This window comes from Georgenia sp. Z1344 (assembly GCF_049856295.1).
Taxonomy (GTDB): Bacteria; Actinomycetota; Actinomycetes; order Actinomycetales; family Actinomycetaceae; genus JB111.
Genome location: NZ_JBNDMZ010000006.1, coordinates 1 through 226,164, shown reverse-complemented (window position 1 = coordinate 226,164; position 226,164 = coordinate 1). Strand labels below are relative to the sequence as shown.

Below are 226,164 nucleotides of genomic sequence, written 5' to 3'. Positions count from 1 at the left end.
CCCGCCGACCCGTTCGGCGACCCGCGCTGGTTCTTCGCCCTGTGCTGGGTCCTCCTCGCGCTCGCGCAGCTCGGTCTCTCCGCGCTCGGCCGGTCGCGCCACGGGCTCGGCTGGTCGGCGGTCCGCGAGAGCGAACGCGCGGCGGCGGCCCTCGGCGTCCGGGTCGGCGGCGCGAAGGCGAGCGCGTTCATGTGGGCGGCCCTCATCGCCGGGCTCGCGGGCGGGCTGCTCGCCGGGCAGTACGGGCTGCTCACGCCGGCCGTGTTCTCGCCGATGACCTCGATGGTCCACCTCGTCACCGCGGTCCTGTGCGGTGCGGCGGTCCTCGGCGGCGCCGTCCTCGCGGGCGTGTTCTCGGTGTTCGTCCCCGAGCTCCTGCGCCGCGTCGGCCTCCCCCTCGACGCCGCCGACGCGCTCATGGCCCTCGGCGCCTTCGAGGTCCTGCGCCAGGGCAACGGCGGGATCATGGAGCAGGTGAGCGACCGCCTCGAGACGCGTGCCGTGCGCGGCAGGCGGCTGACCTGCGACCTCCCGGGGCCGACGACGCCGCGCCCCTCGACGTCGCCGACCACCGTGGCGGACGTGGCCGCGGCAGATGGACCCCTGACGGACGGTCCCCGCACGACGACGCCGCACCCCGCCACCTCGCCCATCCGGTCGGCGGACGCGACCGACCGGGGGCCCGCCCTCGAGGTGGCCGGCCTGACGGTGCGGCTCGGGGGCGCGACGATCCTCGACGACGTCTCCCTGCGCCTCGACCCGGCGGGCGTGCACGCGCTCATCGGCTCGAACGGCGCGGGCAAGTCGACCCTCGTCGACGCCGTCACCGGCTTCCTCCCCGCCTACGACGGCGAGGTGCGCCTCGGCGCGGCGCCCGTCGACGCCCTGTCCGCCCGGGCCCGCGCCCGGCTCGGTCTGCGCCGCACGTTCCAGCACGGGCACGCGATCGACGGCCTCACCGTCGGGCAGTACCTGCGGCTGGCCGGCGGGCGCGCGGGCGCGGACCGGGCCGCGCGGGTCACGGAGTTCCTCGGGCTGCCGGACGCCGACGTGCCGATCCGGCTGATGGACGCCGGGTCGCGCCGCATCCTCGAGATCGGCGGGGCGCTCGCCTCGGGCCCCCGCGTGCTCCTGCTCGACGAGCCCGCGGCCGGGCTCGGGGAGGCCGAGAGCCGCGCGCTGGCCGACCGGGTCCACCGCATCCCCGCCGAGCTCGGCTGCGCGACCCTCCTCATCGAGCACGACATGGAGTTCGTGCGGGCGGCGGCCACCCGCGCCACCGCGCTCGACGACGGGCACGTGATCGCGAGCGGACCCGTGGCGGACGTGCTCGACGACCCCCGCGTGGTGGCCGCCTACCTCGGGACGGAGGCGACGGCATGAGCGACGGGCTCGAGGTGGAGGCGCTGACCGTCCAGCGCGGCGACCTGACGATCTGCCGGGACGTCGACCTCGTCGTTCCCCGCGGCGAGATCACGGTGCTGCTCGGCGCGAACGGCGCCGGCAAGACCACGCTGCTCGACGGGATCGCCGGCATGCTCCCCGCCGCGTCCGGGACGGTCGCGCTCGGCGGGCGGCGGATCGACCGACTGGCCGTCCACCGCCGGGCGCGCGCCGGCCTCGGCTACGCCGAGCAGGGCCGCAGCGTGTTCTCCAGGCTCACGGTGGCGCAGAACCTCGTCGTCGTCGACCGGTCCGGGTCCGCCCTCGAGCGGGCCTTCGACCTCTTCCCGCGGCTCGCCGAACGGCGCGACGTGCGCGCCGGACTGCTCTCGGGCGGGGAGCAGCAGATGCTCGTCGTCGCCCGCGCGCTCGCGACCCGGCCGACCGTCCTCATGGTCGACGAGCTCTCCCTCGGCCTGGCGCCGCAGATGGTGCGCACCCTCGTCGACGCGCTGGTCGAGCTGGCGGCGTCCGGCGTCGGGATCCTGCTCGTCGAGCAGTTCGTCGAGATCGCGCTCGCCGTGGGGAGCATCGCCCACGTCATGCACCGCGGCCGGATCGTGCGGACCGACACCTGCGCGGCGCTGCTGGCGGAGCGCACCTCGGCGCTGTCGCCGTACTACCTCGGCGGAGCGGGCGGCAGCAGCGGCGGATCAGCCGGTGGCACGGCCACCCCTGCCGACGACGAGAACTGAGGCGCTCGCCTCATCGCCCGGCGCCCCGGCGGCTCCTCGCGGCCGCCTGGCACACCACGGTCCCGCACCGGACGCCCCGGGTTCGTCGTCGGGCAGAGCCCTGTCCACGATGCGGACGGTCCGTGCGGGTGGTTCCCGTCCGCCGTCGGGTGTGCTTGTATGTGAATCGTCAACTACCTGGTCCGCATCGCGGACCCGACCCGGGAGCATCGGTGGGCAACCTCTGGCACCTCACGGCGCGGCTCGACGTCGACCTCGGTCGGCGCTCGACGTGCTCGTGTCGGCCCGTGCCCGCGCGGCCGGTCCGTTGACCCGCCGCTCCCCCTCCCGCGCGGTACGTCGGCGCTGACCGCCAGGCCTGGGCCCACCCCGGCCGGCCCGAGGTCCCGGGTCCACCGGCACCTCTCCCATCGCGTCGCCCGCACGGGCGTGCGCAGGCGCGCCGTCGCGCCCCCTCCCCACGAAAGGCACCCCTGTGTCCACCCGCTCCACCACCGCGCCCGCGCGCCGCCTCCGGCTGCCGTCCTTCAGCGCGCAGATCGTCATCGGCCTCGTCGCCGGCATCCTCCTCGGCTGGCTCGCCCTCGAGCTCGGGACCGGTCCCGAGGACGAGCCCAACGCCCTGACGACCACGCTCGACACGATCGGCTCGACCTTCGTCGGACTCCTGCGCGCGATCGTCCCGCCGCTCGTGTTCCTCGCCATCGTCACCTCGATCGCCAACCTGCGGGGCATCGCCAACGGCGCCCGACTCGCCGCTCAGACGCTCATCTGGTTCGCGATCACCGCCCTCGTCTCGGTGCTCATCGGCATCGGCCTGGGCCTCGCGCTCCAGCCGGGCAGCAACGCCGGCGTCGACGCCCAGGATGCCTCCGCCCCCGGGCGTCAGGGCGGCTGGCTCGACTTCCTCACCGGCATCGTCCCGGCGAACTTCCTCGGGCTCGAGGTCAACGCCGGGCTCGAGACGGCGGCGGACGGGGCCGTGACCGGCGTCGGCGCGTCGCCGGGCTTCAACGTCCTGCAGATCATCGTCGTCTCCCTCGTCATCGGGATCGCCGCGCTCAAGGTGGGGCAGAAGGCCGAGCCGTTCCTCTCGGTGTCCGCCTCGCTGCTCGCGATCGTGCAGAAGGTCCTGTGGTGGGTCATCCGCCTCGCCCCGATCGGGACGGTCGGACTCATCGGCAACGCCATCGCGACCTACGGCTGGACCTCGATCGGGAGCCTGGGCACGTTCACGCTCGCGATCTACGTCGGCCTGCTGCTCGTGCTGCTCGTCGTCTACCCCGTCATCCTGCGCGCGCACGGCCTGTCCGTCCTGCGCTACTTCCGCGGCGCCTGGCCGGCGATCCAGCTGGCGTTCGTCTCGCGCTCGTCGATCGGCACCCTGCCCCTCACGCAGCGCGTGACCGAGCGGAATCTCGGCGTGCCGCGCGGCTACTCGTCGTTCGCCGTGCCGCTCGGCGCGACCACCAAGATGGACGGCTGCGCCGCGATCTACCCGGCGATCTCCGCGATCTTCGTGGCCCAGTTCTTCGGGCTCTCGCTCGGCCTGACGGACTACCTGCTCATCGCCTTCGTCTCCGTGGTCGGCTCGGCCGCGACCGCCGGCATGACGGGCGCGACCGTCATGCTCACCCTCACGCTGTCCACGCTCGGCCTGCCGCTCGAGGGCGTGGGCCTGCTCCTCGCCGTCGACCCGATCCTCGACATGGGGCGCACCGCGGTCAACGTGGCCGGTCAGGCGCTCGTGCCGGTCGTCGTGGCGCACCGCGAGGGCATCCTCGATCGCGAGCAGTACGACTCCGCCGACGCCGAGGACCTCTTCCGCGACGAGGACGAGGTGGCTGTGGGGGCCGGCGCCGACCGGGGAGCCGACGCCGGGTCCGCCACGGACGGCGACGGTCGGTCCACGGACCGCGAGCAGCCCGCACCGGTGCGCTGACCGGGCGCTCCTGACCGGCCGCCCGCCACGCGGCTGCCGAGATCAGGGGAGGCTCGCCGAGATCAGGGGTGCTCAGCGGCTCCGGGTCACGAGATCGGGGGAAGTGGGCCGAGACCCGGGGAAAAATCCCCGTCTCTCGCCCGCCTCCCCTGATCTCGCCACACGATGGCCGGTGGCCGACCGCCCGCCCGCACCGTCCCCCCACTGGTCCGCCCCACGCGGCACCCACCCCGGGCACGCGCACGCCCCCACCACGCCTAACCTGTCCTCATGAGCGACGCCCCCACCACGTACCTCGTCATCGACGGCGAGAACATCGACGCCACGCTGGGGGTGAGCATCCTCGGCCACCGCCCGAACCCCGAGGAGCGGCCGCGCTGGGACCGGGTCCTCACGCACGCGGGCGACGCATGGGGCGGCGAGGCGCGCGGCCTGTTCTTCCTCAACGCCACCTCGGGCAACCTGCCGACGTCGTTCATCCAGGCGCTGCTCGCGATGGACTACCGGCCGATCCCGCTGGCCGGGTCGACCACGGAGAAGGTCGTCGACATCGGCGTGCAGCGCATGCTCGAGGCGATCCTCGAGCAGGGCCACGGCAACGTCCTCCTCGTCTCCCACGACGGCGACTTCCTCCCCCAGATGGAGGACCTCCTCGACGCCGGCCACCGGGTCGGCATCCTCGCCTTCCGCGAGTTCCTCAACCACGAGCTCACCGCCCTGACCTCGCGCGGCCTGGAGATCTTCGACCTCGAGGACGACGTGCGCGCCTTCACCACCGCACTCCCCCGCGTCCGGGTCATCCCGCTCGCCTCGTTCGACGCCAGCCAGTTCCTGTAACCCGCCCGACGGCGACGTCCGGCGCGCTCCCAGGAATCGTCCAGGATCGGGGTGGATCATGGGTCCTATGCCCACCGCTGCCGGCTCCGGTCCCGCGCCGACCGAGGCCCACCTCCTCGTCGTCGACGACGAGCCCAACATCCGCGAGCTCCTCACCGCGTCCCTGCGCTTCGCGGGCTTCGAGGTGACCCCGGCCGCCGACGGCAACGAGGCGCTGCGCAAGGCCGCCGACAACCGGCCGGACCTCGTGGTGCTCGACGTCATGCTGCCGGACATGGACGGCTTCACGGTCCTGCGGCGGCTGCGTTCGCACGACGAGTCGCTGCCCGTCCTCTTCCTCACCGCGCGCGACGACCTCTCGGACAAGGTCCACGGGCTGACCGTGGGCGGGGACGACTACATCACCAAGCCGTTCAGCCTCGAGGAGGTCGTCGCGCGCATCCGCACGGTCCTGCGCCGGGTCGGCATCACGGGCCCCGAGCAGGACCCGGTGCTGCGGTACGCGGACCTCGAGATCGACCAGGATGCCTACGAGGTGCGGCGTGCCGGGGTCCTCGTCAACCTCGCGCCGACCGAGTTCAAGCTCCTGCGCTACCTGCTCGTCAACGCCGAGCGGGTCGTGTCCAAGTCGCAGATCCTCGACCACGTGTGGGAGTACGACTGGCACGGCGAGGCGACGATCGTGGAGTCCTACATCTCCTACCTGCGCCGCAAGGTCGACTCCGCGGACTTCCTCGGCCTCGAGGGCGAGCAGGCCGAGGCTCTGGTCCCGCTCATCCACACCCGACGCAACTTCGGCTACGTCCTGCGCCGGCCGACCAGCTGATGCACGCGCTCGGACGGCGTCGGGCGGGGCACGCGCCGACGGAGGGCTGGTCGCTGTCGGCGCGCCTCGTCGTCACGACGGTCCTCCTGCTCGGCCTCGGCCTCGGGCTGGCGGGCGCCACCGTGGTCGCGGTGCTGCGCAGCCAGCTGGTCGACCAGCTCGACGAGAACCTCCACGACACGGTCGACACGATCGCCCAGCAGGACCTCGAGGAGCTGCGCGCCGGCGGCGACCAGGTGGTGCCCACCCGCTACGTCGTCAGCATCTCCCTCGACGGCGAGGAGACGCAGACGATCGCGCACCCCCGCACGTCGTCCGCGGTGGGCCTGCCCGTCCTCCCGGACCAGGCCGCCGACCGGCCGACCACGTTGCGCGGCACGCACGACGACGTCACCTGGCGCGCGCTCGCCCTGCCACTGGTCAGCAGCGCCGGCGACCAGGTCGGCGTCCTCACGATCTCCACCCCGATGGACGACGTGGCCGCCACGGTCCGGCAGACCAGCAAGTACGTCGTCCTCATCTCGGTCTCGCTGGTGGTGCTCGGCGCGACGGGCGGGTACCTGCTCATCCGCCACGAGCTGCGCGACCTGCGGGCGATCGAACGCACCGCGGGCGCCATCGCGGCCGGCGACCTCACGCGCCGCGTCGCACCCGGCGTGCCCGGGACCGAGATCGGCAGCCTGTCGGAGTCGCTGAACTCGATGCTCGCCCAGATCGAGCGGGCGTTCTCCGCGCGGTCGGCCTCCGAGCGCCGCATGCGCCGGTTCGTCGCCGACGCCTCCCACGAGCTGCGCACCCCGCTGGCCACCGTGCGCGGCTACGCCGAGCTGCACCGCATGGGCGGCGTCCCCGAGTCGGAGGTGCCCGCCGCGATGGGCCGGATCGAGGCCGAGGCCCGACGCATGGGCACGCTCGTCGAGGACCTCCTCACGCTCGCCCGCATCGACGAGGACCGCCGGCTCACCCTGTCCGACGTCGACGTCACCGACCTCGGGACCGACGCCGTGCGCGACCTGCGGGCGCTCGACCCGACCCGGCGGGCGACGCTCCTGCCGCTCCCGGGTACCGCGGGGCCCACGGTCGTCCGCGCGGACGCCGACCAGCTGCGGCAGGTCTTCGCCAACCTCGTCGGCAACGCGGTCCGGCACACGCCCGCGGGCACCGACGTCGAGATCCTCGTCGGCCTGCGCTCGGCGGCACCGCAGGTGTCAGTCCCCTCGGCCTCGTCCGGGGCGGCGGCCGGGGCCGCTCAGGGGCACCCGGCGGCTCGTCCGGCGTCGTCGGGGGCCACGGCGTCGTCGACGGCGTCGACCGAGCCCGACCCCGCGGCGGCGTCCCCCGGCGCGTGGGCGGCGACGGGGCAGCTCGGTCCCGTACCCGGATCACCGGACCCGGGGACCGGGCACGACGGCGAGCACCCCAGCCGTGCCGCCGGTGCCCCGCCGTCCGAGGACGTGGAGCCGGAGCGCACCGTGCCACGCCGGGCGCCCGGACGCGGGTCGCAGGTCCCCGCGGCGCGACGTCCGCCGGACCGGCGACTGCTCGGGCTGCTCGCGGGCCGCGGTCCGACGCCGCCCGCGACGGCGCCGCTGCCCGCCGAGCCCCCTGCCCAGGACGAGGTGGTGCTGCGCGTGCAGGACCACGGTCCGGGCATCCCGGCGGAAGAGGCGAACCGGGTGTTCGCCCGTTTCTACCGGCTCGACCGCTCACGGGCCCGCTCCGCGGGCGGTGGCTCCGGCCTGGGCCTGGCGATCGTCGCGTCCGTGGCCCGCGCGCACGACGGCCGGGCACGCGTCCTCGCGACCCCGGGCGGTGGCACCACCGTCGAGCTCGTGCTTCCGGTGGCCGGACCGACGGCGGGCGGGATGCTCACCGGCGAGGAGCAGGCACCCCGCCCGGTCTGACGGTCGTCGAGGTCCGACGGACCCGCCGTCCACCGCCCGACGGCGCCATGCGGGCAGGTGCCTCGAGGGACGCCCTGACCGCTCGGGTCAGCGCGTCGCGGTTCCCGTCACCACTCGCGGTGCTCGGGCAGCAGCGTGCCGGGGTTGAGCCGGCGGTGCGGGTCGGCGGAGCGCAGCAGCCCGACCATGAGGTCGATGCCGGCCTCGGAGACGTCCTGCTCCATCCACGGAGCGTGGTCGGTGCCCACGCCATGGTGGTGGGACAGGGTGCCGCCGCCGTCGATGAAGGCCTGCTGGATCGCGGACTTGAGGTGCCAGTACTGGTCGAGCGGTGCCTCGGCGCCCTCGGACTCGTCCGCCGGGAACGCGAAGGTGAAGTAGAGGCAGGCGCCCGAGTGGTAGCTGTGCGAGAGGTGGCACATGATGTAGCCGCGCACGCCGAGCCGGTCGTAGGTGTCCTCGGCGGCGGCGACCACGCCCTGGTAGATGCCGCGCAGCCGCGACCACGGGGCCGCGGTCTCCGAGACGTCGGCCAGCGCCCCCATGTCGAGGAGGAAGTCGCGGATGTAGGGCGTGTCGAACTTCTTCTGGTCGTACAGCGCGCCGGGGCCGGTCCCGAGCGGGATGCCGCCGTGTGCGCCGACGATCTTCCCGACCGCCTTGCGCTGGTAGGCCACGTGCTTGGGCGACCCCTCGTAGCCCACGTAGCTGAGGCAGACCTCGTCGAGGTCCCAGCCGCGCCTGGCCAGCAGGTCGAAGATGCCGGTCGAGATCTTGCCCTTGATGCCGGTCTGCTTCTTCTGGGTGGACAGCGAGAACTGGGTCTCGGCAGGGTCGGAGACGCGGGTGATCGAGGGGTGCACGTCCGAGGTGGAGATGTCGTGCATCGCCTCGAGCGCGGAGGCCCAGTTCTGGTAGAGGTAGGCCACCACGAGGCGCTTCTCGGGCAGGCGGTGGACGTGGATCCACACCTCGGTGATGACGCCGAGGCGGCCCTCGGAGCCGATGATCATCTCGCGCACCGACGGGCCGGTCGAGGTCGACGGCAGCGGGCGCAGCGTGACGACCTTGCCGGGCAGCACCGAGCGCAGGCCGCGGGTGATGTCGGCGATGTCGCCGTAGCGGTCGGACTGCATGCCGGAGCTGCGGGTGGCCACCCAGCCGCCCAGGGTGGAGTGCCGGAAGGAGTCGGGCTGGTGGCCGGAGGTCCAGCCGAGCGCGCCCAGCTGCTCCTCCAGGTCGGGGCCGAGCACGCCGGCCTGCACGCGGGCGAGCCCGGAGTCCTCGTCGATCTCGAGGACCTTGTTCATCCGCCCCATGTCGAGGGAGATGATCGGGCGGGTCTCGGCCGGCTGCGGGGTGAGCGAGCCGGAGATGTTGGAGCCGCCGCCGAAGGGGATGATCACCGCGTCCGCGGCGTCGGCGAGGTCGACGACGGCGCGCACCTCGTCCTCGCTGCCGGGGTAGACGACGACGTCGGGCACGCGCGGGAGGTCGCCGGCCCGGACCCGGACGAGGTCCGAGATGCCCTTGCCGTAGGTGTGCACGACCCGGTCCATGTCCTCGACCGTCACGTGCGCGTCGCCGACGGCACCGCTCAGGCCGGCGGCGAGCGTGTCCGGCAGCCGCGGGGCGGGGACGTCGAGGTCCTCGAACGCGGGCGGCGGGGTGCCGCCCAGGGAGAGGTCGAGTCCGACCTTGTCCAGCACGAAGGGGGCGAAGTTGGGCTTGTTGTCGTGGGTGAACGTCACTCCCTCGACGCCCCACCCCCACCACTTCTGGTGCTGGACCTCGGTCACGATGCCTCCTCCTGGCCGCCGGTGCGGCCGCTGCTCCCGGTGCCCGGTCGGGCGACGACGACGTCGGGCGTCCGCGCCCGGTACATCGCCGCCACCTGGGCCTGGATGCGTTCGTTGAACTCCCGGATCCGCTCGCCGCGCCGGGGACGCAGCGGGCGGCCGATCACGACCTTGAGGTGCGGGCGGCCGCGGGAGACGAACGACTGGCCCACCGGCATCGCCTCGTGGAACCCGATGAGGGCGACCGGGATGCAGGGGATGCGGCGCGTGACGCACAGGGCGGCGACACCGGGTTTGAACCGGGCCATCTCGCCGGTGCGCGAGCGCGTGCCCTCGGGGAAGATGAGCAGCGGCACGCCCGCGTCGACCAGCCGCGCGGACAGGCCCGCCTTGCGGCGGTTGCCGGACCGGTCGACGGGGTAGGTGTTGAAGAACAGGGCGGTGAGCGCCCTCGTCACGCGCTTGGTGTAGAACGTGTCGCCCGCGGCGGCGGTGGCGACCCGGCCGGCGTGCTGCCACGGCATGATCGCGTGGATCACGGCGGCGTCGAGGTGCGAGCTGTGGTTGGGGGCCACGACGAACGGGCCGCGCACGCCCTTGAGGTTCTCGCGCCCGACGACGTCGATGCGCGTGACGGTGCGGACCAGCGCGTTGAGCGGACCCTTCTGGGCGGCCACGCGGCCGACCCGCCACAGGCCGGAGGTGTACTGCAGGAGGCTGTCGCCCGCCGCGTCGACCAGTCGGCCCGCCGCCTTGCGGGCGGCCAGCGCGGCCTGGTGGGCGTGCCTCGTGGAGGGCGCGGGGACGGCGTCCTCGCCCGTCCCGGCCCGCTGCACGGGTGCTGCGGTCATCGTCTGCCTCCCTGGATCACGCGGGACACCGCCCGCACCGCGGCCTTGGGCCCCTTCTCGGCCGCGAAGGCGATGATCTTGTAGCGCCACGACGGGACGACCCGGTAGTCGCCCCGCTCGGCCGCATCGAGCGCCTCGACCACGACCTGGTCGGGGTCGAGCCACAGGGCGTCCGGGATCTTCCCCGTCGACATGCCGGCCCGCTGGTGGAACTCCGTGCGCACCCAGCCGGGCATGACGCAGGTGACCGTGACGCCGGTGCCCTCGAGCTCGGTGGCGAGCGACTCCGCCCAGCTGTTCGTCCAGGCCTTGATCGCCGAGTAGTGTCCGGTGGCGATCGTGCCGGAGATCGAGCCGATGGGGATGATGACACCGTGCCCACGGGCGGTCATCGCCCGCGCGGCGGCCGCGCCCGTGTCGAGGACCGCGCGGATCATGAGGTCGATGGCGGCGTGGTGCGGCGCCGTGTCCTCGGTCGCGAGCGGCTCGTAGAGGCCGTGCCCGGCGTTGGCCACGTACACCTCGACCGGACGCTCCTCGTCGGTGAGGCGCTCACCGACGACGTCGGTCCCCTCCCGGGTGGCGAGGTCGGCGACGATCGTCTCGACCTCGACGCCGAGGGCCGTCAGCTCCGCCGCCGTCGACTCGAGCCGGCCCGGGTCCCGGGCGACGAGCACGACGTCGAGCCCCGCCAGCGCGAGCCTGCGCGCGAACCCGAGCCCGATGCCCGACGTCCCGCCGGTGACGAGCGCACGGCCGTGCAGCCGGGCGGTCACGAGCGTGTTCCCCGCACGGCGCGCCACACGGGGGCGAGCCGCGACTCGGCGGTGCCGGTCCAGCTGACGACCGGCCAGCGCCGGGCGCGGGCGAACGCGTACAGGGCGGAGTCCGGGTTGACGGCGGTCGGGTTCCCCACGACCTCGAGCCACGGCCGGTCGGCGTACGCGTCGCCGTAGGCGAACGAGCCGGAGAGGTCCCAGCCGTTCTCACGGGCGGCGCGCACGAGCCAGGCTGCGCGGGCCTCGCCGACGAGCGGGGAGACCTCGAGGTGACCGGTCCACCGCCCGTCGTCGCCGACCTCCATCCGACCGGCCTCGATGTGGTCGAACAGGTCGTGGAGCGGCTCGACGAAGACGTCGATCTCACCGGTGACGAGCACGGTGCGGTGACCCGCTGCGCGGTGCTCCGCGATGCGGGCGAGCGCCTCGGAGTGCAGGTTCGCGCGCAACGACGGTGCGAGTCGCTCCTGCACGAGCCGGCGCATCCGCTCGTCCGGCACGCCGGCGTAGCGGCGCATGACGCTGCGGATGAACTCGCCGCGGTCGTGCCGGTCAGCCGTGAGGAAGCCGGGGGCCTTGGAGACGACCTCGAGGACCGACCTCGGCCAGGAGCCGGGCGACTTCGCGGTGAGCTCGGCCCACAGGAGGTGCTCGACCGGCGTCGAGCGGGCGATCGTGCGCTGGAGGTCGAAGACGGCGACGACGTCCTCGCGCCGTGCGAGGTCCGCCCCGGCGGGCGGCCGCACGCCCTGGGAGGCCGACCGGCGATCGCGCATGAGCCCGGGCACGTTGGGGATGTGGACGTCCTGCAGGTAGACCCGCCAGTCGATGTCGGTGACGTCGAACCCGAACTCGGCCCGACGCTCCTCGGGGAGCGAGTGGTGGAGCTCCCGCGTGCGGCGGTCGTCGAAGATGACCTCGGTCTGCGTGTAGGGCTGGTAGAGCTCGGTGAACTTGCGCAGGGTGCGCAGGTCGCGGCCGGCCTTGTAGATGGTCGACGACCAGGCGCGCGACCGGTTCGACCCCGGCAGCGCGGAGACCGCCCTGTCGGCGAGCTCGACGAGGCGCTCGCGCCGGGCGAGCCCCCGCTCCACCGCGCGACCGTGGGGGAACGACCACGAGGGGACCGTGACCTCGGACCCCTCGGCGTCGGAGAGCGGGTGCTCCTGGAAGTACTCGCGCACGAGGGAGTAGAGCCGGCCGAACCGCAGCGGGTTCGTCAGCCCCGACCCCACCTGGTAGTACGCGGGTTCGCCACGCTCGGGCGGCGCGGCGGCGGCCGCGAGGATCGCACCGACCACGAAGTCGACCGGGATGACGTCGAGGACCGTGTCGGCGAGCGCCGGGAACTCCGGCAGCAGGCCGCGGCCGTAGGCGGCGATGAGGGGGTCGGCCACCTTGAAGCCGTCGATCCAGCCCGGGTAGGGGTGGCGGAGGGCGGACTCGATGATGGTGGGGCGGACCACGGAGAGCCGGTGCCCGGCACCCCAGCGGCCCTCTGCCACCCGCTCGCCGAGCGCCTTGGTGAACGTGTAGACGTCCGGCCAGCCCAGGGTGCGGGCCCGGTTGCGCCCGGCGGCCACGAGCTCGTCGCGGACGGCGGCCTCGCGGGCCTCCTCGGCGGCGGCGGAGACCGCCTGCGCGCCGGCCCGTCCGTGCTCCTTGGTCGCCCTGTCGAGGAGCCCGCCGAGCCGCTCGGCGTCACGGGAGGCATGGTCGGCGCGCGTACGCGCGACCCGCGAGGCCTCGAGCTCGGTCTCCCAGTCGACCTCGTGCTCGAGGGACGTCTCCTCGGAGACACCCTTGCGCAGGCCGGCGACGTAGGACGTGGAGACGTGCACGACGTGGGGATCGGCCCCAGTCGCGGCGATCGCGTCGTAGAGCGCGACGGGGCCACCGACGTTGGACGCGAACGCCTCGTCGATGGGCAGGTCGAAGGAGACGGTGGAGGCGGAGTGGACCACCACGTCGAGGTCGCGCGGCAGCTCGGGCACGTTCCCCAGGTCGCCCTCGAGGACGGAGACGCGCTCCGCCAGGGCGCGCTCGACGCCGTCGTCGCCGACGCTCTCGCGCCAGGAGGCGAAGACGGGCTTGCGGGTGAGGCGGCGGATCCGGTCGGCGCCGCTGATCTCCCCACGGGGGCGGACGAGCAGCGTCACGCGCGTGGTGGGGTACGCCGAGAGCAGTCGCTCGAGCACGGCCTGGCCGACGAAACCGGTGGCCCCGGTGATGAGGACGTGCGCCCCGTCCAACGGTTGAGTCACGCAGGCACTCTACTGGCCCCGGGCGGGCCCGCGAGGTCCCCGCCGGTCGCGAAGGTCACGCGCGGTCCGCCGGAGTCGCGGCGGACTGCGCCTCGCCCGTCCTCGCGCGGCCGACGGGGAGACCGGCCCGTGCGCGGGTCCCGGGGTGCGCGACTACGATCGTCGGCGCGGACCGCACGGCCCGCGCACGAGGCCCCGACCGGAGGAAGGCGCACGACATGGGCGTCACCGACGCTCCCCAGTGGCTCCCCGCCGCCTTCGCCCGCAGCGCCGCGGCCGTCGGCGCGACCGCACCCGCCGTCGAGCTCGAGGAGCACGCCCGGGACCTGCTCGCCCGGTGGTCGGCACCCGGCCGCCACCACCACGGGGTCAAGCACCTCACCTTCGTGCTGATGAAGGTCGACGAGCTCGCGCAGGAGACCCATCACCCCGACGTCGTACGGCTCGCCGCCTGGTACCACGGGGTCGTGTTCTCGGTGGCCGAGGAGCACGCCTACCGCCGCGCCGCCGGCGAGGACGAGGTGGCGTCCGCGGACGTGGCGCGCGCGGAGCTCGGCCGGCTCGGCGTGGCCGACGACGTCGCGGACCGGGTCGCGGAGCTCGTCGTCCACCTGCGCGGTCACGAGGGCGACCGCGGGGACATCGACCAGCTCGCGCTCGCCGACGCACACCTGGCGGTGCTGGCGAAGCGTCCCCAGGAGTACCGCGCCTACCGGGAGACCGTGCGCGCCGAGTACGCGCACATCCCCGTGCGCCACTACGTCCAGGCCCGCCTGGCGATCGTCGAGGCGCTGCTCGGGCGCCGGCGGATCTACGCCAGCCCGATGGCGGCCGACTGGGAGGACGCGGCCCGCGAGAACCTCACGTCGGAGCACGAGATCCTCCGCTCGGAGCTCGACGGTCTCGGCGCATCCGGGCCGGAGGGTGACGTCGCGGCGGCCGAGGCGGGCGTCGCAGCGGATGAGGCCGGCGGCCGTCCGGCGGCCGAGCACCCGATGCGCGTGCACCCGGACCACGATCTGCACCCGGACCAGCCTGGTCGCCGGCCCGAGGCCGACCGTCCCGGGACGTTCCGCCCCGCACCGGTGCAGCCCGCCGACGCGGCCGAGCCGGAGCCCGCGCGGGTCCCGATCGCCGACCGGCTGCCCGGCACCACCCCCGGCCCCGGACCTGGCCCAGGCCCAGGCCCCGGCCGTCCCGCGGACCGGCCCGGCCCGCTCACCTCGACCCTCGAGATGGGGCCGGACGAGCTGCTCGCCCGCCCACGAGCCGGAGGTGCCCCGCTCCCCCCGCCGCCGAGGCCGTCCCCGCCAGTCCGTCCGACCGAGCCCGAACGCGACGAACCGACCGAGCCCGCCCGCCCGGGCGAGCGACGCGTCCCGACGGACCTTCAGGAGTCCGCCCCGACGCCCGACGACCTCACCACGCGCTCGGGCATGGAGCGCGGGCCCGACGACGCACCCCGCCGTCGGCGTCGCTGACCGTCCGCGCGCCGGGACGGAGCCGCGCCCGGCCGTGCCGAGCCGTGCGGGCCCGAACCTCGCGGTCCGAGACTCGCGGGTCCGGCGCACGCCGAAACGGATCTGTCGGCACGCCGTCTCCACAGCTCGTCCCACGACCACCCTGTCCACCGGTGGGGCGTCGGCGCGCGGCGCCACGTCCGGCGCGTTCGTAGCGTCACCCCCGTTGGCCCCGCACCGGGCGGGGCCGGGACGGGGGAGGTCATGGCACGGTTCCAGGTCGACAGCGGCGAGGTCGCGACTGCGGCGGCGCAGGTGCGCACCACGGCGAGCTCGGTGCGCGGCGAGGTCGCCGCGATGATGGCGCACCTCGTGGCGCTGCAGAGCACGTGGACGGGTGGCGCGTCGGTCGCGTTCGGCACCTGCTCGGACCAGTGGCGCACGGTGCAGTCGCAGGTCGAGGCGAACCTCGACCAGATCTCGCTCGCGCTGGACTCGGCCGCGCGCGGGTACGACGAGGCGGAGACTGCGGCGCACGGCATGTTCGCGGTGTGAGCCGGGCGGCGCGGCCGGCTCGGACCCGCCGGCCGCACGGCCCCCTAGCATCGGGGCATGGCCCTCCTGGTGGACGACCCGCTGTGGCCCGCCCACGGCACCACGTGGTCGCACCTCGTCTCGGACGTCTCGCTCGAGGAGCTCCACGCGTTCGCGCGGGACCAGCGCCTCCCGCCGAGGTCGTTCGACCTCGACCACTACGACGTGCCGGCCGGCGCGCTCGACGCCCTGGTCGCTGCGGGAGCCGAGCGGGTGGACCGCCGCACCCTGCTCCGGCGCCTGTCCGGCTCGGGGCTCCGGGTCGCGCTCGTCCGGCGCACCGAGGAGCGGCGCCGGCGGCTCGTCGCCGACCTGCGCGCACGCTGGGCCGGCCTCGGCGAGCGCATCGCCGGGGTCGGCGCGACCGACGCCTGGGTCGGGCTCGGTGACGACCTTCTCGAGCGGTGGCAGGAGCCGCACCGTCGGTACCACGACGTGCGGCACCTCGACGGGATCCTGCTCGACCTCGACCAGCTGGCGGCCGACGGCGCGGAGGTCTCCCCCGCCGTCGAGCTGGCGGCCTGGTTCCACGACGCCGTCCACGGGGGTCGCACGCCGGACGACGAGCGGGCGTCGGCCGAGCTCGCCTCCGCCGCGCTCGCCGACCCGGCGATCGGCCCGGCCGGCTCCCCCGGGCTCGCGGACGAGGTCGCGCGGCTCGTGCTGACCACGGCGGAGCACGCGGGAGGCGACCGCGACGCCGCGCTGCTCGGCGACGCCGACCTGGCGATCCTCGCCGCGCCCGCGGGCCGCTACGCCGAGTACGCCGCGGACGTCCGGGCCGAGTACGCCCACGTGCCGGACGAGGACTTCGCGTCCGGCCGCGCCGCGGTCCTGCGGGCGCTCGCCGAGGGTGGTCCGATCTTCTCGACCCCCGAGGGTCGTGCCCGCTGGGAGGAGCGGGCCCGGGTCAACGTCGCCGCCGAGATCGCCGAGCTCGGGACGAGCAGCACGGATCCGGCCGGCTAGGTCGGGGGCCGCGGATCCGATCGGCTGGGTCGGGAGCCGCGGATCCGACCCGCGACGTACGTCAGACCGGCCGGTGCGCGCGCCCGCGCACGCCACGCACCCGGTGCGGACCGGGACGTTCCCGCTCGGGCGGTCAGGCCCCTCGCGGGAGGCCGAGCGGCCGGGGCGAGGACGCGGGGAAGCCCGTGACGACGAGGGCGATCGACAGCCCGAGCATGAGCAGGCAGCCGGCCACCCAGTCGCCGGTGAGCCCGTAGACCCGACCGAGCACCACCGGGCCGAATGCGGCGATCGCGTAACCGACCGACTGCGCCATCGAGGACACGCTCCGGCCGTGGACCACGTCGACCGGCCGCACCGCCACGAGGGTGAGGCCGAGGCTGATGCCCATCCCCTGCCCCGCGCCGGCGACGATCACCCACACGAGCCACGCGTCCGGGGCGACGAGCAGTCCGACCATCCCGATCGCCCACCCCGCGCCGGGCACGGGGGACGCCCGGCGGTAGCTCCCCAGCAGCCGCACGACGACGGGGGTGGCGAGCGCCCCGACGACGCCGAGGAGGAAGTAGACGGTGAGCGCGATCCCGCCGTCGGAGCGGCTCGCCTCCGCGCGATCGGCGAGGATCGAGGGCAGCCAGGCCGCCGCGGAGAAGAACAGGGTGGACTGGAGCCCGAAGAAGGCCGCGAGCCACCAGCTCGACCCCTCGGCCCACGCGGACCGTCGCTCCGGGTACGTCTCCACGCTCGGCCGCACGAGGGCTTCGGGGTCCGGCGTCGATCCGGTTGTCTTCGTCGCCTCGGGTTCCGGCGTCGATCCGGTTGTCGTCGTCGTGCCGGCCGGGTCGGCGTCCTCCCCCGAGGTGGCCCGCACCCGGACGGCCCACAGGAGGACGGCCACTGCGATCGGGGCCGCGAGCAGCGCGAGCGTGGCGCGCCAGCCGAGCCACTGCTCGAGGTCGACGGCCACGAGCGAGGCGAGGGCGGCCCCGGTGGACAGGGCGGCGGTCGAGACAGGCATGAGCGTTCCGACGCGCGTGGGAACGTCCCGACGGATGACGACCGGCTGGAGGACGTTGGCGATCGTGATCGCGGCGCCCACGAGGATCGTCCCGGCGAACAGCACGACCGCGCCGCCCCAGGGCCGGGCCGCCACCGCGACCCCGAGCAGGATCAGCCCGACGAGCATGAGCCGGTCCACCCCGAGCCGGCGCACGAGCGCGGGCACCACGAGGCCGACGAGGGAGAAGCAGACGAGCGGCACCGACGTCAGGGCGCCGGTGACCGCCGGGCCCATGCCGAGGTCGGACGCGATGACGTCCTGGATCGGCGGGATGGCCGTGATCGCCGGTCGCTGGTTGAGCCCGATGACGAGGACGGCGACGACGAGGAACGCCACGCTCGCGCCGCGCGGGAGGCGGCGGGACGGGCCGGTCGGTGCGCTCACCCGGCGCACCTCGGCCGGTCCGCCGGCGCGCGGCGGTCGGAGGTCGGGCCCGTCACGGCTCCGGCGCGCCCTTGACGGCCAGGACCGGGACGTCGGCCTTCATGAGGATCTGCTGGGCGTTCGAGCCGAGGATGAGCTTGCTGACCTGGGAGCGCCGGCGCAGCCCGATGACGATCATGTGGGCGTCCTCCGCGCGAGCCACCTCGACGAGGTCGTCGGAGGGGTCGTACCCCCGCACGAGCGTGCGCACCTCGTGCTCGACGCCCGCCGCCTCGAGGTCGGCGCGCACGCGGTCGAGGTCGTCCTCGAAGCGGGCGGCCTCCGCGGGGTCCCACGTGCGACCGCCGTGCTGGGAGCTGACGACGAGCAGCTTGGCACCGCGGACCCGGGCCTCCTCGGCGGCCCGACGCAGGGCGGAGCGCCCCTCGGGCGTCGGCACGTAGCCCACGACGATCGACACGGGACATCCTCTCGGTCGCGGCCGCCGACCGGCGGCCCGGTCGCATCATACGAACGCTCCGACCGCCTCCGTGCGCCGCCGATCTCTGCCACGCTGGGCCGATGAGCCTGCGCCCCCGTCCTGCCGTCGCCGTCGCGGCAGGTCTGCTCGCCCTCGGCCTGGCCTCGTGCGCCGACGACGCCCCGGTCGGGCCCGCCGGGACCGCCGGCGAGGAGGTCCCCGTCGAGACTCCCGACGCCGACGACGCCGACGGCGTCACCCGCTCCACCGCGGCGGACGGGCTCTCCCTCACGGTCGAGCTCGACACGACGGGCGCGGCAGCGGACCCGGCGCAGCCGTCGCTCGAGGCGGTCTACGAGGTGACGAACACCGGCGCGGCCGACATGCTGCTCGTCCGCGGCATCGGCACCGCGAACCCGACCGCCGAGGACCTTGCCTCCGACCCGGCCGCGATCCCGTCCGCGGTCGAGGTCGAGGGCGGGGTGGCCTGGCTGACGAGCCGGGCCGCGCCGCAGACCGTCGTCCCGCTCAACGCCCGCGGCATCGTGCTCGCCCCCGGCGAGACGTACGTGGGCCGGGCGTTCGCGCCGCTCCCCCTCGAGCTCGCCGACGGATCGCGCACGCCGAGCTCGTGGGGCGTGTGCATCGAGCACGGGACGGCCGCCGACGGCGGCGCGACGACCTCCGGCAGCGGGCCGGACCTCGGCACGGCCCCGAACCACGACGGGTCCGGCGAGCATCCGCTCGTCCTGCTCGACATCGAGCCGCTCCCCGGGATCACCGCCGACCCGACACCGATCACCGTCCTGTGCTCGGCCACCGCGCAGATCCTCCCCGCCCACGCGCTGGCGGACGACGCCTGACCGGCTGCTCCTGACTGCCTGCTCCTGACGAGGCGGCGCTGACCGGCCGGCCCCGACGACCTGGTCCCGGCCACTCCCCGGACGGACGACGGCGGGCCGCCTCCCGCGAGGGGAGACGGCCCGCCGTCGACGTGCTGCCCGGGTGGGCTCAGCGGATCAGAAGCCGCCCATGCCACCCATGTCGTCGCCGCCCGGGACGGCCGGGGCGGCCTTCTCCGGCTTGTCGGCGACGATCGCCTCGGTCGTGAGGAACAGGCCCGCGATGGACGCGGCGTTCTGCAGCGCCGAACGCGTGACCTTCACCGGGTCGTTGACGCCGGCGGCGAGGAGGTCCTCGTAGTCGCCGGTCGCGGCGTTGAGGCCGTGGCCCGCGGGGAGGCCGCGCACCTTCTCCGCCACGACGCCGCCCTCGAGGCCGGCGTTGACCGCGATCTGCTTGAGCGGGGCGTCGACCGCGGTGCGGACGATGTTCGCACCGGTGGCCTCGTCACCCTCGAGCGCGAGCGACTCGAGCGCGGTGGCCGCCTGGATGAGCGCGACGCCACCACCGGCGACGATGCCCTCCTCGACGGCAGCCTTCGCGTTGCGGACGGCGTCCTCGATGCGGTGCTTGCGCTCCTTGAGCTCGACCTCGGTGGCCGCGCCCGCCTTGATGACGGCGACACCGCCGGCGAGCTTGGCGAGACGCTCCTGGAGCTTCTCGCGGTCGTAGTCCGAGTCCGAGTTCTCGATCTCGCCGCGGATCTGCTGGACGCGACCCTCGATGAGGTCCGCCTCGCCGGCGCCCTCGACGATCGTGGTCTCGTCCTTGGTCATGACGACCTTGCGGGCGCGACCGAGGACGTCGAGGTCCGCGCTCTCGAGCGTGAGGCCGACGGTCTCGGAGATGACCTGGCCGCCCGTGAGGATGGCCATGTCCTGCAGCATCGCCTTGCGGCGGTCGCCGAAGCCGGGCGCCTTGACGGCGGCGGACTTGAACGTGCCACGGATCTTGTTGAGAACGAGCGTGGTGAGCGCCTCGCCCTCGACGTCCTCGGCGATGATCGCCAGCGGCTTGCCCGACTGGATGACCTTCTCGAGCAGCGGGAGCAGGTCCTTGACGCTGGAGACCTTCGACTCGACGAGCAGCACGTAGGCGTCCTCGAGGACGACCTCCTGGCGGTCCGCGTCGGTGACGAAGTAGGGCGAGAGGAAGCCCTTGTCGAAGCGCATGCCCTCGGTCAGCTCGAGCTCGAGGCCGAAGGTGTTCGACTCCTCGACGGTGACGACACCCTCCTTGCCGACCTTGTCCAGGGCCTCGGCGATGAGCTCGCCGATGGCCGGGTCGCCGGCGGAGATCGCGGCGGTCGCGGCGATCTGCTCCTTGGTCTCGATCTCCTTGGCGTCGGCGAAGAGGCGCTCGACGACGACCTCGACGGCCTTCTCGATGCCGCGGCGCAGCGCGATCGGGTTGGCGCCGGCGGCGACGTTGCGCAGGCCCTCGCGCACGAGCGCCTGGGCGAGCACGGTGGCGGTGGTGGTGCCGTCACCCGCGACGTCGTCCGTCTTCTTGGCGACCTCCTTGACGAGCTCGGCGCCGATCTTCTCGTACGGCTCCTCGAGCTCGATCTCCTTGGCGATCGAGACGCCGTCGTTCGTGATCGTGGGGGCGCCCCACTTCTTCTCGAGGACGACGTTGCGGCCCTTGGGGCCGAGGGTGACCTTGACGGTGTCGGCGAGGACGTTGAGCCCACGCTCCATCCCGCGCCGGGCCTCCTCGTCGAAAGCGATGCTCTTGGCCATGCTGGTGTGTTCCTCCACGGTGTGGTGGCGTTCCGGCCGAGGTGCCCGCGACGGACGACCGCCGCGCGACGCGCTCATGTCCCGCGTCGGCGGACGGCCTCACCGGGCCGGTGGATTGTCACTCTCGGGTCGAGAGTGCTAACTCCGAGTCTGGCACTCTCGATGGTCGAGTGCAAGGAGACCGGGGCGTGGCCCCGCCGCGCGAGCGGCGCACGTAGGGTGCCCCGGTGGCCGCCGACCGACCGACCGCTCCGCAGGGTGCGGAGACAGGCACCGGGCGGGACCACGGCACCGGGCGCAGCTCCGACGCCACGCGCCCCGCACGCCGCCGCACCCGCACCCGGACCCGGGTGGCGATCGCTGCGGTGCTCGCCTTCGTCTCGCTCGCGCTCGTCACGGGCGCGAACGTGGTGCAGGGTCAGCGCGGGGGCACGTCGGCCTACATCGCGCTCTACCAGGACGGCCTCGGCACCGGGGCGGACGGCCTCGTGCGCTCGTTGCCCGCGGGGCGGGACGCCGAGTACCTGCCCGGGTCGCGCGTGGTGGTGCCGGAGAGGGCCACCGACCTCCCGGCCGCCCGCCTCCAGGCGGCGCGCGAGCGGCGGTGGCTCGCGGACGGGATCGTCCCCGGCGACGGCACGCAGTGGGAGGAGCTGGTCGCGGGCGCCCTGCTCGACCTGCACGCGCTCCAGGGCGGCCGCGGCACGTCCGGACCGGTCGCGGACACCGACGAGCGCGTGGTGCTGGCCGCCTGGCATCCGCGGTGGCAGTACGTGTGGCCGCGCGACACCGCGTTCGTCGCCGTCGCGCTCGCCCGGACCGGGCACGTCGAGGACGCGGCGGACGCGCTCGTCGCCGTCGGGGAGGCCCAGGCCGACGACGGGCTGCTCGCGCCCCGCTACCTGCCCGACCTGTCCGGGACGCCGGACGACCGGCCGCCCCAGGGCGACGGCCCCGGGTGGCTCCTGTGGTCCGCCGGGCTCACCGTCGAGGCCTGCGAGGAGCAGGCGGCCGGCGGGGGCGAGGAGGCCGGGACCGACGACGGTGCCGGCGCCGACGCCGACGCCGGGACCGGCGATCCCCCGGACTGCGCTGCGGTCCTCGAGGCGCTCGCACCGATGATCGAGCACTCGGTCACCGCGGTGCTCGCCGCGACCGACGGACCGAGCCCGCTCCCGGAGCCCACGTCGGACTACTGGGAGATCCCCGAGGACCGGCTGCCGCTCGGCGCCGTCGCGCCCCAGTGGGCGGGGCTGCAGGCCGCGCCCGCCCTGCTCGAGGCGCTCGGAGAGGACGAGCTCGCCGACCGGGCGCGAGGGCGTGCGGACGCGCTCGGCCAGGCGCTCGAGGCGTCGTACGGCGTGCGCGGCTGGACGCGGTACGCCTCGTGGGACCCGACTGCGGCGGTTCGCGGGGTGTCGGGCCGGGACGCCTCGACGTCGTTCCTGCTCCCGCCGTTCACCGAGGCACCTCCGGCGGGGGCCGAGGCCGCGTGGCTCGTGTCCGCGGGCGAGATGGCACGGCCCGCGGGCGGGCTGGCGCCGGGCAGCAGCTGGCGGCGGGACGGCATCTCGTGGACCCCGCAGACGAGCCTGTACGCGTGGGTCGCGGCGGTCAACGATCGGCCCGACGACGCCGTGCGTCGGCTCGCGTGGGTCGAGGCCCATCGCACGGCCTCGGGTGCGATCCCGGAGAAGGTCCTCGCCGACGGGTCGCCCGCCGCGGTCGCGCCGCTCGCGTGGTCCGCCGCGAACGTGGTGCTCGCCGTCCTCGCCCTCGAGGAGGCCGGTCAGCTGCCGGCGGAGATCCCGACCGCCGAGGGGCAGGGATCGGCCGACTGAGGTGAGCTGCGGCCGCCCGTGGACGGCCGCAGCCCCGGCTCAGCCCGACTTGCGTCGGAACGTGCGCTTGAGGTCGGGCGCGGCGACGTCATGCGCCTTGCCCTCGCCGTGGCCGCCGTCACCGTGGGCCGCGGTGCCCCGAGCCTTCTTCCGCTCGAGCGCCTCGCGCATCTTCGCCTTGACGTCCTCGGCGGTCGGCTGAGTCTCGCTGTCAGACATGACGCCTCCTCTCGCTCCTCGACGGTCCGGCTCCGCGGACCGGGTCACCCATCCTGCGCGAAGGTCGCAGGGGCGGCCAGCGAATTGAGGAGGTCGGGGCCGGCGCGGGCCCGGCGCGCGGCCGGTCCGGGAGGCGGTTACTCCTGGAAGTCGGGACGGAGCACGACGACGACGGACGCCGCCGCGGCCTGCTCGGCGTCCTCCTCGACGGCCTCGATGCCCAGGGCGTCCGCGACCTCCTGCGCCGTGGCCTCGTCCGCGGGGTCCGCGTAGAAGACGGTGGACGTCTCGGGCGGGCCGTCGCCGATGTTGTCGGCCGTCACGTTGGTGAAGCCGGCCGCGCCGAGCGTCTCGGCCGTGCGGCCCGCGATACCGGCCACGCGGGCGCCGTTGAGGACCTGGACGTCGGTCGCGAGGTCGACGTCGCCCGCAGGTGCGTCCTCGCCGCCCTCGGACGGAGACTCGCCGCCACCCTCGGAGGGGGCCTCTCCCCCGCCGTCCGACGGTGCTTCGCCGCCGCCCTCCTCGGAGGGGCTCTCGACCGGTCCCTGGCTCGGGGCCGGGCCGGGCTCGGTCGCGGTCTCGTCGTCGCCCCCGCCGATGAGCAGCGCGGCCACCCACACGACCACCACGAGGGCGGCGAGGACCGCGATGAGCGGGAGCATGGAGGCGCGACGCGCGCGCTCGCGGTGCGAGCCGTGGGCCGCACGCTCGCGCGCGGCCCGGTCGAACTCGTCCTCGGGGTACTGGTCAGGAGCGCTCACGCGGGTCACGCTACCCGGCGACGGCGGGCAGTCACGGACCCTCGCTCAGGGGACACGGACCCGTCTCTCAGGGCAGCTGCAGCCGGCGCACGCTGCGCTCGCGGTGCCGCTCGGACCGGAGCCGGCGGAGCCGCTTGACGAGCATGGGGTCCTGGGCGAGCGCAGCCTCGGAGTCGAGGAGCTGGTTGAGGATCTGGTAGTACCGGGTCCCGCTCATGCCGAGCCGCTCCCGGATCGCCGTCTCCTTGACGCCGGAGTAGCGCCACCAGCGCCGCTCGACGTCGAGCACGCCGGCCTCGACCTCGGTGAGGCCGTCCGCCGCGGCGCGCCCCGTGCCCGATCCGGCCTCGGGTACCGCTGCCGACATGCCACGCTCCTCGTCCGTCCTGGTCGGCCCGTCGGCATCGGCCGGCGGGGGTCTCGCGATGGCCATGGTAGGGGCAGAACGACAGCGTTGTCATTCACCGCGCGGTGGTGCTCGGCACGGGTCTGGCCGACGTCGGGTACCGACCTGACTCCGCGGGGACGCGAACCGCCCGGGCACGGCTGGTGCCGTGCCCGGGCGGTCGCCTGCTCTCCTGGATCGAGGTCAGCTCGTGTAGTCGAACAACGACAGCCAGATCTCCGTGTCCGCGTCGACGTTCTCGAGGTACTCGTCCATCGTCACCCGGTACACACCCTCGTCGTCGAGCGGCGGCATCTCGCTGTCCCCGATCGCCGACGCGACCGCCGCCGTCGACCCCTCCGCCCAGGTCGGCGCGCCGGTCGCGGCAGCGACCGCATGAGCCCGCGCGTCGTCGTCCTCGACGACTGGGAGGGCCTCCTCGCCCGCTCCGAGGGCATCGCGCGCATGCGGACCCGCGCCGACGTCACCGTGCTCGATCGCCCGCTCGCCGAGGTCCCCGACGCGGACCTGGCAGACGTCGAGTACGTCATGGCCGTGCGCGAGCGCACCCGGTTCGACGCCGCCGCGCTCGACCGGCTCCCGTCGCTCAAGGTTCTCCTGCAGTCCGGCGGGCACGCGTACCACGTCGATCTCGGGGCCGCGCGCGAGCGCGGGATCGTCGTCACCCACGGCCGGCGCGCGCACGGCCCCCGCGCGGCGGTGCCCGAGCTGACGTTCGCCCTGATGATCGGCGCGCTGCGGCACTTACCCACCGCGGTGCGCGAGATGAGCGCGGGCGGGTGGCCGGCGCTGACCGGCCGCACGCTGGCGGGGCGCCGCCTCGGGCTGCTCGGCACCGGGCGGCACGGAGCGAACGTCGCCCGGATCGCCGAGGCCTTCAGGATGGACGTCGTCGGCTGGGCCCGCCCCGGCGCGACGAGCCCCAACCCCGACATCCCGCGGGTCCCGCTCGACGAGCTCCTGCCCGCCTGCGACGTCGTCAGCATCCATCTGCGCCTCTCCGACGAGGTGCGCGGGCTGCTCGGGGCGACCGAGCTGGCGTCGATGCGCGAGGGCTCGGTCCTCGTCAACACCTCGCGCGGGGCGATCGTCGACGAGCCTGCGCTCGTCGAGGCGCTGCGCTCCGGACCGCTCGCAGCTGCGGGGCTCGACGTGTTCGCGGACGAGCCGCTGGCCCCCGACTCTCCCCTGCGGACCCTGCCGAACGCCCTCATCACGCCACACATCGGGTGGACTGTCGAGGAGGTCCTCGACGAGTTCGCGACGATCGCGGCCGACCAGCTCGAGGCACACCTCGACGGCACCCTGTCCGACGACGAGGTCAACCCCGGGGCTGCTGGCCTGTGACGGACGGGCGCGGGCGGCTCGCATCCCTCGGCGGCATCGCGCGCGTCCTCGCCGGGGCGGCGGCGGGGGCGGCCCTGCTCGACCTTCTCGGCGTACCGGCCGGGATCCTCCTCGGCTCGGTCATCGGTGCCGCGCTCGCCAACCGGGCGATCCCGGGGACGTCGGCGGTGACGATGCCGCGCGGGTTCCGCGTCGTCGGGTTCGTCCTTATCGGGTGCCTGACCGGGGTGCGGCTCGAGCCACACGCCCTGTCCGTGCTCGCGCGCATCGCGCTCCCCGTGCTCGCCTCGGTGGCCCTCCTCCTGCTCCTCAACGTCCTGCTCGCGCTCCTCCTCGTGCGCCGCTACAAGGTCGATGCGATGACGGCGGTCCTCGCCACCGCTCCGGGCGGGCTGAGCGAGATCGTCGCCGTGTCGATGGACTGGGGCGCACGCACGTCGGTGGTCGTCGCGATCCACACCGTCCGCGTCATGGTCATCGTGCTCGTGGCGCTCCCGCTGCTCGTCGCCTACCTCTCCACCCGATGAACTGGCTCGAGGTCCTCGCCATCCTCGGCGGCGGCGTGGCGGTGGCCGCGCTTTTCCGCCTCCTGCGCGTCCCCATGTGGCCGATCTCTGGCGGGGTCGTCGGCGCCGCGGCCGCCCACCTCGTCATCGGCGGCACCACCGTCATGCCCGCCCCCATGTCACCGGTCGCGCAGGTGCTCGTCGGGGCGGCGATCGGGGCCACGATCGGCCCCGAGATCTTCAAGGAGTTCGCCCGGCTGCTGACCCCGGGCGTCATCGCGGTCGTCCTCGTGGTCGGCCTCGGCGTCGGCCTCGGGTTCGCCCTGCACGGGCTCGGCCTGCTCCCTCCGGCCGAGGCCGTCCTCGGCATGGTTCCCGGCGGGGTCGGGGAGATGGTGGCGGCCGTGATCTCCCTCGAGGTCGACAGCGCGGTCGTCGCCGGCATGCACCTCGTGCGCCTGCTCGTCGTCATGTGGACGCTGCCGCTGCTCGTCCGCTTCGCCCGGTATCTCGGCGGGAGCGGCGGCGCGGCGGGTCCCGCTCCGGCCACCGGCCCGGACGCCGACCCGCCCCCGGGCTCGGACACCGGACCCGGTCCGGCCACGGGACGCGGCCCAGCCGCCGACCCGGTCCCCGACTAGCCTCGCCGGTATGCCGACCCGCCCGTTGACCGAGCTGATGGATCCCGGCTGGGCCGCCGCGATGGAGCCCGTCGCCCCGCAGATCGCCGCCCTCGGCGACAAGCTGCGCGGCGAGCTCGCCGCCGGCCGCACGTACCTCCCGCCGGCGGAGAACGTCCTGCGAGCGTTCACCTACCCGCTGGCGGACGTGCGCGTGCTCGTCGTGGGCCAGGACCCCTACCCCACGCCGGGGCACCCGATCGGGCTCAGCTTCTCGGTCGCGCCCGACGTGCGGCCCGTGCCGAAGTCCCTGCGGAACATGTTCACAGAGCTGGCCGACGACGTCGGGGCCCCCACCCCCTCGACCGGCGACCTCAGCCCCTGGGCCGAGCGCGGGGTCATGCTCCTCAACCGCGTCCTCACCGTCCGACCCGGCGCCGCGGGCTCGCACCGGGGCTGGGGCTGGGAGGCCGTCACCGAGCACGCGATCAAGGTGCTCGTCCGCCGCGACCAGCCGCTCGTGGCGATCCTCTGGGGGCGCGACGCCGGCACGCTCCGGCCGATGCTCGGCGACACGCCCGTGGTCGCGTCCCCGCACCCGTCGCCGCTGTCCGCCTACCGCGGGTTCTTCGGGTCGCGCCCCTACTCGCGGACGAACGAGCTCCTGGTCGCCGCCGGGGCGGAGCCGATCGACTGGCGGCTGCCGTAGACCTCGGCCCCGCACCCGTCCGCCCGTCGCCCGTCAGCGAAAATCACCGGCACGCGCCGCGCGCGGCACCTACGATGGGTGCCGTGGCACATCAGCTCCTCTTCCTCTGAGGGACCCCGTCCCCGACCCGCCCGCCCCTGCGGCCCGCGGGTCGGCCGAACGGACCCCACCCGCTGACCGGCCCTGCGGCCGGCACCCGTGAGACGGAGCGCCGCACGCGCCTCCGTCCGGAGGACCTGATGACTCTCACCCCACCCTTGCGACCGACCCTGCCCGCGCGTGACCATGCGCAGCTCGCCGCCACCGACGTCACCCTGGCCCGCGGCGGTCACCCCGTCCTCACCGGGGTCGACCTCGCGGTCACGCCCCGCTCCCGCTGGGGGATCGTCGGCGAGAACGGCCGGGGCAAGTCGACCCTCCTGCACGTCCTCGTCGGCGACCTCACGCCCGACACCGGCACGGTCGTGCGGACAGGCACGATCGGCGTCGCCGAGCAGGAGATGCCCTCCGACGACGGGCGAACGGTCGGCGACCTCGTCGACGACGAGCTTGCCGACTCCCGGCGCGCGCTCGCCGAGCTCGACTCGGCTGCGGCGGAGCTCGCCGACGGTGTGAGCGGCGCCGACACGCGCTACGCCACCGCCCTCGAGACCGCGACCCTGCTGGACGCCTGGGACGCGGACCGCCGGGTCGACGTCGCGCTCGAGCGCCTCAGCGCCGTCACCGACCGCGCACGGCCCCTCGCCGAGCTGTCGGTCGGGCAGCGCTACCGGGTACGCCTGGCCGCACTCCTCGGAGCGGAGCACGACTTCCTGCTGCTCGACGAGCCGACCAACCACCTCGACGCCGCCGGCCTCGACCACCTCACCGAGTCCCTGCGCGGCCATGCGGGCGGTGTGGTGCTCGTCAGCCACGACCGGGCACTGCTCACCGACGTCGCGACGACGATCCTCGACCTCGACCCGAGCCCGGACGGCCGCCCCACCGTCTACGGCGACGGGTTCGCCGGCTACCAGGAGGGCCGCCGGGCCCAGTACGAGCGCTGGGTCGCCGACTTCGAGGCCGAGCGGGCCACCCGTGCACAGCTGGAGCAGGACCTCGCGGCCGCGCAGGACCGCCTCGTCACGGGCTGGCGGCCGGACAAGGGCACGGGCAAGCACCAGCGACAGTCGCGTGCGCCCGGGCTGGTCGCCTCGGTGCACCGGCGGCAGGAGGCCCTCGACGCGCAGGCGCTCTCGGTGCCCGAGCCGCCCCTGCGACTCTCGCTTCCCGAGCTGCGGGGGCGGTCCGGCGTGACGATGCTCCGCGCCGACGAGGTCACCGTCGACGGGCGCCTCGACCGGCCCGTCACCCTCGACGTCCCCTCGGGTGGCCGGCTCGTCGTCACGGGGCCCAACGGGGCGGGCAAGTCCACCCTGCTCGCCGTCCTCGCGGGACGCCTCGAGCCGACGTCGGGCACCGCCCGCCCCGCCCGACGGGCCCGGGTCGAGCTGCTCGGGCAGGAGTCGCCGCGCCCGGGCCGGCGATCCGCGCACGCGGTCTACCGGGACCATGTCGGCCGACTCGTGAGCGACGGCGTGCTGCCGGAGAGCCTGGTGGTCGGCCTGTCGAGCCTGGGTCTGCTGCGCGCCGCCGAGCAGCGCAAGCCCGTCGGCGACCTGTCGATGGGCCAACAGCGCCGGCTCGACCTCGCGCTGGCGCTGGCCTCGCGGCCGCACGTCCTCCTGCTCGACGAGCCGACGAACCACCTGTCGATCGCGCTCGTCGAGGAGCTGACCGAGGCGCTCGAGGGCACGGAGGCGGCGGTCGTCGTGGCGACGCACGACCGGCAGCTGCTCCGCGACGTCGCGCACTGGCCGCGGCTGGCCCTGGAGCCGACTGCGGGACTCGAACCCGCGACCGTCCGCTTACAAGGCGGGAGCTCTACCAGCTGAGCTAAGTCGGCGCAGGCCCGGCCGGAGCCGGGCCTGCGCCGAGGGTACGCGAGGTGTCAGGGGGAGACGGTCGGGCTCTCACCGCTCGGCGACTCGGCCGGCGCATCGCTCGGCGTCTCGGCGGCGGGCTGCTCGTTGCCGGTGACCTCGAGGTAGAGGCCGCCCGGCGTGTACCGGCCCTCGGTGAACTCGTCGCCGTCGATGAGGATCGTGGGCGTGCCCTCGACCCCGTCGGCGACGGCCTGCTCGGTTGCCGCGGCCACGTACTCGGCGAACTCGTCGTCGGTGATGCTCGACGCGACGTCGGAGGGGACGCCGACGCCCTCGAGCGCGGCGATGATCTGCTCGTCCGTGGGCTCCTGGCCCGTGGACTGGGTGGCCTCGAGGCTGGAGAGCCACAGGTCGAACAGGGCGTCGTTGGCCTCGAAGATGTACTCGGGCGCACCGTCGGCGACCACGTACATCGCCTCGACACCGCGGCCGGAGTAGTCCGAGTAGTCGCCCGAGCGGTCGAGCAGACCCACCGGGCGCAGCGCCGCCTGGGCCTCGCCCTCGGCCACGAGCATCTGCAGGCCCTCGCCGTTGGCCTCCTCGAAGTTCGCGCAGTAGGAGCACGTGTGGTCGGCGTAGACGTCGACGACCGGCGCGCCGTCGGTCGTGGAGCCGGCCACACCGTCCTGGCCGACCATGATCGCGCCGTCCTCCTCGACGTTCTCCGGCACGGGGCCGGCGTACTCGTCGAGGGGGGACTTCGTCCCCTGCCAGATGATGTAGCCGATGACGCCGACGACGAGCACGGCACCCGCGACCACGGCCGCGATCGTGAGGATGCGGTTCCGACGGGCCCGACGCTGCTGCTCGGCCTTGAGCTTGCGGGCGCGCTCGCGGGCTGCCTCGCGTCGCTCGTTGGCGGTGAGCCGGTCCTTGTTGGCCATGGGTGAAGTCCTCCGTCGTGCCGTGACCTCCCGCGACAGGCCGGAGGCGCCCCCACACTACGACGCGGGCGTCGCGCGGCGGGGCGGCGTCGACCACGCGGACGGATGAACGTGGCCGGTGTCTCAGCCGGGTGGGGGCGGGGGAAGGTCCGGGGAACGACCGCGGGCGAGCCGGCGAGGAGTCACGGTCCGACGGCGACGCGCCCCCGGAGGACGCACCCGGCGCCCGGCGCCGGTCAGTCGGCGACGACGGAGGTGAGGTCGGGCAGGGGCCACCACAGCGGGTCGGGCGCCGCGCCGACGAGCGCGGTCCCACCGGCGACGACGGCGACGGCGAGCAGCGCGGCGACCAGGACGATGCGCGCGAGCCGCCCCGGTGCGAGGGTGCCGACGACCGAGCGGAAGCCCTCGCGCGCGTTGGAGCCCGTCGGTGCGAGCCAGACGCCGCAGACGGCGAGAAGACCGGCGAGCAGGAGGATGGGTGGAGTCGCCGGCTCGCCGGTGAGCAGCTCGGCGCCCAGGACGACCGACGCCGCAAGGACGAGGCCGATGACCACGCCGATCGCGCTCGTGAACGCGCCGACCACGAGGTGCCAGGGCATCGCGGCGAGCATCCGCCCCGTGTCCCCCGCCCGGACCCCGCGCCGCAGCCGGGCGTTGCGGCGCCCGCCGTCGGCCTGCCCCCAGGCCGCGAGGAGCACGGCGGAGAGCACGAGGAGCACGAGGAACCAGCCCGGCGCGTGCGGGGCGAGGGCCGCAAGTGCGAGTCCCGCGGCGGCCGCGATCCCCGTCCGCTTCGCGGGGGGCCGGGCCCAGTCCGGCACGCGCCCGTCCTCCCCGAGGAAGGAACGCGCGGTCTGACCGTCCGGGAGGGAGGTGCCCGTGTTGCCGTACGCCGCGATCCCCTCGGGGCTCTGGCCGTAGGGCCCGGCGGCGGGCTCGGGGCGGTCGAGCCCGAGCGGGCCGGGGGGACGGCCGCCGGAGCCACCGCGCGACCGACCGTCACGTGTGCGGTCGTCCCGCGCCCAGTCACCGTGCGCAGCGCCGCCGACGGTCTGGTCCGCGTACCCCTGGCCCCCGTGCGCCTGGTCGCCCGACCAGCGGTCGCCCGAGCCGGGCGGGTAGCTGCGCGGTGCCGGGTAGACGGGCGGCGCCTCGCCTCCCGCCGTGGCGAAACCGCCCGCCGCGGCTGATCCGCCGGCGCCGGCCGCCCCGTAGCCGGCGCCCTGGGCCCACCCCTGGTCGGCCACCTGCGTGCGGCCCTCGGCAGCGTGGCCACCGGGGTGGCCACCGTGGTGCGCCGGCGCTCCGACACCGTCGCCCTGCCCCGGTTGCCCGTATCCGGCGGGCTCGTACCGGTCGCCGGAGCCGTGGACCGGCCGCCGGGTCCAGCCGTCGCCGGACCCGGGGTCCGCGGCGGGAAGCACGCCCGTCGCGGCGCCGTCGGCGGGCAGCACCCCGTGCACGGCCGACGACGGCGCACGGCGCGCGCTCTCGGCGATCCGCGCGTCCAGGTCCGCCCCGGAGATCTCACCGTCGATGACCGCGAGCACGGTCTCCGGGTCGAGCCGGTGGGCGGGGTCCGGGCTGAGCGCGGCCGCGAGGGCGCGGGAGAGCATCGGGTCGACGCCCTCGAGGTCGACGCGCCCGGTGGCCACCCGGCCGAGGACGGCGGCGGTGGGCCCCTTCCCGAACGGGGGGCGCGCCGTCGATGCGTGGACGAGGACCGCGGCCCAGGCCCACCAGTCGCACGCCGGCGAGGGCTCGGCGCCGGCAAGCACCTCGGGGTCGAGGTAGCCCGGCGTTCCGGTGACGAGGCCCGTCTGGGTGAGGCGCTCGTCGTCGACGACCTGGGCGATCCCGAAGTCGATGAGGACGGGGCCCTCCGGGGAGAGCATGACGTTGCCCGGCTTGAGGTCGCGGTGGACGATGTCCGCCGAGTGGATGGCGCGGAGGGCGTCGGCGAGCCCGTGGGCGAGCATGACGATCTCCTCGCCGGAGAACGCACCGTGCTCCGCGACGTCCGCCTCGAGGGTGGGGCCGTCGACGAGCTCGGTGACGACGAAGGCCTCCTCGTCCTCTACCTCGGCGTCGATGACCCGGGCCACCCCGGGCGCGCGGACCCGGTGGAGGAGCTGGACCTCGCGCGCGAGGCGGTCCCGGGAGGCGGCCTCGCGCGCCACGTGCGGGTGGAGCAGCTTGAGGGCCACGCGGTGGCCGTCGCCGTCGACGGCCTCGTGCACCTCCCCCATGCCTCCGGACCCGATCCGGCGCAGGAGCCGGTAGCCGCCCAGCTCCCGGACGTGCTCGCTGGTCCGTGCGCGTCCGGCGTCGCGCGACGTCGCGGCGGCCCGGGCGGCGGTAACGTCGGGACCGTCCCACCCTCCGGCCGCCCGCTCAGGGCCCGCAGCACTGTCCACGCGCCGAGGCTATCCGGGCCGCGCGCCCCGTGCCGGTCCGCCACCCGGCGAGGCCTCCCCGCACGTCGCCCCGTCCTGATGCCCGGCCGGGGCCCGGGTACGGCCCCGCCGGCGCAGGGCCCGCACCCGGGTGCAGCCGCGCACGCGTGGGCCTACGGTGGGAGCGGCCGCCCAGGTGGCGCCGGAGGAGGACGCAGGATGACGCGCAGCACCACGAGCACGAGCACCACGGACGACGACGCGACCACCGGCCCGGTCGACGCGGCCGGCGACGGCTACGACCTCGTCGTCGTGGCCAACCGGCTCGCCGTCGACGCGGTCGAGGGACCGGACGGCGAGACCGAGTGGCGCCGCTCGCCCGGCGGCCTCGTCACCGCGCTGGCACCGATCATGCAGTCGGTCGAGGGCGCGTGGATCGGGTGGACGGGCGCCACCGCCGAGGACGAGGAGACGCCGGCCCCGTTCGACGCCGTCGGCATGCACCTCGTGCCCGTCCCCCTGCGCGCGACGGAGGTCGAGCGCTACTACGAGGGCATGGCCAACGGGACCCTGTGGCCGCTGTACCACGACGTCATCGTCCAGCCCGAGTTCCACCGCGAGTGGTGGGACGCCTACCGGCGGGTCAACCAGCGGTTCGCCGACGCCGCGGTCGAGACCGTCGCCGAGGGCGGCACGGTGTGGGTGCACGACTACCAGCTCCAGCTCGTCCCGTCGCTCATCCGCACCCGGCGCCCCGACGTCCGGATCGGCTTCTTCAACCACATCCCGTTCCCGCCGGTCGAGATCTTCACCCAGCTGCCGTGGCGCCGCCAGGTGGTCGACGGTCTGCTCGGAGCCGACGTCGTCGGCTTCCAGCGCGAGTCCGACGCCGGGAACTTCCTGCGCGCGGTCCGCCGCCTCACCGACCACCCCACGCGCGGCGACCAGGTCCGCGTCCGGCCGAGCTCGCTGCTGCCGGAGGAGCGCTCGGTGCGTGCGCGGGCGTTCCCCATCTCGATCGACTCCGAGGGGTTCGCCGAGAAGGCCGCCCGCCCCGAGGTCCGGGAGCGCGCCCGGGCGATCCGCAAGGAGCTCGGCGACCCGCGCACGGTGCTCCTCGGCGTCGACCGGCTCGACTACACCAAGGGGATCCTCCACCGGATCAAGGCGTACGGGGAGCTGGTCCGGGACGGCCTGCTCAAGGCCGACGAGACCGTGCTCGTCCAGGTCGCCTCGCCCTCGCGCGAGCGGGTCGAGCAGTACAAGGTGCTGCGCGACGAGGTCGAGGTCGCCGTCGCCCGGATCAACGGAGACCACGGCGACATCGGCTCGGCGCCGATCAGCTATCTCCACCAGTCCTTCCCGCCCGAGGAGATGGCCGCCATGTTCCTCGCGGCCGACGTGGCGCTCGTGACCTCGCTGCGCGACGGCATGAACCTCGTGGCCAAGGAGTACATCGCCGCCCGTGAGGACCTCGGCGGCGCGCTCGTCCTCTCGGAGTTCACGGGCGCAGCGGACGAGCTGCCGCAGGCGTTCATGGTCAACCCGCACGACATCGACGGGCTCAAGGCCGCGATCGTCCAGGCCACCCACCTCAACGCGCAGGAGGGCCGCCGCCGGATGCGGTCGATGCGCCGCCGCGTGATGACGCACGACGTCCAGCGCTGGGCCGACGACTTCCTCGGCTACCTCGCGCAGGCCCACCCGCGCGGCCTCGCCGAGGGCTCCGGCCACGGGAACGGCTCCGCCCACGCGGAGGGCTCCGGTCACACGTCCGACGACGCCGGACACGCACCCGACGACGACGGACACGCACCCGACGACGACGGTCCCGCCACCGGGGCCGCGAGCACCCAGGAGGACCGATGAACGAGCAGCCCGACGTGAGCGCCGACCGCGGCGTGCCCGGCCCGGGGATCGACTCCCCGATGTTCACGGTGCGCCTCGACCCCGAGCTCGACGAGGCGGTCGGCGCGCTCGCCCGCCACGAGCACCTCCTCGTCGCCCTCGACTTCGACGGGGTCCTCGCCCCGCTGGTCGACGACCCGCTGACCTCCCGGATGACCGACGCCGCCGTGTGGGCCGTCGACCAGCTCGCCCAGCTGCCGGGCGTCAGCGTCGCGGTCGTCTCCGGCCGTGACGCCACGACGCTCGCCTCGCTCGCCGACCTGCCGGAGGGGACCCGCATCGTCGCCTCCCACGGCGCGGAGCGCGGCCGGATCACCGCCGACGGCGGCATCACCGCGGACCCGATCGACCTCGACGACGAGCTCGTCGCCCTGCGCGCCGAGGTCCTGCGAGAGACCGAGCGGATCGTCGCCGAGCACCCGGGCACCCACCTCGAGGCCAAGCCGGCCTCCGTCACCCTGCACACCCGCGGCCTCGGCGAGGACGCAGCACGGGCCGCGACGACCGCGCTGCTCACCGGCCCCGCCGGCCTGCCGGGCGTCCGCGTCATCTCGGGCCACGACGTCCTCGAGATGGCCGTGCTCACCGTGACCAAGGGCGACGGGGTGCTCGACCTGCGGGCCGACACCGGCGCCGACGCCGTGCTCTACGCCGGGGACGACCGCACCGACGAGGACGCGTTCGCCGTCCTCACGGGGGCCGACCTCGGCCTCAAGGTCGGCGACGGGGAGACGGCGGCCCGGTTCCGGGTCGGCGACCCCGACGAGGTCGCCGCGGTGCTCGACCGGCTCGCCCGCCTGCGCGGCTGACCGGCCGCGCAGGCGGGCGTCCGACCGACGGAGCGCCTCGCCCTCCCGCGCACCTCGGCGCAAGGTCCTTCCGGCCCCACCGCGGGACCCGGCCGCGTGCCATGATGCTCCTGCGGTCGGCCACAGGGGCGCCCGCGCGTGTCGGTGTAGACACACCCGCGCTCTTCACGACGGATCGTCCGGCACGTACCTGCCGGTGAAGGGATACCACCACCATGGCTTCAGTGACCTTCGACAAGGCCACCCGCGTCTACCCCGGCTCCGACCGGCCCGCGGTGGACGCGCTCGACCTCGAGATCGCCGACGGCGAGTTCCTCGTCCTCGTCGGCCCCTCCGGCTGCGGAAAGTCCACGTCCCTGCGCATGCTCGCGGGGCTCGAGGACGTCAACGCCGGTCGCATCCTCATCGGCGACCGCGACGTCACCGACGTCCAGCCGAAGGACCGGGACATCGCGATGGTGTTCCAGAACTACGCGCTGTACCCGCACATGAGCGTCGCCGACAACATGGGCTTCGCCCTGAAGATCGCCGGGACGCCGAAGTCCGAGATCGCCGCGCGCGTGGAGGAGGCCGCGAAGATCCTCGACCTCACGGACTACCTCGAGCGCAAGCCGAAGGCGCTGTCCGGCGGTCAGCGCCAGCGCGTGGCCATGGGCCGCGCGATCGTCCGCCAGCCGCGCGTGTTCCTCATGGACGAGCCGCTGTCCAACCTCGACGCCAAGCTGCGCGTCCAGACCCGCACGCAGATCGCGTCGCTCCAGCGCCGCCTCGGCGTCACCACCGTCTACGTCACGCACGACCAGACGGAGGCCCTGACGATGGGTGACCGCATCGCGGTCCTCAACTTCGGCGTGCTCCAGCAGGTCGGGACGCCGCGCGAGATGTACGACCGCCCCGCGAACGTGTTCGTCGCCGGGTTCATCGGCTCGCCCGCGATGAACATCGGCGAGTTCACCCTCGACGGCGACCACGCCACCCTCGGCGAGGCCCGCATCCCGCTGAGCCCGGCGAGCCTGGCGGCGCTGCGCGAGGAGGGGGCGAGCGCGGTGACGATCGGCTTCCGACCGGAGTCCACGGAGCGGGTCTCGGAGGGCACCCCCGGCGCGCTCCCCGTCTCCGTCAACCTCGTCGAGGAGCTCGGCTCGGACGCCTACGTCTACGGCTCGCTCGTCGGCCGCGAGGCGGCGGCGAAGGTCGGCTCGGGCGAGGACCCCGACCAGGTCGTCATCCGGATCGACCCCCGCGACGTCCCGGACAAGGGCTCGACGATCCACGTGACCATCCGCCCCGAGGAGCAGCACGACTTCTCCCCCTCGACCGGCGAGCGCCTGCCCCACTGAGGCACCCACCCGGGGCGCGGCGCGCACGCCGCGCCCCGGGAACGCCCTCGGGAGCGCCCCAGGAAACGCCCCCGTCGCCGCGCCCCGGCGCCCCGAGCCGGGTCGCCGACGCCCGACCCGCAGCAGGAGGAGCTCCACCAGTGGCCCAGGAACGGCAGATCACCGCGTCCGTGGTCGACGCCGGCCTGCTCGCCCTGCCCTGGGACGTCCCGCTCGAGGAGTGGTCGGAGGACGTCCTCGCGGCACTCCCCCGCGGGCTCTCGCGGCACGTCGTCCGGTTCGTCCGCACCTCGACCGGACTCGTCGCCGTCAAGGAGATCGGCGAGTCGGTCGCCTACCGCGAGTACGAGGTCCTGCGGACCCTGGGGCGCCTCGAGGCCCCCGCCGTCGTGCCCCTCGCCGTCGTCACGGGTCGGACGGGGGCCGACGGCGAACCCCTCAACTCCGCCCTCGTCACCCGCCACCTCGAGTACGCCCTGCCCTACCGCGCGCTGTTCAGCCAACACATGCGCCCGGAGACGATCGGGCGGCTCATCGACGCCCTGGCCGTGCTCCTCGTCCGCCTCCACCTGCTCGGGTTCTTCTGGGGCGACGTCTCGCTGTCCAACACGCTCTTCCGCCGGGACGCCGGTGCGTTCGCCGCCTACCTCGTCGACGCCGAGACGGGCGAGCTGCACCCGCCGCTGTCCGACGCCAAGCGCAGCTACGACCTCGACCTCGCCCGCACGAACATCATCGGCGAGCTGATGGACCTCCAGGCCGGTGAGATCGCCCCGGAGGACATCGACACGATCGAGGTGGGCGACCAGATCGTCTCCCGCTACGAGTCGCTGTGGGCCGAGCTCACCCGGCGCGAGAGCTTCAGCGCCGGCGAGCTGTGGCGGGTCGAGCAGCGGATGAACCGGCTCAACGAGCTGGGCTACGACGTCGACGAGATCGACATCACGACCGACGTGTCCGGCACGACGGTCTCCATCCAGCCCAAGGTCGTCGACGCCGGCCACTTCCACCGGCAGGTCATGCGCCTGACCGGGCTCGACGTCCAGGAGAACCAGGGCCGCCGGATGCTCAACGACCTCGAGCAGTTCCGCGCCACCCGCGGCGGACCCGGGGACGACCTCGCCGTCGTCGCCCACGACTGGCTGGGCGAGGTCTTCGAGCCGACCGTCCGGGCGGTGCCGCGCGAGCTGCGCCGCAAGCTCGAGCCGGCGGAGATCTTCCACGAGATCCTCGAGCACCGCTGGTACATGTCCCAGGCGCACGGGCGCGACGTGCCGACCTCCGAGGCCGTGCAGTCCTACATCGAGACCGAGCTGCGCCACCGGATGGACGAGCGCCGGGTCATCGACACCGACAACCCCTGAACCGGCGCGCGGCGCCTCCGGGGCGCCCGGCCACGGCGCGACGCCCAGGGGCCGACAGCCCCTCGCCGTCGGGCCTCGTCCTTCCGGCTCAGGCCGAGGTGTCGCGCGGCCGCGGCGGCAGGACGAGGCGCCCGTCCTCGTCCGTGTGCCGGCGGGCGTAGGCCTGGAGGAACAGCTCCCCGACCGCGTCGGCCAGGAGCAGGACCCCGGCGGACCGGGCGCCGAAGGACCGCTTGCGCAGCAGCAGGCTGGCCCCCCAGAGCTCGGCCGCGACCGCGCCCCGCAGGATCCACGGCCGGTCGACCGCGAGGGCCCGGTAGAAGCCCCACAGGTCGCGCAGCGGGAGCGGGACGTCCGGGTCGCGCTCGTCGAGCACGAGCCCGTCGCCGGCGAGCACCGACTCGGCGGCCTCGTCCAGGTACTGCGCCACGCCCGCGTCGCTCATCGCTGCTCCTCCGACCCCGCTGCCGGCCCCGCGTCCGCCGCGCGGTCGTCGAGCGCCTCTTCTCGTCGTCGGGAGATCTCGTAGAGCGCCACGCCCGTGGCGACGGCCGCGTTGAGGGACTCGACGTCGGGGGCGATGGGGATCGACGCGACGACGTCGCACGTGTCGCGCACGAGCCGCGAGAGCCCCTTGCCCTCCGAGCCCGTGACGAGCACGAGGGGCTCGGTCGCGAGCTCGAGGTCCCGGATCGAGGTGGTCGCCTCGCCGTCGAGACCGACGACGAAGCAGCCGGCCTTCTTCGCGTCCGTGAGCGCGCGGGTCAGGTTGGTCTCCCGAGCCACCGGGACGCGGGCGGCGGCGCCGGCCGACACCTTCCACACGGTCGAGGTGATGCCGGCGGAGCGGCGCTCGGGCAGGAGCACGCCGTCGGCGCCGAACGCCCCGGCCGACCGGAGCACGGCCCCGAGGTTGTGGGGGTCGGTGACGGAGTCGAGGGCGACGATCAGCGGCGCTCCCCCGCGGTGCTCGGCCCGGTCGAGGAGGTCGGTGAGGTCGGCGTAGGAGTACGGGGCGACGGCGATCGCCACGCCCTGGTGCACGCCGCCGTCGGTGAGGAGGTCGAGGTCGACGCGGGTGGTCTCGACCAGCGGGGCGCCGAGCGCCGTCGCGGTGCGCACGAGCTCGGCGAGCCGGGCGTCCGAGGCAGCGGCGCCGGAGATGAGGACGTGGGACATCGTCACGCCGGCGCGGACGGCCTCGGCCACGGGGTTGCGGCCCACGACGAGCTCGGCGTCCGCCGCGATGCCCAGGCGGTTGCGCAGCTTCGCGGCACGGTCGGCGGCGAGGGCGGCCTGCGCCTTGGGGTCGTTGGTCGCCCGGCGGCGGTTGGCCTCGGCCCGCTTCGCCGCCGGGTGGTACTCGCGGTCCTCGGCCTTCGGCGTCGGGCCCCGGCCCTCGAGCCCGCGGCGGCGCTGGCCGCCCGACCCCTTGGTGGGCGCCTTCTTCGAGCCTGCCTTGCGTACGGCGCCACGGCGCTGGGAGTTCCCGGCCATCAGGCACCTCCTGCCAGATGCCAGCGGGCCCCGCCCGCACCGTCCTCGACCGAGATCCCGGCCGAGGTGAGCCTGTCGCGCACGGCGTCCGCCCGTGCCCAGTCCTTGTCCGCCCGCGCCCGGGACCGCTCCTCGAGCGCGGACTCGACGAGGGCCGCGAGGGCGTCGTGCGCCGCGTTCCCCCCGGAGGCTCCCCCCGCAGCGCCGGTCGTCCCGGCCCGCCAGGGCTCGGCGAGCGGGTCGAGCCCGAGGACGTCGAGCATCGCGCGGACCCGGACCTGGCCGGTGTGCGCGTCGGCAGGGCGGGCGTCGGCGAGCGCCGCGTTGGCGGCCCGCAGCTCGGCGTGGACGAGGGCCATCGCGGCCGAGACGCCGAGGTCGTCGTCCATCGCGGCGGTGAACTCCGCCGGCAGCGCGTCTGCGGCGGCGAGCTCCTCGGCGCCCGCCTCCCCGGTCGCCTCGGCGGACCGCAGCACGAAGGAGGTGATCCGCTCCCACTGCGCCGCGGCCTCCGAGAGCGAGACGTCGGAGAACTCGACGGCGCCGCGGTAGTGCACCGAGGCGAGCGCGAGGCGGACGACGGGGGCCGGGGCCCGCGTGAGGACCTGCTCGACCGTGAGGGCGTTGCCGAGGGACTTGCCCATCTTCTCGCCGGCCACGACCACCCAGGCGTTGTGCATCCAGATCCGCGCGAACCCGTACCCGGCGGCGCGGGACTGCGCCTGCTCGTTCTCGTGGTGGGGGAAGCGCAGGTCGATGCCGCCGCCGTGGATGTCGAACGTCTCACCGAGGTAGCGGTGCGCCATCGTCGAGCACTCGAGGTGCCAGCCCGGCCGACCGCGGCCGTAGGGGGTGTCCCAGGCGGCCGACTCCGGCTCGCCGGGTCGCGGCGCCTTCCACAGGGCGAAGTCGAGCGGGTCGCGCTTGTCGGGCGCGACGTCCGTCTCGTCCACCACGGAGCTGCCCGCACGCTGGTTGGTCAGGGCCCCGTAGTCGTCGAAGGAGCGGACCGAGAAGTAGACGTTCCCGGCGTCGCCCGCGTAGGCGTGGCCGCGCTCCTCGAGGCGCCGCATGAGGGCGACCATCTCGGTCACGTGGCCCGTGGCCCGCGGCTCGTAGGTGGGCGGGAGGACGCCGAGCGCCGCGTAGGCCGCCGTGAACTCGCGCTCGAACCGGTAGGCCCACGCCCACCACGGGGCGTCCGCCAGCGCGGACTTCTCGAGGATCTTGTCGTCGATGTCGGTGACGTTGCGGACGAGCGTGACGTCGAGCCCGGAGCGCCGCAGCCAGCGCGCGAGGACGTCGAACGCGATCGCGGAGCGCAGGTGCCCCACATGGGGAGCACCCTGCACGGTGGCGCCGCACAGGTAGATCCCGACCTTGCCCGGGGTGACCGGGTCGAGGGGGATCTCCCGTCGGGAGGCGGTGTCGTGCAGGAGGAGGCTCACCGGGACAGCCTAACGACGACGCCGACGAACCCGCCGATGTCACCTTCCCGACACCAGGTGCGGCTAGGTTGCGCGGGTGACCACCCCGGAGCCCCCCGGCCACGTCCGCCCCGAGCGGTGCGCGCCCGCCACCACCCCCCGCACCTCGACCACCGGCACCATGCCCGACGACGACGCCGCCCCCGCGGCGGGCCCGGACCCCGCGGCGGCCCGCCTGCGCGCGGAGGCCCGCCGGATCGCCCGCCCGTCGAAGGTTCTCGTCTGGGGGCTGTGGGACTGGGCCTCGGCCGCGTTCAACGCGGTGATCACGACCTTCGTCTTCTCCGTGTACCTGACGAACGAGGACCTGTTCGGGGAGGGGGCCGACGGCATGCTCGCCGCCGTGCTCGCCGTCGCGGGGGTCGTCATCGCGCTCATCGCCCCGGTGACCGGGCAGCGGGCGGACCGGTCCGGGCACCGCGCGCTCAACCTCGCCCTGTACACGGGTGTCATCGCGGTGGTCACCGCGTGCATGTTCTTCGTCGCCCCCGCCGTGCAGGCCGACGGGTCGTTCGAGGCCCAGTGGCTGTGGCTCGGGCTCATCCTGCTCGCGGTCGGCAACGTCGCGTCCGAGCTCGCGGGCGTCAACTACAACGCCATGCTCAACGACATCTCCACCCCGCGGAACGTCGGTCGGGTCTCGGGCTTCGGCTGGGGCATGGGCTACGTCGGCGGCATCGTGCTGCTGCTCGTCGTCTACTTCGGGCTCATCAACCCCGAGGTCGGCCTGTTCGGCGTGACGAGCGAGAACGGGATGGACGTCCGGGTGACCACGCTCGTCGCGGCCGCGTGGACGGTGCTCTTCTCCGCGCCGCTCGTCGTCACCTCCCTGCGCGACTCCGCCCGGCTCCGCGACCGCACCGGCGCCGAGGCCGAGGCGCCGAAGGAGTCGATCGTCCAGTCCTACAAGCGGCTCCTCGGCTCGATCGCCTCCCTCTGGCGCACCGACCGGCGCACCGTGTGGTTCCTCCTCGCCTCGGCCGTGTTCCGCGACGGCCTCGCCGGGGTCTTCACCTTCGGGGGCATCATCGCCGCCGGCACGTTCGGCTTCAGCGCCGGCGAGGTCATCATCTTCGCGGTGGCCGCGAACGTCGTGGCCGGCGTCGCGACCATCTCGTTCGGCCTGCTCGACGACCGGTTCGGGCCCAAGCGGGTCATCGTGATCTCGCTCGTGTCGATGGTGGTCGCGGGCATCGGGATCTTCGCGCTGCACGACCTGGGTGCATCCCTCTTCTGGGTCCTCGGGCTCGTGCTGTGCGTGTTCGTCGGCCCGGCACAGTCCGCCTCGCGCACCTTCCTCGCGCGGCTCATCCCCCCGGGCAAGGACGGCGAGGTGTTCGGCCTGTACGCCACCACGGGTCGCGCGGTGTCGTTCCTCGCGCCCTCGATGTTCGCGGTCGCGCTCTGGGTCGGCCGGCAGGTCACCGACCTGTCCGGCAACGACGTCCAGTACTGGGGCATCCTCGGCATCGTCCTCGTGCTCGCCGTCGGTCTCGCGCTGCTGATCCCCGTCAGCGCCCGCGACCTCACGCCGCCCCGGGACGCCCGCCGCTGACACCTCCCCCCACCCCGTTCATCGAGATTGCGGTTCGTCGCCGTCGAGATTGTGGTTGGGAGCCGCGCACCTGGTCGAGAGTGCGACTCAGTTCCGTCGAGATTGCGGTTCGTCGTCGTCGAGATTGCGGTTGGGGCCCCAACCGCAATCTCGACGAATCGGTCCGGCCGGTCGTCGCCGTGGCAACGGCTCAGCACCCCACCAGTGGTCGAGAGTGCGGTTCAGGGCCGTCAGACGTGCGGTGGGTTCGTGCCGGTCCGGCGTCCGCTCACGCGCCAGGATCCGCTCACGCTCCGGTGCGGGCGACGAGGGCCGTCGCCACCGCCGCCACGCCCTCGCGGCGACCCGTGAACCCGAGACCGTCGGTGGTCGTCGCGGACAACGAGACGGGCGCGCCCAGCGCGGCGGTCATCGCGGCCTGGGCCCCCTCCCGCCTCGGTCCGAGGCGCGGGAACGCGCCGATCACCTGGACGGCGACGTTGCCGATCTCCCAGCCCGCCGCCCGCACGCGCGCCGCCATCTCGGCGAGCAGCTCCGCGCCCGACGCCCCCTTCCAACGCGGCTCGCTCGTGCCGATCTGCGTGCCGAGGTCGGCCATGCCGGCGGCGGAGAGCACGGCGTCGCAGGCGGCATGGGCGGCGACGTCGGCGTCGGAGTGCCCCTCGAGCCCCACGACACCGGGCCACTGGAGGCACGCGAGCATCATCGGCCGGTCGGGGTCGGCCGAGACGGCGTGGACGTCGGTCCCGATTCCGGTGCGGGGCAACGACATGGCGGCCTCAGTCCCCCACCGCAGCCACGGCACCGTCCACGGCACCCGCACCGTCCGCGGCACCACCACGGTCGGCAAGGACGAGCTCGGCCACGCGCAGGTCGAACGGGGTCGTCACCTTGAGGGCGGCGGTCGAACCGGCCACAACCGCGACCGGCCCGCCGAGCGCCTCGACGAGACCCGCATCGTCCGACGCGGCCAGCGCCTCGTCGCCCGCGCGGTGGGCCCCGGTCTCGTGGGCGGACCGCAGGACGCCGATCGTGAAGCCCTGCGGAGTCTGGACGGCTCGCAGCTCGGAGCGGTCCACGGTGGCCACGACCGGCTCGACGCCGCCGAGCACCGGGTCGGCGACCCGCTTGAGGGTGTCGGTGACGGGGACGGCCGGGACGACGGCGCCGTGCCCGGCGCGGACGGCGTCGACCACGCGGCGCACCTGGTCGGTCGGGGTGAGGCAGCGGGCGGCGTCGTGGACGAGCACGACGTCGTCGTCGTCAGGGTTCGCGAGGGTGTCGAGCGCCGCGAGGCCGGCCACGACGGACGCCTGTCGCGTCGCGCCGCCCGCGGTGACGTCGACCCCACCGCGGTACCCGTGCTCGGCGAGCGTCGCCGAGGCGAGCCCGCGCACGTGGTCCGTCCGGTCGACCGGCGCCACGACGATCACGGAGTCGAGCACCCCGGCCAGGGCGAGCCCGCGCAGGGCGTGGACGAGCAGCGGTTCACCGCCGAGCTCGACGAGAGCCTTGGGCCCGCGCGCGCCGAGCCTGGTCCCGGACCCGGCGGCCACGAGGACGCAGTGGACGCGGGTCACGACCTGGTCCGGCCCGTCCCGCTCAGGAGGCGGGGGCGTCGGCGACGGGCTCCGCGGCCGCGGCGGCCTCGGCCCCGACGGCGAGGACCTCGTCGAGCAGGCTCTCGGCCTCTTCCTCGGTGATGTCCTTCGCGAGCGCGAGCTCGGAGGACAGGATCTGCCGCGCCTTGGCGAGCATGCGCTTCTCGCCGGCGGACAGGCCGCGGTCGGTGTCCCGGCGGGAGAGGTCGCGGACGACCTCGGCCACCTTGTTGATGTCACCCGACGCGATCTTCTCGACGTTGGCCTTGTAGCGGCGCGACCAGTTGGTCGGCTCCTCGGTGTGGGGCGCGCGGAGCACGTCGAGCACCTTCTCGAGCCCCTCCTCGCCCACGACGTCGCGGACACCGACGAGGTCGACGTTCTCGGCCGGCACCTGGATGCTCAGGTCGCCCTGGGCCACCTTGAGGTGGAGGTAGGTCTTCTCCTGGCCCTTGATCGTGCGGACCGTGATGTCCTCGATGAGGGCGGCCCCGTGATGGGGGTACACCACCGTCTCGCCCACTACGAACGTCATGTGTGAAGTACTCCCTCAGGCTTGGCGACAGGCCATTCTACCACGCCGTTTCGGCGTGATTCCGCGCCTCGTGAGACTCGACGGACCGCCTGACGGGGCCGACGTCGACGCAGGTCTAGTACCCTCGCGACAGGTCCCGACCACCCCCCTGAAGGAGCCTCACCATGGCCGTTCCCCAGCGCCTGACCCGCGTCGGCGTCGCCGTCGCGTCCGCCGCGCTGCTGTCGTCCTGCATGCTGGCGGCCGACGTGACGACGCTCAACCCGTACGCCCCGTCCGACGGCACGCGGGTCCAGGTCGCCGACGGGGTCGCGGTCGAGAACCTCCTCGTCCTCACCGAGGGCGAGGGCGAGGTCGGCCACGTCGTGGGGTCGATCGTCAACAACACGCTCGAGCCGGTGACGGTCCAGCTCGACGTCGGGGAGACCGGCGCACCAGCGCCCTTCGAGGTGCCGGCCGAGAGCCACATCCCGCTGCACGAGGCGAACGTGACGATCGAGGCGGTCGAGGGCGCTCCCGGCTCGACGCTGCCGACCGCGGTCCAGGGCCCCGGCGGCTTCAGCTCGGTCATCGAGATCCCCGTCCTCGACGGCACGCTCGCCGAGTACTCGGAGTTCCTCGAGCAGGCGGACTCGCCGGAGTCCGGCTCCGAGTCCTCCTCCTGAGTCGCGCCCTCCGCAGGACCGCCGGCCCGGGCGGGGCATCCGCCCCTCCCCTGCGCGACGACGCCGAGCTCAGTCGCCGTCGGTGACCAGCTTGTAGCCGAGCCCGCGCACGGTGTGCAGCATCTGCGGGTGCGCCGGGTCGACCTCGATCTTGCCGCGCACGCGCTTGACGTGGACGTCGAGCGTCTTGGTGTCCCCGTGGTAGTTCGGGCCCCAGATGCGGTCGATGAGCTGGCCGCGGGTGAGCACCCGGTCCGGGTTGCGCAGGAACAGCTCGAGCAGCTCGAACTCGCGCAGCGGCATGGCGACCGACTCGCCGTCGACGGTGAGCTCGTGCCGGTCGACGTCCATCCGGACGCGGCCGACGGTGAGCACGGACGACTCCCCCGCCTCGACGGCCGGGCCGCGCCGCAGGACCGCGTGCACGCGCGCGACGAGCTCGCGATAGGAGTACGGCTTGGTCACGTAGTCGTCGGCGCCGAGCTCGAGCCCGACCACCTTGTCGATCTCCGAGTCCTTCGCCGTCAGCATGATGACGGGGACCTGGGAGCGCTGCCGGAGCTGCCGGCACACCTCGGTGCCGGACAGGCCCGGGAGCATGAGGTCGAGCAGGACGAGGTCCGCGCCGTGCCGGTCGTAGGCCGCCACCGCCTCGGTCCCGTCGCCGACGGCCTCCACCGTGAACCCGTCCCGCTCGAGCTTGAACGTCAGCGTCTCGCGGTAGGTCTGCTCGTCCTCGACCAGCAGGATCTTCGTCATCAGCGCTCCTCCTCGGATGGCGGTCGACCGGGGTCGCCGCCGGTGGCGTCGTCCTCGTCGTCGGATGGATCGGTGGGGCCCGGCTCCTGGGCCTCGGGCAGGACGAGCGTGAACGTCGAGCCCCGGCCCTCGGTGGACCACAGCTCGGCCCGGCCGCCGTGGTCGGCCGCGACGTGCTTGACGATACTCAGGCCGAGGCCGGAGCCACCCGTCTCGCGGGACCGGGCGAGGTCGCCGCGGAAGAATCTCTCGAACACGCGGTCGCGGGCGTCCGCGGGGATCCCGGGGCCCTGGTCGACCACGGCGATGCGGATGAGACCGTCCGCGCGGGAGACCCCGACCGACGCGGTCGAGCCGGCCAGCGAGTACCGCACGGCGTTGTCGAGCAGGTTGCGCACGGCGGTGGTGAGCATGCCCTGGTCGCCGTACAGGCGCAGGCCCTGCGCGCCGCCGGAGCGGATCGACACCTCGCGGGCGTCGGCCTCGACACGGACGCGGTCGACGGCCTCGGCCACGACCTCGTCGACCTCGACGACCGCCGGGTCGACGAGCGCGTCGGGCTCCTGGAGCCGGGAGAGATCGATGATGTCCTGCACGAGCTCGGCGAGGCGCCGCGACTCGGTCTCCATCTTCCCGGCGAAGTGCCGCACGCTGTCCGGCTCGTCGGCGACGTCGTCCATCGTCTCGGCGAGCAGCGCGATGGCGCCGACCGGGGTCTTCAGCTCGTGGGAGACGTTCGCGACGAAGTCCCGGCGCATGTCCTCCACCCGCCTCGCGCGCGTGCGGTCCTCGGCCAGGAGCAGCACCCGGCCGCCCTTGAGCGCGGCGACCCGGACCTGGAGGTGCACCGTGCCGGCACCGGCCACCGGTCCGCGCGGGAGTGCCAGCTCGGCGTCGCGGATCTGCCCGTCGCGCCGCAACCGGGCCACCATCTCGGCGAGCTCGGCGTGCGCGAGGCGGTCGTGGCGCACGAGGCCGAAGCCGTAGGCGGCCGAGGAGGCGCGCACCACGTCGTCGTCGGCGTCGAGCACGACGATCGACTGGGGCAGCACCGTGAGGACCGAGATGACGTCGTCGTCGAGGCCCGGCGCGGTGCCCGCCGGCTCGAGCTCGGCGTCGCGCTCGCGGTCCGACGAGCGCAGGGCGAGACCCGCCCCGAGCCCGACGATCAGTCCGAGCAGGGCGACCACCCAGAGCTGCCAGGAGTCGTGCACGCCCACGAGATTAGGCTGGATCACGGACGTTCACCGACCTCGCCCCGCGGCGTTCCCCCCGGGCCACCGCCCGTCCACCACATGTTCACCGGGCGCGGCTTGGCTACCCTTGGACCGTGGGGCCGCGATGCGGTCGCCATCTCGAGAGCCGCGGAGGCCACCCATGCGCAAGATCTTCACGCACGACCTGGAGCAGCTGCAGGACAACCTCGTCCGCATGGCCGAGGCCACGAGCCAGGCCATGACCAAGGCCGCCGAGTCGCTGCGCACCGCCAACCTGCAGCTCGCCGAGCAGGTGATCGACGCCGATGACCGCATCGACGAGCTCGACCGTCAGCTCAACGAGCAGGGCATCGCGCTCCTCGCTCTGCAGGCGCCCGTCTCGCGCGACCTGCGCCAGGTCATCTCGGCGCTGCGCCTGTCCGGGACGATCGAGCGCATGGGCGACCTCGCCCAGCACGTCGCGTTCGTCGCCCGCGGCCGCTTCCCCGACCAGGTGGTCGGCGGCGCGGCGCACGAGCTGCTCGTCCAGATGGCCGACGAGGCGGTCCGCGTCGCGGCCGACGTCGTCGAGCTCGTCCGCGGGGCCGACCTCGACAAGGCCCGCGAGCTGGAGGAGAAGGACCACATCCTCGACGACCTCCACCTGCGCACCTTCGAGACCGTCCTCGACGACTCGATCGAGCTCAGCCGCCAGGAGATCGTCGACGTCATCCTCATCGGTCGGTACCTCGAGCGCTTCGGCGACCACGGCGTCTCGGCCGCCCACCGCATCAACTACCTCGTCACGGGCACGACGACGGACGCCATCAGCGACGGGGAGCCTGGCCAGGCCGGGGCCACAGACGAGCAGACCGGCGGTCTCTGACCCGTCCGCGCGGCCAGAGCCACGAACGACGGCGCCGCCCACCCGAGAGGGTGGGCGGCGCCGTCGTTCGTGCGTCGGACAGAGCTCGGGGTCAGCGGCCCTGGTTGGCCACGGCCTCGATCGCCGCTGCGGCGGCGTCGGGGTCGAGGTACTGGCCGCCCGGCGTCAGCGGCCGGAGGTCCTCGTCGAGCTCGTAGAGCAGCGGGATGCCGGTGGGCACGTTGAGGCCGGAGATGGTCTCGTCGTCGATGCCGTCGAGGTGCTTGATGATGGCCCTCAGGGAGTTGCCGTGGGCCGCCACGAGGACGGTGCGGCCGGCCTTGAGGTCGGGCACGATCGCGTCCTCCCAGTACGGCAGGGCCCGCTCGAGGACGTCCTTGAGGCACTCGGCGGCCGGGATGGGCTCGCCGGCGTAGCGCGGGTCGGCGTCCTGGCTGAACTCGGAGCCGGCCTCGATCGGGGGCGGCGGCACGTCGTAGGAGCGGCGCCACTGCATGAACTGCTCCTCCCCGTACTCGTCGCGGATCTCCTTCTTGTTCTTCCCCTGGAGCGCCCCGTAGTGGCGCTCGTTGAGGCGCCAGTGGCGGTGGACCGGGATCCAGTGGAGGTCCGCGGCGTCGAGCGCGAGGTTGGCGGTCATGATCGCGCGGCGCAGCAGCGAGGTGTGGAGGACGTCCGGGCGCACACCGGCGTCGGTCAGCAGGGTGCCGCCGCGGCGGGCCTCCTCGACGCCCTTCTCCGACAGGGGGACGTCGACCCAGCCGGTGAAGAGGTTCTTGGCGTTCCACTCGCTCTCGCCGTGGCGGAGCAGGACAAGTCGGTAGCTCATGGCTCCATCCTTCCACCGATCACCCGTGAGGGAGAGGCCCGGCCACGGACGCGGAACGGCCCGCGGACCGATGTCCGCGGGCCGTCCGTCGGCCGACCGGTCGGGTCAGCGGTTGTTGTACTGCTCGACGATCTCGGCCTTGATGCGACCGCGGTCGCTCACCTCGATGTCGTTCTCGCGCGCCCACTCGCGGATGGCCTGGGCCTCCGACGCGCTCTGGCTGCGCGAGCGACGCGGTGCGCCGGAGCGGGCGGCTCCGCCGGACCGACGGGCGCCGCCGCCACGCACGGGGCGCGCACCGGCGACCCACGGCGCGAAGGACTCGCGCAGCTTGGCGGCGTTCGCGTCCGAGAGGTCGATCTCGAAACGCTCACCGTCGAGAGCAAAGGTGACAGTGCTGTCGGCGGGCGTTCCGTCGATATCGTCGATGAGCTTGGTAATAGTCTGGCGAACCATGATGCCCCTCCCCGGGATTCATACCGATCACAGGTCGTCAATCGGCTGCATGAAGCATAAACGCATTCATCGATCAGTGTCACGTCGAATGCACGGCATTCGCGTGATCGAGGCGCGGGAATGAATTTGCACACACCGGTGAAGTTGTCGACCGCCCCGAACAATATGTGCTTCTCCCGTCCGAGAATCGGCCATCAATGTCATCACGGCAGATCGGGCACGGTCGCTCGAGCACCTCACGGGCGACCTGTGAGCGATTCGACGAACAATTCACGGCCGCGGGGGTGGGGGTGGCTCTCGTGGCGAGGAGCGATCCACGCCCGCCGGGGGGTGGGGGCGGCTCTCGCGGCTGCGAAGGATCCACGCCCGCCGAACGCCTCGGGCCCGGGGGTGCCAGGGCGCACGACAGCGACGGGCGGTCCCCCGTCCGTCGTCCTAGCGGACGGAGCTCTCGGGGCGCTCAGGAGCCCCGGACCGGCCCGGGGCGACCGAGGCTCCGCCGGCGTCCGCCGACCCCGCAGGACGCCCGCGCGCGCCCTTGACGGCACCCTGCTCCGACGCCGCTCGCTCCTCGGCCGCCAGTGCGCCGGCGACGCTCGAGGGCGACGCCGGGAGCGGGGCGAGATCGAGATCGGGGTGCCGTTCCCGGAATGCCTTCTCGGCCTCCCGCTCGGAACGATCCGCACCGAGGAATGCGCGCACGATCACCACGAGCGCGATCAGCAGTCCGATCGGCGGCACCAGGGCGATCACGTAGTCCACGCAGCCAGGATAGTCCCCGGACAATCGGAACGACAGGCCGGTGCGCCGAGCAGCGGGCCGTGCGGAGTTCCCGAAGATGCGGGCACGACCGCTCCGGGGCGGACCCGGAAAGTGATTCCGCGGTCGCCACGGTGAGAGCGACCGGCCGCGCGCAGCACGCGTGCCACGGCACCTGCACGCAGCGCCGACGTCGACGTCGTCGGTCACCGTCCACCGGCGCGCGGTCGGTATCGGCGACGCGAATCACCCGACGAAGAAGCGCACGGCGTCACGGCTCGCCGGACGTACAGCCGGAGGTACCGAGCCTCGACCGAGCCGGGACAGAAATGCCCCTGACCGGCGGGATCGCCGGTCAGGGGCCTGTTCCGAGCCGCCTGGGAGAATCGAACTCCCGACCTATTCATTACGAGTGAATCGCTCTACCGACTGAGCTAAGGCGGCGTGCTGCCGTGAGCAGCGCCATCCATGCTAGCGGCCGGCGGCGCACCCCCGCAGCCGGATCGACGCGCCATGCGTCACACCCGGGGCGCGCCTCCCGGGCACTCTCAAGGGCGCCCTGCCGCGCGTCGCTCCCCCGGGGCACTCCCCCGCGCCGATCAGCAGGTGAGCTCGTCCTCGGGCGGCGTGCCCTCGAGAAAGAACTCGTCGACGGCGCCCTGGACGCACTCGTTGGAACGGCCGTACGCCGTGTGCCCCTCGCCCTCGTACGTGACGAGGACGCCCTCGTCGAGCTGGTCGGCGAGGCCGACCGCCCACTCGTACGGGGTGGCCGGGTCGCCCGTCGTGCCGATGACGACGATGGGGCCGGAGCCCTCTGCGGCCACCGGGCCGGGCTCGCGCTCGGACTCGTGCGGGTAGTTGAGGCAGAGCAGGTCGTTCTCGCCGCCGAAGAACTGGCCGAAGGTCGGGGCGACCTCCTCGAGCTGGGAGACCTGCTCGTCGAGCTCGGCCTGCGTGTGCTCCACGGTCGGGTAGTCGAGGCAGTTGATCGCCCAGTTGGCCTCGGTCGAGTTGTCCGCGAAGCTGCCGTCGTCGTTGCGCGTGTTGTAGATGTCGGCGAACTGGAGCAGCGCGGTGCCCTCGTTGAGGTTGATCGCCGCCTGGAGGGCCGCGGTGAGCATCGGCCAGGACGACTCGTCGTACATCGGCAGGATGATCCCGGTCAGCGCGAGCGCCTGGGTGAGCGGCCGGTCCGGGTCGCTCGTCGGCAGGGGGTTGGCCTCCGCCGACTCGAGGAGCTCGACGATCTGGGCGGCGCCGTCGTCGACCGAGCCGGTGAGCGGGCACAGCGCGCCGGACTGGCAGTCCTCGATGTAGGCGCGCAGGGCGCCCTCGAAGCCGCCGGCCTGGCCGACGGTGATGTCGAAGCCGGACGAGGTCGGGTCGAGCGCCCCGTCGAGGACCATGCGGCCCACGTTCTCCGGGAACAGGTCGGCGTAGGTCGAGCCGAGCAGGGTGCCGTAGGAGAACCCGAGGTAGTCGAGCTGGGTCTCGCCGAGCACCGCGCGCAGGACGTCCATGTCCCGGGCGGCCGAGACCGTGTCGACGTTGCCCGCGAGGTCACCGGACTCCGCCTCGCAGCCGGCGCCGATGAGCTCGGCGTCGGCCTGCCAGTCGGCGTCGCCCTCGGGCGTGTCCGGGTAGTCCTCCGAGAGCAGGCGGTCGAGCTCCGCGTCGTCCACGCAGTCGATCTGGGTCGAGTTCTGCACGCCGCGCGGGTCGAACCCGACGATGTCGTACGCGGCCGTGACCTCCGGCGAGATCGACGAGGTGGCGTACTCGACGAACTCGACGCCGGAGCCGCCGGGGCCGCCGGGGTTGATGAGCATCGAGCCCACCGGCTCGCCGTCGGAGGCCGGGAGCCGCTTGACGGCCAGGGTGATCGACTCGCCGTCGGGGGCGTCGTAGTCGAGCGGCACCTCGATGTCGGTGCACTCGAACTCACCGCAGTCGGTCCACTCGACGTCCTGCTCGTAGTAGGTCTCGAGCCCCTCGGGCACGGGCGGCATCTCCTCGCCCGCGCCGCTGCCGGTTGCGCCCGACCCGGACTCCGAGCCGGACTCGCCACCGCTGCCGGGGTCCGTCGTCGGGTCGTCGACCTCCCCACCACAGGCGGCCAGGACGAGCGTGGCAGCAGCCAGCGCGGGAACGATTCGAAGGAGCCTCGGCATGCCGACCAACCTAAGGCACGTGCCGGGCCGGCGGCGATCAGCCCCGCAGGGCACCACTCCCCGTCCCACCTGCGCGTCCGGGCGGTCGGGGGACGGCGGCTGCGTGCCTGGCGGGGCCGGTCGGCACCGCGCCCGGCCGGGGTCGACGCCACCCCCCGCGGGGGGCCGCCGGCGCCGACGCCTCAGACGCGCTCGAGGTCCGTGCCGGACCACAGCTCGACCATGAGCGCCTCGGTCGCGAGCAGCGGCGGCACGTTGAGCGTGAGCCGCGTGCGGGCGGTGGAGACGGCGTCGAGGCGCCGCAGCGTCGTCTCGGCGGTGGAGCCGCGGGCGAGCTCGGCCACGACGTCGGCGGCCGCGGTGTTGACGGGCTCGACCGTGGAGCCGAGCTGTCGCAGGAGCACGTCCCGGTAGAGGGACATGAGCGCCAGCAGGGAGCCGTCGAGGACGTCGCGCTGCGCGCGGGTGGTGCGCCGCTTCTGGTCCTCCTCGAGCTGGCGGACCTGGGCGCGCAGCGCCGGCGGGAGCCGCCCGCCGTCCTCGGCCCCGAGGGTGCGCAGCAGCTCGGTGCGCTCGGCGGCGTTGCGGTTCTCGGTGGACGCCGCGGCGTCGGCGGCCGCAATCTCCACGAGGTGGGCGGCGGCGAGGACGGCGTCGCCCACGGACCGGAGCTCGAGCGGGACCCGCAGGAGGTCACGGCGCCGCTCCCGCGCGTCCTCGTGCAGGGCGAGGCGCCGGGCGAGCCCGATGTGGGACTGGGCGGCGTGGGCGGCCTCGAGCGCGACGTCCGGGTCGGCCCCGTCCCGGCGCACGAGGAGGTCCGCGACGGCGGCCGGGTCGGGGATACGCAGGTGGATCGACCGGCACCGCGAGCGGATGGTCGTGACGACGTCCCGCGGGCTCGGGGCGCACAGCAGCCACACGGTGCGCGGCGGGGGCTCCTCGATCGACTTGAGCAGGAGGTTGGAGGTGCGCTCGACCATCCGGTCGGCGTCCTCGACGACGACGACGCGCCACCTGGACGACCCGGGTGCGCGCTGCGCGAGGGTGACGAGCTCGCGCACCTCGTCGATCGAGATCGTCACCTTCTCGGTGGCCAGCACCGTGACGTCGGCGTGCGTGCCCGCGAGCGCGGTGGTGCAGGCGGCGCACTCGCCGCAGCCGGGCTCGCCCGGGGCCGTGCACATGAGCGCGGCGGCGAAGGCGCGGGCCGCGACCGAGCGGCCGGACCCCGGCGGTCCCGTGACGAGCCAGGCGTGCGTCATCCGTGCACCGACGGTGTCGCCACCCGCGGGGGCCGGGGCCGCTGCGGCGGTGGCCGGGGCGTCGGCGGAACCGGCGGAGAACTCGTCCCCGGTCTCGTCGGCGCCTCGCGCGGCGAGGGCGGCACCGCGGAGCGTCTCCACGACGGCGTCCTGCCCGACCAGGCCGTCCCAGACGCTCACGGCCGGTCACCGTCCCCGCCAGTGTCCGCGTCCGCGCCCGGAACGGCGCCGGGCGCCGCGCCCCCGAGCACCCTCTCGACGGCGACGCGCACCCGCGCGTGCACCTCGTCCGGCGTCCCGGCGGCATCGACGACGACGACCCGGTCCGGCTCGGCCGCCGCGATCCGGAGGAACTCCTCGCGCACGCGGAGGTGGAACGCGTCGCCGGCGCGCTCGAGGCGGTCCGGCTCCCCGCCACGGCGGGCGGCCGCGACGGTGGGATCGACGTCGAGCAGGATCGTCAGGTCGGGCGTGAGCCCACCTGTGGCCCACGCCGAGAGGTCACGCACCTCGCCCGGCCCGAGGTCCCGGGCGGCCCCCTGGTAGGCGACGGAGGAGTCGACGAAGCGGTCCGTGACGACGACCGCGCCGCGCTCGAGGGCCGGGCGGACGAGCGAGGCGACGTGGTGGGCGCGGTCGGCGGCGTAGAGCAGCGCCTCCGCGCGGGGGTCGACGTGCTCGCCATGGAGGATGAGGCGGCGGATCTCGGCGCCGAGCGGCGTCCCGCCGGGCTCGCGCGTGGCGACGGCCTCGCGCCCCCGCGCCACGAGCCAGGTGAGGAGCAGGGCCTGCTGGGTCGACTTCCCCGCGCCGTCGCCCCCCTCGAGGGAGATCAGCAGTCCGACGGGTGCGCTCACCGGGCCAGGGTAACGACGCCGGCCCACACCGATCGCCGCAGCACCGACACCTGTGGACGGAACTACGACGTCCCCGTCGTCGGCTTCTTGGCCGCCGGCTTCCGCGCGGCGGGCTTCTTCGCCGCGGGCTTCTTCGCAGGCGCCTTCCGCGCCGGCTTCTTGGCCGGTCCCTTCGCCCGCTTCTCGGCGAGCAGCTCGTAGGCGCGCTCGTTCGTCAGCGTCTCGATGGGGTCGTCCTTGCGCAGCGTGGCGTTCGTCGTCCCGTCGGTGACGTAGGGACCGAACCGCCCGTCCTTGACGATCACCGGCTTCTCGGAGACCGGGTCGGTGCCGAGCTCCTTGAGCGGCGGCCGGGCGGTCGCTCCCCGGCGGCGCTTGGGCTGGGCGTAGATCTCGAGGGCCTGCTCGAGGGTGATGCCGAAGATCTGGTCCTCGGTCTCGAGCGAGCGCGAGTCGGTGCCCTTCTTGAGGTAGGGCCCGTACCGGCCGTTCTGGGCGGTGATGTCGTCCCCGCTCGTGGGGTCCTGGCCGACCACGCGGGGCAGGGAGAGCAGCTTGAGCGCGTCGTCGATGCCGATCGTCGACAGGTCCATGTCCTTGAACAGCGAGGCGGTCCGCGGCTTGGGCTGGCCCGGCTTCTTCCGGCCGGACGCGGTGCGCTCCGGCTCGGGCAGGACCTCGGTGACGTAGGGGCCGAAGCGCCCGTTCTTCGCGATGATCGTATGGCCCGAGTCGGGGTCGGTCCCGAGCTCGCGCCCGTCGTCGGCCTGAGCCTCGAGCAGCTCCTTCGCCTTGGCCACGGTCAGCTCGTCGGGGGCGACGTCGTCGGGGATCGACGCCCGGCGGCCCACCGGCGCGGCGCCGTCCTCCCCCGGCTTCGCGTCCGCGGCCGGCGCCTCCTCGACGTAGGGACCGTAGCGGCCGACTCGGACCGTGATCCCCTCGCCGATGTCGATCGAGTTGACGGCGCGCGCGTCGATGTCGCCGAGGCCCTCGACGAGGGCGCGCAGGCCCTCGCGGCCCTCGCCCCCGCGGTAGAAGTGGGTGAGCCAGTCGACCCGGTCGAGGTCGCCGGACGCGATCTTGTCGAGGTCGTTCTCCATCTCCGCGGTGAAGTCGTAGTCGACGAGCCGCGGGAGGTTCTCCTCGAGGAGACGGACCACGGAGAACGCGAGCCAGCTCGCCACGAGCGCCTGGCCGCGGCGCGTGACGTACCCGCGGTCGGTGATGACGCCGATCGTCGCGGCGTAGGTCGACGGGCGGCCGATGCCGCGCTCCTCGAGCGCCTTGACGAGCGAGGCCTCGGTGTAGCGCGGCGGCGGGGAGGTCTCGTGGCCGGACGCCTCGGCGCCCTGGACCTCGAGCACGTCCCCGGCGGAGACGTTGGGCAGGCGGGCGTCCCCGTCGGCGTCGCCGTGCCGTTCGGCGTCGCGCCCCTCCTCGTACGCGGCGAGGAAGCCGCGCTCGGTGATGACGGTGCCGGACGCGGTAAGGATCGCCCGGTCGGCCTCGGCCGGGCTGCCGGCGAGGTCGGCGGCGACGCGCAGCGTGGCGGTCGACCCGGTGGCGTCGATCATCTGCGAGGCGACGGTGCGCTTCCAGATGAGGTCGTACAGGCGCAGGGCGGCCGGGTCGAGCTGGGTGGCCACCTCGTCCGGGGTGCGCATCTGGTCGCCCGCGGGCCGGATCGCCTCGTGCGCCTCCTGGGCACCCTTGGCCTTGCCCGCGTAGTACCGCGGCTTGTCCGGGATGCTCGCCGGGCCGTAGAGCTCGGTGGCCCGGCGGCGGGCCGCCCCGATCGCCTCGGACGAGAGGTTCGTCGAGTCGGTCCGCATGTAGGTGATGAAGCCGTTCTCGTACAGCCCCTGGGCCACGCGCATCGTCTCGCGCGAGGCGAGGCGGAGCTTGCGGGAGGCCTCCTGCTGGAGGGTCGACGTGGTGAACGGCGCCGCCGGCCGGCGACGGTACGGCTTGGTCTCCACGCCCTCGACGGCGGTGGTCGCCTCCTTGAGCGCCTCCGCCACGGTGGTCGCGGCGGCCTCGTCGAGCACGACGACGTCGCGGGCACGCCCGGTGAGCTCGCCGTCGTCGCCGAAGTCGCGGCCCGTGGCCACGCGGGCGCCGTCGAGCTCGAGGAGCTTGGCGTCGAACGTCTCGGGGGCGTCGGTCGCGGAGTAGGTGCCCTTGACGGACCAGTAGGACGCGGCGCGGAAGGCCATCCGCTCGCGCTCCCGCTCGACCACGAGGCGCGTGGCGACGGACTGCACGCGGCCCGCGGACAGGCCGGAGCGGACCTTGCGCCACAGCAGCGGGGAGACCTCGTAGCCGACGAGGCGGTCAAGGATGCGGCGGGTCTCCTGCGCGTCGACGAGCGGGGCGTCGATCTCGCGCGGGTTCTCGAGCGCGCGGCTGATCGCGTCGTTCGTGATCTCGTGGAAGACCATCCGGTACACGGGGATCTTCGGGTTGAGCACCTCGTGGAGGTGCCACGCGATCGCCTCGCCCTCGCGGTCCTCATCAGTGGCGAGGTAGAGCTCGTCGGCGTCCTTCATCTTGCGGCGGAGCTCGGCGACCTTCTTCTTCTTGTCGGCGTCGACCACGTAGTAGGGCTCGAAGTCACCCTCGACGTCCACGGCGAACTTCCCGTACGGGCCCTTCTTCATGTCCGCGGGCAGCTCGGAGGGCTGCGGGAGGTCGCGCACGTGCCCGATCGAGGCCTCGACCTCGAAGTCGGGGCCGAGATAGCCGCCGATGGTGCGGGCCTTGGCGGGCGACTCGACGATGACGAGCTTGCGGGGCATGCGCGGGAGGGTCCTTTGCTGTGGCGTGAGGGGGCGGGGCGCCGGAGGGTCTGTGGCCGACGGTAACAGCGCGTCGGCGCACCGCTCCCGGTCGCCCGGTTCCTCGGATGGTAGGCGACGGCGTCAAGCGGGTCGTTCGGGGCTACCGTGCGCGGGTGAGGTGCGAGTACTTCGACGACGGCCGCTGCCGCTCGTGCACGTTCCTGCGCACCCCGTACGAGAAGCAGCTCGCCACCAAGGTGGCGGGCCGGCGAGAGCTGCTGGACTCGGTGCCGGCAACCGCGTGGCTCGAGCCGGTCGCATCCGCGGACGAGTGGTTCCGCAACAAGGCGAAGATGGTGGTCGCCGGGACGACCGCGGCGCCGACGCTCGGGATCCTCGACCCGGCGGGCGCCGGGGTGGACCTGCGCGGATGTCACCTCTACCCGCCGCCTATCACCGAGGCCCTGCCGGTGCTGGCGGGCCTCGTCACGCGCGCGGGCCTCACCCCCTACGACGTGCCCGGGCGGCGCGGCGAGCTCAAGCACGTCCTCGTCACGGTCTCGCCGGACGGGGAGCTGATGGTCCGGTTCGTGCTCCGCTCGCGCGACCGGCTCGGCCGGATCCGGCGACACCTGCCGGAGCTGTTCGCGGCCCTGCCGAACCTCGCCGTCGTCACGGTCAACCTGCTCCCCACCCATGTCGCCCTGCTCGAGGGCGACGAGGAGATCGTGCTGACCGAGCGGTCGGTGCTGCCGATGCGGCTCTCGCTGCCCGGCGGACCGCTCGACCTCGAGCTGCCGCCGCGCTCCTTCTTCCAGACGAACACGGCGATCGCCGAGGCCATGTACGGCCAGGCGGCCGCGTGGGCGGCGGAGATCGGGCCCACGACGGCGTGGGACCTGTACTGCGGCGTGGGCGGGTTCGCGCTCGCGATCGCCGGCGGGTCACCCGCCACCCGGGTCGTGGGGATCGAGACGTCGGCGGACGCGATCACCGGCGCGCGCGGCGCCGCCAGGCGCGCCGGTCTCGACTCCCGGGTGAGCTTCCACGACGGCGACGCGACCGCCTGGGCCGCGGCGTCGTCGTCGGCCCCGGACCTCGTGGTGGTCAACCCGCCCCGGCGCGGGCTGTCCGCGGAGCTGGCTGCGTGGCTCGAGGGGTCGGCCACGGGGCACGTCCTCTACTCGTCGTGCAACGCGACGACGCTCGCGCGGGACCTCGCGCTCATGCCGTCGCTCGGGCCGGTGGCGGCGCGGCTGTTCGACATGTTCCCGCACACGGCGCACGACGAGGTCATGGTGCTGCTCGAGCGGGCGTGAACGGGCGGCTCAGTCCCGCCCGAGCGCCGGCGCGACGTGCGTGACGATCGACTCGAGCAGCGCCGCGTTGTAGTCCACGCCCAGCATGTTGGGGACCGTGACGAGCAGGGTGTCGGCCGCCTGGACGGCGGCGTCGGAGGCGAGCTCCGCGGCGACGACGTCGGGCTCTCCCGCGTACGTGCGGCCGAACCGGGCCCGCACGCCCTCGAGCACGCCGACCTGGTCCTCGCTCTCCTCGCTGCGCGAGCCGAAGTAGCGGTGGTCGAGGTCGGAGACGATCGGGAACACCGAGCGTGAGACTGACACCCGCGGGGTCCAGTCGTGGCCGGCCTCGGCCCACGCGTCGCGGAAGACCTGGATCTGCTCGGCCTGGAGCTCGTCGAAGGGCACGCCGGTGTCCTCGGTCAGCAGGGTCGAGGACATGAGGTTGTACCCCTCCTCCGCGGCCCACCGCGCGGTGGCCCGGCTGCCCGCACCCCACCACAGGCGACGGTCGAGCCCCTCGGACAGGGGCTGGACCGCGAGCGGCACGCTCTCGCCGGTCTGCTTCGGGTCCGACATGACGACCCCGGCGCCGCGGATCGCCTGCCGCGCGATGTCCGCCTTGGTCCGGGCGACGTCCGCCATCGACTCCCCCTCCGGGGCCCGGTAGCCGAATGCGCCGGCGCCGTCGAGGGCGGGCTCCGGTGAGCCGCGCGAGATGCCGAGCTGGAGGCGGCCGCCCGCGATGAGGTCGGTGGCCGCGGCCTCCTCCGCGAAGTAGAGCGGGTTCTCGTAGCGCATGTCGATGACGCCGGTGCCCATCTCGATGCGGGAGGTCCGGGCGGCGACGGCGGCGAGCAGCGGGAACGGGGAGGCCAGCTGCGGGGCGAAGTGGTGCACCCGGAAGTAGGCGCCGTCGATGCCGATCTCCTCGGCCGCCTCGGCGAGCTCGATGGACTGCAGATGGGCGTCGGCGGCCGTGCGGACACCGCTGCCGCCGATGTCCCGCCAGTTGCCGAAGGAGAGGAATCCGATGCGCTTCACGTGAGGGTCAACGGATCGGGCGGCGCGATGTTCCCGGGCGCTCGCAGCGATCAGGCGCCGGTTCGGTCGAGCTCGAGCCCCAGCAGCGCGTTCTCGGTGACCTCGGGCAGGGCCGGGTGGATCCAGTACTGCTGCGTCGCGACCTCACGGACGTCGAGGTCGAACGCGAGGACGGTGATCATCTGTTGGATGAGGGTCGACGCCTGTGGCCCCATGTAGTGCGCGCCGAGCAGCTTGCCCGTGGTCCGGTCGGCGACGAGCTTGGCGATACCCGTGGTGTCCTCCATGGCCCACCCGTAGGCGACGTCCCCGTAGGACTGCACCTTGACCACCACGTCGTGCCCCGCGGCCCGCGCGTCCTCCTCGGTCAGCCCCACGGTGGCGATCTGCGGGTGTGTGAACACGGCCGCAGGCACGTGCTCGTGCGGCATGGGCCGCAGGTCGCCGGGGTGGAGCAGGTTGTGCGTGACCGCCCGGGCCTCGGCGTTGGCCACGTGCTTGAGCATGTACGGCGAGGACACGTCGCCGAGGGCCCACACCCCCTCGGCCGAGGTCGAGCGGCCGTACTCGTCGACCGACACGCGCCCGTCCGCCGTCGTCGCGACGCCCCCGGCGCCGACGTCGAGCCGGTCCCCGTTGGGCACCCGCCCGGTCGCGACGAGCAGCACCTCGCCCGACGCGGTCGTCCCGTCGTCGAGGCTCAGGTGGACCTCGCCGCCCGACTCCGCGACGTCGGTGACGGCCCGGCCCGCGCGCACGTCCCACCGCTCCTCGGCGATCTCGTTGAAGCGGTCGCGCAGGTCGGCGTCGAGGTGCCGCAGGAGCGGGGACCGGCTGACGATCGTCACCTCGGTGCCGAGCGACTCGAAGACGTGCGCGAACTCCATGGCGATGTAGCCGCCGCCGAGGATGACGATCGAGGCCGGCAGCTCAGGCAGCCGCATGATGTCCTCGTTCGTGCTGTACCGCACGCCCGAGGCCTCGATCGCCTCGGGCACGAACGGCCGCGAGCCCGCGGCGACGACGACCTGGTCGCCGGAGATCACCCTCGACCCACTCCCCTGCCCGGTGCGCAGGGTGCGGTCCCCGACGAACACGGCGTGCTGGTCGTAGACGTCGATGTTCGGCGTGCGCGGGCCGCGGCGGTACTCCTCGCCCCCGGCGGCGATCGGGTCGATGCGGCGCCCGAAGACCCGCTCGACGATGCCGGGCCAGTCCACCGAGTGCACGTGGGCGTCGAGCCCGAGCCGGCCGGAGGCGGCCACCTCGTGGGCGACGTCGGCGGCGTAGACGTACATCTTCGTCGGGATGCAGCCCACGTTGAGGCACGTGCCGCCGAACCTGCCCTCCTCGACGATCGCGATCGACGTCTCGTCCATCTCCGGCCCGGGGATCGAGTTGCCGGACCCGGTACCGATGATGATCAGGTCGTAGTGCGCATCCACGGCTGGTTCTGCGGGCTCGGAGGATGTGGCGGGCGAGGCGCTCACGGGTGCTCCTTCTCGGGGTGGTCGGTGGTGGGGACGAGCATCCCGGTGACGAGCAGCTCGCGCAGCCACCAGGTGAGCTCGGCGCGCAGATCGGTCGCGGGCACCTCCAGCAGACCCGCCACCGCGTCGACGAGGACCCCGAGCGGCAGCTCCCCGTCGCACGCCCCGACGACGGCGGACAGGCCCGTCGTCGCGCGGATCGTGCGCGCGTACCCGCCGCCCTGGACGAGCTCGATGACCTCGGGCTCGGCCGCGCCGGGGCGGTGGTGGCGGACCTCCGTGACGTCGGGGGCGACGAGGAGGGTCGTGGCGAGCAGTGCGTCGTCGTCGTCGAGGGCGGGCCGAAGGCGCGCGACGGCGTCGAGGACCGCGGCCACGTGGTCGCCGAGCCGCCCGCTGCCGAGGCCCTGCGCGTCCTCGAGCCGCCGCCAGGGCGCACCCGCCGGCTCGTCCACGCCGGGCCTTCGCACGGTCACGTGCCCCATCCCGATCGCGGTCACGCCGCGCGCCTCGAGGTCACCGAGCCACCGCTCGGCGGCCGCCTCGAACGCCGCGCGACCCGCGGCGGGGTGCGTGCCGCCGTCCCGCAGCCAGGTGTCGACGTAGGTGGCGGGGTCGATCGAGTCGCGCCGGACGACCCACAGGTCGAGCGCAGGGTCCACCCAGCCGCCGACGCGCGCGGTCCAGTCCTCACCGGCGCGCTCCTCCCAGTTCGCAAGCAGCTGGGCGGTCCCGCCGGGCTCGATGTGGTCGCCGACGCCGCGCAGCAGCTCGGCCACGAGGGCGTCCCCGGGGGCCCCGCCGTCGCGGTACGTCGCCCCCTCGCCCGTGCGCCCGGAGACGACGAACGGCGGGTTGGAGACGATCCGGTCGAAGCGTCCGCGCGCGGGGGCGAGCAGCGAGCCGAGGCGCGCGTCGACCGCGAGGCCGGAGAGGTCGGCGCCGAGGCCGGTCAGGGCGAGGGCGCGGGGGTTGACGTCGGTGGCGACGACCCGGGCACCGGCCGCGGCGGCGCGCAGGGCGAGGTAGCCGCTCCCCGTGCCGACGTCGAGCACGCGGTCCCCGGCGGCCGGCCGCACGGCGAGGGCGTCGAGGGTGGTCGTGGCGGAGCCGATCCCGATGACGTGGTCGGACGCCGGCTCGCGGCCCGGGACCAGCGGGTCGGAGACCGCCCAGCCGGTGCGCTCCCCCAGGTCGACCGGGCGGACGGTCACGAGCGGGGTGACGCTCTCGCCGTCGGACTCCGCGATCCCGAGAGCGACGAGTACGACGACGAGGGACGGATCGTCGGTGCCGTCGCTGGAGAGATCCTCGGCGCGGACGCTCTCCCCGAGCACGAGCAGCCGGACCCAGGCCGCGAGCTCGCGGTCGCCCGCAGGGCTCGCCCCCTCCTCAGCCGCGCGCTCGAGCGCGCGCAGCGCGGGCGCGCGGTTCCCCGAGGCGAGGAGCGACTCGGCGAGCGGGCCGAGGAGGTGAGCGACGCCGTCGGGCGTGAACCCGACCCGGCGCCAGGCGGCGGCGAGGACGTCCTCGGGAAGCTCGGGCACCCGTCGAGACTACGAGAGTCCCGCCTCGGCGAGCTCGCGCTGCTCCTCGCGCACCGCGCGCCGGCGCGAGAGCAGGACCGCCCCGACGGCGACGGCACCGGCCACCGTGGCGAGCGCGATCCGCAGGGTGTGGTTGGCGTCTGCGGGGACGGACCACTGGACCACGAGCGGCGCGATGAGCAGGGCGACGAGGTTCATCACCTTGATGAGCGGGTTGATGGCGGGACCGGCGGTGTCCTTGAACGGGTCGCCCACGGTGTCACCGATGACGACGGCCTCGTGCTGGGCGCTGCCCTTGCCGCCGTGGTGGCCGTCCTCGACGATCTTCTTCGCGTTGTCCCACGAGCCGCCGGAGTTCGCGAGGAAGACGGCCATGAGGACGCCGGTGGCGATGGTGCCGGCGAGGAACCCGGCGAGCGGGCCGACCCCGAGGCCGAAGCCCACGGCGATCGGGGCGAGGGCGGCGAGGAGGCCGGGCGTGGCGAGCTCGCGCAGGGAGTCGCGGGTGCAGATGTCGACGACCTTGCCGTACTCCGGGCGCTGCTCGCCGGTCATGATGCCGGGCAGGTCGCGGAACTGGCGGCGCACCTCGCGCACGATCGCGCCGGCGGAGCGGGTGACGGCGTCGATCGTCAGGCCCGAGAAGAGGAACACGGTGGCGGCGCCGAGGATGACGCCGACGAGGGTGACGGGGCTGATGAGCTCGTAACTCATCATCGCGCCGACGATGCCGCCGGCCTGGGCGCGTCCGTCGGCGGCGAGGTCGGCGACTGCAGTGGAGACGACGTCGGCGTACGAGCCGAACAGGGCGGTCGCCGCGAGGACCGCGGTGGCGATGGCGATGCCCTTGGTGATGGCCTTGGTCGTGTTGCCCACGGCGTCGAGGTCGGTGAGGATCTGCGCGCCCTCCTCGTCGACCTCGCCGGACATCTCGGCGATGCCCTGGGCGTTGTCCGAGACGGGGCCGAAGGTGTCCATGGCGACGATGACGCCGACGGTGGTGAGCAGGCCGCAGCCGGCGAGCGCCACGAGGAACAGGGCGAGCCAGACGGAGCCACCGGCGAGCAGGAAGCAGCCGCAGATGGCCGCGGCGATGACGCCGGCGGTGTAGACGGCGGACTCGAAGCCCACCCCGATGCCGGCGAGGACGACCGTGGCCGCGCCGGTCCGGGAGGTGGCCGCGACCCGCTGCGTGGGGCTCGTGCCGGTGCCCGTGTAGAAGCCGGTGAGCCAGAGGATGACGCCGGCGAGCGCCACGCCGATGAGGACGGCGAGCGAGGCGACGACGCGGGGGTCGTCGATCGGGACGTCCGTGATCGCCCCCGTGGTCCCGAGCGTGTCGGCGAACGAGGCGGGCAGGTAGGCGAACGCGGCGATCGCGGCGAGGACGACGCCGGCGACGGCCGCCGTGTAGAACCCGCGGTAGATGGCCTTGAGCCCGGACTCCGCCCCGCGCACGCGGGTGGTGAGCACGCCGAGGACGGCGACGACGGCGCCGACCGCGGTGACGAGGAGCGGCAGGATCATGCCGTGCTCGCCGAGGGCGGCGCGGCCGAGGATGAGGGAGGCGACGAGGGTGACGGCGTAGGACTCGAAGAGGTCGGCCGCCATGCCGGCGCAGTCGCCGACGTTGTCGCCCACGTTGTCCGCGATCGTCGCGGCGTTGCGGGGGTCGTCCTCGGGGATGCCCTGCTCGACCTTTCCGACGAGGTCCGCGCCGACGTCGGCCGCCTTGGTGAAGATGCCGCCGCCCACGCGCATGAACATGGCGAGCAGCGCGGCACCGAAGCCGAAGCCCTCGAGCACCGTGGGGGCCTCGGGGCCGTAGACGATGACCGTCAGCGCGGCGCCGAGCAGTCCGAGCCCGACGACGCTCATGCCGACGACGCCACCCGTGCGGAAGGCGATCCGCGCGCCGTCGGCCCGGCCGTCCGCGCGGGTCGCCGCGGCCGCCACGCGCACGTTGGCGCGGACCGCGAGCCACATGCCGAGGTACCCGATCGTCGCGGAGAACACGGCGCCGACGAGGAAGGCGACGGACCTGCCGATGCGCACGTCCATGTCCCCCGGCAGCAGCAGGAGCAGCCCCGTGATGACGACGACGAACAGCCCCAGCGTGCGGAACTGGCGCGCGAGGTAGGCGGATGCCCCCTCCTGGACGGCCCTGGCGATCGAGACCATGTTCTCCGAGCCGGTCTGCTCGGCGAGCACCTGGCGGCGCAGCACGAGGGCGAAGGCGAGCGCCCCGATGGCGAGCACTCCGACGCACACGGCGATGACGAGGGACGAGGTCGACAGATCCTGCACGGGTCCTCCACGGTGAGGAGCGCCGCGGACGGCGCTGACGAGAGCCGTTCCCGGGGGCCGTCGGCGGCATCGTCGCGGCCGCCCCCGGGGCCGGCTGATCTTCGTTGGAGACTAACCGAACTCGGCGGGCGCGTCGTCCCTGGTGGGCGTGGCACGCCGACGGGAACCGGCATGGCCCGCCGGCCGCAACGCGTGGCACACGCCGACGGCGACGGTCGTGGCCTGCCGACGGCAGGGGCAGGGCTCCCCGGTCAGCGCTCCCCCGGGACGGCGTTGTGGAGCGCACGGCGCTCGGCCATCCTGCGGTGCATGACCGTCCCCCCAGTCCCGCGACCACGCACCCGGCGCGCCGCGGTGGTCGCCGCGGCGATCGCCGCGCTGCTGCTGCCTGCGTGCGCGGGGGCGGACGAGGGGTCGGCCGGCGGCGACGGTGGCGCGACCGCGCCGGGGACCGGCGGGTCGACCGCACCGGGGACCGGGGGAAGCTCCGCGCCGGGAACCGGCGGTGCGTCCGGCCTCCCTGCGCCCTACGGCGAGCCGGTCATGTCCCGTATCGCGCTCGAGCCCCGCTGCGAGGGAGGGACCGCGACCGACAGGCCGGAGACCCAGATCAGCCTCCCGGACGCGCCGCGGGGCGCCGACGGACGGACGGCGATGCCCTCGACGGCCACCGCTTCGACCCGTCGGGCCGACTCCGCGGTCCACGCGGTCCGGGCGGTCCACGCGGCCCACGCCACCAGTCCGCGCACCTTCATCCCCCCGGCCGACGGGGTCGTCGAGCAGGTCGCCGTCGACGTCGTGTCCCCTCCCACGGACCCTGTGCTCGAGCTCGTCATCACCCTCACCGGTCCCGGCGGGGAGCCCCGCTACGAGGCCGAGACCGCGCGGATCTGGTTCCGACCGGCGAACGACGAGGGACCCAACCGGGGGTTCGTCGTCGTCGACGGTGAGATCGTCGACCCTGTGCCGTTCGACAAGCCACTCGTCGTCTCACCCGCGGGTGGCACCACACGGATCGAGGTGGCCCCGTACGGGTGCCCGACGGACCCTCCGCCCCCGACCACGGCAGGCGACCCGTCACCGGTCCTCATCGCCGAGCCGCTGCCCGACGGCGACTACCTCATGGTCGTCGAGGGCACCGCGGAGCCCGTCGAGCGGCAGGACGACGACCCTGGCCTCTACACGAGCTGGGCGGTGGAGCCCATGCCGGTCACGGTGACCGACGGAGTGGTCTCGGGCGTCGGCTACGACGGCCCCAACGCGGAGGAGGAGCAAGGCTGATGGGTACCGACACGGGTGGCAGGAACCGGTTCGCCCTGCGGCGCCGGGGGTTCGCGGTGCTCGGCGCGGCGCTGCTCCTGGCCGGGTGCGGCGACACGGAGGCGCCCGGGACGCGAGGGGGCGGCGGGTCCGGGGGCTCCGACGGGTCGGGCGTGACGAACCTGCCCGCCCCGTACGGCGAGCAGCTGACGATGAGCGGGAGCGCGGACGGCCTGTGCGGCACCGAGACGCGCATGACCGCCGACATGTACATCGACTGGCCCGGCACGACCGGTCCGAGCGGCGGCGGGAGAGGCGAGCAGGACACCGAGCGTGGCCCCGTGCAGGTGGGTGCCCGGCTCCCGGATGAGGCAGGGGCCGTTCCGGCCGCGAGCGCACAGGCGCACCCAGCACGATCCGCGGCGCCCTCCCCGCGGTCGCGGATCATGCCGGACGAGGGGATCGTCGAGGAGGTCGGCGTCGAGGTCGTCTCCGACCCGGGCGACCCGGTCCTCCGGCTCGAGATCACCCTCACCGGCCCCGAGCGGGACGACCCCTACCTCACGGAGTCCCTCTCGGTCTCCTTCCTCACGACCGACGACGACCAGCGATGGGTCGGCTTCGCCGCGCACGACGGCGAGCTCACCCAGCGCCTCCCGCTCGACGAGCCGATCGCGCCGTCCCCCGAGGGGACGACCACCACGGTCGAGGTGGTGCCGGTGGCCTGCCCCGACGGCGATGCGACGAGCTTCACGGCGGACCCCCTCGCCGACGGGAGCTACGACCTGTCGATCTTCGGCAGCCTCGCGCCCGCCGAGGAGCCGGAGGACGGCCGCACCGGGCACGCGATGTGGGGGCAGGACCACACCAGGGTCACCGTCACCGGCGGCGTCGTCGACGGCGCCGGCTACGACGGACCGAACTCGTACGGGAACTGACGACAGGAGACGACGATGTCGAGAGCGATCGCCCGCCGGACGGCGACAGCGCCAGGCCCCGCGTGGACGCGGGGACTTCCCGCGCTGGCTGCCCTCGCTCTCCTCACTGCCTCGTGCGGTGGCGGGACGGACGAGCCCACCACGACCGGAACCGGCACGGGCCCCGCGGAAGGCACGGAGAGCACGGAGGACGGCCCGGAGGAGCCGATGGTCGAGGTCACCGACGTGGCGCGCACCGAGTGCGGCCGGACCTGGGAGGAGGCGTACGGCAGCGGCGCCTCGGACGGCACCGACGGCGAGATCGACGGCTCCGCGCCGGCGGGCACTGACACCGGGGCGGCCGGCGCGCACGCGGGCGGACCGGCCGACGTCGCCGAGGTGGTGGACGACGGGAGCCACCGGGCCGCACCCGTGTCGGCAACGGTGCGCACGGCCGCCCCGCCGCCGGACCCCGAGCTCGTCCAGACCTACGAGCGTCGGGTGCTCCCCGAGCGCACGGCCGACGGCGTGCTCGCGCTCGAGCTCACCCTCCATGGTCCCGAGGACGCGACCTCCACGCAGCGCCTCGAGGAGGTGTCCGTCGAGATCCGCGACGCGGAGGCCCTGCGATGGGTCGGGCACGCCGTCGTCGACGGCGCCGTCAGCGCCGCCGTCCCCGCGGAACCGGCCGTCGACGTCGGCTCCGAGCCGGCAACCACGACCATCGAGATCGAGCCGTGGGCCTGCCCTGCCGAGCTCGCCGCGGAGGACGAGGCGGCCTGGGACCGACTGCCCGACGGCGACTACCAGCTCGTGCTCCGGGGTGACCTGGAGCCGGAGCCGGGGCAGGCGTCCGGCCCGCGAGGAACCTGGTCGACGGACCACATCCCGCTGACGGTCGAGGACGGCGAGCTGCACGTGGCCGACACGAGGTACCCGCACGACAACCAGTACCTCGTCACCGGCACGGGCTGAACGGCGACCGCCGCGCGAGCGTCAGCCACGCGGACGCCGGGCGAGCGAGCGTCAGCCGCGCGCCCGGCGCCTGAAGAGGGACGCCGCCAGGACGACACCGACGAGCGTGGCGCCCGCGAGCCAGAGTGCGGCGAGCCACCCGGCGTCGCCCACCGGCTGGTCGAGGAGTAGCCCGCGCAGCGTCTGGACCACCGGAGTCATCGGCTGGTGCTCGGCGAAGACGCGCAACGCCCCGGGCATCGACTCCGCCGGGACGAACGCGTCGGACGCGTACGGCAGGAAGAGGGCGAAGAACGCGAACGCGCCGGCGGCCTGCGCCGAGCGCACGAGGAGCCCCCAGACGACCCCGAGCGCCGACAGCGCGAGGATGTAGCCGGTCACCAGAGCGAGCACCAGCAGCCAGTCCGACGGCGAGGCCGCCGGCCGGAACCCGACCGCTACGGCAGTGAGCAGGGCGACCGCCGTCGTCACGAGGTTGCGAACCACCGAGGCGACGACGTAGGCGGACGGCACCGTCCACGACGCGACCGGGAGGGTGCGGAACCGGTCGACGATCCCGCCGGTCATGTCCTCGGCCACGCCGACGGCGGTGTTCGCCGCGCCGTACCCGGCGGCGAGCACGACGATCGCGGGCGCCACGAAGTCCACGTAGGAGAGGTCGGAGCCCCCGAGGTCGATCGCCCCGCCGAACACGTAGACGAATGCGAGCGTGATCATCACCGGCAGAAGGAGCGAGACGATGATGCCGTCGACCTGGCGGAGCTCGCGAAGCAGCGAACGGTGGGTGAGCAGTGCGAGGTCCCCGAGCGCGTGGCCGCGGCGGGACCCGTCCGATCCCGCGTCCGGTGGTCCCGACCGGGAGTCGGTCCGGGACGCGGTGGCGAGGGCAGTGGTCGGCGTGGTCATGCGCGGGCTCCTGTCAGGGTGAGGAAGACGTCGTCGAGGGTGGGGCGGCGCAGGTCGACGTCGTCGACCTGGAGCCCGGCGTCCGCCAGGACGGTGAGCGCCCGGCGGAGGTGGTCGGGGTCCGCGAGCGGGAGCTCGATCCCGGCCCGGTCGCCGATGGATCCCTCGACGGCGACGGCCGCCGGCCCGAGGAGCACGGCCGCCCGGGCGGCATCGCGGATCGGCAGGGTGAGCGCGAGGCGGTCGGTCCCGACCTGTCGCTTGAGGGCCGCCGGGGTGTCGTCCGCGACGATCTGCCCGCCGTCGATGACGGCGATCCGGTCGGCGAGCTGGTCGGCCTCCTCCAGGTACTGGGTCGTCAGCAGGATGGTGGTGCCGCTCGCGCTCAGCTCACGCACGACCGTCCACAGGTCCGCGCGGCTGCGCGGGTCGAGGCCGGTGGTCGGCTCGTCGAGGAAGAGGATGCTCGGCCGGGCGACCATCGAGGCCGCCAGGTCGAGCCGGCGCCGCATGCCTCCGGAGTAGGTACCCGCCGGCCGGCGTGCGGCGCCCGTGAGGTCGAACGTCTCGAGGAGCTCGGCGGCACGCCGTCGGGCGCCGTTCCGACCGAGACCGGTGAGCCCGCCGAACAGCAGGAGGTTCTCCTCGCCGGTGAGCAGGGGGTCGACCGTGGCCTGCTGGGCGGTGAGGCCGATCCGGGCGCGCACCTCCGGCCCCTCGTCCACGACGTCGAACCCCGCCACGCGCACCGTGCCCGCGTCGGCGGGGAGCAAGGTGGACAGGATCCGCACGGTCGTCGTCTTTCCCGAGCCGTTGGGGCCGAGGAGGGCGAGCAGCCCGCCCTCCTCGACCGTGAGGTCGATGCCCTGCAGGACGCGTGCGGCGCCGAAGGATCTCTCGAGGCCCACGACCTCGATGGCTGGTGCCGACATAGGTGCTCCTTATTGCGTATTACCTACGGTGTACTTCATACGCTAATGCCGGTGGCGGGCGACGTCTAGGGTGATCGCGAGGTGAGGAGGGACATGTCCGCAACGGACGACGAGGCGGCGGACGTCCTGGCGGCGATGCCAACGGGCCTCGCCCGGCAGTGGGGGTTCGTCGAGCCCTCCCGCCGTGGGCCGAAGGCCCGCCTGAGCTTCGCCCAGGTCGTCGGCTCCGCCGTGGCGATCGCCGACGAGGCGGGACTCGACGCGGTCTCGATGGCCGCGGTCGCGAGCCGGCTCGGCGTGGCCCCGATGTCCCTCTACCGGCACGTGGACAGCAAGGACCAGCTGCTCGAGGCGATGGCGGACGCCGTCCTCGACGAGCCACCTGAGGTCGGTGACTCGGGCTGGCGCCGCTACCTCGCCGGCTGGACCCGGGCGAGCCGCGACCAGCTGATCACCCGCCCGTGGCTCGTCGACACGCCGCGCAACGGGCCGCCGCTGGGACCGAGGTCGATCGCGTGGCTCGAGCACGGGCTGCAGGGACTGCGTGGCACCCCGCTCGACGGCGGCGAGAAGATCAACGTCCTCACCACGCTCAACGCCTACGCGTTCTCCGAAGCGTCCCTCGCCGTGGCCATGGGTCGGGCCGCCGGTGCCCGCGCGGACGCGGGACTCGCCGAGGTCGAGGCGTACGGCAGGCTCCTCGCGGCGCTCGCGTCCACGCGCGGCCTCGACGAGGTGGCGGCGGTCGCGCGGGCCGGGGTGTTCTCGGGCGGTGAGGAATGGCTTCTCGACTCCGACTTCGTGTTCGGCCTCGACCTCCTGCTCGATGGTGTCGAGGCGTTGGTCGCACGCCGGACCGGCTGACGGACCTCTCCCCTCCCACGCCGTGCCACGCGCTGTCGCCCCTCCGGCACGATGACCGCATGGCATCCCACTCGGCACTGCCCACGCAGCGTCCCCGACGCTCCGCCGCACTCCTCGCCGCCGCGGGCTCGGCGCTCGCCCTGGCCGCCTGCACCGGCGGGCCGCAGGGCACGGGCGGACCGGAGGAGCCGGACACACCGTCCAGCGCCGCGCCGAGCGACGTCGCCTGGACCCAACGAGCGGTCGAGGTCTGCGGCACCCCGATCGACGAGGTCTACCGGCCCACGGGGGACACCTCGGCCGTCGACCACGTCGCGGTGACGCTCCTCGACGGCTCGACGTCCGCGCAGCTCGAGATCGAGGTCGAGCTCGGCGGCCCGGGCTACGACTCGATCGACCTGTTCGCGAGCGACGTCTTCGTCGTCCTCGTCGACCCGGCATCAGGTTCCGTGTCCGCCGTCATGGCCGCCGAGGGGGAGGCCGTGACGTTCACCGAGCTCGCGGACCCGATCGAGATCGGGGCCCCGGCCGAGAGCACGACGACCGCGGTCCCGGTGCCCTGCGGGGACCACGCACCGACCGACCAGGTCGGTGTCGAGCCGCTGCCGGACGGCGACTACGAGCTCGTCGTCGAGGGCGATCTCTTCTCCCCCGGCGCGGCGTTCGAGCAGCCGATCAGCTGGGCGGCCGAGCCGTTCCCGATCGAGGTCGCCGGCGGCGCCGTCACCGCCGGCTGAGCCCGACGACGGGCGCAACCGCGGGCGTGGCCACCGGCCGAGCCGACCAGGACGTGCGCGGGTCAGGGGCCCGCACCCTGACCGGCGCTACCGTGTCGGTGTGATGCTCCTCGCGGAAGACCTCACCCTGCTCCTGCTCGACGACGACTCGGGCCGGTTCACTGCGCACTCCTCCCTCGACGCCGCGCTCGGCGGCGCCCTGCTCGCCGAGCTCGCGCTCGGCGGCTGGGTCGTCATCGGGGACCCCTCGGGCATGTTCAAGCGGTCGACCGTCCGCCCGACCGACGCGCCGGCCCCCGGGCACCAGGTCCTCGCCGAGGCGCTCGCCGAGGTCGCGGCCAAGGAGCGCTCGACGAACGAGCTGGTCACCCGCCTCGGCCGGGCCGCCAAGGAGCCGTTGCTCGAGTCGCTCGCCGCCCGCGGGATCCTGCGCCGCGAGCGCGGCCGGGTGCTCGGCCTCTTCCCGTCCACGACCTGGCCGACCGCCGACGCCACCCACGAGCAGCAGATGCGTGCGGCGCTCACCGACGGCATCGCCACCGGCAGGGGTGACGAGCGGGTCATCGCCCTCCTGTCCGTCCTCTCGGCGATCGACATGGCGCACAAGGTGCTGCCGGTCGACGGGCTCGGCAACCGCGAGATCCGCCGCCGCGTGCGGGAGATGGCCGAGGGCGACCTGTCCGCCAAGGCCGTGAAGGACGCGGTCGGCGCCATCGACGCCGCGGTCACCGCGGCCATCGTCACCGCCACCGTCACCTCCAGCTGAGCGCGGCTCAGGCGGGCCGCACGCGCAGCTCGCCCGGCCAGGCCGACCGCACCTCCGCGGTGAGCCGGTCGAACCAGCCCGGACCCACCACCGCCGAGGCGCCCCCGAGCGCGGCGCCGAACTCCTCGGTCGTGCCCCGGGCACGCGCCTCCTGCAGCGCGAGCACGGGCACCCCGAGAGAGTCGAGCCGGCGCGCGAGCTCGACCGCCCGGTCGGCACCGGCCCCGCCGGGGTGGACGGTCAGTCGGACCTCGAGCTCCAGGGGTCTTGCCCGGCGGGCGGCGAGCGCCAGCTCGAGGCTGCGCCACGCACGGCGGCCGGACCCGCCGCGGCCGACCACCACCGGGTAGTCCTCGGGCATCGCCTTGACGTCGAGCCCGAGGAACTCCAGGTGCGGCAGGACGGCGGCGAGCCGGTCCGGGTACGCGCCGGCGGTGTGCAGGCCGACGCCGAGGCCCGCCGCATGCACCTCGCGCACCGCCGGCAGCAGGGCCGGCTGCCGCGTGGCCTCCCCACCGGAGAACACGACGCCGTCGAGGAGGCCGCGGCGCCGACCGAGAAGGTCCCTCACCCGTTCCCACGGGACCTGCCCCGGGATCCGGGGGTCGATGAGCTCCACGTTCTGGCAGTAGCCGCACGCCCACGGGCACCCCTGGGTGAACACCGTGGCCACGAGGTGGTCCGGCCAGTCCACGCCGCTCAGAGGCACGAGGCCGGCGAGCTCGAGGTCGTCAGCGCTCACGGGCGCGCGGCCGGTCGTCATGCGCCCGCGCCCACCAGGTGCGGCTCGGCAGCCGCCTCGGTGAACATCGTCCGCTCGGCGTACTCGCCCTTCTTGCCGATGTTGAAGCTCGACACGGGCCGGAAGTAGCCCATGACGCGGGTCCAGACCTCGCAGGGGACGGGTTCGGCGTCGGGCCGCTCCGCGGCGCACCGGTCGCAGAACAGGTGCTCGCCCGCGAGGTAGCCGTGCGTCGGGCACAGGGAGAACGTCGGCGTGACGGTGAGGTACGGGAGCCGGAACCGCTCGAGCGCGCGGCGCACGAGGGCGGCGCAGGCCACCCCGGAGGACAGCTGCTCGTTCATGTAGAGGTGGAGCACCGTGCCGCCGGTGTACTTCTGCTGCAGCTCGTCCTGCATCTCGAGAGCCTCGAAGGGGTCGTCGGTGTGCGCGACCGGCACCTGCGAGGAGTTCGTGTAGTACGGCTGCTGCTCGGTGCCGGCCTGGAGGATGCCGGCGAACCGCTTCCGGTCCTCCTTGGCGAACCGGTAGGTCGCGCCCTCGGCGGGCGTGGCCTCGAGGTTGAACATGTGGCCGGTCGACTCCTGCACGTCGACCAGACGCGCGCGCACGTGGTCGAGGATCCGCGCCGTCATCTCGTGGCCCTCCGGGTCGGTGAGGTCGAGCCGGTCGCCGGAGAAGTTGCGGACCATCTCGTTCATGCCGTTGACGCCGATGGTGGAGAAGTGGTTGTCGAGCGTGCCGAGGTAGCGGCGCGTGTACGGGTAGAGGCCACGGTCGATGAGGTCCTGGACGGTGGTGCGGCGCTGCTCGAGGACGTCGGCGGCGAGATCGACGAGCCGGTCGAGCTCGGCGACGAGGGCGCCCTCGTCCCCGGCGAACCGGTAGCCGAGGCGGGCCATGTTGACGGTGACGACACCGACGGACCCGGTGAGCTCGGCCGACCCGAACAGGCCGTTGCCCCGCTTGAGGAGCTCCCGCAGGTCGAGCTGGAGCCGGCAACACATCGACCGGATCATCCCGGGGTCGAGGTCGGAGCTGATGAAGTTCTGGAAGTACGGCAGGCCGTACCGCGCCGTCATCTCGAACAGGAGCCGCGCGTTGTCGCTGTCCCAGTCGAAGTCCTTGGTGATGTTGTACGTGGGGATGGGGAACGTGAAGACCCGCCCGGCGTCGTCCCCGCGACTCATCACCGTGAGGAAGGCACGGTTGACGACGTCCATCTCCGCCCGCAGGTCGCCGTAGGTGAAGTCGCAGACCTCGCCGCCGATCACCGGGTGGACGTCGACGAGGTCCGCCGGGCAGGTCCAGTCGAGGGTGAGGTTGGTGAACGGGGTCTGGGTGCCCCAGCGCGAGGGGACGTTGAGGTTGAAGATCAGCTCCTGCATGCACTGCTCGACCTCGTCGTCGGTCATCGAGTCGAGGCGGACGAACGGGGCGAGGTAGGTGTCGAACGAGGAGAACGCCTGCGCGCCGGCCCACTCGTTCTGGAGGGTGCCGAAGAAGTTGACGATCTGGCCGCACGCCGACGAGAGGTGCCGCGCGGGGGCCGAGGAGATCGCACCGGGCACGCCGTTGAACCCCTCCTCGAGCAGCCGGCGCAGCGACCAGCCGGCGCAGTAGCCGGCGAGCATGTCGAGGTCGTGGATGTGCAGGTCCCCCTCGCGGTGGGCGGCCCCGGCCTCCGGCGCGAAGACGTGGGAGAGCCAGTAGTTGGCGACGACCTTCCCCGAGGTGTTGAGCATGAGGCCACCGAGCGAGTAGCCCTGGTTGGCGTTGGCGTTGACCCGCCAGTCGGCGCGGTCGAGGTACTCCTCGATCGTGCTCCTGGGGTCGACGAGGGGTGCTGCGCTCACGGTGCGTCCTCCTCCGACGGTCCGGCCGATCGGCCGGGTGAGTTCCGCACGCTAGAGGTCACGCCACTAGATCTTGTGGTCATTTCTCTCTGCGACACAAGATGTAGTGGTGCATAACGGTCGCCCCGTGGAATCTCGACGACGGAGCGGGACCTTGGTCCCGGTCCGTCCCGAGGTGTTCACGGCCTCGGCGCACAATGTGCCGGTGACCTCCCTCGTCGACCTCCTGCGCCGCATCGGCGCCGACGACGAGCGCCTCGTCCACCTCGAACACCTGCCGGCGCGACCCGCGCGCACGGCCGACTGGCCCGACTGGGCCGATCCCGACCTCGTCGCCGGGTACCGCCGCCTCGGCGTCGCACGACCATGGACGCACCAGGTGACGGCCGCCCAGGCCGTCCACGAGGGGCGGCACACCGCCGTCGCCACCGGCACCGGATCGGGCAAGTCGATGGCGGTGTGGCTCCCCGCGCTCTCGGCCGTCCGCGCCGGGGCGCTCGCGGCCGTCGGGCCCGACGCCGGGTCGATCGCCCGCCACACTCGCCGCCCCACCGCTCTCTACCTCGCGCCGACCAAGGCCCTCGCCCACGACCAGGCAACGGCGCTGGAGTCCCTCCTCGCCGCGAGCACACCGGCCTCGGCGCGCGTGGCGACGTGCGACGGCGACACCCCCGACGCCGAGCGGGACTGGGCACGCGAGCACGCCGACGTCGTCCTCACCAACCCCGACTTCGTCCACTACTCGGTGCTGCCCTCGCGCCGCCGTTGGGAGCGGATGCTGCGCGGGCTGTCCGTCGTCGTCGTCGACGAGGCGCACGCCTACCGCGGCGTCCTGGGCGCGCACGTCGCGCTTGTCGTGCGCCGGCTCCTGCGCGTGGCCCGGCACCTCGGCGCGGACCCGACGGTCGTCTGCCTGTCCGCGACGAGCGCGCAGCCCGGTGTCGCGGCGGCCCGGATCGTCGGCACGTCCCCCGACGAGGTGGTGGTGGTCGACGACGACGCCTCCCCCGCCGGCGACCGCTACCTCGCGCTGTGGCAGCCGGCCCCGGCCGACCGCTGGGGTTCCGCCACTGCCGAGAGTGCGGTTCAGGTGGACGACGTCGAGAGTGCGGCTCAGCGGGCGAGGACGGGCACCGCGGGCGGCGGCCTCGTCGACGACGCCCCACGCGGGGGCTCCGACGACGACCCGTGGGCGCTGCCCGCCGACGCCGTCGCCGCCGAGGAGGAGGGACTCGACCGGGACCAGGCCGACGAGATCGAGCGCCGCTCCGCGCTCGCCGAGTGCGCCGAGCTCGTGGCTGACCTCGTGCCGGCAGGCGCCCGGACGCTCGCGTTCGTCCGCTCCCGCCGTGGGGCCGAGGCGCTCGCCGAGTCCGCCCGCCGGCACCTGGCATTCGTCTCGCCGGCGCTCGCCGACACCGTCCGCGCCTACCGGGGCGGGTACCTCCCGGAGGAGCGGCGCGAGCTCGAGGCACAGCTGCGCTCGGGCGAGGTCCTCGCGATGGCGACGACCAACGCGCTCGAGCTCGGCATCGACGTCTCGGGGCTCGACGCGGTCCTGCTGTGCGGGTGGCCGGGGTCGCGCGCGTCGATGTGGCAGCAGGCGGGGCGGGCCGGTCGCGCGGGCGCGGACGGCGTGGCGGTCCTCGTCGCCTCGGCCGACCCCCTGGACTCCTTCCTCGTCCACCACCCGGAGGCCGTCCTCGGGGAGCCGGTCGAGGCCACGGTCTTCGACCCGGCCAATCCCCACGTGCTCGCCCCGCACCTGTGCGCCGCCGCCGCGGAGCTCCCGCTGACGGAGCCGGACCTCGCGCTCTTCGGGATCGACGACGAGCGTGGTCTTGCCCTGCTCGACCACCTGACGAACGCGCTCGGCCTGCTCCGCCGCCGACCGACCGGGTGGTACTGGGACGTGGCCAACAGCGTGCGCGCGCAGGACCTCACCTCGCTGCGCGGCAGCACCGAGCGGCAGGTCCAGATCGTCGAGTCCGCCACCGGCACCGTGCTCGGCACGGTCGACGCGGCGGGCGCCGACACCGCCGTGCACCCGGGTGCGGTCTACGTCCACCAGGGCCGGGTGCTGCTCGTCGAGACGCGGGTCGACGACGTCGCAATGGTCACCGACGGCGCCCACCTCCCCTACCGGACGCGGGCGCGCAGCAGCTCGAGCGTCCGGTTCCTCTCCGAGGAGACCGTGGTCGAGCGCGGCGGCGTGCGCTGGGCCACCGGCGAGGTCGAGATCACCGGCCGGGTCGACTCGTTCGTGCGCTACCGGGTCCCGGACCAGCGGCAGATCGGGGTCGAGCAGCTCGACCTCGAGGCCCGGACGTTCCGGACCGTGGGGACGTGGTGGACGCTCGACGAGGACACGGTCGAGGCGGCCGGCATCGATCCGGGCCGCCTCGGCGGGGCGCTGCACGCGGCCGAGCACGCCTCGATCGGCATGCTGCCGCTGCTCGCCACGTGCGACCGGTGGGACATCGGCGGGCTCTCGACCGAGGCGCACGACCAGACCGGACGGCCCACGGTCGTCGTCCACGACGGGTTCCCCGGCGGCGCCGGGTTCGCGCGCCGCGGGTTCGACGCCTCGGTCGAGTGGGTCCGCGCCACGCTCGAGACGGTGCGGACGTGCCCCTGCGTCGCCGGCTGCCCGCGCTGCGTGCAGTCGCCCAAGTGCGGGAACGGCAACTCACCGCTCGACAAGGCCGGGGCGATCCGGCTGCTCACCCTCCTGTCCGAGGCCGCCGATCAGCACCCCGACGCCGAGCCGTTCGTCCCGCCCGCCGGCGAGATCTGACCGGGTCCCGACCGACGGCCCGCGGTCGCCGCACAGCTCCCCGGGCGTCGGCGTGCCCCACGCCAGGCACTCACCGCACCGGTCCGGCCCGGGCGTGGGCCACGGCGTCGTAGGTCCCGAGCACGCCGAGGTCGACGACGACGGTCGCCGAGACGACCACCTCCTCGTCCTCGACCGTGCACGAGAGCGCGACCGCGTCGTTCTCCCCGACCACCCGGGCGGACCGCGCGCACGCCTCGGCGGGCACCGTGCCGTGCTGGACGGCACCCGCCGCGGCGAGCGACCCGAGGTCCGCTGCGCCCTGGGCCTCCTGGCGCGCGACCTGGACGCGGGCGAGGGCGAGCACGCCGACGAGGAGCACGAGCATGGCGGCGACGACCCCGGCGACGAGGACGGTCGCCGCTCCCCGCTCGGGGTCCGTCCGGGGCCGGCGCTCGCCACGCGCCTCCCGGGACCCGCCCGTCACGGCGTGCCCCCGACCAGCGCCTCCTCCGGGACGGCGCTCGCGCTCGCCGTCACCTGGCCGCCGGTCACGGCGAGCGGGCCGGGCCAGCCGGCGACGACCTCGACGACGACGAGGCCGTCGTCCCGCCGGACCGTGATCGTCGCGTCGTCCGGGGCGAGCTGCCGCGCGTGGGCGAGGACCACCTCGGAGCTCTCGCCCGCGGCGGCCGCCCGGGCACCCGCCTGGGCCGCGTCCGTCGCCCGGATGTGCTGCGCCCCGGTCGCGATGGCGGCGAGGACGAGCAGGAGGACGAGGGCGACGGCGGGCAGGACGACGGCGAGCTCGGCGGTGACCATGCCGCGCTCGTCGTCGTCGGGGCGGGTGTCCCCAGGGGCGGGAGCCCGGCGCGCGGCCGGGGGCCGGGCACTGGGCCCGACCCCCGGCTGTGGGCGCGTGGACATCAGACTCCGAGCGCCCGCGTGATGAGCCCCGTCACCATGGAGATGACGGCGTCGCCGTTGAGGATCCCGATGAGGGCGGCGGCCAGGCCCGCCGCCGCCACGGTGCCGATGGCGTACTCGGCGGTCGCCATGCCCGCCTCGGGGTCCTCCGCCGCGAGCTCGTGCCGCGAACGGAGCGTGGTGCTGAGGCGGTGGGCCGCCTGGGTGATCGTGTGCATGTCGTCAGTCCTTCCCCGGTTCCAACCGGTGTGCGCCCGACCCGGTGCCGGGCTCGCAGGACCAGGCTGCCGAGATCGCGCGGTCCGCCGTCGGGCACCCGCCTCGGCCTGTGCACAGGGATGCAGCACGGCAGCCTGTGGGGACCGGAGCGCTCAACCGCCGAGGAGGTCGAGGCCGGCGCCGAGCACCACCGGGAGGATGCCGAGCAGGACGAACGCCGGCAGGAAGCACAGGCCGAGCGGGAGGACGAGACGGACGCCGAGGCGCGCGGCGGCCTCCTCGGCGACGCGCGCCCGGTCGGCCCGCAGGTTCGTCGCCCGCACGTCGAGGAGCGGGCCGGGGTCGGCGCCGTCGTTCCACGCCGGCTCGAGGCAGTCGGCGAGCGCCCGCGCGTCCGGCGGGACGTCGGCCCACGCCTCCTCCCAGGGCGCTCCGAGGAGCAGGAGCTCGCCCGCGGTGCACAGGGAGCCGGCGACCGTGCCGTCGCCGATCTCGGCCACCGAGTCCCCGAGGGCACGCAGGGCGCCGGGGACCGAGCTCCCGGCCGCGAGCGTCGCCGCGCACAGGTCGAGCAGGACGGCGGGGTCGAGGCGGAGACCGGGCAGCTCCGGGCGGTGGGGCGGCTCCGGCTCCGGGGCCGGACGGGTGAGCAGCCAGGGTGCGACGGCGGCCAGCGCGAGGAGGAGCAGCTGGAGGTTCATGCGTCGGCCGTCTCGGCCCGGCGCTCCTCACGGAGCACCCACCACCAGCCCGCGACGAGGAACGTCAGGCCGAGGACGAGGCAGACGGTACCGATCCCGCCGTCGAGGAGGACCGCGACCGGGTCGGCGCCGACGGCCGCCCCCAGCAGCAGGCCGAGCAGCGGGAGCCAGCCCAGGAGCCGGCCGGTCGCGCGCGGCCCGGCGAGGGCCACGGTGCGGGCGCCGGCGGCGCGGGCGGACTCGGCGATGCCGGACGCGCTGCGGTCGAGGATCTCGGCGAGCGGCGCACCGGTGGCGTGCGTGACGCGGCAGGCCGCCACCACGCCGGCGAGCGCCCCTCGGGCGGAGGCCCGCTCCGCCCGGCTGCCGAGCCTCGGCCCCTCGCGCCGTCCCAGGCCCGGACGACCGCCGGAGGGGTCGCCCCCGGCACCGGGACCGGCACCAGGCCGGGCACCCCGCCGGCCGACCCCGAGCCGCTCGGCCAGAGAGATGAGCTCGACCGGCACGCCGCTGTCGTCGAGCACGGCGCCGCGCACGGGTGTGCCCGACGATGCAGCCCTCGCCCCACCCGACGACGCTCCCGCCGATCCGACCGTCGGCGCACCTCTCGACGCGGCCGACGCACCCACGGTCGACACCCCGGAAGCCGCACCCGCCGGCGTGGCGATCCCGGAGCGGTCGAGCGCGAGCGCCCAGGCCCGGGCGGGGTCCGACCCCGCCCGCAGACGCATCGCCACCTCGGAGACGAGGAGTCCGGGGTCGAGGCGTGCCCGTCGCACGCGCCCGCGACGACCCCGAGCAGCGCCCACCCCGGCCACACCGCTCGCACGCCGGGCGAGTCGCCGCACCCGCCGCGGGGGCGGCGCGAGGAGCAGCACGGCGAGCGCCACGAGGAGGCCCGCACCCAGCGCGCCGGGGCTCATGCGACCGCCACTCTCGCACCGGCCCCGAGCGCAGCAGCCACGGCCGCATCCCCGACCCGACTGGCCAGCCGGTCCACGCCCGGCCCGGCGCTCACCCGCCCGTCCGCCGCGACGGTCAGCGCCTCGACGCACTCGAGGCGGTCGCCGATCCGGTGCAGCACCCCGACCTGGGCGAGGTGCCGCCGTCCGTCGGTGCGCCGCAGGTGGACGACCGCGTCGATCCCGGAGGCGGCCTGCGCGGCGAGGGTCGACTCGGACATGCCCGCGAGCGCCGCGAGCGCGACGAGCCGGCTCGGCACGTCCTGCGCGGTGTTCGCGTGGACCGTCGCCCACCCGCCCTCGTGCCCGGTGTTGAGGGCGCCGAGGACGTCCCGGATCTCGGCGCCCCGGCACTCGCCGAGCACGATGCGGTCCGGGCGCATGCGCATGGCGGCCCGGACGAGGTCCGCGAGGGTGATCTCGCCGGCCATCTGCACGTTGGGGCGCCGTACCTGGAGGTGGACGACGTGCGGGTGGGCGGGCCGCAGCTCGACCGAGTCCTCGAGGCACACGATCCTCTCGCCGGGGTCGGCGAGGCCGAGGAGCGCGGCGAGCGTGGTCGTCTTGCCCGTGCCCGTCGCGCCCGAGAGCACGACGTTGGCCCGCGCGGTCACGAGCGCGCGCAGCACCGGCGCCGCGTGCGCGGGCACGGCTCGCAGCGCCACGAGGTCCGCGAGCGAGAGGGTCGTGTCCCGGAAGGTGCGCAGCGAGATCGTCGTGCCGTCGGCGGCGAGCGGCGGGATGACGGCGTGCAGCCGGGTCCCGTCGGGCAGGGTGCCGTCGACCACCGGAGCGGCGTCGTCGAGGCGGCGGCCGCACGCCGCGGCGAGCCGGGTGGCCAGTCCCCGCACCGCGCCCTCGTCACCGAGGACCCGCCGCGGGTCCGGCACGCGCACGAGCCCGTCGCCACGGTCGGCCCACACGCCGGTGGGACCGTTGACGAGGACGTCCGTGACGTCGGGGGCGGCGAGCAGCGGGGCGAGCAGCGTGCCCGCGCCGAGGAGCTCGGCCCGCAGGTCGTGCTCGAGCCGCAGGAGGGTGCCCGAGCCGAGCGCCCCGGCGGTCCCGGCGTCGAGGGCCTCGCCGAGGGTGCGGCCCGCCGCGACCTCGGCGCGCACCCAGGACGCACCGGACCGGGCGGTCGGGCGCGCCCTCACGAGGCGATCCCCAGCGCCCCGGCGGCCTCCTCGGCGGCGCTCCGCAGGGGGCCGCGCCGCGTGCCCGGCACCACCCCGTGCTCGACCCCGGCCTCGAGGGAGCGCACGTGCTTGACGACAGTGCGCAGCGGCAGCCCGCAGGCCTCCGCGACGTCGGTCGCGAGGACGTCCTCGCCGGCCCGACGGCGCACGACGAGGGACACCTCGGGCCCGCCCGGCGTCGCCGCCAGCGACCTCGCCACGGCCGCCGCCGCACCACCACCCCGCAGGCCGGCGCCAGCCACGAGCAGCAGGTGGTCGAGCTCCTCGACCAGGGGGTGCCGTCCGTCGTCGGAGCGGGCGAGCACGGTCCGCGGCAGGTCGAGGACCATGACGTCGGTGGCCTGGGCGACCGCTCGCACGGCGCGGGTGACGACCGGCTCGTCGACGTCGGCCCCGCCGCGCAGGTCGCCGCCGAGCAGGCGGACGTGCTCGAACGCCGGCAGCGAGGTGGTGAGTCGGTCGGGCAGCAGGGTGCCCTCCTGGCGCCTGAGGTCCGCCCACCGGGTGCCGGGGTCGCGCTCGAGCCCGGTGAGCAGCTCGACGACCCCGCCGGCCGGGTCGAGGTCGACGAGCACCGTCGGGGTCCCGGCCCGCACGGGCACGCGGGACAGCGCGACGGCGAACGTCGTGGCGCCCGCCCCGCCGTGCGCACCGACCACGCCGACCCGGACGGCACGCGCCGTGACGGCGCCCAGCAGCAGGTCGAGCAGCCGCTCCTCGTCCCGGGGCACCTGGAGGCGGGCACCCACCTCGGGTCCGGCGACGACGACGAGCTCCCCCGCGCCCACGTCGTCCAGGACGATCGCCGCGCCCCGCCAGTCGTCGCTCACCCGCAGGCCGCCGAGGTCGGCGAGCCGCCGCACCGCGGCCCGGCCGGCCGAGTCCGGGTCCCCTCCTCGCACGGCCGCGACCGCCGTCGTCCCACCCATGGTCCTCCCCACTCCCCGGCGCACCCTGCGCCGTCCGGACCGACGCTGCCGCAGCACGAGCTCGGCGCGCTCCCCCGGCGTCCCGCCTGTGGACAGATCGCCGTGAGGACGCCCTGTGGACCCGCGTGCCCGTGCGCCGGTCGCCCGCCGACCACCTCGGCGCCGCCGACCGGAGAACCGTCGAGGCGGGGAGCACGGCCCCCTCCCGGCGTCGCTCGGCACCTCGGCCGCGCGACTACCCTGGTCCCGACTCGCCCGACCCGCGGGCGCCCGACCGGAGGGCCAGTGCTCGATGTCGTCGCCGTCGGGAGTCCCTCCCACTCCGGAGTCCGCGGAGACGCCCGACGAGACCGACGGCGCCCCGCCCCGCCCCGACACGGGTGACGCCACCACAGCAGGAGCCACCACCCCCGGTGCCACCGGCACGCGAGCCGCCCGCACCGGCGCGACCTCGGCCGGACGCGCCCGTCGCAGCCGCCCGTACCGGCGCCGCACCCGGCTGCCCCAGCACGCCTGGGCCGTCGTGTTCGCGATCCTCCTGGTCCCCGGCACGGTCGGGGTCCTCGCGGTCCTGCCGTGGGCCTCGGACCGGGTGGTCGCGGCGTCCGGTACGGGTACCGCGCTCGGCCCGACAGCCGCGCTCCTCGGCCTCACCCTCGCGGCCCTCACGCTCAGCTGGCTCGTCGGGTGGGCGACGGCCGTCTTCTCCTCCCTCACGTCCTGGCTGTACGCGCTCGGCGCCTGGCTCGTGGTCTCGCTCTCGTCGGACCGGCTCGCGCAGGCCGAGGTCGCCGCGCCGTTCCGCCGGGCCGCGGACGGCCTGCGCGTCCTCGCCGAGCACGGGACGGCCACGGTCGCGGTCGTCCTCGTCGCGGGCGTCGCGATCGGGACCTCGATCGCCCGCCGCAACGGCCGGTCGGACGAGCGCGCCGAGGCGACGACCGGCCACGAGCGCCCGCGCCGCGGCGACCACGTCCTCGCCACCGCGCCGGCCGTCGCCCTCGGGGCACTGGGCGCGTGGCTCGTCGCTCTCGCGTCGCCGGGCGTGCCGGACGGCAACGGATGGACGTCGTGGCTCCTTCTCCTGGGCGCGCTCGTCCTCGCCGCCTGCGCGGCCACCGCCGGCATCTCCTCGATCGGCGGGCAGATCGCCGGCGGCCTGCTCGTCGTGCTCTGCCTCCTGCACACCTCGCTCCTGGGCACCGGCCCCTCCCCGGTCGAGCTGGACCCCGGGCAGTCCTCGAGCGCGCTGGCGGACGGCACGCTCCTCGTCCTCGGCATCGTGCTGGCGATGGGGGTCTCGGGGGCGCACTGGGCGCGCCGCTCGGGCAAACGCTACGAGCGCACCGAGATGGCCATCGCCCAGGTCTCCCGTGCCGCGCGGCAGGCACGCTCCCGCCGCGTGTGACGCCCGCAACGCGCCGGGGCGCCTCCGCGGCGCGTGCCGGGTGCGGTCGTAGCGTGGCGTGACGAGCGGTGGGAGGCGGTCCCGCCGTACCCACGCCAGGCCGAGGAGGCAGTCACGGTGACGGACAACCCGAGCACGGACGGGTCGCGCACGTCGGCCGACGACGAGCTCGCGGCGGCCCGGCGCCGCGCCCTCCTGCCCACCTCCTCCCCCGAGCGGCTCCGTCCGCACGGCGGGGACGACACCCTCGCGCGCATGCCGGCGGTCGGGTCCGACGAGGCGGAGCGGTCCGTGGAAGGCACGAACGCCCCCGACGACGACGCACCCCGCGACGTCCCACCCGCCGACGACGCCACCGCGCCGGTCGACGAGGTCGAGGTGGCCCCCGACGCGCAGGTCGACGAGCCCGGCGCGATCCCGGCCACTCACGCCGACGAGTCGCAGACCGACGAGCCGCAGACCGACGAGCCGCAGACCGACGACGCGGTCCCGGTGGACGACCAGGCCCCGCACGGCGCGACCGGGAGCGGTGCGCGCGCAGCCGACCCGGCGGAGGCATGGGAGACGTCGATCGACGCCCCGCCCGCACCCACCGGCGAGGACCTCGACGAGCACCCGCAGGGCGGTGCCGGAGACGACACCCGGGCCGTCGACACGAACGAGACGCGGCCGATGACGGCTCCCGACGGCGACGAGACCCGGCCGCTGGACGGCCCCGCGCAGGACCAGACCGGGGACGCGGACGCCGCCAGCACGGCTATCCACGCACCCGGCGACGCATCGCCCACCGAGGACGACGTCGACGCCGACAGCTGGGACGCTGCCTTCGCCTCCGGCGGCGACGGGGTCCCCACCGCCACCGACCGCCCCACCGGTACCGGGGCCGCCGGTGCGACCGCCGCCGGTGCGACCGCGACGGGCGCAGCGACCGCCACGGCCGACGACGACTCCCCGGCCGACGGCTCGGAGGCCATCGACGCGTCCGCCGCCGAGCCCTCCGACACCGACACCTCGGGCGACGACACCTCGGACGACGACGACTCCTGGACGCCGCTGTTCGCCGCGTCCCGCGCGGCCGTCGCCCGCAGCGGCAGCAGCGCCGGGTCCGCCGACTCGGCCACCGGGCACGCCGCCGGGTCCGCCGATTCCGACGGGACAGCCACGACCCGCACACCGGATGCCGCCGGCGACGCCACCACCGACGACCCGGGGACCGGCTCCGGCGCGGCGACCGCCACGCTCGCCACCGGTGCCGCCGGCCTCGCCGCCCGCGGCCGCCGCACGCCCGAGGGCACGGCCGCCGGGGCCGCGAGCGGGACCGCCGCCGGCGCCACCTCGGCCGACGCCCGGACCACGGGCCGGACCACCGACCGACGCTCGACCGAGGACGGACTGCCCGACACCTGGCGCGGGGACGCCCCCCAGGACACCCCGCCGAGCCGTGGCGCCGGCACCCACCTGTGGGTCCTCCTCGCCTCGCTCGTCCTCGCCCCGGTCGCCTGGTACCTCGTCACCGACGCGGGCCGTCGGCTCACCAACGGCGAGAACACCGCCTGGGTGACCGGCGACGTCGTCGTCGAGCACGTGGCGGAGCTCGGGGCGGGCGCCGTCCTCGTCCTGCTCCTCGTCCTCCTCTCCCGGGTCAGCTCGATCGGCGCCTGGGTGTGGGGAGTCGTGGGCACGCTGCTCGGCGCCGCCTGGCTCGTCGTGCCCGGCCCGCTGTCCGACCTGATCCAGCCGGTCCTCGACGGGATCAGCGACCTCTCGGGGGTCGGCGCGCTCGGCGAGAACGTGGCCGCCCACCTCGTCACCGACGGATCGTCGGGCCGTCTGCTGCTGTACGGGCTCGCGCTCGTCGGCGTCGCCGCCGCCACGCACGGGGCGCGCAGGGCCGGCCGCGCGGAGGGCGTCTTCGCCGCGGAGGAGCAGCGCGCCACCCGGCCCCGGGGCTAGGCTCGTTCCCGGACACGAACCGGGCCCGCGTGGCCCGCAACGGCAAAGGGGCCCCGAATTGACGACCGACGACCTGACCGGCGGCGTGGACAACCTCCTCACCGAGACGCGGACGTTCGCGCCCGACCCGGACTTCACCGCACAGGCAAACGCCGGCGCGGAGCTCTACGAGCGCGCCGCCGCCGACCGCGAGGCGTTCTGGCTCGACCAGGCCCGCGACCTGCTCACCTGGCGCACGGTGCCCACCGAGTCCCTCGACTGGTCGGGCGCGCCCGTCGCCCGCTGGTTCGCCGACGGCACGCTCAACGCGTGCGAGAACGCCGTCGACCGGCACGTGGCGGCCGGCAACGGCGACCGCGTGGCCATCCACTTCGAGGGCGAGCCGGGCGACCGCTACGACCTCACCTACGCGGAGCTGCTCGAGCAGGTCTCGCGCGCCGCGGGTGCGCTGGAGGCGCTCGGTGTCACCACCGGGGACCGCGTGGCGATCTACCTGCCGATGATCCCCGAGGCCGTCGTCGCGATGCTCGCCTGCGCGCGGATCGGCGCCGTGCACTCGGTCGTGTTCGGCGGGTTCTCGGCCGACGCCCTCCACTCGCGGATCATCGACGGCGACGCCCGGCTCGTCATCACGGCCGACGGCGGCTGGCGGCGCGGCAAGCAGCTCCCCCTCAAGCGGGCCGTCGACGACGCGCTGGCCAAGGGCGGCACGAACGTCGAGCACGTGCTCGTGGTGCGCCGCACGGGCCAGGACACGGACTGGACCGATGGCCGCGACGTCGAGTGGGCCGAGGCCCTCGCCGCCGCGCCGGCCACCCACGAGCCGGTCGCCGTCGAGGCCGAGCACCCGCTGTTCATCCTCTACACCTCGGGCACCACGGGGAAGCCGAAGGGCATCCTCCACACGACCGGCGGCTACCTCACCCAGTCGCAGTACACGTTCCGCAACGTGTTCGACCACAAGCCGGGCCAGGACGTCTACTGGTGCACGGCCGACGTCGGCTGGGTCACCGGGCACTCGTACGTCACCTACGGCCCCCTCGCCGACGGCGCCACGCAGGTGGTCTACGAGGGCACGCCCGACGCCCCGCACCAGGGCCGCTGGTGGGAGATCGTCGAGCGGTACGGCGTCACGCTCCTGTACACGTCCCCGACCGCGATCCGCACGTGCATGAAGTGGGGCGAGGAGGTCCCGGGGAAGTTCGACCTCACGAGCCTGCGGCTGCTCGGCAGCGTCGGCGAGCCCATCAACCCCGAGGCGTGGATGTGGTACCGCCGCGTCATCGGCGGCGAGCGCACCCCGATCGTCGACACGTGGTGGCAGACCGAGACCGGCGCCATCATGATCGCCCCGCTGCCCGGCGTCACCGAGACGCAGCCCGGCTCCGCGACCCAGCCCCTGCCCGGCATCTCGGCGGAGGTCCTCGACGACGCGGGCGAGGTCGTGAGCAACGGCCAGGGCGGCTACCTCGCACTGACCGCCCCGTGGCCGTCGATGACGCGCGGCATCTGGGGCGACCCGCAGCGCTTCGTCGACACGTACTGGTCGCGGTTCCCGGGCCGCTACTTCGCCGGCGACGGCGCCCGGAAGGACGACCGCGGCGACATCTGGTTCCTCGGCCGGGTCGACGACGTGATGAACGTGTCCGGGCACCGCCTCTCGACCACCGAGATCGAGTCGTCCCTCGTCTCGCACCCCAAGGTCGCCGAGGCCGCGGTGGTCGGCGCGAGCGACGACACGACCGGCCAGGCCGTCGTCGCGTTCGTCATCCTGCGCGGGGACGCGGTCCACGAGGCGGACGAGGTCGGGGAGGGCGCCGACGTCGTCGCCGAGCTGCGGACGCACGTCGCCACCCAGATCGGCCCGATCGCGCGCCCGCGCACCGTCCACGTCGTCGCCGAGCTGCCGAAGACCCGCTCGGGGAAGATCATGCGGCGCCTGCTGCGCGACGTGGCCGAGGGCCGCGACGCCGGCGACGTGACGACGCTGGCCGACACCACGGTGATGGACCAGATCGCCAAGGGGATGTCCCAGGCCTGACGGCCCGGACCTCTGCCCCCGGGTCAGACCACCCCGACGCGGGGGCAGAGGTCCGCGAGCACGCACGCGCCGCAGGCGGGCGCGCGCGACGTGCACACGGCGCGCCCGTGGGCGATGAGCCGGTGACAGGCGAAGGTCCAGTCCGCCTCCGGGAGCTCGCGGGCCAGGTCCTTCTCGACGGCGAGGGGCGCGTCCGCCGCAGTGAGCCCGAGGCGCCGCGCGAGCCGGCCCACGTGGGTGTCGACCGTGATCGCCGGGACGTCGAAGACGTTGCCGAGGACGACGTGGGCGGTCTTGCGCCCGACCCCGGGCAGCGCGGTCAGGGCGTCCCGGTCGGCGGAGACCTCCCCCGCGTGGTCACGCTCGAGGGCGGCGGCCAGACCGATCAGCTGGCCCGCCCGCCGCGCCTGGAACCCGAGGACGCGCACGACGGCGCGCACGTCGTCCTCGGACGCGGCGGCGAGATCGGCGGGCGTGGGCCACCGGTCGAACAGCTCGGGGGTGACGGTGTTGACCCGTTCGTCCGTGGTCTGCGCCGACAGCACGGTGGCCACGAGCAGCTCGAACGCGTTGCGGTGGTCGAGGGCGCAGCGGGCGTCCGGGTAGGCGCGCTGCAGCGCGGCGTCGATCTCCCGACCGCGCCGGGTGCCGCCGCCACGGCCCGCACCACCTCGTTCGCGGCGTCCGACCGACACCTCGGCGGCCGTCTGCGCAGATCCCCGGACCACGAAGCGATGGTACGTCGCGGCGAGGCTGGGTGCCCCGCGTCACAGGTGATGGCAGGATGGGGAGGTAGTGCCCCGAGGTACTGCCGCCGCGAGAAGAAGGAGAAGCGCCGTGGATGGTGACGTCATCGACTCGGTCCCGCTGTTCGAGGACCTCGAGGAGGCCGATCGCGCCGCCCTGTTGCAGGTCATGGGGCAGATCAAGCTGCGCCGTGGGGAGATCCTGTTCCGAGAGGGTGAGCCCGGCGACCGGATGTACATCCTCCTCGACGGCAAGGTGAAGGTCGGGCACCGCTCGGCCGACGGCCGCGAGAACCTCCTGGCGGTGCTCGGCCCCGGCGAGCTCCTCGGCGAGCTCACCCTGTTCGACCCGGGACCCCGCTCGACGACGGCGACCGCTGTGGCGCCGACCCGGATGCTCGTCCTCGAGCACCGCGACCTCATGGAGTACATCGACACCCGTCCGGGCCTGGGCAAGCGCCTCCTGCGCTCGCTGGCCCAGCGCCTGCGCCGCACGAACACCGCGCTCGGCGACCTCGTGTTCTCCGACGTGCCGGGTCGCGTGGCCAAGGCACTGCTCGACCTCGCCGACCGGTTCGGCGAGTCGACCTCCGAGGGCGTCCACGTCCCCCACGACCTCACCCAGGAGGAGCTGGCCCAGCTGGTCGGCGCCTCCCGCGAGACGGTCAACAAGTCGCTCGCCGACTTCGTCTCCCGCGGCTGGATCCGCCTCGAGGGTCGCGCCGTGCTGCTCCTCGACATCGAGCGCCTGCGCCGCCGCGCCCGCTGACCCGACCACGGCGTGACGGCGCCCCGGCCTGCGGGCCGGGGCGCCGTCGTCGTGCATGGGTCCCGTCGTCCCGCGCAGGTTCCGCCGCCGTGCGCGGGTGGGCGCCTACGGGCCGGGCTCAGGCCTCGTCGGGCGAGACCTCGACGAGCAGCTCGACCTCGACGGGGACACCCAGCGGGAGCACCGCGACCCCGACCGCGGAGCGCGAGTGCGTGCCGAGGTCGCCGAAGATCTCCCCGAGCAGCTCGGAGGCGCCGTTGACGACCTGGGGCTGCCCGGTGAAGCCGGGATCGGAGGCGACGAAGCCGGTCACCTTGACGACCCGCGTGATCGCGTCGAGCGACCCGGTGAGCGAGCGGACCGCTGCCAGGGCGTTGAGCGTGGCCGTGCGAGCGGCGGCGTAGGCGTCCTCGGGCGAGACACCGGCGCCGACGAGGCCGACGTGCGTGGGTTCGCCGCCGACGACGGGAAGCTGGCCCGAGGTCTGGACGTGCGTGCCGGTCCGCACGGCGGGGACGTAGGCGGCGACCGGGGTGGCGACCGGCGGCAGCTGGATCCCCAGCTCGGCCAGGCGGGCCTCGGCGCCCATCAGGCGCCCGTCGGACGCTTGAGGTAGGCCACCGGGTTCGTGGTGCCCTCGGGGCCGGGGACGATCTGGACGAGCTCCCAGCCGTCGGCGCCCCACTGGTCGAGGATCGCCTTGGTCTGGTGGCTGATGAGCGGGATGGTCGCGTACTCCCAGGTAGTCATGCGCCGATCCTATGGCGGCGGGACCTCCGGGGGCACCTGCCGACCGCCCGGTGGGTCAGCTGGTGGCGCGCGCCATGAGGAGGCGCGGAGCCTCGGCCTGGCTGAGCTGCGCGATGACGGCGTCGTCCTCGCGCCGCAGGGCCTCGCTCCAGGAGGTGACGGCGGGGTACCGGCGCTGCAGCGCGCGGCGCTCGCGCTCGGTGAGACCGCCCCACACGCCCTGGACCGGTCCCGCCTCCAGCGCGTCGGCCAGGCACTCGAGTCGGACGGGGCAGGCGAAGCACACGGACCGGACCTGTCGTTGCGCGGGGCCCTCGGCGAACAGCACGTCGGGGTCCAGATCAGCGCACGCTGCCCTCATCGTCCAGCTTGCGTCACTCAACGCGATACACCTTTCTTTGCAGCCGGTGCCGCGACGAACCGGGACGGACGTTGCCGGAACGAAACGCGACCCGCCGAAAGTAGCCCGGATTCCTGGGTTATGGGAAGACCCATTCTCACAGATGAGACCAATTCGCCACGAAGTCCTCTCCCCCGCGTGACCTGTCGCTCACCCCGACGGGCACCGCGCTGCGTACCCTGACGCACATGAGTCGCAGCTCCTCACGGCCCCGTCGCGCCCTGCGCGTGGACCAGGCGATCGTCACGCTGCTCGCGTTCGTCCTGGTCTCGGTGATGGGGGGCCTGCTGAGCGCGGCGCTCGTGCTGCCGGCCGTGGCGACGACGGGCCAGGTCACGCGGGCCGGGACGGAGCTGTTCAGCGACCTGCCGGCCGAGCTCGGCATCCCCGAGCCCTCCGAGCGGTCGACGATCCTCGCCTCCGACGGCACGGTGCTCAGCACGTTCTACGCGGAGAACCGGATCATCGTCGAGTCCGAGGCGATCGACGCCGACATGAAGAACGCCGTGGTGGCGATCGAGGACGAGCGGTTCTACGAGCACAACGGGGTCGACCTCCAGGGCATCATGCGGGCGACCGTCAACAACCTCACCGGCGGCGCGCTCGCCGGGGCGTCGACCCTCACGCAGCAGTACGTGAAGAACCTCCTCATCGAGCAGGGCCGCCGGTCCGGCGATGCGGAGGCCATCGAGGGCGCGGTCGAGACCTCGCTCGGCCGCAAGCTCCGCGAGGCGCAGCTCGCCATCGCGCTCGAGCAGCAGCAGTCGAAGGACCAGATCCTCACGGGCTACCTCAACATCGCCCAGTTCGGTCCCTCGGTCTACGGCGTGGAGTCGGCGGCGCAGCACTACTTCAACCACTCGGCCGCCGAGATGAGCGTCGCCGAGTCGGCCCTGCTGGCAGGCATCACGCAGTCCCCGGCCCGCTGGGACCCGGTCGCGCACCCGGACAACGCGGAGGTCCGCCGCAACCTCGTCCTCGACAACATGCTGCGGCTCGAGTACATCACCGACGAGCAGCACGAGGAGGCGGTGGGCACCCCGGTCGAGGAGATGCTCGACGTCACCTACACCCAGAACGGGTGCGGGGCCGCCGGCAACGCCGCCTACTTCTGCGACTACGTGGTCAAGGAGCTCCTCGCGAACGAGTCGTGGGGCGAGTCGCTGGCCGACCGGCAGGGGATGCTCTACCGCGGCGGCCTGACCATCACGACCACCATCGACCTCGAGCGGCAGGCCGCGGCCTACGAGACGGTGACCGCGAACGTCCCCGTCACGGACCCCTCGGACATCCGGATGGCGCTCAGCTCGATCGAGCCCGGCACCGGACGCATCCAGGCCATGGTCCAGAACACGAACTACGGGCCACCGACGGAGACGGACCAGGACGCCACGCTCATCAACCTCAACGTCGGCACGGACCGCGGCGGCGGCAACGGCTTCCTCACGGGGTCGCTGTTCAAGACGTTCACCCTCGTCGAGTGGGTGAACTCCGGTCACTCGATCCGTGACCGCGTCAACGCCACCGACCGCATGTTCCCCCGCGGGGAGTGGAACATCTCGTGCGCCCCGGAGCTGCGGGACAACTACGAGCCCGGCAACCTCGAGAGCGGCCTCGGCGCCGCCAACGGCATGGTCACCGTGCGGGACGCCACGGCCCGCTCGATCAACACCCCGTTCATCGAGATGGCCGCGGACATGGACCTGTGCGCGATCCTCGACACGACGGCCGCGATGGGCATCGACACCCAGGCCAACGGCACCGAGATGATGCCGCGCCCCTCGATGGTGCTCGGCACGAACCAGAACACGCCCCTGCAGATCGCCGAGGCGTTCGCGACCCTCGCCGCCGGGGGCGTGCACTGCGACCCCGTCGCGATCCTCGAGGTCACCGACTCGGCCGGCAACGACGTGCCGGTGCCGCCCTCGAACTGCGCGGAGGTCCTCGCGCCGGAGGTGGCGGCGGAGGTGACGACGGCCCTGGAGTCGGTCGTCCAGCCCACGGCCACCGGGTCCAACGCCGTGCTCGAGGACAACCGTCCGGCGGCCGGCAAGACCGGTACCGCCAACGCCGACGCCGCCGCCTGGTTCTCCGGGTACACCCCCCAGCTCGCCACAGCGATCTGGATGGGCCACATCGACTCCAACGAGTCGATGTTCGACTCGACGATCAACGGCCAGTTCCACCCCGAGGTCTACGGCGGTCTCTACCCGGCGATGGTGTTCTCCGAGTACACGAACCGCGCCCTCGAGGGCGAGCCGGTGCTGCAGTTCCCGGACGCGACAGCGAACCGGCCCTCCACCTCGGACGACGACGACGAACCCAGCGTCGCCGTGCCCGACGTCGTCGGATACTCGGTCGACGACGCGACGACCCTCCTCGAACGCGCGGGCTTCGAGGTGAGCGTGGGCGCCGAGCGCTCGTCCGAGTGGCGCGCGGGCGGCGTCGCGGCGAGCAGCCCCGCCGCCGGCTCGTCCGCGCCGCGCGGGTCGACCGTCAACATCTACCCGTCCTCGGGCCCGGCGAGCGAGGAGCCGAGCTCCGAGCCGCCGACCACGCCGGATCCCACCACGGAGCCACCGGACGAGGACGAGGACGAGGACCCGACCACCGAGGCGCCGTCGGGCGGTGACGACTGATGGCCGCACCCTGGCGCGGCGTCCTGCGCAGCGTCGGCCGGGGGGCCGCCACGGTCGGACGCGCGGCGTGGCCGTACGCCCTGGCCGCCGTTCCCGCGGGCGTGGCCACGTGGGGCCTGGCCGAGACCCGGATGTTCACGCTGCGGCACGACCGCGTGACGACCCTGACCGCCGGCAGCGAGCCGCTGCGGATCCTCCACCTCTCGGACCTCCACCTGCTGCCCACCCAGCGAGCCAAGCTGCGCTGGCTGCGCTCGCTCAAGGACGTCGAGGTCGACCTCGTCGTGGTCACCGGTGACCTCATCGCCTCGCCCGACGCGATCGAGCCCCTGCGCCAGGCGCTCGGCGGCTTCCTCGACGTGCCGGGGTTGGTGGTGTTCGGATCGAACGACTACGTCGCCCCGCGCTGGCGCAACCCCCTGCGCTACCTCGCGGGCCCTTCCTCCGAGGACGAGGAGGACCACCCGCCGACGACGCCGCTGCCGACCGACGAGCTGCGCGCGATGCTCACCTCGGGGGCGTGGGTCGACCTGACCAACCGCCGGGGATCGGTCGAGGTGCGCGGCGTGCGCGTGACCGCGGTCGGCGTGGACGACCCCCACCTGGACCGGGACCGCTTCCCCGCCCCCGACGCCGAGGCGGCGGAGGTGCCCGAGGGGCCGAGCGTCCACCTCGGCGTCACCCACGCGCCCTACACGCGCGTGCTCGACGACATGGCCGACGACGGCTGCGACCTCATCCTCGCCGGGCACACGCACGGCGGGCAGGTGCGCGTGCCCTTCTACGGGGCGCTCGTGACGAACTGCGACCTCGACACCGGGCGCGCGTCCGGGCTGCACGGCTGGCCCGGGGAGCGCCCGGACCGCAAGGGCGGGGAGGTCTCGACCTGGCTGCACGTCTCGGCCGGCCTCGGCACGAGCCCCTACGCCCAGGTGCGGTTCGCGTGCCGGCCGGAGGCCACCGTGCTCACGCTCGTCACGCCCCGCGGAGAGGGCTGAGTCCGGGCCGCTGCCCGGGTGGCCGTTGCCCGGTGTGCCACGACCGGTGGGCATCGCCGGCCGGGCAGGGACCGGCGCGAACGGGCGTCACGCCGCCGCGGCATGTGTGGCGTGCCACCTGGTCGGCGGCAGGCGGGTGCCGGTCGAGCGGGTATTCTGGTCCGGTTGCCACGGGGTGTGGCGCAGCTTGGTAGCGCGCTTCGTTCGGGACGAAGAGGTCGCAGGTTCAAATCCTGTCACCCCGACCAGCTGGAGGGCCGTCGGCCTGCCGAGAGGCAGGGAGGCGGCCCTTCGTCATGCGTGGCCCCACGACGAGTCCCGGACACGAACGAGGGGCCGCAGGCTGTGTGCCTGCGGCCCCTCGTGAAGATCTGCGCTGTCCCGACGAGTCCCCCTGCGACCCGTCCGGACGGCGGAAGCAGATCCGTGGCGCATCCCGGCTGTCCCCCCGGATCGTCCGGGACGCGCCACGGTGTACTGCTGCGGACGCCCCCGCGCCCACAACCCATCTTGCCTTCCGCCCGGTCCGCACCTCACCCTCACGAGGGTGAATTCCCGGCCGGAAGTCTCCGTCCCGAGGAGGAGAGACCTCTGCCCACGCTCAGCCGCTGCGCGCGGCGCCGGAATGTGCTAGGAGGGGCAGGATCCGAGCGCCTGGTCGACGGTCGCCGCGTACTGCCGCGCGCCGTCGTTGCCCGGGTGGATGTGGTCCTGGCCGACGAGCTCCGGATCGTCCTCGACGGCGGCGTGCCAGTCGGCGACGACGACGCTCTCGTGCCGCTCGGCCGACTCGTGGATCGCCCCGTTCGCCTCCGGGATCCAGGTCGCGCTGTCCTGCCCGTAGCCGGTGACGAGGACGACGCACCTGTCCCCCGCGGCCTCGACCAGCTGGTCGATCTCGGACTCGCGGACGGTCCCGTTCGTCGCGCCGGCCACGACCACGTGGTCGGCGAGCGTGCCGGCCCGAGCCATCTGCTCGACGATCCCCACCTCGGAGCCGAACGAGCGGGAGACCTCCGCGTCGACGGTCACGCCGGGCAGCGCCTCGCCGATGGCCGGACCGGACGCGAGCGTGACGGAGTCCCCGACCACGCTGACGTCGGCGCCGGCCACACCCGACCCGGCGCTGGGCGCGCCGTCTCCGGAGGGGGACTCCCCGGACGCGCTCTCGCCGCCCTCGCGCCCGCCCTGCCCCGGCTCGCCCTGCTCCGAGCGGGACTCACCGGACGGGGGCTCGTCGTCGTCGGGGCTCGTGCCGGTCGTTCCGGGCTCCCCCTCGGCGGACGGGTTCTCTCCGGCCGGGTCCTCGGCGCCGCCGGGCTCGCCGGTCGGGCCGTGCTCGTCCGCCCCGGCAGACCCGTCGCCGGCGCCGTCGTCCGGGGTCTCACCGGCGTCGGACCCGCCGGCGTCCCCGGTCTCGTCGGACTCGCCGGGCGCCGGATACGTCCGCACGCCGCCCGTGCCGGGCCCGGAGGCGAAGAGCTCCTCGGTCGAGGTGCGGTCGGGCGCCTGGTCGACCGCCCACGCGGTGCCGGTGAGGACGACCGCGGACGCGGCCACCACGGGCACGCCGAGGGTGAGAGACCGGCGCCTGAGCGAGGCGGCGGCGCCGCGGACGCCGAGGCGTCGCACGGGGGTCTCGACCCACCGGTAGCTCGCCTCGGCGGCGAGAACGGTGCCGGCGAGCACGCCGGCGGCGACGAGGCGGGGATCGGCGTAGGGCCATTGCGCCTGGGCGAGGACGAGGAGCGGCCAGTGCCACAGGTAGATGGAGTACGACCGCTCGCCGAGCCAGACGACCGGCGGCAGCTCGAGCACGCGGACGAGCGTGCGCCCGGCCGGCTGCTCGAGGACGGCGGGCGTCATCGCCTGCACCACGAGGGCGGCGAGGACCGAGGCGGCCAGCAGGAGCCACGGGGTGGCGAGGTCGCTCGCGGCCGAACCCACGACGGCGAGGACGACGAGGGCGAGCAGGGCAGCCCAACCGGCGCCCCCGCGGACGGCGGCCTGCACCGGACCGACGGTTCCCTCGGCGCTCCGGCGGGCGGGGTGCCCGGCGGGGTACCAGAGGCCGTCCCGGCTGCGCGGCCGGCCCGGGGCGAGCGCGAGGGCGAGCGCGGCGCCGAGCATGAGCCCGTAGAGGTGGGTGTCGGTGCCGAGGTAGGCGCGGGAGCCGCCGAGGCCGGCGGCCAGCGCGACCGAGGCCGCGCCGATCGTCAGCGCGAGCCAGGGGCGGATGCCGCGCGGCGCCTTCCAGACGAGGAGCAGGGCGAGTGGCCACACGAGGTAGAACTGCTGCTCGACCCCGAGGGACCACGCGTGGGTGAGGAGCGCCGGGGTCTGCTGGTCGAAGTAGCTCTGGCCGTCGGCGACCTGGAACCAGTTGGCGGTGAAGGTCAGGGTGCCGACGAGCTGGCGGCCGATCCGGACGAGCACGTCGCCGCCCACGAGCGCGGCGAGTGCGGTGACGGCGAGCGCGCACGTGACGACGGCCGGGGCGAGGCGCCTGACCCGTCGGACGACGAATCCGGGGACGTCGACGGACCCCGTGCGGCCGATCTCGCGCACGAGCAGGGTGGTGATGAGGAAGCCCGAGACGACGAAGAAGACGTCGACGCCCACGTTGCCCGCCGGGGCGAGCCCGGGCAGCAGGTGGTAGACGAGGACGAGCGCGCAGCCGAGCGCGCGCAGGCCGTCCAGGCCCCGGATCCGTCCACCGATCGCCATGCCGTGTGCTCCCTCCGTTCGACACCACCCGCCGGGCGGCGCCCCCTATGGAACACCATGAGTCACACGAGTAACAGCAGCCACGCTGGTTACGGCGTGCCGTCGGTGGGGACCGCATACGCACCGAGAGCTGGCCGGCCGCGAACGCCGAACGGCCCGTCCCTGCCGAGGTCGGCAGGGACGGGCCGCGTGCGGCTGTCCGGGTTCAGCGGCCGAGCTCGGCGGCGACGAGCTCCCCGATCTGGACGGTGTTGAGGGCGGCACCCTTGCGCAGGTTGTCGCCGACCACGAACATCGCGATCCCGTGCCCGTCGGGCGCGGCACCGTCGGCGCGGACGCGACCGACCAGCGTCTCGTCGCGGCCGGTGCCCTTGAGCGGGGTCGGCAGGTCGTCGAGCGCGACGCCGGGGGCGGCCTCGAGCACCTCGAGGGCGCGCTCGGGGGTGAGCTCCCGCTCGAACTCGGCGTTGACGGCCATCCCGTGGCCGGTGAACGTGGGCACGCGCACGCAGGTGCCGGACACGCGCAGGTCGGGCAGCTCGAGGATCTTGCGCGACTCGTTGCGCAGCTTCTGCTCCTCGTCGGTCTCCCGCGAGCCGTCGTCGACGAGGTTGCCGGCGAGGGCCACCACGTTGAAGGCGATCGGCTCGGCGTAGACCTCGGGGACCGGCAGGTCGATCGCGGAGCCGTCGAGCGCGAGCGCCTCGAAATCCTGCTCGACTCCGGCACGGATCTGGCCGGCCAGCTCCTTCACGCCGGCCACGCCGGAGCCGGAGACGGCCTGGTAGCTGGTGACGGTGAGCCGGACGAGCCCGGCGGCGTCGTGCAGCGCCTTGAGGGCGGGCATCGCGGCCATCGTCGTGCAGTTGGGGTTGGCGATGATGCCGTGCGGGCGGTTCGCCGCGGCGTGCGGGTTGACCTCGGACACGACCAGCGGCACCTCGGGATCCTTGCGGAACGCCGAGGAGTTGTCGACCACCACGGCGCCGGCCTCGGCGAACCTCGGTGCCCACGTCCGCGAGGTGCCGCCGCCGGCGGAGAAGAGGGCGACGTCGATGCCCGCGAGCTCGGCGGTCTCGATGTCCTCGACCACGACCTCGCCACCGGCGAAGGGCAGCCGCGTGCCCGCCGAGCGCGCGGTGGCGACGAACCGGACCTGCTCCGGCGTGAGCCCCCGCTGCTCGAGAAGCGCGCGCATGACGCGCCCGACCTGGCCGGTCGCCCCGACCACCGCGACCTTGAGTCCTGTCATCGTCATCGTCCGGTCCCTCCGTACACGACCGCCTCGGTGTCCTCCGCGTCCAGGTCGAAGGCCGTATGGACGGCGCGCACCGCGGCCTCGAGGTCCTCCGAACGGGTGACGACGGAGATGCGGATCTCCGACGTCGAGATCATCTCGATGTTGATGCCCGCGTTGTACAGGGCGTCGAAGAGCCGGGCGGAGACGCCGGGGTTCGAGCGCATGCCGGCGCCGACCAGCGAGAGGAGTCCGACCTCCTCGTCCGCGCGGAGCTCGCCGTAGCCGATCTCCTCGCGCGCCGCCTCGAGCGCGCGGCGGGCGGCCGCGACCTGGTCGGTCGGCAGCGTGAAGGAGATGTCCGTCGTCCCCGTCGCCTTCGCGGAGACGTTCTGGACGATCATGTCGATGTTCGCCTCGGCGGCGGCCACGACCCGGAACAGGCGCGACGCGGAGCCCGGGATGTCCGGCACGTCGACCACCGTGATCTTGCTCTGGCTCTGGTCGTGGGCGATGCCGGAGATGATCGGCTCTTCCATGTCGTCTCCTTCGTACGTGTTCTCGGAGGTGACCAGCGTCCCCTCCAGGTGCGAGAACGACGAGCGCACGTGCAGCGGCACGCCGTAGCGGCGGGCGAACTCGACGGCCCGCAGGTGGAGGATCTTCGCGCCGTGGGACGCGAGCTCGAGGGTCTCCTCGAACGAGATCCGGTCGATCTTCCGCGCCTTGGGCACGATCCGCGGGTCCGCGGTGAACAGGCCGTCGACGTCGGAGAAGATCTCGCAGACGTCGGCGTCCAGCGCGGCGGCGAGCGCCACGGCGGTCGTGTCGGAGCCGCCGCGGCCGAGCGTGGTGACGTCGTTGTTCTCGTTGACTCCCTGGAACCCGGCGACGATGGCGACCTGCCCGTCGTCGAGGGTCTTGAGGATCCGGCCGGGCGCCATCTTGAGGATCGAGGCGCGCCCGTAGGACGTGTCCGTGACGAGGCCGGCCTGCTGCCCCGTGTAGGACCGGGCGCTCACGCCCTCGGCGGTCAACGCCATCGCGAGGAGCGACATCGAGATGCGCTCGCCCGCGGTGAGGAGGATGTCGAGCTCGCGGGCGGGCGGATCGTCCGTCACCTGACCGGCGAGGTCGAGCAGGTCGTCCGTCGTGTCACCCATCGCGGAGACGACGACCACCACCTCGTGGCCAGCCTTCCGCGTGGCGGCGACCCGGCGGGCGACCCGCCGCATCGCCTCGGCGTCACTGACGGAGGATCCGCCGAACTTCTGCACGACACGTGCCACTGGTGGTGCCTCCAAGATCTCGTCGGTGGACCGACGGTCAGGGCACCGCCGACTCCGTCGTGCCGACAAGGATAGGGGGATGCCCGGAAGGTGGACAGGTGGTCCCGGTCCGCGGACCTGAGCGACGGCTCACGCGGGTTCCCTGCGGACTACCACCAGCCGAGCTCGTCCCCCATCTGCCAGCCGAGGCGCAGGACGAGCACCGACACGACGACGACGAACACCACCCGGACGAACCCCGATCCGCGCGCGACCGCCATGCGCGCGCCGAGGTAGCCGCCGGCGAGGTTGCCGACGCCGACGGCGAGACCGGCCGCCCACACCACGTGCCCGGCGGGGACGAAGAAGAGGAGCGCGCCGAGGTTCGTCGCGAGGTTGACGATCTTCGCGATGCCCGAGGCCTGGAGGAACGCGTAGCCGAGCAGGCCGACGAGGCTGATGACGAGGAACGACCCGGTGCCGGGACCGATGACCCCGTCGTAGAGGCCGATGACGGCGCCGATCGCGCAGGCGGCCGCGAGGTGGCGGGCGCCGGTGAGCCGCAGCGCGTTGTCACGGCCCACGTTCGGCCGCGCCACGGTGTAGACGAGGACCGCCACGCACGCCGCGAGGATGATCGGCGTGAACGCCTGCTCGGGGATCGAGGAGGCGATGACGGCGCCGCCGATCGCCGCGAGGAGGGCAGCCCCGGCCATCGGGAGGGCGGTGCGCAGGTCGACGTGGACGCGGCGGTAGTAGGTGATCGAGCTGACGGTCGTGCCCATGATCGAGCCGACCTTGTTCGTCGCCACCGCCGCGAGCGGGCTCATGCCCGGCACGAGGAGGAGGGCGGGAAGCTGGATGAGGCCGCCGCCGCCGACGACGGCGTCGACCCAGCCGGCGGCGAGCCCGGCGAGGACCAGCAGGAGGAGGACCGTGAGGTCGATCTCGGGCATGGCCGGCGATCAGGAGGAGATGCGCGTGCGGCCCTCGAACGACCGGCCGAGGGTGACCTCGTCGGCGTAGTCGAGGTCGCCGCCGGCGGGGAGCCCGACGGCGAGGCGCGAGACGGGGATCTCGAGCTGGCCGAGCAGGCGGATGAGGTAGGTCGCCGTGGCCTCGCCCTCGATGTTCGGGTCCATGGCGAGGATGACCTCCTCGACCGGGTGCTTGCCGATACGTGTGAGCAGGTCGGCGATCCGCAGGTCGTTCGGCCCGATGCCGCGCAGCGGGTCGATGACGCCGCCGAGCACGTGGTAGCGGCCCCGGAACTCGCGGGTGCGCTCGATGGCCACGACGTCCTTGGGCTCCTCGACCACGCAGAGCAGCGCGTAGGTGCGGCGCTCGTCGGCGCAGATGCGACACAGCTCGGCCTCGGCGACGTTCCCGCACTCGTCGCAGAAGCGGACCTTGGCCTTGACCTCGACCAGCGCGGTGGCGAGGCGGGCGATGTCGTCCGGCTCGGCCGCGAGCACGTGGAACGCGATGCGCTGGGCAGACTTCGGACCGATCCCGGGCAGCTGCCCGAGCTCGTCGATCAGATCCTGAACAGCGCCGTCGTACACGCAGGCAGCCTACGTCCCCGGGGGGACGTCGGAGCTCGGCGACCGCTTCTCGAGGATCCGCGCACCGAACGCGGAGATCAGCAGGTCCACGCCCATGAGCCCGGACTGCTCGGCGTCCTCGTCGTCCGGCGAGGGCTGGTCGTCCGCCGGGTCGACCCGCGGGACGCCGAACCCGCCCGGGCTCTGCGGCTGCCCGGGCCCCGCCGGGTGGGGGTCGGGGGTCCCGTCGAGCGGGCGCTGGCCGGGCAGGACGACGGGCGCCTCCGCGCCGTCGTCCTCGGGCGCGTAACGGTCGTCCGGCGGCGGGTAGTCGTCGTTCGGCGCGACGGCGCCGCTGACCTCGGTGTCGGCCCCGTGGTCCGGCCCGACGACGGAGCTCTCGTCGACGGCCTCGTCCACCGGTGCGCGGTCGCCGGCCGGCTCCGACCAGCCGTCCTCGGTGGTGATGTCGGGGCCGGGCAGGTCGGCGAGGTCGTCCTCGTCGGGGCTCGGGGCCGCGACGGGACCGGTGGAGGTGACGGTCGAGGCCGGGTCGGCGGGCGGGACAGCGGAGGTCGTTGCGGGTGCGGGCGCGGCCGGAACAGTGGCGCCAGGAATGGCGGCGGGGTCAGGGGCGACAGAACCCGCTGCCACGGAGGGAGCGCCCGGCCCCGGATCCTCGGCCGCAGCGGCGCGCAGGGCGCGCCCGGGTACGGCGACGGCGGGCCACCCGTCCGGGCCGACCGGGGCCGGCTCGGGCGCTCGTGCGGCTGCCGGGGCCGGGTCGGGGCGGGCGGGAGCGGCGGGTGCCGGCCCGGCGGTCGGGTCGGCAGTCGGGTCGGCCACACGGTCGTCGTCGGCGTTCGGCTCGGCGTGAGCGTCCGTGGACGCACCACCGTCGGCGTTCGGCTCGGCGTGGGCGTCGGAGGACGGGCCGCCGTCCGGGTCGGCGGCGGGCTCACCCTCGGGTGTCAGCGGGACGCCGGGAGCTGCGACCGGCGCGTCTGTCGGGACGTCCTGCGGCCGGCGATGACCGGGGTCGTCGTCGGACCCGTTGCCGCGCGAGCCGACGGGCCGCTCGGGCCGGGGCGAACGACCGCGCGCGCCGGCACCCTGGCCACCCGCTCCCCCACCCGGGGCCGGAGCTGCTCCCGCGATGCCGGCGGTCGCCCGGAGTCGCACGCCGAAGGTGCGCCGCAGCGCCTCCTCGACCGGCTCCGCGTGCCCGCCGTTGCGGAACGCGTCTGCCAGGCCGGCGCTCGGGAAGTCGAGCCGCACCTCGTCGGCCGTCACGCCGCCGACGACCGCGTTCTGGGACACGAGCGCCCAGGAGGCACGGCGTAGACCGGCCAGCACGTCGACGACCTCGGACCAGCGTCCGGCCACGGCATCGGGGCCGATGCCGTCGGCCCCGCCGGCGTCCGGTGGGGTCGCTTCGGCGGGAGCCGGGGCGCCGGCGGTCGCGGAGGTGCCGGGCGCAGGCCGCCCTCCGGCCTGGTCGGTGTTCGGCCCGGGCGCCGGGCCCGGAACCGACGCGGGCTCCTCCTCGCGCGCCGGCGGTGCCGACTGCTCGGGTACCTGTCGGGGAGCTGACGCGGTCTGCTGCTCGGGCGCCGACGGGTCGGGTCGAGCGGGCGCCGGCTCCTGCGTGGACGGGACAGGCTGCTCGGCCGCCGGCGCGGAGTCCGGCGCCGGCCGGCTCGCTCCGGGGGGCGAGAGCAGGTCGCGCCAGTCCGGTGCGGCGGGCGCGGCCGCCTGCGGCTCGGACGTGCCACGGCCCGGGGTCGCTGCGCCTCCACCGGCATTCGCACCGATGCCCTCCCGCGCGCGACTCGGCTCGGCCGGCGCAGGTCCGCCTGCCGGCGCGCCGCCGTGCTCGGACGATGCCTCCGCCCCCGTCGCGCCACCTGGGCCGCCAGGCCCCGCCGTCGGGCGTCCGTCAGGTGAGGACCCGTCGGACGGGCGCCCGCCGTCGGGCGTGCGTCGATCCGAAGGTGCGCTCCCCCCGGCCCGAGAGGACTGCGGGAGCGAGGCTCCGGCGTCGTGCGGGGGAACTGCCCCGGAGGCGAGCGCCTGCTCGACCGTCTCGACCCGCGCGAGGATGCCGGCCTCGGCGTCCCCGACACCGGGCAGGAGGATCCGCGCGCACAGCAGCTCGAGGTGCAGGCGCGGGCTCGTCGCGCCGGTCATCTCGGACAGCGCGGCGTTGGTGAGGTCGGCCGACCGGCTGAGGCGGGCGGGGCCCATCCGCTGGGCCTGCTCCTGCATGCGCGTGAGCTGGTCCTGGGGCACGCCGCGCAGGACGGTCTCCGCCTGCTCGCCGGCGACGGACAGGACGACGAGGTCGCGCAGGCGCTCGAGGAGGTCCTCGACGAAGCGCCGGGGGTCGTGGCCGGTGGCCACCACGTCGTCCACGACGTCGAAGAGCGCGGCTCCGTCCCGGTCGGCGAGGGCGTCGACGACCGAGTCGAGCAGCGCGGAGTCGGTGAATCCGAGCAGCGCGGAGGCGCGGTCGAGCGCGAGGGTGCCGCCGGACGAGCCCGCGACGAGCTGGTCGAGCACCGACAGGGAGTCCCGGACGGACCCCCCGCCCGCGCGCACGACCATCGGCAGCACGCCCTCGGCGACCTCGACGCCCTCGGCCTGCGCGAGCGAACCGAGGTAGCCGGTGAGGACCCGGGGGCCGACGAGCCGGAACGGGTAGTGGTGGGTGCGCGACCGGATGGTCCCGATGACCTTCTCGGGCTCCGTCGTGGCGAACACGAACTTCACGTGCTCCGGCGGTTCCTCGACGAGCTTGAGCAGCGCGTTGAACCCCTGCGGGGTGACCATGTGCGCCTCGTCGAGGATGAAGACCTTGTAGCGGTCCCGCACCGGGGCGTACGAGGCGCGCTCGCGCAGCTCGCGGGCGTCGTCGACGCCGTTGTGGCTGGCCGCGTCGATCTCGACGACGTCGAGCGACCCCGGTCCCCCGCGCGCGAGCTCGACGCACGAGTCGCACTCACCGCACGGGGTGTCGGTCGGCCCCTGCGCGCAGTTGAGGCAGCGCGCGAGGATGCGCGCCGAGGTGGTCTTGCCGCAGCCGCGCGGACCGGAGAACAGGTAGGCGTGCGTGATGCGGCCGGTGCGCAGCGCCGCCATCAGGGGTTCCGTGACGTGCTCCTGGCCCACGACCTCCTGGAAGGTGTCCGGGCGGTACCGGCGGTACAGGGCTGTCGTCACGGGGTCGACCCTAACCGGGGGCGGGGACGTCGCGTGGCGCGCGGCGAGGACCTGGGGACGAAGGTGCAGCCCGAGCGGTTGTGGAGCCGGGATGTACGTGCGTCGTCGCAGAGGCGTCCGGGCATGAAGGGACCCCCCGCGCACCCGGTAGAGCCCGCCTACCCTTGCTGCCTTCCGGCCCTGGGGGGGTTCAGCGAGATGCCGCCGCACGGGGGGTCTGCCGGGCAGTCTACAAGCCGTCGGGCCCGACGCCGAGGACTGTGGCCCGTCCCTCGCCCGAGGGGGGCGAGGGGGCCTGTCGGCTCGGGTACGCTGGATCCTCGGTACCGCGAGCTCCGGCCCGCGGCCCAGGAGGATTCGCCTAGTGGCCTATGGCGCACGCTTGGAAAGCGTGTTGGGTGCAAGCCCTCGGGGGTTCGAATCCCCCATCCTCCGCAGGGAGAAGCCCCGGATCCGCAAGGGTCCGGGGTTTTTCGTTGCCACGCCGCCGTTTCCGGCCCTCTGTCCTGTTGTCAGTAGTAGGCACTAGTATGCACCTATAGGCAGGATATTAGGACTATGACAGGACGCCGTCAAGGACGGAGCGAGGACCACATGGCGAGCAAGCCGGCGAAGAAGCTGCCGCGGGGCATCGACCGGCGCACCGACGGCATGTTCCGCGCGCGCGTTACGTGGCGCGGGCATCAGTACTCGATTGGTTCGTTCTGGACGATCGGCGACGCACGTGCTGCCCTCGAGATCGCTCGGAGCGAGATCGCCCGGCAGGTGTTCATCCCGCCCGCCGAGCAGCGCCGCACGATCCGGGACGAAGAGCAGCTGGCCCGCCTGAACGCGCTCACCGTCAAGGAATGGTCCGAGGACTGGCTCAAGCGCCTCGAGTCGCTCGACAAGGCCGAGGGCACTCTGAGGTCCTACCGCTCGACCCTCAAGGTCCACGTGCTCGAGAAGCTCGGACGCCGCCAGCTCGTCAGCATCACGCCGGCGGAGATCGACGAGTTGATCGACGAGGTGAAGGCGCGCGGCGGTCCGTGGATGAACGTCGCGCGCACGGTCCGCGCAATGTTCCGCGCCGCCGTCGCCGCCCGGGCCGGCGGACTCACCGAGTCGCCCGTGCAAGTGTCCGTCCCGAAGGAGGCCCGCACGGTCGAGCGCATCGACGGCGAGGACATCGCGTCCCCTGCGGACGTCCGTGCCATGGCGGCCGGGATGCCGGAGCACCTGCGCATCGCCGTGATGCTGGCCGCGTGGTGCGCACTCCGCCAGGGTGAGGTGCTCGGGCTGCAGCGGCGCGACTTCGAGCACCTCGACGACCCGACCAGGACCCTGCTGCACGTGCGCCGGCAGTGGAACTCCAAGGCGACCCCGCCCGGCTACACGGCGCCGAAGTCCGGTTCGGTGGGAGCCGTCGCGGTCCCCGCCTCGGTCGTCCCCGAGCTCGCCCGGCACGTCGAGCGATTCGTCGCGCCGGACCCCACCGCGCCGCTGCTGCCGAGCCCACGAGACTCGCGGGCTCCGATCTCACAATCCGCGTTCGACCGCGCGTGGAGGGTCGCCCGGGATGCCGTTCGTCCCGGGTTCCGCTTCCACGCGCTACGACACACCGGCCTCACCGAGTACGGGAAGGCCGGCGCGACGCTCGAGGACCTCAAGCGGCGCGGCCGGCACCGGAACATCGAGACCGCGATGCGCTACCAGCACTCAACCGCTCAGCGGGACCGCGAGCTCACGGACCGGCTGAACGCGACGATCGGGGACGGACGATGAGGGTGACCGCAATGTGGATCGTCTGCGACTCCCCAAAACACCCGGGGAAGACAGCCAACGTGGCACTGTTCGCGCCGGCCGCCGACGTTAGTGCGCGACTGCTCGCCCCTCGCGAAAGCGGGTGGGTCATGGTGAACCACACGCCGAGTGGACCGGCGCGCCCGAACCTCGCGGGCCTCGCTGACGCGCCGAGCTCGTCTACGTGGGTGCTCTCCGAGGACGATGAACGCAACCGGGCCGCGCGGCCACTCCTCGAGGGACTGTTCCCCGGGCAGGCCGCAATCGCCCCTGGGCCGACGCACAATCAGACGTCGCTCGAGTGCCGGTACTGCTCCGAAACAGTCCGGGCCACGTCGTCGGCCCTCGACACCGCGCTCGACCTCGTGCGCACTCAAGGCGTGTCGCGCATCAATCTGCACACCCTTGCGCGTATCCTGACCCGCGTATGACGAGCGGTGGCGACACCACCGCGGTAATGCCTCCTAGTGGACGGCGCTCTTTCAGCGTCCCCAGGAGGCATTTCTCATGTCCCGCCCCACCCCAGGACTTCACGACGAGCTCCTGACGATCCCGAGGTCCGCCGAGATTCTCGGCACCTCGAGAGACACCGTCCGCCGGATGATCTCTCGCGGCGAGCTCAAGGCCGTGAGATTCGGCCGGAACATCCGCATCCGCCCTCACGACCTCGAGAAGGCGCTCAAGCCGGTCACCACGTACCGCGGCGGTGATCGCGTTGCTTGAGCCCAGACATGCCGCCGCCCCCGGCCGCACAACCGGGGGCGAGCGAGAGAACTGCGAAGCAGACCAACCGATCCCAAGCCTAGTCGACGCGGCTGACGTCAGCCCGGCCGCCACGCCCCTGCCGACGATCTCCGAGCACGACGTCGTCGAGCACGTCAGCGACGCGCTCGTCCTCGTCCTCTACTCGCCGAAGAACAACAGGTTCCGCCGGCGCGTGCTGTTCAATCTGCCGGCCGCGCAGGCCGCGGTGCGCAGGGCGGACGAGCGCGGCGACGCGGCGTGGATCGTCCTGTCTCGGATCGTGCCCGAGGCGGTGGTTCGGTGATCTCGCCAGACCTGTGGGCGATGGCCCCGCGCGCGCAGACCATCGCGCTCGAGTGGTTCGAAGCCGGCTACGTGGCCGGGGTCGAGGTCGGTCGTCGTCTCGAGGAGGCCGAGCTCGCAGCGATCCAGCGGGTCGCGGTCGCGTCAGCTCGAGGTGCTGCCGACCGGGGCCCGTTCGCGCTCGCCGCCGAGCGTCGTGGTGAGCACGAACGTGCGGCTCGTCAGCGGGCGTTGCTCGCGGATCGGGGGATCTCGTGAGCGAGCAGAAGAGCATCTACGAGCTGTTCGACAAGCCGGCAGCGGAGGACGTCCCCGGCGGTGAAGACCCGTTCGAGGTCGCGTCGACGTCCGCCGCTTCCGCACGTTCCGCCGCTCCCTCCGGTTCATATGAGGGGGTGGGGGGTGAAGCGGCGGAGACCGGCGGAGCCCTGCTCGACGAGGTGCGGGCGTGGCTCGCCCGGCACATCGTCGTGATGCAGCCCGGAGACCTTGACGTGCTGACCCTGTGGGCCGCACACACTCACGTCGCCCCGAGGCTCTACACGACTCCGCGACTCCAGATCGACTCTCCGGTGCCCGAGTCCGGGAAGACGACCGTCCTGGAGCACCTCGAGCGGCTCACGTACCGGCCCATCCAGGCGTCGTCGCTCTCGTCGCCGGCGCTGCTCGCCAGGGTGGTCGGGGAGGACCCGCGCACGGTCCTGCTCGACGAGGTCGACCGGACGCTCGACCCGAAGAGGGACGGCGTCGGGGAGATCGTCGCGATCCTCAACTCGGGATACAAGGTCGGCGGCACCCGGCCGACGCTCGTCCCGGTCAAGGGCGGCAGCTGGGAGGCCAAGGAGTTCTCGACGTTCGCCCCCGTCGCGATGGCCGGCAACCAGCCCCAGCTGCCCGACGACACCCGGACCCGGATCGTGCGCGTGCTGCTCCTGCCGGACTGGCGCGGACAGGCCGAGGAATCGGACTGGGAGCTCAAGGACGACGAGGCTCGTGACCTCGGCGACCGCCTGTTCCGGTGGGGCGTGACGGCCAACGTCACCGAGCGCCCCGAGCTCCCGCCCGGCGTCGTGGGCCGGTTCCGAGAGAAGTGGCTCCCGCTCGCCCGGGTCGCCAACGCCGCCGGCGGCCGGTGGCTCGAGACCGTGCGCGAGCTCGCCGCCGAGGACGTCGAACAGGTCCGCCGAGATCGAGAGGAAGGACTCGCCGTGGAGAAGCCCGCTGTCCTGCTGCTGCGTCACATCGTCCAGGGCTGGCCCGAGGGGGAGAAGTTCTGGCGCACGACCGAGCTCGTCGACTCCCTGGTCGCCTGGCACCCCGACATGTGGGGCGACAGCTCGAGCTACGGCAAGGCCCTGACCGCTCAGCGACTCGGACGCATGCTCAGCAGTGGCTACGGCATCCGCAGCACGCGCGAGGACATCGCAGTGAAGGACAGCCCACGCGGGTACCGACGCGACCAGTTCGGGGCCGCTGCCGAGGCTCTGACGTCACGTTCCGCCGGTCCGCCGGTCTCCGCCACTACCCCTCCCATCAAACCGGAGGCACCGGCGGAAGCGTCGGAACCGGCGGCACCCGGTTCGACCACCTGCTCGGTCTGCGGGACCGCCCTCGCGTTCGACGACGGCACCGGCACACACCCGTCCTGCGACACCGGGAGGGCGGCATGAGCGCGACGCGCCCCGAGGTCGCCCACGACGGCGTCCAGCACCGGCACGGGTGCCCGCTACCCGGCTGGCACGTCACGCACTCCCGTGCGCTGCCCGGCCTGTCCGTCGCCCGCTGCGCCGGATGCGACGCCGTCCGCCTGATCCCCGCACCACAGACCTCCGTCGCCGACCGGCGTCGGACCAACCGGAAGGAAATCCCATGACTGACCACGCCATCGCCCGCGGCGACCTCGCCGTCGTCCGCGCCGCCATCCAGGGCACGCAGCGGCTCGCCAAGGAAACCGGCACCACCGTGCCCAAGGCCATCACCACCGGCCTGGCCGACCTCGCCGCGCACATGGACGACGCCACCAAGAGCGCCACCCCCGGGCCCGACGACCTCGGCAGAGCCATCAGGGCCGCCGTCGCCGGGGGTCGGAGCCTGACCGAGGACCCTGAGGTGCTCCGGCTCAGCGCGCTGACCCAGCTCCGCAAGCAGGTCGACATGGACGGCCTCATGAAGCAGATCCGCCTCGAGCGGGAGGCCGCGCTCCTCAAGCAGCACACCCCGGAGCTCGTCAAGATGTGGCGGGGGATCGTCGCCGGGATCTCCGAGGACCTGACCAAGGCGATCGCCGAGATCGACGAGCGCGTGAGCTTCACCGACATCCAGTCTGCGTCCGCGCTCAACCCGGACCGGATGGCGCTGTGGGCCAAGGCCCGGGCTGCCCTCAACATCGCGAGCCGGCTCACCGACACCTGGAAGCTCCTCGCCCGGTCCACCGGCAACGCCCAGGTGGTCGCCAGTGACGAGCCGCTGATCCTCGCCGACCTCACCCTCGCCGACCTCGACGCCCTCGGGAACCGGCCGACCCCGGACGTCCTGATCCGCGCCGGCCACGCGCTCGAGCTCGCCACCCCGGCAGAGTTCACCGAGCGTCGCGCACGGGTCGCCGCCGAGCGACGCGAGGACCTCCACGACCGCGAGAGGGCCACTCAGCAGGCGATCGCCGAGGGCCGGCACCCCCGCCGCTCCAACCGGCTCGACCCCAACGCTCCCAGCATCGAGGACCCCGACGCGCTCGGCCGCGCCCTCGCCGGCCGCGTCGGTCACAACCGGATCCGCCCGCTGGTCCTCGACAACTGGAAGTAGGGAGCGCCAACCATGACCACCGTCAACGCGGAGAGCAACGATCGGGCCCTCGCGCTCATCGCCACACTCAGCGACCAGATCGGCGACGAGGAAGCCATCTTCGCCACCGTCGCCAAAGCGATGGACGCCGGCCCGAACGGGCCCGCCGAAGTCGCGTGGGCCCTGGTGAGCGTCTTCGCCAGGTACGTCCGACACGACCCCGACCCCGACCCCGAGGACGACTACAGCTAGACCCCCGCGCGCACCCCCGCTGGTCGAGAGACGCACCGGCCGCGCGCGAGGCCCACCCCCGACCCTCAGGAGGCCCCCGGGCCACCAGCCACCCCCGACGACACCGCCGGCCCCGCCAGCCACCCCGGGCCACCAGCAGGCCCCGGCCCCGCCAGCATCCCCGGCGCCCACCACGACAGCGCAGGTCGCAGCAGTTCGCTCGAGTTCGCAGCGGTCACAGCGTTCAGCGTCAACGACACTGCTCACCAACCAAGGAGAAGTGCTCATGGTTCGCCGTAACACCACAGTCAGAGACAGAGCACGCGCGATCCTGCGCCGCGCCGGCGGACCCTGCCACATCTGCGGCGGCGAGATCGACTACTCCCTGCCGACCTACGACCCCGGCAGCTTCGTCGTCGACCACGTGATCCCGCTCGCCCGCGGCGGCAGCGACGCCCTGAGCAACAAGAAGCCCAGCCATCGTGCTTGTAACCGCGCCAAGGGCGCTAAGCCGCACGCGGACATCATCAAGCGCTCAGGTTCGCTCAGCAGGCCAGGGACGACGCCGTGATCGGCACGGCCGGCAGTGAGTCGACGCGGACCTCGACGTGGTCGCGGCCGCGGACCTCAAGCACCTCGACGACCGAGACCGCCGGAGGGCGACGACCTCAGAGGGCCCTGGGGAAGGGACCCGCTCCCAGACCCTTTCGCTTCTCCGAGGCATAGGACACATACCTGCCCACGACCTGAGTGATTCGACCTATATCCGACCCTGACGAGAGGAAATGACATGGAACACCGCACACCTGCCGGCCTCAAGGCCCCCGGCCGCAAGCTCTGGAAGTCCGTCGCCGAGGAGTTCGAGCTCGGTGAGCACGAGCTGAGCGTGCTGCTCGAGGCGGCCCGCACGGTCGACGCCCTGGCCGAGCTCGAGCGCATCGTGCGCGAGGACGGCGTCACCAACGTGTCACCACAGGGCCTGCGCGCGCACCCGGCTCTCGTCGAGGCCCGTCAGCAGCGCGTCACCCTGGCGAAGCTGATCGCGTCGCTGCGCATCCCGCTGGACGACGACCAGAGCGTGGGCCGGCTCCCGCAGCAGCGCTCCGGGGTCCGTCCGGCCTCGATGAGCGTGGGACGGTGAGGCGCCGCACCAGGGCCGAGCGCGGCCTCGTCCCGGTCGCGCCGGCGCACCTGGTCGAGTTCCGAGACGAGGACTGGACGGCCGCGACCCCGTACCGCCGGTTCGCTCAGTGGCTCGACGCTCGGGCGGCGTGGCAGGACGAGGTCGGCGAGGAGGCCGCCGAGGGTCTGACGATCGACCAGATCCCCGACGGCCCGTTCGACCCGAGGGAGATCTGACGTGCGACGCAAGCGACGTGACATCGGCGGGGTCCCTGCCCGGTTGCTCGTCTTCGACCCCGCGGACTGGGCGGGCCGCTCGTGGCGGGACCGGTTCGATGCCTGGCGCTCCTCCCTCGAGGAGTTCGACGCTGAGCACGGATGGCCCGCCGGCCGGCTGGACATGTTCTACCGGACCGTGATGACCCGACAGCTGCACGAGAGGCGCGCCCTGCACCGCGGCGTCACCGAACACTTCGGCCTGCCTCCCGAGCGGTGACCGCTACGGCCGCGGATCGGTCATCATCCCAGCGTTGGAGCGGCACGCCCTGTTCGTGCACTTCCGCTTGGGCAGCCAGTGACCGCCGGCGTCGGCCAAGCTCGACACGTCGTTCCATCCCACGACCACGACTCGGGAACCGCACACCGCGCAGGGCTCGGGCCTGTAGTTCTTTTTCTCGGCAGTAGTCATCGAGTCGGCCATGCTCGGGACCGTACCGCCCTCCACCGGCTCCCGCGCGATGTCCACCGCGCTCGTGCTGAGCGACGCGGGGCGTCGGGAGAGCGGGCGCTGGAAGCGCGGCAGTGTCGCTATTACCGAATCCGGTAATAGCGGGAGCACGTGGCGCAACGCGATCAACCTGGCGGGCACCGTCCTTGACCACGCTTCCGACTCTATCCGTCACGGCGTGTTCCCTTGTGACGGATGCAGGGCCGTGGCACTATCTGTCACATGCCAGTGACGTGTGACGTTTGTGGGGATGAGTTCGATCCTGTTCGGGCCGATGCGCGGTACTGCTCGGGCCGCTGTCGCACGCAGGCGTACCGGGTGCGCCTCGAGGGAGAGAAGCCCAAGCGTCGGCGCAGGCCGCTGCCGGATGCGTTCCACGATGCGAGCTACGACCTCCGCCGGGTCGTCGAGCGGCTCGAGCGGCTCGCGGGCGACGAGCGCTTGCCGCGCAACCGGGCGGCGCTGTCCGAGCGGGAGTACCACGACCTGGCCCGCAGCCGTGAGGCGATCGACCGCGTCCTCGACATCCTCGGAGAGCCGTCACCGACGACCTGGCCGTGACGGGTTCGGGATCGCTATTAACGGATCCGTGAATAACGCGAGGCTCGGAGGCCGGCGGCACCACAGAGTCGGTCACCGAACGGCGCGGAGCCCTGCGGGCACTCTTCGCCCTGAGCATCCCCCGACCCTTCGGGTCACCCCCGAACTTGCCCACGGACCAGCACCCCTACCGCGTCGGGCCACGACGAGCGGCCCGCCCCCGAATCGGGAGCGAGCTTCGCCGTGACACCCGCTCGGGCCCTGAGCAGGTGAGGCCGCACGCCGTTCGTGCAGCTGATTGACCGGACCCTCCTGAGTTCGCGCGGGGAGGGCAGGAACGCGCCGAGAGACTCGCTGTGAGCCGCTCAGGGAGGCCCAGGGATGTCGGCAGTCCCGACGCCCCTGGGCGACCCTCAGCGGCCCGCTGCGACGGCGTCCTCGGCCCGCTGGGCGAGCGCGAGCAGGGCGATCCCGATCTCGCGCGCCTGCGCGGCCGTGATGACGTCCTGTGCGCCGCCCTCGAGCCACACGCCGACCGGCTCGTCGGGCTCGTGACCGTCGTGGTTCTCGACGTCGGAGACGTACCCCTCGAGGGACCCTCCGCGGTAGGAGAGCCTGACGGGCGTGGACCGGTGGATCGTCCACACCCCGTCGTCGGTCGTGCACGCCTCGGAGTCGCACCAGGGTCGGTGCGTCGGGATCGACGTCGTGACGCTCATCGGTCCCTCCCCTCGAGAGCGTCCGCGCGCTCCCGCAGCGCCGTCGCAATCGTCCGAGCCTCGGAGGCCGTGAGGTGCCACTCGAAGTCGCCACAGGTGCTGTAGAGCACGACTGCCGGGTGCACGCGCGGCCCGGAGATCGCGAAGACCTCGAGCTCGGTGTCGTACCAGGTGCCGCCGGCATCCCATCGCGGCGTGAGACTGCTGACGACGTTCGTCGACTCCGTCTGACACCGCTGATCGTCGATGCCGCTCTCGTCGCCGTGCCCGTCGCCGTCGCGACACCAGGGCTGGCAGACGATCGGCGGGACTTTCGGGCGGGTCGTGGTGGTCGGCATGGTCTTGGTCCCCTCCGAGAGGTTCGGGACCGGAGTAGGACAGCACTTCACGAACCTGCGTTGTCGCAGGTCACGAATGGTTGGCCGGAGAATCCCCCATCCTCCGCCGACGGACCTGAGCCGCCCCGCCGATCACGATCGGCGGGGCGGCTCAACTCGTTTCTGGGCGGCTCCGCCCAGCTTCACCCGATCCCGCCGCCGACCTGTCCAGCTACCTCCGCGCCCGCGCCCGCCGATCGAGCAGCGCCATCACGAGGACGTAGACGACCCCGGCGATCAGCGAGAATCCGACGATCACCCACGGGTTCGTCGCCCCCGTCCAGCGGTCGGGGAAGAGCCACGCACCCAGCAGCTGGCAGGCGATCATCAGCGCAGTGAACACCGCGAACCGGGTGACGTTGGTCCTGGTCATGCGGCCCACCGTTGCCCGAGCCTGGACCTGTCGTCGACCCGCGTCCACGACCCGGTCACTGTGCGGCACCCCACTGTTCGCGCTGGTCGCAGTTGATAGATTGGCCGTTGCTCCACACGCTGGAAGTCCGTCGTCGTCGAGGGAGGCGAAATGACCGCCCAGTCCTCGCAGGCGCCCGTCCTCCTGCCGGTCCCGACGGTGCCGTCGGCCGCAGACCGTGGCACCACGCCCGGCACGCCGCTGCCGGCCGGCGCCCGCGGCCTGCCCGACCGGTTCGGCCGCCGCGCGACCGACCTGCGGGTCTCACTGACGGACCGCTGCAACCTGCGCTGCACGTACTGCATGCCGGCCGAGGGCCTCGACTGGCTCCCCACGCCGGACGTGCTGACGGACGAGGAGGTGGTCCGCCTCGTCACCATCGCCGTGCGCGACCTGGGGGTGCGCACGGTCCGTTTCACCGGCGGTGAGCCGCTGCTGCGGCGGGGCCTCGAGCACATCATCGCGGGCACCGCGGCGCTGCGGGACCACGACGGGAACAAGCCGGACATCGCGCTGACGACCAACGCCCTCGGCCTGGACAAGCGCATCGACTCGCTCGTCGACGCCGGCCTCGACCGCGTCAACATCTCGATCGACTCCCTCGACCGCGAGAGGTACGCCGCGGCCGCCCGCCGCGACCGGCTGCACGACGCCCTGAGGTCGCTCGACGCCGTCGACCGCGTGGGGATCCGACCGGTGAAGATCAACGCCGTCCCCCAGGCCGGCTCCTACCGCGAGGACGCGCCCGAGCTCCTGCGCTTCTGCCTCGAACGCGGCTATCAGCTGCGATTCATCGAGTACATGCCGATCGGCCCGCGGGAGTCGTGGAAGCGCGGAGAGGTCGTCACCGCCCAGGACCTGCGCGACGCCCTGACGGACGCCGGGTTCACCCTCACCCAGCGGCCCGGCCCCCGTGGTTCCGCCCCCGCCGAGGTCGAGGACGTCACGGCGCCGGGCCTGCCGGACGGGACGGTCGGCCTCGTCGCATCGGTGAGCGAGCCGTTCTGCGCGGCCTGCACCCGCACCCGCATCACCGCCGACGGCCAGGTCCGCTCCTGCCTGTTCGCCACGGAGGAGACCGACCTGCGCGGCCTCCTGCGCGACGGTTCCGACGACGCCGCCGTCTCGCGCCGCTGGCAGGAGGCCATGTGGGGCAAGCCGCGCGCCCACGGCTTCGGCACCGACGACTCCTTCGCCGCCCCGTCCCGCACGATGTCCGCCATTGGAGGCTGACGTGACCACAGAGGCCACGCCCACGACGACGACAACCCTCACGACCACCGTCCGGTTCTTCGCCGGCGCCGCGGAGGCGGCCGGCACGGGCACCACCACGGTCGAGGTCCCCGCCGGCGCGACCGTCGACACGGTCGTCGCCGCGCTGCGCGAGACCGCCGACGAGCGCCTGACCAAGGTCCTCGACGTCGCGACCTGGCTCTTGGACGGCCGCCGCACCGAGGGCTCCGCCGAGGTGCCCGCGGGCGCGACGGTCGACTGCCTCCCCCCGTTCGCGGGCGGCTGAGCGTGGCGAGACGCGTCGCCGCCGACGTCCTCGACACCCCGCTCGACCCGACGGCCCTGACCGAGGCGTGCGCGGACGACCGCTGCGGCGCCGTCGCGTCGTTCTCCGGCGTGGTCCGCGACCACGACGGCGGCCGCGGCGTCACCGGCATCGCCTACAGTTCCCACCCCGACGCGGCACGGTTCCTCGCGGAGGTCGTCGACGAGTTCCTCGACCGGCCCGGCATCCACGCCGTCGGCGCGCAGCACCGGGTGGGCGACCTCGCGATCGGGGACCACGCGCTGATCGCCGCCGTCGCGGGTGAGCACCGCGCCGAGACGTTCGCCGCCCTGGCCGAGCTGATCGAGCAGATCAAGTCCCGCGTGCCGATCTGGAAGCACCAGGCCTTCACCGACGGATCCACCGAATGGAGCGCCCTCCCGTGAGCCCCGCCCCCGCCCCGCTGCCGTCGCTCGAGATCCCGCTCGGCCGACCGCTTCAGCCCCTGCCGGCCGGCGCGTACGACCGGCACCGGCGCTCGCTGCTCGTCGAGGGCTACGGCGAGCGCGGGCAGCAGCGGCTCGCGGCGGCGCGGGTCCTCGTCGTCGGGACCGGCGGTCTGGGGTCGCCCGTCCTGTTCTACCTGGCGGCGATGGGCGTGGGCACGATCTACGTCTCCGACGCCGACGAGGTCGAGCTCAACAACCTCCAGCGGCAGTTCATCCACACCGAGGCCACCGTCGGCACCCTCAAGGCCGACTCGGCCGCCGCGGCGCTGCGGGCACTCAACTCCGAGATCGAGATCGTGCCGATGGGGCCGGCGACACCCGAGTCCCTCGACGCGCTGCGCGACGACATCGACCTCGTCATGGAGTGCTCCGACGTCTTCGCCACGAAGTACCTGGTCGGCGACTGGTGCGCCGCGAACGGGAAGCCGCTCGTGTGGGCGAGCGTGATGGCGATGATCTGGCAGGCGTCGGTGTTCTGGACGGCGCCGCCCGCCCCGTGGCGGCCGCTCGGCCTGCGCGACCTGCACGCCGAGGCGCCGGCGGCCGGCACCGTGCAGACCTCCCACGAGATCGGCGTGCTCGGCCCCGTCGTCGGGCAGGTCGCCTCCACCCAAGCCGTCGAGGCCGTCAAGCTCATCGTCGGGACCGGGTCGCCGCTCTTCGGACGGGTGCTCGTCGGGGACGCGCGCACGCAGCAGATCGACCAGCTCGAGTACGCGGTCCCTCGGGAGGACGCATGAGCCCGCTCGTCGACGTCGAGACCCACCTCGGCCGCATCCTCGACACGGCGCGCGGGGTCGTCGCCGCCCAGCCGGAGCGCACCCTCGAACGGGTGCCGCTCGGCGAGGCGCGCGGCCGCGTGCTGGCCGCCGACGTCGAGGCGCTCGCTCCGGTCCCCCCGTTCACCAACTCCTCGATGGACGGGTTCGCCGTGCGCGCGGCGGACCTCGCGGACCTGCCCGACGACGATCTCTCGCTCCCCGTCGACGGCGACGTCGCGGCCGGCGCGGTCGGCGCCCCGCTCGCACCCGGGACGGCGCAGCGCATCATGACCGGCGCGCCGATCCCCGAGGGGGCCGACGCCGTGGTCCCCGTGGAGGCCACCGACCACTCCCCCGGGCCCGGGCCCGCCCCCGCGCGCGTCCGCCTGTACGAGCGGCCGGTCGCCGGCGTGTACCTCCGCCACCGCGGGGAGGACGTGGCCGTGGGCGACCAGGTCCTCACCGCCGGCACCCTGCTCGGCCCGGCCCAGGTCGCCGCCGCGGCATCGGTGGGGCACAGCAGCCTGACCGTGGCGCGCCGGCCGCGGGTCCTTGTGGTCACGACCGGGGACGAGCTCGTCGCCCCGGGCGAGATCCCCGGCGAGGGCCACATCCCCGACTCGAACTCGCTCCTCCTCGCGGGGCTCGTCGCCGAGGCGGGCGGGACGACCGTGCACGGGCGCAGCCGGGACGACGTCGACGCCTTCCTCGCCACCCTCGATGCATCGCTGCCCGAGGTCGACCTCGTCGTCACCGCCGGGGGCGTCTCGGCCGGCGCCCACGAGGTGGTGCGGCAGAGCCTCGAGACTCGCGGCATCGACTTCCTCGGGGTCGCGATGCAGCCCGGCAAGCCGCAGGGCTTCGGGACGGTGGCCGACTCCACCGGACGGCGCGTCCCGGTGGTCGCGCTGCCCGGCAACCCCGTCAGCGTGTTCGTCACCTTCCACGTGCTCGTCCGCCCGCTCCTCGCGGTGCTCACCGGCGCGGACCCGGACCGGCGGACGTTCGAGGTCGTGGCCGGCCGCGACTGGCCGACGCCCCCGGGCCGGCGCCAGTACGCCCCGGTGGTCCTCTCCCGCGGGGAGGACGGGGAGATCCTCGCCGAGCCGCCGCACCCGCAGGGCGCCAAGTCGCACTTCGCCGCCACCCTCGCCCTGGCCGACGCGCTCGCGATCGTGCCCGCCGAGGTGGACGGCGTGCGGACGGGTGACCGCCTCGAGGCGTTCGGTGTCCGAGGATGGGGCGCATGAGCGAGCTGACCCACCTGCGCGCGGACGGCACGGCCTACATGGTCGACGTCACCGCCAAGACCCCGACCGTGCGCGAGGCGACCGCCGACGCCTCGGTGACCTGCGCCCCGGAGACGATGGCCGCGCTTCGCGCCGGTGGCGTCCCCAAGGGCGACGTGCTGGCCGTCGCGCGCATCGCCGGCATCCAGGGGGCCAAGAAGACCCCCGAGCTGCTGCCCCTCGCGCACGTCATCGGCGTGCACGGCGCGAGCGTCGAGCTCTCCCTCGAGGAGGACCGGGTGGCGATCCGCGCGACCGTCCGGACGGCCGACCGAACCGGCGTCGAGATGGAGGCGCTCACCGCCGCGACCGTCGCCGCACTCACCGTGGTCGACATGCTCAAGGGAATCGACCGCACGGTGGCCATCCGGGACGCGATGATCGTGGCCAAGTCCGGCGGGCGGTCCGGGGACTGGGTGCGGCCCGAGGGCTGATCCGCGCCCGAGGCCGGGCCACGCCGGCGGGGCTCAGGCCCCGCGCGCGGCGGGCGAACGACGCGGAGGCTGAGGCCCGCGCGAGGCCGTGTGCTCGGGCGACTCCCGTCAGGACGCTGCAGCCCGCACCCGGCTTCGCACCGGGACTTCGGCCGGACCGTGGATCGGCGTGCTCAGCTCGCCCAGCGGCAGGCCGCTGCCGCCCCACCGTGCGGCGACGATCTCCGCGCCGATCGAGACCGCGGTCTCCTCGGGCGTGCGCGCGCCGAGGTCGAGCCCGATCGGCGACCGCAGCCTGGCGAGCTGGCCCTCGGTCACGCCGTGCTCGCGCAACCGGGCGTTGCGGTCCTCGTGGGTACGCCGGCTTCCCATCACCCCGATGTAGGCGGCGTCGGTCCCGAGCGCCTCGAGGAGGACGGGGACGTCGAACTTCGGGTCGTGCGTGAGGACGCAGAGCACCGTGCGCTCGTCGAGGCCGGTGGCCGAGGCCAGGTAGTCGTGCGGCCAGGCGCACACGACCTCGTCGGCGTCGGGGAAGCGTGCGCGGGTGGCGAACACCGGCCGGGCGTCGCAGACGGTCACGCGGTAGCCGAGGAAGGTGCCGAGCCGGGCAAGCGCGCCGGCGAAGTCGATCGCGCCGAAGACGATCATCCGGGGCGGTGGTGCGTAGGACTCGACGAACACCGTGACGTCCCCTTTGCGCCCCTCGCCGTCCCGTCCCAGGTGGATCGTGCGGGTGGCACCGTTCTGCAGGAGGCCGAGCGCGTCGCTGACGATCGCCCTGTCGAGGAAGTAGTTCCCCGTCGATCCGTGCCGCTCACCGTCGACCATGAGCATCGTGGTCCCCGGCCGCTGGCCGTCGACCACGGTGGCGACGACGGCGGGTGTCCGCGCATCGACCGCCTCGGCAAGACGGGCAACGACATCGTCGGACGGGTCCACCCGGCGCACGAGGACCTCGAGCTCGCCCCCGCACGTGAGCCCGACGGCGAACGCCTCGTCGTCGCTCACCCCGTACCGGACCACCTCGGCGACCCCGGTCTCGAGCGCCTCCTGGCAACGCAGGTAGAGGTCGCCCTCGACGCAGCCCCCGGACACGCTGCCGACGACACGACCGTCCGCGTGCACCGCCATCGACGCACCGGCAGGCCGCGGCGACGACCGCCACGTGTCGATGACGGTGGCGATCGCGTACGGCTCGTCCCAGCCGCGCACGGCGTCGAGGATGTCCTTCATCGCGCTCTCCTTCTGTCGGCCACGACAGGTAGCCCTGGGCAACACATCCTACCTAACAGACCATCCGAACCGGATGGTTGCAGGAAGTGAAACCGCCGTCGAGTCAGTCCGATGACGTGTGGGCCTCACCGGTGGCGTCGCTCTCGCTGCCGCCCAGGCGGCGCAAGCTCGTGGCCAGCAGATCGACGAACTCGTTCTCGGCGTCGGTGGGCGGCCGCGCCGGGTCACGGACCCCGACGATTCGCCGCATGATGGGCGGTGTCAGGCGATAGCGGCGCACTCCACTGTCCGCGTTGATCCGGCTCAACGGCAGAATCCCGCACAACGGGAGCTTTTCGATCAGATCGAGTATGAGCCCGAGGTCATCGATCTCGATGAGCGGTCGAAGCGCGAGGCCCCGTGGTCCGAGCACACTGTCGACGATCCGACGCAGCCCATGCCTGCCCGATGGGACAACAAGAGGTGCGCTCGCGAGCCACGGGAGCGGGATGGGATCGGCTACCGGGGGCGGCGCTCCCTCACCGGCCACGAGGCACAGTTCCTCATCGACGAGTTCGCGGCCGACGAGCCCGTCGTACCGGAACGACTCGTTGATGATCACTGTGTCGAACTCGCCCGCCCGGAGCCGCGTAACGAGATCGGCGCTGAAGCCCGGAACGATCTGGAGGAGAACATGCGGGTGGTCGGGGACGAATGCCTCGACGGCACCGAGCAGAGCCCGGTCCGTTGCACCTGAGATCACACCGATGCGCAGAACCTCTGTCTCGGCACTCACCGGCGTCGACACAAGTTCGCGCGCCGCATCGAACTGGTCGAGCAGCGGAGCGAACGTGTTGTACGCCCGGCGCCCCTCGAGGGTGGGGACCATCCCTCGAGGGGTACGCTCGAACAGGTCGTGACCCAGTTCGTGCTCGAGCTTCGCGATCTGCGCCGACAGCGCGGGCTGAACGATGCCCAGGCGTTGGGCCGCACGGGTCACGGTTCCCTCGCGCACCAGGCACGTGAAGTACTTCAGCTGTCGCAGCTCCACAACGTTGTCGGCCCCCTTTCCGGGCGGTACCTATGAGGTAGCGCGAGGCGCGGAGGACTCTCGCTCAGCTTCGACCGAACCGCCACCACCCCCGAAGCTCGCCTCGCTGCGCGGGCCGTCGGCGACCGAGTCACCGCCTCGCCGCATGCGGGAGCCGATCTCCGCCACAGTCATGACGACAAGAGGGACAGCGATGGCGACATAGGCGTTGTCGACACCGAAAGGGTTGCCCGCCAGGAACCAGCCCACCGTCGCGATCAGCGCGCCCACGATGCTGACGAGCGCACCGTTTCGGCTCCCGAAGCGGGGTGCGTAGAACATGAGCAGGACGAGAACGGCGAGGGCCGAGCGAAGCGCCTTCCCCAGGAACGTGACCGCGAGGACATCGCTGGCGTAGAGCGCAAGGATCATGGGCACGATGCCCACGACGACAGTGGCGACGCGGATGAAGACCACGTCCTTGCGCGGGTCCTCGTCCCGGTTGAGGAACGGTCGGTAGAAGTCCTTCAGCAGGAGGGTCGAGATCGCGAGTGTGATCGCGCTGATGGTGCCGAGCAGCGCGGCAACCAGTCCCGAGATGACGATCCCTGCCGTCAGCGCGTGCATGTTGACGACGAGTTCCGGCAGCGCCTGCAACGAGTCGATCTCCGGGAAGAGGACGCGCGCGCACATGCCGGCGATGGCCGCGCAGATGCCGTAGGGAATGAGCATGAGGGACGAGTAGACGCTCGACCACTTCGCCTTCTTCTCGTCCCCCACCGAGGCGATCGCCTGAATGATGTACTGCGTGGCGAAGGTTGCCCCGGCACCGGCGATCATCCAGGCGACGATCTGCCCCAGGCCCACCCCGGTGACGTCGAAGAACTGGTCAGGCAGCTGCGCTCGAAGCTCTGCGAGGCCCCCCACGCGCCGCAACGGAAGGACCGCCGCCAGCACGATGCCCGTCAGCATGACGAGCGCGTGCACGACGTTCGTGTAGACGACCGACCGCATACCTCCCACCGCCACGTACAGGACGGCAAGACCTGCGGTCACAACCGTGGCAGTCGTGCGGTCGACATCGAGCAGGCTCGTGAAGACCGCACTACCACCGGCGAACACGGCAACGGCCACGGTGCCAAGGGCCACGATCATGATGATCGACGTGGCCAACCGAACGCGCTCTCCGTACCCGTGCTTGAGCACGCCCGAGATGGTGTTCTGCCCCAGCGACTTGTACTTGTGCGCGAGGAAGAACGAGAACAGGACGAACCCGATACCCAGCGCTACAAGGTTCCAGGCAGCCGAGATCCCGTACTCGTAGGCCCCCTGGGCGGTCCCCATGCTGGCGCTCGTACCAATGAACTCCGAGGCCATGAGAAGACCGATCAGAATGGCCGGAAACGTCTTTCCGCCCGTAGTGAATCCCTCTGCATCCTTCGATGACCGACGCACCGCAAAACTGATCACCACGGTGACCGCCAGATAAATTCCGGTGACGCCAAGAACAGCAGTTTGAAAACTCATCCGAACATCCCGTCGTTAGACTCGCGGGACCCACGCTGGCCCCGTCGTCCATGCATTTCAGGTGATGAGGACGTTACGGGCACCGGTTCCGGTAATCCAATACCCATTGGCGATCCAGATCATCACGATCCGTGATACCTTTCCGCACGCAATTGCCGGAATCGCGATCGCCCACATTCTGGTGAATTCTCGGTGGACTGATCATCCGTGTGAGAACGAGTTCCAGGTGCCCGGTCGGAAAGACCGGGCACCTGGACACGGACTACAGGGATATGTGGACGTGCTTGACCTCCGTGAACTGCTCGATGCCCTCGACGCCACGGGTGCGGCCGAGGCCGGACATCCCGTACCCGCCGGACGGTGTCTCCGCGTAGGAACGGTTGTACCCGTTGATCCACACGGTGCCTGCCTTGACGCCACGCGCAACGGCGAGCGCGTGTCCGGCGTCGCGGCTCCACACCGAGGCGGCGAGCCCGAACGGTGTGGCGTTGACCAATTCCAGCGCACTCGCCTCGTCGCGGTACGACTCGAGCAGGAGGACCGGGCCGAAGATGTCGTCTTGGACGAGCACGGAAGCCGGATCGACATCGGTGACGAGTGACGGGGAGAGGAAGTACCCGGCAGCACCGTCGGGGTGGACCTGCTCCCCGCCGACGACGACGGTCGCGTCACGCCGAGCTATGTCGACGTACGACTCGACTTTCTCGAACGCGGCCTGCGAGATGAGCGGGCCGAGGTCCGCGGACGGGTCCCGGGGGTCGCCGACCGTCAGACCGCTCACAAGCTCGGTGAGCCGCTGAGACACCTCACCGATCTGGTCCTCGTGGACGAGCACACGGGTACATGCCATGCACATCTGTCCCGCAGTCGTCACCGAGTTGCGTGCCGCCAACGCCAGCGCCTGGTCCAGGTCCCCGTCCGGGAGTACGAGCATCGCGGCCTTGCCTCCGAGCTCGAGCAGTGGCCGGGTCATCGTCTCGGCGGCATCGCGAAGGACCGCCTGACCGGCACCGGTCGAACCGGTGATGGCTACGGCAGCGGTGCCGGGGTGGCGGACGAGCGCCGATCCGACCTCGGCACCGCCCGGGAGGCACTGGAGGACGTCCCGATCGATACCGGACTCGTGACCGAGCCGGACGATCCGCTCGGTGACGTGAAAGGTCTGCGGGCTGGGCTTGACGAGAGCGGTGACCCCTGCGGCGAACGCTGGTGCGATGTCCCGGAGCAGGAGCAGGACGGGCCAGTTCCACGGCGTGATGAAGACCGTTGGCCCGACGGGCTCGCGCACGAGGTGGGACTCGCTACCGTCCCACAGCGATCCCGCACGCCCCAGCGGCAGACGGCACAGTCCCGCGTTGAACCGCAGCGAATCGATGCTGCCGGCCACCTCGGCACCGGCCTCGGCGGCGATCTTCCCGGTCTCCCGGATCAGCTGGTCGACCAGGTCGTCCCGCTCCGCCTCGATCCGGTCCGCCCACGCGTGCATCGCGGCCGCACGCGCCTTGTGGTCCCGTGCCCATGCGCCTCGGCCGGCGGCGACGGAGGCGGCGACGGCCTCGTCGATCTCGGCCGGCGTCGCGTCTCCGGGAATCTCCACCTCGGTCTGCTCGACCGGCAGGAGGACCGAGGTCATGCGAACACCCCACCGCCGTCGACGATGACCGTCTGGCCGGAGACGAATCCCGAGTCCGGGCCGGCGAGCCACATGACGGCACTCACGAGGTCATCGGGCAGCATTGCCCGCTGGATCGAGCGGGTCGATGCCACGCGCTGCATGTACTCGTCCGTGTTGACCGCACGCGACCCCGTGTCGTCGACCAGACCCGGCGAGACGGCGTTGACCGTGGTACCCGCAGCGCCCAGTTCCCGCGCCGCAGCACGGGTCAGACCCTCGACGGCTGCCTTGGAGGCCACGTAGTGGGCGAATCCGGCAGCACCGTTGCGGGTGACGACAGAGGCGACGTTGACGATCCGGCCTCCTCCCCCGTCCGCAAGAGCCGGGGCTGCGGACCGGATGGCCTGCCACGTGCCGACCACGTTGACTCGGAGCACAAGCTCCCAATCCTTGTCGGTGAGCTCCACGAGCGGCCGCTTCGGGCCGAGCCCGTGGTAGATCGCAGCATTGTTGATCAGTGAGTCGAGCCGGCCAAACTGCTCCGTCGCCGTTCGGACCGCCGCGTCCATGTCCGCCGCAACGGTGATGTCGGCGGGCACGAACACCGCCTGTCCCGCGCCGAGGCCGTTGGCCTCGGCGACGGCCGCCTCGGCAGTGTCAGCCGTGCTCTTCAGGTCGGTGGCCACAACGTTGGCGCCCGCGCGGACGAGCTCGGTCAGATAGGTCCGTCCAATGTCGCCGGCGACTCCGGTGAGCAGGACCGATCGGCCCTCGTAGCTGTCTCCCATGATGTACTCCTTGCTTCTCGAGGATGTCGGTCAGTCGCTGGTCTCGATGGCTCCGCGAGTCTCCGGGCTGCGCACGACCGCGATGATGAAGACGAGCACGGAGGCGGCAACGAAGATCATGAGTCGGGACGGGATGTCGCTCGTCTCAGGACTCAGGAGCGTGACGAAGGTGGGCAGCAGGCCGCCGAGCATGAATCCGGTGTTCCACGACACCGCAGTGCCGCGGGAACGGATCTCGGTCGGGTAGCGCTCGTTGAGGAAGATCATCACCGGTGCATATGCGGCGTTCGCGATGGCCGCGAGGAGGCAGCACCACAGGAGGATCGCCACGGTTGAGCTCGGGTCCGTCTCGGAGATAATCCAGAGGATGAGCGGCAGGGCGACGAGGTTGATGGCGCCGATGACGATCATGGTGCGGCGCCGGCCGAAGTTCTCGCTCAGGTGGCCCGCCCCGGTGGCAGCGACAACCACGATGAGGCTGGCGGCGAGGAGCACCCATCCACGCGTGTCGGCCTCCACCGGCGTGACGACGTCGAGGTAGGTGGGCAGGAAGCCAGAGGTGAGGTAGTACTGGGCGCCCGCACCGGCAGCGACGGCAATGTTGAGCAGGGTGATCTTGCCGTACCTCCCGGTTACGAGATCCTTGAAGCTGAGCGGCTTCGTCGCGACCTTGCCCGAGGCCTTCGCCTCCTTGGCAGCCAGCCAAATCGGTGACTCCTCGACCTTGCGGAGCACGAAGAGGCTGAGGATCGCCCCGAGAAGACCAGTGAAGAACATGTAGCGCCAGCCGGTCTCAATGAACTCGTCACCCGGAAAGATGGCACTGATGACGATGAAGGCCACGCTCGCCATAGCTGCGCCGAGACCGGCGCCACCGCCGCCGATGAGCCCGGACATCATGCCGCGGTACTTCGGCGGGACGCTCTCGGTGCCGAGGGTGTGCGTCACGGCGGTCACACCGCCGACAAAGATGCCCTGGATGACGCGCAGGACGAGGAAGATGATCGGTGCGACGAGGCCGATGGTGGCGTAGGACGGGATGAGTCCCATCGCCGCGGTCGAGAGGCCCACGCCGGCCAGGACGAGGACCATGATCCGCTTGCGGCCGACCTTGTCCGCCCAGCCGCCGAACACGGCTGCGCCACCTGGGCGCATGACGATACTGACGGCGAAGGACACGAAGACGAGGGCGAGACTGAGCGTCTCGCTCTCGACCGGGAAGATCTGCGCGCCGACCGGTCCGGCGACGTAGAGCAGGATGAAGAGGTCGAAGAGGTCGAACGCCCACCCCATGACCGAGGCAAAGGCTGCGGCGAGCGGGCTGCGCCCGGTACCGGCCTGTGCCGACGAGTGTGTCGTGCTGTTCATCGAGACCACCTTTGGTGCCAATAGATGCAGTTGACGTGCGTGGTGTAGGAGGGGGCGTCGTGACTCGCCCGGCTGTCAGGAGTCGTCGCGGCGCACGAAGTCCTTCGGCTCGAGGACGAGCGAGGTGACGACTCCGATGACGAGCGACCAGAAGGGCGCCGAGATGTGGAACAGGGTCAGTCCGCTCATGGCGACGACGAGTGCGACGAGCGCTCCGATCTGGAAGCGCTTGTCCCGGAAGCTCGACTGGAACGCCTGGAGCAGCACGCCGATCATGGCCAGTCCGGCGAGCGCCGCGGTGAGCTCGGGCGGCAACGTGCTGACTGCCCCGACCGCCACGCTGGCAAGCACACCGAACAGGACGAAGAGGATGCCGTTGACGACGGCGGCGGCGTAGCGACCGTCCTTGTCCTCCCCCGCCTGCTCCGAGGAGCAGATCGCGGTCATGGGCCCCGCGATGTTCGCGTTGTGGCCGCCGAAGAGCGGCGCGAGGATGCCGCCCACTCCACTGATGATCGTCATCGAGTTGAACGGCGGCCGGTACCGCTCGACCATGAGGACACCCATCGCCTGCGCGTTCTCTGCGCCGATGACGAGCAGGGCGAGCGGGACGCCGACGGCGAGGATCGCGCCGAGGCTGAAGGACGGCATGACGAGCTCGGGAGCGGTGAGCACGAGCCCGCCCGGCAGCGGCGTGAACGATCCGGTGATCGCCGCGGCGACCGCGCCGAAGACGAGCGCACCGACGACGCCCGGGACCTTCTTGATGAACCGCGAGAGCAGCAGGTACCCGACGATGGCCGAACCGACGACAACCGGGAGCGCCTGGGCGGCGTCGACCACCCCGGTGCCGAACCTGATGAGCGCCCCGGCGATCATCGCCATGACGATCGGGAACGGGAGCCAGGTGGCGACCTTCCGCACGAGGCCCGTCAGTCCGATGACGAGGACGATGACGCCGGCCGCGATGAACGCTCCGACCATCTCCCCGAACGTGTAGTCGGCCAGCGCTGCGACGACGAGGACAGCTCCCGGGATGCTGTACGCCCCAACGATCGGCAGCTTGTAGTACAGCGCCATGACGAACGAGATGAGTCCGCCGAAGACGTAGATGCCGAAGATCCACGACGAGATCTGGACATCCGTCAGGCCGTTCGCCTGGCCACCGTTGATGACGATGAGCGCGGGACCGGTGCAGCCGAAGATGGCAGCGACGAACGCGGCGCCGATGGTCGAGATGTTGAGGTGCTTGGGCAGGTCGCGCAGACCGGACGCGAAGCCGGGCCCACCTTCGACGAGAGTTCGCTCGACGACGGTGGGTGTGGGTTCCTGATCGCGCTCCTGCTCGTGGATCGTCATGATGCGCTGGACTCCTTCGTCTCGACACGCAGCTGGTAATCGCCGGCCAGGAGCTTGCGGCGCAGGATCTTCCCGACAGGGCTCTTGGGGATGGCGGAGATGACGAGGACCTTCTTGGGCCTCTTGTACTGCGAGAGGGGAGCCTCGTTCCGGCTCCACTCCTGGAGCTCGGCCGCGAAGGCGGTCGGGTCGACCGCCTCGTCGCTCGGCACGACGAACGCGGTGACGGCCTGGCCCCACTTCTCGTCCTTGAGACCGACGACGGCGACCTCGGACACGCCGGGGTGGCGTGAGAGGACGTCCTCGACCTCGATGGGGTGGACGTTCTCCCCGCCCGTGATGATCATGTCGTCGACCCGCCCGTCGACCCAGAGGTCGCCGTCGGCGTCGATGTGCCCGAGGTCGCCGGTGTGGTACCACCGCCCACGGATCGACTTCGCGTCCGCGTCGGGTCGCTTCCAGTAGCCCTGGAACGCCTCGTCGGAGTCGAGTGAGGCGACGATCTCTCCGACGACGTCGACGGGCAGCTGCTCGTGGACGTCCGTCGAGCCGGGATCGACCACGCGGAGGCGGGAGTAGAGCCCGGGACGGCCGGCGCTGCCCGGCTTGCGGGCGGCCTTCTCCTCGATGGCGAAGGTGTAGACCTCGCTGGAGCCGTAGTGGTTGACGAACACCTCGGGCTCGATGGCCTTCTCGAGCTGCTCGCAGAGGGTCGACGTCATCGCCGCACCTGCGAAGGCCAGCTTCCGCACGGATCGCCCGACCCGGTCGAGCTGCCCGGTCTGCGCGAGGGCCCAGAAGGCGGTCGGCACGAGGTAGAGGGCCGAGATCTCCTCGGCCTCGATGAGCTCGACAGCCTTCGGGGCGTTGTAGACAGGCATCTCGACGAACGTGCCGCCGAGGATGAGCATCGACTGCAGCGAGCGCAGGCCCATCGTGTGGTACATCGGCATGGCGCCGAGCATGGACTCGCCGTACTGGTAGCTGCACTGCATGACGTGCGCGGCAGAGGCGGCGAACTCATTGCGCTGGGTGCGCGGCACACCCTTGGGCTTCGCCGTGGTCCCGGACGTGTAGAGCATGACGGCCGGGTCGTCCTCGGTGACGACGATGTCCGGGGCCTCGCTACCCGCGGCGGCGACCACGGTCTCGAAGTCCTCGGAGCCGGCCAGCACCTCGGAACCGGCGTGCAGGAGGATCGGGGCGACGGTCGCCATCCCGAGGGCCTCCTCGGCGACGGCCCGGGCAAGGTCGTCGACGACGACCACCTTGGGCTCGGCGTCATCGAGGCAGTAGGCGAGCTCAGGCCCGGAGAGCCGGATGTTGAACGGGGTCGAGAGCACCCCGAGCTTCTGCAGGGCGAGGTGCGTCGACGCCATCACCTCCGAGTTCGACAGGAACATCGCCACCCGGTCGCCCGGCTGCACGCCGAGCGCCAGCACGGCGTTGGCGATCTGATTCGTGCGCTCGTCCCACTCGCGATACGTCATGCGCCTCGACCCCGCGAAGCCGAGCCGGTCGGGGAACCGCTCCGCGGTCCAGGCGAGCGTGCGTCCGATCTCCATCGATCAGTTCCTCCTCGTGATGCGGTTGACGACGCCGCGCAGGCGCGCGGCGGTGAGCTGCGTGACCATGGCGATCGCGCTCGGTGGTGCGGTGGTGACGGGCTCCTCGCCGCGCGCCGTGGCGTCCAGCGCGCGTGTGAACTGCCCGAACATCTCTCGACTCACGTCCCCCGCGAGGGACCGCCCGAACTGGGCGATCCGTCCTGTCATGTGAAGGTCGGCCTCGGCATGGACGGCGCTGCCCTCACCGTCCGGCGAGACGGAGAGGAGGACCTCGGCCTGCACGTTCCCGCCGCCCGCGTCCTCGGCCTGGGCGAGCGCGACGATCCGTCGGTCGGTCTCGTCCCGCTCGGCCACGTGGATGTCCCCGACGAAGGCGAGCTTGACCGGGCCGAGCGCCACACGGATGCGGCCCTTGTAGCGGTCGTCCCCGAGGTCGGCGACGAGCTCGGCGCCCGGCAGGCAGCGGGCGAGCCGATCGGTGTCCGCCATGACGGCCCAGAGCTCGTCCGGGGTGGCCCGGACCTGCTCGTCGACCTCGATCGCCACGGTCGGCTCGGTCTGCGGCATACGGATCTCGACGGGACCGGTGTCCTCGTCCTCCGCGTGCTCCGCGGCGGCGGACGCACGCCCGCCCCCGTTGTCGCGTGGGAGGAGCGCGGCTGAGGCGCAGTTGCGGGGCGCCGGGACGCCGTCCGGATGCTCCTCGGCGACCTCGGCGACCGCGTCCATGATGTTGCGATACCCCGTGCAGCGGCACAGGACGCCGGACATCTTCTCCGGCAGCTCCTCGCGGTCGATCCCGGGCTCGTGGTCGAGCAGGTCGTAGGCGCTCATCAGCTGGCCGGGCGTGCAGAACCCGCACTGGAGCGCGTGGTGCTTGCCGAAGGACTCCTGGAGCGGGTGGAGGTCGTCCGGCTTGCCGAGGCCCTCGACCGTCATGATCTCGGCGCCCTCGAGCTGGCAGGCCAGGAGGAGGCAGGCCCGCGCGGCGTCGCCGTCGACCACGACGGTGCACATCCCGCACACCCCGTGCTCGCAGCCGATGTGCGTGCCCGTGAGGCCGAGGTGGTCGCGCAGCGCGTCCGAGAGCGTGACGCGGGGCGCGACGTCGACGGTGGCGGGGCGGCCGTTGACGGTGAAGGAGACCCGTAGGGTCTCCCCCGCCTCGACCCTGAGGGTCTCGGACGCAGCTTCCTCCTGTCGCCCGGAGCGGCCGGTGAGGCGGTCGAGCGTGGCGGACAACGGGCGTGGGGGGTTCATGCGGCGACGCTCCGGAGGGTCGAGGTATATGCGCGGGCCAGCTCGCGGGCGGCGAGCGTGCGGACGAGCCGACGCCGGTAGGCGGGCGACCCGCTCGAGTCGCCCCCGGTCGTCACGACGTCGGCGGCCATGGCGTCGGTCGCCTCGGTCAGCCGGGACGCCAGGTCGGTGGCCGAGCCGTCGGAACGCGTGATGGCCTCGGCCAGCGCGGGGCCGAGGTCCCGGCGCTGCGGGCGATCGGAGACACCGAAGCTCGTGACGTGGGCGTCGCGGATCTCGCCGTCGCGGATCCGCACCCGGACACCGACGCCCGCGAGGGCGAAGTCGCCGTGCCGGCGAGCGACCTCGGAGAACCCGAACCCTTCGCCCCGCCCCGGCAGGGGCATCCGCACCGAGGTCACGACGTCGGTCGGCCCCAGCGCCGTCGTCATCGCGCCGACGAAGAAGTCGTCTGCCGCGACCTGGCGCCGGCCGTCCGGCCCCGCGACGTCGAGCGTGGCGCCCAAGCACAGCGCGACCGCCGGGAGCTCCGACGAGGGGTCGGCGTGTGCGAGCGAACCGCACACCGTGCCCCGGCTGCGGATCTCCCGGTGGCCGATCCACGGGAGTGCCTGGCTGAGCAACGGGACGGTGCCTCGGTACTCACGCTCGATGCGCCGCTGCCGGACGGCCGCCCCGATCCGCAGGACGCCGTCGGACACACCGACCTGACCGAGCTCGGGGACCTGGGTGATGTCGACGAGGGTCCCCGGCCGGCCGAGCCGCATCGCAAGGACGGGGACGAGCGACTGTCCACCGGCGATGACCTTGCCGCCGCCCTGCTCGTCCGCTGCGACGAGCTCGGCGACGACGTCCGCCAGCCGGGTCGGACGGACGTAGGCGAAGGGGGCGGCCTTCATGTCAGCGGCCCTCGAAGACCGGCGAGCGCTTCTCGGTGAACGCGGCGACGCCCTCGGCGAAGTCGTGGGTCGCGCGCAGCATCGAGTACGACTTGCGCTCGAGCTCGACACCGGTGGCCAGGGGGCCGTCGATCCCGCGGTCGAGGACCTCCTTGGCGGTGCGCAGGGCGACCGGCGAGTAGCCCAGCAGCGTCGACACGATGCGCTCGACCTCGGCCTCGAGCCCGTCCCGGTCCTCGGACACCGACGCGAGCAGGCCCCAGTCGAGACCCTGCTGCGCCTTGATCCGCTCGGCCGTGAGCACGTGGTACTTGGCCCGCGAGAGCCCGATGAGGCGGGCGAGCCGCTGGGTCCCGCCGCTGCCCGGCATCATCCCGAGCCGCATCTCGGGCAGCGCGAACTCCGAACGCGCGGTCGCGAGGCGGATGTCGGTCGACAGGGCGAGCTCGAAGCCGACGCCGAAGCAGTAGCCGTCCACCGCGGTGATGACGGGCTTGGGCGAGCGCGCCGGCGCGGTGATGTCCTGGCCGAGGTCGGTGAGGTCGAACGGCTCGACCTCCATGAAGCCGGCGATGTCACCGCCCGAGGTGAAGTGCTCGCCCTCGCCCCGGATGACGACGACGCCGATGTTCTTGTCGGCGTCGATCTCGGCGAACCGCTCCGCCATGAGCGCGCGGGTCTCCATCGTCACGATGTTGAAGCGCCCGTGGTCGAGCGTGAGGTTGGCGACGCGGCCGTCGTGGCTGCGCTCGAGTCGGATGTCTCCACCGGTCAGGGGCATGTCGGCTCTCTTCCTTCGTGGGTCAGCGGGAGGTGGTCAGCAGGTCGTGGATGACGTTGCCGTGGAGCGGGAGGCGCGAGATCTCGACGTCGTGCTCGGACAGCGCGTCCTCGACGGCGTTGGCGACCGCGACGGGGAAGCTCATCGAGCTCCCCTCGCCGGAGCCCTTCGCGCCGAGGCGGGTCACCGGGGACGGCGTGACGATCCGGTTCCCCACGAGGGGGAACATCGCCTCGGCCGACGTCGGCACGAGGTAGTCCATGAACGTCGAGGTCGGCTGGCCGGACTCGGTGTAGGCCATCTCCTCGTAGAGCGCGCCACCGAGCCCGTGGACGATCGCGCCGTGCACCTGGCCCTCGATGAGGAGGGGGTTGAGCACGGTCCCCGCGTCGTGCACGCCGGTCACCTTCTCGATGGAGATCTCGTAGGTCTCCGGGTCGATCCGGACCTGGACGAGCTCGGCCACGAATCCGTAGCACAGCGAGGAGTTGACCTGGTCCGTGCGCGAGGGGGCCTTCGCCTCGGGCGGGGTGAAGGCCGCCTCGGCGTAGAGGGACGCGTCCACGCCGTCCGGCAGCGAGCCCGGGTCCCAGTGCACGACCCCCGCCGCGTGGCGGAACTTCACCGACCGGTCGGGCTCGGCAGCCACGCGGACGAGGCCGTCGGCGAGCTCGAGCTCGTGCGGCTCGGCCTGGAGGAGGACGCTCGCGGCCACCTTGATCGAGGCCGAGATCCGGTCGGTCGCCTCGACGATCGCGGAGGTCAGCAGCGGCGAGAACCGCGAGGAGTAGCTGCCCGAGGTCACTGTCCACGGGGTGCTGTCGGTGTCCATGTCGACCTTGGGGACCACCTGCTCGAGCGGCAGGCCGAGCTGGTCGGCGACGACCTGACGGGCGACGGTCGCGTGCCCCTGACCCTGCGGGACGGTGCCGAGGAGGACCGAGACCACCCCGAACGGGTCGACCGTGACGCGGACGTGCTCGGTCGACCCGGACTTGTCCCGCCCCGGCGGGCGGTCCTCCGCCGGCGTCGCGAGGCCGACGTAGCCGATGTTGGTGGCCGAGGGCTCGACGACGAGAGCGACCCCGCTGCCGACGAGCTCGCCCCGGGCCCGGGCCTCGGCCTGCTCGGCGCGCAGCTGCGCGTAGCCCGTCGACTCGAGCAGCATCTCGACGGCTCTCTCGTAGTCCCCGGAGTCGTAGATGCCGCCCGTCGGCGTGGCGTACGGGAACGAGCCGGTGCGCACGAGGTTGCGGCGCCGCAGCTCGACCGGGTCGGTACCGGTCGTGCGGGCGATCTTGTCCATCACGCGCTCGAGCCCGAAGTAGAGCTGCTGGCCGCCGAAGCCCCGGTTGAGCCCGGTGGGCGTCTTGTTCGTGACGACGGCGCGGGACCGCAGCCGGACGGCGTCGATCCGGTAGGCCCCGGTGATGTTGCCGAAGCAGCGGTAGAGGGTCGCGGGTTCCGGGGGTCGGAGGTAGGCGCCGACGTTCTCGGTGAAGTCGACGTCGAGCGCCTGGACCATCCCGTCGGCGTCGATGGCGGCGGAGAAGCGCATGAGCCGGTCCGAGCCGGCCGAGCTCGCGAGCAGGTGCTCGTTGCGGTCCTCGGTCCAGCGGACGGGCCGCCCCGCGTGCCGGCTCGCGAGGGCCATGAGCGCGATGTACGGGTAGATGCCGGCCTTGATGCCGAAGCTCCCCCCGTTGTCCTCGGGCACGATCAGCCGGAGCTGGGCTGGCCCGATCCCCAGCGCACCGGACAGCACCGGCACCATCGAGAACGGGCCGTGGAAGTTGGAGTAGGCGGTGACGCGCGGCCCGTCGGCCTCGTCCCGCCACTCGGCGATCACCGAGTAGCACTCCATCGGGGTCGACGAGTACCGCGGAAAGCTGTACTCGCCGGTCACCACGCGCGCGGCGGCGGCGAACGCGTCGTCGACCTCGCCGAACGTGAAGGTGCGATCGCTGGCCACGTTGCTCTCCGCCGTGTCGTGCAGCAGCGGCGCACCCGGCTCGAGCGCCTTCGCGGTGTCGACCACGGCGGGCAGGAGCTCGTAGTCGACCCGGACGAGCTCGGCGGCGTCCTCCGCGGTGTACCGGTCGGTCGCGACGACGACCGCGACCGGCTCACCGACGAACCGCACCTTGTCGGTGCCCGTCGGGTAGTAGGGCATCGGGGCGCGGAGCGAGAGCGGGAACGGCTTGAGCGCCTCGAGCACCTCGTCGGGGCCGATGACGGCAGCGACGCCGGGGTACGCGCGCGCCCGCTCGAGGTCGACCGACCGGATGTACGCGTGCGGATGCGGACTGCGCACGACCGCGGCGACGAGCGTGCCGGGCAGCGGGTCGAGGTCGTCGAGGAATCGCCCGCGGCCCGTGAGCAGCGCGGGGTCCTCGAGGCGCGCGAGGCCCTGCCCCACGAACTTCTCCCGTCCCGGCTCGTCCCCGGTCATCGCATCCTCCGTCCACGGGGCAACGTCGCCCTCTACGCTCCGTTTCGTACGGTCCGTCTCGGAGGATGAACCTAGAGTACGGTCGACGGCATGTCAAAGGTGCGCCTCTCGACGACGTCCTACGTCGTCCTCGGACTGATCGGGCTGCGCGGCCCGTCCACCTCGTACGACCTCAAGCGGGCCGTCGGGCGCTCGGTCGGCTACTTCTGGCCCTTCCCGCACGCCCAGCTCTACTCGGAGCCCCGCCGGCTCGCCGAGGCGGGACTGCTCGAGGTCGAGGCCGAGTCCGACGGTCGGCGCCGCCAGACCTTCTCCCTCACCACCGCCGGACGCGTTGAGCTCACCCGGTGGCTCGCCGAGCCGGTGACGGACCCGATGCAGATCCGCGACGTCGCCGAGCTCAAGCTGTTCCTCGGCGAGCTGGCCACCGACGAGGACCTCCTGAGCCTCGCCGAGGAGCAGGTCCGGCAGCACACCGAACGTCTCGGCGTGTACGACGACATGGCGGCGCGATACGAGGGAGATCCGCGGCTCGAACCACGGCTGCGCTCGCTCCGGCTCGGGCAGCGGATCGAGCACGCGGCGCTGGAGTTCTGGACGGATCTCGCCGACGAGGTCAGCGCGCAGGTCGAGCGGCGGCAGGGGGCATGAGAGGCGGGGTCCACGCGCCGGAGACGGGGAGCGGCCCGCGTGCGGTTCTCCTGCACTGCGACGCCGCCACGGGTGCGTCGGGGTGGCGCATGCAGCGGGGGCTTGCGAAGCGGTGGACGCTCGTGACGCCGGACCGGCCCGGCTACGGTTGCAGCCCGCGGGTGCGGGTCGACTTCGAGACGGAGGCGCCCGGGCACGCCCGGCTCCTCGGGGACGGTGCCCACCTCGTTGGCCACTCCAACGGGGGCGTCTCGGCCATGTACGTCGCCGCCCTGGCGCCGCACGCAGTCCGGTCGCTCACGCTGGTCGAGCCGCCCGCGTTCGGCGTCTCCGATGCCCCGACGGTGGTGGAGACCCGCGAGCGCCTCATGGCGCTGTGGGCGGAACAGGTCGAGGACCCCTTCGAGTTCTGGGACCGCTTCTCCCGCACGATCGGCGAGCGCCCGTGGCCACGGCCACCGCTTCCCGCCGCGCTCGCGGACGGCGTCCGCGCCGTCATGGGCTCCCGCGGCCCCTGGGAGGCCCGCCCCGATCTTGCCGCGCTCCGCGCCGCCCCGTTCCCTGTGCTCGTGGTCTCCGGCGGGCACCATGCCGGGTTCGAGGCGGTGGCCGACACGCTCGCTGCGGGCACGGGGGCCGAACGTGCGGTGCTGCCCGGGCGGAACCACATGGTGCCGCTGGTCGGCGAGCCGTTCAGCGCTCTCGTCGAGGACTTCTGGCTGCGGGCCGACGCCGCGGCCCGGCGGGCGGCGGGCGACGCGGACGCTCAGGCCCCGCGCGCGGCCGCGTGGGTCTCCGACAGCTCGAGATAGGTCTCGGCGTTTCGACGGATCGCCTCGACCTCGTCGTCGGTGGTCTGTCGGCGCACCTTGCCCGGGACCCCCGCGACGAGCGAGCGTGGCGGGATCTCCGTGCCCTCGAGGACGACTGTCCCCGCGGCGATGAGGCTGCCGGCGCCGATCCGGGCGCCCGTGAGCACGACCGCGCCCATGCCGATGAGGACGTCGTCCTCGATCTCGGCCGCGTGGACCACGGCGTTGTGCCCGACGGACACGCCCTCGCCGATGCGGGTGGAGTGCCCGACCTCGACGTGGACGCTCACGTTGTCCTGGATGTTGCTCCGCGCGCCGAGCACGATCTCCTGGCCGTTGAGGTCCGCCCGCAGCACGGCGCCGTACCAGACGCTAGAGCGCTCGCCGGCGCGAACACGGCCGACCAGGGTCGAGCCGGGGGCGACGAACGCATCGGGCGCGACCTCGGGCGTCGCGCCTTCCGGCAGCGACAGGACCTGCGCGGAGCGGGCGGTGTTCTCAGGCATCGGGTTCTCCTCGACGTCGACGGTCGTGCCATCCAATCATCGGGCCGCCGCCGGCGATCGACGCACCCGGCTCAGCGAGCGTCGTCGGGCGTCCTCGCGTTCGTCGACACTCCCGCCCATCGGGACACGAGACCGACCTCGATGTCGAAGAGGTCGAGCACACGCCCGACCGAGTGGTCGACGACCTCCTCGACGGACGTCGGACGGGTGTAGAAGGCCGGCACCGGCGGCGCGATGACGGCGCCCAGCTCACTCAGCTCGGCCATGCTGCGCAGGTGGTTCCGGTGCAGGGGCGTCTCCCGCACCATGAGGACGAGGCGCCGCCGCTCCTTGAGCTGAACGTCCGCGGCGCGTGCGATGAGCGACGAGGTGACACCCGAGGCGATCTCGGACATGGACTTGACCGAGCACGGGGCCACCACCATCCCCATGGTCCGGAACGAGCCGCTCGAGATCGTCGCTCCGATGTCGTGGTTGGGGTGCACGACGTCGGCGAGGTCGTCGAGGTCTGACATCCGCATGCCCGTCTCCTGGGCGAGCGTCAGGCGGCCGGCCTTGCTGACGACGAGGTGGGTCTCGACCGGCGTGTCCCGGAGCACCTCGAGCATCCGTACGCCGTAGGCCGCGCCGGACGCACCGGTGATGCCGACGATGAGGCGCGGGGTCATGTCACTGAGGTCCATCGTCACTCCCTACCGCGTCGCCACGGAGTTGCGCCAGTCCCCGGTCGATCGATCCACGACCGCGTCGAGGTCGACCTCCGCCTCGCCGGGGACGCGGATCCGGAGGAACTTCATGTCGGGCGACCCCACGGGAACGGTCGCGTCGAACCCGAGCTTGGCGCCCACCCCCGCCTGCGTGGAGGGATCCAGCTTCGACCCCTGGGATCCCTCGACGACGACGAGGTCGCTGTCCGCCTGGAACCGGGTCGCGACCGCCCACTCGACCTCCCGCGGGTCGTGGAGGTCGACATCCGTGTCGACCACCGTGACGTGCTTGATGTCGTAGTGGGTGGCGAGCGCCCCGAGGATGACGTTCTTCGCCTCGCCCGGCTGCGGCGAGTCGACCTGCACGTACAGGTGGTAGCGCGACACGCCTCCGAGGGAGAGGTGGACGTCCCGCACACAGGGGAAGCTCCTGCGCAGGTGCGACAGGAACGAGGCCTCGCGCGGGATGCCACCGAGCAGGAGGTGCTCGAGCCCGCCTCCGACGATGGTGTGGAAGACCGGGTCACGGCGGTGCGTGACACGGTCGACCTCGATGACGTGCCGCTCGGCGCGCTCGCCGTAGTACTGCGGGAACTCCCCGAACGGCCCCTCGGGCTCGCGCCGGTTCGCCACCAGGCGCCCCTCGATGACGATCTCCGCGTCGGCCGGGACGCGGACGTCGTTCGTCAGGCACCGCGTCACGCGCAGCGGTGCGCCGCGCAGCGCGCCCGAGATCTCCAGCTCGTCCTGCCCGAGCGGGACGATCGCCTGCGAGGACATGAGGGTGAGCGGGTCGACGCCCACGACGACGGCGATGTCGAGGTCCTCGTCGTCGTTCTCCCGCTCCTCGAAGAACCGCAGGGTGTGGCGGGGCAGGAGCAGGGCGCCGAGCCGGTCGGGCCCGCTGACCTGCAGGCGATGGATCGATACGTTCTGGGCACCGGTGGATCGCTGACGCGAGATGAGCAGACCGGCCGTGATGTAGCTGCCGCTGTCGTGCTCGTTGTGCGTGGGGATCGGGAGGATCTGCTCGAGGTCGACGTCGTCGTGCACGACCTCCTGGACCGGGGCGTCAGCGACCTCGGCCCACGGGACCGGCGACAGGCACGCCTCCTCGAAGGTGCGGACGAGGGATCCCTCGTCCACCCCGAGGGCCTCCGCCATCCAGGACCTCTGAGAGAGGAGTCCCGAGACGACGGAGCCCGGGTGCCCGTCGGGGTGCGGGAACAGGGAGGCCGACGTCCCGTCCAGACGGTTGGCGACCGCGGCGACCTCGTGCCGGAGACCGAGCCCCGTCCGTGTGACGGAGAGCCGGTCGGTTCCGGCGAGGTGGTCCAGCCAGCCCCGCAGGTCGGCCCCGGGGGGTACTCCCTCGCCCTGCACGTGGTCCGTCATCGTGTCGTCCTCCAGGTCGCCGGATCGGTGCGCCCTGCGCCTCTGGGCCGGCTCGACCGACCCGGGTGTCCACGCAGCGGTGCCGACGGACCGGCGGGCGGCTCGGCACGATCCGGTCGCCTCGTCGCGTAGTCCGTCTCGGACCATCCTGGCCGGACTATCGGACGGGCGTCAAGGTCGACCGCCACGGTCGGCGCGGCGTCATTCGTCCGCACGCCCTCGGGAGGCCCGTCACCGCGGGGTGTCGACGTCCTCACCCCCGGCCAGGTCGCCGCACTCGACCAGCCGGACCTCCTGGGTGCGCAGGTAGGGGGCTGCGCCGTCGTCGTCGGTCAGTTCCGCCAGCAGGGGGCCAAGGTGCGCGGCCGGGACCACGACCGGGTGCCGGGCCCGCCCGGCGAACGAGGCCCGGACGAGGTCGTCGTCGGCGGCGGCGAGGACCCGCGCCACGACGTCGGGCCCGATGTCCGGGTAGTCGACGAGGTGGATCGCCATGCGCCGGGTCCCCGCCGGCACCGCGTCGAGACCGGCGCGCAGCGAGGCGCCGATCCCCCGCTCCCACCCGGGGCAGTGCACCTTGGCCGCGCCGTCCGGCAGCTCGGGCCTGGCCGCACCGGTGACGACGAGGACCTCGTCGCACCCGCCGACGCGGAGCGCGTCGACGCCGTGCGCGAGCCAGCCCGGCACGAGGATCTTCGGCATGCCGTAGCGCCGCCCCGCACCGGCGGCGAGCAGCATGCCGACCGTCGGACCCGGGTCGTGCGCCCTGCTCGTCACCATGCGGTCAGCCTCCCCCGGTCGCAGCCCCGCGCCAAGTCCGCACCACCCGTCGCGACTCGCACCACCGACCGCCGCTCGCGACACACGCACGTGGGTCCACAGGCGCGCCGCTCGGGCCACCCGGAGAGAACTGTCCACGTGTCGTCCCCCGTCATCGCGCGTCCTCGTGATGGACTACGGTCACGCATCTACCAGGGACGGTAGGTCCTGGGTACTTCGACGAAACTGGAGGGAGACCCGCGATGGTCAGCAACGACGCGACCACCAGCCCCACGAGGCCGCAAGCGACCGTGACCGGGGACGACCTCCGGGGCGCCCCCTCGGCCCTCTCGCCCGACGCGGCCTGGATGCTTCCGTCCACCGAGCTGGTCGACGACGTCGAGTCGTCGTTCCGCCCCGCCGCGACCGTGACCCCTCCGCGGTACGGCGGGCTGCGGTACACGGCCGACTGGTGGGAGTCCCGCGCCACCCACTGACGACGCCGGCACCGCGCGTCTCCGGCGCGGCGCATCGCAGGCACCACCCGCTTTCTGCGTCCCGGCCGTCAGCGGTCCGCCCAGACAGTTCCGTCGTCGTCGCTCGTGACGAACCGTTCGACGCTGACCTGGACGACGTCCGAGTCGAGCCCCGGCCAGCCGGGCGGGACGTCGACGTCGAGCGTCTGACCGTCGTCGAGCTCGACCTCGAGGCGGATCGCGCCGATCGAGGCCGTCACCGCGACCGGGCGGGCTCTCAGCACGCCGGGGCCGTCGTCCAGGCTCGCCCGGGCGTCCGCGGCTCGCACGTGCACGAGGCATCGACCCCCGGCGGGCGCGTCGCCGTCCGACCCGGAGCGCGCAGCCGTACCTCCGCCCGCCCCGTCGGAGGCCGTCCCGACGCCGATGAGCTCGACCCCGGCGACCGCAACCCCACCGCCGGCCGTCCGCTCGCCGACGAGCGAGGTCACCCCGGTGAGGCGGCGCCCGAAGCCCGAGCGCGGCGCCGCGAGGAACTCCGCCACGGGCGCGGACTCGGCGACGCGGCCGTCGGTGAGCACGACGACATGGTCCGCGAGCGTGGCCACGTCGAGCAGGTTGTGGGTGACGAGGATGCCGGTGCGACCGCGCATGACGTCACGGACCACCGCCCGGACCTCGGCGGCCGCCCCCACGTCGAGGGCAGCGAACGGCTCGTCGAGCAGGAGCACGTCGGGATCGACCGACAGCGCCCGCGCGAGCGCCACCCGGGCGCGCTGCCCACCGCTCAGCGTGCCGACGCGGCGGTCCGCCAGGTGCGCGGCACCGACACGGCGCAGCGCCGCCCGCGCCTGCTCCCGGGCGGGCTGGGTGCGCGCGCCGCGGATGCGCGGCCCGAGCGCGACGGCGTCGACCGCCCTCTGACTGACCAGGAGCCCGGGGTTCTGGCTGAGCAGGGCCGTCCTCGGCGCGATCGCACCGGCGGGGCCGTTCGTGGCGGGTGTGCCGTCAGCCTCGTCGGTGCCGTACGCGGGATTCGAGCCGACGCCGGCGCGCACGTCGGTCTCGGCGTCGGGCAGCAGTCCGGCGAGGGCGGACACGAAGGTCGATTTCCCCGCGCCGTTGGGCCCGACCACCGCGACGACGGAGCCGGCCGGGACGGTCACCTCGACGTCGACGTCCCGGACGGGGTGGGCGACGCGGACGTCGAGCCCGACCGGTCCCGGATCGGTCCCTGCACCGGCGCCCTTAGCCGCACTCTCGGCAGAAGAAGGCTCGGCACGCGAGCTCCCACCCGCACTCTCGGCAGAAGGAGAGTCGACGCGCGGGCTTCCCACCGCGTCGTCGGCGTCGGAGGGACGGGCGGTCGGCAGCGGCACCCGATCGTCGTCGTCGGGCTCGGGATCGTCCTCGACGCCCCGACGCGAACCGCCGGCGGCGAGCCGGCCCGCGAGCCACATGCCGGAGCCGATGAGCACGATCGCTGTGAGGATGAGGACGAGCGCCAAGGCATACGCGCCCTCGGGGTCGGAGACGCGGGAGAGGTAGATCGCCGTCGGCATCGTCTGCGTCTCGCCGGGCAGGGAGCCGGCGAACGTGAGGGTCGCGCCGAACTCTCCGAGGGCCCGGGCGGCGGCGAGCGCCGCGCCGGTGACGATTGCGGGTGCGACCGCGGGAAGGATGATCCGCACCAGCACCGTCCAGCGCCCCGCACCGAGGGCGCGCGCGGCGTCGGCCGGCGCCGGGTCGAGCACGCGGAGGGCCGACTCGACCGTCACCACCACGTAGGGCAGCGCGACGAAGACCTGCGCGAGGACGACGGCGGTGGTCGTGAAGCCGATGTCGAGGCCGATCGCGCCGAGCACCGCGCCCACCGGCGAGTTGCGCCCGATGGTCGCCACGAGGGCGAGGCCGGCCACCACGGGCGGCAGCGTGAGCGGCAGGAGGACGAGGAGCCGCGCCACCGGGGCGAGTCGCGCCTGCCCGGACAGCCACAGCGCGAGCGGCACGCCGAGGAGCATCGTCACCACGGCCGCCGTGGCCGAGGTGCGCAGCGAGAGCCACAGGGCCTCGAGCAGGTCGGGACGCCGGAGGGTCTCCGGCAGGCCGGCCCAGTCCACCCGGGAGACGAGCCCCAGCAGGGGGACGACCAGGCAGGCGAGACCGAGGAGCCCGACGGCGACGACCGCCGGGTGCCGGCCCGCCCCACCGACCGCGGCGGACGGTGGGGCCGCGGCCGGGCGGGGGGAGCTGGTGCGGGTCACGGGCGGCCGAAACCCTCCTCGTCGAGGCTCGAGCGCACGTCCTCGGACAGGAAGTGGTCGAGCAGGCTCTGCGCGTCCTCGCCCGCGTCCGCGGTGAGCGCGACCTGCGAGACGTTGACGACCTCGTCGGCCTGGTCGAGCTCGACGAACTCGAGGTCGCCGACGTCGGTCTGGTAGACGATGCCGACGTCGGCCTCGCCCGTCTCGACCTTGCCGACCGTGTCGGTGACGTTGGGCTCGAGGGAGACCGGGTCGTACTCCGCGCCGCTGAGCTCGGCGAGCGACTCGGTCGCGGTCCCGCAGGGCACCTCGGGGGCGCACACCACGAGCCGGTCGGAGCCCCACGCGTCGTCGCTCGTCTCGATACCGCCGGGGTTGTCCGGGGCGAGCGCCGCGACGAGCGTGTTCGAGGCGAGGTCGGTCGGGTCCTCGGCCGCACCCTCCTCGACCGCCCGCTCCATCGTGGGCGTGTTCGCGGTGACGAGCAGGTCACCGGGCGCGCCCTCGACGAGCTGGTCGACGAGGTCGTTCGAGCCGCCGCCGACGACGGAGACCTCGACACCCGACGTCTCCGTCCACTCGTCGGCCGCGGCCGTGAGGACGTCGACCATGGAGGCGGCGACGTAGATCGTCAGCCCGCCGCCGTCGCCACCGCCGGCGCCGTCCGAGCCGGACTCGCCCTCGTCGTCGCCCGACCCGCAGGCGGTGAGCGTGAGGGCGACCGAGAGCGCGCCGGCGGCGTACGCCACCCGTCCGATGCTGCGTCGCACGACAACCATCCGTTCCGATCCGGGGAGACGCCGAGGAATCGGCGCGGCGGTCAGATTAGCACCGCACATGCGGGGTACGTCCGGGGCGTTTGTCGCACATGCGGAATCCCCAACGACGACGAACCCCCGGCGGTGAACCGTGCGGCATCCGCCCCGGCCCTCCTACGGTGGGGGCATGCCGAGCTCACCGGACGTGCCCGCCGCCGTCATCACCGTCTCCGACCGCTGCCACGCCGGGACCCAGGAGGACCGCTCGGGCCCGCTGGCCCGGGACCTGCTCGCGTCCGAGGGGCTCGTGGCGGGGGACGTCGTCGTCGTGCCCGACGAGGTCGACGCGATCCAGGGCGCGCTGCGCTCGGCGCTCGAGGCCGGCGCCCGGTTCGTGCTCACGACCGGCGGCACGGGGGTCGGTCCGCGGGACGTCACCCCGGAGGCGGTGGCGCCCCTGCTCGCGCTCGACCTGCCGGGCGTCGCCGAGCAGGTCCGCGCGCACGGCCTCGCGGCCACGCCGCACGCCGTCATCTCCCGGGGCGTGGTGGGCCTGACCGACCGGGGCGAGCGGGCCGCGCTGGTCGCCACCGCGCCCGGATCGACCGGCGGCGTGCGGGACACGGTCGCCGTCGTCGCCCCCCTCGTCCGGCACGTCCTCGGGCAGGCGGCCGGCGCCGCGCACTGAGCCCCCGGGCCGGCCACCGAGCTCCCGAACCGGATCCCGGCCACCGAGCCCCTGCACGGTCGCGTGCCTCCGTGACGCAACGGCAACCAGACGCCGGGGCACGGATCGAGCGGGCGGACGGCCCCCCGCCTACGATCGAAGGCGCACCACCCTGCCGTCGGCGGCCACGAGGCCCGGCGCAGGCCCCCGGCACGAGCAAGGAGCAACGAGCACGCGATGATCTTCAAGGCTGTCGGCGAGGGGCGCCCGTACCCCGACCACGGCCTGGTCACGCCCAAGGAGTGGGCGGTCGTCGCGCCCCGCCAGGTCCGGCTCGACCAGCTGGTGACCACGCGCGCAGAGCTCGACCTGCACTCCCTGCTCTCGTCGGACTCGACGTTCTTCGGCGACCTCTTCGCGCACGTCGTGCGCTGGCAGGGCACGCACTACCTCGAGGACGGGCTGCACCGCGCGCTGCGGGCCGCGCTCCAGCAGCGCACCGTCATCCACGCCAGGGTGCTCGACCTCGACGACCCGACGAACCCCACCGGCACCCACACGGCGATCGAGGCGCCCATCCGCCGGTCGAGCCGGTCCCGCGGCGCACGCCCGGACCTCGGGTCGGCCCCGCCCCCGCCGCCGCGCTCCTCCCTCGGGCCCCCGCCTCCCCCGCCGCCGACCGCGGCGCAGGAGAGCCGGGTGCGCCGCCAGCCTCTCGCCCACCGGCGACCGCCTACCGATCGCACGTGACCGAGTCGATTACGGTGGCCCGGTGAACCCGGCCCGCAACAAGCTGACGCCGCACGAGCGCAGGCAACGCGCCATCCGTCAGCGGCAGACGACCGTCATCGGTGGCCTCGTGGCCGTGCTGCTGCTCATCGCGCTCGTCGCCGCAGCGATCTGGGCGCAGATCCTGCCCAGCCCGTTCGACCGCGAGTTCAGCGCGGACCCCGAGTCCGGGTCCGACGGGACCGGGACGTCCGAGTCAGCCCAGGTGTGCCCGCCGCCCGGCTCGACCCCGCGCCCGCTCGACGAGATCACCGCGAACGTCTTCAACGCGACCGACCGCGGCGGGCTCGCCGGCACCACGGCGCAGCAGCTCACGGCGACGGGGATCGTCGTCAACCAGCAGGGCAACTGGGCGGGCAGCCCGCTGACCGGCGCGGTCCGCATCATCGCGGGCGCGCCGGGCGTGGTTCCTGCCTACTCGGTCGCACGTCTCTTCCCCAGCGCCGAGGTGACGATGGACGACCGGACGGACGAGTCCATCGACATCGTCCTCGGCGAGGCCTACGACGCGATGCTCCCGCCCGAGGAGGTCTCGGCCCTCGACCAGTCGCAGCCGCTCGCCGCCCCGGAGGACTGCCAGCCGATCGAGGAGGCCCCCACCGCCGAGGGGTGACCTGCGGCGCGGCCCCGCGGGAGCACCCCGGGGACGGCACACGTGCACAGACGCGGGCGCCCGTCCCGGCCCGGGACGAACGCCTCAGCCCTCGGCGCCCCCGCGCCCGCGGACCTCGTCCCCGCCAGGCACCGACGCCGGCGAGGCCGACTCCTGGCCCGTCCCGCGCAGCCACGCGATGAGCCGCATGCCGTGGTAGACGACGAGCGTGGCGAACGAGCCGAGCGCGATGCCCTCGAACGTCATCTCCCCGATCACCAGCGTGAAGTTCGCGATGCCGATGACGAGCGCGACGGCCGCGGTGTTGAGGTTGACGGGGTCGGAGAAGTCCACGCGGTGCTGCACCCAGATGCGGGCGCCGAGCATGCCGATCATCCCGTAGAGCACGGTGGCCGCGCCGCCGAGGACGCCGGCGGGGATCGTCGCGATGAGCTCGCCGAACTTCGGCGACATCGACAGCACAAGGCCGAACAGCCCGGCCACGAGGTAGGCCGCCGTCGAGTACACGCGGGTCGCGGCCATGACGCCGATGTTCTCCGCGTACGTGGTGGTGCCGGACCCGCCGCCGGAGCCGGCGAGGACGGTGGCCAGGCCGTCGGCCATGAGCGCACGGCCCGTGACCGGGTCGAGGTCGCGCCCGGTCATCGAGGCCACCGACTTCACGTGGCCGACGTTCTCGGCGACCAGGACGAGGACGACGGGCACGAACAGGCCGAGGACGTTGACGTCGAAGCTGGGGGTGGAGAGGTCGGGGAGCCCGATCCACGCCGCGTCGCGCACCGCGTCGAGCTCGACCTCGCCGCGCACGAGCGCCGTGGCGTAGCCGACGAGCACGCCCACGAGGATCGACAGCCTCCCGAGCAGCCCCTTGAACAGGACCGTGACGAGCAGGATCGACACGATGGTGACGACGGCGGTGACGGGCGCCAGCTGGACGTTGTTCCACGCCGCCGGGGCCAGGTTGAAGCCGATGAGCGCGACGATCGTGCCGGTGACGACCGGCGGCATGACGAGGTCGATCCACCGCGAGCCGGCCACGTGGACGAGCAGGCCGACCAGCGCGAGCACCGCGCCGGTGACGAGCACGCCGCCGAGCCCGAGCGCCATCTCCTCCGGCGTCGGGTCCCCGTGGACGGTCTGGACCGCGGTGATCGGGGCGATGAAGGCGAAGCTCGAGCCCAGGTAGCTCGGCAGGCGCCCGCCGGTGACGACGAGGAACAACAGGGTCCCGACGGCGGAGAAGAACAACGTCGTCGCGGGCGGGAACCCCGTGAGCAGCGGGACGAGGAAGGTGGCGCCGAACATGGCCACCACGTGCTGGGCGCCGATGCCGATCGTCGCCGGCCACGAGAGCCGCTCGTCAGGGGCGACGACGTCACCCGCGCCCACGACCCGGCCGTCCCCGTGGACGGTCCAAAGACCCTTGCGACTGCTGCGTTCCGTGCGACCCGACGCCATCCGTGCTCCTTCGACCAGCGGCCCCGGGCGGGACCCGCGCCATGCTACTGGCGCGCCGACGCGCTCCCGTCCGGCGGCGCGGCGCCGCCGGTTACACGACCGGGGTGATGTGGGATGCTGCCCACGGCCCGGCGCGTCGCCCGGCACCCCGCGCGCCCGGCGGCCGCGGGCTCGAGCACGAACCGCGAGGGACGGAGGAGCGATGAGCGACCAGGGCTGGCAGCTCCCCTCCGGCACCGTCGGTCGCTTCGGCGGGACCGGGACCGTCCCCACCGGTCCGGACGCCGGGCAGACCGCTACCTCCTACGGCGCCGCCCCCGCGCCGGGCGGCCCGGCGACCGCGCCCTACGGCGTCGCCGAGCTGCCCTGGGCCTGGTCGGGTGCCCCCGCCCCCAGCGCCCCGGCCGCGGCCGGGCCCGAACCGTTCCCGGGCACCGAGTTCGTCGACCTCGAAGCCACGCTCGGCGGGCCCGGGTACTCGGGCCGGCCGCCCCGCACGGACGGGCTCGCGATCCTCACTCTCATCGTCGGCCTCCTCGGGATCATCCCGTGGGTCGGGCTCGCTGCGATCGCCCTCGGTCACGTCACGCTCTACCGGCTCTCCCGCCAGCCGTACACCGGCGGCCGCGGGGTCGCTCTGACGGGCACCGTGCTCGGCTACCTCACCGTCGGCGTCCACGTGCTCATCCAGCTCTTCGTCGAGACGTTGCGCTCATTCTTCTGAGCCCGCGCGCCGCCGCCGGGGCGCCGACCTAGCATCGCGCCCATGAAGCCGTTCCTCCTCCTGGCGACGCGCCCGGAGACAGCCGTCGCCGACGCGGAGTACGAGCAGCTGCTGCGCTACACAGGTCTGGTCGCCGACGAGCTCGTCCGCGTCCGGCTCGAGCAGGGGCCGTTGCCGGACATCGACCTCGGGGACCTGTCGGGCATCGTCGTCGGGGGAAGCCCGTTCACCGGGTCGGTCCCGCAGGAGACGAAGTCGGACACGCAGCTGCGGGTCGAGGCGGAGCTCGCCGAGCTGCTCGACGTGGTGGTCGCCGAGGACTTCCCGTTCCTCGGCGCGTGCTACGGCGTCGGCACGCTCGCGCGGCACCGGGGCGCCGTGGTCGACGGGACGTACGCCGAGCCGATCTCGGCGCCGACGGTCGAGCTGACCGACGCGGGTCTCGACCACGAGCTGTGCGCCGGGATGCCGCGGCGGTTCCAGGCGTTCGTCGGCCACAAGGAGGCCGTCCGCGAGCTGCCCGAGGGGGCCGAGCTGCTCGCGACCTCCGAGCGCTGCCCGGTGCAGATGTTCCGGGTGCGGGACAACCTGTTCGCCACCCAGTTCCACCCCGAGCTCGACGTGCCCGGCATCCTCCAGCGCATCGAGGCCTACCGGATGGCCGGCTACTTCGACCCCACCGACCAGGCCCTGGTCGAGCGTGCGGTGCAGGACGTCGACGTCTCGGCGGCCCACAAGGTGCTGGAGAACTTCACCCGCATCTACGCCCGCCACTGACGCGCGCGAGGGGCGGACGACCCACAGGTCGCCCGCCCCTCGTTCGTGCCGAGCTGTCCGCTCACTCGTCAGCCTTGCTGACTCGCGAGCCGGGGATCGTCAGCGGCGGACGCCCAGGGTGTCCGTGCCGTCGCCGTCCCAGTCGCCGACGAAGACCTCGTCGCCGGAGCGGCCGTAGTTCTGCTCGATGTCCGCCCAGCCCGACTCCAGGCTGTTGGAGACCAGGAACAGGTTGTCGCGACGCGACGCGAAGGTGTCCACGCCGTCCCCGTCCCAGTCACCGACGAAGACCTCGTCGTGGTCGCGCCCGTACTCGAGCTCGGCGTCCGCCCAGCCCGACTCCAGCGAGTTCGACACGAAGTACCCGTTCCCGCGGCGCACCGCGAAGGTGTCGGTGCCGTCCGCGTCGTAGTCACCCACGAGCACCTCGTCCGCCGCACGGCCGTAGTCCAGCTCGGTCCCCGCCCAGCCAGACTCGTGGCTGTTCGAGAGGAAGTACGCGTTGCCGCGGCGCACGGCGAAGGTGTCCACGCCGTCGCCGTCCCAGTCACCCACGAGCACCGTGTCGCCGGCGCGGCCATAGGTCAGCTCGATCTCGGCGTCGCCACCGAACAGCGAGTTGGTGAGGAAGTAGGCGTTCCCGCGACGCACGGCCAGGGTGTCCTGCCCGTCACCGTCCCAGTCACCCACGAGGACGTCGTCACCGCGACGACCGAAGGAGAACTCGTGCTCGGCCTGGCCGTCCCACCCGTTGTTGAGGTAGAACCCACGACCCGGCGTCGGGGGCGTCGGCTCACCCGGCTCCTCGGGCTCCTCCGGGTCCTCGAGCAGGTCGGTGACCTGGAAGAACGTGGTGGTGCCGGAGACCTCGCTGCCGACGATGAGCAGCGGCGCCGCGGTGGGCGACTCCTCGGCGGTGACGAACGCGAGCCCCTCGGGGCCGAGGTCGCCGGCCTGCGGGAGCGCGGCCTCCGGGTTCTCCTCGTCCTCCATGGAGATCGAGAAGTCCCGGTTGTTGACGTAGGTGACGAACTCCGACGCCGCGGGGTCGGTGATGTCGTAGACGGCGATGCCGCCCACGCGCTCGAACCCGATGAAGGCGTAGGTGCGGTCGCCGACCTCGCCGAGCACGAGGCCCTCGGGCTCGGGGCCCTTGTCCTCGGAGCGGCCCTCGAGGTTGGACTCGGAGTGGTTGGAGTTGAAGAACTCGGGCGCGGCCGCGTGCGTGATGCGCTCGAAGTCTTCGCCGGAGTCGAAGACGAGCTCGCCGTCGGCGGAGAAGATCGAGAACGAGCGGGAGCCGTACGCGTAGAGCTCCTCGTACTGCCCGGTCTCCTCGTTGAAGCCCTCCTCGAGGGAGACGTTGAGGCGGCCGAGCTGGTCGTCGCCGAGCAGGCCCGGGAAGGCGTCCTCGGAGACGGGGCCGAGGCCGTCGTCCTCGAGGTCCTTCACGCGCACGGACTCCACGTAGTCGCCCCACTCGCGGGCGTCACCCTCGTTCGCGGTGACGATGTAGTCCTGGTCGCCCACCGTGTAGGCGCCGACGGTGTCCGGCATGGGGATGCCGAACAGGTTGTCGAACGTGCGGATGTTGAACGTCGGCGCGTCCTCGGGGTCGCGGTCCGAGGGGTCGATGCCGTGGCCCTCGACCGAGTGGTCGACGAAGCCGAGCGGGAGCAGTGCGGTCAGGGTCGCGGTCGGGATGTCGACGACGGCGATCGCGTTGGCTTCCTGGACGGAGACGTAGGCGGTGGTCCCGGCGGTCGTGACGAACTCGGGCTCGAGGTTCTGCGAGATGCGCCGCTCGGGCTGGTCGTTCGTGTTCGGCACCTGGGGGCCGAAGACGCGCACGCCCTCGGGGAGGGTGTCGGGCGCATCGTCGTACTGGTGGAACGCGACGGTCTCGACGTCGTCGGCCGTGGCGGCCGCGACCTCGGCGGGGAGCGCGACGACGGAGATCGAGCCCTCGGGGTCGACCGAGAAGTCGTCCGCGGGCTCGCCCTCGTTGGCGACGACCGCGTGGCCCCCGTCCTCGGTCAGGGCCACGGAGTCGGGCAGCGGACCGACCTCGACGGCGCCGAGCGCGGTGGGCTCGCCGCTGACGTCGACGAACATCAGCCAGCCGTTGTCGGTCTTGGTCGGGTTCTCCACGGCGACGACGGCGAGGCCGTCCGCGCGCACGTCGATCGAGTTGGCGATCGCGCCCTCGGGGATCGTGCCCCCGCCGTCGACCGCGACGCCGGCGGCGGCGATCTGGTCCGCCTCGACGGGGTTCGCCGGGTCGGCGCTGTCGATGACCTGGACGACGCCGGCGAGGGCGTTGACGACGAACGTGCGCTGCGTGGCCGGGTGGAACGCGACGATCTCGGAGGCGGCCTCGTCGAACGCGCCGGACTCGAACGTGCCGAGCGGGTCGAGGGAGACCGACGGGTCGTCGGCGGAGTGGACGATCGGCTCGGGGACGATCGCGGTGCGGCCCGGGACGGAGCCGGGGCCCGCGACGGCGGGTGCCGCGATCGGGAGGACGAGGGCGGAGCCGAGGATCGCGGCTCCGCACACGCGGAAGCGCCTGAGGGTCATGTGGGGGTCACCTTCGTCGGTGGGGCGGGAGAATGCTCAACGTACGAGCGGGCGGTGGCCAGGCCGTGTCCTCCGGGTGAACATCTCGAGCGGCGGGACGGCGTGGGACCGGAGGCCGCCAGTCGGCCGTGCCCCCGATCTCGCGTGCGGCGAACGCGCGCCCGTCGGCACACCCGTCCGGTTGCGGCGCGGCGCCGGGCGCGGAACAGTGGAATGCACGCCCGGCGATCGCCGGGAGGTCGACGACATCAGGAGGTGGCCCGATGGGCCTCGGTGACAAGTTCGACGAGATCAAGGGCGCGGCCAAGGAGAAGCTCGGCGACGCCACGGACGACCGCCGCACGCAGGCGGAGGGCAACATCGAGAAGAACACCGCCAAGGCGAAGCAGGGCGCCGAGAACTTCAAGGAGGGCGTCCAGGACCGCATCGACGGCGACGACGCCCCGCGCGCCTGACACCCACCCGCCGACGCCGGCACCGCCGGCGAACGCACCGCGAGCCCTCGACCCCCACGGGTCGGGGGCTCGTTCGCGCCTCGGAGGGAACGTCCGCGTCCGACGACGACGCGAACCGCACGGTGGGCACCGGCGCGGCGCGCGGTGGGCCGCGCGGGGTGGGCCGCGCGGGGTGGGCCGCGCGGGGTGGGCCGCGCGGTGGGCGCCGAATCCTCTCGACCCACCCGCCACCGCCTGGAAGGCTGTCGCCCGTCCCGCCGCTCGAGATTCCGTCACGGCCGATGTCGATCCGGGCGCGCTCCGTTCGACGGGAGGGTAGGAGGCGCACCGGCGCCTCCACGACGAAGGGGCACCACCATGAAGTACATGCTGATCATGCGCAGCACCGACGCCGCCCTCGAGGCCTCCAAGGAGATCGACTTCGAGGAGATCTTCAACGCCATGGGCCGCTACAACGAGTCGATGATGGAGGCCGGCGTGATGGTCGCCGGCGAGGGCCTGGCGGGCCCGGAGGAGGGGTTCGTCGTCGACTTCGACGGCGAGACGCCGATCGTCACCGACGGCCCCTACGGCGAGACCCACGAGCTGTTCAACGGCTACTGGGTGATCGAGGTGGCCACCAAGGAGGAGGCCGCACAGTGGGCGAGCCGCTGCCCGCTCGGCCCCGGCAGCAAGCTGGAGGTCCGCCGCGTGCACGAGGAGTCCGACTTCGCCGACCTCGAGGGCAACGAGTTCCTCGAGAAGGAGCGCGGCTGGCGCAAGGAGCAGGGGGCCCGGGGCTGAGCGCCTCCGGGCCCCGCGGGGACCGGCCCGACGACGGGGCACGGGCCGGTCCCGCCCCTGCGAGCGCGCCCGACAGGGCCGGCACGACCACCACCCGGCCCGACGACGACGCGGCACGCGAGGCGGCCGACGCGGAAGCGCGCCGCACGGTCGAGGCGGTGTGGCGCATCGAGGGCGCTCGCGTGGTCGCCACGCTCGCGCGGGTGACGGGCGACGTCGGGCTGGCGGAGGACCTTGCCCAGGACGCCGTCGCGGACGCGCTGGTCCGGTGGCCCGAGTCGGGCGTCCCGCGCAACGCGGGCGCCTGGCTCACGGCCGTCGCCAAGCGGAGGGCCATCGACGCGTGGCGTCGTCGGGAGCGGCTCGACGTCCGCTACCGGGAGATCGCCCGCGATCTCTCGGAGACCGAGGAGATCGAGTGGGAGCCGATCCCCGACGACGTCCTGCGGCTCGTGTTCACCGCGTGCCACCCCGTGCTCTCGCGGGAGGCGAGGGTCGCGCTCACGCTCCGGGTGGTCGCGGGCCTGACGACGGAGGAGATCGCGCGGCTGCTGCTCGTCCCCGTACCCACGGTCCAGCAGCGCATCGTGCGGGCGAAGCGGACGCTGACCGCGGCAAAGGTCCCCTTCGAGACCCCCGAGCCGGACGAGTGGCGCGACCGGCTCGGCCCCGTCCTCGGGGTGGTCTACCTGCTCTTCACCGAGGGGTACTCGGCCACCGCCGGCGAGCGGTGGGTCCGGGCTGACCTCGCCCAGGAGGCGGTGCGGCTCGGCCGGGTCCTCGCCGCTCTGCTGCCACGGGAGGCCGAGGTGCACGGGCTGCTCGCGCTGATGGAGCTCCAGTCCTCACGGTTCGCCGCGCGAACGGGGCCGGACGGGAGCCCGGTGCTGCTCGCGGACCAGGACCGCAGCCGATGGGACCACGGGCGGATCCGGCGCGGCCGGGAGTCGCTGGCGCGCTGCGACGCCGTCGGACGTGGCAGAGGGGCCTACGCGCTGCAGGCCGCGATCGCCGAGTGCCACGCGGTGGCGCGCCGCTTCGAGGACACCGACTGGGAGCGGATCGTCGTGCTCTACGAGGCGCTCGGCCGGCTCGCGCCGAGTCCGGTCGTCGCGCTCAACCACGCGGTCGCCGTCGCCGAGGCCCGAGGTCCCGCGCCGGCGCTCGCCCTCGTCGACCGGCTGGCCGGCTCGGCGGGGCTGCGCGGGTCCCACCTGCTGCCGAGCGTGCGGGGCGAGCTCCTTGCCCGGCTGGGCCGCATAGAGGAGGCACGGTCCGAGCTCGTCACCGCGGCGGGGCTCGCGAGGAACGAGCGGCAGGCGGAGGTGCTGCGGGCCAAGGCGGCCGCGCTCTGACGTCCGGGCCTCCGGGCGCCGAGGGCAGGGGTGCCCGTGCCCGCCCGAACCGTCTCCCCGGCGTCGACTGTGCGCAAGCATGGTGATCCCCGACCCGAGGAGGCCTCCCGTGCGACGCGTCACCGCCGCCCTGACCGCCGCCGTCCTCGCCTGCCTCGGCCTGGCCGCGTGCGGCGAGGACGACGACCGCCCGTCCGCCGAGGGCGGGACCGGCGCAACCTGGCAGGACCCGGTCCCCGCCGGCGAACCGGTCGAGATCGCAGGCGCTTCGGTGACCGTCGAGGAGACGGAGATCGAGCTCGGCGAGGAGGATGCCGGGGAAGGGGAGCACGACGAGCCTGGTGAGGGGCGCGCACACGTGACGGCCCGCGTCTCGGTCGACCTGACCGACGCCGGTGGTGCCGTCGAGCTGCACGACACCCTCGTCCTCGACGTTCTCGGTGCGGACGGGCACGCGCCGTTCGGGCAGGGGTACTGCTCGGCCGACGACTCCCTGAGCCAGGCCGCGTCGGACGCCGACGACGCCGGCGACGACGCGTTCGAGGGATCGATCTGCGTCGACGTGCCCGCCGACCTGGTGGCGGGCGACGGTGCCCAGTGGCTCCTGCGCACGGGCCGCACCCCGGACGAGCCCGAGGCCCGGTTCGCGTCCTTCGACGACCGCCTCCCCGCCGTCGCCGAGCCGGCGCAGCCCGACCTGGTCGACCCGGGGACGACGTCGGCCGTCGCACCCGTGCCCGTCGGCCGTGCCACGGAGGTCGACGGGCTGGCCTTCGCCGTCTCCGAGTCGACGGTCGCTCCGCCTGCCGTCGCCGGTTCTGGTGCCGGGACCGCCGAGGTCTCGACCCGGCTCACGCTGACGAACACGGGAGACACCACCGTCGACATCGGCGAGGTCCAGGTCCCGTGGGTGGAGACGCTCGCGGGCAGGATGGCGTTGGAACCCTGTGCCCGGTCCCAGAACGGGCACCTGCGACGGGCCGATCTCTCCGGCCACCTCGTTCCTGGCGGATCGATCTCGACCGACCTGTGCGTCCTGGTGCCCGAGGCATGGGTCCCCGTCGCGGCCTGGGGTGTCGGGGACGCCGGCTGGTCGGAGCCTCCCGGCAGCGAGGGTGTCCGCCAGCTCGAGCTCGACGCCCCGGACGCACCCGCCGCGGATCCGGCCGACACCGTCGGACACCTGCCGGCCGCACCCGCCGCGACCGGACAGTCGGTCCGGCTCTCGGACCAGGGCACCGTCTCGGCGGCGCCCTCGACGGTCGAACCCGGGCCCGGACCGGACCCCCGGCTCGCCGCGCACCATGCGAGCTCGTCGCTCGAGTCCGTCTCGACCGTCCTCACCGTGACGAACACGGGCCCGACCGCCCGCACCGTCGACGACCTCGTGGGATACACGGCCTTCGTCATGCCCGACGGCGCCACTCGTCGGAGCGTCGTCTCAGCCGTCGGGGACGACGCAGGGGCCGACCCGCGGGTCGAGGTCGGGGAGTCGGTCGACGTCCGACTTGCCACCCTTCTCCCCGAGGGGCCGACCGACGGCGTCTGGCTGGTCGGTCCTGGATCTACGGCCGACGGCCAGATCTATGGGGTCCGCTACCTCGCCCAGGACGAGACTGGCGCAGGTGTCGATCTCGCCGACACCGAGCCGGCAGAGTCGTCGCAGCTCGGCGACGCCCTGGACGTCCCGGCGTCGGCAGGCGCCCTCGTCGAGCTGGCGCCGTGGCAGCTGGAGATGGGGCCCGCAGAGCTGCTGGGTCGGGATGAGGCGGCGGCGTCCGGCGTGCACATCGAGGACGACGTCCCCTCCGATGCCGTCCTGGTCGTCGCACCGGTGACGACCGCCTACCTACCGGGGGACGATGCCTACGTGGCCGACATCGGTGCGCTCATCCCGGTGCCCGAGCTGGTCGGACCGAACGGCGAGGTGATCGGCGTAGGGTCCGGCTGCCGGCCGGCCGAGTCCTGGTGGTGGGTCTCCGGCGTGCTCGCGGGCGGTCGCGCCTCGTTCGACGTGTGCGCCGCCGTGGCCCCCGAGGACGTCGAGGGAGCGGTCTGGCGCGTCGACATCGCCCTGGGCACGCGGTACGTGGCGCTCGACTGACACCGTCGGACGCCCGGTCCCGCCGGTTCGGGGGCAGGGGTGCCCGTCCCCTCCCGAACCGCCTCCCCGGCGTCGACTGTGCGCAAGCATGGTGATCCCCGACCCGAGGAGGCCTCCCGTGCGACGCGTCACCGCCGCCCTGACCGCCGCCGTCCTCGCCTGCCTCGGCCTGGCCGCGTGCGGCGAGGACGACGACCGTCCCTCCGCCGAGGGCGGGACCGGCGAGACGTGGCAGGACCCGGTTCCCGCCGGGGAGTCCGTCGAGATCGAGGGCTGGCAGATCACCGTCGAGGAGACGGAGATCGATCACGGCGAGGAGGGTGATGGCGAAGGCACCACCGAGGAGCCCGGCGAGGGGTACGCGCATGTCCGGGCGCGGGTGACGGCCGACCCGACCGACGGCGCATCGAGTACCTACCCGACCAGCGACGTCGAGTTCCACGTGCTCGGCGCCGACGGTTTCGCCTCGCAGACAGAGGCCGCGTGCACCGTCGACGACTCGCTGCGCGACGCGGCCTTCGAGGCCGAGGCCGACTCCGACCACGAGGGTCCGCTCGAGGGCTGGATCTGCCGGGACGTCCCCGCCGAGCTCGCCGAGGGTGGGCAGTGGCTCGTCAGCACGGCGCCCGACCCGGACGCGGACGACGACGAGGAGGCCGACCCCCCGCAGTACCGGTTCGCCTCGTTCGACGACCGGCTTCCGACCACCGAAGAGCTGCCCGAACCGGACGCCGTCACCGACGCCGACGGTTCTGTCCTCGACCCGGTGCCGGTGGGCGAGCCGATCGAGCTCAACGGCGTGACGTACTCGGTCGCGGAGTCGAGCACTCGCCCCGCCCTCGACGCCGTCGACGTCGAGGCCTCGACCACGTTCACCGTGACGAACACGGGCGAGGAGATCGTCGACCTGGACGCCCTGCCCCACATCCGTTTGGCCGAGCCGTCGGGCCGGCCCGTGACGGACAGGTGCGAGGGGCTCGGCGACGACGCCTATGCCGCGTTCGGGAACCCCACCGGCGTCCTCATGCCCGGGTCGTCCGCACCGGTCGAGATCTGCAACGAGATCCCGGCCGACCTGGCGCCGGCCGCGAGCTGGCGCGTCGACAACCGGACGACGGACGCGCTGCCGACGGAGGTCCGCCACCTCGAGCTCGTCGACCCCGACGCCCCGCCGGCCGAGCCCGCCCTCACCGACGGCCACCTCGTCGCGACCCCCGCCGCCGCCGGCGACGAGGTCCACCTCTCGCCGGACGCGACCGTCTCGTTGTCGGCCACCACCGTCGGCGACCCGGACCCCGCCGCAGCGGGCGACGGACCGTCCTTCGTCGACGTCGGGACCGTCCTCACCGTGACGAACACGACCGACTCCTCACGCAGCCTCATCGAGCTCCTGGACGGCGTGGAGTTCGTCGGGTCGGACGGCGCCGTCCGCTGGGCCGAGCGCACCGAAGTCGACGACGACTCGGGCGAGCGGATCGACCCCGGGCAGAACCTCCCTCCGGGCGGTGACCTCGACGTTCGGGTGACCGCGAGCGTTCCGGCGGGGGCAACGGACGGACTGTGGCAGGTCCAGCCCGGGCGAGACGCGGACACCCCGTCCTACGACCCCAGGTACGTGTCCGTCGACGAGGCCGGGACCGGCCTCGACCTGGCCGAGCCGCCCGCCGGAGATGCGGACCTCGGCCTCACCGCCGACGACCCCGCACCGGTCGACGCCCGCCTCGAGGCGGAGCCGTGGGCGGTGAGCCTGGGCGCGACCGACACGGACGCGCGCGCACTCGTCGAGGCCGAGGGCGCGCTCGACGACGTCCCGGCGGACGCCGCCGTTGTCGTCGTCCCCGTGACGAGTGGCCACCGGCCGCCGAGCCCCGACGCAGATCCGTGGACGTACAGCCACCTCCCGGAGGTCGCGCTGATCGACGGGAACGGCGAGTCGCACGCCGCCTACGACACCTGCCGGCTGGAGGACCGGCTGTGGGAGGTCCTCCCCGGCGGGGAGACCACGTACCGGGTCTGCGTGACCCTTCCCCCGGAGGACCTGGAGGGCGCCGTCTGGGAGATCACGGTCGGGAGCGTCGACGGCGGCGAGGACGAGATCCGCTACGTCGAGGTCGGCTGAGCCGGAGACCCGCGCAGCAACGACGAAGGCCCCGAAACTGTTGGAATCCCAACGGTCTCGGGGCCTTGCGCGTGGCGGTAGCGGTGGGATTTGAACCCACGGTGGCTGTTAACCACACAGCATTTCGAGTGCTGCACCTTCGGCCGCTCGGACACGCTACCTCGGCGCACCACTGTACCCGCGGCCCACCGGCGCTCCGCACCGATCCGGCGCGAGACGCGTCACGCTCACGCGTCGCACACGCCTCCGTCACCTCTCCCCCATACCCTGACCTGGTGACTCAGCCGCCGTCGTCGACCGGGAGCGGCCACACCCTCGAGGACTACTTCCCGGGTGTGGGCGCCGGGGAGACGCGCGGCCACGACGCCGGACGGGACCTCGCGCCGGGCGCCGCCACGACGCCGGGCTCCGGCACGCAGCCGGGCACGTCCGCGCCGGCCGTCACCCCCGGGCGCACGAGCACGACGACGACGCCGCGGCTCCGCCTCATCCCGCCGCCCCCTCCCCCGCCCGCGGGCTCGCTGCCGCCGGAGCCGACCGACATCGACGCCGCCGTCCAGCCGCTCGCCGACGCGCTCGACGGCCGCAGGTTCCTCGCCATCACCGGCGCGGGCATCTCCACCGACTCGGGCATCCCGGACTACCGCTCCCCCGGCTCCCCGGTGCGCCGGCCGATCACGTACCAGCAGTTCCTCACCTCGCCCGCCCACCGCGCGCACTACTGGGCGCGCAACCACCTGGGCTGGCGCTACATGGCCGACCGGCGCGCGAACCTCGGCCACCGGGCCCTCGCGCAGCTCGAGCGGGAGCGGTTCGCCACCGGCGTGGTCACGCAGAACATCGACCTCCTCCACGCGCGCGCCGGCCAGCCCACCGTCGTCCACCTGCACGGCCGCTACGACCGGGTGCGCTGCCTGAGCTGCGGCCGCACGATCCCGCGCGCCGAGCAGGACGACCGCCTCGTCGCCGCCAACCCCGGCTGGCGCGAGCGGCTGCTGCGGCTGCGGGACGTCGAGGTCGCCCCGGACGCCGACGCGGTCCTCGAGGACACCACCGACTTCCACGTCGTCGACTGCGAGGTGTGCGGCGGCGTCCTCGTGCCCGACGTCGTGTTCTTCGGCGGCACCGCCGACCCCTCCCGCACGCGCCGCGCCGCCGAGCTCGCCGAGGCCTCGACCGCCCTGCTCGTGGCCGGCTCGACCCTGTCCGTGTTCGGCGTGCGCCGCATCGTCAACCGGATGGTCAAGGCCGGGTTCCCGCTCGTCGTCATCAACCGGGGACCGACCCGCGCCGACGATTCGGCCACCGCCACGCTCTCCGCCTCCACCACCCGGGCGCTCCCCGCGCTCGACCGGGCCCTGCGCGAGCGCCGCGCGGCACGCCCCGCCTGGCAGCGCTGACGACGACCGGCCACCCGCGTGGCGACGGGTGACCGGTAGGGGTTCGTCGTCGTCGGGGACGTGGCCCTACCGCGCGGCGCGGCGCCGGACGAGGACCACGACGCACGCGACGACCCCGATCGTCGCCGCGAGCATCCCGGCGCCCATCGTGGCGAACTTCGCCACCGCGAACGAGGAGTGCAGCAGCGCGAGCACGCCCGGGAAGCCGGCGGGGTCCGCGATCATGCCGAACGAGACGAGGTTCTCCAGGGCGTCGAAGGCCGCGCCGAGGACGAGCCCGCCGGCGGTGACCCGGCCCAGCAGCCGCCACCGACCGGGGAGCAGGCGGACGAGGAGCGCCCCGAGGACCAGGCCGGACAGCCCGTACGCGACGAGGAAGCCGAAGTCGGTCAGCTGGGTGCGGGTGAAGTCGTCGAGCGTGCCGAGCGACTCGAGCACCCCGAGGTGCTCACGGACGGTCGCGGCCGAGAATGTCGTCTGCCCCTCGGCGAAGGTGACGGGGTAGCCGGTCGCGTCGTACATGCGCTGGAGCACGGTGTTGACCACGCCGACGACGACGAGCGTCGCGATCGTGGCGCCGACGTGCGCGGCGAGGGAGAGGCGGGCCGGCGCGTCCCACCACGAGCTCGTGCGGCGCAGCGTGCGGGCGGGGCCTGCGCCTGCCGTTGGTGCATCGCCGTCGCCGGGCCTCGCGATCGCGCCGGCCCCGTGCGTCTCGTCCGTCGTCGTGCTGGTCATGGTGCTTCCCTCCGAGTCGATGTATTCCACGGAATGGATGTTACGGTCCGTGGAATGAATCCACAAGAGGCAGATCGACCGGGGACGACGGGGCGGCTCGTCGGCGACCTCGGCATGCTCGCGCAGGTGTTCCAGTCGCGGTCGCGCGAGATCCTCGCGCCGCTGGGCACGTCGCTCACCCACATGACGCTGCTGACGCACCTCGAGCGGCACCCGGACGGGCAGGGCGTGGCGGCCATCGCGGCGGCGATCGACATCCAGCAGCCGGGAGTGTCGAAGGCGGTGGCGCGGCTCGCCGAGCTCGGCAGCGTCGTGGTCGAGACGGATCCGGCCGACCGCCGCGCGCGCCGGGTCAGGCTGAGCGAGCGAGGGGCCACCGAGCTCGCCGGGATGCGCGCGCGGCTGGCCGGCGAGGTCGAGGCCTGGTTCGAGGACTGGGACGACGCGCGGCTCGCACAGCTCGGTGAGGACGTCCGCCGGCTCGCCGGCCGGATCGACGCCCGCCGGGACGACCGCCGGGGCTGACGGGTCGGGGCGCGCGGGTCCCGACCGCGCTCTCGATGCCGCTACGCCGCACTCTCGACCAGTAGCGCGGCTCCCAACCGCAATCTCGACGACGACGAACCGCAATCTCGACGAAGGCGGTGGGTCAGCGGCGGGAGCGGAAGAAGGTCTCGAGCACGGCGGCGCACTCGGCCTCGCGCACGCCGGAGACGACCTCGACCCGGTGGTTGAGGCGGGCGTCGCGCACGACGTCGCGCACCGAGCCCGTCGCGCCGGCCTTCGGGTCCCACGCCCCGATCACCACCCGCGCGACGCGGGCGAGCACGAGCGCCCCGGCGCACATCGTGCAGGGCTCGAGCGTGACGACCAGGGTGCAGCCGTCGAGCCGCCACTCACCCCGGGCCGCGGCGGCCGCCCGCAGGGCGAGGACCTCGGCGTGCGCGGTGGGGTCGGCGTCGGCCTCCCGGCGGTTCGCGCCCTCGCCGAGGACGGAGCCGTCCGGCCCCAGCACCACGGCGCCCACGGGAACGTCGCCGGCCGCCCCCGCCGCCCGCGCGAGCTCGAGCGCCCGCGCCATCGGCGGGTCCCACCCGGGTCCCGGCGCCGGGGTCCCTCCGGTCGCGGCGCTCGTCATGACGCCATCGTGCCAGCGCGCGGCGCACCCGCCGCGCTCCCCCGTTCGCCACCGGCCCGCCCCCGCGACGGTAGGTTCGTCACATGCGCGTCCACCACGTCGAGCACCCGCTCGTCGCCCACAAGCTCACCACCCTGCGCGACGAGCGCACCGAGTCGCCGACCTTCCGGCTCCTGGTCGAGGAGCTCGTCATGCTCCTCGCCTACGAGGCCACGCGGGACGTCCAAACGGAGCCGCGCGAGATCACCACGCCGGTGACGACGACGACGGGCGTACGCATCGCCCGCCCCCGGCCGCTCGTCGTCCCGATCCTGCGCGCCGGCCTCGGCATGCTCGAGGGCATGAGCCGCCTCGTCCCCACGGCCGAGATCGGGTTCCTCGGCATGAAGCGTGACGAGGAGACGCTCGAGGCGATCACCTACGCCAACCGCCTCCCGGACGACCTCTCGGGCCGCCAGTGCTTCGTCCTGGACCCGATGCTCGCCACCGGCCACACCCTCGTGGCGGCGATCGACTACCTGCTCGACCTCGGCGCGCGCGACGTCACCTGCATCACGCTGCTCGCGGCGCCCGAGGGCCTGCGCCACCTCGAGGAGTCCATCGGGGCACGCGGCGACGTCACGGTCGTCACGGCCGCGATCGACGAGGGCCTCAACGACAAGGCCTACATCGTGCCCGGGCTCGGCGACGCCGGGGACCGGCTCTACGGCATCGTCGACTGAGCGCGTCGTGGCACCGTCGTCCCCCCGCCGTGCCTCGACGACACCCCCGGTCACGACGAGCGCGGACTTCTCCGCACCCGTCTCGGACGTCCTCGGCACCCCGTACGTCACGCGGACCGTCCCGCTCAGCCTCACCGACGGCGGCCACTCGCGCCGCGTCCGCGACGTCGCCACGGTGGTCCATCGTTCCGGCGTGGGCCGGCACGGCCGGGCCGTCGTCTACCTCCACGGCTTCATCGACACGTTCTTCCACGCCGAGCACGAGGCCGCGTGGCACGACGCCGGCTGGGACCTCTACGCCCTCGAGATGCGCCGGTCCGGCCGTTCGCTGCGTCCGGGGCAGGTGCGCGACGACATCCGCATGATGCACGTGCGCCACGAGGAGGTGGGGCTCGCGGTGGACCTCGCCCGCAGCGAGGGCGCCGAGGAGGTCGTCCTGCTCGGCCACTCGACCGGGGGCCTGCAGGCGGTCCTGTTCGCGCACGACCACCCGGGCGCCGTCGACGCCGTCCTGCTCAACTCGCCCTGGCTCGACCTCGGGCGCGGCTGGCCCACGGACGTCGTGGCGACCGCGCTCGTCGACCGCCTCGCCCCGCTTGCGCCCCGCCTGCCGATCTCCTCACTGACGGGGACGTACGGCGACTGGCTGACCAGCCCCGACGGCGGCGGCTGGGACGTCCCACCCTCGCTCAAGCCGACGACGTCCATGCCCGTCCACGCCGGCTTCTTCCGCGCGGTGCGTCGCGCGCAGCGCGCGGTCCAGCGGGGCCGGGCCGACGTGGCCGAGCCGGTCCTGCTGGCGATGTCGCGGCGCTCGGGCGCCCGCGTGGACCCGGGGCCCGCGGACCTGTCGAGCTCGGACGTGGTCCTCGACGTGCGCACGATGCGGCGCAGCGCCTCCCTGCTCGGGGAACGGGTCGACGTGCTCGAGGTGCCGGGCGGGATCCACGACCTCGCGCTGTCGCCGGAGCCCGCCCGGTCCTTCTACGCCTCCGAGGTCATCGCCTGGGCGTGCGCGCGCCCCTGGGACCGCTGACGCCGGCGGGCTCCCTGCCCCCGGGGTCCTTGCGGACGACGACCGGCGCGTCGTCGCCGGCCTCGGCGCCCGCACCCGGCGACCGCCGCTGGTCCGGGTCCTCGAACCCGCGCCCCGCCGGGGCGGCACTCCCCTCGAGCGTCGCGGCGTCGTCGTCGGGCGCGGTCGTCCCGCGGGGGGCGACGATCCCGGACGAGGAGGCGGCCGGGTCGGGGGCGACGATCTTCTCGACGTCGACCGTCTCGCGCAGCGACGTGCCGCGCATGAACAGCGCGGCGACGAACCCGATGCCGGCCATCAGGGCGCACACCAGGAACACCGGGCCGATGCCCTCCGCGTAGCCGGTGCGGAACGCGGCCTCGACCGGCGCGGGGAACGCGTCGAGGTCGAGCGAGCCCTGCGCACCGGAGCCCTCCGGAAGCGAGAGACCGGCGGAGCGCATGTGGCTCGCCACCTGGTTCGCGTAGAGGATGCCGAGCACCTGGATCGCGAGGGCGCCGCCGAGGTTGCGGAAGAAGGTCACCGAGCTGGTGGCCGCCCCCATGTGCTCGAGGCCCACCGTGTTCTGCACCGCGAGCACGATGTTCTGCAGGCACATGCCCATGCCCCAGCCGGCGACGAACAGCAGCGTGGAGGTGATCCACAGCGACGTGTCCTGGTGGACGATCAGGCCGAAGGCGAGCGTCCCGAGGGTCATCAGCCCCATGCCGGAGGCGACCGCCCACTTCCAGCTGCCGCGGGCGGTGACCATCCGGCCCGACCAGGTCGAGGCGATGAGCAGCCCGAACATCAGCGGCAGCCCGAGGAAGCCCGCGATCGTCGGCGAGAAGTCACGCCCGTACTGGAAGTACTGGCCGAGGAAGACGTTCGAGCCGAACATCATCGAGCCCACGCCGATCGAGGCGACGATCGCGAGCACGGTGGTCCGCGAGCCGAGGATGTGCAGCGGGATGAGCGGGTCGGGGACCCGCGTCTCGACGACGACGAACAGCGCCGCCGCCGCGAGCGCCCCGCCCACCATGAGGTACGACTGCCACGACGACCAGGGGAACGAGGTGCCCCCGATCGAGATCCAGATGAGCAGCGCGGACGCCGAGACGGCGATGAGGAGCGCCCCGAGGTAGTCGATGTGGACCCGGCCGCTCCGCCTGACGGCGGGCAGCTTGAGGCGCGAGCTGACGACCCAGGCGGCGAACGCCATGAACGGGATCATGACGAAGAAGCACCAGCGCCAGCCGAGCCACGGGGTGTCGACGATGACGCCGCCGACGAACGGGCCGGAGACCGTGGCGACGGCCATGACCGCGCCCTGGTAGCCGTTGTACCGGCCGCGCTGCCGCGGCGGGATGATCGTGGCCATGATGACGATCGACATCATCACCTGACCGCCCATCCCGATCCCCTGCAGGGTGCGCACGGCGATGAGCATCTCGGCGTTGACGGCGAGGCCCGAGAGCAGCGAGCCCAGCATGAAGATGCCGATGAAGATGATGAGCAGCCGGCGCTTGTCGAACAGGTCGCCGAGCTTGCCGGCGATCGGCGTGAGGACCGTGTTGGCGAGGATCGCCGCGGTGATGATCCAGACGTACTGGCTCGGGGCGGCGCCGACCTCGGCGGCGATGACGGGCATCGCGTTGCCGACGATCGTGTTGGCCATCATCCCGAAGAACTGGGTGAGCAGGAGGCCGGTGAGGACGGCCATGATCCGCCTGTGCTCGGCCTCGGCGGCCTCGGCCTGCTCGAGGGTCATGCCGGCATAGATGCGCTTGCTCGTGAGGTCCTTCGTGCGGCGTGCCGCGGTCATTCGGTGCTCCTGCTCGTGCTGGTGGTGGTGTCGGTGGTGCCCGGCTCGGCGGCGTCGGCCGCGGCCACGGCGGACTCGGGCTGGTGGGTGCCCAGGCGGTGCAGGCCCGCGGCGAGCGTCTCGAGCTCGGCGGTGTCCCACTGCGCGGTCATGCGGGCGATGGCCTCGGTGTAGAGGCGCCGGTTGTGCCCGATCGTCTCGCGGCCCAGGTCGGTGACGGAGACGACCTGCGCGCGGCCGTCGTCGGGGTGCGGGCTGCGGGAGACGAGGCCGAGCTCGTCGAGGGACGCGATCTTCCGGGAGATGACGGAGACGTCGAGCTCGAGGCCCGCGGCGATGTCCGAGATGCGGCAGGCGTCGGACTCCTGGATCCGCAGCAGCGTGAGGTAGTCGGCGCGGCGGATGCCCGTCAGCTTGTTGACGGCCTCCCCCAGGCCTCGAGTGACGCGGCCGGCCTCGAGCACCGCGAGGACGAGGTCGGCGACGACGGCGAGGCGGTCGTCGGACGTGGCGTCAGGCGTGGCGCCGGCGACGACGTGGTGCGCAGCGGCGTCCGTCGGGGACGCGCCGCTCGCCGGGTCGGGCGAGGGGGACGAAAGGGATGAAGCATCAGGCACTGGTCCGACGATACTCCGTTGCTTGCAGCATGCAACTAGTCGTGAGCGGGGGCACAGCGTCGTCGTCGCGGGGCACGGCGTCGTCGTCGCGGGTGTGGGGCCCGAGACCGGAGGGGTCGAGGTCGAGCGGGGCCGTACAGGGGTGCGGCCCGGCAAGGGGCCCAGGAATGGCGAATGCCCCGGTCGCATACGCGACCGGGGCATCTGCGCGCCCGAAGGGACTCGAACCCCCAACCTTCTGATCCGTAGTCAGATGCTCTATCCATTGAGCTACGGGCGCACGCCTCAAGGGCAGGGACCAGGTTACAACGGCCCCGACCCCCTGGCCTCCCCCACCTGCGTGAGTGTGCTCACGGGCGGACGACGCCGGCCGAGCCCCGCGCGGTGCACTCCGCGCAGGACCCGGCCGGTCGCGGTCTCCCGACCCGGGTCGGGTCGGGTGGTTCGACCTACATCGCGATTCCGAGTACCCACTGCCCCAGCGTCATCACCGTGAGGGTGATGAGGACGATGCCGATGATGTTGAGCCAGACTCCCGCCTTCACCATCTGTGAGATCTGGAGGTACCCCGATCCGTACGCGATGGCGTTCGGCGGGGTGGCGACCGGCAGCATGAACGCGCAGGTGGCGGCGAGCGCCACCGGGACCATGAGCAGCATGACGTCGACGTCCATACCGGTGGCGACGCCTCCCATGATCGGCAGGAACGCGGCGGCGGTGGCGGTGTTCGAGGTCATCTCGGTGAGGAAGATGACCAGGGCCGTCACGGCGGCGATGATGAGGATCACCGGGGCACCCGCCAGCCCGCCGGCGGCCTCGCCGATCCAGTCCGACAGGCCGGTGGCGGTGAACATCGCGGACAGGGACAGCCCGCCGCCGAACAGGAGCAGGACGTCCCACGGGACCTCCTTGGCGGTGTCCCAGTCGAGCAGCTGGACGCCCTTGTTGACGTCGGCCGGGACGATGAACAGCACGAGCGCGAGGATCATGGCGATGACCTCGTCGGAGAAGTTCGACTCCTCCCAGATGAGCGGGACCGTGACCCAGGCCAGGGCGACACCGACGAAGATGATGAGTGTGAGGATCTCCTGCCGGGACATCGGGCCGAGCTTGCGGTACTCCTCCTGGATGACCCCACGCCCGCCGGGGATCTCCTTCATCTCCGGCTTGTAGAAGACGTTGACGAGCAGCCACCAGCAGATGAGCGTGAAGACGATCGCGAGCGGGGTGGCGAACAGCATCCACGTGCCGAAGTTGAGGTTGATGTCGTAGTTGTCGGCGAGGTTGGCGCGCAGCAGGGCGTTGGGCGGCGTGCCGATGAGCGTGGACAGGCTCATGATCGACGACGAGTAGGCGATGCCGAGCATGAGCGCGGTGCCGAAGTTCGACCGCTTGGTGTCGTCGCCGCGCAGGGTCCCGACGAGCGCGAGGACGGACAGGCCGATCGGCAGCATCATCACGGCGGTGGCGGTGTTCGACACCCACATCGTGAGGAACCCGGTGGCGACCATGAAGCCGAGCACCAGTTGCTTCGGCTTGGTGCCGACGGCGAGGACGACCGCGAGCGCGATGCGGCGGTGGAGGTTCCAGCGCTGCATGGTCAGGGCGAGGAAGAAGCCGCCGAGGAAGAGAAAGATCGTGCCCGAGGCGTACGGCGAGGCGGCGTCGGAGACTCCGACCACGCCGAGGCCGGGGAACGCCACGAGCGGCACGAGCGCCGTGGCCGCGAGCGGGATGGCCTCCGTCATCCACCACACGCCCATGAGCACGGCGATCGCCGCGGTCAGAGCGATGTGGTGGCCGGACGCCTCGATCTCCTTGCCGGCCAGGCTCTCGACGAGCTCCGGCGACAGGTCCTTGGGGAAGATGAAGTAGATGATGACGGCGAGGACCACGCCGAGCGAGAGCCCGATCCAGCGCCGGTTGCGGGTCCTCGGGTCGGCGGGGAGGGCGTCGAGACCTGCCGCGCGCGACGTGCTCTCCTTGATCTCAGGGGTCGACATCGACTGCTCCTTGCGTCGTCGCAGGCGGCAGTCGGTGGGAACCGTCCCCCACCACGCACCGCTGCGTGGTTCCGGTTACGGCGCAACGTATCAGCGGTCACATCCGATGTCGCGCACATGAGCACGTCGGGACAGCGGTGCGCCGCGGGACCGGGAATCGTCCGGTCCCGCGGCGCACCGGCGGGGTCGTCACCGCCCGTGGCATCACCCGGGCAGGTCCATCCCGCTCCTTACTGCGGAGTGCCCTCCCAGTCGGCGAAGATCTCGTAACCGATGATCTCGAACTCGTTGGCCCCCAGCGGGGCGACCTCGGCGCGACCGACGGGCCTCTCGTGGCCGTCCGCGTAGACGTCGCAGTAGATGACGCCCGTGTTGAAGTCCTGGCCGCAGCCCTGGATGCTCGACGGCGTCATGGGCGGGTCGTAGAAGCCCTGGAACGCGTACCAGAGCTCGTCGTATCCGTCGACGTTCGTCACCGCGTCGAGGTCCGCGGAACGGCCCTCGGCCGCGGCGGTCGCCGCCGCGAGGACGGCATCCTCGACGGCGTCGGCGCGGCGTACCATCGGCGTGTCGACGCCGTCGCCGTCCCAGTCGCCGACGATCAGGCCGTCGTCGGAGCGCCCGTAGTCGAGGACGGTCTCAGCGGCACCGGTCGTGATCGAGTTGTGCAGGTAGACGGTGATGCCGCGGCGCACGCCGAGCGAGTCCGCACCGTCGCCGTCCCAGTCGCCCACCAGCACCGTGTCGTCCGCGCGGCCGTAGACCGCGTGCTCGTCCGCCGGGCCGGACTCGAGGGAGTTGTGCAGGAAGTACTCGGCGCCGCGGCGCACGGCGAGCGAGTCCGCGCCGTCGCCGTCCCAGTCACCGACCAGCACGGTGTCGTCCGCGCGGCCGTAGTTGACGATCGTGTCCGCCGGCCCGCCGGACATCTCGTCGCGTAGGTGGTACGCGTTCCCGCGCCGCACGCCGAACGAGTCGGCGCCGTCGCCGTCCCAGTCGCCGACCACGAGCTGGTCGCCCTCCCGGCCGTACTCGAACACGGCCTCGAAGTGGTCGACATGGCCGAACGTGTTGGTGTAGCTGATGACGTTGCCCTCCCGCACGGCGAAGGTGTCGACGCCGTCGCCGTCCCAGTCACCGACGAAGACCGAGGAGAGGGTGTCGCCGAAGGAGAAGTGCGTCCCGGTCGTCGAGTCCCAGGAGTTGCTCGCGTAGTAGCCCTCGCCGATGTCGTTGTTCGGGCTGCCGGTGGCGCTCGCGGCGGTGGCGCCGGCGGCGACGAGTCCGGTCGTCGCGAGCCCGGCGCCGAGGATGCTCATGCGACGGGTGAGCGATGGTCGGGCGTTGGCTGGTGCGCGGTAGGTGCTCATGGTGGATGTCCCCCTGGTATCGGTTCCCCGAGCACCGACCGGCCCCCGGGTCGTGTGTCACGACCGGCGTCCGCCGGTCGCACGGCACGACCGTCCCGAACTCGCCGAGGCGTGGGCAACACCGCACGGAGGGGACATCAGACCTGGCCACAGGGGTGGGGTGCGTCGGTCCCACGGAAGGAGTACACTGCTTTGATTGGTCCGTGACCCATTCGTGACCTGGCCACAGGGGCGTCACCGCCACCTGCCGAAGCCCGGCAGGAGGTCACTCCCCGGGCACCAGCCACCCGGCACCCGGGACTCACCAGTCGGCGACGATCTCGTAGTCGACGACCTGCCAGGTGGTGACGCCGTCCGGAGCCGCGTAGGCGTAGCCGATCGCCACGGGATAGTCGTCGGACCGGACGTGGCACATGACGATCCCGCCCGGCACGGGCCCGCAGCCCGTCACGCGCGTCGGCCACTGGGGCGGGTCGTAGAAGCTCTGGAACGCGTACCAGAGCTGCTGCTCCGCGTGGTTGCTGCTCAGGTGGTCGAGCAGGGGACGGTCGCCGTCGGACGCGGCGCGGACCGCCCGGAGCACAACGTCCTCGACCGGTGACGGACGGCGTACCCCGAGGGTGTCGTCGCCGTCGCCGTCCCAGTCGCCCACGAGCACGCTGTCGGTCGGCCGCCCGTAGTCGAGGACGATCTCCGCGGGGCCGTCCGCGATCGCGTCGCTGAGGTAGTAGGTGTTGCCGCGGCGCACGCCGAGCGAGTCACGGCCGTCCCCGTCCCAGTCCCCCACGACCACCTGGTCGGCCGCGCGCCCGTAGTCCACGACCAGGTCGGCCGGACCCGAGGTCTGCGAGTTCCGCAGGAAGTACGTGTTGCCCCGGCGCACGGCGAACGTGTCCACGCCGTCCCCGTCCCAGTCCCCCACGAGCACGGTGTCACCCGCCCGCCCGAAGTGGACCACGCGGTCCGCCGGTCCGTCGGTCAGGGTGTTGCGCATGAGGTACTGGTTGCCCCGGCGCACGGCGAACGTCTCGGTCCCGTTGCCGTCCCAGTCACCCGTGTAGAGGGTGTCGAACATCCGGCCGAACCGGAACGCGAGGTCGAACTCGGTGGGCCCGAGCAGGTTGACGACGTCGATGACGTTGCCGCGCTGCCGGGCGAAGGTGTCTGTCCCGTTGCCGTCCCAGTCCCCCATGAACACCATCTCGACCGGGAGGCTGAACACCACCTCGTGGTTGGCCCGGCCGGTCCACTCGTCGTTGAGGAAATAGACCTCCCCGAAGTCGTCGTTGCCCTCGCCCGCCGCGAGGGCCGGGGGCGACGCGCCGGCCAGCAGGCCGAGGGCGAGCGTCGAGGCTGCGACGGGGCGGGCGGTCGTGCGGTTCGTCCCCATGGCTCACTCCTGCGTGATCCGCGGGGCACGTCACCGGACCCCGGTGGGCGGTCGGGCCGGCTCGTGCCGGTCCGATGAGAGGACGCTACTCCCGCAGGATCGTGCGGTACATGGCCCGGCGGTCACGGTTGGGCGGCATCGCGCGACACGATGCACGGTCGCGCGACGACGCCCGGCCCAAGGACAAGGGGCCGGGCGCCGTCGTTCGTCGTGACGGGCGGCGCGCCGGTCAGGCGACGGGCTCACCCGTCTCGAGCGGGAGCGCCGGGTTGTTCGCCCACTCGGTCATCGACCCGTCGTAGACGGCGACGTCCCCGCGCCCCGCACGCGCGAGCTGGAAGGCGACGTAGGTGGCCGCGATCCCGCCCCCGCAGTACGTGATGACCGACGGCTCGCCGTCGATGACCTCCGCCGCGTCACCGGTCTCACGCACCTGGTCCACCTCGGCGGCCAGCCCGTCGGCGTCGAGGAGGTCCCCGAAGAAGATGTGCTTCGAACCCGGGATGCGCCCGGCCCGGGCGTAGGTCACGCGCTCGCCGGTGAAGGTGGCGCGGTCGAGGCTGTTGACGAGGACGGTGCGCGGGTCGTCGATCGCGGCGGCGACCGAGTCGACGTCGGCGTAGAGCTCCGGGCGCGGGTGCGCGACGAAGGTCCGCGGCTCGGGTGCCGGCGAGGCGCCGGCGGCGACCTCGAGGCCCGCGGCCCGCCAGGCCGGCAGACCGCCGTCGAGGACGAGGACGTCGTCGTGCCCCACGTAGCGCAGGTTCCACCACAGGCGCGTGGCCCACATGGTCTGGCCCTGGTCGTAGACGACCACGGTGGTGTCGTTGCCGACCCCCAGGGCGCCGATCTTCTCGGCGAAATCCTCGGGCGGCAGCGCGGTCCAGAAGTCGGGGTTCGAACGGTCGGCGAGGTCCTCGAGCAGGTCGGCGAACACCGCACCGGGGACGTGGCCCTCCTCGTGGACGTCACGGCCGGTGGCGGCGTCGTAGAAGCCGTCGCCGTCGGGCTGCCGGATGATCGAGGTGGCGTCGAGGACGACGACCCCGGGGCGGTCCTTGAGCTCCGCGAGCTCGGTGGCGGTGACGAGGCGGGCGACGTCCTGGGTCGCGGTGGTCTGGTCGGCAGTGGTCATGGGGACTCCTGTGGTCGTGAGAACGGGTGGTGGCCGGTCCGGGCCGGGTCGCGTGCGCGGGCAGGTCCGCGTCAGCGACATCGGGTCGAGCGCGCCCGGCCCTGGTCGAGCCAGAGCCGGCGCACGAGCAGCAGGTCCATGCCCACGACGCTAGGCGCGCGCCGCGGCGCGGTGGGGTCGCCCCCGGCCGGGTCCCGCCATCCGGACCGGCCACCCGGCGGGGGTCTCGTCGTCGGACACCCGCTCCCCCGGGCACGTGCCCCGGGACCTCCCCCGACGACGAACGGCGGCCGCCGGGTCCCCCTCCCCGTCGGGAACGGCCCGAGGCGCCCCGGGCCCCGCCACAATGGCGATATCCGACCTCGAAGAGCAGTGGAGATCATGCCCAGGACGCGCCCCGCCCTCGTCGCCCTCGTGCTGACCGGCGCCGCGACCCTGACCGCGTGCTCGGGATCGGGACCCGGGCTCTCCGTGCAGCCGATCCCGTCGGAGGCGGGACCGTCCTGGCAGGCCGCCGCCCCGCAGGGGTCGACCGTCACGACCGGCGCGTGGACCGTCACGCTCGGCGACACGGAGCAGGACGCGACCGCGCGGCCCGTGGCGGGGGTCGACCTCCTCGCGGCCCCGGCGGACGACCAGCGGATCGTGTCGGTCCTCGTCGACGCGACCAACGACTCCACCGCCCCGCTCACGCCCGCCGACCACCTCGGGCTCGAGCTCGTCACCACCTCCGGCGCCTCCTACCCGGGCAACGCGTGCGAGGGCGAGGCCACCGTCGCCGACGCACCGGAGGTCGCGCCCGGCGAGAGCCTGAGCGCCCGCTGGTGCACCGTCATCCCCGCCGACGCGCTCGAGGGCGCCGTCTGGGCCGTGGTCGACGGCTCGGAGGGTGCCGGGCCGTCGGTCGGCTCCGGGGTCTCGGGCGGGACGGGCGACGACGGGACGGGCGACGCGGACGACGGCGGCGGCACCGTGGGCTCCGGCTCGGGCAAGGAGGCCGCCGAGCGGCGCTACGTGCTCGTCGGCGACGAGGCGCCCGCCCAGCTCCCGCCCCTCCCGGTGACGGACACCGCCGCGGGTCGGCACATCGAGCTCCCGGCGGCGTCGGGCACCCCGATCCGCGTCGGCGACCTCGCGGTCGCGATCGGCCCGAGCGACCTCGACCCCGAGCTGCTGCCGGACGAGGACGGGGAGGAGCCGGAGCCATACCCCGACGAGATGTTCGTGGGCTCCACCGTGGCGGTGACGAACCTCGGCACCGAGCCGGTCCAGCCGGCGCTCGGCGGGCTCGAGCTCGTCGACTGGGCAGGCGGGTCCCTCTTCGCGATCGGCGAGTGCGACCCGGCGAGCCGGCCGACGGACCCCCTCGGACCGATCCAGCCCGGCGGGACCGCCGAGATCTCGCTGTGCCAGGCGGCGCCGATCGAGGCCGTGGCCGGCGCCCGATGGCAGCTGACCGAGGGCGCGGTGGGCTGGGGCGCCTCCTACCGGTACGTCGAGCTCGGCGTGGACCCGACCCCCGAGCTCCTCGCGGCGTCGACCGCCCCCGAGCCCGGGAACCTCGAGGGAATCGACTCCCGCGAGCCCCTGCCCGCGGGTGAGTCCCACGAGGTCGGGTACACGAGCGTGACGATCGACGAGGCCCGCACCGAGGACGAGCTCGAGGTCGACGGCTACTCCTTCACCGACGAGCCCGAGGACGGGAACGCGTTCGTCCTCGCCGACATCGCCGTGACCGAGGACGGCTCGGCCGGGACGGACTCCTCGCGCCGGTACGAGTTCGACGTCGAGTTCGTCGACGCCGCGGGCCAGCTCCACGACACCCGGTACTCGTGCTCGGGCGGCGAGGGCTTCGAGATCGACGACCTCGACCGCGCGGGCGCCACCCCCCGCGGTGAGGCCGAGGGCGAGCTGTGCGCCGAGGTCGACGAGGACCTGGTCGAGGGCGGGGCCTGGCGCGTGACGAGCTACGGCCCCGAGCGCTCCGTCCCGGTCCGGCACGTCGCGACGGCCACGGCCGCGACCTCGCTCGAGCCGTTCGAGGTCCCGGTGGTCGAGGCGGGCGCGGGGACCGACCCCGCCGCCCCCGCACCGGCCGGCACCCCCGTGCGCGCGGGCCTGTGGGTCGTCAGCATCGACCCGGTCACCGTCCGGGACCGCGCGGAGGACGACGAGGACCCGCTCTCGAGCAGCGCGCGCCGGATCGACACGAACGTCACCGTGACGAACACGGCCTCCGTGCCCGCCTCACCGTTCGACGACGTGTCGCTCGTGTGGATCGCCGAGGACGGCACCGAACGGTCCTACGGCGACGAGTCCGCGCAGTGCAGCTGGGAGTACATCGACCGGGTCGACTCCGTCCCCGGCGGCACGATCACCCACGACGTGTGCATGGAGATGACCCGGGGCGATGCCGAGTCCGGGCACTGGGAGGTCCGCACCACCGGGTGGTCGCAGGACCCGGACACCGAGGAGCTGGTCGAGGAGGAGATCGTCCGGTACGTCGCGGCCGGGTGAGGACGCGCCGTCAGTTGCGGCGGGCGATCCACCAGATCACGCCGATGATCAGCATGATGACGCCGAGGATCCCCCCGAGGATCCCGCCGATGATGCCGACGATCGGTGCGGCGATCTCCCCGCCGCTGACGTTGTGGCCGACGAACGCGCTCTCGTTGCAGGTGACCGTGTAGGTACCGGCCTGGTCGGTCGTGAACCGGTGACCGAGGGAGTAGTCGTTGACCGTGATGTCGGTGCTCGGGTCGTCGAGCGAGACCTGCGCGCCGTCCGGTCCGGAGACCTGGCACGTCTGCGTCTGCGCCTCGGGGTTCTCGCTGTTCGTGGCGTAGAGGGCCCACTCCTCGCCGGCCTCGGCCTCGATCTGCGCGCCGCCGGGACCGACGGTGGTGAAGTCGGCGTCGGAGACGAGGCCGCCGATGCGGCCGACGGCGAAGATGATCGCGGCGATCGCCAGCACGATGAGACCGAGCCCGATGAAGGTGACGATCTTCGGGCCCGTGGTGCTCCTCTGCGTCCTGCCCGGCATCACCCCGTCGCCCGCGCCGTACGGGTTCGCCGCCGCGCCGTACCCGCCGGGGTTGCCGTAGCCGCCCTGGGGCTGGTTGCCGTAGGCCTGGTTGCCGTAGCCGCCCTGACCCTGGTTGCCGTAGGCCTGGTTGAACTGGTCCTCGTACCCACCGGGCCGGCCGCCCTGACCCGGGTTGCTCCCGCCGCCGTAGCTGCTCATCGTCGTGTCCGTCCTGGTCCTGGGGGCGTCGTCGGCCGGTCTCGGGTGGCGCACCCGGCATCGGCTGCGACGCTAGCACCAGGGAGCGCACCCGGCCGTGACACAAACGTGTCGCAGGAGTCGGCCGGAGCGGGCATGACGGCGTGACAACGGTGCGATCATGTGCGCAGATCCGGATCCCCCACCAAGGAGCCCCCGTGCGCCGTCGACTCGCCGCCCTCGCCCTTCCCGTCCTCGCCGCGGCGAGCCTCGCCGCATGCGGCGGTCCGGACGTCCCGACCGCGCTCGCGCCGCAGGCACCCCAGACTCCCCAGGCACCGACCGCGCCGTCGACCGAGCCGGCACCGACCCCCGCGCCCACCACGGAGCCGGCCCCGACCACCGAGCCCGCGCCGACCACCGAGCCGGCTCCCACGACCGAGCCGGCGCCGTCGACCGAGCCCGCACCGGACGGCGACCTCGGCACCTCCCGCGACAACCCCGCCCCGATCGACACGGTGGTGCGCGTCGGCGACTGGGAGGTCCAGTTCGGCTCGACCGTCCAGGACGCGAACCAGACCATCGCCAACGAGAACATGTTCAACGAGCCGCCGGACGACGGCCACAACTACGTGGTGGTGCCGGTGACGGCGACCTATCTCGGCAACGAGAACGGCACCGCGTGGCTCGACCTCAACATCGAGTTCGTCGGGACCGACGCCGTGACCTACAGCGGGTACTGCGGCGTGGTCCCCGACTCGCTCATGGACTCCGGCGAGCTCTACGAGGGCGGGACGGCGACGGGCAACGAGTGCGCCATGGTCCGTGTCGACGCCATCGAGGGTGGCGTGTGGCGGGTCGCGGACACCTACGACTTCGAGGGGAACTCGGAGCGCTTCATCGCCGCCTCCTGAGCGCAGCCACGACGGCCGAAGGGCCCGGGAACCGCACGATCGCGCGGTTCCCGGGCCCTTCGGCACGCGGCGGAGACGGTGGGATTTGAACCCACGAACGGGTTACCCCGTTACATCCTTAGCAGGGATGCGCACTAGGCCTGACTATGCGACGTCTCCAGATGCAGCGTCCACCGTACCCGGACGGCGACCGGCGTTCCAACGCGGGAGCGTGAGGCGCGGGCAACACTCGTCACGAACTCGCACGACGACGCCCCACGTCGAGCCGCCGACCGCCGCTCGCGGCCGAACCGGCGGAGGGTAAGGGATTCGAACCCTTGGTGGTTTCCCACAACGGTTTTCAAGACCGTCACATTCGGCCGCTCTGTCAACCCTCCTCGCCCGGCCGGGCCGGGCGCCGGCCCGCGCACCGGCAGGAGTACCGGGACGGACCGGCGACCATCCTACGATCCGGCACGATCCCGCCCGACAGGCTCGGGTCCGCCCCGAGGTGCACGGTCCGGCCGCAGCACTTCGCCAGCACCTCGCCCGGACCTCGTCCTGACCTGGTCCTGTTCTCACCTCCGCTCCCCGCGCTCCCTCCTGGGGCACGATGAGCGGATGGACGCGATCTCGATCTCCGACGGCGGCCGCCTCGAGCTGGCCACCGCCCCCGACCCCGTCCCCGGCATGGGCGAGGTCCTCGTCGACGTCGTCGCCGCCGGCGTCAACCGGGCCGACCTCCTCCAGGTCACCGGAGGCCACCTGCCGCCGGAGGGCGAGTCGGAGGTGCTCGGCCTCGAGCTGTCCGGCACGATCTCCGCGCTCGGCGACCACGTCGAGGGCTGGGCGGTCGGCGATCGGGTGTGCGCGCTCGTCGCCGGCGGCGGCTACGGCACGCGCGCGGTCGTCCCGGTGGGCCAGCTCCTGCGGGTCCCCGACTCCCTCGACCTCGTCGACGCCGCCTCCCTGCCCGAGTCGATCTGCACCGCGTGGGCCAACATGGTCGAGCTCGGCCACCTCGCCCCGTCCCAGACCGTGCTCGTGCACGGCGGGTCCGGCGGCATCGGGACGATCGCGATCCAGCTCGCGCACGCCTACGGCTCGCGCGTGATCACCACGGCGGGCGGTGCGGAGCGCACGGCCCGGTGCCTCGAGCTCGGCGCCGACGTGGCGATCGACCACACGTCCGACGACGTCGCCGACCAGGTCCTCGCCGCGACCGACGGCCGGGGTGTCGACGTCGTCCTCGACATCCTGGGGGCCGGCGGGCTCGCCCTCAACGTCTCGGTGCTCGCCGAGCGCGGCCGGATCATGGTCATCGGCCTCCTCGACGGCGCGAAGGGCACGCTCGACCTGGGCGCCCTCCTCGCCCGCTCGGGCACGATCACCGCGGCCAAGCTGCGGACCCGCTCCCGGGCGTCGAAGGCCGCGCTCATCGACGACATCCGCGAGCGCGTGTGGCCGTGGGTCGAGGACGGCACGGTGGTCCCGGTCGTCGCCGAGCGGATCCCGCTCGCCGAGGCCGCCCGCGCCCACGAGACGATGGCCGCCGGCGGGTCGTTCGGGAAGATCCTGCTCACCGTCTGACGACGCCGCGCCCCGGGCGCTCCGATCCGGGTCCGCACCGGGCCCGGCGGTTCGTCGTCGTGCGGGGTGTGCTCAGTCGCCGTAGACGTCGGCGGCCGCGTCCTCCAGCGCCTGGGCGGTGGCAGCCGGGTCGGAGGGGTCCTCGTAGAAGTCGATGAGGACGGGCCACAGGCCCTCCAGCTGGCTCGCGCCGAAGTCCGGCGGGACGAGGTCGGACAGGTCGAGGCGGAAGACCTCGGCGCCGACGATCTGCTGCGCGATCTCGCGCGAGAGGTCGTCCTCGTAGAGGTCGAGGTCCGCCCGCTGGTTCGGCGACGTCGTGCCGCCCAGGGCGATCCAGATGTTCGCCGCCTCGGGCGAGGCGAGGTACCGCATGAGCTCGGCCGTGCCGGGCTCCGAGTCGAACGCGACGGCCCCGCCGGCCTCCCCCACCACGGTCGGCGCCGAGCCGTCCATCTCGGGCCACGGGAAGAACATCGCGTCCTCGCCGACCACCGCGTCGGTCTGTCCCTCGATCGAGCCGGCCACGTACTCGCCGCCCACGAGGGTGGCGGCGCTCGGGTCGTCGCTGAAGACGTTCTCGACCGTGTCCGGGTAGGAGCGGTCGAGGCCGCCGGACAGCACGAGCTCGGGGTCGCCCCACACCTCGGCGAGGACCTCGAGGGTCTCGACCACGCTCGGGTCCGTCCAGGGGATCTCCCGGTCGACGAGCTGGTCGTAGGCCTCGGGCCCGGCGAGGCGCAGGTAGGCGTTCTCGAACCAGTCCGTCAGCGGCCAGCCGTAGTCGACGCCCACGGTCACGGGCGCCACATCGGTGCCGGAGAGCTCACGCAGCCCGGCGAGGAGGTCGTCCCACGTGGCGGGCTCCTCGACGCCGGCGTCCGCGTACGCCGCAGCGTCGTACCAGAGGAGCGACTTCGAGGTCGCCTCCATCCAGACGGCGTAGACGTCGCCGTCCACCGAGCCGAGGTCGGTCCAGGTCGGCGCGTAGCTGTCCTCGATGGTCGCCCGCACCTCCTCGGCCAGCGGGACGATGGCGCCGTCCTCCGCGAGCGAGCGGACCAGCGTGGGGCTCCCGACGACGGCGACGTTCGGGGGCCGGCCGTTGTCCAGGCTCTCGGTGATGGCGAGGACGGGGTTGCCGCCGAGGCCCAGCTGGTCGACGCGGGCACCGGTGGCCTGCTCGAACGCGTCGAGCACCTGGTCGAACCGGTCGCGCTCGCTCCCGGTCCAGCGGGTGGCGATCTCGATGGTCTGCCCGGACAGGTCGGCGTAGCCCTCGAGCTCGGGGGCGAGGACCTCCTCGGGCACCGCCCCCCCGTCGGTGGGGGTCTCGGGCGACCCTGCGGTGCCCTCCGAGGAGGACTCGGGCGGTGCCGTCGGGTCCTCGGCGCCGTCGGGGGCCGTGCCGTCCGGTGCGGAGCCGGGGTCGGCGGAGCTGTCGGCGTCGTCGTTCTCGTCCTCGGCCCCGCCGCCGCAGGCCGCGAGCAGCGCCACCGTGACCAGTGCCGCGCCGAGGGCCGCGCCCCGACCTCGCCTCGTGCTCCGTGCCATCGTCCGCCCTTCCTCGACCCACCGCGACGGGTGAACCCCGCCATCGTAGGTCGTGGGCGGACGGGCGCGGTCCCCCACCTACTTCTGCGAGCCCGCCATCAGCGCGCTGACGAAGTACCGCTGGAACGCGAAGAACACGATGAGCGGGACGATCATCGAGAGGAACGCGCCCGCGGAGAGCACGTCCATGTTCGACGAGAACTGCCGCAGCTGGGACTGCAGCGCCACCGTGATCGGCTGGCTCTCCGGGGAGGAGAACAGCAGGGCGACGAGCATGTCGTTCCACGACCACAGGAACTGGAAGATCGCGAGCGAGGCGATCGAGGGCATCGCCAGCGGGAGGGCGATGCGGACGAAGATCCGCAGCTCGCTCGCGCCGTCGATGCGCGCGGCCTCGAGCATCTCCGCGGGGATCTGCATGAAGAAGTTCCGCAGCAGGAACACGGCGAACGGCAGGCCGAACGCGGTGTGGAACAGGACGACGGCCGTGATCGAGCCGAAGATCCCGATGTCCCCGAACAGGCGCGCGAGCGGGATGAACGCCACCTGGAGCGGCACCGCCATGAACGCGATGATGACGATGAGCAGCCAGTCGCGCCCCGGGAACCGCACCCAGGCGAGCGCGTAGCCGGCCATCGCCCCGAGGCCCACGACGAGCAGCGTGGACGGGACCACGATGAGCACCGTGTTCCACAGGGAGGACATGATCCAGTCCGCCTCGAGCAGGTTCCGGTAGTTGTCCACCGAGAACTGCGAGAGGTCGAGGAACCCCGTCCACCAGCCCGACTGGGCGTTGGCCTGCGAGCTGCGCAGCGAGGAGAAGAACAGTCCGACCGTCGGGACGAGCCACACGAGCGCGACGACGACGAGCACGACGTTGACGACGCCGCGGCCGAGGAACCGCGCGACCCTCGAGCCGCCGCCGGGGCGGGAGCCGGGTGGGGTGGCGGGGGGCGTGGCGCCCGGGCCGGAGCCTCCGGGTCCCCCCGTCCCTCCGGGACCGCCGGCCTCGGGGTCGTCCACGGGCGGCGTGGTGCCGACGACGGCGGTCATGCCTGACCTCCTCGTCGGAAGTTGCGGATGTTGAGCAGGATCGCCGGCAGCACGAGCAGCAGGAGGAAGATCGCGAGCGCCGAGCCGAGGCCCTGGTCGTTGCCCCCGCCGAACGACACGGTCCACATGCGGGTGGCGATGACGTCGGCGGCCGGTTTCGACACCCCGGGCGGGATGACGTAGACGAGGTCGAAGATCTTCAGCACGTTGATGACGAGCGTGACCATGACGACCATGAGCACGGGCGCGAGCTGGGGCACCGTGATCCGCCGGAAGACCTGCCACTCGTTGGCGCCGTCGGTCCGGGCGGCCTCGAGCAGGGAGCGGTCGACGGAGGACAGGCCGGACGCGATCATCACCATGGCGAAACCGGCCCAGATCCACACGTAGGCGAGGATCGTCACCGGCGTGATGAGTCCCGGGCCGAGCCAGTCGATGCCAGAGGCGCCGGGGGCGAAGCTGCTCGCCGGGAGCGTGAGCGTGTACTCGCCTCCCGGGTCGAGCCCCTCGACGACGAAGGTCCCGTCGTCCTGCGTCACCGCGGTGGCGACCTCGGCCCCGGAGGCGTCGGTGAGCACCACGTCGATCCCGCCGAGGCCGGGCTTGCCGTCCCCGACCTCACCGTTCGTGCCGCCGCCGCCCACGATGAAGTCGAACCACACGGCGCCGGTCACCTGGTCGTCGCCGGCCGCGGGCGGTTCCACGGCGTCGACGGCGTCGGCGGGCCGGCTCTCCTCGGCGATGCCGACGAGCGGGATCTCGACGACGGAGCCGGCCGCGACCTCCTCGGTCGACGTCATCTCGCCGGTCTCCTGGAGCTCGACGGCACCCTCGGGCCGCGGCCGCGCGTCGGGGTAGCTCGTGGACTCGGCGCCGACCATCTCCTGCACGGAGACGATGACCGCGTTGGCGAGGCCGATGTCCGGGTTCTGCTGGAAGACGGACCGGAAGATGACGCCGGCGGCGAGCATCGAGATCGCCATCGGCATGAAGATGATGAGCTTGAAGGCCGTCTGCCAGCGGATCCGCTCCATGAGCACGGCGAAGATCAGCCCGAGCACCGTGCACACCGCGGGCGCGACGAGCACCCAGATCGCGTTGTTGCGCAGGGCCCGGAACGTCTGGGCGTCCGTGAACATGTCGACGTAGTTCCCGAGGCCGACGAAGGTCTCGCCGGACTGGTCGAACAGGCCGCGGACGAGCGAGAAGACGATCGGGTAGGCGACGAGCGCCCCGAGGATCAGGACCGCGGGACCGAGCAGGATGACGAGGACCACCCACGTGCTGGTCCCCGAGCGGGGGGCGCGACGTGCGCGCCCCCCGCCCGGTGCGGCCGTGGTGGTCTCGGCCGTGGTCACGTCGTCAGTCGCCGTACGCGGCGGCCGCAGCGTCCTCGAGAGCCTGGGCCGTGGCCTCCGGGTCGGAGGGGTCCTCGTAGAACTCGATGAGGATCTGCCACATGCCCTCGCCCTCGGTGCCGCCGAAGGCCGACGGCGCGAGGTCGGACAGGTCGAACCGGAAGACCTCGGCGTCGACGAGCTGCTGGGCGATCTCGAGCGAGATCTCGTCCGGGTACAGGTCGAGGTCCGCGTTCTGGTTCGGCGAGGTGAAGCCGCCCAGCTCGATCCAGATGTTCGCCGCCTCGGGCGAGGCGAGGTAGCGCATGAGCTCGGCGGTGGCCTCGTTGTCGTCGAACGCGACCGCGACGTTGCCGGCGCCCATGACGGACGGGGCGGAGTCGTTCATCGTGGGCCAGGGGTAGAACAGGGCGTCCTCACCGACGACGGCCTCGGTCTGGTCGGCGATGTTGCCGGCCACGAAGTCGCCCTCGAACACGGTGCCGGCCTCGGGCGGGTCGGAGAACACCGACGTCACCGAGTCCGGGAACGAGCGCTGCCCACCGCCCTCGAGCAGGAGCGCGTCGTTGCTCCACACCTCGGCGAGCGCCTCGAGCGCCTCGATGACGCTGGGGTCGGTCCACGGGATCTCGTGGTCGGCGAGCTGGTCGTACATGTCCGGCCCCGCCGTGCGGAGGTAGACGTTCTCGAACCAGTCGGTCAGCGGCCAGCCGACGTCGGCACCGACCGAGAGCCCCGGAACTCCGGAGTCGGAGACGAGCTGGAGGGTGGACACGAAGTCCTCCCAGGTCTCGGGCACCTCGGCGCCCGCGTCCTCGTAGACCTGCGTGTTGTACCAGATGGTCGACTTGTTGGCGGCCTTGAACCACACGCCGTAGACCTCGCCCTCGACCGAGCCGAGGTCGATCCACGTCTCCGCGTAGTTCTCCTCGACCGCCGCGAGGGTGTCCTCGGACAGGGGCACGATGCTGCCGTCGGCCGCGAGCTGGTCCATGAGGCCGGGCTGCGGGATGAGCGCGATGCTCGGGGGGTTGCCGCCCTCGACCCGCGTGCCGATCGTCGTGGCCACGTTGTTCCCGTAGGACTCGTAGGTGACCTCGGCGCCGGTGGCCTCCTCGAAGGCGTCCATGACGATCTCGAAGTTCTCCTGCTCGGCGCCGGACCAGTCCGAGGCCACGACGATCGACTCGCCGTCGAGCTCCGCGTAGCCCTCGAGCTCGGGCAGCTCGACCTCGCCACCGCCGTCGCCGCCGTCCTCGCCGCCGCCCGCGGCGCCGTCGGAGCCGCCCTCCTCGGAGGTGTCGCCGCCGTCGTCGGACTCGTCGTCACCACCGCCGCCGCAGGCGGCGAGCATCGCTGCCACCGTGAGTCCCGCAACCACCGTCATGCTGCGTCGTCGCGTCATGAGTCGTGCCATCGTTCGCCCTCCTCGGCCAACCGTTCTCCACATCGTGAACGAGGTCAGCGTAGGCCGGGCGACCCGCCACAGCGCCACGATCGAGGTCTCGAACGGGTCACGCCGATGCGGGGACGGGCGGCGTCGTCGTCGGGGTCGGTCGGGCCACCGTCGGGACCGGCCGGGGGCGTCGTCGGAGGAGCGCCCAGGGCGTCGTCGGAGGTGCGCCCAGGGCGTCAGCGGGGCGCGGCGAGCAGGTCGAGGAGGTCGGCCAGGCCGTCCGCCTCGACGGGCGCGACCTCGGTGCGGGCGTAGGACTTGACCTCCGGCCGCGCGCCGCCCATCGCCACGCCGAGCCCGGCCCAGGACAGCATCTCGACATCGTTCGAGCCGTCGCCGGCGCCGACCGTCGCCGCCCGGTCCACGCCGAGCAGGTCCCGCACACGCTCGAGCGCGGTCGCCTTGGAGATCCCCTCGGGCGCGACGTCGACCCAGGACGACCACCCGATCGCGTAGGTCACCGACTGCATGCCGGCCGAGTGGACCGCCTCCTGGAAGGTGTGCGCGTCCAGGTGCGCCGCCCGCACGGTGAGCCGGGTGACCTCCCGCGAGCACAGGTCCTCGAGGTCGACGAGCTCCCACTCGCCGCCGAGCTCGCCGGGCGGGAACGGCGAGGACAACCGGAACCCGGTGCCCACGTCCTCGACGGCGAACACCCCGTCCGGGATCGCCTGGTGCAGCGCGCGCAGCGCCGGCTCGGGGTCGAACGTGACGACGTGGTCGAGCTCGAACCCGCCCTCGGCCTCCTCGTCCAGTCGCACGGTGACGGCTCCGTTGGAGGAGATCGCGTACCGGCTGGTCAGGCCGAGCCGGCGGGCCACGGGCACGGTGGCGAACACCGAGCGGCCGGTCGCGAGCATGACGTGGGCACCCGTGTCGCGCAGCGCGGCGACGGACTCGGCCACCCGCGGCGACAGCGTCGTGTCGTGGTGGAGGATCGTCCCGTCGATGTCGAGCGCCACGAGCAGGTCCGGCCCCGCCTCCGGCAGCGCGGCGACGGCCTCGACGAGCGGGTGGGTCCGCGGGCGACGCCGCACGACGTTCCGCGCCCACGAGGCGGCCCGGGTGAGCGCGAGCCCGACGGCGGGGGCCGTGCGCCGCACGTTCCGCCGACCATCCGTCTCGTCGTCGGGCTCCCCGTCGTCCCAGAGCTCGACGTCCGCCTCGGCCTCGACCTCCGCCCCGTCGACCTCGGCCTCGGCCTCGTCACCCTCGACGACGGCGGCGTCCGCCTCGTCGTCGACGACGTGGGCCCCGGCGGGCCCGAGGTCCGGGTCGGCGTCGGCGTCGGCGTCGGCGTCGGCGTCGGCGTCGGCGTCGGCAACGGTCGCCCGCCCCTCGGCAGACGGGTCGGCCGACGGCGCGGCCCCGTCGTCGTCGGGCAGGTTCTCGCCGTGGTCCCGCGCGTGGACCGGCTGGTCGGCCTCGGGGGGCAGGTCCGTCTGGGCGTCGAGGATCGCCTGGTCCCCGGCGGGGGTGGCGACGAGGGCCTCGTCCTCGTGCCGCGTCACGCGGCCACCGGGGCGAGGACCTCGCGGCCGCCGAGGTAGGGCCGCAGCGCCTCGGGCACGTGGACCGAGCCGTCGGCCTGCTGGTGGTTCTCGAGGAGCGCGACGATCCACCGCGTGGTGGCGAGCGTCCCGTTGAGGGTCGCGACCGGGGTCGTGCCCTTCTCGGTGCGCTCGCGCGTGCCGAGGCGGCGGGCCTGGAAGGTCGTGCAGTTCGAGGTGGACGTGACCTCCATCCAGCGCTCCTGGCTGGGCAGCCACGCCTCGCAGTCGAACTTGCGTGCGGCCGAGGACCCGAGGTCGCCGGCGGCGGTGTCGATGATCCGGTAGGGCAGCTCGACGGCGTCGAGCATCTCCCGCTCGAGCTCGAGCAGGCCGGCGTGCTCGTCGGCCGCGTCCTCGGCGTGGACGTAGGAGAACATCTCGAGCTTGTTGAACTGGTGGACCCGGATGATGCCGCGGGTGTCCTTGCCGTACGAGCCGGCCTCGCGGCGGTAGCAGGTGGACCAGCCGGCGTAGCGCAGCGGGCCGCCGCTGACGTCGATGATCTCGTCGGCGTGGTAGCCGGCGAGCGCCACCTCGGACGTGCCGGTGAGGTACAGGTCGTCCGCCGGGAGGTGGTAGATCTCGTCCGCGTGCGCACCGAGGAAGCCGGTGCCGGCCATGATCTGGGGGCCCACGAGGGTCGGCGTCGTCATGAGCGTGAAGCCGGCGGCCTCCGCCCGGTCCGCCGCGCGCATGAGAAGGGCGAGCTCGAGGCGGGCGCCGATGCCGGTGAGGTAGTAGAACCGCGCGCCGGAGACCTTGGTGCCGCGCTTCATGTCGATCGCGCGCAGCGACTCCGCGATGTCGAGGTGGTCGCGCACGGTCACGCCCTCGGCGGCAAGGTCGCGGGGCGTGCCCACGTGCTCGAGCACCTCGTAGTCGTCCTCGCCGCCCGCGGGGATGCCCGGGGCGATGATGTTGGGCATCTGCCACAGGAGCTCGTCGGCCTCGGCCCCGGCGGCGTCGGCCCGCTCCTGCGCCGCGCTCACCTCGCCGGCCATCTCCTTGGCGCGCGCGAGGATCGCGGGCCGCTCCTCGGGCGAGGCCTTGCCGACGCTCCGGGAGAACTCCTTGTGCTCGGCCCGCAGCGACTCGAACTCGCCGAGGGCGGTGCGGCGCCGCGCGTCCGCCTCGAGGATCCGGTCGACGAGGGCGGGGTCGGCACCCCGGGCCACCTGGCTGTCGCGCGCGGGCTGGGGGTCCTCGCGCAGGGCACGCACATCGATCATGACCTGAGCCTATGCCGCCGGGGGAACCGGTCCCCGTCCGTGCTCGCCCCCGCGTGCCCCCGGTGGTGCCAGGATGTGCGCCGGACCGCGTGCGGCCCACCTGTCAACCGCCCGACCCAGACCCGAGGGGTGCCCCCATGATCGTCACCACCACGTCCACCATCCAGAACGCGAACATCGCCGAGTACCTCCGCGTCGTCGCCGGCGAGACGGTCGTCGGCATCAACATGTTCAAGGACATCGGTGCGGGCTTCCGCAACCTCGTGGGCGGTCGCTCCGAGGGCTACGAGCGCGAGATCGGCGGCGCCCGTGAGTCCGCGCTCGGCGAGATGGTGCAGCGGGCGATCGAGCTCGGTGCCAACGGGGTCGTCGGCGTCGACATCGACTACGAGTCGGTCGGCCAGGGAATGATGATGGTGACCGCCTCGGGCACCGCCGTCCGCATCGCCTGACGCCCACCCCTCCTTCCCGCCGCGGTCCACGACGCCGCGCGTCACCAGCCGTGGCGCGCGACGTCGGCGCGGCCCGGGCTACCGTGAGGCGTGCCCACGGAATGGTTGATCGTCCTCGTCGTCGCGATCGTGATCGCGCTGCCCGTCCTTCTCGTCACGATCTCCGTCGCCCGCAGGCGGGGCCAGCTCGAGCGCGAGTCGGCCGCCGCGAACGCCGAGGCGGCACGCGTGCTCGAGGAGGAGCGCGCGGCCCGGAAGGAGGCCGCCGCGAGGGCCGCCGAGGAGGCGGCCCGGCCCGCTCCCCCGCCGGTCGCCGTGGTCGTCAACCCGTCGAAGAACGTCGACGTCGACGAGCTGCGCACCCTCTTCCGGGCCGCCGCCGTCCGCGAGGGCCGCCAGGAGCCGCTGTGGTTCGAGACGACCGCCGACGACCCGGGCCGCGGCCAGGCCGAAGAGGCTCTGCGCGCCGGGGCCAGCACGGTGGTCGCCGCGGGTGGCGACGGGACGGTGCGCGCCGTGGCGGAGGTCCTCGCCGGGACCGGCACCCCGATGGGCGTCATCCCGCTGGGCACCGGCAACCTGCTCGCCCGCAACCTCGGCCTCCCGCTCGAGCGCACCGACGAGCTCGTCCGGATCGCGACCACCGAGCCGACGGGTCCGGTCGACGTCGGATGGCTCCGTGTCCGTGACCAGGGTGAGGTGCCGCAGGACGAGGACGGGATCCTCGTCGAGGAGTCCGGCGCGGGCCGCGACGGGTGGCACGCATTCACCGTCATCGCCGGGCTCGGCTTCGACGCCGACATGGTCCATGGGACCGACGACGACCTGAAGTCGCGGATCGGCTGGGTCGCCTACTTCGTGGGCGGCGTGAAGAACATGGTCAAGTCGCGCCTCAAGGTCTCGGTGGCGGTCGACGACGCCGAGCCCGAGCACCTCAAGATCCGCACCGTCATGCTCGCCAACTGCGGCCTGCTGCCCGGCAACCTCGTCCTGTCCCCCGACTCACGGTTCGACGACGGCGTGCTCGAGGTCGTCACCGTCGACACGCGCTTCGGGATCGTGGGCTGGGCCAACCTCGGGATCTCCGTTCTCGCCCAGCGCGCCGGCCGGCGCCGCACCGGCGAGCTCCCGGGCAGCGAGCTGCTGTTCAAGCCGGCGCGTCGCGTGCGCGTCGTGGCCGAGGACGCGGCCCACGTCCAGCTCGACGGCGACCTGCTGAGCACGTCCGGCGCCGTCGAGGTCCGGGTCGAGAAGGGGGCGCTGCAGATGCGCTACCCCGTGCCTCCCGACCGGCTCCAGGCCCGCACCGGCGAGCACGTGCCCGGCGAGCCGGCGGAGCGCCACCCGGAGAAGCTCCAGGACTGATCCCCGGGGCCGCCCGCCCACGCCGAGGTCGCTCACCGACCGCCCGACGACGGGCTCGGTCAGGTCCCGGTGCCCTCGATCGAGACGTTGGTCGCCTTGATGACGGCGGTCGCCGGCGAGCCCACCTCGAGGCCGAGCTGCTCGACGGCCTCGGTCGAGATGAGCGAGACCACGCGGTAGGCGCCGCACTGCAGCTCGACCTGGCTCATCACGGTGTCGGAGACGATGCGCGTGACGATGCCCGTGAGGTGGTTGCGCGACGAGCGACGCTCGATGCCGTCGTCGAGGGAGTCGACGTGCTTCTCGCTCGCGAGCTCCTGGGCGAGCGCGGCGACGAAGGCGCCGTCGACGGAGAGCCGGCCGCCGTCGCCACCCGCCTCGAGCCGCCCCTGGTCGACCCAGCGGCGGACGGTGTCGTCGGAGACTCCGAGCAGGTCGGCAACGGTGCGGATCCGAATGTGCGGCATTCCTGGAGGCTAGCACCCGCACCTGCGCCTCCTGGCCGGCAAGTGAGCGGACGTCCTCCCGGCGAGTGAGCGGACGTCCGACTCGCGACCGAGCAGGTGTGCCCCGAGGGCTGACGCGCCCCGGACGCCCGGTCGATAGCGTGCAGTCATGACCTCGACCTCCGGCTCCGACCGCCAGGTGCTCGCGCTGTCGCACGCGGGCACGACCGCTTTCGGCACGACGACGGCAGTGGCGCTCGCGCTCGAGGCCGCGCGCGCCGGCGAGGAGGTCCTGCTCATCGACCTCTCCCCCGACGGCGAGGCCACCCGGTGGCTGCAGGCCGAGCCGTGGGAGGAGGGCCAGGACGTGGGCGCGATCCTCGACGACGACTACCCCCTCGGATGGGCCCGGTCCCTCGCCGTCCCCACCACGGACCACGAGCGGCTCCGGCTCGTCCCGGCGTCGTCCGGCCCGGCCCGTGAGCCGCGCGCCGGCGCGGGTCCGCAGCTCCACCACGCGCTGACCACCGCCGACGACTACGTCCTCGTCGTCATCGACTGCGGTCGGATCCGCTCGGGCGCCCGCCTGGTGACGGCCCTCAACGCCGCGTCCGACGTCGTCGTCACCACCACCCGATCGCCGAAGGACCTCGCCGAGGTGTCGAACATCGTGGCGAGCGTCGAGGCCTACCGCCGGCTCATCCACGACGAGGGCGGCAACCGGTCCGATCTCGTCCGACTCCGCGGCGTGGTGGTCGGCGCCCCGGCGGGCGGGCCGGCTGAGAATGCGTCGTCGACCGAGGAGCCCGAGCTCGCGGAGGTTCCGACGGACAAGGCGTGGTCGCCCCTCGTGCTCAGCCCGCATGTCCCGGTGGTCCCGGCCGAGCACGGTGAGCCCGCCACCCGGAAGCGCCCCTTCGAGATCTGGACGCCCGGCAGCACCTTGTCGCAGCACTACGGGCAGCTGGCGGCCCAGCTCGTCGACGCCATGTCGGACGCATCCACCGACGACTGAGGACCTGCTCGTCGAGATTGCGGTTGGTAGCCGTCGAGATTGCGGTTGGTCGGACCGGGCAGAAGCCCGCTCACTCGTCAGGAGGAAAGCCGCTCACTCGCCAGGAAGGGGGCGACGAGGTCAGTAGGCGCTTCCGTCGGCGAGCGCCGTCACCCAGGCGCGGGCCTCGTGGAACTCCTGGTCGGACGTGCCGCGGGCGAGCACCGGCCTGCGCTGGTCGGCGCGCGGGTAGGAGCCGAGGAACCGGACGAACGGGCACACCCGCCTGAGCCCGAGCAGGGCGGCCTTGACGCGCTCGTCCGCCACGTGCCCCTCGGCGTCGATCGAGAAGGCGTACCGGCCGATGGCGTCCCGGATCGGCCGCGACTCGATGCGGGAGAGGTTGACCCCGCGGGCCGCGAACTGCTCGAGCATCGTCAGCAGGGCGCCGGCCTCGTCGTCGGGCAGGTGGACGAGCAGCGTCGTCTTGTCGGCGCCGGTCGGCGGGGGCGGCGGCACGAGCCGGGAGACCGCGATGAAGCGGGTGACGGCGCGGCGGTTGTCGCCGACGTCGTGGGCGAGTACCGGGAGCTCGTACCGGGCGCCGGCCAGCGGGGAGACGATCCCGGCGTCGAACCCGGGATCACCCTCCCCGGCGAGGATGTCCGCGGCCGCGGCGGTCGAGGTCGCGGGGACGTGGACCGCGCCCGGCAGGTGCTCGGCGACCCAGCCGCGGCACTGCGCCCACGCGTGCGGATGGGTGGCGATGCGGCGGACGTCGGCCAGCTCGGTGCCGGGCCGCGCGACGAGCTCGAACTCGATGGGCACGAGCATCTCGGCGACCACCACGAGGGGCTCGTCGCCGGCCACGAGCGAGTCGATCGTGGCGTTGACCCCACCCTCGACCGAGTTCTCGATCGGGACGACGGCCCGGTCGAACCGCCCCTCGCGCACGCCGGCGAGCGCCCCGGGGACGTCGGTGCTCGGCTCGGCCACGTCGGCGTCGTCGTCGAGGATCTGCCGCAGCGCGGCATCGGTGAACGTGCCCGCGGGGCCCAGGTAGGTGTAGCGCACCGGCCGAGCCTAACCACGCGGGGCCGTGACCGGTCCCGCACCGACCCGCCCCCGGCCCGCCACCGCCCGCGACGTACCCTCGGACGCATGAATCTCGGCCCGCACCGCCCGATCCGGGTCCTCGCGTGAGGCGCGACGACCGCCGGCGCAGGGTCGTGCTGGTCCTCGGCGTGCTCGTGCTCATCGCGATGATCAGCCCGTTCATCCTCCCGCTCCTCGCGAACGGGGCCACCCCTGCAGACACGTCCGACGACGACACCCCCGTCGTCGTCCTCGGCACCGGCGGTCTGACCTGGGAGGACATCGACGACGGAGAGACGCCCCGGATCGCGGAGCTGGCAGCCGAGGGGTACTCCGCCAACCTCGTCGTCCGCTCGGTCGGCTCGACCACGTGCCGCACCGACGGCTGGCTCGCCCTCTCGGCGGGTCAGCGGGCGGCCGGCGAGCGCGACGGCGGCGACTGCCTCCCACCCGCGCCCGTCGGCACCGAGACCGGCACCGAGACCGGCGGCGAGTGGCAGGTCCCCGGCTGGTCGGAGTACGTCGAGGGCGCCCGTACCGACCGGTTCGACGCCGTGCCCGGCACCCTCGGCGGGTCGCTCGCCGAGGCGGGTCGCAGCGCGGTGGCGATCGGCGGCGGCGCGGCGGTCGCGCTCGCCGAGCCGGACGGGACCGTCGCCGACGCACGCCCCACCACGGACGACGACGCCGAGCTCGGGGCGCTGACCGCCTCCGCGATCGAGGACGGAGCGGACCTTGTCGTCGTCGACCTCGACCCCGCGGACGCCACCGGACGCGCCCCGGACGGCGAGGCAGCACCGGGCGAGGCCGCACCGGGCGAGGAATCCCCGGGCGAGCAGCCCCCCGGCGCCCGCACGCCCGCCGAGCTCGACGCCCGGGTGGGCGCCGTCGTCGACGCCCTGGCCGAGACCGGCAGCGAGCCGACGATCCTGCTCGCCTCCCTCTACGACGGCACCCGCACCTCGACCCTCCAGGCGCTCGCGCTCACCGGCGCGGGCGAGGGCTCCGGGCTCGCCACCTCCCCGGCCACCCGCACGGACGGCATGGTCCAGGCGCCCGACCTCCTGCCCACCGTGCTCTCCCTGCTCGACGTCGACCAGCCGACCGGGCTCGTGGGCTCCGCGCTCGTCACCCGGCCCGGCGACGACGACCCGGCGGACCGCGCGGCGGGCCTGCGCGACGTCGGCGTGCGGGCGCTCGCCGTGGCCCCGCTCGTCTCGCCGGCCGTCCTGTGGCTGGTCGGGCTCAACATCGGGCTCGGCGCGGCGGCGCTCGTGGGCCTCAACCGGCGCGTCCTCGCCGCGCTCGGCGGCACCGAGCGGGCGCGCCACCGGGTCCTGCGGGTCCTGCGCGCGGCGGCCCTCGTCGTCGCCTCCCTGCCGGTGGCGCTCATCGCGTCCTCGCTGCTGCCGTGGTGGCGGTTCGAGCCGGCCGGCCTCGCGCTCGCCGGCGTCACCGTCGCCGGGGCGCTGTTGCTGGCCCTCGTCGCCGTCGGCGGGCCGTGGCGGCACTCGCTGGTCGGCCCCACCGCGGTGGTCTCCGGCGTGACGGCGGTCGTCATCGCCGCCGACGTCATGCTCGGCTCCCACCTCTTCCTCGGGTCCGTGCTCGGCACGCAGCCCCAGATCGGCGCCCGGTACTTCGGGATGTCGAACCACTACTTCGCGCTGTTCGCCACGGCGTCCCTGCTGCTCGCGGCGACCGCGGCGCAGGCCCTCGTCGCCCGCGGGCGGGGGCGTGCGGCCGCCGCGGCAGCGCTCGCCATCGGCGCGGTGGCCACGGCCATCGACGGCTGGCCCGCATTCGGCGCCGACTTCGGCGGGCCCCCGGCGATGATCCCCGCGTTCGTCGTGCTCGCGCTCCTCGTGGCGGGGGTCCGCGTGACGTGGCCGCGCGTGCTGCTCATCGGGGCCGTCACGGTGGCCGTGGTCGCGACCGTCTCGCTGCTCGACTGGCTCCGCCCACCCGACGAGCGCACGCACCTGGGCCGGTTCGTCGGCACGCTCCTCGACGGTGGCGCGTTCGACGTCATCTGGCGCAAGCTCGGCCGCAACCTCGAGATCCTCGTGTCCTCCCCGCTCACGGTGCTCGCGGCGGTCGGAGCGATCGTCGTGGTGGTCCTCGTGGCCCGGCCGCTGCGCCGGCCGGACACGGCCGCTACCTCGGACTACGGCTGGCTCGTCCGCCGCCCGGAGACGGGCACGACGACGAACGGCACGACGGCGAACGACGCGGCGGCCACCTCCTCACCGGGCACGACGGCGACGCTCGCCCTCCCCGAGGCCGCCCAGGTCCTGAAGCCCGCGGCGGTCGCCCTGCTGATCCTGTGGATCATCGGGTTCGCCGTCAACGACTCGGGGATCGTCATCCCGGCCCTCGGCGTGGCGCTCGCCGTTCCGCTCACCCTCGCGCTGCTCGCGTCGTGGCTGCTCGAGCGCCCCCGCCACGGGCCCCTGCACGAGGCGGACGACCGGGGCGACGAGGGCGCGCGCACCGCCGTCGACGCCTGACCCGCGCGGACCGGCGAGGGTCAGCCGGCGAACAGGTCCGGCAGCGCCTGCGACGCCGTGAGCACCGAGACCACCACGAGGAGCACGGCGAAGACGGTCGTCAGCGTGGCCGGCGGCGTGCGGGTCGAGAGTCGGGCACCGAGCTGGCCGGCGAGCGTCGAGGCCAGCGCGAAGGCGAGGACGACAGGCACGTCGAGGTCGATGCCCTGCGGCACGCGGGCGAGCAGCCCCGCCGCGGAGTTGATCGTGATGACGAGCAGCGAGGTGCCCACGGCCGCGCGCATCGGGTAGCCGAGCGCGAGCACGAGCGCGGGGACCGCCGCAAAACCTCCCCCGACGCCGAACAACCCCGTGAGCAGCCCGACCACCGCCGCGAGCCCGATCAGACGGAGGGCACCGCGCCACCGCCGTCCCGCGGGAGCCCGGTCCGCCTGCGGGAGATCCTGCGGCGCACCGGTGGTGGCGTCGTCGTCGGGCATCTCGCTCTCGTTATCGCCGGCGTCCGCGAGTGCCCTCAGCTCCGCCTCGCGGGCGTCGCGACGGTCCGCGGACGCGCGCCTGGCCATGAGCACGGCGACGCCGAGGAGGAGCACGGAGAACGCGGCCATGAGGGCGGGGCCGTCGACCAGGTGGGCGAGCCACGCCCCGCCGGCCGACGCCACCGCGCCCACCGCGCCGAAGACGAGGCCGCCGCGCAGCCGGACGTTGCCGCGCCGGGCGTGGGGAACGAGCGTGACGAGCGAGGTGACGCCGACGATGACGAGCGACGCCGTCGCCGCCGCGTGGGGGCCCATGCCGAGCAGGTAGACGAGCGCGGGGACGGTCAGCACCCCGCCCCCGGCACCGAGCGTGCCGACGACGACGCCGACGACCGCGCCGATCGCGGTCGCGAGGGCGATGGCCTCCATGCGCGTCCCCTACTCGGAGGTGGGGCGCGGGCGGGGTGCGCCGTCGGGACGGACCCGATGCACGACGTCGGGCCGGGGCCGCGTCACGCCGGCGAGTCCGCCGAGCGCGGGGGGTCCGGGGTCGCGGGGGTCTCCGCCGTCGGCTGGCCCTGCGGTTCGACCTGGGCGGCCCCGTCGGCGGTGGGGTCCCCGGCGGGGGTCTCGTCGTCGGGCGGGGTGTCGCCGTCCTCCGGCCTGCGCGGGGCCCAGGCGCGGTAGGGCTCGCCGGGCTGCTGGTCGTCGGCCTCGGGGCCGCGGCGGCTCATCGGCACGTTGTGGCGTCGGGAGGCGCGTCCGGCGACCGCCATGGCCACGTCGCGGTACTGGCGCGCGCGGTGCATCCGGCCGGCCATGTCGCGGCCCGTGGCGCGGTGGCTGACGTCGCAGGGGATCTCCTGGACGGTGAGGCCGGCGACGAGGAGGTCGATCGTCATGCCGACCTCGACGCCCCAGCCGCGCGCGAGCGGCAGCACGGACTCGTAGGCGCGCCGCGTGAGGCAGCGCTGGCCGGACAGGGGCTGCGCGCTGACGAACCCGGTGGCGGACTCGATCGCGGCGCGGGCCATGCGCACCACGCGGCCGCGGCCGCCCGAGCCCTTCTGCGGCGGGAGGACGGCGATCGCGAGGTCCGTGTCCCCGGCGAGCACGGCCTCGACGAGCGGGGCGAGCCCGACGGCGGAGTCCTGGAGATCCGCGTCGACGAACAGGAGCGCGCGCGGCGGGGCGTCGGGCAGGTCGCGCATCGAGACGACGGACGCGCCGGTCTCCATCGCGGACGCCTTGCCCCGGTTGACCGAGTGGCGGACCACGACGGCGCCGGCCGCGCGGGCCACGTGCTGGGTGTCGTCGGTCGAGCCGTCGTCCACGACAAGGACGAGGTCGACGTGCGGGATCGCCCGGCAGGCCCGGATGGTCGCAGCGATGTGCGTGCCCTCGTCCTTGGCCGGGACGACCACCGCCACCCGCCTGGAGTCCTGCGCCACAGTCCCACCCTAACCAGGTTGGCGCGGGGCGACCCACCTGTCCGCGTTCGTGGGACCCGGCGTGGCGCGCGGTGCCGGCGTCGCGAGACCTGCCGGAGCGAGGCCCGGCAGAGCGGGAACGACCGGTGCGAGACCTATCGGAGGGAGACCTGGCGGCTGACGAGTCCGGCGCGGGCGCGGCGCTCGTCGGCGGTCAGCGGCTCGGTGACGGCGAGGGCGGCGTCGAGCCGCGTGCCGAGCTCACCGAGCGGGCCCTCGACGTCGTCGGCCTCGGTGCCCGGGGCGAGCTCCCAGACCGGGACGAGGAGACCGCACGTGCGGAAGGCGCCGACGAACCGGGTGCCCTCCTCGATGGCGGACTCGCGCGCGGCGTGCAGGCGGGCGAGGGCGTCGAACACGGTCTCGGGGTCCTCGGGGCGGACCCAGCGGACGAACTCGCGGCCCATCCGGCACCAGTAGGCGGAGCCGGCGGAGTCGATCCGCACAGTGGGGACGATCTGGTCGGCGCTGTCCTTGACGGCCTGGGCCACCTCGGCCTCGTCCTGCTGGTCGGCGGAGACCCAGTAGCCGAAGTCGGCGTGGACGTCGATGGTCGGCTCGACCGCGGGGTCGAGGATGTCCTGCAGGCGCGGGCCGGGCTCGGGCAGCGCGCCGACGGGCAGCGGCTGGCCGGGCTCGAGCTCGAGGGCGCGCAGGAGCGCGTGGGCGACGTCGCGGGACGCGTCGCCGGAGCTGCTCGCCGTCTGCATGCCGACGAGGATCGTGCCGTCCTCGCGGCGCAGCGCCGGGGCGAGGTCCGGCAGCAGGCTGGCGATGAGGACGTCCGCGCCGCCGTGCTCGGCCGTGGTGCGGACGGGGATCGTCGCCGCCGGGACGATCTCGCGCATGGCCACGAGGTCGGTCTCCGCCGCCAGCCCCTCGAAGGGACGCTCGACGTACTCCACCTTCGGCGGGCGCACCCGCGTCGGACGCTCCTGCTGGCGCGCACGGCGCCTCGATGCCTTACCCATGACGCGCAAGCCTAGTTGCGCCGCGGCCCTGGGGGCGCCGGGAGCGCCCGGGCCGCGGCGGTCGGTCACATGATCTCGGGCACGGATCCGTCGGAGGAGACGATCTCGCGGCCGGCGGCGGCCCAGCCGGCCATCCCGCCGTCGACGTTCCAGGCGTCGTACCCGGACTGGTTGAGCCACTGCGCGGCGCGGGCCGAGCGGCCGCCGGTGCGGCAGATGACGAGCAGGTCGGCGTCGCCGAGCTCGTCGGCGCGCTCGGTCAGCTCGCCGAGGGGGATGTGGACGGCGCCGGGGGCGTGGCCGGCCTCCCACTCGTCGTCCTCACGGACGTCGAGGAGCGTGTAGCCCTCGGGGATGGTCTCGCCGGGGAGGTCGGCGATGGTCACGTCGGCAGGTGCGTCGGGGATGGGCATGGGTCCAGCCTCCCTGGCGGCGGGCCGTCCGTCCAGTGGGGTGGGGTGGCGCCGGGGCTCGTGCAGGGGCCCGACGACGACAGACCTCAGACCTTGGTGCTCTTGCGGTAGGCGATGTACTCGCTGCTGGTCTTCTGCCACAGGAAGACGAGGACGAGGACGACGAGGAGGAGCGTCACGACCCCGGCCGCCGCGCCGCTGGCGATGTTCGCGAGTGCCCCCAGGACCGACAGGACGAGCAGCACGGTGAGGATGATCCGCCCGACGTTGCTCCCGCGCCACACGAGCACCGTGAGGAAGGCGTAGAGCACCGCCCCGATCAGGACCCCGACGCCGATGGCCCGCAGGTCGTCCTCCCGGATGTAGGTACCCGCGGGAGCAACGTCGGACGGGTCCAGCGCGAGGTAGGCGAACCCGCCCAGGAGAGCCAGGCCCGAGATGACCCACAGGATGATGCAGGCGGCCTTGAGCATGCCGGGCCGCTCGACGGGCCTGCCGTGGCCGCCCATGCCGTAGGCCGGCGGCGCGGCGAAGGGGTTGTCGTCCTGGTTGGGGTAGGTCGGGAGACCGGCCTGCTGGCCGTACTGAGCGCCACCCTGCTGGCCGTACTGCGGCTGGCCGAACTGGGCGTTCTGGCCCTGCGGGGCGTAGGCGCCGTACGGCGGCCGGCCCTGCTGCCCCGGGTCGGCGTACGCGCCGTACTGCGGCTGGCCCTGCTGCCCCGGGTCGGCGTACGCGCCGTACTGCGGGGCCGCGGGCACGCCCGGGTCCGCCGGGCTCTGCCCGTACGGGGTCTGCGCGCCGTACTCGCCCTGCTGGCTCTGGCCCCAGGAGGGGTCGCCCTGCTGCGGGGTCTGGCCCCACCCGTCCTGCCCGTAGCTGTTCGACATGCCTTGATTGTTGCAGTCTCAGCGGTGCGAGAACCCAAGTGTGACGAGCGCCCGTCGGGCACATTTCCCCGGTCGCGCACGTGTGCGGGGGTGGATCGTCCGGTGTTCTCCCCGACGGACGTGAGGAGTGGGCGGAGACGCTTCAGCGCCGCCGTCCCCCGTCGCCCGTCAGAGCACCTGCCGCCCCGAGTCCTTGAGGCGCTTGCGATAGGCCATGTACTCGGTGCTCGACCTCTGCCACAGGAAGACGAGAACGAGGACGGAAACGGCGATTCCCCCGATTCCGGAGCCGGCGTCCGCGCCGTTGGCGAAGCTGCCGAGGCTCACCAGGGTCGACAGGCCGATGAAGATCGTCACCGCGATACGGGCAGCGTTCGATCCCTTCCAGACGAAGACCGGCAGCACGATGTCGAGGGCGCTCGCCATCAGCACGCCGAACCAGATGAGCTTCCAGGTGGAGTTCTCGATCCCGTAGATGCCGGCCTCCGCGGGGTCGGTCGCGAAGAACACCAGGCTGACGAGAACCGCGAGGGCGCCTCCGACCCACAGGATGATGCAGGCGGCCTTGAGCATGCCGGGGCGCTCGACGTGGCCACCGGGACCGCCCATGCCGTAGCTCGGCGGGGCGGCGAAGGGGTTGCCGTCCTGGTTCGGGTACGGAGGGAATCCACCGGGCTGGCCGTACTGGGGCTGGCCGAGCTGCGGCTGCCCGTACTGGGGCTGGCCGAACTGGGCGTTCTGCCCCTGCGGGGCGTAGCCGCCGAACGGCTGCTGCCCGTACTGCGGCTGGCCGAACTGGGCGTTCTGTCCCTGCGGGGCGTAGCCGCCGTACTGCGGAGCGACGGGGACGCCCGGGTCCGCGGGGCTCTGCCCGTACGCGGTCTGCGCACCGTACCCGCGCCCGTCGCTCTGCCCCCAGGAGGGGTAACCGATCTGGGGGGACTGGCCCCATCCGTCCTGCCCGTAGCTGTTCGACACCGCTCGAGTGTCGCAGTCCAGGCGACGCGACGACCGAGATGTGACGAGCGCCCACCGGGTAGTCCTCCCCCCGTGCGCGGCGGTCGAGCTCGATCGGATCAGCGGCGTCGGGCCGCGCGCTCGCGGACGTATCGGGTGCTGGCGGGCAACCACATCGCGACGACGACGAACACCCCCAGCACCACGCCCAGCCACGGGCTGCCCTCGCCACCCCACGTGTGCACGACGAGCCAGACCAACGCACCCGCCATGATCACGGTGAGCCCGATCCGACCGACCTGCTTGCCCTGCCACAGCTGCACCCCGAGCACGATCGCGAGGACCGACACGACGACGATCCCGAGCCCGATCAGTGTCAGCGCGGCCCCCGGCTGCAGATCACCGAAGACCGTGCTGTCGGACTCGCCCCACATCTGGCTGATCCCCCCGATGAACATGGCGAAGAGTCCGGCGAGCAGCGCCCACGGGGCGAAGAACCACACGATGATCGCGGCGGCGGTGATCCAGCCGGGGCGGCGCACGCGGTCGGGCAGCCCGGGCGGCGGCACGGCGTACGGGTTGCCGTGGTCGGGGCGGCCGTAGGCGTTGCTGTCAGGGCCGGCCAGGTAGGCGTTGCCGCTCGCACCTGCGGCGTAGCCGTTCGGCCCGTGGACCTGGCTGCCCGGCCCCGGCACAGCACCGCCGGGCACCGGGGAGTAGCCGTTCGGCCCTGCGCTGGGGCCGTGCGCATAGGGGTCGGTCACCGACAGATAGTGACAGGCGTAGGACCGGCTGCCCATCGGCACCGCTCCCCCACGCCGAGCCCGACAGTTCCCGCCGACCCATGTAGTCGTGCGCCGAGCCATATAGTCGTGCGCCGACCCAAGCAACTACCTGCCGACCCCACCGACGCCGTCACCTGGGTCGGCACACAACGACTGGGGTCGGCGATAAGTACCTGGGTCGGCACACAACGACTGGGGTCGGCGATGAGAACGGCGGCGCCACCGGAAGTTCGTCGTCGGGTGCGTTCCCCCCTCGAACATCGGCGCGGCTGCTGGCAGGATCACCTCATGGACCCGCGCGCCGGCACAGCTGCTCAGCCCTCCGACCTCATCGACGTCGACGCGGTCCGCGGCGCCTACTACGACCGCACCCCGAATCCCGAGGATCCCGCCCAGCGCGTGGTGTTCGGGACGTCGGGCCACCGCGGCTCGAGCCTCGACACGGCGTTCAACGAGGCGCACATCGTCGCGATCACGCAGGCGATCGTCGAGCACCGCCGCGGAGCCGGCGTCGACGGGCCGCTCTACCTGGCCAAGGACACGCACGCGCTGTCGGACCCGGCGTGGACCACGGCGGTCGAGGTGCTCGGCGCGGCCGGAGTCGAGCTGCGGGTGGACGCCCGCGACGGCTACACCCCGACCCCGGCCCTCTCGCACGCGATCCTGAGGGCGAACGGCGCCGGCACCACGGGCGGCCTCCGCCTCGACGGCCCCGGGCTCGCGGACGGCATCGTCATCACGCCGAGCCACAACCCGCCCCGCGACGGCGGCTTCAAGTACAACCCGCCCCACGGCGGGCCGGCCGACTCGGCGGCCACCTCCGCCATCGCGGCCCGCGCGAACGAGCTGCTGGCGTCCGGCGTCGGGCAGGTGGAGCGGATGCCGGTGGACAAGGCGCTCGCGCTCGAGTCGACCCGCACGCACGACTTCATGTCCGCCTACGTCGACGACCTGTCCAACGTCCTCGACCTCGACGCGATCCGCTCCGCCGGCGTGCGGATCGGCGCGGACCCGCTCGGCGGCGCCGCGGTGGCCTACTGGGGCGAGATCGGCGAGCGGTACGGCCTCGACCTCACGGTGGTCAACCCAGAGGTCGACCCGACCTGGCGGTTCATGACGCTCGACTGGGACGGCAAGATCCGGATGGACTGCTCGTCGCCGTCGGCGATGGCCTCCCTGCGCGAGATCATGGCGGCCACGGACGGCCAGGCGGCCCCCTACGACATCGCCACGGGCAACGACGCCGACGCCGACCGGCACGGCATCGTCACCCCCGACGGCGGGCTGATGAACCCCAACCACTTCCTCGCCGTGGCGATCGACTACCTGTTCGCGCACCGCCCGGACTGGCGCCCCGAGGCCGCCATCGGCAAGACCCTCGTGTCCTCGTCGCTCATCGACCGCGTGGCCGACTCGCTCGGCCGCCGGCTCATCGAGGTGCCGGTCGGGTTCAAGCACTTCGTGCCGGGCCTGCTCGACGGCACGGTCGGGTTCGGCGGTGAGGAGTCCGCGGGCGCCTCGTTCCTGCGCACCGACGGGACTGTGTGGACCACGGACAAGGACGGCATCCTCCTCGCCCTGCTCGCCTCGGAGATCACGGCCGTCACCGGGACCTCGCCGAGCGCGCGGCACGCCGGTCTCGTCGAGCGGTTCGGCGCGAGCGCCTACGCCCGCATCGACGCGCCCGCGACCCCGGACCAGAAGGACCGCCTGAAGAAGCTCTCCCCCGACGACGTCGCCGCCACGTCGCTCGCGGGCGAGCCGATCACGGCCCGACTCGTCGATGCCCCCGGCAACGGCGAGGCGATCGGCGGCCTCAAGGTGACCACCGAGAACGCCTGGTTCGCGGCCCGCCCGTCCGGCACCGAGGACGTCTACAAGATCTACGCCGAGTCGTTCAAGGGCGAGGACCACCTGGCGCAGGTCCAGGAGGAGGCGCGCGCCGTCGTCGGGAACGCCCTCGGCGCGTAGCCGCTCTCGGGACGTAGCGGCACCCGGGACGTAGCGGCGCCCGGCACGCGGCGACTCGGCGAGCGCGGCGCCGTCGAGGCCTGACGTCGCCCCGGCCGCTCGGCCGACCGCGGCGCCGTCAGCCGAGCAGGAGCGTGACGAAGCCGAGCGGCCGCCGGTGCCCGCGCAGCCAGTCGGTCACCTCGCGGGCGATCTCGTCGGCGTCGGCGTGGTCCGGGTGGCGTGCGAGCCACTCCTGGCGCTCGCGCAGGTGCCCGAGGTCGAAGTCGTCGAACTCCTGGCGGGTCGTCTCGTGCATGCCGAGCAGCACCCAGCCCGCGGCGTACGCGTCCTCGACGACCTCCACCAGCGTGCGGCAGTCGTCGGTGGAGGCGCCGTCCCACATGTGGGCGAGCTCGTCCGCGGTCGGCGTCCCGGCCCAGGTCTCGCAGCCGAACAGCAGCCGTCCGCCCCCGGCGCGCCGCTCGCGCAGGGCCACGAGCGCCTCGGGGACGCTGCCGAACGCCTGGTAGGCACCGAGGCTGATGAGCAGGTCGGCGCGGTCGGTGCACCCGGTGGCGTCCGCCTCGCGCAACTCGACCCGGTCGGCCAGGCCCCGGCGCTCGGCGTCGGAGCCGGCCCGGACGATGTCGGGGCCGTGGACGTCGAGCCCGAGCCCCCGGGCCCGCGGCGCCTCCTCGAGGCAGGCGAGCAGCATGGCTCCCCACCCGCAGCCGTGGTCGACGATCGTGGTGGGGTCGTGCGCGGTGGCCGCGCGGGCGAGCCTGCGCACCGTGTCCGAGGACAGCGGCGAGTTGATCTCGAGCCGCGCCCCGGTCCCGCTCGGCGGCAGCGGGTCGGTCTCGTCGGTGGTCGGGCCGCTCATGTCTCCCCCTCGGTGGACGTCTCGGTCCCGGAGGGTGCCACCCGCCGGATCGCGGCAGCCACGTGTTTTCCGGGGGCCGCGTCGACCTCTCGGCGCGCACGCGCACGGCCCACCTGCCATCCTGGGGCTCCGAGGACCCGGCCCACGGGTCCCGAACCGAACGAGGAGGCGAGCATGGCTGCCCTCGGCATCATCCTCATCGCGGCGGGAGCGATCCTGTCGTTCGCGGTCCAGGACTCGATCGCGGAGGTCGACCTCACGATGGTCGGCTACATCCTCATGGGGGTCGGCGTCGTCGCCGTCATCATCGGGATCATCCAGATCGTGTCCCGACGGCGCACGAAGCACGTGACCCGGGTCGAGCGCACGGGGCCCCCGGACGTCGAGGTGCACGACCCCCGGGACCCGCGCGTCTGACCACCCCGGCGTCACCTCGCGCGTCCGGGCCCGAGGGCCGGAGCCCGACGTCGGACCCCGAACCCCCAGCACCATTCCCGACAGGCACGGAGCAGGCCATGAAGCTGTCCGCACGCAACCAGTTCCCCGGCACCGTCGTCGCGGTCGAGCGCGGCGCCGTCAACGGCATCGTCCAGATCGAGATCGCGCCGGGCATCGTCATCACGTCCGACATCACGAACGGCTCGATCGACGAGCTCGGCCTCACCGAGGGCTCGCCGGCCGTGGCGGTGATCAAGGCGTCGAGCGTCATGGTCGGCGTCGAGGAGTAACCACTGCGTGCCGCCCCGCCGGCAGCACCTAGGCTGGCCCCATGTCCCTCGCGAACCTCGGCATGGCGTTCGAGGACGGCATCAACAAGCGTTCGGTCGACATGCTCAAGCGGCGGGGCTGGCGGCCCCGGATCATCGGTCTCACCGGCTACGGGTCGGTGCAGTCGCTGCACGTCATGGGCCGCGTCATCATGGGCGACCCGGACGCGACCCCCGAGTCCGACCCCTGGGTCGACGTGCACGGCGACGGCGAGGCCACCCGCCCCGCGCGCTACCCCGCGCTGAGCGACAACGCTGGCGAGTTCCTGGCGAAGACCGCGCAGGAGGCCCGGCGCGGCTGGCGGCAGTTCTTCACGGCGCAGGTGGGCCACCTGCCCGTGACGGTCCGCGTCAACGGCCGCGAGGTCGCCACCACCACCGACCGCTCCGGCTACATCGACGTCATGGTCTCCAACCACGGTCTGGAGCCCGGGTGGCACCCGGTCACGCTGGAGGCCAAGGCCGCGGAACCCACGGTCACGGACGCCCTGGTGGTGGCGCCGACGACCCGGGTGGGGATCATCTCCGACATCGACGACACGGTGATGGTGACGATGCTGCCGCGCGCGGCGCTGGCCGCGTGGAACTCGTTCGTCCGGCACACGAACACCCGCAAGGCCGTGCCCGGGATGGCCGAGCTGTACGCCAAGGTGCTCGACATCCACCCGGACGCGCCGATCTTCTACCTGTCCACGGGCGCATGGAACGTGGTGCCCACGCTCAAGCGCTTCATGCTCCGGCACGGCCTGCCGGTGGGACCGATGCTCATGACGGACTGGGGGCCGACGACGACCGGCCTGTTCCGTTCCGGCAAGGAGCACAAGCGGGTCCAGCTGCGGAACCTCATGATCACGTTCCCGCACATCTCCTGGCTGCTCGTCGGCGACGACGGCCAGCACGACCCGATGATCTACGACGACGTGGCCCGCGAGCACCCCCGCAACGTGTGGGCGATCGGGATCCGCCAGCTCTCCCCCGCCGAGCAGGTGCTCGCGCACGGCACGCTCGAGTCCGCCGAGATGCCGATCCGCGGCCGCTCGGCCGCCACCGAGCACGGCGTGCCCACCGTGCACGGCAAGGACGGCTACGCGCTGGCGGACGAGCTCCCCGCCGTCCTGGCCGCCCAGCGGCAGCGACGCGAGCAGCGCGAGCGCGGCGAGGAGGTGCCCGCGTCATGACCGGCACGAACGGCCCCGACGTCGAGGTCGGCCCCGCCGTCGACGGGGCCCTGCCCCCGGACGTGGCGGACGCGATCGACGCCGCCCCCGAGCGCTTCCGGGCGCTCGCCGAGCGGCTCTACCGGATCGTCGACGGCGCGATGCCGGCCGGGTACGAGCGCAGCGTCGACCGCGGGTTCGTCACCTGGGCGATCCCGCTGGCCGACTACCCGGACACCTACAACGGGCAGCCGCTCCAGTACGTCGCGCTCAAGGGGCAGAAGGGCTACGTGTCCGTCTACCTCATGGGCGTGTACTCCCAGGCCGAGGAGGCGGAGGCGTTCCGGCAGGCGTGGGCCGCCTCGACCGGGCACCTGGACATGGGCAAGTCGTGCCTGCGTCTGAAGAAGGACGAGCAGGTGGACGCCGAGCTGCTCGCCACCACCGTCGCGGCGACCCCGCCGCGGACGTTCATCGAGACGTACGAACGGATCAAGGGGTAAGAACAATGCCCGACGCCACAGGTCAGGTCACGTACGACGTCGTCGTCGTGGGAGGTGGGATCGTCGGGCTCGCGACCGCGCGGGCGCTGCTGCGTGCCCGGCCCGACTCCCGCGTGCTCGTGCTCGAGAAGGCCGAGGAGGTCGGGACCGGGCAGACCGGGAACAACTCCGGGGTGATCCACGCGGGGATCTACTACGCGCCCGGCTCGCTCAAGGCACGGCTGTGCAAGGCCGGCGAGCGGGCGACGAAGGAGTTCTGCGCCGAGCACGGCATCGAGGTGCGCGAGATCGGCAAGCTGGTCGTGGCCACCGATCACGAGGAGAAGGCGCGGCTCGCGACCCTCGCGGCCAACGCCCGGGAGAACGGCATCGAGGTCCGCGAGGTCGACGCCACCGAGCTGCGCGAGATGGAGCCGAACGTGACCGGGCTGGCGGCGCTGCACTCGCCGCGGTCCGCCGTCGTCGACTTCGGTGAGGTCGCCCGCGCGCTGGCGGACGAGGTCACCGACCTCGGAGGGGAGGTGCGGGTGCGCTCGGAGGTCGCGTGGATCTCCGAGTCCGAGACCGGGGTGGACGTCTCGCTCGAGCACGGGGAGGCCGTGCGGGCGCGCCGGCTCGTCGCGTGCGCCGGGCTGCAGGCCGACCGCGTGGCGTCGAAGGCTCACGTCCCCACGGAGATCAAGATCGTGCCGTTCAAGGGCGAGTACTACACGCTGCCCGGCCACCGGTCCGGGCTCGTCGAGCGGCTCATCTACCCCGTGCCCGGCGAGGGACTGCCGTTCCTCGGCGTCCACATCACCCCGACCGTGGACGGGAAGATCCTCCTCGGCCCCAACGCGGTGCTCGCGCTGTCGCGGGAGAAGACCGGACGGTTCGGGTTCGATGCTGACGACGCCCGCGACGCCGTCAGCTTCGGCGGCCTGTGGAAGATGGGGCAGAAGCACTGGCGCACCGGCGTCAAGGAGCTGTGGAACTCGTTCGTGCCGGACGGCTACCTGTCCGAGGTGGCGAAGTACTGCCCGTCGCTCAACTCCACCGACCTCGTCGGCTACCGCGCGGGCGTGCGCGCGCAGGCGGTGCGGCCGGACGGGTCGCTGGTCGAGGACTTCGAGATCGCCTCGACGCCGCGCCAGGTGCACCTGCTCAACGCCCCCTCGCCGGCCGCGACGTCGGCGATCCCGATCGGCGAGGAGCTCGTCTCCCGCGTGTGGGGGTAGGCGGGAGCGGAGCCCGCGTGCGCCAAGGCTGATCGATCAGCAAGGTCTTGAAGCCGGAACGATCTGTCGACTATACTCGACATATGATCGAGGTCCTCAGCACCCCAGACTTCGATCGTTGGCTTCGGAAACTGAAGGACCGGCAGGGACGGCTACGGATCCTCTCGAGGATCGACCGACTCGCCCACGGCAATCCTGGTGATGCCAAGGCAGTCGGCGGGGGTGTCCTGGAACTCCGGCTGACCTACGGGCCGGGCTATCGGGTCTATTACGCACAACGCGGCACCCGTGTGGTGCTCCTGCTCTGCGGTGGCGACAAGTCGACACAACAGAGCGACATCGCAAAGGCGCACCAGCTCGCCTCGGAGTGGCATTCGACGGAGGACGATCATGAGCACTGAGAAGTACACGCGTTTCGACCCGGCCGACTACCTCGACGACATCCACGACGTCGCCTCCTACCTGCAGATCGCTCTGGAGGAGTCTGCCGAGGATCCCACCGCCGTACCCCGCGCCCTGGGAGTCATCGCTCGTTCCGGCAACATGAGCGAGCTTGCTCGCCGTGTCGGGATGAGCCGTGACGGCCTCTACAAGGCGCTGTCCGACCAGGGCAATCCGACCTGGTCGACCGTTCTCAAGGTCTCCGACGCCCTCGGCCTCAAGCTCACCTTCCACGCGGTCGCATAGTCGCTCCCCCGCTCGGTCACCGCGGGCCAGGTATCCCCGCCCGCTCGCACAGCCGCGTGTACGCCCGCGCCATGTAGGCCGCGTAGGCGCCGGTGGAGAGCGCACCACCCACACCGGCGACGGCGAAGACCTCGAGCCAGCCGTACGAGTCGTCGAGCCCGAGGACCACGGCGACCGCACCGAACGCGATGGCGATCGGCCCGAGCAGGTAGTCGATCCGGCGCCCGAGGATGCGGGCCATCGGCAGGAAGTGCGCGCCGATGACGATGACCATGAGCGGCAGCACGAACCGGGCCTGGCCGACGAGGACGAGCACGACGCCGCCGAGCATCCAGATCGGGTGCGTGACGGAGTTGAGCAGACCCATCGCACGACCGATGCGCCGGTCCTCGGCGGTCGGTTCCGCGGGGAAGCGCGCGGCGTGCCGGATCTGGCGGATGCCGCGCGCGACGAACCAGCCGGCGTAGGCCGCCGCCAGGGCGAAGGCCACGATGCCGACCCATCCCCAGGCGAGGGCCCACCACACCGAGTAGACGATGACGTAGACGCCCATGAGGAGCGGGAAGGACGCGTTGCCCCGGGCGGCGGAGCCGAACCATTCGGGGGCGTCGGACGTGACGGCTGGCTGGACGCCGGTCGTGGGCACAGGACCACCTCAGGCTCGGGGGCTCCAGTCTACGGAGGTCCGGGCGCGTCGTTCGTCGTCGTGGGCACGCGTTGCCGCCGCGACGACGGTGGGCCAGGCTGGACGGGTTCCCGCCAGCGCTGCCGAAGGGTGCCCCCATGCCGCACAAGGTCCAGGCCGTCGTCTCCCGCGCGAAGGACGCGCCCGTCGAGGTGGTGACGATCGTCGTGCCGGACCCGGGTCCGGGCGAGGTGGTCGTCGACGTCGCGGCGTGCGGCGTGTGCCAGACCGACCACCACTACGTGGCCGGCGGCGTCTCCGACGACTTCCCGTTCCTGCTCGGCCACGAGGCCGCGGGCACGGTGAGCCAGGTCGGCGAGGGCGTCACGCACGTCGAGGTCGGGGACTACGTGGTCCTCAACTGGCGGGCCGTGTGCGGGGAGTGCCGGGCCTGCTACCGGGGCGAGCCGCACTACTGCTTCGCCACCCACAACGCCACCACGCGGATGACCCTCGAGGACGGCACGGAGCTGACCCCCTCGCTCGGCATCGGGGCGTTCGCCGAGAAGACCCTGGTGGCCCAGGGCCAGTGCACGAAGGTCGACCCGGCCGCCCGGCCCGAGGCCGCCGGCCTCGTCGGCTGCGGCGTCATGGCCGGGGCGGGCGCCGTGCTCAACACGGGCGAGCTGCGCCGGGGCGAGTCGGTCGCCGTCATCGGGTGCGGCGGGGTCGGAGCCGCGTCCGTGGCCGCCGCACGCCTCGCGGGGGCCACGACGATCATCGCCGTCGACCTGCAGGAGCGGAAGCTCGCCTGGGCGCGGGACCTCGGCGCCACGCACACGATCGACGCCGGCAGCGAGGACGTCGTCGCCCGGATCCGCGAGCTCACCGGCGGGTTCGGCGCGGACCTCGTCGTCGACGCCGCGGGGGTGGCTGCCACGTACCGGCAGGCGTTCGAGGCCCGGGACCTCGCGGGCCGCGTGGTGCTCGTCGGCGTCCCGTCGCCGGGCACCGAGATCACCCTGCCGCTGGACGAGGTCTTCGGCCGCGGCGGGTCGCTGAAGTCCGCCTGGTACGGCGACTGCCTGCCGGAGCGGGACTTCCCGATGCTCATCGACCTCTACCTGCAGGGCAGGTTCGACCTCGACGCGTTCGTCACGGAGACGATCGGGATCGTGGACGTCGAGGCGGCGTTCGGGAAGATGGTGGACGGGTCGGTGCTGCGCTCGGTGGTCGTCCTGCCGGGCACGGGTCGCGAGAACGAGGAGGTGCCGGCATGAGCGCGCTGCAGGTCGAGACGGTGGTGACGTCGGGGACGTTCACCCTCGACGGCGAGACGTTCGACGTCGACAACAACGTGTACGTGATCGGCGACGCGGACGAGTGCGTGATCGTCGACGCCGCCCACGACGCCGCCCCCGTGATCGCGGCGGTCGCGGGACGGAAGGTGACGGCGATCGTGCTCACCCACGGGCACGACGACCACCTGCACGCGGTCGCGGCCCTGCGCGAGGCGACGGCGGCGCCCACCTACCTGCACCCGGACGACCGGATGCTGTGGGACGTGACGAACCCGGAGCTCGCCCCGGACCAGGAGCTGGCGGACGGGCTCGAGCTGGCGGTCGGGGGCTCCGTGCTCCGGGTGCTCCACACGCCCGGCCACTCCCCCGGCTCGTGCTGCGTGCACGTGCCCGACCTCGGCGTGGTCCTCACCGGGGACACCCTCTTCCAGGGCGGCCCGGGTGCGACGGGTCGCAGCTTCTCGGACTTCCCGACGATCATCGGGTCGATCCGGGACCGCCTCCTCACGCTCCCGGGCGAGACCCGGGTGCTCACCGGGCACGGGGGCACGACGACGATCGACGCCGAGGCCCCGCACCTGGACGAGTGGATCGCGCGCGGGCACTGAGGGTGTGGTCGTCGTCGGCGTGACGCCGGGGCGGGCTGCGCAGGACCATCGACCGTGGGACGCTTCCGGTCATGGTCGACGGACTGTCGCCTCGGCTCCTGCGCGTGGTGGACGCGCTCCCGCTGCGGCCGGGGCTCCGGGTCCTCGAGATCGGCGGGGCGCCGGGAGCCGCGGCGCGGGAGGTCGCCGCGCGCGTCGGGCCGGACGGGCACGTGCTCGTCGTCGACCGGTCGGCGACCGGCGTCCGCAGGACCGAGGAGGCGTGCGCCGAGCTCGTGGCGTCGGGCGCGCTCTCCACGCTGTGCGCGCCGGTCGAGAACGTCGCACTTCCCGACGGCGTCGCGCCGTTCGACCTCGCGTTCGCCTGCCGGGTCGGCGCGCTCGACGGGCGGCACCCGCATCTCTACGAGGCGGCAATCCGGTGTCTGCGCGAGGCGGTGGTGCCGGGCGGCTCCCTGTACGTCGATACCGGCTCGCCGCTGACCGAGGTCCGACTCTGAGGCACGGCCGGGCGGCGTGGCTCCCGCCCGGCGACGGGCATCGGCGGTCGCGGTCGTCCCGTGTCGGTGGTGCGCGGGAGCATGCGGCATGGCTTCGACCAACGACCACCCGATCCTCGTCCTCGGCGGCACCGGCACGGTCGGTTCACGCGTCGTCCAGCAGCTGCGTGCGGCGGGCGTGGCGTCGCGCCCGGCCGCGCGCGGGACCGAGCCGCCGTTCGACTGGGGGGAGCCGGGGACGTGGGACGCGGCCCTGGACGGTGTGCACCGGCTCTACCTCCTCCTGCCCGACGACGGCGAGCTCCCCGACGCCTTCCTCGAGCAGGCGGCGAGCGCCGGCGTGCGGCGGGTGGTCCTGCACTCCGACCGCGGCATCGACGTCATGTCGGTCGAGCGGCTGCAGCGCGCGGAGGCCGCGGTGCGGGGCTCGGGCCTCGAGTGGGCGATCCTGCGGCCGGACTGGTTCGACCAGAACTTCGAGACGTTCCTCCGGGACGACGTGCGCGCGGGCCGCGTGGCGCTCCCGGTCGGTGACGGTCGGCAGGGGTTCGTCGACGCCGAGGACATCGCGGCGGTCGCGGTCCGCGCGCTGACCACCGACGACCATATCGGCGAGGTGCTCGAGCTGACCGGGCCGGAGGCGATCTCGTTCGGCGAGGCCGCGGCGGCGATCGGGCGGGCCACCGGTCGGACCGTGACGTACGTCGGGGAGCCGGGCGCGTACCGGGAGGCGATGGCGGGGGCCGGCCTGCCGGAGCCGGTGGTCGACGGCATCGTCGCGCAGTTCGCGCCCCTGCGGGCCGCGGGAGACACGACGCCGACAGGCACGGTCGAGCGTGTGCTCGGGAGGCCGGCACGACCGTTCGAGGTATACGCCGAGGAGGCCGCGCGGCGCGGGGTCTGGTCGGAGCCGGCTCGATAGCGCGGGCGCTGGGGCGGCTCGGTGAGGTCGGTCCGGTGACGTCGGTCCGGTGAGGTCGGCTCGGTGGCCCCGCCCGAGCGGGGGTCGGCGTGCGAGCTCACCGACCGCGTGGGCTCGAGGCCTGTCCGTTCATCTCCGTGGACCCGGTCCGCGACGAGGAGTACGGTCGGCCGCCCGGCATCAGCTGGCGCGTCGGCGTACGCGTCCCACCTGCCCCCGGAGGGAGGGCGACCGCCGGATGGCACGCGACTCTCGATCTCCCCGCACGAGAGCGGGCACCCCCACTGCGCAGGCTGCCCGGATCGCGCCGGCTGCCCGCCCGCGCCTACCCCTCCATGGCACCGATGGCACCTGAGACCGCGACGCTCACGACCCGCGCGACGATCGCGGGCGCGCTGCGCACCACCGCCCGGCTGATCCGCGCCCGATGGGCAGCGGTGCTCGTGGCGATGCTGTGCGTGCAGGGCGCCCTGCTGTGGACGATGCCGCTGCTCGTCTCGCTCATGCGATGGACGTTGCGGCAGCTCGGGATCGACGGCGCCAACCTCTACACGCTGGACACGTTGCTCACCTCGCCGCTCGCCCTGCTCGTGCTCGTGGGGATCGCGGTGGTGGCGACTCTCTTCGTCCTCGCCGAGATCACGCTGTTCGCGGTGATCGCCCACCTGGCGCTCGCGGGCGAACCGGTGACCTTCGGCAACGTGCTGCGCCGTGCGCGGTCGATCGCGAGCAGGGCCATCGGCTGGCAGGGGCTCCTGCTCGTCCCGTACCTGACGGTGCTGCTGCCGATCTCGCAGGTGGGGTTCTCCTCGGTCCTCACCGAGCACGTCGCACTCCCGCGGTTCATCAGCGGTGAGCTGCTGAAGACCACGTCCGGCACCGTCCTCTACACGGTGGTGATGGGCGCGATCGTCTACGGGGTGCTGCGGCTGCTGCTGTTCCCCGCCCTCCTCGCCGGCGGCGACGTCTCGATCCTGGGTGCCATGCGTCGCAGCGTGCGCATGACGACCTGGCGCCCGCTGCTCGGCTTCGGGGCGATCCTGCTGGCGACACTCCTGGCCGCCTCGTTGGTCATGGTGGTGCTCGGCGCGATCGGGCTCGTGCCGGTCGCGGCGGGTCGGACCGCCACCGTGAGTGGCGTCGTCGTCGGGCTGCTGGACCTGGCGCGGTTCGTCGTCGCGGGCGCTTCGTCCGCCGTCGTCGCCTTCTTCCTCGTCTGCTACCTCCGTCTGGCGGGCGGGCAGCCCGTCGAGGTCACCGCTCCTGCTCCGGCCGGTCGTCGCACCCGCGCGGCATCGGCCGTGCTCGTCGTCGCCGCGCTGCTGATCGCGACGCCTCGCGTGGTCGCGTCCGCGGAGGCGGCGAACGTCGCCGCGGAGGCCTCGCCGGAGATCATCGGGCACCGCGGGTACCCCGACCGGGAGGTCGAGAACAGCATCGAGGGTCTCCACGCCGCCGCCGACGCCGGGGCCGACGTGGTCGAGACGGACATCCAGGAGACCCGCGACGGCGGGCTCGTCGTCATGCACGACGTCGGCCTGGAGCGCATGACGGGGGACGATCGCGACGTCTACGAGCTCACCGAGGAGGAGGTCACCGGCCTCACGCTCAGCCAGGGCGGTCGCACCGCGCAGGTCCCGACCCTGGCCGAGTACGTCCGCGCGGCGGATGCCCGAGGGGTCCGGCTGCTCGTGGAGGTCAAGCCCCACGGACAGGAGCGCGAGGGCCACGCACGCCGGCTGGCCGAGGAGATGGACCGGCTCGACCCCGACCACACGCACATGATCCAGTCCCTCGACCGCGAGCTCATCGAGGAGATCACGCGGATCGACCCGGACCGACGGACGGCCTACGTGGTCGGCTTCCAGGTCGGCGAGCTGCCCGCCACCATTACCGACGCGGTCGTCATCGAGAACTGGTCGCTCGACGACCGGATGCTCGAGCAGGCGCGGGCACAGGGGCGCGAGCTCTACGTGTGGACCGTCAACGACCTCGGTCCGCTCCGCGAGCGCCTCGCCGGCGGGGCGGATGCCGTCATCACGGACGACGTGGGCCTGGCTGCCGAGACCCGTGAACGCCTGGCCGGGGGGCCGGTCGCGCTGTATCTCGAGCTGGCGAGCGGTCTCGTCGCCGTCGACCGGGCGACGTGACCGGCCCCGGCGGACCGGGGCGGGAGAAACGGCCCGCTAGCGTGGGCGCGGTGAGCGACGTCGAGATCACCGTCCGCGGGTCCCACCGCCGGTTCCACCCGGCCGAGCGGGGCACGGTCCACGCGCGGATCGCGCTCGAGGGGGCCGATCCGAAGGCGGTGTACGACGCCGTGGTCCGCTCCGCCGGCCGCGCGCACGCGAGCATCACCGATCTGCACGACCCGTCCCGCGGCCCGGTGACGTGGTGGTCGGCGCAGGACGTGCGGACGTGGACCACGCGCCCGTGGAACAAGGACGGCAAGCAGCTGCCGCAGGTCCACCACGCGCGGACGGACCTCGAGGTGAAGTTCAGCGACTTCGCCCGGCTGAGCACGTGGCTGCGGGAGATGTCGTCGGTGCTGGGGTTCGCCGTCGACAAGGTGGCGTGGTCGCTGACCGAGGTACGCAAGGCGGAGCTCGTGCGCGAGGCGCGGACGGGCGCCGTGGTCAACGCACGCGACAAGGCGGTCGCCTACGCGGCGGCGCTGGGGCTCGGGGACGTGCGGCCGCTCGAGGTGGCGGACTCCGGGATGCTGGGCCACGACCGCCGCGCGGAGAAGCCCGCCGCCGCCCCGTACGCCCGCGGGGCCGCGCTCGCCGGCTCGGGCGAGCAGGACCTCACGCTGCTTCCGGAGGACATCGAGATCACGGCCAGCGTCGACGCGCGGTTCGTGGCTTCCGGCGCCTGACGACGAGCCGCCGTCACAGCAGCCCGCGCCGGTAGCCCGCGGCGACGGCGGCCGCCCGGTCGCGCACCTCGAGCTTGGCGAGGATGTGCTGGACGTGGGTCTTCGCGGTCGACTCGCCGATGAACAGCGCCCGCCCGATGTCCCGGTTCGTCCGGCCGGCGGCGACGAGCGCCAGCACCTCGATCTCACGGTCGCTGAGGACAGGCTCCGGCGCCTCCGTCCCACGCGCGGCGCGGCCGGCCACGGACGGGGCGAGCACGGTCCGGCCCCGGGCGACGTCGTGGACCGCGCCGACGACGGTGGCCCGCGGGGCGTCCTTGAGCAGGTAGCCCGTCGCGCCGGCGGCGAGCGCCGAGGCGACGTCGTCGTCGGTGTCGTAGGTGGTGAGGACGAGGATCTCGACCGACGGGTGGTGGGCGCGGACCTCGCGCACGAGCTCGACGCCGCCACGTCCGGGCATGCGCAGGTCGGTGACGACGACGTCGACCGCCTCGCACCCCAGCACCGCGAGCGCCTCCTCCGCGCTCGCGGCGACCGCGACCACGGCGAGGTCCGTCTCGGCGTCGAGCTGCGCGCGGAGGCCGTCGCGGACGACGGGGTGGTCGTCGACGAGGAGGAGCCGGATCGCTGCGGTCATGTCACGGTGCCCGTCGGCTCGGTGGCAGGTAGCTCGGTCGGTGCTGGCTCGATGCGAGACGCCGCGGCTCGGGTCGGCACGGTCACCGTGACGACGGCCCCCTCCCCCGGCGTCGAGTCGACGACGACGAACCCTCCGACCTCGCTCGCCCGCTCCCGCATGATGGCGAGCCCGTGGCCGGTCCGCGTATGCCGGTCGTCGTCACCCCAGGCATTCGAGCTGCCGGACGCACCACCATCTCCAGGTCCGGCGGATGCATCGGGAGCACCGTCGGCGCCGGCAGCGAACCCGTCCCCGTCGTCGGCGACGTCGAGGGCGACCGAGTCGTCGAGATAGGACAGCGTGACGCGTGCACGGCCGGCGCTGGCGTGCCGCACCACGTTGGTCAGCGCCTCCCGGGCCGCGCGCACGAGGACGTCCTCGGCGGCGGCGTCGACCTCGCGCTCCTCGCCGGTGACGGTGACGTCGACCGGCAACCCGTGGGTCTCCCGCACGCGCGCCGCGGTCTCGCCGAGCGCGGCAGGCAGCGAGTGCTCGGCCAGCGGCGCGGGGCGCATGGCGTGCACGGACCGCCGCGCCTCGGCGAGGCCGTCGCGCGCGAGGGAGACGCTCGTGCGCACGCGGTCGCGGGCGGGGTGGTCGGGGGCCAGCTCAGCGTCGAGGGCCTCGAGCTGGGCGACGACGCCGGCGAGGTCGGCCGCGAGGGTGTCGTGGATCTCGCCGGCCAGGCGGGCCCGCTCGGCGGAGACGCCCGAGGTGCGTGCCTCCGAGACGAGCCGGTCCTGGAGCACCCGGTTCGCCTCGGCGGCGCGGGCGAGGTCGGCGTTCGCGGCGGCGAGCGCCTCGACGGCGGCGCGGCGCCGGGCGGACTCCTCCTCGAGGCGGCGGATCGACCAGCCGGCGGTCGCGGCCACGGCCCCCGCGGAGAGCGTGACGACCACGTTCTCCACGGACCACGTGACCCATCCCGGGCCGGCGATGATGACGCCCGCCACGAGGGCGACGCCGGCGTACGCCCACCGGCCCGGGAGCACCTCGAACGCGAGCGGGAAGCAGACGACGTAGAGCGGGAGGAAGTTGAACGAGACGGTCAGCAGCAGCGCGCACACAGCCACGAGGCCGACGAAGTAGACGACCGCCGCGACGACGCGGGTCTCGAGCCACGACCGGTGGCGCAGCGCCCACCACGAGTGCCAGGCGACGACGACGAGGCTCCCGCCGAGCAGGACCGGGAGCTCGTCCCGGTCGACCCCGCCGAGCAGGACGGTGAGCAGCGCGGAGACGAGCAGGAGGGCATATGGCAGCAGCAGCCAGACCCGCTCGGTCCGGCTCACCGATGGGCCGCCCGCCATGCGTCTCACCGTAGAGGGCGGTCGCCGCGACGGGCCCGGCCATATGTGAGGCGGCGCAGGAGCGTCTCGGCGGGTCCGCGTCGGCCACGGCGGGCGAGCGCGTCGGCACCGATGACGGTGAGCAGCCACGTGAGCAGGGCGAGGGCGGTGGCCTCCGCCGTGCCGAGCGTCCCGCCGAGCCCGAGGGTCCAGGCCGGCAGCAGGGCGACGAACACGACCGACTGGGCGAGGTAGCAGCTGAGCGACCGCTCCCCCGTGGCGCGCAGGGCCTCGACGATGCGAGCCACGGGCGCGGACAGGGGGTTCGCCGTCGTGCGGGGTGCTGTGAGGCGGGCGGCGACGAGCGCGATGGCCGCGGCGTACCCGAGGCCGATGAGGACGCCCGTGAGGATGTGCAGCCAGGACAGCAGGGCGACGACGACGCCCGACGGCTCCCACACGTGAGCCGTGGCGAGCGCGGTGCCGACGCCGCCGATCAGCCCGACGGGGATCCCGATCGCGGCGGTGCGGCGCAGGAGGGTCGCGTGCTCGGTCGGGCTCTCGAGGATCCGGCGCCGGGCGGCCCACATCCCCACGAGTACCGGGGCGACGACGGCGAGCAGACCCACCGGGCCCGCCGCCCACTCGAGCGGCCGCCAGGCGAGGGCCTCGAGCGGGTCGGAGATGGCGAAGGACCACAGGTGGCCGCGCTGGTTCGTGATCGTGGGGTCGGCGTACGTCAGCCCCTGGACGGCGGACGCGACGGCGAGCCATGCGCCGGCGGCCCACAGGAGGGTGCGGTCGCGGGCGCCGAGGGCGGAGGCGAGGACGAGGCCGATGAGGCCGTACCAGCCGAGGATGTCGCCGGAGAAGCCGAGCAGGGCGTGCGCGCCGCCGAGGGCGACGAGCCAGACGGAGCGTCGGCGGATGATGCGGCGGGCCTCGAGCGGGGAGGCGCCGCGACGGCGTTGCCCGTCGGCGATGCGGACGAGGCCGTAGCCGAACAGGGCGGCGAAGAGCGGGTAGGCGCGGGCGTCGACGGTGAGGGTGACGAGGAAGGTGACGGCGCGGTCGATCGCCCCGTCCTCGACGATGTGCTGGCGCAGCCCGTAGGGGCGGTCGTGGAGGTAGATCGCCACGTTCGCAACCGCGATGAGCGCGAGCATGAGCCCGCGGGCGAGGTCGGGGGCCAGCGCGCGGGGGCGTGGCGGCGGGTTCGAGGAGGAAGGACCGGAGGAGGGCGCTCCGGATGCGGGCGGCCGATCGGGGGCCGGCGGGTCCGTGGACGGGGTCTCGGTGGTGGCGGGTCGGGAGGTCATGCCGACGACGCTAGAAACGCACGAGGACGTGCGAATCAGCCGATCGGCGGATCGGTGCGCCGACGGAGCGACGGACCCCCGGGCCGGCGGGCCGGCGGCCCGGTGGACCGGTGGGCACATGGACCCGCGACCCGGCGGATCGGCCTCCTGGAACGCCGTTACGCTCGCGCTGTGACGCCACCTGATGCGCCGCGGTCCCGCTGGACCACCGTGCCGTACACGATCGGCATCGTCGTGCTCGGGTGCGCGCTCGTCCTGTGGCCGGTCGTCGTCCAGGGGCTGTCCGCCGCGTCGATCTACCAGGACCCACCTCGCGGCTCCCAGATCGTCAGCTGGGCCGCGCTGCGCTTCTCCGCGCTCGCCGCCGTCCTCGCCCTCGTCCTCCTCGGGCTCACGCTCGGCTCACGCTGGGGTCTGCTCCTGCTCGCTCTCCCCGCGCTCTACACCGCGAGGAGGGGGGCCGATCTCGTCCAGGACGCGCCCCGGACGATTCGTGAACCGGAGACGTTCGCCTTCATGGACCTCTTCACGCCGTACACCACGTACAACTGGACCGTGGTGGCACTGTCCGTGCTCGGCGCCTCGGTGCTCCTGGCGCACCGGGCCAGGCGGGCGCGACGCGGCGGGCTCGCTCCGTAGGTGCTGCGGGGCGAGGCGGCGGTCGAATCAGCCGATCGGCGGATCGGTCGGTCGGCGGATCGGTCGGTCGGCGGGCCGAGTGACCCGCCGACCGACGCACCGAGGAGGGCTCAGCCCGCCGCCTTCACCGCCAGCACCGGGCACGGGGCGTCGTGGAGGATCGCGTGCGCCGCGGAGCCGAGCACGAGCTTGCCGACCGGCGAGCGCGGGCGCAGGCCGATGACGATCATCGTCGCGTCCAGCTCCGTGGCCAGGGCGACGAGGTCGTCGCCGGCCAGCCCGTCGGACTCGCCGTGCCGCACCTCGTGCTCCACGCCCGAGGCCGCGAGCGCCGCGTCGAGCTCCGCCATCTCCCCCGCCTGGGCGTACCGCGGGTCGACGAGCCGGTCGGCCCTCGTGGTGTTGAGGACGACGAGCCGCTCGCCCCGCAGCCGCGCCTCCTCGAGGGCCGCCTCGAGCGCGGCGGTGCCCGCCGGCGTCGGGATGTAGCCGAGCACGATCGTCATGACGTCTCCCTGTCGGTGCGGTCCGGTCCCGCGCTGGCGGCCGGCGCGGAGTCGACGACGGGGGTGTCGTCGTCGGGCCGTTCGCCGTCGGGCTCCGTCGTGTCGTCTCCCCCGCCGACCTCCCCGTCCCCCTCGCCGGACTCGGCGAGCACGTCGGCGTCGAGGCGCCGCTGGCGCCGCTTGAGCCAGAACGACAGGGCGAAGATGACGATCAGGGCGATGTACACGAACAGGGCGAACGGCGACTGCACGAGCGCCACCGGGTCCCCCTGGGAGATCGACAGCGCCCGGCGCAGGTGCGCCTCGAACATCGGCCCGAGGATGAGGCCGACGACCATCGGCGCCACCGGGTAGCCGTACCGGCGCATGAAGAAGCCGAGCAGGCCGATGACGAGGAGCATGACGACGTCGGCGGTCGTGAAGTTGACCGCGAACGCGCCGAGCCCGGCGAACGTGAGGATGCCCGCGTACAGGTAGGGCCGCGGGATCTGCAGGATCTTCACCCACATGCCCACGAGCGGCAGGTTGAGCACGAGCAGCATGACGTTGCCGATGTACAGCGCCGCGATGAGCGTCCACACGAGCGCCGACTGGTTCTCGAACAGCAGCGGGCCCGGCTGGATCTGGTAGCGCTGGAAGGCGGCGAGGATGATCGCGGCGGTCGCCGTCGTCGGGAGCCCGAGGGTGAGCAGCGGGACGAGGACGCCCGCCGCGGCCGCGTTGTTGGCCGCCTCCGGTCCGGCGACACCCTCGATGGCGCCCTTGCCGAAGCTCCTCTTCCGCTCGCCCTTGGCCAGGCGCCGCTCGGTGGCGTAGGAGAGGAAGGTCGCGACGTCGGCGCCGCCGGCGGGGATCGTCCCGATGGGGAAGCCGACGGCGGTGCCGCGCAGCCACGGCTTCCAGGACCTGCGCCAGTCGTCCTTCGTCATCCAGCTGCGCCACCCGCCGGTCACGGGGATGACCTCGACGGGTCCCTTCCGCAGTCGGGACGCCACGTGGAAGGCCTCGCCGACGGCGAAGAGCCCGACGGCGACGAGCACGACGTCGATGCCGTCCGTGAGCTCGGGGATGCCGAGCGTGAAGCGCTGCTGGGCGGAGATCGCGTCGACGCCGACCAGCCCGATGAACAGGCCGAGCCCGAGGGCGACCATGCCGCGCGTGACCGAGGAGCCGAGCAGGGCGCCGACGGTGAGGAACGCGAGGACCATGAGCGCCACGTAGTCCGCCGAGGAGAGCTTGACGGCGAACCGCGCAGCGATCGGGGCGACGAACGTGAGGCCGACGGTGGCGAGCGTGCCGGCGACGAACGAGCCGATCGCGGCGGTCGCGAGCGCCGCGGCGCCGCGGCCCGCGCGGGCCATCTTGTGCCCCTCGAGCGCAGTGACGATCGACGCCGACTCCCCCGGTGTGTTGAGGAGGATCGACGTGGTCGAGCCGCCGTACATGCCGCCGTAGTAGATGCCGGCGAACATGATGAACGCGGCGGTGGGCTCGAGCGTGTAGGTGAGCGGGAGCAGCAGGGCCACCGTCATGGCGGGGCCGATGCCGGGCAGGACGCCGACGGCGGTGCCGATGAACACGCCGAGCAGGGCGTACAGGAGGAACATCGGCTGCAGCGCGGCGCCGAAGCCCTCGATGAGCAGCGAGAGGTTATCCACGGAAGATCTCCACCCCCTCCAGGAGCGGGCCGGCGGGCAGGGAGATGCCCAGGCCGCCGGCCATGGCGACCTGGATGACGAGGGCCATGACGAGGCCGACGAGCACGGTGCGCCAGATCGGCCGGGCGCCGAGCGTGACGGCGGTGCCGGCGAAGAGCACGGTGGCCGCGAAGGGCCAGCCGATCGGCTCGATGAGCAGGATGTGGGCGACGACGACCGCGACGAGGATGCCGACCGTCAGCCAGTCGGTGCCCGCGGTCGAGTCGGTGTCCTCGCTCTCCTCGGCCTCGCCGCGGCCGCCGCGCGCGATCGTGGCGAGGACGCCGAGCCCGCTGAGGACGAGGAGCCCGCCGACGAGGTAGGGCATCGTCCGCGGGCCCATCGCGCCGGCGGTGAGGGGGACGTTGATGTTCCCCGCGTCGAGCAGGACGTAGGCGCCGAGGGCCACGACGGCGACGGCGAAGACGATCTCGCCGACGGGCCTCGGCCGCCGGGCCGCCGCCGGCGTGGTGCCGGCGGCGGTCGCGGTGGTGGCGGGGTCGGTGGTGGGGTTGGTGGGGTTGGTGGTGGCGGTCGGCGGGCTCGCGCCGGCGCCGGAGCTGGGGGCCGGCACGTCAGACCAGCCCGATGTCCGTCAGCGTCTGGCGGACCGACTCGATGTCCTCCTCGAGGAAGGTGGCGAACTCGTCGCCGGCCAGGAAGGCGTCGTCCCAGTTGTTGGCCTCGAGCGCATCCGCCCACGAGTCGGCGTCGTGCATCTCGGTGACGAGCTGGGTGAGGGCCTCGGCCTGGGCGTCGTCGATGTTGCCGGGGGCCACCACGCCGCGCCAGTTGGTGAGCACGAGGTCGACGTCCTGGTCGATGAGCGTGGGCGTGTCCGGCAGCGCGGGCGAGGGCTCCTCGCTCGAGACGGCGAGCGCCCGCAGCGTGCCGGCGTTGACCTGCTCGGCGTACTCGGCCACGCCGGAGATGCCGGCGTCGACGTTGTTGCCGAGCAGCGCCGCGAGGGACTCGCCGCCGCCGGAGTAGGGGATGTAGTTGAGGGCGCCCGCCACGTCGGCGGGGTCCATCCCGGCCTCGGTGAGCAGCTGGGCGGCGAGGATGTGGTCGACGCCGCCGGCCGAGCCGCCGGTGACGGAGACGTCCTGGCCGTTGGCGATGATGTCGTCGGTGAGGTCCTGGATGGTCTCGTACTCGGACTCCGCGGGGACCACGACGACGAGGGGCTCCTCGGTGAGCCGGGCGATCGGGGTGACGTCCTCGAGGGTGGTCTCGGACTGGTTCGTCTCGATCGCGCCGACCATGACGTAGCCCATGACCATGAGCGTGTTCTCGTTCGTGGCGGTGGCGAGCTGGGCGAGGCCCACGGTGCCGCCCGCGCCGCCGACGTTGACCACCTGGGCGTCGCCCACGATGTCGTTGTCCTGCATCTCAGACTGCATGGTGCGGCCGGTCTGGTCCCAGCCGCCGCCGGGGTCGGCGGGGACGATGATCTCGACGCTGTCGATCTCGACCTCGCCGTCGCCCGAGTCCTCCCCCTCGGCGTCGGAGCAGGCGGCGAGCGCGAGTGCGGCGGCCGCCCCGACGGCGAGGGCGGTGGTGGTCCGGCGGGTGGTGCTGCGGGTGTTGCGGCGCTGGGCTGCGGCGGTGCGGCGCAGGGACATGAGCTCCTCCTTGAGCGATGCGGGTGCGGCGAAGTTAGGACGAAGGTCCCTGGCCGGAGAAGGCTGCGGCCGTAGTGGTCGTAAGGGCCGTTCCGGTCGTTTCGGTCGTTCTGGTCGCGGGCGTTCTCGGGGGCGGGCCGCCGGCGGCGTGGCAGGCTGAGACCATGCGCCGGCCGATGTCGCTGCGGCGACAGCTCCTCCTGCTCCAGGCGGCGATCGTGGTGCTCACGATCGGCACCGTGGGGCTCGTCGCGCTGCGCATGCAGGAGGCCCAGATCCGCGACTCGCACGAGGACCGGATGGTCGGCGTCGCCCAGTCGGTGGCCACGCTGCCGTCCGTCATCGACGCCTACGACACCCCGGACCCGTCCGCGATCATCCAGCCGATCGCCGAGCTCATCCGGGAGGCCTCGGACGTCACCTACGTGGTCGTCACCGACGACCAGGGCATCCGGTACTCCCACCCCAACGAGGAGAACATCGGGCAGATGGTCTCCACGGACCCGAGCGAGCCGCTGTCCGGCCGGGTATACGTAGGCACCCAGACTGGCACGATGGGCGAGTCCTGGCGGGTCAAGGTCCCGATCTTCGACGACGGCGTCATCATCGGCTCGGTCTCCGTGGGCACGCTCGAGGCCACGCTGCGCGCCGAGCTGATGGACGACCTGCCGCAGCTGTTCGTCTGGCTCCTCGGAGCGGGGCTCGTCGGCACCCTCGGGGCGGTCTACATCTCCCGGCTCGTGTGGCGGCGGATCTACCGGATGGAGCCCGAGGAGATCGCCTCCCTGCGCGAGGTGCGGGACGCGATGCTGCACGGGCTCGGCGAGGGGATGGTCGCCGTCGACGAGCACAACCGCATCGCGCTGGCCAACGACCAGGCCCGGAAGATGCTCGACCTGCCGGAGGACTGCATCGGATCCGAGGCCGCCGCCGTCCTCGACCCGGCGATCACCGACATCCTCGCGGGGCCCGACGTGGAGCGGGAGACCCTCGTGCTCGTCGGCGAGCAGATCCTGTTCGTCCGCGTCGACCGCGCGGAGGTCGGTGACCGCGAGGTGGGCTCGGTGCTGCTGCTGCGGGACCGGACCGAGATCTACGCGCTCGTGCGGGACCTCGACGGCGCACGGGACCTCACGCAGGCGCTGCGCGCGCAGGCCCACGAGTTCGCCAACCACATGCACGTGGTCTCCGGGCTCATCGAGCTCGGCCGCACCGAGGAGGCGATGGAGTTCATCTCCCGGACGGGCCGGTCCGGCGCCGTGGGGATGTACAGCGCGCTCCCGGGTGTCACCGACCCGGCCGTGGGGGCGCTGCTGCTGGCCAAGACCGCGATCGCGCACGAGCGCGGCGTCCGCGTGCAGATCGACGACGGGGTCCGGGTGGAGCCGGACGGCACCACCGACGTGGTGACGATCCTCGGCAACCTCATCGACAACGCCGTGCACGCCGCCGGGAGCGGGGGGCTCGTCATGGTCGGTGCGCGGAGGGAGGACGGGGTGGCCGTCCTGACCGTGGAGGACGACGGGCCCGGTATCGACGAGGGCGAGCGCGAGCGGGTCTTCGAGCCCGGGGTGACGACGAAGGACGAGGCGAGCTCGCGCGGCATCGGGCTCGCACTCGTGCGGCAGGTGGTCGACCGGCGCGGCGGCGGCATCGAGGTGGGCGACTCGGCGCACGGCGGGGCGCGGATCGTCGTCACGCTTCCGGCGCCGAGGTTCGCCGCGGCGGTCGGTGGCTCGGAGTCGGCCGGCATACCGGTGGAGGTGGTGCGGTGATGGGCGCGGCGATGGTGCGAGGACCGCAGGTGGGTACTGCGGAGACCGGCACTCCGCTGCGGGTGCTCGTGGTCGACGACGACTTCAACGTCGCCTCTCTTCATCGCAGCTTCGTGGAGTCGACGGAGCACTTCACGGTGGTCGACGTGGTCCATACGGGCGCCGATGCGGTGGCGCGGGCGCGCGAGCTGGCGCCGGACCTCGTGCTGCTCGACATCTACCTGCCGGACATCTCGGGGCTCGAGGTGCTTCGGCAGCTGCGGCAGGACGGGGAGGTCGACGTCGTCGTCATCTCTGCCGCCCGCGAGGTCGAGACGGTGCGCACGGCGATGGCCGGCGGGGTACTGCACTATCTGGTCAAGCCATTCACGCGGGCGGACCTCCAGGCGCGGCTCGAGGACTACCTCCGGCACCGCCGACTCGTGCAGGACGCGGCCACCGAGCCGATGAGCCAGGAGCAGGTGGACAGGCTCCTCGGCGGAGGACGAGCAACACCCCGCACAACGACGAACACCCACCTCCCCAAGGGCCTTGCGCAGCGGACCATGGAGATGGTGACCGAGGCTCTGCGCGAGGTGGGCGGGCCGGTCTCCGCGGACGACGTGGCGGAGCGGGTCGGCATGTCCCGCGTGGCGGCGCGGAGGTACCTCGAACACCTGGCGGCGACGGGGCTGGCGGAGGTCCGGCCCAGGTTCGGGCGGTCGGGGCGGCCGCAGCACCTCTACGAGGCGACTGGGTGACGCGTAATAAACCAACCTCTGCGGCGATCTTGAGTACCCCACCACAAACTGCACTGCATGCACCGTCGCAACTCCGTTTCACGCACCAGATTCACGCAAACCGGGTATCAATGCACCACACAGTGAAAGACTCGTGGCATGGAGGACGGACTCTACAAATCCCTCGGCACGCGGCGACTTCTCAACGAGATCGCGAGCCTCGGCGCACCGCAAGCTGCGTGGGAGGACGTCGAGGATGCCGAACAACCGCACGTCCTTGCCCGACACGTGGGGCAGCTAGTCGAGCACGCCCTTCGCTCGAGACACGGCGCCGAACGCAACCACCTAGCCAATCGACTCATCGAAGCGATCGACGCTCAGGAGATCATCGACGATCCTCCCCGCCAGTTGCGCTACTTCCGGCGCCTCGCGAATCACACAAGCCCTGACGCACCTGCGCGCCCCGCCACACCACTCAGCGACGCGGCGCTCCTGACAAATGTGCGAGGTGAGCCAAGTCTCGGAGCCGAGCTACGCGCGGAACTGGCCTCGGCCGATCAGGTCGATCTGCTCTGTGCATTTGTTAAGTGGCACGGTCTGCGCGTGATCGAAGATAACCTTCGAGAGCTGAGAGACAGAGGGGTTCCGTTTCGGGTCATCACAACGACCTACATGGGCGCCACTGAACGGCGCGCGATCGACCGTCTCGTGGAGGAGTTTGGCGCCGAGGTCCGAATCCACTACGACGAGGCAAAGACTCGACTTCACGCTAAAGCATGGTTGTTTCATCGCAAATCCGAATTCGACACCGCGTACGTTGGCTCGTCCAACCTTTCCCGCAGCGCACTACTTGACGGGCTCGAGTGGAACGTCCGCCTCTCGAATGTCGCCACACCCCATCTGATTCAGAAGTTCAATGGGACATTCGATACCTACTGGAACGACCCAACGTTCAGGCCGTACGATCCCACCGACCTATCACAGCGCAACCAACTCGATCACGCACTCGCCGTGGCCGGCGGAAAAAAGACCGCTGGGGTCCAGAGCCTCAACCTTTCCGGACTCGACGTAAGGCCTTACGCCTTTCAGCAACATATTCTTGATGCCATCGAAGCCGAACGTGAGCTTCACGGCCGGCATCGCAATCTCGTCGTCGCGGCGACAGGAACTGGGAAAACTGTCGTCGCCGCCCTCGACTACAGGCGCCTCTCAAACGCATCGACAAAAACCTATCCGAGTCTCCTATTCGTCGCCCATCGAGCGGAAATACTGGAGCAATCCCGGCGCACCTACCAGGAAGTGCTCTCCGACCCAAATTTTGGAGAGCTATACGTCGCCGGCAACCGGCCCGAGCGCTGGAAACATGTCTTCGCCAGCGTTCAGTCGCTCCGATCCACCGACGTTCGCACGGTCCCACCTAACGCGTTCGACATCGTCGTCATCGATGAGTTCCACCACGCCGCAGCCGCGAGCTACACAGCGCTGCTCGAACACCTGACGCCACGCGAGCTCCTCGGTCTGACTGCCACGCCCGAACGAGCGGACGGTTTCGACGTGCGTGGATTCTTTGGCGGGCGGACCGCAGCTGAATTGAGGCTGTGGGAAGCACTGGATGCTGGGATTCTGTCGCCCTTCCACTATTTCATGTGCTCCGACGGTACCGACCTGCGCGACGTTCCTTGGGTGCGCGGTCGCTACGAACCGGCACAACTCGAGAACCTGTATACCGGAAACGATGCGCGAAGCCGCGTGATACTTCGGGAGGTTCACGACAAGGTACTTGACGTCCACTCAATGCGCGCCCTCGGCTTCTGCGTAGGCGTCGAGCACGCCAAGTACATGGCTCGAGTGTTCTCGGAACGAGGCATCAACGCCATTGCCCTCGACGGAAGCAGTACCGTTGAACATCGACGAGCATCACTTGAACGCCTCAGTAAGGGCGACGTTAACATCATCTTCTCAGCCGACCTCTTCAATGAAGGGATCGACATACCTGACGTCGACACCATCCTCTTCCTGCGGCCGACTAGCAGTGCCACGATTTTCCTCCAGCAGCTCGGCAGAGGGCTCCGACAGCGCCCAGACAAACCAGTTCTTACGGTCCTCGACTTCGTTGGCAACCAGCGAGAGGAGTTCAGGTTTGATCTGAAACTCCAGGCACTGACAGGGCGTCCACCGCGGCGCCTCGAAAAAGATCTCAAGGACGGCTTTCCATTCCTTCCCGCAGGTAGTCAAGTGGTCCTCGATCGGCGCGCACAGGAGGTGGTGCTTCGAAGCCTCAAGGCACAAATCAATGCACGATGGCCACATCTCGTTGCTCAACTCCGTGCACTCGATCCAGATATTGATCTTCCCAACTTCATCGATCGCACCGGATACACGCTTGCGACAATTCTACGCAAAGGCAATCGCTCCTGGACTGAGCTGCGCCGCGAGGCTGGGCATCTCGAATCGCAAGGGTCGAACCTCGAGGCAGTACTCGCTAAGCGCCTACGCGCATTCACGCACGTCGATGATCCCATTCGGCATGAGGGCTACCAGCGGACACTTCAGGAAATCACAGAGGGCGGAGACCTATCTCTGGACGACAAACTGGCAGAGATGCTCTTCTTCTCACTCTGGCCGGGCGGTGGTGGCCACGCGAGCGCGACAGAAGGGCTGCGGACCCTCACAAAGGAGCCTGAATTCGTCGACGAACTCAGGACCGTCATTGATCTCGCTTACGAGTCCGCGCGCCGTCCGGTTGCGCCGACGCCCGGTCGACTCGCGACACTCCCCCTTCGCATCCATGCTCGATACCAGCGTGAAGAAGTTCTCGTGGCGCTCGGCTACTCGTCACTCACCCGCAAGCCGAACTCGTTCCGCGAGGGCGTACTCTACGAACCGAATCTCAACGTGGATGCATTCTTCGTCACACTCAACAAGACCGAGGAACGGTACTCACCAACAACCATGTACCGAGACTTCCCGATCAGTCGCGAGCTGTTTCACTGGGAAAGTCAGTCGACGACAAGCATCAATTCCAGCACCGGCAGGAGATACATTTCCGGTTCGAGCACTGTACTTCTGTTCGTTCGCCAAGAGGGCCAGGACGAATTCGGTACAAGTCCATATCTATACCTCGGACCCGCAACCTATGTCGGCTCTTCACATTCGAGGGTGTAGTTGGGGTCGGAATCCGCCCGTCTCGAGTAGTGATCGGGCGATGTAATTGGTCAGGTTGCGGAAGCCGAGGGCCGAGCCGCGCAGGTGCTCGAGCCTGCCGTTCATGGCCTCGGTGGGGCCGTTGGACGTGCCGGGCCGGTCGAAGTAGGCGAGCACGTCGGCGGCGCGGCGCTTCAGGGTCCTGCCCAGCTTGCGCAGCTCGGTCAGGGCGGCTGGCACGGTGGAGCTGACGGAGGCGATGAGCTGGGCCATGAGCTGGCGACCATGTGCGCGGTCGGGGACGCGGTAGGCGGCGATCATGCGCTGGTAGACGGCCCAGGCGGCCTCGACCGCTACGTGGGTGTCGCCGTCGAACAGGCCCTCCAGGCGCTGGGACTGCTTCTCGGTGAGCAGGTCGGCGCCGGTGTGCAGGGTCCGGCGGGCGGCGTAGAGCGGATCGCCCTTGCGGCCCCGGTGCCCGCAGGTGTCCTGCTGGACACGGCGCCGGCAGTCATCGAGCGCGTCGCCAGCGAGGCGGACCACGTGAAAAGGATCCATGATGGCGACCGCGTCGGGCAGCTCTTCGGCGGCGGCGGTCTTGAACCCGGTGAAGCCGTCCATCGCGACGATCTCGACCCCGTCGCGCCAGTCCTGCGGCCGGCCCGCGAGCCACTGCTTGAAGGCGTGTTTCGAGCGGCCCTCGACCATGTCCAGCAGCCGGGACGGGCCGGTCCCCTCGCGAACAGCGGTGAGGTCGATGATCACGGTCACGAACCTGTCGCCGCGGCGGGTGTGGCGCCAGACATGCTCGTCGACACCGATGGCGCTGACGCCGTCGAACCGGGTCGGATCATCGATGAGGACGCGGCGTCCTTCGGTCAGGACCGCGGCGTTGGCGGTGTTCCACGAGACCCCCAGCCCCTCGGCGACACGAGCGACACTCAAGTGCTGGCACACGATCCCTTCCAGCGCCCACCGCAACCCGCGGCGGGAGAGCCGAGCGCGCGGCTCGGCCGCGGCGGTCGTGTCCTGACGCCACACGTGCCCGCAGCCCGTGCACCGGTACCGACGCACCCTCACCTCCAGCGTCGTGGGACGCCACCCCAAAGGCTCGTGAGCGAGCTCGCGCGTGACGGTGTCCCGCGCGACGCCCTCGCACCCGCACCGCCGGCACCAGCTGTCCGGTTCGACGACCCTGCAGGCCAGGACCGCCCGACCAGGCTCGATGCGCTGGCCGACGACCTCCAAGCCGAGCTCGTCCAGACGAGCGAACGTGGTCAGATCAGGGCGGGCGAAGGTAGCGTCAGGCACGTCGAGGTCTTCCCGGTGGGTGGCGTGAGAACCCCCATCATCGGAAGACCTCGACCCCTATCTGGACGCTGACACGCCGGCACCTCGCTCACCACCGCGCCAGGCCGTCTACACCCTCAATCCGGAAGAGCC

At 73.3% G+C, this 226,164-nt stretch carries 205 protein-coding genes, 8 tRNA genes, 1 other RNA gene and 2 pseudogenes (1 of these 216 only partly in view); 100 read left to right on the top strand and 116 right to left on the bottom strand.

What is annotated here, in order from left to right; all coding sequences use genetic code 11:
* The 6 genes from ACPYO6_RS08595 to ACPYO6_RS08570 form a co-directional block, all read left to right on the top strand.
* A protein-coding gene (locus ACPYO6_RS08595; RefSeq protein WP_425714441.1) for an ABC transporter permease subunit crosses the window boundary here: on the top strand, window positions 1-1,383 show its 3' portion. It extends 429 nt beyond the left edge of the window; the window shows 1,383 of its 1,812 coding nt (coding positions 430-1,812); the start codon falls outside the window, past its left edge; its stop codon occupies window positions 1,381-1,383.
* Window positions 1,380-2,138 (top strand): ABC transporter ATP-binding protein, encoded by a 759-nt coding sequence (locus ACPYO6_RS08590; RefSeq protein ID WP_425714440.1) that lies wholly within the window; start codon window positions 1,380-1,382, stop codon window positions 2,136-2,138. The genes ACPYO6_RS08595 and ACPYO6_RS08590 overlap by 4 nt, the downstream gene beginning before the upstream one ends.
* 475 nt (window positions 2,139-2,613) lie before the next feature.
* On the top strand, window positions 2,614-4,080 hold the full coding sequence (locus tag ACPYO6_RS08585) for a dicarboxylate/amino acid:cation symporter (protein ID WP_425714439.1): 1,467 nt from the start codon (window positions 2,614-2,616) through the stop codon (window positions 4,078-4,080).
* Window positions 4,081-4,350: 270 nt separating this feature from the next.
* Window positions 4,351-4,917 carry an NYN domain-containing protein gene (locus ACPYO6_RS08580; protein WP_425714438.1) on the top strand — a complete coding sequence of 189 codons (567 nt, stop codon included), beginning with the start codon at window positions 4,351-4,353 and terminating at the stop codon, window positions 4,915-4,917.
* A gap of 67 nt (window positions 4,918-4,984) precedes the next feature.
* Window positions 4,985-5,743, top strand: a complete 759-nt coding sequence (locus ACPYO6_RS08575) for a response regulator transcription factor (protein WP_425714437.1) — start codon at window positions 4,985-4,987, stop codon at window positions 5,741-5,743.
* A complete protein-coding gene (locus ACPYO6_RS08570; protein ID WP_425714436.1) occupies window positions 5,743-7,647 on the top strand; it encodes a sensor histidine kinase in 1,905 nt (634 codons plus the stop codon). The genes ACPYO6_RS08575 and ACPYO6_RS08570 overlap by 1 nt, the downstream gene beginning before the upstream one ends.
* Before the next feature lie 107 nt (window positions 7,648-7,754).
* On the opposite strand, the gene ACPYO6_RS08565 is transcribed toward ACPYO6_RS08570, so the two are convergent.
* The 4 genes from ACPYO6_RS08565 to ACPYO6_RS08550 are packed head-to-tail and all read right to left on the bottom strand — an operon-like array spanning window position 7,755 to window position 13,340.
* Window positions 7,755-9,446 (bottom strand): FAD-binding oxidoreductase, encoded by a 1,692-nt coding sequence (locus tag ACPYO6_RS08565; protein WP_425714435.1) that lies wholly within the window; start codon window positions 9,444-9,446, stop codon window positions 7,755-7,757.
* Entirely contained in the window at window positions 9,443-10,297 is an 855-nt protein-coding gene (locus tag ACPYO6_RS08560; RefSeq protein WP_425714434.1) for a lysophospholipid acyltransferase family protein, read from the bottom strand. The genes ACPYO6_RS08565 and ACPYO6_RS08560 overlap by 4 nt, the downstream gene beginning before the upstream one ends.
* Window positions 10,294-11,073, bottom strand: a complete 780-nt coding sequence (locus ACPYO6_RS08555) for an SDR family NAD(P)-dependent oxidoreductase (RefSeq protein ID WP_425714433.1) — start codon at window positions 11,071-11,073, stop codon at window positions 10,294-10,296. Before ACPYO6_RS08555 ends, ACPYO6_RS08560 begins: the two co-directional genes overlap by 4 nt.
* A complete protein-coding gene (locus ACPYO6_RS08550) occupies window positions 11,070-13,340 on the bottom strand; it encodes an SDR family oxidoreductase (RefSeq protein ID WP_425714432.1) in 2,271 nt (756 codons plus the stop codon). The genes ACPYO6_RS08555 and ACPYO6_RS08550 overlap by 4 nt, the downstream gene beginning before the upstream one ends.
* A gap of 218 nt (window positions 13,341-13,558) precedes the next feature.
* Between ACPYO6_RS08550 and ACPYO6_RS08545 the strand changes: the two genes are divergently transcribed.
* The 3 genes from ACPYO6_RS08545 (at window position 13,559) to ACPYO6_RS08535 (ending at window position 16,363) form a co-directional block, all read left to right on the top strand.
* The gene (locus tag ACPYO6_RS08545) at window positions 13,559-14,821 is read left to right on the top strand and encodes an HD domain-containing protein (protein ID WP_425714431.1); all 1,263 of its coding nucleotides are present in this window, start codon (window positions 13,559-13,561) and stop codon (window positions 14,819-14,821) included.
* A 243-nt stretch (window positions 14,822-15,064) separates the two neighbouring features.
* Window positions 15,065-15,355: a WXG100 family type VII secretion target gene (locus tag ACPYO6_RS08540; RefSeq protein ID WP_425714430.1), complete on the top strand. Its 291-nt coding sequence runs from the start codon at window positions 15,065-15,067 to the stop codon at window positions 15,353-15,355.
* Window positions 15,356-15,412: 57 nt separating this feature from the next.
* Window positions 15,413-16,363: a DUF4031 domain-containing protein gene (locus ACPYO6_RS08535; protein WP_425714429.1), complete on the top strand. Its 951-nt coding sequence runs from the start codon at window positions 15,413-15,415 to the stop codon at window positions 16,361-16,363.
* Between the two features lie 133 nt (window positions 16,364-16,496).
* Here ACPYO6_RS08535 and ACPYO6_RS08530 read toward each other — a convergent pair whose 3' ends face one another.
* Window positions 16,497-17,807, bottom strand: a complete 1,311-nt coding sequence (locus tag ACPYO6_RS08530) for an MFS transporter (RefSeq protein WP_425714428.1) — start codon at window positions 17,805-17,807, stop codon at window positions 16,497-16,499.
* A 52-nt stretch (window positions 17,808-17,859) separates the two neighbouring features.
* On the bottom strand, window positions 17,860-18,267 hold the full coding sequence (locus ACPYO6_RS08525) for a universal stress protein (RefSeq protein ID WP_425714427.1): 408 nt from the start codon (window positions 18,265-18,267) through the stop codon (window positions 17,860-17,862).
* Window positions 18,268-18,368: 101 nt separating this feature from the next.
* On the opposite strand from ACPYO6_RS08525, the gene ACPYO6_RS08520 reads away from it, so the two are divergent.
* Entirely contained in the window at window positions 18,369-19,130 is a 762-nt protein-coding gene (locus tag ACPYO6_RS08520; RefSeq protein ID WP_425714426.1) for a hypothetical protein, read from the top strand.
* Window positions 19,131-19,286: 156 nt separating this feature from the next.
* Here ACPYO6_RS08520 and groL read toward each other — a convergent pair whose 3' ends face one another.
* Complete coding sequence (groL, locus tag ACPYO6_RS08515) at window positions 19,287-20,912, bottom strand: chaperonin GroEL (protein ID WP_425714425.1); 1,626 nt, start codon at window positions 20,910-20,912, stop codon at window positions 19,287-19,289.
* 227 nt (window positions 20,913-21,139) lie between these two features.
* Between groL and ACPYO6_RS08510 the strand changes: the two genes are divergently transcribed.
* Window positions 21,140-22,753: a glycoside hydrolase family 15 gene (locus ACPYO6_RS08510; protein ID WP_425714424.1), complete on the top strand. Its 1,614-nt coding sequence runs from the start codon at window positions 21,140-21,142 to the stop codon at window positions 22,751-22,753.
* A 39-nt stretch (window positions 22,754-22,792) separates the two neighbouring features.
* Here the strand turns inward: ACPYO6_RS08510 and ACPYO6_RS08505 are convergent, their stop codons facing one another.
* The 3 genes from ACPYO6_RS08505 to ACPYO6_RS08495 form a co-directional block, all read right to left on the bottom strand.
* Window positions 22,793-22,972, bottom strand: a complete 180-nt coding sequence (locus ACPYO6_RS08505; protein ID WP_425714423.1) for a DUF5302 domain-containing protein — start codon at window positions 22,970-22,972, stop codon at window positions 22,793-22,795.
* Between the two features lie 137 nt (window positions 22,973-23,109).
* Window positions 23,110-23,736: a LytR C-terminal domain-containing protein gene (locus ACPYO6_RS08500; protein ID WP_425714422.1), complete on the bottom strand. Its 627-nt coding sequence runs from the start codon at window positions 23,734-23,736 to the stop codon at window positions 23,110-23,112.
* A 67-nt stretch (window positions 23,737-23,803) separates the two neighbouring features.
* Window positions 23,804-24,103, bottom strand: a complete 300-nt coding sequence (locus ACPYO6_RS08495) for a DUF3263 domain-containing protein (protein ID WP_425714421.1) — start codon at window positions 24,101-24,103, stop codon at window positions 23,804-23,806.
* Window positions 24,104-24,517: 414 nt separating this feature from the next.
* On the opposite strand from ACPYO6_RS08495, the gene ACPYO6_RS08490 reads away from it, so the two are divergent.
* From ACPYO6_RS08490 to ACPYO6_RS08470, 5 genes and pseudogenes are all read left to right on the top strand, one after another.
* A complete protein-coding gene (locus tag ACPYO6_RS08490; RefSeq protein ID WP_425714420.1) occupies window positions 24,518-25,489 on the top strand; it encodes an NAD(P)-dependent oxidoreductase in 972 nt (323 codons plus the stop codon).
* Window positions 25,486-26,016 (top strand): AbrB family transcriptional regulator, encoded by a 531-nt coding sequence (locus ACPYO6_RS08485; RefSeq protein ID WP_425714419.1) that lies wholly within the window; start codon window positions 25,486-25,488, stop codon window positions 26,014-26,016. Before ACPYO6_RS08490 ends, ACPYO6_RS08485 begins: the two co-directional genes overlap by 4 nt.
* A complete protein-coding gene (locus ACPYO6_RS08480) occupies window positions 26,013-26,636 on the top strand; it encodes an AbrB family transcriptional regulator (protein ID WP_425714418.1) in 624 nt (207 codons plus the stop codon). The genes ACPYO6_RS08485 and ACPYO6_RS08480 overlap by 4 nt, the downstream gene beginning before the upstream one ends.
* Before the next feature lie 10 nt (window positions 26,637-26,646).
* Window positions 26,647-27,324, top strand: a complete 678-nt coding sequence (locus ACPYO6_RS08475; RefSeq protein WP_425714417.1) for a uracil-DNA glycosylase — start codon at window positions 26,647-26,649, stop codon at window positions 27,322-27,324.
* Window positions 27,325-27,563: 239 nt separating this feature from the next.
* Window positions 27,564-29,201, top strand: a pseudogene (locus tag ACPYO6_RS08470) (ABC-F family ATP-binding cassette domain-containing protein); the annotation flags it as partial.
* Here the strand turns inward: ACPYO6_RS08470 and ACPYO6_RS08465 are convergent.
* The 3 genes from ACPYO6_RS08465 to ACPYO6_RS08455 form a co-directional block, all read right to left on the bottom strand.
* A tRNA-Thr gene (locus ACPYO6_RS08465) sits at window positions 29,194-29,269 on the bottom strand. The pseudogene ACPYO6_RS08470 and the gene ACPYO6_RS08465 overlap by 8 nt on opposite strands.
* 45 nt (window positions 29,270-29,314) lie before the next feature.
* Window positions 29,315-30,193 (bottom strand): DsbA family protein, encoded by an 879-nt coding sequence (locus tag ACPYO6_RS08460; RefSeq protein ID WP_425714416.1) that lies wholly within the window; start codon window positions 30,191-30,193, stop codon window positions 29,315-29,317.
* 236 nt (window positions 30,194-30,429) lie between these two features.
* Window positions 30,430-32,613, bottom strand: coding sequence for a serine/threonine-protein kinase (locus ACPYO6_RS08455; protein ID WP_425714415.1), 2,184 nt, complete (start codon window positions 32,611-32,613; stop codon window positions 30,430-30,432).
* Window positions 32,614-32,811: 198 nt separating this feature from the next.
* On the opposite strand from ACPYO6_RS08455, the gene ACPYO6_RS08450 reads away from it, so the two are divergent.
* The 4 genes from ACPYO6_RS08450 (at window position 32,812) to ACPYO6_RS08435 (ending at window position 38,013) form a co-directional block, all read left to right on the top strand.
* Window positions 32,812-34,461 carry an alpha,alpha-trehalose-phosphate synthase (UDP-forming) gene (locus tag ACPYO6_RS08450; protein WP_425714414.1) on the top strand — a complete coding sequence of 550 codons (1,650 nt, stop codon included), beginning with the start codon at window positions 32,812-32,814 and terminating at the stop codon, window positions 34,459-34,461.
* Complete coding sequence (gene otsB, locus ACPYO6_RS08445; protein ID WP_425714413.1) at window positions 34,458-35,309, top strand: trehalose-phosphatase; 852 nt, start codon at window positions 34,458-34,460, stop codon at window positions 35,307-35,309. The genes ACPYO6_RS08450 and otsB overlap by 4 nt, the downstream gene beginning before the upstream one ends.
* Window positions 35,310-35,524: 215 nt before the next feature.
* Window positions 35,525-36,649, top strand: a complete 1,125-nt coding sequence (locus ACPYO6_RS08440) for an ABC transporter ATP-binding protein (protein WP_425714412.1) — start codon at window positions 35,525-35,527, stop codon at window positions 36,647-36,649.
* A 140-nt stretch (window positions 36,650-36,789) separates the two neighbouring features.
* Window positions 36,790-38,013 (top strand): DUF4032 domain-containing protein, encoded by a 1,224-nt coding sequence (locus ACPYO6_RS08435; RefSeq protein WP_425714411.1) that lies wholly within the window; start codon window positions 36,790-36,792, stop codon window positions 38,011-38,013.
* Between the two features lie 88 nt (window positions 38,014-38,101).
* Here the strand turns inward: ACPYO6_RS08435 and ACPYO6_RS08430 are convergent, their stop codons facing one another.
* From ACPYO6_RS08430 to cysS, 3 genes are read right to left on the bottom strand one after another with little or no spacing between them, the layout of a single operon-like run.
* Window positions 38,102-38,458, bottom strand: a complete 357-nt coding sequence (locus tag ACPYO6_RS08430) for a hypothetical protein (protein ID WP_425714410.1) — start codon at window positions 38,456-38,458, stop codon at window positions 38,102-38,104.
* Complete coding sequence (rlmB, locus tag ACPYO6_RS08425; RefSeq protein ID WP_425714409.1) at window positions 38,455-39,510, bottom strand: 23S rRNA (guanosine(2251)-2'-O)-methyltransferase RlmB; 1,056 nt, start codon at window positions 39,508-39,510, stop codon at window positions 38,455-38,457. The genes ACPYO6_RS08430 and rlmB overlap by 4 nt, the downstream gene beginning before the upstream one ends.
* A complete protein-coding gene (gene cysS / locus ACPYO6_RS08420) occupies window positions 39,510-40,958 on the bottom strand; it encodes a cysteine--tRNA ligase (RefSeq protein WP_425714408.1) in 1,449 nt (482 codons plus the stop codon). The genes rlmB and cysS overlap by 1 nt, the downstream gene beginning before the upstream one ends.
* A gap of 160 nt (window positions 40,959-41,118) precedes the next feature.
* Here cysS and ACPYO6_RS08415 point away from each other — a divergent pair, with 160 nt between their 5' ends.
* A complete protein-coding gene (locus ACPYO6_RS08415) occupies window positions 41,119-42,552 on the top strand; it encodes an MFS transporter (RefSeq protein WP_425714472.1) in 1,434 nt (477 codons plus the stop codon).
* 286 nt (window positions 42,553-42,838) lie between these two features.
* On the opposite strand, the gene ispF is transcribed toward ACPYO6_RS08415, so the two are convergent.
* Genes ispF through ACPYO6_RS08400 form a run of 3 tightly spaced genes read right to left on the bottom strand, consistent with a single transcriptional unit; the run spans window position 42,839 to window position 44,688 of the window.
* Complete coding sequence (gene ispF, locus ACPYO6_RS08410; protein WP_425714407.1) at window positions 42,839-43,324, bottom strand: 2-C-methyl-D-erythritol 2,4-cyclodiphosphate synthase; 486 nt, start codon at window positions 43,322-43,324, stop codon at window positions 42,839-42,841.
* Window positions 43,325-43,331: 7 nt separating this feature from the next.
* Window positions 43,332-44,132, bottom strand: coding sequence for a 2-C-methyl-D-erythritol 4-phosphate cytidylyltransferase (ispD, locus tag ACPYO6_RS08405; RefSeq protein ID WP_425714406.1), 801 nt, complete (start codon window positions 44,130-44,132; stop codon window positions 43,332-43,334).
* A gap of 22 nt (window positions 44,133-44,154) precedes the next feature.
* A complete protein-coding gene (locus ACPYO6_RS08400; protein WP_425714405.1) occupies window positions 44,155-44,688 on the bottom strand; it encodes a CarD family transcriptional regulator in 534 nt (177 codons plus the stop codon).
* Window positions 44,689-44,852: 164 nt separating this feature from the next.
* Here ACPYO6_RS08400 and ACPYO6_RS08395 point away from each other — a divergent pair, with 164 nt between their 5' ends.
* Window positions 44,853-45,353 (top strand): hypothetical protein, encoded by a 501-nt coding sequence (locus tag ACPYO6_RS08395; RefSeq protein ID WP_425714404.1) that lies wholly within the window; start codon window positions 44,853-44,855, stop codon window positions 45,351-45,353.
* 69 nt (window positions 45,354-45,422) lie between these two features.
* On the opposite strand, the gene ACPYO6_RS08390 is transcribed toward ACPYO6_RS08395, so the two are convergent.
* Both ACPYO6_RS08390 and ACPYO6_RS08385 read right to left on the bottom strand, forming a co-directional pair.
* A complete protein-coding gene (locus tag ACPYO6_RS08390; RefSeq protein WP_425714403.1) occupies window positions 45,423-46,112 on the bottom strand; it encodes a response regulator in 690 nt (229 codons plus the stop codon).
* On the bottom strand, window positions 46,112-47,350 hold the full coding sequence (locus ACPYO6_RS08385; RefSeq protein WP_425714402.1) for a sensor histidine kinase: 1,239 nt from the start codon (window positions 47,348-47,350) through the stop codon (window positions 46,112-46,114). Before ACPYO6_RS08385 ends, ACPYO6_RS08390 begins: the two co-directional genes overlap by 1 nt.
* Window positions 47,351-47,489: 139 nt before the next feature.
* Between ACPYO6_RS08385 and phoU the strand changes: the two genes are divergently transcribed.
* Window positions 47,490-48,194, top strand: coding sequence for a phosphate signaling complex protein PhoU (phoU, locus tag ACPYO6_RS08380; RefSeq protein WP_425714401.1), 705 nt, complete (start codon window positions 47,490-47,492; stop codon window positions 48,192-48,194).
* Between the two features lie 91 nt (window positions 48,195-48,285).
* Here the strand turns inward: phoU and ACPYO6_RS08375 are convergent, their stop codons facing one another.
* The 8 genes from ACPYO6_RS08375 to topA all read right to left on the bottom strand — a co-directional run bounded on the left by ACPYO6_RS08375 (window position 48,286) and on the right by topA (window position 57,335).
* A complete protein-coding gene (locus ACPYO6_RS08375; protein ID WP_425714400.1) occupies window positions 48,286-49,023 on the bottom strand; it encodes a phosphoglyceromutase in 738 nt (245 codons plus the stop codon).
* Between the two features lie 105 nt (window positions 49,024-49,128).
* A complete protein-coding gene (locus ACPYO6_RS08370; RefSeq protein WP_425714399.1) occupies window positions 49,129-49,479 on the bottom strand; it encodes a histone-like nucleoid-structuring protein Lsr2 in 351 nt (116 codons plus the stop codon).
* Window positions 49,480-49,914: 435 nt separating this feature from the next.
* Entirely contained in the window at window positions 49,915-50,241 is a 327-nt protein-coding gene (locus tag ACPYO6_RS08365; protein WP_425714398.1) for a hypothetical protein, read from the bottom strand.
* A gap of 368 nt (window positions 50,242-50,609) precedes the next feature.
* Window positions 50,610-50,682: transfer RNA gene (locus ACPYO6_RS08360), tRNA-Thr, on the bottom strand.
* A gap of 155 nt (window positions 50,683-50,837) precedes the next feature.
* The gene (locus tag ACPYO6_RS08355) at window positions 50,838-52,412 is read right to left on the bottom strand and encodes an alpha/beta hydrolase (protein ID WP_425714397.1); all 1,575 of its coding nucleotides are present in this window, start codon (window positions 52,410-52,412) and stop codon (window positions 50,838-50,840) included.
* Window positions 52,413-52,594: 182 nt separating this feature from the next.
* Window positions 52,595-53,857 (bottom strand): DNA polymerase III subunit delta', encoded by a 1,263-nt coding sequence (locus ACPYO6_RS08350; protein WP_425714396.1) that lies wholly within the window; start codon window positions 53,855-53,857, stop codon window positions 52,595-52,597.
* Window positions 53,854-54,534, bottom strand: coding sequence for a dTMP kinase (tmk, locus tag ACPYO6_RS08345; RefSeq protein WP_425714395.1), 681 nt, complete (start codon window positions 54,532-54,534; stop codon window positions 53,854-53,856). The genes ACPYO6_RS08350 and tmk overlap by 4 nt, the downstream gene beginning before the upstream one ends.
* A gap of 62 nt (window positions 54,535-54,596) precedes the next feature.
* Window positions 54,597-57,335 (bottom strand): type I DNA topoisomerase, encoded by a 2,739-nt coding sequence (gene topA / locus ACPYO6_RS08340; protein WP_425714394.1) that lies wholly within the window; start codon window positions 57,333-57,335, stop codon window positions 54,597-54,599.
* Between the two features lie 155 nt (window positions 57,336-57,490).
* Between topA and rlmC the strand changes: the two genes are divergently transcribed.
* Entirely contained in the window at window positions 57,491-58,636 is a 1,146-nt protein-coding gene (gene rlmC, locus ACPYO6_RS08335) for a 23S rRNA (uracil(747)-C(5))-methyltransferase RlmC (protein WP_425714393.1), read from the top strand.
* Between the two features lie 9 nt (window positions 58,637-58,645).
* On the opposite strand, the gene ACPYO6_RS08330 is transcribed toward rlmC, so the two are convergent.
* The 4 genes from ACPYO6_RS08330 to ACPYO6_RS08315 are packed head-to-tail and all read right to left on the bottom strand — an operon-like array spanning window position 58,646 to window position 65,006.
* On the bottom strand, window positions 58,646-59,662 hold the full coding sequence (locus ACPYO6_RS08330) for an LLM class flavin-dependent oxidoreductase (protein WP_425714392.1): 1,017 nt from the start codon (window positions 59,660-59,662) through the stop codon (window positions 58,646-58,648).
* 50 nt (window positions 59,663-59,712) lie between these two features.
* Complete coding sequence (gene mtr / locus ACPYO6_RS08325) at window positions 59,713-61,152, bottom strand: mycothione reductase (RefSeq protein WP_425714391.1); 1,440 nt, start codon at window positions 61,150-61,152, stop codon at window positions 59,713-59,715.
* The gene (locus ACPYO6_RS08320; protein ID WP_425714390.1) at window positions 61,149-62,699 is read right to left on the bottom strand and encodes a DUF7059 domain-containing protein; all 1,551 of its coding nucleotides are present in this window, start codon (window positions 62,697-62,699) and stop codon (window positions 61,149-61,151) included. The genes mtr and ACPYO6_RS08320 overlap by 4 nt, the downstream gene beginning before the upstream one ends.
* Window positions 62,700-62,708: 9 nt before the next feature.
* Window positions 62,709-65,006 (bottom strand): sodium-translocating pyrophosphatase, encoded by a 2,298-nt coding sequence (locus tag ACPYO6_RS08315; protein WP_425714389.1) that lies wholly within the window; start codon window positions 65,004-65,006, stop codon window positions 62,709-62,711.
* Window positions 65,007-65,315: 309 nt separating this feature from the next.
* Here ACPYO6_RS08315 and ACPYO6_RS08310 point away from each other — a divergent pair, with 309 nt between their 5' ends.
* The 3 genes from ACPYO6_RS08310 to ACPYO6_RS08300 are packed head-to-tail and all read left to right on the top strand — an operon-like array spanning window position 65,316 to window position 68,158.
* A complete protein-coding gene (locus ACPYO6_RS08310) occupies window positions 65,316-66,287 on the top strand; it encodes a hypothetical protein (protein WP_425714388.1) in 972 nt (323 codons plus the stop codon).
* Window positions 66,287-67,204, top strand: coding sequence for a hypothetical protein (locus tag ACPYO6_RS08305; RefSeq protein ID WP_425714387.1), 918 nt, complete (start codon window positions 66,287-66,289; stop codon window positions 67,202-67,204). The genes ACPYO6_RS08310 and ACPYO6_RS08305 overlap by 1 nt, the downstream gene beginning before the upstream one ends.
* 15 nt (window positions 67,205-67,219) lie before the next feature.
* Complete coding sequence (locus ACPYO6_RS08300; RefSeq protein WP_425714386.1) at window positions 67,220-68,158, top strand: hypothetical protein; 939 nt, start codon at window positions 67,220-67,222, stop codon at window positions 68,156-68,158.
* Between the two features lie 51 nt (window positions 68,159-68,209).
* Here ACPYO6_RS08300 and ACPYO6_RS08295 read toward each other — a convergent pair whose 3' ends face one another.
* On the bottom strand, window positions 68,210-69,064 hold the full coding sequence (locus tag ACPYO6_RS08295) for an ABC transporter permease (RefSeq protein WP_425714385.1): 855 nt from the start codon (window positions 69,062-69,064) through the stop codon (window positions 68,210-68,212).
* The gene (locus tag ACPYO6_RS08290) at window positions 69,061-69,996 is read right to left on the bottom strand and encodes an ATP-binding cassette domain-containing protein (protein ID WP_425714384.1); all 936 of its coding nucleotides are present in this window, start codon (window positions 69,994-69,996) and stop codon (window positions 69,061-69,063) included. Before ACPYO6_RS08290 ends, ACPYO6_RS08295 begins: the two co-directional genes overlap by 4 nt.
* A 93-nt stretch (window positions 69,997-70,089) precedes the next feature.
* Between ACPYO6_RS08290 and ACPYO6_RS08285 the strand changes: the two genes are divergently transcribed.
* From ACPYO6_RS08285 to ACPYO6_RS08275, 3 genes are all read left to right on the top strand, one after another.
* Window positions 70,090-70,860, top strand: a complete 771-nt coding sequence (locus tag ACPYO6_RS08285) for a TetR/AcrR family transcriptional regulator (protein WP_425714383.1) — start codon at window positions 70,090-70,092, stop codon at window positions 70,858-70,860.
* Window positions 70,861-70,919: 59 nt separating this feature from the next.
* On the top strand, window positions 70,920-71,597 hold the full coding sequence (locus tag ACPYO6_RS08280; protein WP_425714382.1) for a hypothetical protein: 678 nt from the start codon (window positions 70,920-70,922) through the stop codon (window positions 71,595-71,597).
* A 103-nt stretch (window positions 71,598-71,700) separates the two neighbouring features.
* Window positions 71,701-72,363, top strand: a complete 663-nt coding sequence (locus tag ACPYO6_RS08275) for a GOLPH3/VPS74 family protein (RefSeq protein WP_425714471.1) — start codon at window positions 71,701-71,703, stop codon at window positions 72,361-72,363.
* A 7-nt stretch (window positions 72,364-72,370) separates the two neighbouring features.
* On the opposite strand, the gene ACPYO6_RS08270 is transcribed toward ACPYO6_RS08275, so the two are convergent.
* Together ACPYO6_RS08270 and ACPYO6_RS08265 are read right to left on the bottom strand one after the other, a co-directional pair.
* Window positions 72,371-73,105, bottom strand: coding sequence for an anaerobic ribonucleoside-triphosphate reductase activating protein (locus ACPYO6_RS08270; protein WP_425714381.1), 735 nt, complete (start codon window positions 73,103-73,105; stop codon window positions 72,371-72,373).
* 17 nt (window positions 73,106-73,122) lie between these two features.
* Complete coding sequence (locus ACPYO6_RS08265; RefSeq protein WP_425714380.1) at window positions 73,123-74,961, bottom strand: ribonucleoside triphosphate reductase; 1,839 nt, start codon at window positions 74,959-74,961, stop codon at window positions 73,123-73,125.
* A gap of 205 nt (window positions 74,962-75,166) precedes the next feature.
* On the opposite strand from ACPYO6_RS08265, the gene ACPYO6_RS08260 reads away from it, so the two are divergent.
* Complete coding sequence (locus ACPYO6_RS08260; protein ID WP_425714379.1) at window positions 75,167-77,758, top strand: DEAD/DEAH box helicase; 2,592 nt, start codon at window positions 75,167-75,169, stop codon at window positions 77,756-77,758.
* Window positions 77,759-77,828: 70 nt separating this feature from the next.
* Here ACPYO6_RS08260 and ACPYO6_RS08255 read toward each other — a convergent pair whose 3' ends face one another.
* From ACPYO6_RS08255 to ACPYO6_RS08225, 7 genes are all read right to left on the bottom strand, one after another.
* On the bottom strand, window positions 77,829-78,224 hold the full coding sequence (locus tag ACPYO6_RS08255; protein ID WP_425714378.1) for an Rv3654c family TadE-like protein: 396 nt from the start codon (window positions 78,222-78,224) through the stop codon (window positions 77,829-77,831).
* A complete protein-coding gene (locus ACPYO6_RS08250; RefSeq protein ID WP_425714377.1) occupies window positions 78,221-78,664 on the bottom strand; it encodes a TadE family type IV pilus minor pilin in 444 nt (147 codons plus the stop codon). Before ACPYO6_RS08250 ends, ACPYO6_RS08255 begins: the two co-directional genes overlap by 4 nt.
* Window positions 78,664-78,882 carry a DUF4244 domain-containing protein gene (locus ACPYO6_RS08245; protein WP_425714376.1) on the bottom strand — a complete coding sequence of 73 codons (219 nt, stop codon included), beginning with the start codon at window positions 78,880-78,882 and terminating at the stop codon, window positions 78,664-78,666. Before ACPYO6_RS08245 ends, ACPYO6_RS08250 begins: the two co-directional genes overlap by 1 nt.
* Window positions 78,883-79,035: 153 nt before the next feature.
* Window positions 79,036-79,584 (bottom strand): type II secretion system F family protein, encoded by a 549-nt coding sequence (locus ACPYO6_RS08240; protein WP_425714375.1) that lies wholly within the window; start codon window positions 79,582-79,584, stop codon window positions 79,036-79,038.
* Window positions 79,581-80,507, bottom strand: coding sequence for a hypothetical protein (locus ACPYO6_RS08235; protein ID WP_425714374.1), 927 nt, complete (start codon window positions 80,505-80,507; stop codon window positions 79,581-79,583). Before ACPYO6_RS08235 ends, ACPYO6_RS08240 begins: the two co-directional genes overlap by 4 nt.
* Window positions 80,504-81,703 (bottom strand): TadA family conjugal transfer-associated ATPase, encoded by a 1,200-nt coding sequence (locus ACPYO6_RS08230; RefSeq protein WP_425714373.1) that lies wholly within the window; start codon window positions 81,701-81,703, stop codon window positions 80,504-80,506. Before ACPYO6_RS08230 ends, ACPYO6_RS08235 begins: the two co-directional genes overlap by 4 nt.
* Window positions 81,700-82,674 (bottom strand): hypothetical protein, encoded by a 975-nt coding sequence (locus tag ACPYO6_RS08225; protein ID WP_425714372.1) that lies wholly within the window; start codon window positions 82,672-82,674, stop codon window positions 81,700-81,702. The genes ACPYO6_RS08230 and ACPYO6_RS08225 overlap by 4 nt, the downstream gene beginning before the upstream one ends.
* A gap of 292 nt (window positions 82,675-82,966) precedes the next feature.
* On the opposite strand from ACPYO6_RS08225, the gene ACPYO6_RS08220 reads away from it, so the two are divergent.
* The 3 genes from ACPYO6_RS08220 to acs all read left to right on the top strand — a co-directional run bounded on the left by ACPYO6_RS08220 (window position 82,967) and on the right by acs (window position 88,076).
* Entirely contained in the window at window positions 82,967-84,082 is a 1,116-nt protein-coding gene (locus tag ACPYO6_RS08220; RefSeq protein WP_425714371.1) for a hypothetical protein, read from the top strand.
* Window positions 84,083-84,199: 117 nt separating this feature from the next.
* The gene (locus tag ACPYO6_RS08215) at window positions 84,200-86,035 is read left to right on the top strand and encodes a hypothetical protein (RefSeq protein ID WP_425714370.1); all 1,836 of its coding nucleotides are present in this window, start codon (window positions 84,200-84,202) and stop codon (window positions 86,033-86,035) included.
* Window positions 86,036-86,093: 58 nt separating this feature from the next.
* Window positions 86,094-88,076 (top strand): acetate--CoA ligase, encoded by a 1,983-nt coding sequence (gene acs, locus ACPYO6_RS08210; protein WP_425714369.1) that lies wholly within the window; start codon window positions 86,094-86,096, stop codon window positions 88,074-88,076.
* A 23-nt stretch (window positions 88,077-88,099) separates the two neighbouring features.
* On the opposite strand, the gene nth is transcribed toward acs, so the two are convergent.
* Window positions 88,100-88,804, bottom strand: coding sequence for an endonuclease III (gene nth / locus ACPYO6_RS08205; RefSeq protein WP_425714368.1), 705 nt, complete (start codon window positions 88,802-88,804; stop codon window positions 88,100-88,102).
* Between the two features lie 109 nt (window positions 88,805-88,913).
* On the opposite strand from nth, the gene ACPYO6_RS08200 reads away from it, so the two are divergent.
* Window positions 88,914-89,591 (top strand): Crp/Fnr family transcriptional regulator, encoded by a 678-nt coding sequence (locus ACPYO6_RS08200; RefSeq protein ID WP_425714367.1) that lies wholly within the window; start codon window positions 88,914-88,916, stop codon window positions 89,589-89,591.
* Between the two features lie 118 nt (window positions 89,592-89,709).
* Here ACPYO6_RS08200 and ACPYO6_RS08195 read toward each other — a convergent pair whose 3' ends face one another.
* From ACPYO6_RS08195 to ACPYO6_RS08185, 3 genes are read right to left on the bottom strand one after another with little or no spacing between them, the layout of a single operon-like run.
* Window positions 89,710-90,180, bottom strand: coding sequence for a RidA family protein (locus tag ACPYO6_RS08195; protein WP_425714366.1), 471 nt, complete (start codon window positions 90,178-90,180; stop codon window positions 89,710-89,712).
* Window positions 90,180-90,341: a DUF4177 domain-containing protein gene (locus tag ACPYO6_RS08190; RefSeq protein WP_425714365.1), complete on the bottom strand. Its 162-nt coding sequence runs from the start codon at window positions 90,339-90,341 to the stop codon at window positions 90,180-90,182. The genes ACPYO6_RS08195 and ACPYO6_RS08190 overlap by 1 nt, the downstream gene beginning before the upstream one ends.
* Before the next feature lie 55 nt (window positions 90,342-90,396).
* Window positions 90,397-90,723: a WhiB family transcriptional regulator gene (locus ACPYO6_RS08185; RefSeq protein ID WP_425714364.1), complete on the bottom strand. Its 327-nt coding sequence runs from the start codon at window positions 90,721-90,723 to the stop codon at window positions 90,397-90,399.
* A 206-nt stretch (window positions 90,724-90,929) separates the two neighbouring features.
* On the opposite strand from ACPYO6_RS08185, the gene ACPYO6_RS08180 reads away from it, so the two are divergent.
* The 3 genes from ACPYO6_RS08180 to ACPYO6_RS08170 all read left to right on the top strand — a co-directional run bounded on the left by ACPYO6_RS08180 (window position 90,930) and on the right by ACPYO6_RS08170 (window position 94,626).
* Entirely contained in the window at window positions 90,930-93,380 is a 2,451-nt protein-coding gene (locus ACPYO6_RS08180; RefSeq protein ID WP_425714363.1) for a transglycosylase domain-containing protein, read from the top strand.
* Window positions 93,380-94,378, top strand: coding sequence for a metallophosphoesterase (locus tag ACPYO6_RS08175; protein WP_425714362.1), 999 nt, complete (start codon window positions 93,380-93,382; stop codon window positions 94,376-94,378). The genes ACPYO6_RS08180 and ACPYO6_RS08175 overlap by 1 nt, the downstream gene beginning before the upstream one ends.
* 171 nt (window positions 94,379-94,549) lie before the next feature.
* A tRNA-Pro gene (locus tag ACPYO6_RS08170) sits at window positions 94,550-94,626 on the top strand.
* A gap of 382 nt (window positions 94,627-95,008) precedes the next feature.
* Here the strand turns inward: ACPYO6_RS08170 and ACPYO6_RS08165 are convergent.
* The 7 genes from ACPYO6_RS08165 to ffs form a co-directional block, all read right to left on the bottom strand.
* Window positions 95,009-97,105 (bottom strand): acyltransferase family protein, encoded by a 2,097-nt coding sequence (locus tag ACPYO6_RS08165; RefSeq protein WP_425714361.1) that lies wholly within the window; start codon window positions 97,103-97,105, stop codon window positions 95,009-95,011.
* 205 nt (window positions 97,106-97,310) lie between these two features.
* The gene (locus ACPYO6_RS08160) at window positions 97,311-98,363 is read right to left on the bottom strand and encodes an aspartate-semialdehyde dehydrogenase (protein WP_425714360.1); all 1,053 of its coding nucleotides are present in this window, start codon (window positions 98,361-98,363) and stop codon (window positions 97,311-97,313) included.
* Complete coding sequence (locus ACPYO6_RS08155; RefSeq protein ID WP_425714359.1) at window positions 98,360-99,631, bottom strand: aspartate kinase; 1,272 nt, start codon at window positions 99,629-99,631, stop codon at window positions 98,360-98,362. The genes ACPYO6_RS08160 and ACPYO6_RS08155 overlap by 4 nt, the downstream gene beginning before the upstream one ends.
* Before the next feature lie 149 nt (window positions 99,632-99,780).
* Window positions 99,781-100,566 carry a TSUP family transporter gene (locus ACPYO6_RS08150; protein WP_425714358.1) on the bottom strand — a complete coding sequence of 262 codons (786 nt, stop codon included), beginning with the start codon at window positions 100,564-100,566 and terminating at the stop codon, window positions 99,781-99,783.
* Window positions 100,567-100,575: 9 nt separating this feature from the next.
* A complete protein-coding gene (recR, locus tag ACPYO6_RS08145; protein ID WP_425714357.1) occupies window positions 100,576-101,175 on the bottom strand; it encodes a recombination mediator RecR in 600 nt (199 codons plus the stop codon).
* 9 nt (window positions 101,176-101,184) lie between these two features.
* The gene (locus ACPYO6_RS08140) at window positions 101,185-104,376 is read right to left on the bottom strand and encodes a DNA polymerase III subunit gamma and tau (protein ID WP_425714356.1); all 3,192 of its coding nucleotides are present in this window, start codon (window positions 104,374-104,376) and stop codon (window positions 101,185-101,187) included.
* A gap of 124 nt (window positions 104,377-104,500) precedes the next feature.
* Window positions 104,501-104,597: signal recognition particle sRNA small type (gene ffs, locus ACPYO6_RS08135), an RNA gene on the bottom strand.
* Between the two features lie 129 nt (window positions 104,598-104,726).
* Here ffs and ACPYO6_RS08130 point away from each other — a divergent pair.
* The 14 genes from ACPYO6_RS08130 (at window position 104,727) to ACPYO6_RS08065 (ending at window position 112,627) form a co-directional block, all read left to right on the top strand.
* Window positions 104,727-104,811 (top strand) — tRNA-Ser (locus ACPYO6_RS08130).
* A gap of 159 nt (window positions 104,812-104,970) precedes the next feature.
* Window positions 104,971-106,140 (top strand): tyrosine-type recombinase/integrase, encoded by a 1,170-nt coding sequence (locus tag ACPYO6_RS08125; protein ID WP_425714355.1) that lies wholly within the window; start codon window positions 104,971-104,973, stop codon window positions 106,138-106,140.
* A 206-nt stretch (window positions 106,141-106,346) separates the two neighbouring features.
* Window positions 106,347-106,589, top strand: coding sequence for a hypothetical protein (locus tag ACPYO6_RS08120; protein ID WP_425714354.1), 243 nt, complete (start codon window positions 106,347-106,349; stop codon window positions 106,587-106,589).
* Between the two features lie 76 nt (window positions 106,590-106,665).
* Window positions 106,666-106,881 carry a helix-turn-helix domain-containing protein gene (locus tag ACPYO6_RS08115; RefSeq protein WP_425714353.1) on the top strand — a complete coding sequence of 72 codons (216 nt, stop codon included), beginning with the start codon at window positions 106,666-106,668 and terminating at the stop codon, window positions 106,879-106,881.
* Window positions 106,865-107,206, top strand: a complete 342-nt coding sequence (locus ACPYO6_RS08110; protein WP_425714352.1) for a hypothetical protein — start codon at window positions 106,865-106,867, stop codon at window positions 107,204-107,206. The genes ACPYO6_RS08115 and ACPYO6_RS08110 overlap by 17 nt, the downstream gene beginning before the upstream one ends.
* Window positions 107,203-107,463 carry a hypothetical protein gene (locus ACPYO6_RS08105; protein WP_425714351.1) on the top strand — a complete coding sequence of 87 codons (261 nt, stop codon included), beginning with the start codon at window positions 107,203-107,205 and terminating at the stop codon, window positions 107,461-107,463. The genes ACPYO6_RS08110 and ACPYO6_RS08105 overlap by 4 nt, the downstream gene beginning before the upstream one ends.
* A complete protein-coding gene (locus tag ACPYO6_RS08100; protein WP_425714350.1) occupies window positions 107,460-108,875 on the top strand; it encodes a DUF3631 domain-containing protein in 1,416 nt (471 codons plus the stop codon). Before ACPYO6_RS08105 ends, ACPYO6_RS08100 begins: the two co-directional genes overlap by 4 nt.
* A gap of 199 nt (window positions 108,876-109,074) precedes the next feature.
* The gene (locus ACPYO6_RS08095; RefSeq protein ID WP_425714349.1) at window positions 109,075-110,007 is read left to right on the top strand and encodes a hypothetical protein; all 933 of its coding nucleotides are present in this window, start codon (window positions 109,075-109,077) and stop codon (window positions 110,005-110,007) included.
* Between the two features lie 12 nt (window positions 110,008-110,019).
* Complete coding sequence (locus tag ACPYO6_RS08090; protein ID WP_425714348.1) at window positions 110,020-110,238, top strand: hypothetical protein; 219 nt, start codon at window positions 110,020-110,022, stop codon at window positions 110,236-110,238.
* A gap of 265 nt (window positions 110,239-110,503) precedes the next feature.
* Window positions 110,504-110,788 carry an HNH endonuclease gene (locus ACPYO6_RS08085; RefSeq protein WP_425714347.1) on the top strand — a complete coding sequence of 95 codons (285 nt, stop codon included), beginning with the start codon at window positions 110,504-110,506 and terminating at the stop codon, window positions 110,786-110,788.
* A 219-nt stretch (window positions 110,789-111,007) separates the two neighbouring features.
* Window positions 111,008-111,358: a terminase gene (locus ACPYO6_RS08080; RefSeq protein WP_425714346.1), complete on the top strand. Its 351-nt coding sequence runs from the start codon at window positions 111,008-111,010 to the stop codon at window positions 111,356-111,358.
* On the top strand, window positions 111,355-111,576 hold the full coding sequence (locus ACPYO6_RS08075; protein ID WP_425714345.1) for a hypothetical protein: 222 nt from the start codon (window positions 111,355-111,357) through the stop codon (window positions 111,574-111,576). The genes ACPYO6_RS08080 and ACPYO6_RS08075 overlap by 4 nt, the downstream gene beginning before the upstream one ends.
* A gap of 1 nt (window position 111,577) precedes the next feature.
* Window positions 111,578-111,835 carry a hypothetical protein gene (locus ACPYO6_RS08070; RefSeq protein ID WP_425714344.1) on the top strand — a complete coding sequence of 86 codons (258 nt, stop codon included), beginning with the start codon at window positions 111,578-111,580 and terminating at the stop codon, window positions 111,833-111,835.
* Window positions 111,836-112,384: 549 nt separating this feature from the next.
* Window positions 112,385-112,627 carry a hypothetical protein gene (locus ACPYO6_RS08065; RefSeq protein ID WP_425714343.1) on the top strand — a complete coding sequence of 81 codons (243 nt, stop codon included), beginning with the start codon at window positions 112,385-112,387 and terminating at the stop codon, window positions 112,625-112,627.
* Between the two features lie 392 nt (window positions 112,628-113,019).
* Here the strand turns inward: ACPYO6_RS08065 and ACPYO6_RS08060 are convergent, their stop codons facing one another.
* The 3 genes from ACPYO6_RS08060 to ACPYO6_RS08050 all read right to left on the bottom strand — a co-directional run bounded on the left by ACPYO6_RS08060 (window position 113,020) and on the right by ACPYO6_RS08050 (window position 114,075).
* Window positions 113,020-113,325 carry a hypothetical protein gene (locus ACPYO6_RS08060; RefSeq protein ID WP_425714342.1) on the bottom strand — a complete coding sequence of 102 codons (306 nt, stop codon included), beginning with the start codon at window positions 113,323-113,325 and terminating at the stop codon, window positions 113,020-113,022.
* The gene (locus ACPYO6_RS08055) at window positions 113,322-113,663 is read right to left on the bottom strand and encodes a DUF6907 domain-containing protein (RefSeq protein ID WP_425714341.1); all 342 of its coding nucleotides are present in this window, start codon (window positions 113,661-113,663) and stop codon (window positions 113,322-113,324) included. The genes ACPYO6_RS08060 and ACPYO6_RS08055 overlap by 4 nt, the downstream gene beginning before the upstream one ends.
* Before the next feature lie 211 nt (window positions 113,664-113,874).
* Entirely contained in the window at window positions 113,875-114,075 is a 201-nt protein-coding gene (locus ACPYO6_RS08050; RefSeq protein ID WP_425714340.1) for a hypothetical protein, read from the bottom strand.
* Between the two features lie 150 nt (window positions 114,076-114,225).
* Between ACPYO6_RS08050 and moaA the strand changes: the two genes are divergently transcribed.
* Genes moaA through moaC form a run of 6 tightly spaced genes read left to right on the top strand, consistent with a single transcriptional unit; the run spans window position 114,226 to window position 118,605 of the window.
* On the top strand, window positions 114,226-115,347 hold the full coding sequence (gene moaA, locus ACPYO6_RS08045) for a GTP 3',8-cyclase MoaA (protein ID WP_425714339.1): 1,122 nt from the start codon (window positions 114,226-114,228) through the stop codon (window positions 115,345-115,347).
* 1 nt (window position 115,348) lies between these two features.
* A complete protein-coding gene (locus tag ACPYO6_RS08040) occupies window positions 115,349-115,633 on the top strand; it encodes a MoaD/ThiS family protein (protein WP_425714338.1) in 285 nt (94 codons plus the stop codon).
* A gap of 2 nt (window positions 115,634-115,635) precedes the next feature.
* Window positions 115,636-116,058 carry a molybdenum cofactor biosynthesis protein MoaE gene (locus ACPYO6_RS08035; RefSeq protein ID WP_425714337.1) on the top strand — a complete coding sequence of 141 codons (423 nt, stop codon included), beginning with the start codon at window positions 115,636-115,638 and terminating at the stop codon, window positions 116,056-116,058.
* On the top strand, window positions 116,055-116,861 hold the full coding sequence (locus ACPYO6_RS08030) for a HesA/MoeB/ThiF family protein (RefSeq protein ID WP_425714336.1): 807 nt from the start codon (window positions 116,055-116,057) through the stop codon (window positions 116,859-116,861). Before ACPYO6_RS08035 ends, ACPYO6_RS08030 begins: the two co-directional genes overlap by 4 nt.
* On the top strand, window positions 116,858-118,132 hold the full coding sequence (gene glp, locus ACPYO6_RS08025) for a gephyrin-like molybdotransferase Glp (RefSeq protein WP_425714335.1): 1,275 nt from the start codon (window positions 116,858-116,860) through the stop codon (window positions 118,130-118,132). Before ACPYO6_RS08030 ends, glp begins: the two co-directional genes overlap by 4 nt.
* Window positions 118,129-118,605: a cyclic pyranopterin monophosphate synthase MoaC gene (moaC, locus tag ACPYO6_RS08020; RefSeq protein WP_425714334.1), complete on the top strand. Its 477-nt coding sequence runs from the start codon at window positions 118,129-118,131 to the stop codon at window positions 118,603-118,605. The genes glp and moaC overlap by 4 nt, the downstream gene beginning before the upstream one ends.
* A gap of 108 nt (window positions 118,606-118,713) precedes the next feature.
* Here the strand turns inward: moaC and ACPYO6_RS08015 are convergent, their stop codons facing one another.
* The 12 genes from ACPYO6_RS08015 to ACPYO6_RS07960 form a co-directional block, all read right to left on the bottom strand.
* Window positions 118,714-119,841 carry an XdhC family protein gene (locus ACPYO6_RS08015; protein WP_425714333.1) on the bottom strand — a complete coding sequence of 376 codons (1,128 nt, stop codon included), beginning with the start codon at window positions 119,839-119,841 and terminating at the stop codon, window positions 118,714-118,716.
* 103 nt (window positions 119,842-119,944) lie between these two features.
* Complete coding sequence (locus ACPYO6_RS08010) at window positions 119,945-120,871, bottom strand: LysR family transcriptional regulator (RefSeq protein ID WP_425714332.1); 927 nt, start codon at window positions 120,869-120,871, stop codon at window positions 119,945-119,947.
* A 30-nt stretch (window positions 120,872-120,901) separates the two neighbouring features.
* A complete protein-coding gene (locus ACPYO6_RS08005) occupies window positions 120,902-122,377 on the bottom strand; it encodes a sodium:solute symporter family protein (protein WP_425714331.1) in 1,476 nt (491 codons plus the stop codon).
* A 262-nt stretch (window positions 122,378-122,639) separates the two neighbouring features.
* Window positions 122,640-124,010 (bottom strand): aldehyde dehydrogenase family protein, encoded by a 1,371-nt coding sequence (locus ACPYO6_RS08000; RefSeq protein ID WP_425714330.1) that lies wholly within the window; start codon window positions 124,008-124,010, stop codon window positions 122,640-122,642.
* Window positions 124,007-124,780 carry an SDR family NAD(P)-dependent oxidoreductase gene (locus ACPYO6_RS07995; RefSeq protein WP_425714329.1) on the bottom strand — a complete coding sequence of 258 codons (774 nt, stop codon included), beginning with the start codon at window positions 124,778-124,780 and terminating at the stop codon, window positions 124,007-124,009. Before ACPYO6_RS07995 ends, ACPYO6_RS08000 begins: the two co-directional genes overlap by 4 nt.
* 30 nt (window positions 124,781-124,810) lie before the next feature.
* Window positions 124,811-126,148: an MFS transporter gene (locus tag ACPYO6_RS07990; RefSeq protein ID WP_425714328.1), complete on the bottom strand. Its 1,338-nt coding sequence runs from the start codon at window positions 126,146-126,148 to the stop codon at window positions 124,811-124,813.
* 75 nt (window positions 126,149-126,223) lie between these two features.
* Window positions 126,224-127,507: a benzoate/H(+) symporter BenE family transporter gene (locus tag ACPYO6_RS07985; RefSeq protein ID WP_425714327.1), complete on the bottom strand. Its 1,284-nt coding sequence runs from the start codon at window positions 127,505-127,507 to the stop codon at window positions 126,224-126,226.
* A complete protein-coding gene (locus ACPYO6_RS07980; RefSeq protein WP_425714326.1) occupies window positions 127,504-129,072 on the bottom strand; it encodes a class I adenylate-forming enzyme family protein in 1,569 nt (522 codons plus the stop codon). The genes ACPYO6_RS07985 and ACPYO6_RS07980 overlap by 4 nt, the downstream gene beginning before the upstream one ends.
* Before the next feature lie 3 nt (window positions 129,073-129,075).
* On the bottom strand, window positions 129,076-130,335 hold the full coding sequence (locus tag ACPYO6_RS07975; RefSeq protein ID WP_425714325.1) for a 2Fe-2S iron-sulfur cluster-binding protein: 1,260 nt from the start codon (window positions 130,333-130,335) through the stop codon (window positions 129,076-129,078).
* Window positions 130,332-131,234 carry an FAD binding domain-containing protein gene (locus ACPYO6_RS07970; RefSeq protein ID WP_425714324.1) on the bottom strand — a complete coding sequence of 301 codons (903 nt, stop codon included), beginning with the start codon at window positions 131,232-131,234 and terminating at the stop codon, window positions 130,332-130,334. The genes ACPYO6_RS07975 and ACPYO6_RS07970 overlap by 4 nt, the downstream gene beginning before the upstream one ends.
* Window position 131,235: 1 nt before the next feature.
* Window positions 131,236-132,015: an enoyl-CoA hydratase/isomerase family protein gene (locus ACPYO6_RS07965; RefSeq protein WP_425714323.1), complete on the bottom strand. Its 780-nt coding sequence runs from the start codon at window positions 132,013-132,015 to the stop codon at window positions 131,236-131,238.
* 22 nt (window positions 132,016-132,037) lie between these two features.
* Window positions 132,038-134,467 carry a xanthine dehydrogenase family protein molybdopterin-binding subunit gene (locus tag ACPYO6_RS07960; RefSeq protein WP_425714322.1) on the bottom strand — a complete coding sequence of 810 codons (2,430 nt, stop codon included), beginning with the start codon at window positions 134,465-134,467 and terminating at the stop codon, window positions 132,038-132,040.
* Window positions 134,468-134,557: 90 nt separating this feature from the next.
* Here ACPYO6_RS07960 and ACPYO6_RS07955 point away from each other — a divergent pair, with 90 nt between their 5' ends.
* Both ACPYO6_RS07955 and ACPYO6_RS07950 read left to right on the top strand, forming a co-directional pair.
* Window positions 134,558-135,118 (top strand): PadR family transcriptional regulator, encoded by a 561-nt coding sequence (locus tag ACPYO6_RS07955; protein WP_425714321.1) that lies wholly within the window; start codon window positions 134,558-134,560, stop codon window positions 135,116-135,118.
* On the top strand, window positions 135,115-135,930 hold the full coding sequence (locus ACPYO6_RS07950) for an alpha/beta fold hydrolase (RefSeq protein WP_425714320.1): 816 nt from the start codon (window positions 135,115-135,117) through the stop codon (window positions 135,928-135,930). Before ACPYO6_RS07955 ends, ACPYO6_RS07950 begins: the two co-directional genes overlap by 4 nt.
* On the opposite strand, the gene ACPYO6_RS07945 is transcribed toward ACPYO6_RS07950, so the two are convergent.
* The 4 genes from ACPYO6_RS07945 to ACPYO6_RS07930 form a co-directional block, all read right to left on the bottom strand.
* On the bottom strand, window positions 135,885-136,436 hold the full coding sequence (locus ACPYO6_RS07945; RefSeq protein WP_425714319.1) for a gamma carbonic anhydrase family protein: 552 nt from the start codon (window positions 136,434-136,436) through the stop codon (window positions 135,885-135,887). The genes ACPYO6_RS07950 and ACPYO6_RS07945 overlap by 46 nt on opposite strands.
* A gap of 71 nt (window positions 136,437-136,507) precedes the next feature.
* Window positions 136,508-137,119, bottom strand: a complete 612-nt coding sequence (locus tag ACPYO6_RS07940; protein WP_425714318.1) for a UbiX family flavin prenyltransferase — start codon at window positions 137,117-137,119, stop codon at window positions 136,508-136,510.
* Between the two features lie 9 nt (window positions 137,120-137,128).
* Complete coding sequence (locus ACPYO6_RS07935) at window positions 137,129-138,538, bottom strand: UbiD family decarboxylase (RefSeq protein WP_425714317.1); 1,410 nt, start codon at window positions 138,536-138,538, stop codon at window positions 137,129-137,131.
* A gap of 231 nt (window positions 138,539-138,769) precedes the next feature.
* Window positions 138,770-139,318: a nucleotidyltransferase family protein gene (locus ACPYO6_RS07930; RefSeq protein WP_425714316.1), complete on the bottom strand. Its 549-nt coding sequence runs from the start codon at window positions 139,316-139,318 to the stop codon at window positions 138,770-138,772.
* 242 nt (window positions 139,319-139,560) lie between these two features.
* On the opposite strand from ACPYO6_RS07930, the gene ACPYO6_RS07925 reads away from it, so the two are divergent.
* Window positions 139,561-139,794, top strand: a complete 234-nt coding sequence (locus ACPYO6_RS07925; protein WP_425714315.1) for a hypothetical protein — start codon at window positions 139,561-139,563, stop codon at window positions 139,792-139,794.
* A 68-nt stretch (window positions 139,795-139,862) separates the two neighbouring features.
* Here the strand turns inward: ACPYO6_RS07925 and modB are convergent, their stop codons facing one another.
* Together modB and modA are read right to left on the bottom strand one after the other, a co-directional pair.
* On the bottom strand, window positions 139,863-142,037 hold the full coding sequence (gene modB, locus ACPYO6_RS07920) for a molybdate ABC transporter permease subunit (protein ID WP_425714314.1): 2,175 nt from the start codon (window positions 142,035-142,037) through the stop codon (window positions 139,863-139,865).
* The gene (gene modA / locus ACPYO6_RS07915; RefSeq protein ID WP_425714313.1) at window positions 142,034-142,807 is read right to left on the bottom strand and encodes a molybdate ABC transporter substrate-binding protein; all 774 of its coding nucleotides are present in this window, start codon (window positions 142,805-142,807) and stop codon (window positions 142,034-142,036) included. The genes modB and modA overlap by 4 nt, the downstream gene beginning before the upstream one ends.
* 175 nt (window positions 142,808-142,982) lie before the next feature.
* On the opposite strand from modA, the gene ACPYO6_RS07910 reads away from it, so the two are divergent.
* From ACPYO6_RS07910 to ACPYO6_RS07900, 3 genes and pseudogenes are all read left to right on the top strand, one after another.
* On the top strand, window positions 142,983-143,483 hold the full coding sequence (locus ACPYO6_RS07910) for a MogA/MoaB family molybdenum cofactor biosynthesis protein (protein ID WP_425714312.1): 501 nt from the start codon (window positions 142,983-142,985) through the stop codon (window positions 143,481-143,483).
* 216 nt (window positions 143,484-143,699) lie between these two features.
* Window positions 143,700-143,993: pseudogene (locus ACPYO6_RS07905) on the top strand (type II toxin-antitoxin system VapB family antitoxin); the annotation flags it as partial.
* Between the two features lie 241 nt (window positions 143,994-144,234).
* Window positions 144,235-144,864 carry a LytR C-terminal domain-containing protein gene (locus tag ACPYO6_RS07900; protein WP_425714311.1) on the top strand — a complete coding sequence of 210 codons (630 nt, stop codon included), beginning with the start codon at window positions 144,235-144,237 and terminating at the stop codon, window positions 144,862-144,864.
* An 84-nt stretch (window positions 144,865-144,948) separates the two neighbouring features.
* On the opposite strand, the gene ACPYO6_RS07895 is transcribed toward ACPYO6_RS07900, so the two are convergent.
* Window positions 144,949-146,322: a uracil-xanthine permease family protein gene (locus ACPYO6_RS07895; RefSeq protein WP_425714310.1), complete on the bottom strand. Its 1,374-nt coding sequence runs from the start codon at window positions 146,320-146,322 to the stop codon at window positions 144,949-144,951.
* A gap of 202 nt (window positions 146,323-146,524) precedes the next feature.
* Between ACPYO6_RS07895 and ACPYO6_RS07890 the strand changes: the two genes are divergently transcribed.
* The gene (locus ACPYO6_RS07890; RefSeq protein ID WP_425714309.1) at window positions 146,525-147,046 is read left to right on the top strand and encodes a DUF4190 domain-containing protein; all 522 of its coding nucleotides are present in this window, start codon (window positions 146,525-146,527) and stop codon (window positions 147,044-147,046) included.
* A gap of 42 nt (window positions 147,047-147,088) precedes the next feature.
* Window positions 147,089-147,823 carry a glutamine amidotransferase gene (locus ACPYO6_RS07885; protein ID WP_425714308.1) on the top strand — a complete coding sequence of 245 codons (735 nt, stop codon included), beginning with the start codon at window positions 147,089-147,091 and terminating at the stop codon, window positions 147,821-147,823.
* Window positions 147,824-147,922: 99 nt separating this feature from the next.
* On the opposite strand, the gene ACPYO6_RS07880 is transcribed toward ACPYO6_RS07885, so the two are convergent.
* A complete protein-coding gene (locus ACPYO6_RS07880; protein ID WP_425714307.1) occupies window positions 147,923-150,403 on the bottom strand; it encodes a choice-of-anchor I family protein in 2,481 nt (826 codons plus the stop codon).
* Between the two features lie 263 nt (window positions 150,404-150,666).
* Here ACPYO6_RS07880 and ACPYO6_RS07875 point away from each other — a divergent pair, with 263 nt between their 5' ends.
* The 5 genes from ACPYO6_RS07875 (at window position 150,667) to ACPYO6_RS07855 (ending at window position 157,219) form a co-directional block, all read left to right on the top strand.
* A complete protein-coding gene (locus ACPYO6_RS07875; RefSeq protein ID WP_425714306.1) occupies window positions 150,667-150,858 on the top strand; it encodes a CsbD family protein in 192 nt (63 codons plus the stop codon).
* Between the two features lie 357 nt (window positions 150,859-151,215).
* Complete coding sequence (locus tag ACPYO6_RS07870; RefSeq protein ID WP_425714305.1) at window positions 151,216-151,641, top strand: YciI family protein; 426 nt, start codon at window positions 151,216-151,218, stop codon at window positions 151,639-151,641.
* 158 nt (window positions 151,642-151,799) lie between these two features.
* A complete protein-coding gene (locus ACPYO6_RS07865; protein WP_425714304.1) occupies window positions 151,800-152,996 on the top strand; it encodes an RNA polymerase sigma factor in 1,197 nt (398 codons plus the stop codon).
* A gap of 109 nt (window positions 152,997-153,105) precedes the next feature.
* Window positions 153,106-155,100, top strand: coding sequence for a hypothetical protein (locus ACPYO6_RS07860; protein WP_425714303.1), 1,995 nt, complete (start codon window positions 153,106-153,108; stop codon window positions 155,098-155,100).
* A gap of 118 nt (window positions 155,101-155,218) precedes the next feature.
* Window positions 155,219-157,219, top strand: coding sequence for a hypothetical protein (locus ACPYO6_RS07855; RefSeq protein WP_425714302.1), 2,001 nt, complete (start codon window positions 155,219-155,221; stop codon window positions 157,217-157,219).
* Window positions 157,220-157,291: 72 nt separating this feature from the next.
* Here ACPYO6_RS07855 and ACPYO6_RS07850 read toward each other — a convergent pair.
* A tRNA-Ser gene (locus tag ACPYO6_RS07850) sits at window positions 157,292-157,380 on the bottom strand.
* A 114-nt stretch (window positions 157,381-157,494) separates the two neighbouring features.
* On the opposite strand from ACPYO6_RS07850, the gene ACPYO6_RS07845 reads away from it, so the two are divergent.
* Window positions 157,495-158,619, top strand: coding sequence for a Sir2 family NAD-dependent protein deacetylase (locus tag ACPYO6_RS07845; RefSeq protein ID WP_425714301.1), 1,125 nt, complete (start codon window positions 157,495-157,497; stop codon window positions 158,617-158,619).
* 66 nt (window positions 158,620-158,685) lie between these two features.
* Here the strand turns inward: ACPYO6_RS07845 and ACPYO6_RS07840 are convergent, their stop codons facing one another.
* Window positions 158,686-159,357 (bottom strand): hypothetical protein, encoded by a 672-nt coding sequence (locus ACPYO6_RS07840; protein ID WP_425714300.1) that lies wholly within the window; start codon window positions 159,355-159,357, stop codon window positions 158,686-158,688.
* Window positions 159,358-159,411: 54 nt separating this feature from the next.
* On the opposite strand from ACPYO6_RS07840, the gene ACPYO6_RS07835 reads away from it, so the two are divergent.
* A complete protein-coding gene (locus ACPYO6_RS07835) occupies window positions 159,412-159,882 on the top strand; it encodes a MarR family winged helix-turn-helix transcriptional regulator (protein WP_425714299.1) in 471 nt (156 codons plus the stop codon).
* A gap of 124 nt (window positions 159,883-160,006) precedes the next feature.
* On the opposite strand, the gene tadA is transcribed toward ACPYO6_RS07835, so the two are convergent.
* Window positions 160,007-160,438, bottom strand: coding sequence for a tRNA adenosine(34) deaminase TadA (tadA, locus tag ACPYO6_RS07830; RefSeq protein ID WP_425714470.1), 432 nt, complete (start codon window positions 160,436-160,438; stop codon window positions 160,007-160,009).
* Between the two features lie 140 nt (window positions 160,439-160,578).
* Between tadA and upp the strand changes: the two genes are divergently transcribed.
* Window positions 160,579-161,217, top strand: a complete 639-nt coding sequence (upp, locus tag ACPYO6_RS07825; protein ID WP_425714298.1) for a uracil phosphoribosyltransferase — start codon at window positions 160,579-160,581, stop codon at window positions 161,215-161,217.
* A 7-nt stretch (window positions 161,218-161,224) separates the two neighbouring features.
* Entirely contained in the window at window positions 161,225-162,253 is a 1,029-nt protein-coding gene (locus ACPYO6_RS07820; RefSeq protein WP_425714297.1) for an alpha/beta hydrolase, read from the top strand.
* Here the strand turns inward: ACPYO6_RS07820 and ACPYO6_RS07815 are convergent.
* The 7 genes from ACPYO6_RS07815 to ACPYO6_RS07785 form a co-directional block, all read right to left on the bottom strand.
* Window positions 162,216-164,057 (bottom strand): MFS transporter, encoded by a 1,842-nt coding sequence (locus ACPYO6_RS07815; RefSeq protein ID WP_425714296.1) that lies wholly within the window; start codon window positions 164,055-164,057, stop codon window positions 162,216-162,218. The two genes, ACPYO6_RS07820 and ACPYO6_RS07815, sit on opposite strands and share 38 nt — an antisense overlap.
* On the bottom strand, window positions 164,054-164,674 hold the full coding sequence (locus tag ACPYO6_RS07810) for a MarR family winged helix-turn-helix transcriptional regulator (RefSeq protein ID WP_425714295.1): 621 nt from the start codon (window positions 164,672-164,674) through the stop codon (window positions 164,054-164,056). Before ACPYO6_RS07810 ends, ACPYO6_RS07815 begins: the two co-directional genes overlap by 4 nt.
* A gap of 207 nt (window positions 164,675-164,881) precedes the next feature.
* Window positions 164,882-164,954 (bottom strand) — tRNA-Arg (locus ACPYO6_RS07805).
* Between the two features lie 169 nt (window positions 164,955-165,123).
* Window positions 165,124-166,677, bottom strand: a complete 1,554-nt coding sequence (locus ACPYO6_RS07800) for an SLC13 family permease (RefSeq protein ID WP_425714294.1) — start codon at window positions 166,675-166,677, stop codon at window positions 165,124-165,126.
* 230 nt (window positions 166,678-166,907) lie between these two features.
* Complete coding sequence (locus ACPYO6_RS07795) at window positions 166,908-167,996, bottom strand: hypothetical protein (protein WP_425714293.1); 1,089 nt, start codon at window positions 167,994-167,996, stop codon at window positions 166,908-166,910.
* Between the two features lie 352 nt (window positions 167,997-168,348).
* Window positions 168,349-169,437 carry a hypothetical protein gene (locus tag ACPYO6_RS07790; RefSeq protein WP_425714292.1) on the bottom strand — a complete coding sequence of 363 codons (1,089 nt, stop codon included), beginning with the start codon at window positions 169,435-169,437 and terminating at the stop codon, window positions 168,349-168,351.
* A gap of 229 nt (window positions 169,438-169,666) precedes the next feature.
* A complete protein-coding gene (locus tag ACPYO6_RS07785; protein ID WP_425714291.1) occupies window positions 169,667-170,572 on the bottom strand; it encodes a sulfurtransferase in 906 nt (301 codons plus the stop codon).
* Between the two features lie 381 nt (window positions 170,573-170,953).
* On the opposite strand from ACPYO6_RS07785, the gene ACPYO6_RS07780 reads away from it, so the two are divergent.
* Entirely contained in the window at window positions 170,954-173,089 is a 2,136-nt protein-coding gene (locus ACPYO6_RS07780) for a hypothetical protein (protein ID WP_425714290.1), read from the top strand.
* 10 nt (window positions 173,090-173,099) lie between these two features.
* On the opposite strand, the gene ACPYO6_RS07775 is transcribed toward ACPYO6_RS07780, so the two are convergent.
* On the bottom strand, window positions 173,100-173,816 hold the full coding sequence (locus ACPYO6_RS07775; RefSeq protein WP_425714289.1) for a hypothetical protein: 717 nt from the start codon (window positions 173,814-173,816) through the stop codon (window positions 173,100-173,102).
* Between the two features lie 197 nt (window positions 173,817-174,013).
* Between ACPYO6_RS07775 and ACPYO6_RS07770 the strand changes: the two genes are divergently transcribed.
* Entirely contained in the window at window positions 174,014-174,709 is a 696-nt protein-coding gene (locus tag ACPYO6_RS07770; protein ID WP_425714288.1) for a hypothetical protein, read from the top strand.
* Between the two features lie 70 nt (window positions 174,710-174,779).
* On the opposite strand, the gene ACPYO6_RS07765 is transcribed toward ACPYO6_RS07770, so the two are convergent.
* Both ACPYO6_RS07765 and ACPYO6_RS07760 read right to left on the bottom strand, forming a co-directional pair.
* Window positions 174,780-174,868: transfer RNA gene (locus tag ACPYO6_RS07765), tRNA-Ser, on the bottom strand.
* Between the two features lie 135 nt (window positions 174,869-175,003).
* Window positions 175,004-175,086, bottom strand: a tRNA-Ser gene (locus ACPYO6_RS07760).
* Window positions 175,087-175,309: 223 nt separating this feature from the next.
* On the opposite strand from ACPYO6_RS07760, the gene ACPYO6_RS07755 reads away from it, so the two are divergent.
* A complete protein-coding gene (locus ACPYO6_RS07755; RefSeq protein WP_425714287.1) occupies window positions 175,310-176,278 on the top strand; it encodes an NAD(P)H-quinone oxidoreductase in 969 nt (322 codons plus the stop codon).
* Between the two features lie 72 nt (window positions 176,279-176,350).
* On the opposite strand, the gene ACPYO6_RS07750 is transcribed toward ACPYO6_RS07755, so the two are convergent.
* The 6 genes from ACPYO6_RS07750 to serS form a co-directional block, all read right to left on the bottom strand.
* Window positions 176,351-177,832 (bottom strand): ABC transporter substrate-binding protein, encoded by a 1,482-nt coding sequence (locus ACPYO6_RS07750; protein WP_425714286.1) that lies wholly within the window; start codon window positions 177,830-177,832, stop codon window positions 176,351-176,353.
* A 78-nt stretch (window positions 177,833-177,910) separates the two neighbouring features.
* The gene (locus ACPYO6_RS07745) at window positions 177,911-178,885 is read right to left on the bottom strand and encodes a carbohydrate ABC transporter permease (protein ID WP_425714285.1); all 975 of its coding nucleotides are present in this window, start codon (window positions 178,883-178,885) and stop codon (window positions 177,911-177,913) included.
* On the bottom strand, window positions 178,882-180,243 hold the full coding sequence (locus ACPYO6_RS07740; RefSeq protein WP_425714284.1) for an ABC transporter permease subunit: 1,362 nt from the start codon (window positions 180,241-180,243) through the stop codon (window positions 178,882-178,884). The genes ACPYO6_RS07745 and ACPYO6_RS07740 overlap by 4 nt, the downstream gene beginning before the upstream one ends.
* A 4-nt stretch (window positions 180,244-180,247) precedes the next feature.
* Window positions 180,248-181,660 (bottom strand): ABC transporter substrate-binding protein, encoded by a 1,413-nt coding sequence (locus ACPYO6_RS07735; RefSeq protein WP_425714283.1) that lies wholly within the window; start codon window positions 181,658-181,660, stop codon window positions 180,248-180,250.
* Window positions 181,661-181,875: 215 nt separating this feature from the next.
* Complete coding sequence (locus tag ACPYO6_RS07730; RefSeq protein WP_425714282.1) at window positions 181,876-183,210, bottom strand: HAD family hydrolase; 1,335 nt, start codon at window positions 183,208-183,210, stop codon at window positions 181,876-181,878.
* Window positions 183,207-184,481, bottom strand: a complete 1,275-nt coding sequence (gene serS, locus ACPYO6_RS07725) for a serine--tRNA ligase (RefSeq protein ID WP_425714281.1) — start codon at window positions 184,479-184,481, stop codon at window positions 183,207-183,209. Before serS ends, ACPYO6_RS07730 begins: the two co-directional genes overlap by 4 nt.
* Before the next feature lie 137 nt (window positions 184,482-184,618).
* Here serS and ACPYO6_RS07720 point away from each other — a divergent pair, with 137 nt between their 5' ends.
* Window positions 184,619-184,933 (top strand): YbjQ family protein, encoded by a 315-nt coding sequence (locus tag ACPYO6_RS07720; protein WP_425714280.1) that lies wholly within the window; start codon window positions 184,619-184,621, stop codon window positions 184,931-184,933.
* Window positions 184,934-185,023: 90 nt separating this feature from the next.
* Window positions 185,024-186,298, top strand: a complete 1,275-nt coding sequence (locus tag ACPYO6_RS07715) for a diacylglycerol/lipid kinase family protein (protein WP_425714279.1) — start codon at window positions 185,024-185,026, stop codon at window positions 186,296-186,298.
* Between the two features lie 59 nt (window positions 186,299-186,357).
* Here ACPYO6_RS07715 and ACPYO6_RS07710 read toward each other — a convergent pair whose 3' ends face one another.
* Complete coding sequence (locus ACPYO6_RS07710) at window positions 186,358-186,765, bottom strand: TOBE domain-containing protein (protein WP_425714278.1); 408 nt, start codon at window positions 186,763-186,765, stop codon at window positions 186,358-186,360.
* Window positions 186,766-186,913: 148 nt separating this feature from the next.
* Between ACPYO6_RS07710 and ACPYO6_RS07705 the strand changes: the two genes are divergently transcribed.
* Entirely contained in the window at window positions 186,914-187,759 is an 846-nt protein-coding gene (locus tag ACPYO6_RS07705; protein WP_425714277.1) for a ParA family protein, read from the top strand.
* A 120-nt stretch (window positions 187,760-187,879) separates the two neighbouring features.
* On the opposite strand, the gene pheA is transcribed toward ACPYO6_RS07705, so the two are convergent.
* Complete coding sequence (gene pheA / locus ACPYO6_RS07700) at window positions 187,880-188,812, bottom strand: prephenate dehydratase (RefSeq protein WP_425714276.1); 933 nt, start codon at window positions 188,810-188,812, stop codon at window positions 187,880-187,882.
* A gap of 125 nt (window positions 188,813-188,937) precedes the next feature.
* Here pheA and ACPYO6_RS07695 point away from each other — a divergent pair, with 125 nt between their 5' ends.
* A complete protein-coding gene (locus tag ACPYO6_RS07695; RefSeq protein ID WP_425714275.1) occupies window positions 188,938-191,343 on the top strand; it encodes a hypothetical protein in 2,406 nt (801 codons plus the stop codon).
* Window positions 191,344-191,363: 20 nt separating this feature from the next.
* Here the strand turns inward: ACPYO6_RS07695 and ACPYO6_RS07690 are convergent, their stop codons facing one another.
* The 7 genes from ACPYO6_RS07690 to ACPYO6_RS07660 all read right to left on the bottom strand — a co-directional run bounded on the left by ACPYO6_RS07690 (window position 191,364) and on the right by ACPYO6_RS07660 (window position 197,307).
* On the bottom strand, window positions 191,364-192,251 hold the full coding sequence (locus tag ACPYO6_RS07690; protein ID WP_425714274.1) for a sulfite exporter TauE/SafE family protein: 888 nt from the start codon (window positions 192,249-192,251) through the stop codon (window positions 191,364-191,366).
* A gap of 83 nt (window positions 192,252-192,334) precedes the next feature.
* The gene (locus ACPYO6_RS07685) at window positions 192,335-193,273 is read right to left on the bottom strand and encodes a glycosyltransferase (protein WP_425714273.1); all 939 of its coding nucleotides are present in this window, start codon (window positions 193,271-193,273) and stop codon (window positions 192,335-192,337) included.
* A gap of 134 nt (window positions 193,274-193,407) precedes the next feature.
* A complete protein-coding gene (locus tag ACPYO6_RS07680; RefSeq protein ID WP_425714272.1) occupies window positions 193,408-194,283 on the bottom strand; it encodes a DUF5926 family protein in 876 nt (291 codons plus the stop codon).
* 65 nt (window positions 194,284-194,348) lie between these two features.
* Window positions 194,349-194,696, bottom strand: a complete 348-nt coding sequence (locus tag ACPYO6_RS07675; RefSeq protein ID WP_425714271.1) for a rhodanese-like domain-containing protein — start codon at window positions 194,694-194,696, stop codon at window positions 194,349-194,351.
* An 86-nt stretch (window positions 194,697-194,782) separates the two neighbouring features.
* Window positions 194,783-195,586, bottom strand: a complete 804-nt coding sequence (locus ACPYO6_RS07670; protein ID WP_425714270.1) for a hypothetical protein — start codon at window positions 195,584-195,586, stop codon at window positions 194,783-194,785.
* A 168-nt stretch (window positions 195,587-195,754) separates the two neighbouring features.
* Window positions 195,755-196,564 carry a hypothetical protein gene (locus tag ACPYO6_RS07665; protein WP_425714269.1) on the bottom strand — a complete coding sequence of 270 codons (810 nt, stop codon included), beginning with the start codon at window positions 196,562-196,564 and terminating at the stop codon, window positions 195,755-195,757.
* A gap of 98 nt (window positions 196,565-196,662) precedes the next feature.
* On the bottom strand, window positions 196,663-197,307 hold the full coding sequence (locus ACPYO6_RS07660; protein WP_425714268.1) for a hypothetical protein: 645 nt from the start codon (window positions 197,305-197,307) through the stop codon (window positions 196,663-196,665).
* A gap of 309 nt (window positions 197,308-197,616) precedes the next feature.
* Here ACPYO6_RS07660 and pgm point away from each other — a divergent pair, with 309 nt between their 5' ends.
* Entirely contained in the window at window positions 197,617-199,299 is a 1,683-nt protein-coding gene (gene pgm, locus ACPYO6_RS07655) for a phosphoglucomutase (alpha-D-glucose-1,6-bisphosphate-dependent) (RefSeq protein ID WP_425714267.1), read from the top strand.
* Window positions 199,300-199,417: 118 nt separating this feature from the next.
* On the opposite strand, the gene ACPYO6_RS07650 is transcribed toward pgm, so the two are convergent.
* Entirely contained in the window at window positions 199,418-200,164 is a 747-nt protein-coding gene (locus ACPYO6_RS07650; RefSeq protein WP_425714266.1) for an SAM-dependent methyltransferase, read from the bottom strand.
* 174 nt (window positions 200,165-200,338) lie between these two features.
* Here ACPYO6_RS07650 and ACPYO6_RS07645 point away from each other — a divergent pair, with 174 nt between their 5' ends.
* The 7 genes from ACPYO6_RS07645 (at window position 200,339) to ACPYO6_RS07615 (ending at window position 204,495) form a co-directional block, all read left to right on the top strand.
* The gene (locus ACPYO6_RS07645; protein ID WP_425714265.1) at window positions 200,339-200,581 is read left to right on the top strand and encodes a DUF6458 family protein; all 243 of its coding nucleotides are present in this window, start codon (window positions 200,339-200,341) and stop codon (window positions 200,579-200,581) included.
* Between the two features lie 98 nt (window positions 200,582-200,679).
* Window positions 200,680-200,892 carry a TOBE domain-containing protein gene (locus ACPYO6_RS07640; RefSeq protein ID WP_425714264.1) on the top strand — a complete coding sequence of 71 codons (213 nt, stop codon included), beginning with the start codon at window positions 200,680-200,682 and terminating at the stop codon, window positions 200,890-200,892.
* A gap of 41 nt (window positions 200,893-200,933) precedes the next feature.
* Window positions 200,934-202,109 carry an App1 family protein gene (locus ACPYO6_RS07635; protein ID WP_425714263.1) on the top strand — a complete coding sequence of 392 codons (1,176 nt, stop codon included), beginning with the start codon at window positions 200,934-200,936 and terminating at the stop codon, window positions 202,107-202,109.
* Complete coding sequence (locus tag ACPYO6_RS07630) at window positions 202,106-202,591, top strand: DUF1801 domain-containing protein (RefSeq protein ID WP_425714262.1); 486 nt, start codon at window positions 202,106-202,108, stop codon at window positions 202,589-202,591. The genes ACPYO6_RS07635 and ACPYO6_RS07630 overlap by 4 nt, the downstream gene beginning before the upstream one ends.
* A gap of 5 nt (window positions 202,592-202,596) precedes the next feature.
* Entirely contained in the window at window positions 202,597-203,808 is a 1,212-nt protein-coding gene (gene lhgO / locus ACPYO6_RS07625; protein ID WP_425714261.1) for an L-2-hydroxyglutarate oxidase, read from the top strand.
* Between the two features lie 83 nt (window positions 203,809-203,891).
* Complete coding sequence (locus tag ACPYO6_RS07620; protein ID WP_425714260.1) at window positions 203,892-204,209, top strand: type II toxin-antitoxin system RelE/ParE family toxin; 318 nt, start codon at window positions 203,892-203,894, stop codon at window positions 204,207-204,209.
* On the top strand, window positions 204,199-204,495 hold the full coding sequence (locus ACPYO6_RS07615) for an addiction module antidote protein (RefSeq protein ID WP_425714259.1): 297 nt from the start codon (window positions 204,199-204,201) through the stop codon (window positions 204,493-204,495). The genes ACPYO6_RS07620 and ACPYO6_RS07615 overlap by 11 nt, the downstream gene beginning before the upstream one ends.
* A 16-nt stretch (window positions 204,496-204,511) precedes the next feature.
* Here the strand turns inward: ACPYO6_RS07615 and ACPYO6_RS07610 are convergent, their stop codons facing one another.
* A complete protein-coding gene (locus ACPYO6_RS07610) occupies window positions 204,512-205,141 on the bottom strand; it encodes a hypothetical protein (RefSeq protein WP_425714258.1) in 630 nt (209 codons plus the stop codon).
* A gap of 137 nt (window positions 205,142-205,278) precedes the next feature.
* Between ACPYO6_RS07610 and ACPYO6_RS07605 the strand changes: the two genes are divergently transcribed.
* The 6 genes from ACPYO6_RS07605 to ACPYO6_RS07580 all read left to right on the top strand — a co-directional run bounded on the left by ACPYO6_RS07605 (window position 205,279) and on the right by ACPYO6_RS07580 (window position 211,329).
* Entirely contained in the window at window positions 205,279-206,400 is a 1,122-nt protein-coding gene (locus tag ACPYO6_RS07605) for an S-(hydroxymethyl)mycothiol dehydrogenase (RefSeq protein ID WP_425714257.1), read from the top strand.
* A complete protein-coding gene (locus ACPYO6_RS07600; protein ID WP_425714256.1) occupies window positions 206,397-207,029 on the top strand; it encodes an MBL fold metallo-hydrolase in 633 nt (210 codons plus the stop codon). Before ACPYO6_RS07605 ends, ACPYO6_RS07600 begins: the two co-directional genes overlap by 4 nt.
* A 71-nt stretch (window positions 207,030-207,100) precedes the next feature.
* On the top strand, window positions 207,101-207,529 hold the full coding sequence (locus ACPYO6_RS07595; RefSeq protein WP_425714255.1) for a methyltransferase domain-containing protein: 429 nt from the start codon (window positions 207,101-207,103) through the stop codon (window positions 207,527-207,529).
* A gap of 88 nt (window positions 207,530-207,617) precedes the next feature.
* Window positions 207,618-208,451: an NAD(P)H-binding protein gene (locus tag ACPYO6_RS07590; RefSeq protein ID WP_425714254.1), complete on the top strand. Its 834-nt coding sequence runs from the start codon at window positions 207,618-207,620 to the stop codon at window positions 208,449-208,451.
* Between the two features lie 344 nt (window positions 208,452-208,795).
* Window positions 208,796-210,601 (top strand): glycerophosphodiester phosphodiesterase family protein, encoded by a 1,806-nt coding sequence (locus ACPYO6_RS07585; RefSeq protein ID WP_425714253.1) that lies wholly within the window; start codon window positions 208,796-208,798, stop codon window positions 210,599-210,601.
* A gap of 50 nt (window positions 210,602-210,651) precedes the next feature.
* The gene (locus ACPYO6_RS07580; RefSeq protein ID WP_425714252.1) at window positions 210,652-211,329 is read left to right on the top strand and encodes an SIMPL domain-containing protein; all 678 of its coding nucleotides are present in this window, start codon (window positions 210,652-210,654) and stop codon (window positions 211,327-211,329) included.
* 13 nt (window positions 211,330-211,342) lie between these two features.
* On the opposite strand, the gene ACPYO6_RS07575 is transcribed toward ACPYO6_RS07580, so the two are convergent.
* The 3 genes from ACPYO6_RS07575 to ACPYO6_RS07565 are packed head-to-tail and all read right to left on the bottom strand — an operon-like array spanning window position 211,343 to window position 214,616.
* Window positions 211,343-211,966 (bottom strand): response regulator, encoded by a 624-nt coding sequence (locus ACPYO6_RS07575; RefSeq protein WP_425714251.1) that lies wholly within the window; start codon window positions 211,964-211,966, stop codon window positions 211,343-211,345.
* Complete coding sequence (locus tag ACPYO6_RS07570; RefSeq protein WP_425714250.1) at window positions 211,963-213,318, bottom strand: sensor histidine kinase; 1,356 nt, start codon at window positions 213,316-213,318, stop codon at window positions 211,963-211,965. Before ACPYO6_RS07570 ends, ACPYO6_RS07575 begins: the two co-directional genes overlap by 4 nt.
* Before the next feature lie 5 nt (window positions 213,319-213,323).
* Window positions 213,324-214,616: a DUF418 domain-containing protein gene (locus tag ACPYO6_RS07565; RefSeq protein ID WP_425714249.1), complete on the bottom strand. Its 1,293-nt coding sequence runs from the start codon at window positions 214,614-214,616 to the stop codon at window positions 213,324-213,326.
* Between the two features lie 171 nt (window positions 214,617-214,787).
* Between ACPYO6_RS07565 and ACPYO6_RS07560 the strand changes: the two genes are divergently transcribed.
* Window positions 214,788-215,255, top strand: coding sequence for a hypothetical protein (locus ACPYO6_RS07560; protein ID WP_425714248.1), 468 nt, complete (start codon window positions 214,788-214,790; stop codon window positions 215,253-215,255).
* Between the two features lie 110 nt (window positions 215,256-215,365).
* Here ACPYO6_RS07560 and ACPYO6_RS07555 read toward each other — a convergent pair whose 3' ends face one another.
* Genes ACPYO6_RS07555 through ACPYO6_RS07540 form a run of 4 tightly spaced genes read right to left on the bottom strand, consistent with a single transcriptional unit; the run spans window position 215,366 to window position 219,083 of the window.
* Window positions 215,366-215,761 (bottom strand): universal stress protein, encoded by a 396-nt coding sequence (locus ACPYO6_RS07555; protein ID WP_425714247.1) that lies wholly within the window; start codon window positions 215,759-215,761, stop codon window positions 215,366-215,368.
* Window positions 215,758-217,419: a tripartite tricarboxylate transporter permease gene (locus tag ACPYO6_RS07550; RefSeq protein WP_425714246.1), complete on the bottom strand. Its 1,662-nt coding sequence runs from the start codon at window positions 217,417-217,419 to the stop codon at window positions 215,758-215,760. Before ACPYO6_RS07550 ends, ACPYO6_RS07555 begins: the two co-directional genes overlap by 4 nt.
* Window positions 217,412-218,032, bottom strand: coding sequence for a tripartite tricarboxylate transporter TctB family protein (locus tag ACPYO6_RS07545; protein WP_425714245.1), 621 nt, complete (start codon window positions 218,030-218,032; stop codon window positions 217,412-217,414). Before ACPYO6_RS07545 ends, ACPYO6_RS07550 begins: the two co-directional genes overlap by 8 nt.
* A 1-nt stretch (window position 218,033) precedes the next feature.
* Window positions 218,034-219,083, bottom strand: a complete 1,050-nt coding sequence (locus ACPYO6_RS07540; RefSeq protein ID WP_425714244.1) for a Bug family tripartite tricarboxylate transporter substrate binding protein — start codon at window positions 219,081-219,083, stop codon at window positions 218,034-218,036.
* Window positions 219,084-219,247: 164 nt separating this feature from the next.
* Here ACPYO6_RS07540 and ACPYO6_RS07535 point away from each other — a divergent pair, with 164 nt between their 5' ends.
* The 3 genes from ACPYO6_RS07535 (at window position 219,248) to ACPYO6_RS07525 (ending at window position 224,742) form a co-directional block, all read left to right on the top strand.
* Entirely contained in the window at window positions 219,248-220,858 is a 1,611-nt protein-coding gene (locus tag ACPYO6_RS07535; RefSeq protein WP_425714243.1) for an ATP-binding protein, read from the top strand.
* Window positions 220,859-220,887: 29 nt separating this feature from the next.
* Window positions 220,888-221,598 (top strand): response regulator, encoded by a 711-nt coding sequence (locus tag ACPYO6_RS07530; protein WP_425714242.1) that lies wholly within the window; start codon window positions 220,888-220,890, stop codon window positions 221,596-221,598.
* Window positions 221,599-221,736: 138 nt separating this feature from the next.
* Window positions 221,737-224,742 (top strand): DUF3427 domain-containing protein, encoded by a 3,006-nt coding sequence (locus ACPYO6_RS07525; protein WP_425714241.1) that lies wholly within the window; start codon window positions 221,737-221,739, stop codon window positions 224,740-224,742.
* Here ACPYO6_RS07525 and ACPYO6_RS07520 read toward each other — a convergent pair.
* Window positions 224,725-226,032, bottom strand: a complete 1,308-nt coding sequence (locus tag ACPYO6_RS07520) for an ISL3 family transposase (RefSeq protein ID WP_425713489.1) — start codon at window positions 226,030-226,032, stop codon at window positions 224,725-224,727. The genes ACPYO6_RS07525 and ACPYO6_RS07520 overlap by 18 nt on opposite strands.
* Window positions 226,033-226,164: the final 132 nt, after the last annotated feature.

Bases quoted from the DNA above. Each gene is read 5' to 3' on its own strand.
- ACPYO6_RS07595 (WP_425714255.1), top strand. From the start codon at position 207,101: ATGGTCGACGGACTGTCGCCTCGGCTCCTGCGCGTGGTGGACGCGCTC.
- ACPYO6_RS07960 (WP_425714322.1), bottom strand. From the start codon at position 134,467: ATGACCGGGGACGAGCCGGGACGGGAGAAGTTCGTGGGGCAGGGCCTC.
- ACPYO6_RS07945 (WP_425714319.1), bottom strand. From the start codon at position 136,436: ATGCCTGAGAACACCGCCCGCTCCGCGCAGGTCCTGTCGCTGCCGGAA.
- phoU (WP_425714401.1), top strand. From the start codon at position 47,490: ATGCGCAAGATCTTCACGCACGACCTGGAGCAGCTGCAGGACAACCTC.
- ACPYO6_RS08060 (WP_425714342.1), bottom strand. From the start codon at position 113,325: ATGAGCGTCACGACGTCGATCCCGACGCACCGACCCTGGTGCGACTCC.
- ACPYO6_RS07540 (WP_425714244.1), bottom strand. From the start codon at position 219,083: ATGTCCCTGCGCCGCACCGCCGCAGCCCAGCGCCGCAACACCCGCAGC.
- ACPYO6_RS07970 (WP_425714324.1), bottom strand. From the start codon at position 131,234: ATGAAGGCCGCCCCCTTCGCCTACGTCCGTCCGACCCGGCTGGCGGAC.
- ACPYO6_RS07640 (WP_425714264.1), top strand. From the start codon at position 200,680: ATGAAGCTGTCCGCACGCAACCAGTTCCCCGGCACCGTCGTCGCGGTC.
- ACPYO6_RS07840 (WP_425714300.1), bottom strand. From the start codon at position 159,357: ATGACCAGCACGACGACGGACGAGACGCACGGGGCCGGCGCGATCGCG.
- ACPYO6_RS08090 (WP_425714348.1), top strand. From the start codon at position 110,020: ATGACCACCGTCAACGCGGAGAGCAACGATCGGGCCCTCGCGCTCATC.
- ACPYO6_RS07525 (WP_425714241.1), top strand. From the start codon at position 221,737: ATGGAGGACGGACTCTACAAATCCCTCGGCACGCGGCGACTTCTCAAC.
- ACPYO6_RS07910 (WP_425714312.1), top strand. From the start codon at position 142,983: ATGCCGAGCTCACCGGACGTGCCCGCCGCCGTCATCACCGTCTCCGAC.
- ispF (WP_425714407.1), bottom strand. From the start codon at position 43,324: ATGTCGTTGCCCCGCACCGGAATCGGGACCGACGTCCACGCCGTCTCG.
- ACPYO6_RS08575 (WP_425714437.1), top strand. From the start codon at position 4,985: ATGCCCACCGCTGCCGGCTCCGGTCCCGCGCCGACCGAGGCCCACCTC.
- ACPYO6_RS08005 (WP_425714331.1), bottom strand. From the start codon at position 122,377: ATGAGTTTTCAAACTGCTGTTCTTGGCGTCACCGGAATTTATCTGGCG.
- ACPYO6_RS08055 (WP_425714341.1), bottom strand. From the start codon at position 113,663: ATGCCGACCACCACGACCCGCCCGAAAGTCCCGCCGATCGTCTGCCAG.
- ACPYO6_RS08235 (WP_425714374.1), bottom strand. From the start codon at position 80,507: ATGAGCCCCGGCGCGCTGGGTGCGGGCCTCCTCGTGGCGCTCGCCGTG.
- ACPYO6_RS08460 (WP_425714416.1), bottom strand. From the start codon at position 30,193: ATGGCCAACAAGGACCGGCTCACCGCCAACGAGCGACGCGAGGCAGCC.
- ACPYO6_RS08095 (WP_425714349.1), top strand. From the start codon at position 109,075: ATGACTGACCACGCCATCGCCCGCGGCGACCTCGCCGTCGTCCGCGCC.
- ACPYO6_RS08300 (WP_425714386.1), top strand. From the start codon at position 67,220: ATGTCGAGAGCGATCGCCCGCCGGACGGCGACAGCGCCAGGCCCCGCG.
- ACPYO6_RS08480 (WP_425714418.1), top strand. From the start codon at position 26,013: ATGAACTGGCTCGAGGTCCTCGCCATCCTCGGCGGCGGCGTGGCGGTG.
- ACPYO6_RS08160 (WP_425714360.1), bottom strand. From the start codon at position 98,363: ATGACGATGACAGGACTCAAGGTCGCGGTGGTCGGGGCGACCGGCCAG.
- ACPYO6_RS07940 (WP_425714318.1), bottom strand. From the start codon at position 137,119: ATGGACCTCAGTGACATGACCCCGCGCCTCATCGTCGGCATCACCGGT.
- ACPYO6_RS07575 (WP_425714251.1), bottom strand. From the start codon at position 211,966: ATGACCGCAGCGATCCGGCTCCTCCTCGTCGACGACCACCCCGTCGTC.
- ACPYO6_RS08280 (WP_425714382.1), top strand. From the start codon at position 70,920: ATGGCATCCCACTCGGCACTGCCCACGCAGCGTCCCCGACGCTCCGCC.
- ACPYO6_RS07880 (WP_425714307.1), bottom strand. From the start codon at position 150,403: ATGACCCTCAGGCGCTTCCGCGTGTGCGGAGCCGCGATCCTCGGCTCC.
- ACPYO6_RS07955 (WP_425714321.1), top strand. From the start codon at position 134,558: ATGTCAAAGGTGCGCCTCTCGACGACGTCCTACGTCGTCCTCGGACTG.
- ACPYO6_RS07925 (WP_425714315.1), top strand. From the start codon at position 139,561: ATGGTCAGCAACGACGCGACCACCAGCCCCACGAGGCCGCAAGCGACC.
- ACPYO6_RS08000 (WP_425714330.1), bottom strand. From the start codon at position 124,010: ATGACCTCGGTCCTCCTGCCGGTCGAGCAGACCGAGGTGGAGATTCCC.
- rlmB (WP_425714409.1), bottom strand. From the start codon at position 39,510: ATGGCCGGGAACTCCCAGCGCCGTGGCGCCGTACGCAAGGCAGGCTCG.
- topA (WP_425714394.1), bottom strand. From the start codon at position 57,335: ATGCCCCGCAAGCTCGTCATCGTCGAGTCGCCCGCCAAGGCCCGCACC.
- serS (WP_425714281.1), bottom strand. From the start codon at position 184,481: ATGATCGATGTGCGTGCCCTGCGCGAGGACCCCCAGCCCGCGCGCGAC.
- ACPYO6_RS08190 (WP_425714365.1), bottom strand. From the start codon at position 90,341: ATGACTACCTGGGAGTACGCGACCATCCCGCTCATCAGCCACCAGACC.
- ACPYO6_RS07675 (WP_425714271.1), bottom strand. From the start codon at position 194,696: ATGCCCATCCCCGACGCACCTGCCGACGTGACCATCGCCGACCTCCCC.
- ACPYO6_RS08275 (WP_425714471.1), top strand. From the start codon at position 71,701: ATGCTCCTCGCGGAAGACCTCACCCTGCTCCTGCTCGACGACGACTCG.
- pgm (WP_425714267.1), top strand. From the start codon at position 197,617: ATGGACCCGCGCGCCGGCACAGCTGCTCAGCCCTCCGACCTCATCGAC.
- ACPYO6_RS07835 (WP_425714299.1), top strand. From the start codon at position 159,412: ATGAATCCACAAGAGGCAGATCGACCGGGGACGACGGGGCGGCTCGTC.
- ACPYO6_RS08175 (WP_425714362.1), top strand. From the start codon at position 93,380: ATGGCCGCACCCTGGCGCGGCGTCCTGCGCAGCGTCGGCCGGGGGGCC.
- ACPYO6_RS07975 (WP_425714325.1), bottom strand. From the start codon at position 130,335: ATGAACCCCCCACGCCCGTTGTCCGCCACGCTCGACCGCCTCACCGGC.
- ACPYO6_RS07635 (WP_425714263.1), top strand. From the start codon at position 200,934: ATGTCCCTCGCGAACCTCGGCATGGCGTTCGAGGACGGCATCAACAAG.
- ACPYO6_RS07670 (WP_425714270.1), bottom strand. From the start codon at position 195,586: ATGTCGAACAGCTACGGGCAGGACGGGTGGGGCCAGACCCCGCAGCAG.
- ACPYO6_RS08390 (WP_425714403.1), bottom strand. From the start codon at position 46,112: ATGACGAAGATCCTGCTGGTCGAGGACGAGCAGACCTACCGCGAGACG.
- ACPYO6_RS08395 (WP_425714404.1), top strand. From the start codon at position 44,853: ATGGCCGTTCCCCAGCGCCTGACCCGCGTCGGCGTCGCCGTCGCGTCC.
- ACPYO6_RS08220 (WP_425714371.1), top strand. From the start codon at position 82,967: ATGTCGTCGCCGTCGGGAGTCCCTCCCACTCCGGAGTCCGCGGAGACG.
- ACPYO6_RS08540 (WP_425714430.1), top strand. From the start codon at position 15,065: ATGGCACGGTTCCAGGTCGACAGCGGCGAGGTCGCGACTGCGGCGGCG.
- ACPYO6_RS07605 (WP_425714257.1), top strand. From the start codon at position 205,279: ATGCCGCACAAGGTCCAGGCCGTCGTCTCCCGCGCGAAGGACGCGCCC.
- ACPYO6_RS07800 (WP_425714294.1), bottom strand. From the start codon at position 166,677: ATGTCGACCCCTGAGATCAAGGAGAGCACGTCGCGCGCGGCAGGTCTC.
- ACPYO6_RS08495 (WP_425714421.1), bottom strand. From the start codon at position 24,103: ATGTCGGCAGCGGTACCCGAGGCCGGATCGGGCACGGGGCGCGCCGCG.
- ACPYO6_RS07950 (WP_425714320.1), top strand. From the start codon at position 135,115: ATGAGAGGCGGGGTCCACGCGCCGGAGACGGGGAGCGGCCCGCGTGCG.
- ACPYO6_RS08545 (WP_425714431.1), top strand. From the start codon at position 13,559: ATGGGCGTCACCGACGCTCCCCAGTGGCTCCCCGCCGCCTTCGCCCGC.
- ACPYO6_RS08290 (WP_425714384.1), bottom strand. From the start codon at position 69,996: ATGTCGGCACCAGCCATCGAGGTCGTGGGCCTCGAGAGATCCTTCGGC.
- ACPYO6_RS07690 (WP_425714274.1), bottom strand. From the start codon at position 192,251: ATGGAGGCCATCGCCCTCGCGACCGCGATCGGCGCGGTCGTCGGCGTC.
- ACPYO6_RS07645 (WP_425714265.1), top strand. From the start codon at position 200,339: ATGGCTGCCCTCGGCATCATCCTCATCGCGGCGGGAGCGATCCTGTCG.
- ACPYO6_RS07775 (WP_425714289.1), bottom strand. From the start codon at position 173,816: ATGAGCAGCTACGGCGGCGGGAGCAACCCGGGTCAGGGCGGCCGGCCC.
- groL (WP_425714425.1), bottom strand. From the start codon at position 20,912: ATGGCCAAGAGCATCGCTTTCGACGAGGAGGCCCGGCGCGGGATGGAG.
- ACPYO6_RS08085 (WP_425714347.1), top strand. From the start codon at position 110,504: ATGGTTCGCCGTAACACCACAGTCAGAGACAGAGCACGCGCGATCCTG.
- ACPYO6_RS08165 (WP_425714361.1), bottom strand. From the start codon at position 97,105: ATGGCGATCGGTGGACGGATCCGGGGCCTGGACGGCCTGCGCGCGCTC.
- ACPYO6_RS08415 (WP_425714472.1), top strand. From the start codon at position 41,119: ATGCCCGACGACGACGCCGCCCCCGCGGCGGGCCCGGACCCCGCGGCG.
- ACPYO6_RS07875 (WP_425714306.1), top strand. From the start codon at position 150,667: ATGGGCCTCGGTGACAAGTTCGACGAGATCAAGGGCGCGGCCAAGGAG.
- ACPYO6_RS07785 (WP_425714291.1), bottom strand. From the start codon at position 170,572: ATGACCACTGCCGACCAGACCACCGCGACCCAGGACGTCGCCCGCCTC.
- ACPYO6_RS08370 (WP_425714399.1), bottom strand. From the start codon at position 49,479: ATGGTTCGCCAGACTATTACCAAGCTCATCGACGATATCGACGGAACG.
- otsB (WP_425714413.1), top strand. From the start codon at position 34,458: ATGAACGAGCAGCCCGACGTGAGCGCCGACCGCGGCGTGCCCGGCCCG.
- ACPYO6_RS08240 (WP_425714375.1), bottom strand. From the start codon at position 79,584: ATGAACCTCCAGCTGCTCCTCCTCGCGCTGGCCGCCGTCGCACCCTGG.
- ACPYO6_RS07600 (WP_425714256.1), top strand. From the start codon at position 206,397: ATGAGCGCGCTGCAGGTCGAGACGGTGGTGACGTCGGGGACGTTCACC.
- ACPYO6_RS08080 (WP_425714346.1), top strand. From the start codon at position 111,008: ATGGAACACCGCACACCTGCCGGCCTCAAGGCCCCCGGCCGCAAGCTC.
- ACPYO6_RS08400 (WP_425714405.1), bottom strand. From the start codon at position 44,688: ATGACGTTCGTAGTGGGCGAGACGGTGGTGTACCCCCATCACGGGGCC.
- ACPYO6_RS08305 (WP_425714387.1), top strand. From the start codon at position 66,287: ATGGGTACCGACACGGGTGGCAGGAACCGGTTCGCCCTGCGGCGCCGG.
- ACPYO6_RS07750 (WP_425714286.1), bottom strand. From the start codon at position 177,832: ATGGCACGGAGCACGAGGCGAGGTCGGGGCGCGGCCCTCGGCGCGGCA.
- moaA (WP_425714339.1), top strand. From the start codon at position 114,226: ATGACCGCCCAGTCCTCGCAGGCGCCCGTCCTCCTGCCGGTCCCGACG.
- ACPYO6_RS08580 (WP_425714438.1), top strand. From the start codon at position 4,351: ATGAGCGACGCCCCCACCACGTACCTCGTCATCGACGGCGAGAACATC.
- ACPYO6_RS08450 (WP_425714414.1), top strand. From the start codon at position 32,812: ATGACGCGCAGCACCACGAGCACGAGCACCACGGACGACGACGCGACC.
- ACPYO6_RS08355 (WP_425714397.1), bottom strand. From the start codon at position 52,412: ATGCCGAGGCTCCTTCGAATCGTTCCCGCGCTGGCTGCTGCCACGCTC.
- ACPYO6_RS08310 (WP_425714388.1), top strand. From the start codon at position 65,316: ATGACCGTCCCCCCAGTCCCGCGACCACGCACCCGGCGCGCCGCGGTG.
- ACPYO6_RS08560 (WP_425714434.1), bottom strand. From the start codon at position 10,297: ATGACCGCAGCACCCGTGCAGCGGGCCGGGACGGGCGAGGACGCCGTC.
- ACPYO6_RS07995 (WP_425714329.1), bottom strand. From the start codon at position 124,780: ATGGGAGACAGCTACGAGGGCCGATCGGTCCTGCTCACCGGAGTCGCC.
- ACPYO6_RS07615 (WP_425714259.1), top strand. From the start codon at position 204,199: ATGAGCACTGAGAAGTACACGCGTTTCGACCCGGCCGACTACCTCGAC.
- ACPYO6_RS07590 (WP_425714254.1), top strand. From the start codon at position 207,618: ATGGCTTCGACCAACGACCACCCGATCCTCGTCCTCGGCGGCACCGGC.
- ACPYO6_RS08570 (WP_425714436.1), top strand. From the start codon at position 5,743: ATGCACGCGCTCGGACGGCGTCGGGCGGGGCACGCGCCGACGGAGGGC.
- ACPYO6_RS08430 (WP_425714410.1), bottom strand. From the start codon at position 38,458: ATGAGCGACGCGGGCGTGGCGCAGTACCTGGACGAGGCCGCCGAGTCG.
- ACPYO6_RS07745 (WP_425714285.1), bottom strand. From the start codon at position 178,885: ATGACCGCCGTCGTCGGCACCACGCCGCCCGTGGACGACCCCGAGGCC.
- ACPYO6_RS08440 (WP_425714412.1), top strand. From the start codon at position 35,525: ATGGCTTCAGTGACCTTCGACAAGGCCACCCGCGTCTACCCCGGCTCC.
- ACPYO6_RS08180 (WP_425714363.1), top strand. From the start codon at position 90,930: ATGAGTCGCAGCTCCTCACGGCCCCGTCGCGCCCTGCGCGTGGACCAG.
- ACPYO6_RS07705 (WP_425714277.1), top strand. From the start codon at position 186,914: ATGACCTCGACCTCCGGCTCCGACCGCCAGGTGCTCGCGCTGTCGCAC.
- ACPYO6_RS08590 (WP_425714440.1), top strand. From the start codon at position 1,380: ATGAGCGACGGGCTCGAGGTGGAGGCGCTGACCGTCCAGCGCGGCGAC.
- ACPYO6_RS07535 (WP_425714243.1), top strand. From the start codon at position 219,248: ATGCGCCGGCCGATGTCGCTGCGGCGACAGCTCCTCCTGCTCCAGGCG.
- upp (WP_425714298.1), top strand. From the start codon at position 160,579: ATGCGCGTCCACCACGTCGAGCACCCGCTCGTCGCCCACAAGCTCACC.
- ACPYO6_RS08285 (WP_425714383.1), top strand. From the start codon at position 70,090: ATGTCCGCAACGGACGACGAGGCGGCGGACGTCCTGGCGGCGATGCCA.
- ACPYO6_RS08250 (WP_425714377.1), bottom strand. From the start codon at position 78,664: ATGTCCACGCGCCCACAGCCGGGGGTCGGGCCCAGTGCCCGGCCCCCG.
- ACPYO6_RS08475 (WP_425714417.1), top strand. From the start codon at position 26,647: ATGCCGACCCGCCCGTTGACCGAGCTGATGGATCCCGGCTGGGCCGCC.
- ACPYO6_RS07680 (WP_425714272.1), bottom strand. From the start codon at position 194,283: ATGGGTAAGGCATCGAGGCGCCGTGCGCGCCAGCAGGAGCGTCCGACG.
- ACPYO6_RS07650 (WP_425714266.1), bottom strand. From the start codon at position 200,164: ATGAGCGGCCCGACCACCGACGAGACCGACCCGCTGCCGCCGAGCGGG.
- ACPYO6_RS07565 (WP_425714249.1), bottom strand. From the start codon at position 214,616: ATGACCTCCCGACCCGCCACCACCGAGACCCCGTCCACGGACCCGCCG.
- ACPYO6_RS08520 (WP_425714426.1), top strand. From the start codon at position 18,369: ATGAGCCTGCGCCCCCGTCCTGCCGTCGCCGTCGCGGCAGGTCTGCTC.
- ACPYO6_RS07895 (WP_425714310.1), bottom strand. From the start codon at position 146,322: ATGGCGTCGGGTCGCACGGAACGCAGCAGTCGCAAGGGTCTTTGGACC.
- glp (WP_425714335.1), top strand. From the start codon at position 116,858: ATGAGCCCGCTCGTCGACGTCGAGACCCACCTCGGCCGCATCCTCGAC.
- ACPYO6_RS07755 (WP_425714287.1), top strand. From the start codon at position 175,310: ATGGACGCGATCTCGATCTCCGACGGCGGCCGCCTCGAGCTGGCCACC.
- ACPYO6_RS07735 (WP_425714283.1), bottom strand. From the start codon at position 181,660: ATGGCACGACTCATGACGCGACGACGCAGCATGACGGTGGTTGCGGGA.
- ACPYO6_RS08375 (WP_425714400.1), bottom strand. From the start codon at position 49,023: ATGAGCTACCGACTTGTCCTGCTCCGCCACGGCGAGAGCGAGTGGAAC.
- ACPYO6_RS07935 (WP_425714317.1), bottom strand. From the start codon at position 138,538: ATGACGGACCACGTGCAGGGCGAGGGAGTACCCCCCGGGGCCGACCTG.
- ACPYO6_RS07965 (WP_425714323.1), bottom strand. From the start codon at position 132,015: ATGCCCCTGACCGGTGGAGACATCCGACTCGAGCGCAGCCACGACGGC.
- ACPYO6_RS08295 (WP_425714385.1), bottom strand. From the start codon at position 69,064: ATGACCACGCCGACCACTGCCCTCGCCACCGCGTCCCGGACCGACTCC.
- ACPYO6_RS07585 (WP_425714253.1), top strand. From the start codon at position 208,796: ATGGCACCTGAGACCGCGACGCTCACGACCCGCGCGACGATCGCGGGC.
- ACPYO6_RS07710 (WP_425714278.1), bottom strand. From the start codon at position 186,765: ATGCCGCACATTCGGATCCGCACCGTTGCCGACCTGCTCGGAGTCTCC.
- ACPYO6_RS07790 (WP_425714292.1), bottom strand. From the start codon at position 169,437: ATGGGGACGAACCGCACGACCGCCCGCCCCGTCGCAGCCTCGACGCTC.
- ACPYO6_RS08115 (WP_425714353.1), top strand. From the start codon at position 106,666: ATGTCCCGCCCCACCCCAGGACTTCACGACGAGCTCCTGACGATCCCG.
- ACPYO6_RS07630 (WP_425714262.1), top strand. From the start codon at position 202,106: ATGACCGGCACGAACGGCCCCGACGTCGAGGTCGGCCCCGCCGTCGAC.
- ACPYO6_RS08245 (WP_425714376.1), bottom strand. From the start codon at position 78,882: ATGCACACGATCACCCAGGCGGCCCACCGCCTCAGCACCACGCTCCGT.
- ACPYO6_RS07555 (WP_425714247.1), bottom strand. From the start codon at position 215,761: ATGACGATCGTGCTCGGCTACATCCCGACGCCGGCGGGCACCGCCGCG.
- ACPYO6_RS07570 (WP_425714250.1), bottom strand. From the start codon at position 213,318: ATGGCGGGCGGCCCATCGGTGAGCCGGACCGAGCGGGTCTGGCTGCTG.
- ACPYO6_RS08150 (WP_425714358.1), bottom strand. From the start codon at position 100,566: ATGCCCGAGATCGACCTCACGGTCCTCCTCCTGCTGGTCCTCGCCGGG.
- ACPYO6_RS08505 (WP_425714423.1), bottom strand. From the start codon at position 22,972: ATGTCTGACAGCGAGACTCAGCCGACCGCCGAGGACGTCAAGGCGAAG.
- lhgO (WP_425714261.1), top strand. From the start codon at position 202,597: ATGCCCGACGCCACAGGTCAGGTCACGTACGACGTCGTCGTCGTGGGA.
- ACPYO6_RS07980 (WP_425714326.1), bottom strand. From the start codon at position 129,072: ATGGAGATCGGACGCACGCTCGCCTGGACCGCGGAGCGGTTCCCCGAC.
- ACPYO6_RS08225 (WP_425714372.1), bottom strand. From the start codon at position 82,674: ATGGGTGGGACGACGGCGGTCGCGGCCGTGCGAGGAGGGGACCCGGAC.
- ACPYO6_RS07780 (WP_425714290.1), top strand. From the start codon at position 170,954: ATGCCCAGGACGCGCCCCGCCCTCGTCGCCCTCGTGCTGACCGGCGCC.
- ACPYO6_RS07720 (WP_425714280.1), top strand. From the start codon at position 184,619: ATGATCGTCACCACCACGTCCACCATCCAGAACGCGAACATCGCCGAG.
- moaC (WP_425714334.1), top strand. From the start codon at position 118,129: ATGAGCGAGCTGACCCACCTGCGCGCGGACGGCACGGCCTACATGGTC.
- ACPYO6_RS08535 (WP_425714429.1), top strand. From the start codon at position 15,413: ATGGCCCTCCTGGTGGACGACCCGCTGTGGCCCGCCCACGGCACCACG.
- ACPYO6_RS07815 (WP_425714296.1), bottom strand. From the start codon at position 164,057: ATGACCGCGGCACGCCGCACGAAGGACCTCACGAGCAAGCGCATCTAT.
- ACPYO6_RS07795 (WP_425714293.1), bottom strand. From the start codon at position 167,996: ATGAGCATCCTCGGCGCCGGGCTCGCGACGACCGGACTCGTCGCCGCC.
- ACPYO6_RS07990 (WP_425714328.1), bottom strand. From the start codon at position 126,148: ATGAACAGCACGACACACTCGTCGGCACAGGCCGGTACCGGGCGCAGC.
- ACPYO6_RS07985 (WP_425714327.1), bottom strand. From the start codon at position 127,507: ATGACGATCCACGAGCAGGAGCGCGATCAGGAACCCACACCCACCGTC.
- ACPYO6_RS08050 (WP_425714340.1), bottom strand. From the start codon at position 114,075: ATGACCAGGACCAACGTCACCCGGTTCGCGGTGTTCACTGCGCTGATG.
- ACPYO6_RS07930 (WP_425714316.1), bottom strand. From the start codon at position 139,318: ATGGTGACGAGCAGGGCGCACGACCCGGGTCCGACGGTCGGCATGCTG.
- ACPYO6_RS08195 (WP_425714366.1), bottom strand. From the start codon at position 90,180: ATGGGCGCCGAGGCCCGCCTGGCCGAGCTGGGGATCCAGCTGCCGCCG.
- ACPYO6_RS07890 (WP_425714309.1), top strand. From the start codon at position 146,525: ATGAGCGACCAGGGCTGGCAGCTCCCCTCCGGCACCGTCGGTCGCTTC.
- ACPYO6_RS07870 (WP_425714305.1), top strand. From the start codon at position 151,216: ATGAAGTACATGCTGATCATGCGCAGCACCGACGCCGCCCTCGAGGCC.
- ACPYO6_RS07620 (WP_425714260.1), top strand. From the start codon at position 203,892: ATGATCGAGGTCCTCAGCACCCCAGACTTCGATCGTTGGCTTCGGAAA.
- ACPYO6_RS08015 (WP_425714333.1), bottom strand. From the start codon at position 119,841: ATGAAGGACATCCTCGACGCCGTGCGCGGCTGGGACGAGCCGTACGCG.
- ACPYO6_RS08490 (WP_425714420.1), top strand. From the start codon at position 24,518: ATGAGCCCGCGCGTCGTCGTCCTCGACGACTGGGAGGGCCTCCTCGCC.
- ACPYO6_RS08125 (WP_425714355.1), top strand. From the start codon at position 104,971: ATGGCGAGCAAGCCGGCGAAGAAGCTGCCGCGGGGCATCGACCGGCGC.
- ACPYO6_RS07885 (WP_425714308.1), top strand. From the start codon at position 147,089: ATGAAGCCGTTCCTCCTCCTGGCGACGCGCCCGGAGACAGCCGTCGCC.
- tadA (WP_425714470.1), bottom strand. From the start codon at position 160,438: ATGGCGCGGGCGCTCGAGCTCGCGCGGGCGGCGGGGGCGGCCGGCGAC.